This window comes from Streptomyces sp. V2I9, from assembly GCF_030817475.1.
GTDB lineage: Bacteria > Actinomycetota > Actinomycetes > Streptomycetales > Streptomycetaceae > Streptomyces.
The window spans coordinates 2,195,415-2,424,166 of the sequence record NZ_JAUSZJ010000002.1 but is presented as its reverse complement, the minus strand read 5'-3'; the positions used below and the strand labels follow the sequence as shown (position 1 = coordinate 2,424,166).

The window sequence follows — 228,752 nt, the reverse complement described above, 5'->3', positions numbered from 1 at the left end:
GAGCGCCCGTGCCGGTCAGGAGACCGTGCTCGCCTACCTCCAGCGCTACTACCTGCACACGGCTCCGGAGGACCTCGGCGGCCGTGACCCGGTCGACGTCTTCGGCGCCGCCGCCTCGCACTACCGGCTGGCCGAGAACCGTCCCCAGGGCACCGCGAACGTCCGGGTGCACACTCCGACCGTCGAGGAGAACGGCTGGACCTGCAGCCACTCCGTCGTCGAGGTCGTCACCGACGACATGCCCTTCCTGGTGGACTCCGTCACCAACGAGCTGTCCCGGCAGGGGCGCGGCATCCATGTCGTGATCCACCCGCAGGTCACCGTCCGCCGCGACGTCACCGGCAAGCTCATCGAGGTGCTCTCCGGCGGCCCCGGCACCCCGAAGCCGGGGGAGAAGGGCGAGCTGCCGCACGACGCGCTCGTCGAATCCTGGATCCACGTCGAGATCGACCGCGAGACCGACCGCGCCGACCTCCAGCAGATCAGCTCCGACCTGCTGCGCGTCCTGTCCGACGTGCGCGAGGCCGTCGAGGACTGGCAGAAGATGCGCGAAGCCGCCCTGCGCATCGCCGACGACCTGCCCGGAGAACCGCTGGACGACCTCGCCGAGGAGGAGGTCGAGGAGGCCCGCGAGCTGCTGCGCTGGCTGGCCGCCGACCACTTCACCTTCCTCGGCTACCGCGAGTACGAGCTGAAGGACAGCGACGCCCTGGCCGCCGTGCCCGGCACCGGACTCGGCATCCTGCGCTCCGACCCGCACCACAGCGAGGACGAGGCCCACCCCGTCAGCCCGTCCTTCGACCGGCTGCCCGCCGACGCCCGCGCCAAGGCCCGCGAGCACAAGCTCCTCGTCCTGACGAAGGCCAACAGCCGGGCCACCGTGCACCGCCCCAGCTACCTCGACTACGTCGGCGTGAAGAAGTTCGACGCCAAGGGCAACGTGGTCGGCGAGCGGCGTTTCCTCGGCCTGTTCTCCTCCGCCGCCTACACGGAGTCCGTGCGCCGGGTGCCCGTCATCCGCCGCAAGGTCGCCGAGGTCGTCGAGGGCGCCGGCTTCTCGTACAACAGCCACGACGGCCGCGACCTGCTCCAGATCCTGGAGACCTACCCGCGGGACGAGCTGTTCCAGACGCCCGTCGACCAGCTCCGCTCCGTCGTGACCTCCGTCCTCTACCTCCAGGAGCGCCGCCGGCTGCGGCTCTACCTGCGCCAGGACGAGTACGGGCGCTACTACTCCGCGATCGTGTACCTCCCGCGCGACCGCTACACCACCGGTGTGCGCCTGCGGCTGATCGACATCCTCAAGGAGGAGCTCGGCGGTACCAGCGTCGACTTCTCCGCCTGGAACACCGAGTCGATCCTCTCCCGCCTGCATTTCGTCGTCCGCGTCCCGACGGGCACCGAACTGCCGCACCTCACCGACGCCGACGCCGACCGCATCGAGGCCCGCCTCGTCGAGGCCGCCCGCTCCTGGTCCGACGGCTTCCAGGAGGCGCTCACCGCCGAGCTGGGCGAGGAACGCGGCGCGGAGCTCCAGCGCCAGTACGGCCACTCGTTCCCCGAGGGCTACAAGGCCGACCACTCGCCGCGCGCCGCCGTCGCCGACCTGGTCCACCTGGAGACCCTCAAGGAGGGCGAGAAGGACTTCGCCCTCAGCCTGTACGAGCCGGTCGGCGCGAGCCCCGGCGAACGCCGCTTCAAGATCTACCGGACCGGTGAGCAGGTCTCCCTCTCCGCCGTGCTGCCGGCGCTCCAGCAGCTCGGCGTCGAGGTCGTCGACGAGCGCCCGTACGAGCTGCGCTGCGCCGACCGTACGCACGCCTGGATCTACGACTTCGGGCTGCGGATGCCGCAGGCCAACGGCAACGGCGGCCACCTCGCCGACGACGCCCGCGCCCGCTTCCAGGAGGCCTTCGCCGCCGTCTGGAAGGGTGAGGCGGAGAACGACGGCTTCAACGCGCTGGTCCTGGGCGCCGGGCTGACCTGGCGACAGGCCATGGTGCTGCGCGCGTACGCCAAGTACCTGCGGCAGGCCGGTTCGACGTTCAGCCAGGACTACATGGAGTCCACGCTCCGCAACAACGTCCACACCACCCGGCTGCTCGTCTCGCTCTTCGAGGCCCGTATGTCGCCCGGCCGCCAGAGCGCCGGCACCGAGCTGACCGACGGGCTCCTGGAGGAGCTGGACGGGGCACTGGACCAGGTCGCCTCGCTGGACGAGGACCGCATCCTGCGTTCCTTCCTCACCGTCATCAAGGCCACCCTGCGCACCAACTTCTTCCAGAAGACGGACGACGGCACGCCGCACGCGTACGTCTCGATGAAGTTCGACCCGCAGGCCATGCCGGACCTGCCCGCGCCCCGCCCGGCGTACGAGATCTGGGTGTACTCGCCGCGTGTGGAGGGCGTCCATCTGCGGTTCGGCAAGGTCGCCCGCGGCGGGCTGCGCTGGTCGGACCGGCGCGAGGACTTCCGTACGGAGATCCTCGGCCTGGTCAAGGCGCAGATGGTGAAGAACACCGTCATCGTCCCCGTCGGCGCCAAGGGCGGCTTCGTCGCCAAGCAGCTCCCGGACCCGTCCGTGGACCGGGACGCCTGGTTCGCCGAAGGCATCGCCGCGTACCGCACGTTCATCTCCGCGCTGCTGGACATCACCGACAACATGGTGGCCGGCGAGGTCGTGCCGCCCGCCGACGTCGTCCGGCACGACGAGGACGACACCTACCTCGTCGTCGCCGCCGACAAGGGCACCGCGAGCTTCTCCGACATCGCCAACGAGGTCGCCGTCGCCTACGGCTTCTGGCTCGGGGACGCGTTCGCCTCCGGCGGTTCGGCGGGCTACGACCACAAGGGCATGGGCATCACCGCCCGCGGCGCCTGGGAGTCCGTCAAGCGGCACTTCCGGGAGCTCGGCCACGACACCCAGACCGAGGACTTCACCGTCGTCGGCGTCGGGGACATGTCCGGTGACGTGTTCGGCAACGGCATGCTGCTCTCCGAGCACATCCGCCTGGTCGCCGCCTTCGATCACCGGCACATCTTCATCGACCCGAACCCGGACGCCGCCACCTCGTACGCCGAGCGGCGCCGCCTGTTCGAGCTGCCGCGCAGCTCCTGGGCCGACTACGACACCGACCTGCTCTCGGCGGGCGGCGGCGTCCACCCGCGCAGCGCCAAGTCGATCCCGCTCAACCAGCACATCCGCGAGGCGCTCGGCATCGACGCGTCGGTGAGCAAGATGACCCCCGCCGACCTGATGCGGGCCATCCTCAAGTCCCCCGTGGACCTGGTGTGGAACGGCGGCATCGGCACGTACATCAAGGCCGTCTCCGAGTCGAACGCCGACGTCGGTGACAAGGCCAACGACGCGATCCGCGTCAACGGCGAGGACCTGCGGGCCAAGGTCGTCGGCGAGGGCGGCAACCTGGGGGCGACCCAGCTCGGCCGGATCGAGTTCGCCCGCAACGGCGGCCGGATCAACACCGACGCGATCGACAACAGCGCCGGTGTGGACACCTCCGACCACGAGGTGAACATCAAGATCCTGCTCAACGGGCTGGTCCGGGACGGCGACATGACCGTCAAGCAGCGCAACAAGCTGCTCGCCGACATGACCGACGAGGTCGGCGCGCTCGTCCTGCGCAACAACTACGCGCAGAACGTCGCGCTCTCCAACGCCTCCGCCCAGGCCCCTTCCCTGCTCCACGCCCAGCAGCGGTTCATGCGCCGCCTGGAGCGCGACGGCGCGCTCGACCGGGCGCTGGAGTTCCTCCCCGCCGACCGGCACGTCCGGGAGCTGCTGAGCAACGAGAAGGGGCTCACCCAGCCCGAGCTGGCCGTCCTGATCGCCTACACGAAGATCACGGCGGCGGACGAGCTGATCTCCACCGTCCTGCCGGACGACCCGCACCTGCAGAAGCTGGTCCACGCCTACTTCCCGAGCGAGCTGCGCGAGCGGTTCCCCGAGGCGGTCGACGGGCACGCGCTGCGCCGCGAGATCATCACGACGGTCCTGGTCAACGACACGGTGAACACCGCCGGTTCGACGTTCCTGCACCGGCTGCGGGAGGAGACCGGGGCGTCGATCGAGGAGATCGTGCGGGCCCAGTTCACCGCCCGTGCGATCTTCGGCCTGTCCCGGGTGTGGGACGCCGTCGAGGCGCTCGACAACAAGGTCGCCGCCGACGTCCAGACCCGGATCCGGCTGCACTCGCGGCGGCTGGTCGAGCGCGGTTCGCGCTGGCTGCTGGGCAACCGGCCGCAGCCCGTCGCCATCGCGGAGACCATCGAGAGCTTCCAGGACGGCGTGGCGCGGGTCTGGGACGAGCTGCCCAAGCTGCTCAAGGGCGCCGACCTGGACTGGTACCACTCCATCCTGGACGAGCTGACGGCCGCGGGCGTGCCGGACGAGCTGGCGGTCCGGGTCGCCGGGTTCTCCTCGGCCTTCCCGGCGCTGGACATCGTGGCCATCGCGGACCGTACGGGCAAGGACCCGCTGGAGGTCGCGGAGGTCTACTACGACCTCGCCGACCGGCTGCGGATCACCCAGCTCATGGACCGGATCATCGAGCTGCCGCGGGACGACCGCTGGCAGTCGATGGCCCGCGCCTCGATCCGCGAGGACCTGTACGCGGCGCACGCGGCGCTCACGGCGGACGTGCTCAGCGTGGGCGACGGGTCGCCGGAGGAGCGGTTCCGGGCGTGGGAGGAGAAGAACGCGGCGATCCTGGCCCGCTCGCGCTCCACGCTGGAGGAGATCCAGGGGTCGGACGCGTTCGACCTGGCGAACCTGTCGGTGGCGATGCGGACGATGCGGACGCTGCTGCGGACGCACGCGTAGGGGCTGTTGTCGTACGTTCGAGGGGCCGGTACCCGGTGGGGGGTGCCGGCCCCTCGGCGTGGAGTTCGTCCTCAAGCGCCGGACGGGCTTGATCGGGTGAAGGCCTCGTACGCCTTCACCACGTCCCTGGCCGGTCCGTCCATCCTCAGGACGCCCGCCTCCAGCCACAGAGCCCGGTCGCAGGTCTCGGTGATCGACTTGTTGCTATGGCTGACCAGGAAGACCGTGCCCGCCTCGGCGCGCAGCTCCTGGATGCGGTCCTTGCTGCGGCGCTGGAACTTCGCGTCGCCCGTGGACAGCGCCTCGTCGATCAGGAGCACGTCGTGGCTCTTGGCCGCCGCGATGGAGAAGCGGAGCCGCGCGCCCATGCCCGAGGAGTACGTGCGCATCGGCAGCGTGATGAAGTCGCCCTTCTCGTTGATGCCGGAGAAGTCCACGATCTCGTCGTAGCGTTCACGGATCTGCGCACGCGTCATACCCATGGCGAGCCCGCCCAGCACCACGTTGCGCTCACCGGTCAGATCGCCCATCAGCGCCGCGTTCACCCCGAGCAGCGACGGCTGCCCGCGGGTGTGGACCGTGCCCCGTGTCGGCGGGAGCAGGCCCGCGACCGCCTTGAGCAGCGTCGACTTGCCGGAACCGTTGGAGCCGATCAGGCCGATGGCCTCGCCCTTGTAGGCGGCGAAGCTCACCCCCTTCACGGCGTGCACCGTGCGTGCGCCGGGGGTACGGCGGCGCGAGGTGAGCCGGCTGAGCGCCGAGGTGGCGCTGCCCCTGCCCGTACGTGCGCCGTTGACCGTGTACGTGATGTGGACGTCGTCGACGACCACGGTCGGGATCCGCGGGTCCGCGAGGGTGTCCTCGACGTCAGCCGCGTCCGTACGTCTCCTCGGCCTTCCAGAAGTACACGAATCCCGCCACGCCGCACAGCAGCGCCCAGCCGGCCGCGGCCGCCCAGGCGAAGGGCGGCAGCTGGTCCCCGGTGTAGCTGTCGATGAGCGCGTACCGCACGAGGTTGATGAAGAGCGCCGCCGGGTTGTACTCCAGCACCACCATCACCGCCCGCGGCACCCGGTCGCCGGCCAGCAGGTGGTCCAGGCTCCACATGACGCCGGACGCGTACATCCAGGTCCGCAGCACGAACGGCGTCAGCTGGGCGATGTCCGGGGTCCGCGCGGTCAGCCGGGCCATGGCCATCGACAGGCCGGTGTTGAACAGCGCCTGGAGTGCCAGCGCCGGGACGGCGAGCAGCCACGCCGGGCGGGGGTACTGGCCGAACGCCAGGAGGATCAGGGCCAGCGCGCCCAGCGAGAACAGCAGTTGCTGGAGCTGCTGGAGTGCCAGTGCCACCGGCAGCGAGGCGCGCGGGAAGTGCAGGGCCCGCACCAGGCCGATGTTGCCGCTGATGGCGCGGGTGCCGGCGGTGATCGAGCTGCTGGTGAAGGTCCAGATGAAGACCCCGGTGACCAGGAACGGGACGAAGTCCTCCACCCCGTGCTTGGTGTTCATGAGGACGCCGAAGATGAAGTAGTAGACCGTCGCGTTCAGCAGCGGCGTCATGATCTGCCAGATCTGGCCGAGCTTCGCCTGGCTGTACTGGGCCGTCAGCTTGGCCGTCGAGAACGCCGTGATGAAGTGGCGCCGCCCCCACAACTGCCGGACGTAGGCGGTCAGCGACGGCCGGGCGCCGCTGACCGTCAGGCCGTGCCGGGCGGCCAGGGCCGCCAGCTCACCGGGGGCATAGGTGGGAACGGCCTGGTCGGGGGCGCTCGCCGGGGACGGCACCGGGGACGGCGGAGCTGCTGTCTGGCTCACCACGAACGATCGCTTTCGACGGAAGCGGGAGGGGGAGGGGAGGAGGGGCCGGGAGCGGGCGGAACGATATGGCCCCGTAGGGACGCCCTCGTGGGGACGGGACCGTATCGTCGTAACGCTGAGGGTAGGGCGCTCGGACGTCGCAACGCAACCGTTTCGTCGCGGCGGACTATCATGCGGGCCATGACCACCGAACGGGGAACCCGCCGCCGAGCCCCCGCAGGCGCCGCCGTCCTGCGGGAGGACGTGACGGACGCCATCCGCGCCGCCGTCTTCGAGGAACTCGCCGCAGTGGGGTTCGCCCGGATGTCGATCGAGGGCATCGCCCGGCGGGCGGGGGTCGGCAAGACCGCCGTCTACCGCCGCTGGAAGTCCAAACTGGCGCTCGTCCTCGACCTGGTCGCCGCCGTGGCCGCCCGGGGGATGCCCGCCCCCGCCACCGGTTCGCTGTACGGGGACGTGCGCGCCGTCCTCGAACTGGCCGCCTACGCCCTGCGCCACCCGGTCGCCTCCCAGGTCATCCCGGACCTGCTGGTGGAGGCCGCCCGCAATCCGGAGATCTCCGAGGCGATCAAGGCCGCTCTCCTGGATCAGCAGCAGGGCGTCGCCGCCGTGGTGGTGCGGGAGGCCGTGGCCCGCGGGGAGCTGCCGGAGGGGAGCGACCCGGACCGGGCGCTCGACCTCATCGTCGGCCCGCTCTACTGGCGGCTCGTCGTCGTCCGCAGCGCGCTGCCGCAGGGGTACCTGGACGATCTGGCCGCCTCGGCGGTCGCCGCGCTCCAGCACTCCGGTGAGCACCCCGGCTGAGCACACCCGGGCAGGGGGCTCCGGACTGAGGGCTGGCCCGCGCCGGGACCGGTGGCCGGCGGGCCCGCGCTCGGACCGGCCGGCCGCCGCCCCGGCGGCCTCCGACCGGGCGTCCCCGTGACGTCCCCCGGTGGCGCCTAAGGTGCCGTTCCCGTTCCCGTTTGCGTTCCCGGCACTCGGGCCAGCACCTCGCCCGTACGGGGGCTGAACGCCAGCACCGTCGCGTTCCCGGGCAGCCGCTGGTGGCGGGTGAGCAGGAGCCAGCGCACCCCGTACCGGCCGGTGATCCCGTCCCGCCGGGCCTGCGGGGTCGCTGTGTCGAGGTAGGCGGCCACCGCCCGGCTCCGCTCCCGCCGCTCCGCGGCCGCCAGGCCCGCGTCCGGCAGCGCGTCGGCCAGGACGTACGCCCCGTGCCCGGCCAGCGCGTACATCGCCGGGCGGCTGTCCGTCAGGACCACCTCGCCCGGAGGCACGTACGCGGTCGCCCAGGCGTACGGCTCCCCGGCTGCCCGTACCCCCTCGGTCGCGGGCGGTCGCGTGGTCCGGCCCTCGGGGGGCGTACGCGGGGCGGTGAGCCCGTTGTAGTACGGCCACGCCGCCGCCACGGACACCGCGCACACCGCGGCGAACACCCACCGCCACACGACCGGCCTGATCCGGGTCCGGGTCCGCACCGCGATCAGGGCGACGCAGCCGACGGCCGCGCCGATCGCCGTGGGCGGGTGGACCAGCAGGACGAGCCCCAGCAGCACGCCGATCCCGGCCGCCTCGCCCCGGGTGGGCGCGCGGCCGGGCCTCGGGTCGCCGGGGCGGGGAGCGCGGACGGCCGCGCGACCGGTCCACGCCCACAGGTGCAGGGTCACCGCCACCGCGAACGTCCCCGGCGCGCTCCAGCGGGCCGGGTCCGCCCAGTGGATCAGTGCCAGTGGCACCAGCGCGAGGACCGGCACCCAGCGGTTCGGGGTCAGCAGCCGGGTGAGCCGGCCGATCCCGGTGAGCAGGAGCAGCAGGTTCACCGACGCGGCCAGCGCGACGACCGACGGCCCGGAGAGGCCGGTGGCGCGGGCGGTGAGCCCTTGGAGCAGCGCGTACGGGGAGTAGTGCGCACTCGCCACGGCGGGCAGGTCCGTCATCGGGAACGCCGGGTGCAGCAGGCTCGCCCGCAGCCGTTCGACGATCGCCGCCTGGAGCCCGGCCTCGCAGCACAGCGGGGTCCGCCAGGCCGCCGCCGACAGCACCGCCCACAGCAGACCGCCCAGTACGAGGTACGGCGACGGCAGCCACAGGGGCGGCCGGGCAGCCCTGTCGGCCCCGCCGCCCTCGGTCGCGGGCGGGAGATCGGAGGAGGAGGAGGAGGAGGAGGAGGAGGAGGCCGGGGCGGAGGCAGCGGAGAAGAGGGGCACACCTCATGGGTTCCGTGCGACGCGCCCGCTCTCCCCGCAGCCACCCGTCCGAGGGATTCCGGGCGGCGGATCGCGGGCCGCCGTGCGCACGGGGACAGGGCGGCGTGCTCGGTGCCCGAGGCCCTGCCGCCACGGGGCCGGACGGGCGCTACGCGGGGTCCGCCAGCAGGCGGTCCGCGACGCGGGCCGCCGCCCCGCCGTCGTCCAGGTCGCAGAAGTCGCGGCGGAAACTCTCGTACGCGTCCGCGTGGCGGGCCGCCTGTGCGCGGGTGTCGCGCAGCGCCCGCGCCACCTCGTCCGTCGTGACCAGCAGAGGCCCCGGCGCACGGGTCTCGAAGTCCAGACAGAAGCCGCGCACGGTGTCGCGGTAGTGCTCCAGGTCGTACGTGTGGAAGAGCATCGGCCGGCCCGTCAGCGCGAAGTCGAACATCAGCCCCGCGTAGTCCGTCACCAGGACGTCGGCGGCCAGGAGCAGCCCGGCCGCCCCCGGATGCCCGGACACGTCGAGCACGCCGGGCCCGTCCTGGAGCCCGCCGGTGACCCGCGGGTGCCGCCGGACCAGCACCGTGTGGCCGGGGCCGAGCGCGCGGGCCAGCGCGTGCGGGTCGAGCGCCGGGTCCCAGCGGTACGGGCCGGGGACCGTGCGGTCCGGGGACGCGGACGGCGGGTGGGCCAGGTGGTCGCGGTAGGTCGGGGCGTACAGCACGACACGGTGGTCCCCCGGCACGCCGAGCCCGCGCCGGACCTCCTCCGCGGCCTTGTCCCGGTCGGGCGGGAACAGCACGTCGTTGGCGGGCGACCCCGCCTCCAGCACCTCGCCCCCGTAGTGGAGCGACCGGCGCAGCCACGGGGTGGCGAAGCTGCTCGGGGAGACCAGGACCGACCACTGGGCCGACCGCCGCGGCAGGGTGGCGAGGTACTGGTGATCGGCGTAGAGGGTGTTCGCCAGGCCGGCGCCGAACCGGCCGAGCGGGGTTCCGTGCCAGGTCTGGACGACCGTCTGCCCCGGACGCCGCTCGAACCACGTGGGCAGCTGCCCGTCCGTGACGATCCGGCGGGAGCGGGCCAGCGCCTCGTACCAGTCGGCGCTGTGGACGGGGACGGCCCGCGCGCCGGGTGGTACGCGGGTGGTGCGGCCGGGGGTGGTACCGGTGACCCACAGGTGTTCGGCCTCCGTGCCCCGGCGCACGAGTTCCGCGTGCACGGCGCGCGGGGAGTCGCCGCCCGCGTAGAGGACGGTGTCCTGGAGCGGGGGTCCGCCCGGCGTACGCCGGGCGGGGTGGTGCGCGGCGCGCAGGAGCCGTCTGCCGTACGCGCTCCGCCCGGCGTGTGCCGGGAGGCCGGGCTCCGCGACGACGGACAGCCGGTCGCCGTGCCGCCGCTCCGGGCGCAGACCGTTCCCGCCTTCTCCGCCGCAGGGCAGCTGCGCGGCGGCGGAACCGAGGATGCGCACAGGCTGCCCGTCCAGGCGGACCTCCCAGCGGCCCGCGGGGAGGGGCGGGGCGATCAGCGCGGAGAACCGGTGGCGGTGGCCGCCCGGAGAGGGACCCGGGGCCGGGGTTCCGTCCGCACGCGGGTGACGGGAGTCCTCCGGGGGCCGGCCGTCCGGGACGCCCCCGGCACCGTCCGAGGCAGGGGCTTGGCGCGGGGCCGGGCCGTCAGCGGCCTCCGTGCCCACGGGGACCTCGCGCGCCCCGGTCTCCGCGCCTGCGACGACCTCGCCCACGACGGCCTCCGTGTCCACGACGGCCTCTGCGACCCGTACCTCCTCGTGCAGCGTCTCGTGGCGCAGGACGAGACGGCTGCCGTCCAAGCCTCCTGAGTCGGCCGCCGCCCCCGGCGCGTACCGTCCCCGCGCGCACGCCCCCGGCGTGTACGTCCCCGAGATGCGCAGGCCGCCCTCACGGGTGCGCTCCACGCGGTCCGCGTACGGAGGGCCCGCCAGGTCCAGCACCAGGTCGCCCGCGGCGTCCGCGTGCGCGGGCGGCGGCAGGCCGGGGGCGGCGGGCAGCGGAACGCGGTCACCCGCCGGGAGCAGCAGCCGGGCCCGCCACCGCGTCCCGCCCGCCGTCTCGACCTCGCGGGGGGCCCGGCTCGGGGCGGGCGGGGCGGCGGCGAGCTCGGCGACCGGTACGCGCACGGTGAACGGGACCCCGGCCGGCCGGTCCGCGGCACCGTCACCGGAACCCGCCCCGTACTCCACCGGGCAGGAGCGCTCCTCCCCGCCCTCCTCGCCCTCCCGCGTCAGCAGCAGCGCCGTCGGCCGCACCCCGTCGAACAGCCGGCCCCGGACCTCCAGCACCGAGCCCTCCGCACCCTCCGCGCCCTCCGCCCCGACCGCCCGGTGGGCCTCGGCCAGCGCCCGCGGGCGGGACACGGTCAGCCGGAGCCGGCCGTCCCGGTAGTCGAGCACCGCCCGTCGCCCGTCGCCCAGGTCGTGCACCAGTGGCTGGTCCGCGCCCGCGTCCGGGGCGCGGACCGCGACCCGGCGCACCGTGCCGGGCGCCGCGAGGACCAGGCCCACCAGCCAGCCGCCTCCCTCCGCCGTCACGGGCAGCCGGTCCGGGTCGAGGACCATCTCGAAGCCCGCGTGGTCGTAACCGTGCAGCTCCTGGCCCGAGTCGGCCGTCGCCTCGGGCGCGCCCACGGACCGCACCGGCACCGGCCGCACCCGGCGGCTCCGCTCCGCCCGGACCATGCCCACCGTCAGCCGTCGTCGCGCCGACCCGGCGGGGAGGTTGCGCAGATACGCGTACCCGCGCAGCCGCAGCTTCCCGTCCGCTCCCCACCGCGCCTCCAGGAGCCGCGCCACGGCGGGGATGTCCGTACCCGCGAGCCGAGCGCTCGCGCCGTGCACGCCGGGGTACACCGCCCGCCGCCGACCCGGAAGTCCTTCGACGGCGAACACACCCGCCCCGTTGGCCCGTTCGAAGGCCAGCACCGCCAACAGCTCCTCCACGCGCCGCTCCCGCACGAGGGACCACTTGACGCGCAGCTCCACCGGCAGTCCTTCCAGCACCTCGGGCCCCGCCCGGTCGAGGAAGGCCCCCGCGCCCTCCAGGAACGCCGACCGGTACGCCTCGCCGCCCAGCGGCAGACCGTCCAGGAAGTAGACGAAGTCGTCCCGCAGACAGGACGTGTCGTACGCGCGCCGCTGTGCCGCGTCCCGGCCGCCGAGGAACGCGCTGACCTGCTCGCACGCGGCGATCCGGTCCCGTACCCCCGTGACGTCCGTACGCCTCCGGGTGATCGAGCCCTCCCGCACCCGCCAGTAGTAGACGTGCTCGTGCAGGACGTCCACGGACCCGGCGAGATAGTGCGCGGGGATCATCACCGGGGTGTCCTCGTACAGCTTGCCCTCGGGGAAGGCGAAGGCGTGCGCGTCCCAGAAGGAGCGGCGGAACACCTTGTTCCACGCCACCCGGTCGGCCAGCAGACGCGGGTCCCGGCCGATATGGGTACGCGGGCGGGGGCCGGTCAGCCAGCGGTACTGCCACGCCTGCTGCCGCCCCTGCCCGGTCAGCCGCCACACGTTGCCCGTCGCCAGGTCGGAACCGGTCGCCTCCAGCGAACCCGTCATCCGCTCGTACGCGTCGTGCACGACGATGTCGTCGCTGTCCACGAACGCCAGGTAGGGGACGGCGGGGGTGGTGTGGCGGACCCCGGTGTTGCGGGCCGCGCTCAGCCCCGCGTTCTTCTGCCGCACCAGCCGGAACCGGTCGTCGCGGGCGGCGAACTCCGCCGCGATCCGGCCGCTGGCGTCCGTGGAGCCGTCGTCGACCATGACCACCTCGATCGCGTCGAGGGTCTGGTCCGCCACCGACCGCAGGCAGTCCTCGAGGTAGTCCTCGACATTGTGGACGGGGACGACGACGCTGAGGAGTGGCTTCATGTCCTGGTCAACACGAGGCCGGTCGCGGGGTCACCGACGCTGACCCGAACGGGTGAACGCGGCCCGTCCGCCGCCCGGCCCCGACAGTACGCTCGGCTCCCATGCCCACCCGAGCCACCGTGAAGCGGTACGTCCGCAGGCACGCCCTGCGGGCCGTCTACCGCACCGACCTGCGCCGCCCGCTCGACCCGGACCTCGCGGTCTACGGGGCGTACTGGAACCGCGGCGTCGCCTGCAACCCCGCCGCGATCCACGCCAAGGCGCGCGAACTGCGCCCGCACATCCGGGGGTTGTGGGTCGTCTCCTCCCGGCACCGCGACCGGATGCCGGCGGGTGTGCCGTATGTGATCGAGGGCTCGCGCCCCTACTGGCGGGCCATGGCCACCGCCACCTACCTGGTCAACAACTCCAGCTTCCCCGGCGGTTTCACCAAGCGGACCGGCCAGCGCTATCTCCAGACCCATCACGGAACCCCCCTCAAGACCATGGGGCTCGATCAGCGCGCGTACCCCGCCCTCGCCCGGAAGACCGACTTCGACAAGATCCTCGCGCACGTCGGCCAGTGGGACGCGAGCCTCTCCGCCAACCCGCACTCCACCGGGGTCTGGGACCGCGTCTATCCGGGTACCTACGAACGGCTCGACCTCGGATATCCGCGCAACGACGTGTACTTCACCACCACCTCCGAGGAGATCGGCGCGATCCGGGCCGGACTGGGCATCGCCGAGGGGCGGACCGCCCTCCTCTACGCCCCGACCCACCGCGACTACCGCGACGGCTTCGCCCCCGACCTCGACCCGGAGCGGCTGGCGCGCGCACTGGGCCCTGACTACGTGGTGCTGGTGCGGGCCCACTACTTCTACGGGCGGTCCGCCGAGGTCGGCGCACCCGGAGCGCCAGGGGTCATCGACGTCACCGGGCACCCCCGTGTCGAGGAACTGTGCCTGGCCGCAGACGCGTTGATCACCGACTACTCCTCCCTCACCTTCGACTACGCCTGCCTCGACCGCCCGATCGTCGTCCACGCCCCCGACTGGACCGCCTACCGGGCCGCGCGCGGTACGTACTTCGACCTGCTCTCCGGACGACCCGGCGACACCCCCGGCCCGGTCACCACCACCCCGGCCGAGCTGGCCGGCGTGTTCCGCACGGGGGAATGGCGTTCGCCGGAGGCGGCCGCGCTGCGCACCGCGTTCCGGGAGCGGTTCTGCCCGTACGACGACGGGCACGCGGCCGAACGCGTCGTGCGGCACTTCTTCGCCCCGTCCGTGCGGTGACCCGCCCGCGCGGCACCCCGCCCGCGTAGGGACCCGGCCGCACCGCCACCCGGATGGCTCATTCGGCCGCCGGTCCCGATTCCTCCGCCCCGCACGGTCGTTGAGCCCCACAGCCCGCTCGCCCCGCCATGTTGGGAGACGTCCATGCACCGGTCCGCCTACGAGCAGATGGAACTCTGCATCAAGGAGTACCTGCCCGTCGAAGGGCCCGCCGCGGGGCCCGCGTCCGGCAAGGGCGCCCGCCGGAGCGGCACGTACCGGGTCGTCGACCTCGGCTCCCGCATCTCCGGCAAGCAGACCCGCACCCACCGGGCCCTCCTCGCCGGCCACCCCGTCGACTACTTCGGGGTCGACGTGCAGGACGGCCCCAACGTGGACGCCGTGATGGCGAAGCCGTACCGCATCCCCGCCCGCTCCAACAGCGCCGATGTCGTACTGTCCGGGCAGGCGTTCGAGCACATCCCGTTCTTCTGGGCGTCGATGCTGGAGATCGCCCGCGTGCTCAGGCCCGGCGGGCACGCGTTCATCACCGCTCCCTCGCGCGGCCACGTCCACGATGCCCAGGACTGCTGGCGCTACTACCCGGACGGCTTCCGCGCCCTCGCCGCCCACTCCCGGCTCGAACTGCGCGAGGCGTACACCGACTTCCCGCCGCGTCAGGGCATCTGGCACGACTACCGGGCCATCGACAAGAAGGCCGCCTACTGGGGCGACTCCGTCGGCGTCTTCCGCAAGCCGGAGCGCTACCCCCACCTGACCATGTTCGCCGTGCGGGAGGTGGCTGTCTGGTGGGCCAACCGGGTCGGCGGCGTGGACGGCGTCCCGCTGCCGAGGCCGGTGGACGGCCGCGAACGGTGCGGGCGCCCGGCGAGCGTGCCCGCGCGGACGGCCGCACTCGAACAGGAGCCGCCCGCATCAATGGCAGGTTGACGAAAGATGACATGTGGCACAAAGCGCGCGTACTGTCCCGGTGCATGGCTTGGCGCAACGCCGTCAACGGCGTCCTTCAGCAGCTCACCGGATATCAGCTCAGGCGCGTCACCGTGCCTGCCGCCCGTACCGCCCGCGCCGCTCCGGCACCGGCCGCGCAGGCGGGCCCCGCACCCGCTTCGGCCGCGAAGCCGAAGCCCGCGGCGAAAAAGCCCGCCCCGGCGTTCCCGGCGGACTACGACGACGAGGCGAAGGACATCATCCGCGCGGTCAAGCCGTACTCGATGACCTCGCCGGAGCGGCTCAACGCCTTCATCCTCGCCACCCGGTACATCGCCCGGCACGACATTCCCGGTTCCGTCGTCGAATGCGGCGTCTGGCGCGGCGGTTCCATGCAGGCCTGCGCCCGGACCCTCCTCTCCGTCGGGGAGACCGAGCGCGACCTGTACCTCTTCGACACCTACGAGGGCATGACCCCGCCCACCGCCGAGGACCTGCGGCGCGACGGCCGGCCCGCCCGGGAGCTGCTGGACGCCCAGGGCAAGGACCGGCCGATCTGGGCCGTCGCCTCGCTGGAGGACGTCAAGGCGGGCTTCGAGGACGTGCCGTACCCGCAGGAGCGCGTGCACTACGTGCGCGGCCGCGTCGAGGACACCGTCCCCGACCAGGCCCCCGAGCAGATCGCGATCCTGCGCCTGGACACCGACTGGTACGCGTCCACCAAGCACGAACTGGAGCACCTGTACGACCGGTTGGTCCCCGGCGGCGTGCTCCTCATCGACGACTACGGCTACTGGCAGGGATCACGGCAGGCCGTCGACGAGTTCCTGGAGAAGACCGGCGAACGGCTGCTCCTGCTCCGCATGGACGAGGGCCGGATCGCCGTCAAGCCCTGACCTGCCTCCCCGCCCGCGGCAGCGCCGAGCACCGAGCCCCGTGCCCTTCCGGTACGGGGCTCGAACGTGCTCCCGGCGCGCCCCCGTGTGCCCGACTCCGCCCCTACCGTCACCCGAACGGACCCCCTCGGGTGACTCGGCCATCCGGCGCGGGTTGTACCCCATGGCCCCCGAACGGCCTCCGAAGGCTCTTCGCGCCCGAGACACCTCGCGCCCGAAGTTCCCCTGCCGCAAACCCCTGTCCACCGACGCTCATCCGCCCCGATGTCGTCCGCCCCGGAAGGATCGTGCGCCGCGATGGCACCCCGTCTCACCGTCGTCGTCCCCCTCTACAACGTCGAGGAGTACCTCGGTGCCTGCCTGACCTCCCTCGCCGAGCAGACCATGCCCGACCTGGAGGTCGTCCTCGTCGACGACGGCTCCACGGACCGAGGCCCGGCGATCGCGCAGGAGTTCACCGAGCGCGACCCCCGCTTCCGGCTGATCCGCCAGGAGAACGCCGGGCTCGGCGCGGCCCGCAACGCCGGGGTCCGCGAGGCCCGTCCCGACGCGGAGTTCCTGACGTTCGTCGACAGCGACGACGTCGTGCCGCCCGGCGCGTACGCCCGGATGCTGGCCGAACTCGACGCCTCCGGCTCGGACTTCGCCACCGGCAACGTGCTGCGGCTGCGGGCCGGCGGAGAGCTGGAGCAGTCCCCGATGTTCCGCAAGCCGATGGAGAAGGCCCGCCGGGCCACTCACGTCACCCGCGACTGGATCCTGCTCGGGGACCGCATCGCCTGCAACAAGGTCTTCCGCCGCGCCTTCTGGGACGAGCACGCGTTCGCCTTCCCCACCGGGGTGCTGTACGAGGACATCGCCGTCGTCCTGCCCGCGCACTTCCTGGCGCGTTCGGTGGACGTCGTCGAGGAGCCCGTCTACCACTGGCGCGACCGCGACGGCTCGATCACCACGCGGCGGGCCGTCCCCCGAGGCATCCGCGACCGGGTCACCGCCGTCACCACGGTCAGCCGCTTCCTCGCGGAGCGGCCCGGCGAGCCGGGAGCGGCGGGGACGGCCGAGGCCAAGCGGCGCTACGACGCGCACGTCCTCTCCGGCGACCTGTGGCTGTTCATCGAGGCCCTCCCGGACGGCGACGCCGAGTTCCACGAAGCCTTCCTGCGACACGCGGGCGCCTTCGCCGCCACCGTCGAACCCGGTGTCCTCGCCTCCCTGCCCCTGCACCTGCGGGTCAAATGGGAGCTCATCAGGGAACGCCGCCTCCCCGAACTCCTCGCCCTCATCGCCGACGAGAAGAAGGACCGGGACACCTTCCACGTACGCGGACTCCTCCGCCCCCGCGCCCACCACCCCGCCGTCCGCGACCCGCTGCCGCCCGCCGTCACCGCCCTCGCCTCCTCCGACCTGCCCGTGCACGCCCACCTCACCGAGGCCGTCTGGCGTGACGGGCTGCTGCACCTCACCGGGTACGCCTACGTGCGCAACGCCCCCGGCGGACCGCCCCGGCTCGGCTGGCTGCGCTCAGGGAAGCGGCTCGTCCCGCTGCGGCTGCGCCCGGCCGGCGGTGAGGAGGCCACCGCCCGCTCCGGCCGCTCCCTGCACCGCTACGACCGTGCCGGATTCGAGGCCGTCATCGACCCCCGCGCGCTCACCGGAAGGAGCGGGAAGGCCGGCCACGCCCGGACGACCTGGAAGCCGGAGGCCGTCGTCGTCGGCGCGGGGCGGCCGCGCCGCGGGCCGATGCGGCTCGTCGGCACCCCGGCCCCGCCCGCCGTGACGTACACCGGTGAAGGGACCCGGATCGTCCCCGTCCTCTCCGGCAACAAGCTGGAACTGCGCACCGAACGCGTCGCCGCCGTCCTGACCGGGCAGTCGGCGGCCGAGGACGCCGTACGTCTGGAGGTGAAGGTCCTGGGGGCCACCGGACCGGTCGCGCTCCGGCTCACCGAGTGGCGTACCAAGGAGACACGGGAGTTCGCGCTGCGCGGCTCGGCCGGAACCCGCTCGGCCGATGTCCCGCTCAGTGCCTTCCGGGGGGAGGACGACATCTGGGGCGTCCAACTCGTGACCGACGGGCAGCCGTTGACGGTCGCCGCACGGACCGACGACCCGGACGGACGCTATCCGCTGCGGGGCGGCCGTGAGCTGTACGCGGCCCCCAACCCCTCGGGCGACCTCGTCCTCACCGACCGGGCCGTGCAGCCCGTCGTCACCTCCGCGGCCTGGACGGAGGCGGGCGAACTCGCCCTCTCCGGAACGTTCCCCGAGCCCACCGGCACCGGCCACGAACTCGTCCTGCGCCACAGCGGCCACCAGGAAGAGGTCGCCGTACCCCTGGAACGGCCGGGCGGCGACGGCTTCCGCGCCGTGTTCGCGCCCGCTGCCGTAGAAGGCATCGGCGGGGCACTGCCGTTGGGCGAAGGGCGCTGGTACCTCTTCCTGCGCGCACCGGGGGAGCGGGAGGCGGAGGCGTACCGGCCACTCCGTGCGAGCACCCCCCTCCACCACTCCCTGCCGCGCCGACGGACCGCTCACGGACGCGACTTCGTCCTCCAGCGGCGCCACCACGACCGGCTCGTCCTGGAGTCCGGCAGCGCCCTCCCCCTCGCGGAGCGGGGCCCGTACGGGCAGCGCATCCAGCGCGAACGGTATGCGGCCCTCCGTGCCCGCACGGCGGACGACCTGCGGCCCGCCGTCCTCTACTCCAGCTTCGACGGCCGTCAGTTCTCCGACTCGCCCCGCGCCGTCCACCGCGAACTGGCCGCACGCGGGCGGGACATCGAGCACCTGTGGGTGGTGCGCGACCAGCAGGCCGCCGTGCCCGAAGGGGTCCGGCCCGTCGCCCTGCACAGCGCCGCATGGCACGAGGCGCTGGCCCGCAGCCGGTGGATCGTCACCAACACCCACCTGCCCCAGTGGTTCGAGCGGGCCGAGGGCCAGTGCGTCGTCCAGACGTGGCACGGCACCCCGCTCAAGCGCATCGGCCGCGACCTCGCGGGCACCCCGCACGCCGACGCCGCGTACATGGCGTCCATGGAGCACCGGTCCGCCCAGTGGAGCGTCCTCGTCTCCCCGAACAGCTTCTCCACCCCGGTCCTGCGCCGCGCCTTCGGCTACTCCGGCGAGGTCCTGGAGTGCGGCTACCCGCGCAACGACCTGCTGTACGCCCCCGACCGGGGCAAGGTCGCCACCGCCGTACGCGAACGGCTTGCGATCCCCGAGGGGCGGCGGGTGATCCTGTACGCCCCCACCTGGCGCGAGGACCGGCCCCGGCAGGGCGGACGGTACGCCCCCGACCTCCCCCTCGACCTGGAACTGGCGCGCCGGGCCCTCGGCGAGGACCACGTCCTGCTGGTCCGGCGGCACTACCTCGTCGGCGGGAGCGTGCCCGACACCGCTTTCGTCCGGGACGTCTCCCGCTACCCGGACGTCGCCGAACTGCTGCTGATCAGCGACGCGTTGGTCACGGACTACTCCTCGATCATGTTCGACTTCGCACAGACCGGCCGCCCGATGCTCTTCCACACCCACGACCTGGCCCACTACCGCGACACCCTGCGCGGCTTCTGCTTCGACTTCGAGCGCCGCGCCCCCGGCCCCCTGATCCCCGACTCCGCCGCGATCGTCGCCGCCCTGCGCCACCCGGAGACCGCCACCGCCGAATACCGGGACGCCTACGAGCGGTTCCGGGAGGCGTTCTGCGACCTCGACGACGGGACCGCCGCCGCAGGCGTCGTCGACCGGATGCTCAAGGGCGACCGGACCATCGAGGGGGAGCAGGCGTGATCGACTTCAGCTGTGTCATCACCGGCGGCGGGGACGGCGGAGCGGCGGGCGGCGCGGATGCCCTGCGTGCCTCCGTCGCCTCCGTGCTCGGCCAGTCGCTGCGCGGCGTCGAAGCCGTCGTGGTCCTCGCCTCCGCCGCCGCCCCGGCCCTCCACGCCGCGGCCCGCACCCTCGCGGACCGGGCCTCCGGGCGGGTCCGCCTCGTCCACGCCGACCCCGCCGTCCGCACCACCGGGGCCCTGCGCAACGCCGGCCTCGACGCGGCGACCGGCCGGTACGTCCTGGTCCTCACCCCCGGCGAGCGCCTCCAGCGCCACGCCTGCCGCAACCTCTGGCAGGCCGGGGAGACCAGCCGCGCCGATCTCGTCGCCGGCCGCTGGAGCCTGGCCGCCGACGAGACCGGCAAGGAGCGCGAGCCGTCCTGGCAGGGCGGCCTGTACGCCCGCTCGCGCACCCTCAACCGCTGCACCGAGGCCCCCGAACTCGTCGTCAGGGACGCCCTGGTGACCGGATTCTGCCTGCGCCGCGAGGCCGCCCGGCAGCACGGGCTGCGGTACGAGGAGGACCTGGCGCACGGCGAGATCCTGTTCGGCCCGCTCGCCGCGGCAGCGGTCGGCCGGATCGCCCTGGTCCGCCGCCTCGTCGTGACCGGGCGGGCCGTCCCCGACCGGGCCCGCGACCTCGCCGCCCTCGTCGAGGCCCACCACCGGGTCGCCGACACCCTCGTCGCCCAAGGACTGCCCGACCTGCGAGCGGAGCGGGAGACGGCGTTCGCCCGCGACCACCTGGTGCCGCTCGCCCGGTCCTTCCCCCGGCTTCCCGCCGCCCTCCGCGACCGGGCCGCCGCCACCGCCGCCCGTGTGCTGACCGGCCCCTTCCGCACCGGCGTACCGGAACTGCCTCCGCTGGAGCGGGTCGCCGTGGCGCTGCTGGCGCGGGGCGACGCCGAAGGGGTCCTCGCCGCCGCCTACGCGCTGAGCCGCCCCGCCACCGTGTGCGCACCCCTGACGGCGGGCCGGGACGGGCGGATCGGCTGGGCCGGCGACCCGGCCGAGCCGGCCTTCGACGTCACCGGACTCGGCCACCAGTACCGCACATTCGGCGAGATGCGGCTGATGAACCGGCTCACCCGCGCCACCGCCGAGCAGGGATGCCTGCTGCTCGAAGGCCGCCTCGTGCTGCCCGGCCACACCGGCCCCGGCCCCGGCACCCCGCTCACCGCCACCCTGGAGTTCCGGGCCCGCGGCGGGGCGCACGCCGTCGCGTTCCCGATCGAGGAGGTCCGGCACGACGGCAACGGGATCACCTGGCGCGCGCGGATCGACGTCACGCGCCGCCTGCGCCCCCTCGGCCTCCGCGACACGGCGTGGGACGCGCGGCTGACCGTACGGGCGGGGGGCGCCGACGGGCCCCGGTCCGTCAGCGACCTCTTCGCCCCGCAGGACCAGGTGGCGGAAGCGGTGCGGTTCGCCGCCCGCCCCCGGCTCGGGCGGCTCACCGGGGACACCTGGGAGCCCTACATCACGCTCAAGGACCACTTCGCGCTCCGGCTGACCGCCCGCCGCCGCCCGGCCCGTACCGCCCACCGCCTGGCCCGCTACGCCACCCGGTTCCGCCCCGCCCGCAAGGCGAAGCTCCTCGTCCGGGCCCTGCGCAAGCGGCTGGACCGCTACCGCTCCCGCGGCTTCAAGGCCCCCGTCTACAACACCTGGCTCACCCGCCTCCCCGTCCGCCGGGGCTCCGTCGTCTTCGAGAGCCACATGGGCACCTGCTACGGCGACAGTCCGCGCGCCGTGTACGAGGAGATCCGCCGCCAGGGCCTGAGACTGCGCGCCACCTGGTCCTACGACCCCTCCCCGGCCGGCTTCCCCGAGGACGCCCGCCTCGTACGCCGCTGGTCCTGGCGCTACCTGTGGGCGCTGGCCCGCGCCGAGTACTGGGTGGACAACCAGGGCTTCCCGCAGCACCTGCGCAAACCCCCGCACACCACGTACCTCCAGACCTGGCACGGTTCCGCGTACAAGCGGATGGGCTTCGACGAGACCCGCGTACGGCTCCAGAACGCCCCGCAGCGCGAACGGCTCCGGCGGGCCGTGGACCGCTTCGACCACTTCCTCGTCCGCTCCGAGCACGACGTGGCCACCCTGGCCCGCGCCTACCGGCTGCCCGAGGAACGCCTCCTGCGCACCGGCTATCCGCGCAACGACGTCCTGATCGCGGAGCGCGACCGGGCCGAGACCGAAGGACGGCTGCCCCGCCCGCCCCTCGCGGCGGAACTGGGGCTGGACGACCACCGGAGGACCGTGCTGTACGCCCCGACCTTCCGGGGCGGGCCCGGCAAACAGCGCAGGAGCCGACTGCTGCTGGACGTACGGGAGTTCGCGGAGCGGTTCGGCGACACCCACACGCTGCTGGTGCGCTCCCACTACCTGGAGTCCGCGCGGCTGCCCGTCTGCCCGCCCGGCACCGTCGTGGACGTCTCCCGCCACCACGACACCAGCGAACTCCTGGCGATCACCGACGTGTTGATCACCGACTACTCGTCCATCATGTTCGACTTCGCCCTCCTCGACCGGCCCGTCGTCCTGTTCGCCCCCGACCTCGACGCGTACGCGGCCGAGCGCGGCAGCTACTTCGACCTGCGGGAGAAGGCGCCGGGGCCGGTCACCGCGACCCCGGAGGAGCTGTTCGGGGTCCTCGCCGAACTGAAGAAGTCCGACGCCCGGTGGGCCGACCGGCGCCGGGAGTTCGTCCGGCAGTTCGGGCCCTACGACCGGGGCGACGCCGCCCGCAGAACCGTCGCCGCCGTCTTCGGTCCCAAGATCTGCCGGGACACCCGTCACATCACCGACCACGACCGGGGGGCCGGCCGATGAGCCGCGACATCTTCATCGTCTCCAACAGCACCGACGAACTCGGCGGCGTCACCGGCTGGATGCACCAGACCGCCCGCCTCTTCACCGAGCGGGGCCACCGGGTCCACGCCATCGGCATCCACGCCTCCGACCTCAAGATGGCGCTGCCCGAGCGGCCGGCCCATCCCGTCACCGCCCTCTACCCCGCGCACCCCCCGACCCCCTGGACGCCCCACGGCGTCCGCGACCGCTTCCGCGTCCCCACCCGGCGCAGGGAGGCCGCGCGGGCCGCCGCGAAGAAGCAGGCGGTCGCCCGGCTCTCCGGGATCTTCGCCGGCGCCCGCCCCGGCGCGATCGTCATCGTCACCCAGGTCTGGGCGATGGAGTGGGTCGGAGAGGCCGACACCACCGGGCTGCGCGTCATCGGGATGAGCCACGAGTCCTACGACTACTCCCGTGCGAGCCACCGCTACCGCTGGATCAAGAACCACTACAAGGACCTCGACCACTGGCTCGTCCTCACCGAGGAGGACGCCGACCGGTGGGCCGGGGACGGCATGAACAACGTCGGCTTCCTGCCCAACGCCCTCGCCCGCCTCCCCGGAGTGCCCTCCCCGCGCAGCGAGAGGACCGTCGCCGCCATCGGCCGGCTCAGCGACCAGAAGGGCATCGACCTCCTCCTGGACACCTGGGCCCTGGTCGCCCCCGCCCGCCCCGACTGGCGGCTGCGGATCTACGGGGCCGGCGAGGACGAAGCCGCGCTCAAGGCCCAGTGCACCGGCCTCGGCCTCGACGGGTCCGTGGAGTGGATGGGCCGCACCGACGACGTGGAGCAATCCCTGGCCGGGGCCTCCGTCTTCGTCCAGTCCTCCCGCGGCGAGGGCTTCCCGCTCGCCCTGCTGGAGGCGATGGCCAGCGGCGTGCCCTGCGCGGCGTTCGACTGCGCGCCCGGCGTCCGTGAGATCGTCCGCGACGGCGAGGACGGGCTCCTGGCCCCCGCCGGGGACATCGACGCCCTCGCCGACCGGCTGCTGCGGCTCACCGGCAACCCCCGGCTGCGCGACGCGATGGGCGCGCGCGCCCGGTCCGGCGTCCAGCGGTTCTCCGAGCCTGAGGCGCTGCGCCGCTGGGAGGAGCTGTTCGCGTTCCTCGAACGCTGTGAGCACCCGCCGTGCCCGAGGCGGTCCGGGCTTCAGCCCCGGACCGCCGCCCCGGCCCCGTCCTGCGCGGGCAGGGCCGCCGCCGGAGTCCGGCGGGCTGCGTACGGCACCGGCAGCGGCAGCCCGTCCGTCTCCCCGAGGAAGACCCGCCGCACCACCCGCTCGGCGGCGAACCCGTCGTCGTACGGGCAGAACCGGGCCCGGAACGCGGCCCGCAGCTGCGCTGCGTGGGAGCCGCGCCAGTGGTCCGTGGTGAGGACGTCGACCAGTTCGTCCTGGCTCCGGACCACGACGCCGGGCGGGAACGCGGTGATGTCGAAGTACGTGCCCCGCGACGCCTCGTACGCCTCGATGTCGGGGAGGTGCAGCACCACCGGGCGGTCCAGGTTGGCGTAGTCGAACATCAGCGACGCGTAGTCGGTGATCAGGGCGTCCGAGGCGAGCGCCAGGGTCTCCACGGAGCGGTGGGCGCTGACGTCGATGATCCGGGGGTGCGGCGCGCGGCGCGCGGGGTCCGCCGGGAGGGGCGTCCGGGCCAGGACCACGAACCGCGGGCCCAGCATCCGGAGCAGCCGCTCCAGATCGAGGGCGGGCCGCTGGACCCGCCGGTAGTCGCGGGGCACCGGGGCGTACAGCAGGGCGGTTGTGCCCTCCGGCACGCCCAGCGTCTCCCGCAGCCGGGCCACCTCGGCCGGACCGGTGCGGTGGTACACGTCGTTGCGCGGAGAGCCGTACTCCAGCGTCGTGTACGCGGACGGATAGGCCCGCTCCCGTACGAGGGTGGAGTGCGGGTTCGCGGAGAGGGAGTAGTCCCAGGTGTCCACCGCGCGCAGCAGTTCCTCGAAGTCGGTGCCGCGGGCGGCGGCGGGCCGGTCCAGCAGGTCGGTGCCCACGGTCCGCAGCGGCGTGCCCTCGTGCGTCTGGAGCACGATCTGGCCGCGCCGCTTGACCAGCTGCCGGTCGAAGGAGCCGTCGTTCACCAGGTACGCCGAGCGGGCCAGCGCCGCCCCGTGGGCGAACGTGCCGGGCGCGAGGTGCCGGGTGCCGGTCGGCACCGTGTGGGCGTCGGCGGGCCGGCAGATCCAGGCCGTCCGCATCCCCGGCGCCAGCTCGCGGACCTTCGCCTCGATCGCCGCCGGGCTGCCCGCGTACGCGCCGCCCCGCGCGGTGAACACCGCGTCGCGGGTGCGCAGCGGCAGCCGCGACTGGATCCGGTAGTGCGCCCGCAGTGCCGCGCCCCGCACCGCCCGCCGTACGGCCGCCGCCCCCGTGCGCAGCCGCCCGCCGAGGCGCTGGGCGCCCGAGAGCGCCCGGTAGGTGCGCCGCGCGCCGAGCCGCAGCAGTCCGTGGCGCAGCCGCGCGCGGCGCGGGACCGGGGTGCCGGGCGTGTGGTGGCGCCGGCAGGAGGCGGTGGCGCGGCGGAAGAACGCGGCGCGGCTGTGCGACGGGAGCCGGGACCGGGAGGCGTACAGCGCGGAGAAGTGGTCCAGCATGCGCCGGAATATCACCGGTCGCCACGGGGCGAGTTCGGGACGGGAGTCGATGAACGCGAAGACCCGGTCGTACTGGTCGAAGACGTCGAGGTGCTTCTCGCTGGTGGTGGAGAGGATGTTGCCGCGCCGCCGCTGCCGGTAGGAGACGCAGACCGCGTCGAGCACCGCGATCGACCCGGCCGACATCAGCACCGGGTAGGTCCAGGGAGTGTCCTCGTAGTAGCCGGGCGGGAAGGCGAACCCCTCGGCCTCGACGAACGCGCGGCGGTACGCCTTGTTCCAGACGACCATGAGGAGCCGCAGCAGCTCGGGGCGGTCGGCGAGCCGGAAGCGGGCCGGGCCGGTCTCGTCGAGAAGGGCGCCCAGGACGTTGCGGACGCTGCGGCCCGTCCAGTACGTACGGGCGTAGTCGTACATCAGGACGTCGGGCTCGCCGGTCGCGTCGATCCGGTCGGCGATGGTCTGGAGCGCGTCCGGCAGCAGGGTGTCGTCGCCGTCGAGGAAGATCAGGTAGTCGCCGGACGCCCGGTCCATCCCGGCGTTGCGAGCGGGCCCCAGGCCGGTGTTGCGGGGCAGGTGGAGCGCGGTGACGCGGGGGTCCCGGCGGGCGTACTCGTCGGCGATCGGTCCGCAGGCGTCGGGGGAGCAGTCGTCGACCACGATGATCTCGTGGTCCTTGAAGGACTGGGCCAGTACCGAATCCAGACACGCGTGCAGATACGCCTGGACCCGGAACGCGGGCACGATGACGGAGAACCGGGGCACTACACATCCATGGGTCGATCGTTCGCGGAAACCAGGCAGAGCGCAAACGTCGGATGGAATGACAGGGTTACGCCGGACGCGGCAATCGGGGGACGCGGACGCCGAAGCGGCCCGGTTCCGGGGAACCGGGCCGCTCCGTGTTGACGTACATCTGTGCGTTCCGGGGGTGTGCGTACCGGACGGCGTACGACCCTGTGGCGCCGGCTACTTGACCGCGCCCGCCATCACGCCGGAGACGAACTGCCGCTGGAAGGCGAAGAACACCACCAACGGGATCACCATCGACACGAACGCGCCGGGCGCGAGCACGTCGATGTTGTTGCCGAACTGGCGTACCTGCTGCTGGAGCGCCACGGTGATCGGCGGGGACCCGGAGTCCGCGAATATCAGGGCGACCAGCATGTCGTTCCACACCCACAGGAACTGGAAGATCCCGAGCGAGGCGATCGCCGGGCCGCCCAGCGGCATCACGACGCGGGTGAAGAGCCGGATCTCGCCCGCCCCGTCGAGCCGGGCCGCCTCCAGGAGTTCACGGGGGATCTCCGCGAAGAAGTTCCGCAGCAGGAAGATCGCGAACGGCAGGCCGAACGCCGTGTGGAACAGCACCACCCCGAGCGTCGTCTCGAAGATCCCGATGGCGCCGAACAGTTCGGAGACCGGGATCAGCGCGACCTGCACCGGCACCACCAGCAACCCGACGACCAGCAGGAACCACCAGTCCCGGCCGGGGAACTCCATCCACGCGAAGGCGTATCCGGCGAGGGAGCCGATGACCACCACCAGCACGGTGGAGGGCACGGTGATCATGACCGTGCTGAACAGCGATCCGGTGATCGTCGAATTGTCCAGAATCCTCTGGTAGTTGTCGAAGGTCAGCTCGGACGGGGCGGTGAAGACCTTCCACCAGCCGGTCGCCGCGATGTCCTGCGGCCCGCGCAGCGAGGACAGCAGCAGGCCGATGGTGGGCATCAGCCAGAACAGGGCGACCAGGATCAGGAAGACCCGCATCACGCCGCCCCCGGCGCGGGCGGCCATGCGCGCCGCGAGGGACTGCCCGGCCTTGGGGGCTTCGGGCCGGCCGGCACCCGGGGACCCCGCCCTCCGGCGGCCGATGCGCGCGGCGTCCACCTTCGGTGCGCTGCTCATCGGCGTCCCTCCTTCCGGATCCGGCGGATGTCGCTGCGTTCTTCCGGGTGGCGACCCCCGGACCCCCGGCCGGGAGGCGGTACGGGGCGGGCGTGACCCGTCATCGGCGCCCCTCCTTCCGGATCCGGCGGATGTTGAACAGCATCACCGGGATCACCAGCAGCAGCAGGAGCACCGCGATCGCGCTGCCGATCCCGAGGTCCGCGTCCGTGCCGAACGAGGACCGGTACAGCTGGAGCGCCAGGACGTTCGCGTCGTCCTGGGAGGAGCCCGGCGCGATGATGAACACCAGGTCGAAGACCTTCAGCACGTTGATCATCAGCGTCACCAGGACCACCGCCAGCACCGGCGCCAGCATCGGCACCGTGATCCGGCGGAACACCTGCCACTCGTTGGCGCCGTCCACACGGGCCGCCTCCAGCAGTTCGCGCGGCAGACCGGCCAGGCCGGCAGCGATCAGCACCATGGCGAACCCGGCCCACATCCACACGTAGCTGCCGATGATCCCCGGCGTCACCAGGGACGGGCCGAGCCAGTCGACACCGTTGTACGGCTCGCGGAAGTTGTCCGCCGGCAGGCGCAGTCGGGCCCCGTCCGCCGACGCGGGCAGGGTGAAGGCGCCGTCCGCCCCGGCCGTCGCCGTGGCCACGACCTTCCCGTCCTTCACCGCCTCGACCATGAGGCCCTTGAGCCCCAGCTCCTTCGGGTCGACGACGTTCGGCCTACCGCCGCCGCCACGGGTGAAGTCCAGCCAGGCCGTGCCGGAGATCTCGTCCCCGGAAGCCGCGGGAGAGCCCTGGGCGGGCCGGGCGTCGCCCGGCATCTTCGCCGGGGCCACGCCCACCAGCGGCACCCGCAGCGGCTCGCCCGCCCGGATCGGCTCCTTGGACACGTACGTCCCGCCGTCGCCCTTCTCCAGCGGGTGCACGGGCAGCGGGCGGGCCTTCGGGAAGCCGGCGGACGCGTTGAACGTGTCGTGCACGCTCACCGCCACCGCGTTGGCGACGCCCCGCTCGGGGGCCTGGTCGTACACCAGCCGGAAGATGATGCCGGCCGCCAGCATCGAGATCGCCATCGGCATGAAGACGATCAGCTTGAAAGCGGTGCCCCAGCGGATGCGCTCGGTCAGCACCGCGAAGATCAGGCCGAGGGCGGTGGCGACCGTGGGGGCGAAGACCACCCAGATCGCGTTGTTCTTCACCGCCATGAGGATCGTGTCGTCGGTGAACAGGGCCGTGTAGTTGTCGAACCCGGCGAAACCGGTACCGGCCTGGTCGAAGAAGGACCGGTGGACGGAGTAGCCGATCGGGTAGACCACCAGCGCGCCGAGCAGCACCAGTGAGGGCAGCAGGAAAGCCGCCGCGATGACCCTGCGGGTGCCCGTCACGCCGCGGCCCGGCTTCTTCTCCGGGTCCGGGGACGGGCGCGGACTCGTCTCGTCGGCGGGAGGCGCCGCACCGGCGCCTCCCGCGGTCGCTGTCGTCACGGCGTCAGCTCTTGTACGCCTTGGCCGCTTCGGACTCCAGCTCCTTCTGGGTCCCCGCGATGTCCTTCGGGTTCTTCAGGAAGTCCTGGAGGATCTTCCACTCACCCTTGCCGGGCGTCCCGCCGAACGACTGCGGGGCCTGGTCGGACATGTCGAACCGGACGTCGTCACCGGCGTCGATCAGCGCCTGCGCCATCGTGCGCTGCACGTCGTTCGGGTACGCCTTCAGGTCCAGACCCTTGTTCGGGGAGATGAACCCACCCGCCTCGGCCCAGATCTTCGCCGCGTCCGACGACGCCAGCCAGGTCAGCAGCGCCTGCGCGCCCTTGGTCTCCTTGAGCGCCACGGCCGCGTCGCCACCCGTGACCACGGGGGAGTCCGCGCCGACCGCCGGGAACGGGAAGACCTTGGCGTCCGTACCGATCTTCGCCTCGGTCTGCGCGATGTTGATGGAGACGAAGTCGCCCTCGAAGACCATCGCGCCCTTGGGCTGGTCACCTCCGGTGAAGGTCTGGGTCACCGAGGCCGGGAACTCGGTCTGGAGCGCCCCGTCCGCACCGCCCGCGATCAGCTCCGGCTTGCCGAACAGCTCGGCCAGCGAGGTCAGCGCGTCCTTCACGGACGGGTCGGTCCACGGGATCTCGTGCTGCGCGAGCTGGTCGTACTTCTCCGGGCCGGCCTGCGAGAGGTAGATGTTCTCGAACCAGTCGGTGAGGGTCCAGCCGTCCGCCCCGCCCACCGAGACCGGGGTGACGCCCGAGGCGGAGATCGTCTCCGCCGTCGTCAGGAAGTCCTTCCAGGTCTTCGGCTCGCTCGCTCCGGCGTTGTCGAACGCGGCGGCGTTGTACCAGATCAGCGACTTGTTGGCGGCCTTGAAGTACACCCCGTACTGAGTGCCGTCCACCGACCCGAGGTCCTGCCAGACCTTCGCGTAGTTCTTGTCGAGCTGGGCCTTCGCCTCGGCCCCGACCGGCTTGGCCCACTTCTTCGCGGCCGCCTGCTGGATCGCGCCCACCTGCGGGATCATCGCCACGTCCGGCGGCTGCTGGCCCGCGATCTTCGTCCCCAGGAAGTTGATGATCGGGTCCTGCGCCGGGACGAACGTCACGCTCGCGCCCGTGCGCTTCTCGAACTCGTCCAGGACCTTGGTGAAGTTCTCCTGCTCGGGTCCGGTCCAGACCGCGGCGACGGAGATGTTCTCCCCGTCCAGCTTCGGCAGCTTCACCGTGGACGCGCTGTCCGTGCCCTTGCCGGAGCCCTCGTCCGTCTTCTTCTTGCCGTCGCCTCCGCAGCCGGTGAGCGCCAGAGCGCCGACCGCCGCGAACACGAGCGCGGTCCTGCGTATCGAGAAGGTTGTGCGCATTCCTGCCCCGTCTCTTCCTGACAGGCCCGGCCACGACGTGCCCGGACCACGTCGTCCGTGCGCACAGTCCTACGCCCGGCGAACGGGCCCCGCAATACCACCATGGGGTCCAACAGGCCGATCGTGATCGCCTCGTGACGTCATGTCAGGGCATGTCGGAAGCCTGCCGCGGGCAGGTGAGGAACGTGCCGTCCGGACTCGGTCCGAACGGTGCGCGGAACCTCTGCGGGCGGCTGCCGGACCGGCCGAGGGCGGACGCGGCGAGCGCGGAAAGAGGTCCGGCGGTGACGGTCCGAACCGGCCGTAGCCGGACGGGCGTCCGCCCTCAGGAGGTGAACGGGACGAGCGCCGGCAGGCGTTCGGCGTTCACCGAGCGGGCAGCGCGCTCCAGCGCGCTGGCGAGCAGCGCCAGGTCGGTCGGCCCGTTGCCCAGCTCCCGCACCGGACGCCGGGTCGGCGGATCTCCCATCCGCTCCCACTCCAGCGGTACGACGGTGGGTCGCAGCGTCGCCGTGCGTGGGATGCGGCCGGTGACCCGGCCCCCCTGGAACGGCGTCACCCGGCCGTCCGGGTGCCCCAGCCGGCCGCGGCCGGGGGCCGGTTCGTCCGGGGACGGGGGAAGCAGCGGCGCGTCCAGCACGATGCGCAGACGGGCCCCCTGTGCCAGCTCGGTGTCCTCGGTGCGGTCGGGGCGCGCGGAGGTGGCGACCAGGTGCACCCCGAGCCGCCCGCCGTCGCGGGCCACGGCCTCCAGCGCCCGCACCACCGAACCTGCGGCGGGCCGTCCGGGGGAGCCGAGCGCCGGGGCGACCAGCGCGTCGAAGTCGTCGGCGAGGACGACGAGACGGGGCAGTGGGGACGCGCCCGGTTCGGCGGGCCGGGCGGCGGCCGGGCGCAGCCGCAGGGTGCCGGTGGCCGGGGAGTCCAGATCGCCCCGGCGCTCGGCGCCCACCGGCGGGCGCTGGCCCACCACGCGCCCGGAGACCTCCTGCGGGACCTCCTGCCGGGCGTGCCGCTCGTGCCAGGTGGCGAAGTCGAGGTCGCCGAGCAGCTCCGCGCGCCGCTTCAGCTCACCGCCCAGCGCCTGGGCGAACTCCCGCATCCGGACCGGGTCGTACGCCACGAGGTGGCCGAAGACGTGCGGCAGCTCCGTACAGGGGAGCAGACCCTCGCCCCGGTCGCCCTGCTCACCGCCGGACCCGTCGACCAGCAGGATGCCGAGCCGGTCGGGCCGGGCCGCGGAGGCGAGCGAGGCGGCGACGGCCCGGAGCAGCTCGGTACGGCCGCTGCCCGGCGGGCCCTCGATCAGCAGGTGCGGGCCCTCGTCGGCGAGATCGACGCTGAGGGGGCCGCGGGGTCCCGCCCCGAGCACGAGGACGGGCCGGCCGGCCGCAGGGGCCCCGGTGGACCCGGCGGCGGAGGAGTCGGCCCCGCGCCGCTGCCCGGCCCCCGCCCCCGGCGCGGAACGCTGAACGCCGAGGTAGGGCGTGCGGCCGGAGTCGCGGGTGTCGAGTGGTGGGTACGGGGTGCGGCCCGAGTCGCGGGTGTCCAGCGGTGGGTACGGCGTGCGGCCGGAGTCGCGGGTGTCCAGCGGTGGGTACGGCGTGCGGCCGGAGTCGCGGGTGTCCAGCGGTGGGTACGGCGTGCGGACGGAGTCGTGGTGCGGGGATGAGGCCGCCGTCCGCTGGGGGCCGACGCGCGGACCCGCGCTGAGGGTGCGCCCCGAGCTCGCGCCGTCCAGCTCCGAACGGTGCGGGGAGGCCGCCACGGCCCGCGGCGGCGTGGCGCCGGGCTGGGCCTCCGCGGTGGACGCCCAGCGGGCCATCAGCGAGGCCGGGGTGGCACGGGCCAGGCCCAGTTCGTCCAGCAGCCGGGCCGACGGCGGCAGAGCCGCTGTCGTGGGGCGGCCCGCCAGCGCGGCCGAGCCCTCCTCGCGCAGGGGTGCCAGGGCCCGCCCGAACCGCTCGGCCCAGGCCGCCGACACCGCGTCCACCGCGGCCACCGTGCCGTGTCCCGCGGCCTGCCCGCCCGCCGTGCGCAGCAGGCGCAACGCCGTGGCCACGTCCCCGCTCAGCATGGCGACGGCCCCGCACTCCCGGAACGCCAGGGACGCCTGGCAGGCCGCCTCGTACGTCGCGGCCACCGGCGAGGTGGGGGAGGCGGCGGGGGTGTCGGCCAGGCAGATCAGATGGATGCCGGCCGCCGCCCCCGCCCCGGCCAGCCGTGCCGTGGTCTCGCGCAGGAACGCCGTGCCGGGGTCGCCGTCCAGGACGACCACCGTGTGGGGGCCCGTGTGGGCGCGGGCGGCCCCGGCCAGGGAGGCCCGGTCCAGATGCGGCCAGCCCGGACCGAGGGGGCCCTCGTCGAGGCGGCGTACCAGCTCCGCCGTACGGGCCTCCGCCTGCTCACGCTCGTACGCCAGGAGGAGCCGGCAGTCCTGGCCGTGCGTCGGGCGCAGATGCGGCAGCCAGCCCAGCCAGGACCACTCGCGCCGCCGCTCCTCCAGCGTGCGGGAGCGGTCCGTGCTGATGAGGACGATCTCCAGGTCGAACGGCGAGTGCAGCGCGGCGAGCTGGGCCACCGTCGCACGGGCCAGACCGGCCAGCCGGGCGCGCGGACCGGCGAGCCCGAGCGAACCGGCCTCCCGCAGCCCCACCGTCACCGGCACGGCGGGCACCTCGGCCCGGTCCGTGGTGCCGAGCCGGACCACCAGGGCCTCCGGGTGGTCCGGGTGGCGCTCCCAGAGTCGGGGGCCGGGGCCGAGCGCCGTCAGCAGCACGGCGGCGGGGTCGGGCCAGGTGCCCTCGGGGGCGGACGGCAGGGCGGAGAAGGGGGAGCCGGGAGAGACCGGGGAGGCGAGGTGCCCGGACCCCGACGGGCCGCCGGAGGGATCGTCGAAGCCGCCCGGAGAGCCGGGGGAGCCCGCGTCGAAGCCGCCCGCAGAGCCGGGGGAGCCCGCGCCCAAGCCGTGCACCGTCGATCCGTGGGCCGCGCCAGGAGCGCCCTGGACGCGGGAGGCGGCGTACGAGTCGGGTGCGGCGGACCTGTCGGCGCCCGCCTCCCGGCCCGTCGCCTGCTCGCCCTTCGCGCCGCCCGTGAGCCGCCTGGCCCAGGCGCCTATGCCGCGTCGGGGCGCGGGGGCGCCGGCGAACCGCTCGCCCCGCGCATGGGTGCCGGGCCCCGGAGACGCGCCGCCCGGCCCGGCCTCGGCCTGCTCCGGCCAGGACTCCGCGTAGTCGTACGCCCCGGAACCGGAGGGCGACGAGGCGGCGGAGGCGGCAGGCGGGAGAGCGGAGCCGGGGGACGGAAAGGGGGAGGCGGCGGACGGCGAGCCGGGGGAGGACGCGCCGTACGCGGGGCCGTCCTGCTCGGGGACGCCCGGCCCGAGGGGCGTACCGGCGGAGCGGCCCGGTGCGGGGTGGCCCGTCTCGGCGCGGGTCACCCGCAGGTGCCCCTCGCCGTCCGGGGCGGTCGTCAGCCTCGGCGGACGGGAGCCCGGAGCGAGCCGGAGGGCGGATTCGCCGAGCCGCAGCAGGGCGCCGGGGGCGAGGCGGACCGGCCGCTCGCGCACCTCGACGCCGTCCAGCGAGGTGCCGTTGGTCGAGCCGAGGTCGGCGACCGAGACCCGGCCGTCGTCCGAGACCGTCACCGCGCAGTGCAGCCGGGAGACGTCCGGGTCGTCGAGGGGGACGTCCGCGTCGGCCGAGCGGCCGATCCGGATCTGCCCGCCGTGCAGCAGGTGGACGCCGCCCGCGTCCGGCCCCGCCACCACGTGGAGCTGGGCCGGGACCGGGTCGTCCGTCGCCTCGTCGTCGCCGGGGACCTGGAGCGAGAGGACCGCGCCGTCCACCAGAGGGGGTTCGCCCAGCGCGATGCGGTGCCCGTCCAGCCGCTCCCGCCCGGCGAAGAGCACGACGGCCCCGCCGCCCTGGGAGCTCTCCGGCCCCGACACGGCGGCGGCCAGCTGCGAGGCGACGGCGGCCAGCGCCGTCCCGGCGGGGGCGGTGACGAGCACGTCGCAGGTGCGCGCCGGGGTCTGGCCGCTGCGCGGCGCGAGGACGGTCAGCCGGATCTGCATCGCCGTCAGCGGTCCCTTCTGCGCGAGGGTGCCCGGCAGGGGAAACGCCCTGTGATTCCCCCCACCCGGCACGGACACGTCGTCCGTACAGGTCGTCACGGACCGCGGGACTCCGCATCCGCAGATCCGTGCTGGAGGCATCCTCGCACCTGCCGCTGACAACACGCCCCGGCGGTCACCTTCACATGATCTTGAATGGTCGGCTGTGGGCGCAAAAGTGCCCGCTCGCGTCCGGATTCCGCCGCTCGAAGGTGCTCTCGGGCGGGTAGTGGCCGTATGCCGGACGGGAATCCGCACGCATGATCGAACCGTCGGTCGATCCTCAACCACCCGTGCGGCAACCTTCGGTCCGGTCCCCGCGTCTTCCCTCGAAACGTGAGCCTCCTGCGCCCCGTTCGGCGGCATTACAGTGGGCCGGAACATTCGGGCCCCGGTGGGCCGCGAGCACCACGATCAGCAGGGAGCGCATGACGTGCGGCCGGTAGGCAGCAAGTACCTGCTCGAGGAGCCGCTCGGACGCGGCGCCACGGGCACCGTCTGGCGAGCCCGCCAGCGGGAGACCGCGGGCGCCGAGGCAGCCGTCGCGGGTCAGCCCGGCGAGACCGTGGCCATCAAGGTCCTCAAGGAGGAACTGGCCAACGACGCCGACGTCGTGATGCGGTTCCTGCGGGAGCGGTCCGTCCTGCTGCGGCTCACCCATCCCAATATCGTGCGCACCCGCGACCTCGTCGTCGAGGGCGATCTCCTCGCCCTGGTGATGGACCTGATCGACGGCCCCGACCTGCACCGCTACCTCCGGGAGAACGGCCCGCTCACCCCGGTCGCCGCCGCCCTGCTCACCGCGCAGATCGCGGACGCGCTCGCCGCCAGCCACGCCGACGGCGTCGTCCACCGCGACCTGAAGCCGGCCAACGTGCTGCTCGACGAGCGCGACGGCGGCATGACCCCGATGCTCACCGACTTCGGCATCGCGCGGCTGGCCGACTCCCCGGGCCTGACCCGGACCCACGAGTTCGTCGGCACGCCCGCCTATGTGGCGCCGGAGTCCGCCGAGGGCCGCCCGCAGACCTCCGCCGTCGACGTCTACGGCGCCGGCATCCTGCTGTACGAGCTGGTCACCGGTCGTCCGCCGTTCGCCGGGGGCACCGCCCTGGAGGTCCTGCACCGGCATCTCAGCGAGGAGCCACGCCGTCCCTCCACCGTCCCCGCGCCGCTGTGGACGGTCATCGAGCGCTGCCTGAGCAAGGACCCCGACCGGCGGCCCAGCGCCGAGAACCTGGCCCGCGGTCTGCGGACGGTCGCCGCCGGTATCGGCGTCCACGCCAACTCCGCGCAGATCGCCGCCGCCGACGGCGTCGGCGCCCTGCTCGCCCCCGACCCGGCCCCCACCGCCGTACCGGACACTCCGGGCGCGGCCGACCCCACGCAGGTGCTGCCGAGCAACGCGGGCTCCTTCGACCCGTCCGCGGCCACCAGCGTGCTCCCGCAGACCGGACCCGGCGGCCAGGGCGGACCCGGCCGGGGGCCCGGCGCCGACCCGACCGCCGTCATGCCGCCCGTGCCCCAGCGCCCCGACGGGCCGCCGCAGCCGGACGGCCCGCACCCCTGGCAGTCGCAGCTCCAGGCGGCCCGCGACCGCAACGAGCAGACCCAGGTGCAGTACCTGGACCCGAGCCAGGACCCGCTGCGCCGCCGCCCCCAGCGCCAGCAGCCGCCGCAGCAGCACCAGCAGCAGCCGCCCCAGCGCCGCCAGCCGCCGCCGCAGCCCCAGCAGTACCCGCCGCAGCGGCAGCAACAGCAGCCCCAGCCGCAGCGCTACCAGCAGCCGCCCCAGCCCCAGCAGCAGTACGCACCGCAGCCCCAGCAGCCGCAGCCTCCCGCCCCGCGCCCGCGGCGCGAGCCGCGCCCGCCGCGGCAGCGCAGCGCCAACCCGATGCGCATCCCCGGCCTCGGCTGCCTCAAGGGCTGCCTGTTCACCGTGGTGCTCCTGACCATCGCCGGCTGGCTCGTCTGGGACCTGGCCCTCCAGGACTGGGTGGCCCAGGGCAAGGGCTACTGGGAAACCATCGGCGACGCGATCGGCACGGTCACCGACTGGATCTCGAAGCTCAACGACAGCACCGGAGGCTCCGGCGGGGCCTGACCCGCCACCGATCGCCAGGGACCCGCCCCGTCACCGATCGGGCGGGCCCCGACCCGTCACACTGTCCCTTTGTCGACTTCTCCGGGCCCATTCCGCCCGGAGAAGCCGAGGTCGGTGCCATCCTGGGCGTGCGACACCCCGAACGCCGCGTAACTTTGTCGACCGGGGGTCCACCGCCAGCCGCTGAGGGAGCAGTCGTGGCACGGAATATCGGCAGCCGGTACACGGCCCACCAGATCCTGGGGCGCGGCAGCGCCGGCACGGTATGGCTCGGCGAGGGGCCCGACGGCCCGGTCGCCATCAAGCTGCTGCGTGAGGACCTCGCGTCCGACCAGGAGCTCGTGGGCCGCTTCGTGCAGGAGCGCACAGCCCTGCTCGGACTCGACCACCCGCACGTGGTCGCCGTCCGGGACCTCGTCGTCGACGGCAACGACCTGGCCCTGGTCATGACCCTCGTACGCGGCACCGACCTGCGCACCCGCCTCGACCGCGAGCGCCGGCTCGCCCCCGAGGCCGCCGTAGCGATCGTCGCGGACGTCGCCGACGGCCTGGCCGCCGCGCACAAGGCCCAGATCGTCCACCGGGACGTCAAGCCGGAGAACATCCTGCTCGACATGGAAGGCCCGCTCGGTCCCGGCGGCGCCCACCCCGCCCTGCTCACCGACTTCGGCGTCGCCAAGCTGATCGACACCCCGCGCCGCACCAAGGCCACGAAGATCATCGGCACACCGGACTACCTGGCCCCCGAGATCGTCGAGGGCCTCCCGCCGCGCGCCGCCGTCGACATCTACGCCCTGGCCACCGTGCTGTACGAGCTGCTCGCCGGGTTCACACCCTTCGGCGGCGGCCACCCCGGCGCGGTGCTGCGCCGCCACGTCACCGAGACCGTCGTCCCGCTCCCCGGCATCCCCGAGGAGCTGTGGCAACTCCTGGTCCAGTGCCTGGCCAAGGCCCCCGCCTCCCGGCTGCGCGCCTCGGAACTGGCCGTACGGCTGCGCGACCTGCTGCCCCTGCTGGCCGGGATACCCCCGCTGGAGGTGGACGAGCCCGGCCCCGAGGAGAGCGAACACGAGCCGGACTCCTACGACGAGCAGCAGTACACCCCGGCCGCCGAGGAACCCCGCCGCCGCGGCGCGGTCCCGCTGGTGCCCGGCTCCGCTCCCGACTCCAACCGCGACACCCACACGAGCATGCGCGTCCCGGCCCCGGACGAGCTCGCGGGCGGACCGCTCGGCACGGCCCGCGCCCCCCGGTCCCCGGGAAAGCCCCGGCCCGGCTCCGCCCGCAACAAGGCGGCCGCGGTCCGCAAGCGCCGCATCACCCTCGGTGCCTCGGCCGTCGCCCTCTGTGCCGCGATCGCGGTCGGCGGCTGGCTGGCGACCGGCGGCGGCGACGGCGGCCCCACGCCCGGGGACAGCGAGAACTCGGCCCCGGCCACCCCCTGACCGCCCCGCTTCCGCGGGCCGGTTTCCGGCCCGTTCTCGGGGGAGGGCGAGCTTCACCCGTCCAGCCGTTACGCTGGACCCGTGGCAGTCGTCGATATTTCCGAAGAGCTGAAGTCCCTCTCCTCGACCATGGGGTCGATCGAGGCCGTCCTGGACCTGGATGCGCTGAGGGCGGAAGTCGCCGCGCTCGAGGAGCAGGCTGCGGCGCCGTCCCTCTGGGACGACCCGGAGGCGGCCCAGAAGATCACCAGCAAGCTTTCGCACCTCCAGGCCGAGGTCCGCAAGGCCGAGGCGCTGCGCGGCCGCATCGACGACCTCGCCGTCCTCTTCGAGCTCGCCGAGGACGAAGGCGACGCCGACGCCCGGGCGGAGGCCGAGGCCGAGCTGGTGTCGGTGAAGAAGGCGCTGGACGAGATGGAGGTCCGCACGCTCCTCTCCGGCGAGTACGACGCGCGCGAGGCCCTGGTGACCGTCCGCGCCGAGGCCGGTGGCGTCGACGCCGCCGACTTCGCGGAGAAGCTCCAGCGCATGTACCTCCGCTGGGCCGAGCGGCACAACTACAAGACCGAGGTCTACGAGACCGCGTACGCCGAAGAGGCCGGCATCAAGTCGACCACCTTCGCCGTCCAGGTCCCGTACGCCTACGGCACCCTCTCCGTCGAGCAGGGCACCCACCGCCTGGTGCGCATCTCGCCCTTCGACAACCAGGGCCGCCGCCAGACGTCGTTCGCGGGCGTCGAGGTGCTGCCGGTCGTCGAGCAGACCGACCACGTCGAGGTCGACGAGTCCGAGCTGCGCGTGGACGTCTACCGCTCCTCGGGCCCCGGCGGACAGGGCGTCAACACCACGGACTCCGCGGTGCGTCTGACCCACCTGCCCACCGGCATCGTCGTCTCCTGCCAGAACGAGCGCTCGCAGATCCAGAACAAGGCGTCCGCGATGAACGTCCTCCAGGCGAAGCTCCTCGAGCGCCGCCGCCAGGAGGAGCGGGCCAAGATGAACGCGCTCAAGGGCGACGGCGGCAACTCCTGGGGCAACCAGATGCGTTCGTACGTCCTCCACCCGTACCAGATGGTCAAGGACCTGCGTACGGAGTTCGAGATGGGCAACCCCGAAGCGGTCTTCAACGGTGAGATCGACGGCTTCGTCGAGGCCGGCATCCGCTGGCGCAAGCAGAGCGAGAAGTAGCCTCAGCGCTACGGAGGTTGGGCCCGGACAGGACTGTCCGGGCCTTTCCGCGTCGGGGGCATCTGTGCCCGGTACGTCACAGTCCCGCTTCCGAATAGCCGTCAACACCTCTCATATCGCCGCCTAGTGCACGGAACGGCCTTGACGTAGTCCTTAACTCTGGCCAGGGTGCTAGAGCAGCATGCGTATGTCCGGGACGGGTGCGAACCAGGGGGGCGGCGGGGTGACCACGGTGCGACGTGGCCTTGCCGAGAGCGATGCCCCACAGGCCCCGCGGCCCGCGTACCGCTGCTCCATGACGAGATTCAGCTACTGGGGGTAGCAACACATGACGAAGAAGACGCGTGTGCGCGTCGCGCGGATCGCCGCTGGCGCGGTCATCGCCGCGGGCGCCTCGCTGACCGCGGCCGGCGCGGCGCAGGCGGTCGGCATCGGTGTGGACACCGGTGTCGTCGACGTCGAGGTCCAGGCGGACGTGCTGGGCGGGGACGACAGCGGAGCCTCCGAGGGCAACGACAACCCGATCGGCGGCGCTGACGTCGGCGGTGGCGACCAGGGTGGTGGCGACCAGGGTGGTGGCGACCAGGGTGGTGGCGACCAGGGTGGTGGCGACCAGGGTGGTGGCGACCAGGGTGGTGGCGACCAGGGTGGTGGCGACCAGGGTGGTGGCGACCAGGGTGGTGGCGACCAGGGTGGTGGCGACCAGGGCGGTGGCGACCAGGGCGGTGGCGACCAGGGCGGTGGCGACCAGGGCGGTGGCGACCAGGGCGGTGGCGACCAGGGCGGTGGCGACCAGGGCGGTGGCGACCAGGGCGGTGGCGACCAGGGCGGTGGCGACCAGGGCGGTGGCGACCAGGGCGGTGGCGACCAGGGCGGTGGCGACCAGGGCGGTGGCGACCAGGGTGGCGGCGACCAGGGTGGCGGCGACCAGGGTGGCGGCGACATCGGTGGCGGCGACCAGGGCGGCTCCAGCGTCGGTGGCGGCGACCAGGGTGGCTCCAGCGCGACCGGCGGCGGCTCCGCCACCGGTGGCGACGACGCCGGCTGCACCGTCGACCTCGACGGCGTCGAGTGCGTCGACAACACCGACACCGACAGCGTCGGCAACAAGCCGGTCGAGCAGAGCAAGGGCAAGGAAGAGCTCGCCGAGACCGGTGCGGCCGAGACGACCTTCCTGGTCATCGGCGCCGCGACGATGATCGCGGGCGGCATCGGCTTCCGTATCCTGCCGCGTCTGGTCGGCGGCGGTCGCACGGTCGCCTAGGTCCGAGCGGACCGCGGTGGACCGTACCGACGTGTAGCGGGTCCGAGCGAGGCCCGTACACGGTACGGAACAGCATGAAGAAGGGTCCGGGAGGGCATACCAAGCCTCCCGGACCCTTTCGTGCGCCCGGACCGCTCAGACGGACGTACGCGTCGTTCCGCGGGCGCTCGACGTTCCGCGGGCACTAGACAGGGGCGGGCCGCCGGCGGTCCGAGGAGGAACGTGCCGTGCGGGCCGGATCAGGCGGCCTGGTGGGCCAGCAGCGCGAGCGCCGTCAGCAGCACCACCATCAGGGCGATCAGCATCGCCGGGCTCATCCCGGCCAGCGGACCCTGGTCCTGCTCCTCCAGCATCTGCTGCCGGACGGCACGGCAGACGCGGCAGCGGCCCTCGCTGACGGGGGACGCGCAGTTCGCGCACACCAGTCGGTCATAGGTCATGCGCACTCCTCCTCCCGCGCGGCGGAACCGTTCCTGGTCTCTCTCCGCACAACGCTCACGGGAACGCGACCGTTCCCCCCACCACTGTGCCAGCTCGCGGCGGTTTCGGCGCGGCCCGCCGGACAAGGTCCGGCACGCCCCGTTTCGTTCCGGTGGTCGATCCACCATAAAACGCCCATTGCCGGACGCCGCCTGCACGCGTGAGCCCGGTTCGCGTATGGTCACGCTCACCTACTCCCGGCCGACCGTGGTGCATTCGTGATCCGATTCGACAACGTCTCCAAGACCTACCCGAAGCAGACCCGACCGGCTCTGCGCGATGTCTCTCTGGACATCGAGAAGGGTGAGTTCGTCTTCCTGGTGGGGTCCTCGGGCTCCGGCAAGTCGACCTTCATGCGACTGATCCTGCGCGAGGAGCGCGCCAGCACGGGCATGGTCCACGTGCTCGGCAAGGACCTCGCGCGGCTCTCCAACTGGAAGGTGCCGCAGATGCGCCGCCAACTGGGGACGGTCTTCCAGGACTTCCGGCTGCTGCCCAACAAGACGGTCGCGGAGAACGTGGCCTTCGCGCAGGAGGTCATCGGCAAGCCGCGCGGAGAGATCCGCAAGGCCGTGCCGCAGGTCCTCGACCTCGTCGGCCTGGGCGGCAAGGAGGAGCGGATGCCCGGCGAGCTCTCCGGTGGTGAGCAGCAGCGCGTGGCCATCGCCCGCGCTTTCGTCAACCGCCCCATGCTGCTGATCGCGGACGAGCCGACCGGCAACCTCGACCCGCAGACCTCCGTCGGCATCATGAAGCTGCTGGACCGGATCAACCGGACCGGCACCACCGTGATCATGGCGACCCACGACCAGAACATCGTCGACCAGATGCGCAAGCGCGTCATCGAGCTCGAGCAGGGCCGTCTCGTACGCGACCAGGCACGCGGCGTCTACGGCTACCAGCACTGACCGAGGGGCTTCGGCCCCTCGTGCATTTCGAGCATCGAGTACTGAAAGGACGCCATGCGCGCCCAGTTCGTCCTGTCGGAGATCGGCGTCGGTCTCCGCCGCAACCTCACGATGACCTTCGCGGTCGTGGTCTCCGTCGCCCTCTCGCTCGCCCTGTTCGGCGGTGCGCTGCTGATGCGCGAGCAGGTCAGCACGATGAAGGACTACTGGTACGACAAGGTCAACGTCTCGATCTTCCTCTGCAACAAGAACGACGCCAAGGACATGCCCAAGTGCGCCAAGGGGGCTGTCACCAAGGAGCAGAAGGACCAGATCAAGGCCGACCTGGAGAAGATGGACGCCGTCGAGACGGTCCACTTCGAGACGGTCGACGAGGCGTACAAGCACTACCAGGAGCAGTTCGGCGACTCCCCGATGGCGGGCAACATCACGCCCGACCAGATGCAGGAGTCGTTCCGCGTGAAGCTGGACGACCCGCAGAAGTACAAGGTCGTCGCGACGGCCTTCGCCGGACGGGACGGGGTGCAGTCCGTCCAGGACCAGCGGTCGATCCTGGACAACCTCTTCGAGCTGATGAACGGCATGAACGTCGTCGCGATCTACGTGATGATCCTGATGCTCGTCATCGCGTTGATCCTGATCGTCAACACCGTGCGCGTCTCCGCGTTCAGCCGGAGGCGTGAGACGGGCATCATGCGCCTCGTGGGAGCCTCCGGCTTCTACATCCAGGCCCCCTTCATCATGGAGGCGGCCGTCGCCGGCCTGATCGGCGGCGTGCTGGCCTGCGCCATGCTGCTCGGAGGCCGGTACTTCCTGATCGACGGCGGCCTCGCGCTCCAGGAGAAGCTGAACCTGATCGACTTCATCGGCTGGGACGCGGTCCTCACCAAGCTTCCGCTGGTGCTCGCCATCGGCCTGCTGATGCCCGCCGTCGCCGCTCTCTTCGCGCTGCGCAAGTACCTGAAGGTGTGACGTAAGCCCCTTGGGGCGCACGGGTGATCTCCCGTGCGCCCCAAGGGGTTTGTCCTAGACTCGTCGCCATGTCCGGCTCCGCACAGCGCTTCGGGCCCCGCGGTCTGTGCCGCGGGGCGGCCCTGACTCTGATCTTCGGGTGCGCTCTCGCCACCGCCGCCGCGACCGGTTCGCTGCCGCAGGGCCCCGACCCCGAGCCCGGTCCGCAGACCCGCGCCGTCTCCTCCACCGTCGCCCCGGTCGACCGCGAGGAGATCGAGGACGCCGCGGCCGAGGCCGAGGCGGACGGCAAGTCCGTGAAGGACGCCGCCGAGGAGGTCGTCAGCCGGAGCGGGGACCGCTGGGGCGCGGTCTACGACGAGCGGGAGTACGAGGAGTTCGAGCAGGCTCTGGACGGCTCGTACACCGGGGTCGGGCTCTCGGCCCGGCGCACCGCCCACGGAGATGTCACCGTCTCCCGCGTCCAGCCCGGCGGCCCCGCCCACCGCGCCGGCATCCGGGCGGGCGACCTGCTGCGCACCCTGGACGGCCGCGCGGTCCGCAAGCGCCCCGTCGCGGAGGTCGTGGCGCTGCTCCGCGGGGACGGTACGGGAGCGGCCGAGGGCAGCCGGGTGGAGCTGGGGCTGGCCCGCGCGGGGCGGAACTGGACGCGGACCCTGGAGCGGGCCCGGCTGACCACCGAGGCGGTCACCGTGCGGCGGCTGGGGGAGGCGTCCTCCCCGGCGGTGCTGATCAAGGTCGCCGCCTTCACGAAGGGGGCGGGGGCCGACGTCCGGGACGCGGTCCGGGACGCACCCGACGACGCCGGGATACTCCTGGACCTGCGGGCCAACTCCGGCGGACTGGTCGCCGAGGCGGTCATAGCCGCCTCCGCCTTCCTGGACGGCGGGCTGGTCGCCACGTACGACGTGCGTGGTCAGCAGCAGGCGCTCTACGCGGACCAGGGCGGGGACACGGACCGGCCGGTCGTCGTCCTGGTGGACGGCGGCACGATGAGCGCCGCCGAGCTGCTGACGGGCGCGCTCCAGGACCGCGGCCGGGCGGTCACCGTCGGGTCGCCGACCTTCGGCAAGGGCTCCGTGCAGATGCCGAGCAAGCTGCCGGGCGGCTCCGTGGCCGAGCTGACCGTCGGCCACTACCGCACACCGGGCGGCCGGACCGTCGACGGCAGGGGCATCACCCCCGACCTCGTGGTGCGCGAGCGGGCCCAGCAGCGGGCCGAGACGGTATTGAGTGGCCTCGGGGGTGGGTCGTAGTGCGAAAATGACCGCACTATGGCGAAGGAAAAAGACACCGGGCGCAAGATGATCGCGCAGAACAAGAAGGCGCGGCACGACTACACGATCCTCGACACCTACGAGTGCGGTCTCGTCCTCATGGGTACGGAGGTCAAGTCCCTGCGCATGGGGCGGGCCTCCCTGGTCGACGGGTTCGTCCAGATCGACGACCACGAGGCGTGGCTCCACAACATCCATGTGCCCGAGTACGTCCAGGGCACCTGGACCAACCACGCGGCCAAGCGCAAGCGCAAGCTGTTGCTGCACCGGGCCGAGATCGACAAGCTGGAGTCGAAGTCCCAGGAGACGGGCCACACGATCGTGCCGCTCGCGCTGTACTTCAAGGACGGCCGGGTCAAGGTCGAGATCGCGCTGGCGAAGGGCAAGAAGGAGTACGACAAGCGGCAGACGCTCCGCGAGAAGCAGGACACGCGGGAGACGAACCGCGCCATCGCGGCCGTCCGCCGCCGTCAGCGCAGCGCCTGACCGGGCCCCGGCGGGACGGCGGGCGGGGCTCCGAGCCCGGCCCGTGGCACCGGGGCGAGGTAATGCGCTGGCATCGTCCCGCGTCGGTCACGTACGATGGGCCGTGCACCTCAGCGAAGGTGCGCGTTTTGAAAAATCAACATGGGGATGATCGGTTTCGACAGCGGATGTCGAAGCAGGGGAAGCGAGTCGAGGAAGCGGCAATGATCTCGTAAACCATATGTCGCAAACAATAATCGCCAATTCCAAGCGCGATTCCTCCGCCTTCGCCCTCGCTGCCTAATTAGCAGCTAGCGAAGACTCTGCGGAGTGTCAGCCCGGGGGTGATCCCGACCCGGATCCTGGCATCAACTAGGGATCTAAACTTCTCGGCCCGGCCACGGGGCCGAGAAGGAAATCAAACAGTGGCTGGGCCTGTCGGAGGCTTGTTCGCGTGACCTCCGGGGCCGAGAAAAGCGTAGCGAACTGCACTCGGAGAAGCCCTGGTTCCGCACCGTTGGACGCGGGTTCGATTCCCGCCATCTCCACCACCCCATGTAGGCCGCTGCCCCGCGAGTTCGCTCGCGGGGCAGCGGTTTTTTGCTGCCCGAAAGCGCCGAGGGCCGGGTGCCACGGATCGCTTCCGTGGCACCCGGCCCTCGGGCGGGGTCGGGTCAGACCTCATATCCGCCGGTCTTCACGCCGGCGGTGAAGGCCGTCCACTGGGCGGGGCCGAAGTGGAGGCGGGGGCCGTGCTGGTTCTTGCTGTCGCGGACTGCCCGGCCGCCGTCGGAGAGGGGGGCCACCTCCACACACGCATCCTGCTGACCGCTTGCGGTGGCCTTCACGAACGGGCCGACGACGGTGGGGGTGGCGCTGGTCATGATGGCTTCCTCTTGTCTTGTTCTTCGCGCATCAGATCCATGATGTCGGTGATGCGCGTCAGTGAATCGGCCGGGCTCAGCGCACTGGCCCGGAGGTTGTCGAACGCGTCCGAGAACGCGTGGAGCTGCCCGGACTGGTCCATGAACAGCGTCCCGGTCAGGTTGGCCACGCAGGCGATGCTGGGGTCCGCCGGGAAATCGAAGAGCCAGAAAGAGCTCTGTACGCCCGCGTGCGCGCCCGCCTCGAACGGGAGCACCTGGAGCGTGATGTTGCTCCGCTCCGTGAGGCGGGTCAGGTGGTGGAGCTGGTCCAGCATCACCGTGTAGCCGCCGACCACCTGGCGCAGGGCGCCCTCGGTCACGATCGCCCAGATCTTCGGAGGCTGTTCGCCGTCCAGGATCGACTGGCGCTCCATCCGCACCTTGATGAGCGAGTCCACGTGGCCCGGCGGAAGCACCGCCGGGCCCGCCGTGATGATGTGGCGGGTGTAGTCCGGTGTCTGCATCAGGCCCGGCACGATCATGCCCTCGAACGTCCGGATGCCGGCCGCCGATCCCTCCAGCGCGATGAAGTCGCGGTACTCGCGCGGCAGGGCGTCCTCGTAGGCGATCCACCAGCCACGGGACTTGGCGTCCTTCGCCGCCTCCAGGAACGCGGTGATCTGCTTCTCGTCGGTGACGTCGTAGAGCGCGAGCAGGGCCTTCAGATCGGTACGGGAGACGCGGACGTCGCCGCTCTCTATGCGGCTCATCTTGGACTGGGAGAAGCCGAGTTCGACGCCGACCGCCTCGGCCGTCAGGTTGGCCCTGCGGCGCAGTTGCCGCAGGTCCGAACCCAGGCGGCGGCTCCTGATCGTCTGGCCCATCGTGCTCCTCGTGTGGTGTCGGTGCTCAGTTTGCCCGCTGGTCCGGCGGGAGCGCCAGCAAGTAGATATGCATACATGCGAAAGGGTACTTGCAGAACGGAAGCATGCAGCGCTACGGTGTTCCGGTCGGTCACGGAACGTCATTCCATGATGGCGAAGCGTGGCAATGCCCGTGGTGCGGACGAGCGCATCCGCCTGTCCGCACCGCATGCCGAGAGGTGAACTCTGGTGTCCAGCGAAGAGCCGGCCTTGACCTTTCCGGTCGCCGAGGAGTCCGTGCGGGCGGCTAGGAAATCTGTGCGGGGGGTGATGCGCAACTGGCAGATCGGTGACGAGATCTCCGACACCGCCGAGCTTCTGGTCAGCGAACTCGTCACCAACGCCGTCCTGCACGCCACGGGCGGCCCCTTCTTCCGAGTGAGGTGCGAGCGGTCGGCCTGTGCCGTCACCGTGACCGTCACCGACCACGGCGAAGGTGTTCCGGTCGTCCGACACGGGGGCCTCGACGCCACCTCGGGGCGGGGGTTGCTCCTGGTGGAGAGCCTCGCCGACGACTGGGGCGTACGGACCGTGCCGCACGGCAAAGCCGTCTACTTCGTGCTCTCCGTCCCGCAGCCGCAGAGCGGCCACGCTGCGGCCGGAGGCCCCCGCGCTCTGGAGGAGTTCCGTGACGGACAGGTCCCGGCCGGCGGCGGGTGCGACACCAGGGCTCCGGGTGCCCCTGGTCCGGGCGGAGCCGGCCGCGTACGTCCTGGCCTTCGGACCGCACGGAGAGCGGCGCGAGGCGCTCACCACCGCTCAGCTCATGTCGCTCGTCGTGGACGCGGCGGGAGAGCTGGGGTTCGTCCTCTCGGCGCCCCCGCGCCCGTCGTGACCCGTCATATCCCGTTCCCCACCGGCTCTTTACCGACGAAAGGCTGATCCCTCATGTTCCACCAGCGACCCGCACAGGCTGCCGCGCTCGTCGAAGGCAATCTGGCCGCCCAGGATCTCGCCGAGGCGCTCCGGCTGGCAGGTTTCTCCTTGCCCTCCCTCCACGGCGACCTTCCCACCATCACCGACAAGGCGCTCGTCCACCTCGGAGGGGCCTCGGCCGAGCTGGTCCGCGAGCTGGCGGCGTGGATTCGTCAACGGGCCTGACCGGGGGCGCGGTTCAGCGCCCGCTGCCCCGCCCCCGCGACGGCCAGGGCCAGGGCCGCCGCGGACATCGGGGCCGCGTAGCCGGGGACCGTGCCGACGTGCTCGACCAGCCAGCCGCCCGTCGCCGCGCCGGCCGCGACGCCGCCCAGCAGCGCGGTGACCGCGAGCGTCATGCCCTCGTTCAACTGCTCGGGTCGGGTGGACCGTTGGACCAGCGTCATGCCCGTGACCATGGTGGGCGCGGTCGCCGCCCCCGCCAGCAGCAGGCAGAGCGCCAGGACCGGAAGGGCCGCGGAGCCCGCGGCGGCCAGCAGCGGCAGGGACATCAGCCCCGTCATCCCGGCCAGGCACAGCAGCAGCCGCAGATGGACGTCCCGCGCGGGCCGCAGCGAACCGTAGACCAGGCCCGCCACGCACGATCCCGCCGCCTGGAGCGCCAGGATCGCGCCCCCGGCATGCGCGATGGAGACCACCTCCAGCGCCCCGAAGACCGCGCCCGTGGCGAGGAAGACCGCCAGCAGCGCGGGCATCCCCGGCGCGCGCAGGGGCGAGGCCACGGCCTTCGTGCGGGGGGTGACGGGCGGTTCCGTGGCGCGCTGGGCGGCGAAGACCAGGACGCCGGTCATCAGGAGCGCCGCCCCCACCAGGGTGCCCGCCTCCGGGAACAGGGCCCCGCAGAGCGTCGCGGCCAGCACCGGGCCCAGCATGAAGCACAGCTCGTCGGCGGCCTGTTCGAAGGAGTTCGCGGTGTGCAGGGCCGCCGGGTCGCCCCGGTGCAGGTGTGCCCAGCGGGCTCGGGACATCCCGCCGGTGTTCGGGGTCGTCGCGGTCGCGGCGTACGCGGCGAACAGCGTCCAGGCCGGGGCGTCGAGGTGCACGCACAGCACGAGCGCCAGCGAGCCGAGGACGGCGAGCGCCGTGGCGGGCACCGCGACGCGCGCCTGCCCGTAGCGGTCCACCAGCCGGGCGGTGAAGGGCGCGACGACCGCCGTCGCCGCCAGGCCGGTCGCGGTGACGGCCCCGGCGAGGGCGTACGAGTCGCGGGAGCCGGCGATCATGATGACCGCGCTGACGCTCAGCATCCCCATCGGCAGCCGGGCGATGAGGTTGCCCGCCGTGAAGGCGCGGGCTCCGGGGGTCGCCAGCAGCCGGAGGTACGGGTTGGGCGACGGCCGGGAACGCCGTGGTCCCGGCCGCAGGGGGACGGAGCGCGGGGCCGCCACCAGCTGGCCGCCGGATACGGCGAGCAGGGGCATGGCCGGGGGAGCGGAGGCCCGGACCGGGCGGGCGTACGCGGTGGGCCGGGGCGCGGTCTCCGGGCGCCGGGCGCGCGGGACCCGGGCCGCCGGATCGGGGCGGGCGTACGTGGTGGACGGGGGCACGGTCTCCGGGCGGGCGGCGGGGGGTATCGGCATACGGACAGGCTCGCCGCGCCCCGCCGCCCCGGTCCAACACCTTCTGCGCCGGATTCACGCACCTGTGTTGTGAATGGGGTCCCGCGCGGTACATTCGCCGGCGTGCCTCCCACCGACACCGATCCCCGCCTGCTGCGCTCCTTCCTCGCCGTCGCCGACGAGCTGCACTTCACCCGCGCCGCCGCCCGGCTCTTCGTGGCCCAGCAGGCGCTGAGCCGGGACGTCCGGCGGCTGGAGCGGGAGCTGGGGGCGGAGCTGTTCGTCCGTACCACCCGGCAGGTCGCGCTCACCCCGGACGGCGAACGCCTGGTGCCGTACGCCCGCCGGGTGCTCGACGCGCACGCCGAACTCGCCGGGGCGTTCAGCGGCGCTCCCGCCCGGCCGCTCCTCGTGGACCTGAACAGCGACGGGGCCACCGCCGCCCGCGTGCTGGGGCGCGCCCGCGAGCTGGTGCCCGAGTGCGAGCTGATGGCCCGCTTCGAGTCCGGGCTCACCTGGGCGGCGTCCGAGATCCTGGCCGGGCGGCTCGACGCTTCCTTCGGGCGGGCCGCCGGGCTGGCTCCCGCGGTGCGCTCGGGGCTGGCCGTGCACCCCGTGCGGTACGAGCCGATGGCCCTGATGGTGCCCGCCGCCCACCCCCTCGCCGAGCGGGAGGCGGTCGCCCTGGCCGAGCTGTCCGGAGCGACCGTCCACGCGGGGGCCGGCAACGAACGGACACGGGAGTGGACGGACCTCGCCGCCCTGCTGTTCGCCGAGTGGGACATCGCGATGGCGCCGCCCGTCCCGCTGGCCGTGGGGGTGGCCGAATTTCAGCGGGTCATCTCCAAGGCGGGCCACCCGGTGCTCGCCGTCACCGGCTTCCCGCCGCTGCCCGGAACGGTGCTGCGCCCCCTCGTCGATCCGATTCCGCTTTCGCCGCTTTCGCTGGTCTGGCGCAAGGGGCTGAGGCACCCCGGCGTAGCCGCGCTACGCACCGCCGCTGACCAGTTGGCTCTTGGCGAAGGCTGGCTGATCCGGCCGCCGGGGTCCTGGCTGCCCGAGAGCGATGTGTCACTGATGCGAAACCGTTCCTGATCAACTCCGTTCAGGGGCACTTGGGCGTCAACGCCGTGCGCTACATTCATCGTCCGGGTGCATGGACGCCAGGTTCGTGGACGGGTGGGGGCCGGTCCGACAGTAAAGAACCAGTCAAATTCGGTGCGCCTGATTCATTCAGTGGGGGATGGGCTGCACCTGTGGACATGTGGCGCGAAGACAAGACGACCGGGCACACGCACGAGCCCGGTGACGCGACCCTCCGGCTCGACGGACTGGGCCGCCGCCTCGCCGAACTGCCCGGCGGACCCTCCCCGGCGGACGGCTCGGACGGCCCCGTCTTCGTCGACGAGAGCGGGCGCCGGAGCAAGACCCTCCGCCGGATCGGCTGGGTCCTGGCCGTGGGCTGTGCCGCCTATGCCGTGACGCTGGTCCTCGCCGTCCTCGGCGGAAACTCCAGCGCCCCCTGGCTGCCCGTGTCCGGGCCCGAGGAGAAGGCGCGGGCCGAGCAGGTCGAGGACGTCCCGGCCCCCGAGGCCACGGGCGAGCTGCCCGGCGAGGCCGCCGGACCGGCTCCCGGCGCCTCGGACCCCGCCGTTCCCGACGCCTCGGGCGATCCCGGCGCCGCCCCCTCGGCCACCTCCGTCCTGGTGCCCGCCGGAAGCGCGAAGGACCCCTCCGCGTCCCGGCCGGCGGCCCCGGCCGCGACCACCGGCGGGGAGACGGGGCCGGGAACCGGGCCGGCCCCCACGACCTCGGCCGCCGAACCGCCGGCCGAACCGCCGCCGTCCCCCGCGCCGGAGCCGACCGCCCCCACGGTTCCGCCCGCCGAGACTCCCGACCCGCCGGTGGAAGAAGAGAGCGCCCCGTAGATGAACGCCCCCGTCACGCGGGGCAGGAACGGCAGGAGGAGGAAGGCGTCACGTGGTCGGAGCCGGTTCCGGCTCCCCATGCGCTACCTCCTGCCGACGACACTCCTCGTCGCCCTGCTCGCGATGCTGATGCTGCGCGGATACGTGCACAACGAGATCCTCGCCGACCACCGGGTCCGCGCCGCCGACCGCACCACCGAGGTGCCGAAGGACGTCCGCTCCGGCGGTCCCGTCATCGACGCCCGCTCCGGCGACGTCAGGACCCTGCGCGTACCCGACCGCAGGATCGTCCTGACCTTCGACGACGGGCCCGACCCGGTGTGGACGCCGAAGGTGCTCGACAAGCTGAAGGAGTACGACGCGCACGGCGTCTTCTTCGTCACCGGCACCATGGCCGCCCGCCATCCCGACCTGGTCGAGCGGATGGTCGAGGAGGGCCACGAGATCGGGCTGCACACCTTCAACCACCCCGACCTCTCCTACCAGTCCACCGAGCGCATCGACTGGGAGCTGTCGCAGAACCAGCTGGCACTGGCGGGCGCGGCCGGTATCCGCACCTCGCTCTTCCGGCCGCCGTACTCCTCCTTCTCGTCGGCCATGGACAACACGTCCTGGCCGGTCACCGAGTACATCGGCAGCCGCGGCTACCTCACCGTCGTCAACGACACCGACAGCGAGGACTGGAAGCGCCCCGGCGTCCGCGCCATCGTCGAGCGGGCCACGCCGAAGGACGGCAAGGGCGCGATCATCCTCATGCACGACTCCGGCGGCGACCGCTCGCAGACCGTGGCCGCGCTCGACACCCTGCTGCCCGACCTCACGGAGCGGGGCTACACCTTCACCCGGCTCACCACGGCGCTGGACGCCCCCTCCGCGCACGCCCCGGTCACCGGGTTCGCGCTGTGGAAGGGCAAGGCGTTCGTCTCCGCCGTGGCCGTCTCCGAGCGGGTCACCGGGGTCCTGGTCGCCGGGCTCGCCGTCATCGGCGTCCTGGTCCTGGCCCGCTTCGGGCTGATGCTGCTGCTGTCCTTCGCGCACGCCCGCAAGGTCCGCCGCCACGACTTCAGCTGGGGCCCGCCCGTCACCCGCCCGGTCTCCGTCCTCGTCCCCGCGTACAACGAACGGGAGTGCATCGAGGCCACCGTGCGCTCCCTCGTCGTGAGCGAGCACCCCATCGAGATCATCGTCATCGACGACGGCTCGACCGACGGCACCGCCGACCTCGTCGAGGCCATGCGGCTGCCCGGCGTACGGGTCGTGCGCCAGCGCAACGCGGGCAAGCCCGCCGCCCTCAACAACGGCATCCGGCACGCCCGGTACGACATCGTCGTGATGATGGACGGCGACACCGTCTTCGAACCCGCCACCATCGGCGAGCTGGTCCAGCCCTTCGGCGACCCCCGCGTCGGGGCCGTCGCGGGCAACGCCAAGGTCGGCAACCGCGACTCGCTCATCGGCGCCTGGCAGCACATCGAGTACGTGATGGGCTTCAACCTGGACCGCCGCATGTACGACGTGCTCGGCTGCATGCCCACCATCCCCGGCGCGGTCGGCGCCTTCCGCCGCGCGGCCCTGGAGCGGGTCGGCGGGATGAGCGAGGACACCCTCGCCGAGGACACCGACGTCACCATGGCCCTCCACCGGGACGGCTGGCGCGTCGTCTACGCGGAGAACGCCCGCGCCTGGACCGAGGCCCCGGAGTCCGTGCAGCAGCTCTGGTCGCAGCGCTACCGATGGAGTTACGGCACCATGCAGGCCATCTGGAAGCACCGCCGCGCCGTCGTCGAACGCGGCCCCTCCGGCCGCTTCGGGCGGGTCGGACTGCCGTTCGTCTCCCTGTTCATGGTCGTCGCCCCGCTGCTCGCCCCGCTGATCGACGTGTTCCTGCTGTACGGGCTGGTCTTCGGCCCGACCGGGAAGACGGTCGCCGCCTGGTTCGGGGTGCTGGTCGTCCAGGCGGTCTGCGCCGCGTACGCGTTCCGGCTCGACAAGGAACGCATGACGCACCTGATCTCGCTGCCGCTCCAGCAGATCCTCTACCGCCAGCTCATGTACGTCGTACTGCTCCAGTCCTGGATCACCGCGCTCACCGGCGGCCGGCTGCGCTGGCAGAAGCTGCGCCGCACGGGCGCGCTGGAGGTCCCCGGCGGGGTCCCGGCCCCGTACCCGCAGCGGTCCGCCGCCGATGCCTCCCACGGAGCCACGGAACGGAAGCCCTTCGGATGACCGCTCCGCCCCGCCCCGCGCCCGCCCCCACCGCACCGGGTCCCGTGGTCCCGACGCCGCCCGCCGTCGGCGCGCACCCCGTCCGCGACCGGTACTTCGACCTGCTGCGGGCCCTCGCCCTCTTCCGGGTCGTCCTCTACCACCTCACCGGCTGGGCCTGGCTGCCCCTCGTCCTCCCCTCCATGGGCATCATGTTCGCCCTGGCCGGGACGCTGATGGCCCGCTCGCTGAAACGGCCCGCCGTCCAGGTGATCCGCGGCCGCCTCCGCCGGCTGCTGCCGCCGCTGTGGCTGCTCGGCGCGATCGGCGTCACCGGCATGGTCGCCCAGGGGTGGGGCCCCGACGCCGAGGGCCACCCCGGCTGGTGGTGGCAGCACCTGGCGTACTGGGTGCTGCCGCTCAGCGACCCGCCGTACGCGGACGACGTGGCGGGCATCGACGGATTCCTCGGCGAGAGCTGGCCCGAGGACCTGGCCGGGCCGCTCTGGTACATCCGCGCCTACCTCTGGTTCGTGCTGTTCTCCCCGCTGATCCTGCGCGGTCTGCGGCGGCTGCCCTGGCCGACGCTGCTCGCCCCCCTCGTGCTGGCCGTCGTGCTGCGGCTGGAGCTGTTCTCCGCCACCGACCGCCTCGACTCCGCCATCACCGACTTCTCCACCTTCGGCGCCTGCTGGGTCCTCGGCATGGCCCACCAGGAAGGCGTCCTGAAGCGGCTCCCCGCCTACGTCGTGCCCTCGGTCGCCCCGCTCTTCGCGGGCGCCGGGCTGTGGTGGGCGGCCCACGAGGGGTTCCGCAGCGGCTACGACCTGGACTCCATCCCGCTCGCCCAGGCCCTCTGGTCCTTCGGCTGCGTGCTGCTCCTGCTGCACCACAGCCCCTCCTGGACCGCGTGGCCGCGGCGGCTGCGGGCCCTCGACCGGCCGGTCACCCTGCTCAACTCGCGTGCGGTGACCGTCTACCTCTGGCACAACGTCTGCATCCTGACCGCCGCCACGCTCTACGACCGGCTCTGGTCCGTGGACGCCCTCGGCGAGAACGTCCCCTGGCTCCTGGAGAGCTGGATACCGGTCCTCCTGATCACCTGGGCCCTCATCGCGCTCTGCGTCCTCGCCTTCGGCTGGGCCGAGGACCTCGCCGCCGGGCGCCGCCCGCGACTTCGGCCCGACGGCCGGCCGTAGCCGCCCTTCTCACCGGGCCGGCCCCGGCCCGGTGAGAGCAAGGTTGCGCACCGGTCACCTCGCGCCACCGCACCGAAACGCGCGCTCCCTAGCGTCGGGACCGACACCCCGACCCCCGTGGAGGCGCGTGATGGCAGGCCGTTGGATCGAGACCTGGGAGCCGGAGGACACCGCGTTCTGGCGGGAGACGGGCGAACGCGTCGCCCGCCGCAACCTGTGGTTCTCCGTACTCTCCGAGCACATCGGATTCTCCGTCTGGACCCTGTGGTCGGTGATGGTCCTGTTCATGGGACCGGAGTACGGTATCGACCCGGCCGGGAAGTTCTTCCTCATCTCCACCGCCACTCTCGTCGGGGCGCTGGTGCGGGTGCCGTACACCTTCGCCGTCGCTCGGTTCGGCGGCCGCAACTGGACCGTGTTCAGCGCGGTGGCCCTGCTCGTCCCGACCCTGGCCGCCTTCCGGGTGATGGAACCCGGCACCTCGTACGGCACGTTCCTCGCGGTCGCCGCGCTCACCGGGATCGGCGGCGGCAACTTCGCCTCGTCGATGACCAACATCAACGCCTTCTTCCCGCTGCGGAAGAAGGGCTGGGCGCTCGGTCTGAACGCGGGCGGCGGCAACATCGGCGTCCCCGTCGTCCAACTCGTCGGCCTGCTCGTCATCGGCACCCTGGGCGCCTCGCACCCCCGGATCGTCCTCGGCGTCTACCTCCCGCTGATCGTCGTCGCCGCCGTCTGCGCCGCCCTGTACATGGACAACCTCCGGCCCGTGACCAACGACACCGGGGCGGTGCTGGAGGCCGTCCGCGACCGGCACACCTGGATCATGGCCGTCCTCTACATCGGCACGTTCGGCTCGTTCATCGGCTACAGCTTCGCCTTCGGCCTGGTCCTCCAGACCCAGTTCGGCCGCACCCCGCTCCAGGCCGCCTCGCTCACCTTCGTCGGCCCGCTGCTGGGCTCCCTGATCCGGCCGCTGGGCGGCCGGCTCGCCGACCGGTACGGCGGCGCGCGCATCACCCTGGCCGCGTTCGCCGCGACGGCCGCCGCCACCGGCGTCGTCATCCACGCCTCCGGCACCGCCTCGCTGCCCGTCTTCCTCGCCGGCTTCACCGCCCTGTTCGTCCTGACGGGCCTCGGCAACGGATCGACGTACAAGATGATCCCCGGCATCTTCCACACCAAGGCACTGGCCCGCGGCCTCGACGCCGAGGCGGCCGCCGCCCACGGACGGCGGCTCTCCGGTGCGGCGATGGGGCTGATCGGGGCGGTCGGCGCGCTCGGCGGCCTGGCCATCAACCTCGCCTTCCGCCAGTCCTTCCAGGCGTACGGCACCGGAACCGCGGCCTTCTGGTCCTTCCTCGCCTTCTACGGGGTGTGCTCCGCCCTCACCTGGGCGGTATACCTTCGTCGCCCGGCCCTCGTGCCCGCGCGGAGCCGCCTCGGTTACGCCGAGGTGTAGGGCTCCACGGGCGGAGGGTGCGGGAGGCCACGGACCGGCGACGGGAGAGTGCGGCGAGGACACGGCCCGGCGACGGGCGACGTAACGGCGGGGAAATACGGGGGAACCGAGTCCGTCACGCGCGATTGGCAGGCTCGGGCCTCCGTACCGGCGCGCAGGGCCGGTCACCGCCTTCCTGCCGGCGCCCGGCGAGAAGGTGACGACAGGCCCCGCGGACCGGACGAGCCGGCGGGAACACAGGAACGGGAACACGCCATGCAGGACGACGACACAGCGCACGGCCCCCTCGCGGGCTTCACCGTCGGGGTGACCGCGGCCCGCCGCGCCGAGGAGCTGGGCACCCTGCTCCGCCGCCGCGGAGCCGCCGTCCTGCACGCCCCGGCGCTGCGGATCGTGCCGCTCGCGGACGACAGCGAACTCCTCGACGCCACCAAGGAGTTGATCGACAACGCCCCGGACGTGGCCCTCGCCACCACCGCGATCGGCTTCCGCGGCTGGATCGAGGCCGCCGACGGCTGGGGCATCGGCGACGCCCTCCTGGAGACGCTGCGCGCGGCCGAACTCCTCGCCCGCGGCCCCAAGGTCAAGGGCGCCATCCGAGCCGCCGGACTGTCCGAGACCTGGTCACCCGCCTCCGAATCGATGGCCGAGGTCCTCGACCGCCTCCTCGCCGAAGGCGTCGCCGGCCGCCGGATCGCCCTCCAGCTCCACGGCGAACCGCTCCCCGGATTCGTGGAATCCCTGACGGCCGCCGGCGCGGAGGTCGTCGTCGTCCCCGTCTACCGCTGGATGCCCCCGCAGGACATCGCCCCGCTCGACCGGATGCTCGACGTCACGGCCGCGCGGGGCCTGGACGCCATCACCTTCACCAGCGCCCCCGCCGCCGCCTCCTTCCTGGACCGCGCCGAGGCACGCGGCCTGCTCCCGGAAGTGCTCGGGGCGCTGCGCGACGACGTCCTGGTCGCCTGCGTCGGACCGGTCACCGCTCTGCCGCTCCAGGCCCGGAGCATCCCGACCCTCCAGCCGGAACGCTTCCGGCTCGGCCCCCTCGTCCAGCTGCTCTGCGCCCGGCTCCCGGCGACGGCGCCGGTCCTGCCGGTCGGCGGCCACCGGGTCGAGATCCGGGGCCACGCCGTCCTCGTCGACGACGAACTGCGCGCGGTGCCGCCGGCCGGCATGGCCCTCCTGCACGCTCTGGCCCGCCGCCCCGGCTGGGTGGTGGCCCGCGCCGACCTGCTGCGGGCCCTGCCCGGCAGCGGCACCGACGAGCACGCGGTGGAGACGGCGATGGCCCGCCTCCGCGCGGCGCTGGGCGTGCCCCGGCTGATCCAGACGGTCGTCAAACGCGGCTACCGGCTGGCGCTGGACCCGGCGTCCGACACGAAGTACGGGCGGTGACGTCCGGGGCGCGCGGACGATGACGTCCGGGGCGTACGGGTCGTGACGTCCGGGGCGTACGGGCGGTGACGTCCGGGGCCCGTACCGAGGGTCCCGGCGGGCCGGGCCCCCGGCCGCCCCGGTTAGCGTGGTCCGATGAACGATCGCAGCCGCCTGCTCGCCCCCGACGTCACCTTCCGGCCCGCCGAACTCGCGGACGCGCCCTCCTTCGCCGCGGCCCTCACCCGCAACCGCGCGTCCATGCGCCGCTGGGAGCCGGTGCGCCCCGCGTCCTTCTACTCCGTCGAGGGCCAGGCCGCGCGGCTCACCGCGCTGCTGGCCGAACGGGACGCCGGACGGGCTGTGCCCTGGGTGCTCGCGGACGCCGAGGAACGGGTGATCGGTGCGTTCACGCTCTCCGCCGTCGAGCGGGGCCCCTTCCGCAACGGCCGTCTCGGCTACTGGGTCGACGCGGACCACGCCGGACGCGGGCTGGCCACCGCCGCCGTCGGGGCGGTCTGCGACGCGGCCCGCGACCGACTGGGCCTGCACCGCGTCGAGGCGGCGACGGTCACCGACAACGCCGCGTCCCAACGGGTGCTCGCCAAGGCCGGGTTCGAGCGGACCGGCACCGCGCCGGGCTATCTGCACATCAACGGCCGGTGGCGCGACCACCACCTGTTCCAGCGGCTGCTGCACGACGACCCGCCGATCGGCTGAGCGCCGCTCCGGGGGCCTGCCGCGCGTGCACGTGGCCCTCCAGCGGATGGTCGGGCGGCAGCGCCGGGATCACCCGCGCCAGCGCGTACCCGCACTTCTCCGCCACCCGGCACGAGGCCGCGTTGTCCACCTGGTGCAGCAACTCCAGCCGCGTCAGGCCCGATGCGGCGAACCGGGTGAACGCCCAGTCGGTCAGTACCGTCAGCGCCCGTGACGCCACGCCCCGGCCGCGTGCCGGGGCCGTCGTCCAATAGCCCACCTCCGCAGTGCCGTTCAGCGGGTCCGGCCGCTTCAGCACGATGTTGCCGAGCAGTTCACCACCGGGACCGGCGCCAGGCCCACCATCCTCCGGAGCGCCGCCCGGCCTGTCCGCGCGCCCGGCTTCCGTCACGGCGAAGCCGAAGCGCGTGCCTGCCGCCCACCCCGTACGCTGCGCCTCCAGCCAGTCGGCCGCCCCGTCCGGTCCGGAGACCCTGGTGGCCAGCCACCGCCGCATCGCCGGATCGTCGTGCGCCCGCAGCAGCGCGGGCAGATCCTCCGCGCGCCACCGGCGCAGCAGCAGACCGCCGCCGCGGAGCGCCGTGCTTCCGTCGACCTCGCCCACGGGCGCCTCCCCCTCGTGATCCATGGCCGCCACGGTACGGGGGCCGGCGCCGGACCGGGACGGCGGCGGGGGTTCCCGCCCGGCCCCGGCGGGTCCACTCTGGGGGTGGCCGTTCCCCCGGCGACCGAGGCGGTGACAGGAGTATGGCTACGGGCGGAGGTGCGCGGACGTGGCGCTTCGACACGGGCCGGATCTGCCTCGATCTGGTCGCCACGGAACGGACGGGCGGAGTGCCCGGAGCCGGTGAACAGCTCGAAGCGCCGGACCGGTTGGCTCAGTGGCTGACCGGTGCCGGGCTCGTCCCGCCCGGCACCGCACTGACCGTGGTGGACGCCGCGTGGGTGGCCCGCTTCCACGAACTTCGCCGGGTGATCAGCTGCCTGATGGGTGCTCAGCTCGATGGCGCCGAGGCCGGGGAAGCGCTGGACCGGCTCAACTCCCTCGCTTCCGGAGCCCCTCCGGGCCCGCGCGCGGTACGCGGCGCGGACGGCGCTCTCGTACGGGCCCTGGGCGCCGCCCCCGACTGTGCGGGCCTCCTCGCCGTCGTCGCCCGCGACGCGGTGGACCTGCTCACCGACCCCGTCGCACGGGCCGCCCTGCGCCGGTGCCAGGGCGAGGCGTGCCACCGGCTCTATCTGGACACCTCGCGCGGTGGGCGGCGGCGCTGGTGCTCCGGCGAGGTCTGCGGCAACCGCGCGCGGGTCGCCCGCCACCGCCGCAGGAGCCGGGGAGCATCCGGCGGGGAGGTCCCCGGAGCGGCGGGCGCGGACGGCAGGGCTCCGGAAGCCCCCCGCGCGGGAGGCCGCACCGGTCCGGGAACCCCCCGCGCGGGAGGCCGCGCCGGTCCGGGCACGCCCGGTGCCGCCGGGCCGGGGAAAGAAAGTCCGCCCGGCGCTGAATGATCCGTCCGCCGCCCCCGTACCTCTGGCCGAGGAGCTCGATCCAGAGTCTCGGCCGGGAGGTACGGGTGCGCAAGGATGCGGCCGTGGCCGACGATCGTCCGCACAGGGCCCGCCATCGTGGTGTGCCGCCCCCGCCCCCCGCCGGGACACCGGACGAGGAACTGGTGCGGGCGCTGTACCGCGAACGCGCCGGGCCGCTGCTGGCGTACGTGCTCCGCCTCGTCGCGGGCGACCGCCAACGGGCCGAGGACGTGGTGCAGGAGACGCTCATCCGGGCCTGGAAGAACGCCGGCAGGCTGGGCACGGCCACCGGCTCCGTCCGCCCCTGGCTGGTGTCGGCCGCCCGGCGCATCGTCATCGACGGCCACCGCGGCCGGCAGGCCCGGCCGCGCGAGGTCGACGCGTCACCGCTGGAGGTCATTCCCGCGGAGGACGAGATCGACAAGGCGCTGTGGCTGATGACGCTGTCGGACGCGCTCGAAGATTTGACCCCCGCGCACCGGGAAGCATTGGTCGAGACCTACTTCCGGGGACGTACGGTCAACGAGGCCGCCGAAGTGCTCGGCGTCCCCAGCGGGACCGTGCGGTCCCGCGTGTTCTACGCACTCCGCTCGATGAAGCTCGCACTCGAAGAGAGGGGGGATCACGGCATGAGCGACCAGCAGTGGCAGCCGTTCGGGCCCCGGCCCTCCGGCCACCGCACGCCGTCCGGTCCCTCACGTCCCCCGTACACCACGGGCCCCGCGCACCCGCCCGGCCCGCGGAGTCCCGCGTCCACCACGGGCCCCGCCAACTCGCCCGGCCCGCAGGGGCCGTACGCCTGGGACCCCCTGCGCCCGCCCGGTCCCGGACGCGGCGCGGAGCCCGAGGGGTCCGAACACGACGCGGCCGCCGCGTACGTCCTGGGCGTCCTCGACGACGCGCAGGCGAGCGCCTTCGAGGCCCATCTCGCGGGCTGCGAGCGGTGCGGGGCGCACCTCGACGAGTTCGCCGGACTGGAGCCGATGCTCGCGATGCTCTCCGAGGCCCCGGCCGCCGTACCCGGCGCCCGCCCCGTACCGCACGTGCCCGGAAAGCCCGCGCCCCGGCTGCTCGGCGGACTGATGGAGGAGGTCGCGCACCGCCGCTCCCGCCGCAGCCGGTACCTGGTCGCCGCCGCCGCGGCGCTGATCGTCGGCGGCCCGGTCGCCGCGTTCGCCGTCAGCTCGGGCGACGACCGCGGCGGCGGCGCCCCGGCGACCGCCGGGGAGCGGCCGGGACCCGGCGGCCCGGCCGAGAACGCCTTCTTCCAGGACATGACGGAGAAGGTCTCCGCGACCGACCCCGCCACCGGCGTCGGCGCGACGGTCGGCATGGAGGAGAAGGCGTGGGGCACCCGCACGGTCCTGGAGCTGAAGAACGTCGAGGGACCGCGGAAGTGCACCCTGGTGGCCGTCTCCCGGACCGGTGAGGAGGAGACCGTCACGTCCTGGTCCGTGCCGCCGTGGGGGTACGGCATCGAGGGCTCGGCCGACCCCGCTGCGAAGGCCCCGCTGTACGTCCACGGCGGGGCGGCGATGGACCGCGAGGACATCGCCCGCTTCGAGGTGCGGACCTTCGACGGGGAGCGGCTGGTGGAGATCGGGGCCTGAGCGGGACGCGGGCCGGTCGCCGGCCCGCGCGACGCGCGGGGCGCCCTCCGTCCGGGCAGGTGCGCCGGGGCCCCCTTTCGCATAGGGTTGACGGCTGCCCAGTGCCGTTGAGAAGGGGGCCCCGGTGGCCGCGCAGGATGCCGCTGTCGAATCGCTGCGGGACCGGGAGATCGGTGTCGAACAGGAACATCTCGACCGTGTTTACCACCGCCTCGAAGAGAAGATCGACGAGGCGGAATTCCTCATGGAGGACGCCGTCAAGCGCGGCCAGGTCGGTACCCCCGGCGCGCTCGCGGAGCGGGACGCCCAGGTGTTCCGCGCGGGGATCCACCTCAACCGGCTGAACAGCGAGTTCGAGGACTTCCTGTTCGGGCGGATCGACCTGCTGCTCGGCAAGGACGGGGAGCGCGGTCCGGACGGCGCGTACACCTCCGTCGAGCCGGCCGACGACGCCGTGCGCGACGACGCCACCGCCGACATCGCCGAGACGCTCCACATCGGCCGGATCGGGGTCCTGGACTCCGACTACGCGCCGCTGGTGATCGACTGGCGCGCCCCGGCCGCCGCACCGTTCTACCGCTCCACCCCGAAGGATCCGGGCCGGGTCGTGCGCCGCCGGGTCATCCGCTCCAAGGGCCGCCAGGTCCTCGGGGTCGAGGACGACCTGATGCGCCCGGAACTGACGGCGTTCCTGGGGGGCGAGAAGCTGCCCGTCATCGGGGACGGCGCGCTGATGGCGGCCCTCGGCCAGGCCCGCAGCCACACCATGCGGGACATCGTCTCCTCCATCCAGGCCGAACAGGACCTGGTCATCCGGGCCCCCGCCGCCTCCGTCACCGAGGTCACCGGCGGCCCCGGCACCGGCAAGACCGCGGTCGCGCTGCACCGGGCCGCGTACCTGCTCTACCAGGACCGGCGGCGGTACGCGGGCGGCATCCTGATCGTCTCGCCGACCCCGCTCCTGGTCGCGTACACCGAAGGAGTGCTGCCCTCGCTCGGCGAGGAGGGCCAGGTCGCCATCCGTGCGATCGGCTCGCTCTCCGACGACGCGGCGGGCCTCGAAGGCGCCACCGCCTACGACGAACCGGCCGTCGCCCGGATCAAGGGCTCCTCCCGGATGCTCCCCGTGCTGCGCAAGGCGGCCCGAGGAGCGCTCGAACAGGGCCGGCCCGCCGCGCCCCGCCGGGAGACGGGGCAGCTCTCGTTCGGCGAGGAGCCCGAGGACGGTCCGGCCACCGCGGCCGCGACCCCGAACCGGCTGCGCGTGGTCGCCTTCGGGGGCCGGATCGAGCTGGAGGCCGACGAGCTGCGGCGCATCCGCAACAACGTGCTGGGCGGCACCGCCCCGGTCAACCTGCTGCGCCCGCGCGCCCGCAAACTGCTGCTGGACGCCCTGTGGAACAAGTCGTCCGGGCGCGGCCGCTACACCGATCCCGAACTCGCCGCCGAGCTGCGCTCGTCGTTCGACGAGGACGTCTCCACCGAGACCCCGTTCCTGGAGTTCCTGGACGCCTGGTGGCCCGAACTGACGCCGCGCCGGGTGCTGGCGGCGATGGCCGACGAGCGGCGGCTGGCCCGCTGGTCCCGGCGCGTCCTCAACCAGGGTGAGGCGCGCCGCCTGGCCCGGTCGCTGAGGCGGCTCGACGCGGCGGGCGAGGGCCCGCTCTCCGTGCACGACGTGGCGCTCCTGGACGAGCTCCAGGCGCTGCTCGGCACCCCGGCCCGGCCCCGGCGCAAGCGCGAGGCCGATCCGCTGGACCAGCTCACCGGTCTGGAGGAGCTGATGCCGCAGCGCGAGGAGACCCAGTGGGAGCGGGCCGAGCGGCTGGCGGCGGAGCGCACCGAGTACGCCCACGTCATCGTCGACGAGGCGCAGGACCTCACGCCGATGCAGTGGCGCATGGTCGGCCGCCGGGGCAGGCACGCCACCTGGACGGTCGTCGGCGACCCGGCCCAGTCGTCCTGGTCCGACCCGGACGAGGCCGCCGCCGCCCGAGACGAGGCGCTCGGCTCCCGGCCGCGCCGCCGCTTCACACTGACCGTCAACTACCGCAACCCGGCGGAGATCGCGGAGCTGGCCGCGAAGGTGCTGGCGCTGGCGATGCCGGGCATGGAGTCCCCGGCGGCGGTGCGCTCGACCGGGGTGGTGCCGCGCTTCGAGCCGGTACGCGGCGGGGACCTGGCCGCCACGGTCCGCGAGGAGGCCGCTCGGCTGCTCGCGGAGGTGGACGGCACGGTCGGCGTGGTCGTCGCGATGGACCGGCGCGCCGAGGCCCGCGCGTGGCTCGCGGAGCTGGGGGAGCGGGTCGTGGCGCTGGGCAGCCTGGAGGCCAAGGGCCTGGAGTACGACGCCACGGTGGTCGTCTCGCCCGCGGAGATCGCCGACGAGTCCCCGGCCGGCCTGCGGGTGCTGTACGTGGCGCTGACCCGCGCGACGCAGCAGCTCACGGTGGTCTCGGGGGAGCGGGACCTGCCGGACGGGAACGGGGTCCCGGACCTGCTGCGGGACTGACGGACGAGGCGCGGGACCCGGTCGGCAGGGGGTCCGGGCGGGTTTCGTACGTCAACCCGTCGCACGGGAATCACTTTTCCGGGGTCTTTGTTACCGTGGTACTGGCACCGGCCCGATCCAAGCCCCCGGGCCCAACCTTAGTCGCTTCGAGCGACCACTTGCCGCGAGGCGAGCATGGCGGGCCGGTGCCACCTGGACGAAGAAGACAGACCCGCGTCACCTGCTGGTGGCGCGGGTCTGTTCTCGTTCAGGGGCTCGCGGGTCTCCTTCAGGGGCGCACCGCCTTCCCCGACCCGCTTCACGGGCCCACCGGCCGCCTCTGCGGCCCCTCGGGGGTTCCGCCGAACGGGTGAGTTCTCGTATGGTGGAAACGGCTTTCCGAAAGGCGGCAGTCATTACCGGCTACCGGCCGGTAGGTGCGACGATCGGGAAGCACATCCGGAGCGTGGGTTCCGTATGTGCGGCAATGAAGCTCGGAAAAGCGAAGGACTCGGCCATGGCAACGGCGCCCAGCGTCTCGTACTCGATGACGGTCAGGCTGGAGGTGCCCGCGAGCGGCACCGCGGTCTCCCAGCTCACCACGGCCGTGGAGTCGTCCGGGGGCTCGGTCACCGGCCTCGACGTGACCGCGTCCGGCCACGAGAAGCTGCGGATCGACGTCACCATCGCCGCCTCCTCCACCTCGCACGCGGACGAGATCGTCGAAGGCCTGCGTGACATCGACGGTGTGGTGCTGGGGAAGGTCTCCGACCGTACGTTCCTCATGCACCTCGGCGGCAAGATCGAGATGGCGTCCAAGCACCCCATCCGCAACCGCGACGACCTCTCGATGATCTACACCCCCGGCGTCGCGCGGGTCTGCATGGCCATCGCGGAGAACCCCGAGGACGCGCGCCGCCTCACCATCAAGCGCAACTCCGTCGCAGTTGTGACGGACGGCTCCGCCGTGCTCGGCCTCGGCAACATCGGCCCGAAGGCCGCGCTGCCCGTCATGGAGGGCAAGGCCGCCCTCTTCAAGCGCTTCGCCGGCATCGACGCCTGGCCGCTCTGCCTGGACACCCAGGACACCGACGCGATCGTCGAGATCGTCAAGGCCATCGCCCCCGGCTTCGCCGGCATCAACCTGGAGGACATCTCCGCGCCGCGCTGCTTCGAGATCGAGGCCCGGCTGCGGGAGGCCCTCGACATCCCCGTCTTCCACGACGACCAGCACGGCACCGCGATCGTGGTGCTGGCCGCCCTCACCAACGCCCTGCGCGTGGTGGGCAAGGACATCGGGGACGTACGGGTCGTCATGTCCGGTGCGGGAGCGGCCGGTACGGCCATCCTGAAGCTGCTGCTCGCCGCGGGCGTCAAGCACGCGGTCGTCGCCGACATCCACGGAGTCGTGCACGCCGACCGTGAGGACCTGGTCGCCGCCGACCCGGACTCGCCGCTGCGCTGGATCGCCGACAACACCAACCCCGAGGGCGTCACCGGCACCCTCAAGCAGGCCGTTGTCGGCGCCGACGTCTTCATCGGCGTCTCCGCCCCGAACGTCCTGAACGGCGACGACGTGGCCGCGATGGCGGACGGAGCGATCGTGTTCGCGCTTGCGAACCCGGACCCCGAGGTCGATCCCGCGGTCGCCCGCCGCACGGCGGCGGTCGTCGCCACCGGCCGCTCCGACTTCCCCAACCAGATCAACAACGTGCTGGTCTTCCCGGGTGTCTTCCGCGGTCTGCTGGACGCCCAGTCCCGCACCGTCAACACGGAGATGATGCTCGCCGCGGCCGGCGCCCTCGCCGACGTGGTCGCCGAGGACGAGGTCAACGCGAACTACATCATCCCCTCCGTCTTCAACGACAAGGTCGCCGGCGCCGTCGCGGGCGCCGTCCGGGCCGCCGCGAAGGCCGCCGGCGCCTCCGCGACCGCCCCCCCGGCGGCGGTCTGACGCCGCCGTTTGGGCCCTCTTTCGGGGGGTACGCGAGAGGCATCCCGGCCCGCACCCGCCCGCGCCGCACGGCGCGTCGCGGGTCGCGGCGCCCCAAACGCCCCTTTAGGGTGGGCGGGCAGTGGGCCCTGCGGGGCCCGGCATCCGCTGCGGACCGCTCGGCCAAGTCGACGGAGCGTCACCACGAGCAAACCGTGGCGCTTTTCATCGACCTCGAAGGGTTCCGGATTGGCTTTCCCGCCGCTGGTGGGGGCAGGATGCGTAATCGGGCGAGAGGGTCTGACATCAGACCCGGGTCCGGGGACTGTCAGAGGGCCCTGGCAGCATCGGCTTCGATCTCACGCCTCACAGGCAAGAAGAACACGGGAGTAACAACATGAACCGCAGTGAGCTGGTGGCCGCCCTGGCCGACCGCGCCGAGGTGACGCGCAAGGACGCCGACGCCGTGCTGGCCGCGCTCGCCGAGACCGTCGGTGAGGTCGTCGCCAAGGGTGACGAGAAGGTCACCATCCCCGGCTTCCTGACCTTCGAGCGCACCCACCGTGCCGCTCGCACCGCTCGGAACCCGCAGACCGGCGACCCGATCAACATCCCCGCCGGCTACAGCGTGAAGGTCTCCGCGGGCTCGAAGCTCAAGGAAGCCGCCAAGGGCAAGTAACCCCACGGCACGAAGGCCACGGGCGCACCGCCCCTGGCACGGCGAGGGCGGCCACTCCTGACCAGGAGTGGCCGCCCTCGCGCATGCCAGGGGCACATGCGCCCTCGTACGCGTCCGCCCCGTACACGCGCCCCGCACGCGCCCGGAGGCCCCGGATGCCCCCGCACGCCCTCGCCGCCCCTGCCCGGGACGCCCACGGCCCCGCGCCGCCCGTGCGGGGCTGCCGGGGGTCCGGCGTGTCCTGCCTCGCCCGGTCCGTCCCCGCCGCGCCCGTACGGCCTCGCAGGGCCCCTCCGACGCCCGACAGCCCGCCGCCCCGGCTCCGAGACCGGAACCGGGGCGGCGGACTGCTCACGGGGGACCGCGGTGCGCAGCGCTGTGTGCGGCAGCACTGTGCGCCCGACGGGCGTGAGGGTGGTTCAGACGAGTGAACCGCCCGGCAGCTCGACCTTCGCGCCGAGCTTCTCCAGCTTCTCCATGAAGTTCTCGTAACCACGGTTGATCAGGTCGATGCCGTGCACCCGTGAGGTGCCCTGCGCCGCCAGCGCCGCGATCAGGTACGAGAAGCCGCCCCGGAGGTCCGGGATGACCAGGTCCGCGCCCTGCAGCTTGGTCGGGCCCGAGACGACCGCCGAGTGCAGGAAGTTGCGCTGGCCGAAGCGGCAGTCCGAGCCGCCCAGGCACTCGCGGTAGAGCTGGATGTGCGCGCCCATCTGGTTGAGCGCGGAGGTGAAGCCGAGCCGCGACTCGTACACCGTCTCGTGGACGATGGACAGCCCCGCCGCCTGCGTCAGCGCCACGACCAGCGGCTGCTGCCAGTCGGTCTGGAAGCCGGGGTGCACGTCCGTCTCCAGCGCGATGGCGTTGAGCGCGCCGCCCGGGTGCCAGAAGCGGATGCCCTCGTCGTCGATCTCGAAGGCCCCGCCGACCCGGCGGTAGGTGTTCAGGAAGGTCATCATCGAGCGCTGCTGGGCGCCGCGCACGTAGATGTTGCCCTCGGTCGCCAGCGCCGCCGACGCCCAGGAGGCCGCCTCCAGACGGTCCGGGATCGCCCGGTGGGTGTACCCGTCGAGCCGGTCGACACCGGTGATCCGGATGGTCCGGTCGGTGTCCATGGAGATGATCGCGCCCATCTTCTGCAGTACGCAGATGAGGTCCTCGATCTCCGGCTCGACGGCCGCGTTGGACAGCTCGGTGACGCCCTCCGCGAGGACGGCGGTGAGCAGCACCTGCTCGGTGGAGCCCACCGAGGGGTACGGCAGCCGGATCTTGGTGCCGCGCAGCCGCTGCGGGGCCTCCAGGTACTGGCCGTCCGCCCGCTTCTCGATGGTCGCGCCGAACTGGCGCAGCACCTCGAAGTGGAAGTCGATCGGGCGGCCGCCGATGTCGCAGCCGCCCAGGCCGGGGATGAAGGCGTGGCCGAGGCGGTGCAGCAGCGGGCCGCAGAAGAGGATCGGGATGCGCGACGACCCCGCGTGGGCGTCGATGTCGGCGACGTTGGCCGACTCCACGTGCGAGGGGTCGAGGATCAGTTCGCCGGGCTCGTCGCCGGGGCGGACCGTGACGCCGTGCAGCTGGAGAAGCCCCCGGACCACCCGTACGTCACGGATGTCGGGAACGTTGCGGAGGTGGCTGGGCCCGCTGCCGAGCAGCGCGGCGACCATGGCCTTCGGCACCAGGTTCTTGGCGCCTCGGACGCGGATCTCGCCCTCCAGCGGGGTGCCGCCGTGGACAAGCAGGACATCGTCTGTGCCGGTCATGTATCTCGCGTTCCGGAGTGGTCGGGCAGGGGGGCCAACGAAAAGGGTAATGGCCTCCTACCCCCGTTCCGGTAGGCGAAGGGGGGTGTGCGGACATCGTGGAAGCGCCGCGACACCCTCCGCGTATCCGATCTTGCGGAGGGTCACCGTCCGGATGGCCGCCCCCGTCGTGACGCCCGGTGCGCTCCCCATGCCCCCGTGCGCCCTGAGCTGCGCTGGCTCTTCCGAGGGCGGCATCACGCTCACTCGGCTCCCGCGACGGGTGAAGATGCGGGATCATTCGAGCCATGACCGAGGTGTCCTCGCTCACAGGGCGGCTGCTCGTGGCCGCACCCGCCCTCACGGACCCGAATTTCGACCGCGCGGTGGTGCTGCTCCTCGACCACGACGAGGAGGGCTCCCTCGGTGTGGTCCTCAACCGCCCCACCCCGGTGGGCGTCGGCGACATCCTCGCGCCCTGGGCCGCCCTGACCGGGGAGCCGGACGTCGTCTTCCAGGGCGGGCCGGTCTCGCTCGACTCGGCGCTGGGCGTGGCGGTGATCCCCGGCGACGAGGGCCCGCTCGGCTGGCGGCGGGTGCACGGGGCGATCGGCCTGGTCGATCTGGAGACCCCGCCGGAGCTGCTGGGGCCCGCCCTCGGCTCGCTGCGGATCTTCGCCGGGTACGCGGGCTGGGGGCCGGGCCAGCTGGAGGGCGAGCTGAACGAAGGCGCGTGGTACGTGGTCGAGTCGGAGCCCGGCGACGTCTCCGCGCCGCACCCCGAGCGGCTCTGGCGCGCGGTGCTCCGCCGCCAGCGCAGCGAGCTCGCGATGATCGCCACGTATGCGGACGATCCCTCGCTCAACTGACCGGACGCCCTTCCGTTCGACCGGGGGTGACCCTTCGCTCAACCTCGGGCCGTCTCTTTCAGTACCCTTGGCGGTTATGAGCACTCTTGAGCCCGATCGCGGGGCAGGTACGGGGACCCTCGTCGAGCCGACGCCGCAGGTGTCGAGGGGCGACGGCGACCACGAGCGCTACGCCCACTACGTCCAGAAGGACAAGATCATGGCGAGCGCCCTGGAGGGCACTCCCGTGGTCGCGCTGTGCGGCAAGGTCTGGGTACCGGGGCGCGACCCCAAGAAGTACCCGGTCTGCCCCATGTGCAAGGAGATCTACGAGTCCATGGGCGCCGGCGGCGACAAGGACAAGGGCAAGGGCGGCAAGGACAAGAAGTAGGACCGGCTCCTTCCTCCCCCGAAGGCCCCCGGAGCGTACGACACGTGCGCGCGGGGGCCTTTCGCATGCCCGCTCACGGACGGTGACCGGATGGTGGCGTTGCACGGGCTGCATCCGCTGGTCACAGAGTGGTCGAGACCACTTGTCGTCGCCCCGGAGACGGATCTACTCTCCTGCCAGTTGTGCAGAACGAAACGCACGTTGCACATGATGCAACACATGACCGGTAGGGGTTCCGGATGAAGCTTTCTGCCCGAATTGCCACCCCGGCTGCGGCGCTTGTGCTGGCCGGCCTCACCGCCACCGCCTGCGCGCCGCAGACCTCCGACACGAGTGCGAAGGGTGACGACAAGAGCGGCACCCTCCGTGTCTGGCTCTTCCAGGAGGTCGGCAACAAGCCCAAGGAGAAGGTCGTCGACGCGGCCGTCGCCGACTTCGAGAAGGCCCACAAGGGTGCGAAGGTCGAGATCGAGTACATACCCGTCGACACCCGCGCGCAGCGCATGAAGGCCGCGTTCAACGACCCCGAGAGCGCCCCCGACCTCATCGAGTACGGCAACAGCGACACCGCCGGATACGTCAAGGACGGCGGACTCGCGGACATCACCGAGGAGTTCGGCGCCTGGGACGAGGCCAAGGACACCGACCCGATCGCCAAGCAGTCCGTCACCGTCGGGGACAAGGTCTACGGCGCGCCCTTCTTCGTCGGCGTCCGGGCCCTCTACTACCGCACCGACGTCTTCAAGGACCTCGGCATCGACGCCCCCAAGTCCCAGGCCGAGCTGATCTCCACCGCCAAGAAGATCCGCAAGGCCAAGCCCGACCTCTACGGCCTCGCGGTGGGCGGCGCGTACACCTACGGCGCGATGCCCTTCATCTGGGCCAACGGCGGCGAACTCGCGGGCGAGACCGGCGGCACGTACACGTCCGGCATCAACAGCGAGAAGTCCCGCAAGGGCATCGAGGCGTACACCTCCCTCTTCGGCGACGACAACTGCCCGGCCGCCAAGTGCGCCTCCATGGGCGGCAACGCCACCGTGACCGCCTTCGCCTCCGGCAAGGCCGCCATGGCCATCGGCGGCGACTTCAGCCACGCGGCCGTCGAGGCCGGCGCGGTCAAGGGCAAGTACGCCGTCGTCCCGCTGCCCGGCGTCGCCGAGGGCTCCATCGCCCCGGCCTTCGCGGGCGGCAACAACCTCGGCGTCCTCAAGAGCAGTTCCCACCGCACCCTCGCCGTCGACCTGATGAAGTCGCTGTCCGGCAAGAAGACCCAGGCCGCGATGTTCGACGCGATGGGCTTCCTGCCCACCTACACCGACGTCCTGGACAACGCCGCGAAGAAGGAGCCGTTCGTCGCCCCGTTCGTCCGGACCCTGGGCGCGGGCGCCAAGTTCGTCCCCGCCTCCCCGGCCTGGGGCCAGATCGACGCCTCGCTGATCCTGCCGACGATGTTCCAGGAGATCGTCTCCGGCCGTAAGGACGTGGCGACGGCCTCGGACGACGCGGCGAAGAAGATGGACGCGGCCTTCACCGAAGCCGGCTGACGATGACCACGCACACCTCTCCGCTCAAGGCCCCGCCCGCGGGCGCGGCCGGGGCGGGCAGCGGCTCCCCGGCCGCGCGCCCGCCCCGGCGCGGCCGGTCCGTCTCGCCCAAGGGGCACTCCGGCTGGACCCCCTGGCTCTACCTGCTGCCCGCCCTCGTCCTGCTCGCCGGGCTGCTGGTCTACCCGATCTACCAACTCGGCCTGATCTCGTTCCTGGAGTACACCCAGGCCCAGGTCAGCGGCGGCGAACCGACCACCTTCCAGGGGTTCGGCAACTACGCCACCCTCTTCGAGGACAGCCAGTTCTGGCAGGTCCTCCTCGCCACCGTGGTCTTCGCGGCGGCCTGTGTGGTCTCCACGCTGTTCGTCGGCTGCGCGCTCGCCGTGCTGCTCACCCGCATCCGCGCCCTGCCCCGGCTCGCGCTGATGATGGCCGCGCTCGGCGCGTGGGCCACCCCCGCGATCACCGGCTCCACCGTCTGGGTCTTCCTCTTCGACCCCGACTTCGGACCGGTCAACAAGGTGCTGGGGCTGGGCGACTTCTCCTGGACGTACGGCCGCTACAGCGCCTTCGCGCTCGTGCTGATGGAAGTCCTGTGGTGCTCGTTCCCGTTCGTGATGGTCACCGTGTACGCGGGCATCCGGGCCATCCCCACCGAGGTGCTGGAGGCCGCCTCGCTGGACGGCGCGTCCCAGTGGCGGATCTGGCGCACCATCATGGCGCCGATGCTCAAGCCCATCCTCATCGTCGTCACCATCCAGTCGATCATCTGGGACTTCAAGGTCTTCACCCAGATCTACGTCATGACCAGCGGCGGCGGCATCGCCGGCCAGAACCTGGTGCTCAACGTGTACGCGTACCAGAAGGCGTTCGCGTCCTCGCAGTACAGCCTCGGATCGGCCATCGGTGTCGTGATGCTGGTGATCCTGCTGGCCGTCACGCTGGTCTATCTGCGCCTGGTGCGGCGCCAGGGGGAGGAACTGTGAGCGCGACGACCGACAGCGCCGTGCCCGAGCGGACCGTACGCGGCGGTACGCGGGGGAGCGGCGGCATCGCCGGGCTCCTGCGCGTCAAGCGCCCCGGCAGGCTGGCCGCCGAGGCCGCCGCCCTCCTGATCGCCGTCGCGGTCGCCTTCCCGCTGTACTGGATGGTGCTCTCCGCGTTCAAACCGGCCGGGGAGATCCAGTCCACCGACGCCCGCCCCTGGACGCTCGCCCCCTCGCTCGACTCGTTCCGCCGGGTCTTCGAACAGCAGGACTTCGGGCGCTACTTCCTCAACAGCCTGTTGGTGGCGGGCACCGTCGTCATCCTCTCCGCGCTGGTCGCCTTCCTGGCCGCCACCGCCGTGACCCGGTTCCGCTTCAGGTTCCGCACCACGCTGCTGATCATGTTCCTGGTCGCGCAGATGGTGCCGGTCGAGGCGCTGACCATCCCGCTGTTCTTCCTCATGCGGGACTTCGGCCAGCTCAACACCCTCGGCTCGCTGATCCTGCCGCACCTGGCCTTCTCGCTGCCGTTCGCCATCTGGATGCTGCGCGGCTTCGTCAAGGCCGTCCCCGAGGCACTGGAGGAGGCCGCCTACATCGACGGGGCGAGCCGCACCCGGTTCCTGTGGCAGATCCTCTTCCCGCTGGTCTTCCCGGGCCTCGTGGCGACCAGCGTCTTCTCCTTCATCACCACCTGGAACGACTTCCTGTTCGCGAAGTCCTTCATCATCAGCGACACCTCCCAGTCGACGCTGCCGATGGCGCTGCTGGTCTTCTTCAAACCGGACGAGAACGACTGGGGAGGGATCATGGCAGGCTCGACGGTGATGACCATCCCCGTACTGGTCTTCTTCGTACTCGTACAGCGACGCCTCGTCTCCGGACTGGGTGGCGCGGTTAAGGACTGACGTCATGACACCCGAGAACCCCCTGGTCACGGGCGCCGTGGACACCGCGGCCCTCGGCCTCGTCCCGGCCCCGCGCACCCTGACCGCGGCCGCCGCCGGACCGTACCCGCTCGACTGCACCACTCCGCTGACCGCCGGGCCCGGCACCGAGGGCGTCGCCCGCTGGCTGCGCGCCACCCTCGGCCCGGCCACCGGCCTGCCCTTCCCCGAGGGCGACGGCACGGGCGCGGGCGACGGCTCGGGCACCGGCTCCACCGGGCGGGGCATCGTGCTGGCCCTCGACGCCTCGCTCGCCCCCGAGGGCTACCGCCTGGCCGTCGAGGCGAACGCCGTACGCATCACGGGCGGCACCGCGGCCGGCGTCTTCCACGGCGCGCAGACCCTCCGTCAGCTCCTGGGCCCCGACGTCTTCCGGCGCGCGCCCCTCACGCCGGGCGGCACCCGGGAGGTCCCGCCGGTCCTCGTCGAGGACGAACCCCGCTTCGGCTGGCGCGGCATGATGCTCGACGTGTCCCGGCACTTCCTGCCCAAGGACGACGTCCTGCGCTACCTGGACCTGCTGGCCGCCCACAAGCTGAACGTCTTCCACTTCCACCTCACCGACGACCAGGGCTGGCGCATCGAGATCGAGCGCTACCCGCGCCTGACCGAGGTCGGCTCCTGGCGCTCGCGCACCAAGTACGGCCACCGGGCCTCCGACCTGTGGGACGAGACCCCCCACGGCGGTTTCTACACCCGGGACGACATCCGCGAGATCGTCGCCTACGCCGCCGAGCGGCACATCCGGGTCGTCCCCGAGATCGACATACCGGGCCACTCGCAGGCCGCGATCAGCGCCTACCCCGAACTGGGCAACACCGACGTCGTCGACACCACCGCCCTCTCCGTCTGGGACACCTGGGGGGTCAACCCGAACGTCCTCGCCCCCACCGACATCACCCTGCGCTTCTTCGAGGGCGTCCTGGAGGAGGTGCTCGAACTCTTCCCGGCCGAGACCTCGCCGTTCGTCCACATCGGCGGCGACGAGTGCCCCAAGGACCAGTGGAAGGCGTCCCCGGCGGCCCGGGCCAGGATCGCCGAACTCGGTGTGAAGGACGAGGACGGCCTCCAGTCCTGGTTCATCCGCCACTTCGACTCCTGGCTCACCGCCCGCGGCCGCCGCCTCATCGGCTGGGACGAGATCCTGGAGGGCGGCCTCGCCGAAGGGGCGGCCGTCTCCTCCTGGCGCGGCTACGCCGGCGGCATCGCGGCCGCCGAGGCCGGGCACGACGTGGTCATGTGCCCCGAGCAGCAGGTGTACCTGGACCACCGTCAGGACGGCGGCCCCGACGAACCGATGCCCATCGGATACGTACGGACCCTGGAGGACGTCTACCGCTTCGAGCCCGTCCCGCCGGGCCTGAGCGAGGAGGCGGCCCGTCACATCCTGGGCGCCCAGGCCAACGTGTGGACCGAGGTCATGCAGAACCGGGACCGCGTCGACTACCAGGTCTTCCCGCGCCTCGCCGCGTTCGCCGAGGTCGTCTGGTCCGCCCTCCCCGCCCCGGCCGAACGGGACTTCGCCGCGTTCGACGCCCGGATGACCGCCCACTACGCCCGGCTCGACGCCCTCGGCGTCGACTACCGCCGCCCGGGCGGTCCGCTGCCCCGGCAGCGGCGCCCCGGCGTACTGGGCCGCCCGATCGAGGGAGCCCCGCCGGTGGTCTGACCCCGCACCGGCCCGTCGGCCGCAGCCGTCCTCCGGGGCGGCTGCGGCCGACGCGCGTTCGGGACCGGCACCACCACCGGCGCCGCTCGCGGACCGCCCCTGCCGCGAGGGGGACGCGAAACGCATAAGTCGTACAACCCTCGCTGAAGAGTGGCAATTCACCCTCGGCGCAGAAGACCTGGCAAACCGGAGCATCCCGCAGGTCAGGGACGGAACCGTCCTTCGCGGACCCTCGCGTCGGTCCGCTCGGAAGATGTGCCAGAGTTGCCACGTCCGGGCTGTGAGCACGTACCGTACGGCGGAACAGGCCAGACAGCCGGGAGACCGGGAAGGGGCAGCTGGGTTGACCACGCACGCACCGCAGGCGGCGCAGACGGTGACGCTGCCGGCCTCGTTGGACGAGGCCGTGGCGGCACTCGGCGCCATGCCCGCAGCCGTACCGGTCGCCGGGGGAACGGACCTGATGGCGGCCGTCAACAAGGGGCTCCTGCGCCCCTCCGCGCTGGTCGGCCTCGGCCGGATCAGCGAGCTGCGCGGCTGGCACTACCAGGACGGCCACGCCCTCCTCGGCGCCGGGCTCACCCACGCCCGCATGGGCCGCCCCGACTTCGCCGCCCTCATCCCCGCCCTCGCTGCCTCCGCCCGCGCCGCCGGACCGCCCCAGATCCGCAACGCGGGCACGCTCGGCGGCAACATCGTCACCTCCGCGCCCACCGGCGACGCCCTGCCCGTGCTGGCCGCTCTGGAGGCCGAGCTCGTCGTCGCGGGCCCCGGCGGCGTCCGCCGCGAGATCCCCGTCTCCCACCTGCTCGCCGGCCGCGAGATGCTGGAGCCCGCGGAGCTGATCGGCTTCGTCCGCGTACCGCTGCTGCACGCCCCGCAGGTCTTCCTCAAGGCCACCGGCCGCACCGGCCCCGGCCGCGCCACCGCCTCGGTCGCCATCGTCCTGGACCCGGCCCGGCGCGGCGTGCGCTGCGCGGTCGGCGCGATCGCGCCGATGCCGCTGCGCCCGCTGGAGGCGGAGCGCTGGATCGCCTCGCTGATCGACTGGGACGGCGAACGCGGGCTGGCCCCCGACGCGCTGGCCGCCTTCGGCGAGTACGTCGCCGCCGCCTGCATCCCGGACCACGCACCACCGGCCGACGGTACAGAGGCCCCGCCGCTGTCCCCGGCCGTCCTGCACCTGCGGCGTACCGTCGCCGCGCTCGCCCGACGCGCGCTGGGGAGGGCACTGTCGTGAGCAATGAGGAAAACCCCAACCAGCACGACCAGCACGATCAGTACGGGTGGCAGGGGCACTCCGAGGGCCCGGACTCCCGGTACGGCGGCTGGGAGCCGACCTCGCAGGGCGACGGCTTCGACGCCGACGCCACCGCGTTCGTGCACATCCCGCCGGAGGACCTGGCGGACATCCCGCTGGCCGCGCCCGGCCACGGGTACGTGCCCCCGATGATCGTGCCGCTGACCCCGGCCGCCGGTCTCGACCCGGCGGCGACGGGCAGCTGGGTGGTCCAGACGCAGGCTCAGCAGGCCGAGGCCGAGCAGCGCGCCCGGGAGGCCGCCGCCCACCAGGGGGCCGGTGCGATCCACTGGCCCGACCCGAACCAGCAGGGCGGCGTCCCGAGCGGCTACCAGGGCCCGTACGAGGACACCTCGCACGCCACGGCCCAGTGGAACTTCACGGAGGTGCTGGGGGAGACGCCGACCGCCCCGGCGGCCGGGCACCACGACGCCCTGGACGGGCAGAGCCCCCCCGGACCCGTCGATCACACGGGCCACACCGGGCACACCGGGCACGTGGACTACGCGGGTCACACGGACGACTTCGGCCACGCGGGGAACGCGAGCCGGACCGACCACGCCGACCAGCTCGACCACACGGGCCACGCCGACCCCGTGGGCCACACCGCGCACACCGACGACTTCGGTCACAGCGATCCCGCGGGTCACACGGGCCAGTGGACGGTTCCTGCGGCGGACGGGGACCTCCCGGACGCATCGGACGCCTTCCCGGTCCCGGCGCAGGCGCAGGCGTCGCCGTGGTACGGGGACAGCGCCCGTCCGGCGACGCTGCCCGGCGGAGCCCCCGCACCCTGGGCCGCGCAGACCCCCGAACCGGCCCCGGTGCCGGAGCCGGAGACCGATCCCGTAGCCGTTCCCGAACCCCGGCAGACCACCGAAGCCGAACCGGTGGCGGACGGTCGGGCGGACGAACCGGCGGAGCGGGCGGAGCAGTCGGACGAGGCGGCCGGCCCGGCGGAAGCGGAACAGGAATCCGCGGCCGTTCCCGGACCCGACGCCCCCGATGCCGCTGCCGTGGCCGAGGTTTCCCCGGCCGGGGCGGACACGCGGGACGGCACGGCCACCGGGCCCGCCCCCGAGGCCGCCGACGCACACGCGGCACCGTTCACCACTCCCGACGCGGCCCCGGACACCCCGGAACCGGAACGTGAACCGGAATCGGGTTCGAGCCCGGACCCGGACCCGGAAGCAGTGCCCGCCCCGGCCCCCGCCCCCCTCGACGCGCCGAGCGAGCACCCCGCGGCCTCCTACGTGCTGCACGTGAACGGCGCGGACCGCCCGGTCAGCGACGCCTGGGTCGGCGAGTCCCTCCTCTACGTGCTCCGCGAGCGCCTCGGCCTGGCCGGAGCCAAGGACGGCTGCTCGCAGGGCGAGTGCGGCGCCTGCAACGTCCAGGTCGACGGCCGGCTGGTCGCCTCCTGCCTGGTTCCCGCCGCCACCGCCGCCGGCAGCGAAGTGCGTACGGTCGAGGGCCTCGCCGTCGACGGCGAGCCCTCCGACGTCCAGCGCGCGCTGGCCTCCTGCGGAGCCGTGCAGTGCGGTTTCTGCATCCCCGGCATGGCGATGACCGTCCACGACCTCCTGGAGGGCAACCACGCCCCCACGGAGCTGGAGACCCGCCAGGCCCTCTGTGGCAACCTCTGCCGCTGCTCCGGCTACCGGGGCGTGCTCGACGCGGTGGCGGACGTCGTCGCGGCCCGCGAGGCGAGCGCCGAGGCGGCCGCGGCGCCGCCGGACGAGGCGCGCGTCCCGCACCAGGCCGAACCGGGTGCCGGCGGCGTACAGCAGGGGCCGCACCCGCACGAGGGAGAGGCGCTGTGAGCCACGCCCGCGGCGCCGCCGGACAGCACCGGCAGCAGCACACGCACCACGACCACGCGAACCCAGGGCTCACCTCCCGTCGCCTCGCCGGCGGGGCGAACGACAAGGAGGCGGCGTGAGCGGCGACGCGGCCACCGCGGCCAACGCGACCAGCACCAGCCTGCCCAGGATCGACGCGCTGGCAGGCGCACCGGGCGGGGGCCCCGGCCCCGACCAGGAGCCGCCCCAGCAGGGCCTGGGGGCGTCGCTGCGCTCCGCGGACACCCGTGCCAAGACCGAGGGCACCTTCCCGTACGCCGCCGACCTCTGGGCCGAGGGCCTGCTCTGGGCGGCCGTGCTGCGCTCCCCGCACCCCCACGCGCGCATCCTGTCCATCGACACCTCGGGGGCCGAGGAGATGCCCGGCGTGCGGGCGGTCGTCACCCACGAGGACGTGCCGGGGGACGGCACCTACGGCCGCCACGTCGTGGACCGGCCGGTGTTCGCCTCCGACCTGGTGCGTCACCACGGCGAGCCGATCGCCGCCGTCGCCGCCGACCACCCGGACACCGCCCGGCTGGCCGCCGCCGCCATCGCCGTACGGTACGAGGTGCTGGAGCCGGTCACCGACCCGGAGAAGGCGTTCGCCGCAGAGCCGCTGCACCCCGAGGGCAACCTGATCCGGCACATCCCGCTGCGCTACGGCGACCCGGAGGCGACCGGTGAGGTCGTCGTCGAGGGCCTGTACCGCATCGGCCGCCAGGACCCGGCCCCGATCGGGGCGGAGGCCGGTCTCGCCGTGCCCCGCCCGGACGGCGGCGTGGAGATCTACACCGCCTCCACCGACCCGCACACCGACCGCGACCTGATCGCCGCCTGCTTCGGCCTGGAGCCCGACCGGGTCAAGGTCGTCGTGACCGGGGTGCCCGGCGCGACCGGCGACCGCGAGGATCCGGGCTTCCAGATCCCGCTGGGGCTGCTCGCCCTGCGTACCGGCTGCCCGGTGAAACTGGCCGCGAGCCGCGAGGAGTCCTTCCTCGGCCACACCCACCGCCACCCCTCCCTCCTGCGCTACCGCCACCACGCGGACGCGGACGGCCGGCTGGTCAAGGTGGAGGCGCAGATCCTGCTGGACGCGGGCGCGTACGCGGACGCCTCGTCGGAGTCGCTGGCGGCGGCCGTGGCGTTCGCCTGCGGCCCGTACGTCGTGCCGCACGCCTTCATCGAGGGCTGGGCGGTCCGGACGAACAACCCGCCGTCCGGTCATGTACGCGGCGAGGGCGCGATGCAGGTGTGCGCGGCGTACGAGGGCCAGATGGACAAGCTGGCCGCCAAGCTCGGCATCGACCCGGCCGAACTCCGCCTCCGCAACACCCTGTCCACGGGCGACATCCTGCCCACGGGCCAGACGGTGACCTGCCCGGCCCCGGTGGCCGAACTGCTCCGGGCCGTCCGTGACTTCCCCCTCCCCGTCCTGCCCAAGGACGGTCCGGAGGACGACTGGCTGCTGCCGGGCGGCCCGGAGGGCGCGGGGGAGCCCGGAGCGGTGCGCCGGGGCGTGGGCTACGGCGTGGGCATGGTCCACATGCTCGGCGCCGAGGGCGCGGACGAGGTCTCCACGGCCACGGTCCGGGTCCACGACGGCGTGGCCACGGTGATCTGCGCGGCGGTCGAGACGGGTCAGGGCTTCACCACGCTGGCCCGGCAGATCGTCCAGGAGGTCCTGGGCGTCGACGAGGTCCACGTGGCCGCGGTCGACACCGACCAGCCGCCCGCCGGTCCGGCCACCCACGGCCGGCACACCTGGGTGTCGGGCGGGGCGGTGGAGCGCGCGGCGAAGATGGTCCGCACCCAGCTCCTCCAGCCGCTGGCCCACAAGTTCGGCATGTCCACCGAGCTGCTCCAGATCGCGGACGGCAAGATCACCTCGTACGACGGCGTACTGTCCACGACGGTCGCCGAGACGCTGGACGGCAAGGAACTGTGGGCCACCGCCCAGTGCCGGCCCCACCCCACGGAGCCGCTGGACGAGTACGGCCAGGGCGACGCGTTCGTGGGCCTCGCGTTCTGCGCGGTACGGGCCGTGGTCGACGTCGACATCGAGCTCGGCTCCGTCCGCGTGGTCGAGATGGCGGTCGCCCAGGACGTCGGCCGCGTCCTGAACCCGGCGCAGCTGGCGACCCGTATCGAGGCGGGCATCACCCAGGGCATCGGCGCGGCCCTCACGGAGAACCTCCGCACCGCGAAGGGGCTGATCCGCCACCCCGACCTGACCGGCTACGCACTCCCGACCTCGCTGGACGCCCCGGACATCCGGATCGTGAAGCTGATCGAGGAACGCGACGTGGTGGCCCCCTTCGGCGCCAAAGCCGCCTCCGCCGTCCCGGTCGTCACGGCCCCCGCCGCGGTCGCCGCAGCGGTCCGCGCGGCAACGGGCCGCCCGGTGAACCGGCTCCCGATCAGGCCGCAGGCGGCGGTGGCGACGCCGAAGGGGTGACAGCGGCGCGTCCGTTCCGGCGGCGGTCCCTGAACCCGGCGGGGACCGCCGGCAACGCTCGCACCGAGGTCGTACCGGGAACTGGAGCTGCTGCCCCCGCCGCTCGCACCGGGCACGAGGCCCCCCGCGCTCGCGGACTTCCCCTCCGTGAGGCGCGGAGAACGGACCGGCCGCCCCCGTGGCGGGGACGGCCGGTTCGTGGTGGAGACCGTGACCGGATTCGAACCGGTGTAACTCGAGTTGCAGTCGAGCCCCTGAGCCTCTCGGGCACACGGTCGGGGGTGGCGCGGTGTTCCTTGTTCCTCCGCCGACAACGACGCTACGGGCCCCCGGGCCCCCGCCTCAAGGATTCCGGACCGCACGCAATACGACTGCCATGCCCCGTTCACAACCGGGCCGGGGCCCGTCCGCCCCGGCCCGTGGGGGCCGGACCCCCGGACCTACGACCAAGGGCCGAGCGCGGGACCGTACATCGACAGGGCCCAAACCCGCCGACGCCCCTTACGCTGAGGTCATGACCGCCCTCGAACCCCGTGACGGCACCGAAGCCGCCCACCTCGCGCTGCCCGCGACCGACGCCACTTCCCCCGACCCGCTGTCCGATCTTCCGCGCGAGGCCGTCGAGGGGGTCCTCGGGCGCACCTACCGGGCGCTGAGCATCGGCATCGTGTCCGTGGTGTTCCTCATCGCGTTCGAGGCCACGGCGGTCGGTACGGCCATGCCGGTCGCCGCCCGCGAGCTGAACGGGATCCCGCTCTACGCGTTCGCCTTCTCCGCGTACTTCACCACCAGCCTCTTCGCCATGGTCCTCTCCGGGCAGTGGGCCGACCGGCGCGGGCCGCTCCAGCCGCTCGCCACCGGGATCACCGCCTTCGGCGCGGGTCTGCTGCTCTCCGGGGCGGCCGGCGGCATGTGGGTCTTCATCGCGGGCCGGGCCGTCCAGGGCCTCGGCGGCGGGCTGGTCATCGTCGCGCTGTACGTGGTCATCGGGCGGGCCTACCCCGAACGCATCCGGCCCGCGATCCTGGCCGCCTTCGCCGCGAGCTGGGTGATCCCCTCCGTCGTCGGACCGCTGGCCGCCGGCACCGTGACCGAGCAGCTCGGGTGGCGCTGGGTCTTCGTCGGCATCCCCGTGCTCATCGTGATCCCGCTCGCGCTGGCCCTCCCGGCGATCCGGCGCACGGCCTCCGGACCCGCCGGCCCGGCCGCCGCCGCGGAGCCGTACGACCGCCGCCGCATCCGGCTCGCCCTCGGGATCTCGGCCGGGGCGGGGCTGCTCCAGTACGCGGGGCAGGAGCTGAGCTGGTTCGCCCTCCTGCCCGCCGCCGTCGGCGTCGCCCTGCTGGTGCCCGCCGTCCGCGGTCTCCTGCCCGCCGGGACCGCGCGGGCGGCGCGCGGGCTGCCCTCGGTGGTCCTGCTGCGCGGGGTCGCCGCCGGGTCGTTCATCGCCGCCGAGTCCTTCGTCCCGCTGATGCTGGTCACCCAGCGCGGACTGTCCCCGACGATGGCCGGGCTGTCGCTGGCCGTGGGCGGGGCGACCTGGGCGCTCGGGTCGTTCGTCCAGTCCCGGCCCCGCATGGAGGCGCACCGGGAGCGGCTGATGGTGACCGGCATGCTGCTCGTCGCCGCCTCGATCGCCGTGGCGCCCTCCGTGCTGATCGAGGGCGTTCCGGTCTGGACCGTCGCCGTCGCCTGGGCCTTCGGCTGCTTCGGGATGGGGATGGTGATCGCCTCCACCAGCGTGCTGCTGCTCAAGCTGTCGGCCCCCGAGGAGGCGGGCTCCAACTCCGCCGCCCTCCAGATCTCCGACGGCCTCTCCAACGTGCTGCTGCTCGCCATCGGCGGCGCGGCCTTCGCGGCCCTCGGCGGCAAGGCTCTCGGCGCGGGCGGCCCACGGCGCGGTGGAGGCCGGCGCCGCAGGTTCGCACCCGGGCGCGTTCGCGGCGGTGTTCCTGCCGATGGCCGGGGTGGCGCTGGTGGGGGTGTGGGTGGCTACGCGGGTCGTCGTCCGGGAGAAGTAGCGGTATCACCGTGACCCCATGGATGGTGCTCTTTCGGTAGGGCTACCGACATGGTCGAGGCCGACCAGGATGTCGACCAGGATGAGGCGTACAAGCTCGTCATCGAGGTGGCCATGGGCGGTCTTGAGGACGTGGATCTGATCGCGGGGCGGCTGAGGGCGCTGCACGACGCGATGTGAGCACGGTCTCGTCCGGCGTCGCCGCAGCTTGTTCGTACCGGGTTCCGACCGGGCCCCCGGTAGGGTGGCCCGGTTGTCGTATCGCGGGTCGGGCCGATCGGGCCGGGCCCGGTGCGGACACCGCCCCACGCACCCGAGAGCCCCGAACCGGAGACCGTGACTACTACCACCGCCTCCCACCACCTCTCACCCGCCTTTCCCGGCCGCGCCCCCTGGGGGACCGCCGGCAAGCTGCGAGCCTGGCAGCAGGGCGCCATGGAGAGGTACGTCCAGGAGCAGCCGCGCGACTTCCTCGCCGTCGCGACGCCCGGAGCCGGCAAGACCACGTTCGCGCTGACCCTCGCGTCGTGGCTGCTGCACCACCACGTCGTGCAGCAGATCACCGTCGTCGCCCCCACCGAGCACCTCAAGAAGCAGTGGGCGGAGGCGGCCGCGCGGATAGGGATCAAGCTCGACCCCGAGTACAGCGCCGGTCCGCTGAGCAAGGAGTACCACGGGGTCGCCGTGACGTACGCGGGTGTCGGCGTCCGGCCGATGCTGCACCGCAACCGCTGCGAGCAGCGCAAGACGCTGGTGATCCTCGACGAGATCCACCACGCCGGTGACTCGAAGTCCTGGGGCGAGGCCTGCCAGGAGGCGTTCGACCCGGCGACCCGGCGGCTCGCGCTGACCGGTACGCCGTTCCGCTCGGACACCAACCCGATCCCGTTCGTCCAGTACGAGGAGGGCAACGACGGCATCCGCCGCTCCTCCGCCGACTACACCTACGGCTACGGCAACGCCCTCGCGGACGGCGTGGTCCGCCCGGTGATCTTCCTCAGCTACAGCGGCAACATGCGCTGGCGTACGAAGGCCGGGGACGAGATCGCCGCCCGGCTCGGCGAGCCGATGACCAAGGACGCCATCGGCCAGGCGTGGCGTACCGCGCTCGCTCCCACCGGCGAGTGGATCCCCAACGTGCTCGCCGCGGCCGACAAGCGGCTCACCGAGGTCCGCAAGGGCATTCCCGACGCGGGCGGCCTTGTCATCGCGACGGACCAGGACTCGGCCCGCGCGTACGCCAAGATCCTCAAGAAGGTCACCGGCGAGACGCCGACCGTGGTCCTCTCCGACGAGAAGGCCGCCTCCAAGAAGATCGACCGGTTCAGCGCCGACGATTCGCGCTGGATGGTCGCGGTCCGCATGGTGTCCGAAGGCGTCGACGTGCCCCGCCTCGCCGTCGGCGTGTACGCCACCACCATCTCCACGCCCCTGTTCTTCGCGCAGGCCGTCGGCCGCTTCGTACGCTCCCGCAGGCGCGGCGAGACCGCCTCGGTCTTCCTGCCGACCATTCCGATGCTCCTCGACTTCGCCAACGAGATGGAGGTCGAGCGCGACCACGTCCTCGACAAGCCGAAGAAGGGCGGCGACGAGGAGAACCCGTTCTCCGAGGAGGACAAGCTCCTCGCCGACGCCGAGAGGCTGGAGGACGAGGAGACCGAGGAGCAGCTGCCTTTCGAGGCCCTGGAGTCCGACGCCGTCTTCGACCGGGTGCTGTACGACGGCGCCGAGTTCGGCATGCAGGCCCACCCCGGCTCCGAGGAGGAGCAGGACTACCTCGGCATCCCCGGCCTGCTGGAGCCGGACCAGGTGCAGCTCCTGCTCCAGAAGCGGCAGAGCCGGCAGATCGCGCACAGCCGCCAGAAGCCGGCCGAGGAGGCCGACCTCCTGGAGAAGCCCGCCGAGGCCCGGCCCGTGGTCACGCACAAGCAGCTGCTGAGCCTGCGCAAGCAGCTCAACACGATGGTCTCCGCCTACACGCACCAGAGCGGCAAACCGCACGGCGTGATCCACAACGAACTTCGCCGCGTGTGCGGCGGCCCGCCGAGCGCGGAGGCCACGGCCCACCAGATCCAGACGCGCATCGCCAAGGTCCAGGAATGGGCGACGCGGATGACGTGAGCGGGAGGACGGGCCTGTGGGGGGAGAGGGCGGGACGCTTCTGCGGAGAGCGTCCCGCCCTCCTTCCCCTCTTCTCTGTTCCGGCCTGGCTGTCAGCCGTTCGTCGGGGCGGGGATCCGGGCGGGCAGCGCGGCTTCGGCCGCACAGCCGAGCTCCTCGGTCAGGCCGCGGGCGACGTCGTTGAGGACAGCCATGCGGTCGTCGGGCGTGGAGCCGGGGGCCAGCTGACCTCCGGACGAGTACATGCTCGCCCTGACGAAGGGCAAGGTGCCTTTGAGCCCCTTGGTCGAGCAGGAGAAGTACAGGTTTGCCCCCATCACGCCATTGATCTCGGCGTAGGACCCCAGAGGATAGACGAGGCGATCGCTTTCCGCTTTCCGCGCTTCCTCGTCGGGTGCGGGGTGGCTCTCCGACGGTTCGAATTCGACTATCAGAAGTGGAATTCCTCTATTATCGCCCGCTTTGTAGACCCAGCAGGCGTTGCGTTCCTTCGCGCTCCGGTGAAGTCTTTTCGCCGCCAGTCGCAAAGAGAACTTGGTCGCGTCTCCCAGCTGATTGGTTCCGGTGAGCTCGGTGAAATGATCTGTCGATGCCAGACGGGCGAGGGCTGCCGCCGATGGCGGGTGCAGCGTGCTGTCACACACCTGTGAGGCAGAGAGTGTCGCTTTCTCATTGCTTCCGTCGTCGGTGCAGGCGGCGACCATGAAAAACATCAGGGTTCCGCAGAGCATCCGGGGAGTTCTGTTGCGCATGGCATTCGCTTCCTCAGAGGAATGTTGTGTCAGGCGGGCAGGCGTCAGTCCTTGTAGGCGGGGCGTCCCCGATAGTCGTTCTGTAGAGATCCGGTACCGAAATAGCTGTACTCGATCTGCTGCGACCAATTTTGGCGATTCAACTCGGCCTTGACTTCGGAGTCCGGCCCGATGTACGCGGCGTAGGCATCGGCCTGCTGTTGGATTGCCAGCGAATGAAATCTCTGGCTGGTGACCTGTGCCTGCTCTGTCGGATCCTCCTCGGCCTTGTCGATTCCCTTGTCGACCTGGTGCCCGACGAAGGTGCTGACCGCGTTGCCGATCGTTTCCGCAGCCACCGGCGCGATCGCGATGGCCGCTCCGGTCGAACCTGGCACGGGCAGCGCGGCGATACCGCCTCCTACCACGGCCCCGGCGCCCAGCTTGACCCAGTCACCGGAGCGGCCCAGCGACTTGTTCTGCTCCTCCGCGTTGTCCTTGTACGTCGCTTCCGCCTGCTGTACGCGAGAGTGGTCGAGGATGCCTCGCACCTCACTGCCGGTTGTCAGGGCGTCATGCGCCTTGTCGATGTTTGCCTCGCTGCTGGGCGGGTGGGCGTCCAGCATGCTCAGCGTGTACAAATGCTGTGCTGCGGAGACGGCTCCGTGCGAGGTCTCGTCCTGGCCGATCACGCTGAGGAAATTGAGAGCTCCTTGTTCACCGAAGTCGGCCCGCCCCTGATACTTCGGTGGGAAGGTTTCCTCGTTCTTCGCCCGGTCGCCGACACCTGACATGCTGTAGTCGATGTCATCGATGTATGCGGCCCCCATCTTGCCGAGACTCAGCGCGAGTTCGGACTGATCGTGCAGCATCTTCGGCCCGTCCTCGCTCCCGTACAGGAAAACGACCTGCTCCATGACGCCGGCTGTTTCCGCAGTGCGCATATCGCGGTTGCCGGGGGTCATCGGATCCTTGGAGACCATCGGCTCGGCATCGTAGACGTACCCGGTGGTGGCCGCCTCCAGGGCGTGGCCGAGGGATTCATGACCAGCGGTGAACTTGTCGTCGCCACCCATGGTATAGGCATCCGACAGCCAAATACGTTCCTTCGTCAGGTACTTGAAGTTCTCGTTCAGCTCGGATTCTTTGTCGACACTCGATCCGGCACCGGCCGGCTGGGCGAAGAAGTCGGTCGCGGCGCCAGGGTTGTGACCTAGGGCTTCCATGAACCCGGTCATGGGGTCGCGGCCCCGGTCGTTCTTGCTGGAGAAGTTCAGGTCGCCGTGGTTCCAGTTGTTGATCCACGGGCTCATGTTTTCGACGTTGCGTTCCTTGTCATACGCCACGAGCTTCTCGCCGTATTCGTTGAGGAACCGGTCGTCGTAGTCGCCGAACCGCATGAGGTTGCTCATGACGGCGAATCCACGGGGTTTGCTCGCGTGCTCGGTGCCGAGCTCTTCCGGGCCCAGCTCGAGCATCTTCTGCTCCCAGGACCGCATGGCGGCGCTGTCGGAGAGCGTGGCCGTGCCCAGCGCGACGCCCAGGTTCTTCTGGAGGAGCTTGGCCTGTTCCAACCGTTTGGGGTCGGCCCCATAGCCTTGCGCCGGGTCGGCGATTCCGGCGTAGAACGTCAGCAGACCGTCGGGCGTCGTGGAGGTGGCGAGTTTCTCCGCGAACAGGGGGTCCTTGCCGTACGTGACGAGCGTGGCGTTCACCGTGTTCAGCTCGGTTGCCGTGACGTCGGTCGGGTCCTTCTTGAGGATCTTGGCGATCGCCTCGGCCTTGGCGACCGCTTCGGCCGCGGAGTCCCGGTCCTTGTAGTCGGCGCCTGAGAATCCGCGCTCGGCCTGGTCCACGATGAGCCGCAGCGTCTCTGCTGCGGTGGTGTCGCTGCGTGTGGCCTTCCGCAGGATCGCCTGAACCCGGTCGCGCAGGCCTTCCGCTTCCGTCTGGCTGTGCTCGGGGAGGGTGGTGCCCTTGGCGGCACGGTCGGGGTGGATGTTCATCGTGACGGTGAACGACCCGTCGCCGGTGTCCCTGACCGTCAGATTCTTCTTGGCGGCCTGCGAGATCACCTCGGTGAGCTCGTCACGGAAGGAGACCAACTCGTCCCGGGTATCGGCGAGGATGCGGACGACCGTACGGGCCTGGGTGTGGGCATCGGCGAACTCTGCCGCGGTCTTCTCCACGAAGGAGCGTGTGACGGTGGCGTTCTCGCCCGCCCACCGGGCCTTCGCCGCCTTGACGCCCAGGTTGTCCTTGGCGTCTCTCTTGAGGGTCGCGAGCTGCTTGACCATCTGCTCCCAGTCGGTGATCGCCTCACCGAGTGGGGAGAAGTTGCCGAAGCGGAGAGCGTCGAGGTCCATCAGGAGCCCTTCCTCTCATCGAAGCCCGCGTCGAGCGTGGCGATGTTGCTCACCGTTGCCGCGATGTGGACCTCGTCGCCCGCGTGGGCGCCCTTGGTGAAGTCGAGATGGTTGGAGATGTGGGCGGTGGCATCCAATAAGGACCTGGACTGCTCGATCCAGCGCGCGGCCACGTGGTCCAGAGCGCTGCCGAGCGCGAACCCCTGTGCCTTCAGCCCTCCTGCTGCCTTTTGGGAAGCCGCCCGTGCGTGCTCGCTGGTCCGGCCGAAGTCCCGGCGAAGTTCATAGGCGGCGTCTCCGATCGCGGCCAGATCCGTCCGGTTGACTGCCAGGTCCCCCTGCTGGCCTCCGCTCCCTGCACCGCCCGGCTCCGGCGGCGGGTGGTTCAGCTGCATACGCGTCGGCTGTCGGGTGGCCGCATCCGCTTTTAACTGTTCCCATTCGTCCCAAGCCATGGAATCGAACTCCTCCCGTGAGCACCGCCGTTGTCCGTGTACGGCCGCGTGCCAGGAAGCTACCAAGCGGGCGCGGCCCGAGGCGGCCCGGAGCGGAGTCCGGTGTCCGGTTCCGGCCGGAGCGGGGCGGGAGCGGGGGCAAAGAAACCATGGGCCTCTTCATCACGGAACGTTAACGGCAGTTCACCTCCGCGTGCTCCCTTTCGGTTCGGGGTCGTGACACGTGGACGCGCGTAGATGTTCGGTTACCGGACGTCGTCGCGCTGACCGGCCCTTATGTGCGGGCCGGTTCGGGGCCCTGATTCCGGAGACCGGATTCTGGACGAGGACTTCCGCTGAGCGGACTGGCTCGCTACTGTCCCCGCCATATGAACGCCCCGTGGCAACGCCGCCGCGGAGCGCAGCCGGTGCCTGCCAGACCGGCGGCCTCTCCGTGCGTCGCCGCTGGGACCGGCGTCGCAACCGCTGGAGCCGGGCCGTCGTCGCTCACCCCGAAGAGGAGAGGGCGTCGTGACAGCGGAGACCTCCCAGACGCTCGACCGAGGACTGCGCGTCCTCAAACTGCTCGCCGACACCGACCACGGCCTGACCGTCACCGAGCTGTCCACCAAGCTCGGCGTCAACCGGACCGTGGTCTACCGGTTGCTCGCCACCCTGGAGCAGCACGCCCTGGTGCGCCGTGATCTGGGCGGCCGTGCCCGGGTCGGTCTCGGCGTGCTGCGGCTCGGCCGCCAGGTGCACCCGCTCGTCCGGGAAGCGGCGCTGCCCGCGCTGCGCTCCCTGGCCGAGGACATCGGGGCCACCGCCCACCTCACGCTCGTCGACGGCAGCGATGCCCTCGCGGTCGCCGTCGTCGAGCCCACCTGGACCGACTACCACGTCGCCTACCGGGCCGGTTTCCGCCACCCGCTGGACCGGGGCGCGGCGGGCCGGGCCATCCTCTCCGCACGGCAGGCCACGGACGCCGCCCACCCCGGCTACACCCTCACCCACGGCGAACTCGAGGCCGGTGCCAGCGGGGCGGCCGCGCCCCTGGTCGGCGTCTCCGGCGTGGAGGGCAGCGTAGGGGTCGTCATGCTCGCCGACGCCGTCCCGGAACGGGTCGGGCCCCGCGTGCTCGACGCCGCGCGGGAGGTCGCGGACGCGCTGCGGTAGGCGTGTGCCCGTACGAGGGGTACGCGTACGGGGCAGGCGCCCGTCCTGTCCACGGGCCCGAGGAGTGCGGGGGAGGGCACGCGCGGGAAGGGGCCGAGGCGCGGGGCGGCGTACGCCGGGCGCGTTCCCGTTCCGGCGCGGCGGTTAGATTGGGTGCGTGCTCTCTCGTCTCTCGCGCCCCCGTTTCCTCGCCCTCTGCGCGCTGCCGGTCCTCGCCCTGTTCGGTACGGCGGCCTTCGCGCCGCTGCCGTTCACCCTGGCGCGGCCCGGCGTGACCGCGGACGTGCTCGGCAAGGACGACGGGCGGCCGGTGATCACCATCTCCGGCGCCGAGACCCGGCCCACCGACGGCCAGCTGAGGATGACGACGATCCTCGCCACCGGGCCGAAGGCGGACGTCCGCGTCGGTGACGTGTTCGACGCGTGGTTCCGGACCGACCGGGCGGTCATGCCGCGCGACTCCGTCTACCCCACCGGCGGCTCGGAGAAGGAGATCGAGAAGCACAACCTCGACGACATGAAGGAGTCGCAGAACGTCGCCGTCGACGCCGCCCTGAACTACCTGGACCGCGAACCCGGTTCGATGCGGGTGGCAGTGGACCTCGGCGACATCGGCGGCCCGAGCGCCGGGCTCTTCCTCTCCCTCGGCATCATCGACAAGCTCGACGGCGACGGTTCCGGCGGCGGCCTCACCGGCGGTCGCACCATCGCCGGTACGGGGACGATCACGGCGGACGGCAAGGTCGGCGCGGTCGGCGGCGTGTCCATGAAGGCCCAGGGCGCTCACCGTGACGGGGCGAGCGTCTTCCTGGTCCCCGAGGCCGAGTGCGCCCAGGCGGAGGCCGAGGCGCCCGACGGGCTGCGGGTCGTGCCGGTCAGAACGCTGGGGGACGCGGTCGGCTCCCTGAAGGCCCTCCGGTCGGGCGGGAAGGTGCCGAGCTGCTGACCTGCGGCGGCACGGCGGCCCGCACTGCCGGTGGTCTCCAGAGCGAACCAGGGGACGCCGATCAGCGTCAGTGAAGTGCCCGCCGTCGAGATGGAGTTGGCGGCGAGCGTGGCGGCCGGTGGAACACGGTTCGCCATGGTCCTCCTCCTTCCCCGGCTCGCCGGCTACGCCGGATGGAACGCGGTGGCGGCGCGGGGTTCGGGCGTGGCCGCCTCCCGGCCCCGGGCCGTCAGCCGCAGGCCCACCTCGACCAGCGTCCAGCCGACCCGGGCGCGCAACGGGGTCCGAGGGAGGCGGAACTCATGTGCTGAGGCGGTGAGTTCGGTGGACTCGATGGTGTGCAGGAGGTGGTGGACGTCGGCGTGCATGGCGGTCTTCCCTTCAGGTGGTGGGGTGTTGCGGGGTGCGGTGCGGTCACTCGGAGCGGCGCGGGAAGAGGTGCAGGTGGGTGCGGACGACCGCCGAACCCTCGGTCTCCTCGGGGACGGCGTCCCGGTAGCTCTCCACCAGCTCGTGCACCCTCCGGGAGAGCTCCATCGCCAGCTCCGGGGTGAGACGGATCTTGAAGTCGCTCATGTCCCAGCTGCGTTGCCAGTCCTCCGGCCAGTCGCCCACCGTGCCCAGCCAGGTGTTCAGCTCCTGGGCGTGGGTGGTGGCCGTCTCGTGCAGGACGAAGTCGATGGCTCCGCGCACCTCCGGATCGGCGTGCCGCCGGAAGTCGGAGCTCTCGAAGACCGAACCGTCGTGGACCGACCGCCACCAGCGCTCGCGTCCCTTGCCCAGCTCCGGTGCGTCCTCGACCAGTCCGGCCAGGGCCATCTGCCGCAGGTGGTAGCTGGTCGCTCCGCTGGACTCGCCCAGTCGCTCGCCGAGCCGGGAGGCGGTGGCCGGGCCGAACTCGCGCAGCGCGTTGAGCAGTCGGAGTCGCAGGGGGTGTGCGACCGCGCGCAGGGTGCGGGCGTCCACGGTGTGGATCCTGCGGTCGGCGCCGTCGTGGTGGTGGGGGCGGGGGCCGCTCTCGTTCTCGGGCATGTCTCCGACAGTAGAGTTACAAAGAATGCTTTGCAAGGTTTTTTTGCAAGCCACTCTTTGCAACTTCCCCCGGATGGCTCCCGCCTTCCTCCCGCGCGGCTTGCCCCTCCTCACCCCTCCTCGATGAACCCCTCCTCCACCAGCCACTCCTTCGCCACCTCGTGCGGGTCCTCGCCGTCCACGTCCACCTTGGCGTTCAGCGTCTGCGCCACCTCGGTCGTCAGCTTCCGGGCGAGCGGGTCCAACAGCTCGGCGATCACCGGGTACTTCTCGAACGTTGCCTCGTGGACGACCGGGGAGGCGTTGTAGTTGGGGAAGAAGTTCTTGTCGTCGCGCAGCACGTCCAGGTCCATCGCCTTGATCCGGCCGTCGGTGGTGAACACCTCGCCCAGCAGGCAGGAGTCGGACTCGGAGACCTGGGTGTAGATGATCCCCGCGTCCATCTTCCGGATGTTGTCGGCCGGGATCGTCATCCCGTACTTCTTCTCCATGCCCGGCAGCCCGTCGTCGCGGGAGGCGAATTCGTTCTCCACGCAGACCGTCACCGCGCCCGGATCCTTCTTCGCCAGCGCGGCCACGTCCGAGAGGGTCCTCAGCCCGTACTTCGCGTTGTTCTTCTTGCTGATGGCCAGCGCGTACGTGTTGTCCAACGGGGCCGGGGGCAGCCAGACCACCCCGTGGCCCCGGTCCTCGTCCCGTACCGCCTCGTACTGCTTCTTCGGGTCGACGATCGGGTCCGCGTGGCCCAGGAAGGTGATCCACCCGGTGCCGGTGTAGTCCCACTGCGCGTCGGCGTCGCCGTTGATGATGGCCTCGCGGGCGCTGATGGAACCCGGCAGGTTCGTCCGGTCCAGGACCTCCGCACCGGCCGCCTTGAACACCAGGCCGGTCATCTGGCCCAGGATGATGTTCTCGCTGAAGTTCTTCGAGGTCACCGTCAGCGTCGCGCCCTTGAGCGGCTCGCCCTGTCCGACCGACCCCGGCGACACCTCGTCCACCATCGGGGACCCGCTCTTGAGCCCGCACCCGGCGAGCAGCAGGGCCAGGGACAGGGCGACGCATCCGCCCGCGAGAGCCCCGCGCCGGGGACCGTACGTACCCGTCACCGCTCCTCCAACCCGCGCGGGGTCAGCGCCAGCTCCGCCAGCGACGCCAGCCAGTCCACCAGCAGGGCCAGCACCACCGTCAGCACCGAGCCGATCACCAGCACCGGCATCCGCTGCGTCTGGATGCCCGACGTGATCAGGTCGCCGAGCCCACCGCCCCCGCCGAACGTGGCCAGCGTCGCCGTGCCGACGTTCAGCACGAGCGCCGTCCGTACACCCGCCAGGATCAGCGGCACCGCCAGCGGCAGCTCCACCCGCAGCAGCACGCCCCGGCCGGACATCCCCATCCCGCGCGCCGCCTCGATCATGTTCGGCTCGATCGCCCGCAGGCCCGCCACCGTGTTGGAGAGCACCGGCAGCACCGCGTAGATCACGATGCCGATGATCGCCGTGCGCGGGCCGATGCCCAGCCAGATCACCAGCAGCGCCAGCAGGCCGATGGCCGGGGTCGCCTGCCCGATGTTGGCCAGCGCGGTGAAGGCCGGGGCCGCCTTCCGCAGCCGCCGCCGGGTCAGGGCGATGCCCAGCGGGATCGCGATGACCAGCACCCAGAACGTCGAGATCGCCGTCAGCCGGACGTGCTGCCACCAGCGCAGCTGAACATTGCCGCCGGTCAGCGAGTTCTCCGCGATCGAGTCCAGGTGGACGTTGGTGATCCACACGTACGTGATCACCAGGACGGCCACCAGCACCGCCGGCAGGACCACCAGCTTCCGCCAGGTGATCCGGCGTTCCGCCGCGACCGGGGCGGGGAAGGGGTCCCTCTCCTCGTCATGGAACGCGTGGCCCCGGACGTCGTGTTCGCCCGGCGGCCGGGCCGGGGCCGGCTCCTTCCCGGAGCCGGCCTGGTGGCTGGGGCTCATACTCCGCCGCCACCCCCCTCCAGCTCCTGCTCCGTCCGGTGGACGCGCAGCTCCTCCAGCTCGTGCTGGTGCTCCATCGCCGTCAGCCGGTCGGCCTCCAGCAGCTCCTGCACGTTGTCCATCAGCGTCTTCATGTCCACGACCCCGATGAACTCGCCGCGCCGCCCGGTCACCGCCACCCGGCCCCCGCTGTCCGTCAGCACCGCCTCCAGCGCGTCGTGCAGCGTGGCGTCGCGGGTCACCGTGTCGTGCACCAGCTGCCCGGCCCGCGCCAGCGAACCGCGCGCCCGCATCAGGTCACCGCGCCGCAGCCACTTGTACGGGCGGTTGCGGCGGTCCAGCATCAGCAACTCGTTGTGCGGGCCGTCGCGCAGCTTGTCGAAGATCGTCTGGAGCGGGTCCTCGACCGTCACCGTCGGGAAGTCCGCGATCCCCACATCCCGTACGCGGGTCAGGTTCAGCCGCTTGAGGGCCGCGCCCGCGCCGACGAACCCGGAGACGAAGTCGTCGGTCGGGTTGGTCAGGATCGCCTCGGGGGTGTCGAACTGCGCGATGTGCGAACGCTCCCGCAGCACCGCGATCCGGTCACCCAGCTTGATCGCCTCGTCGAAGTCGTGGGTGACGAACACGATCGTCTTGTGCAGCTCGTGCTGGAGCCGGATCAGCTCGTCCTGGAGGTGGTCGCGGGTGATCGGGTCGACCGCGCCGAACGGTTCGTCCATCAGGAGGACGGGCGGGTCGGCGGCCAGCGCCCGCGCCACGCCCACCCGCTGCTGCTGCCCGCCGGAGAGCTGGCGTGGATAGCGGCCGTGGAACTCGCGCGGGTCCAGGCCCACCAGGTCGAGCATCTCCTCCACCCGGTCCTTCACGCGGGCCTTGGACCAGCCGGTCATCTTCGGGACCAGCGCGATGTTGTCCGCGACCGTCATGTGCGGGAAGAGGCCGGAGGACTGGATCGCGTACCCGATCTTGCGGCGCAGCTTCACCGGGTCGATGTCGGTGACGTCCTCGTCGCCGATCCGGATACGGCCCGACGTCGGCTCGATCAGCCGGTTGATCATCTTCAGCGTGGTGGACTTCCCGCAGCCGGAGGGGGCCGACGAAGACCACGGTCTCGCCCGCCCTGATCTCCATCGACACGTTCTCGACGGCCGGGTTCGGATTCCCCGGATAGCTCTTGGTGAGGTTCTCCAGCTGGATGGTGGCCCCGGAGGTGGCGGCGGTCCCCTCCACCGGAGCGGTCTCGGTCTCAGGCACGGATCCCCCTCGGGATGGTCAGCCGTCCCAGCAGGACGTACGCGGCGTCGAACAGCAGGGCGAGGACGACGATGCCGAGCGTGCCCGCGAGGACCTGGTTGATCGCGTTGGCGCTGCCCAGCGAGGCGATGCCCCGGAAGATCTCGTTGCCGAGTCCGGGCCCGGAGGCGTACGCGGCGATGGCGGCGATGCCCATCAGCATCTGCGTGGAGACCCGGATGCCGGTCAGGATCGGTGGCCAGGCGAGCGGCAGCTCCACCCGGCACAGCCGCGCCGTCCGCGACATCCCGATGCCCGTCGCCGCGTCCACCAGCGACGGATCGACACCGCGCAGGCCGACGACGGAGTTCCGGACGATCGGCAGCAGCCCGTACAGCGTCAGGGTGATCACGGTCGGCGCGACGCCGAGGCCCACCAGCGGGATCAGCAGACCGATCGCGGCGAGGGAGGGGATGGTGAGGACCGTCGCCGTGGAGGTGATCGCCAGCGAGCCGCCCCAGCCGCTGCGGTAGCTCACCACGCCGATGAGCACACCCAGCACGGTGGCGATGACCATGCACTGGAAGACCGCGCTGACGTGCTGGAACGCGTCCGTCAGGAGCTGCTGGTGCCGGGTGCTCAGATACTCCCAGAAGCTCACACGGCGCTCCTTCGGATCGGGCGGGCCTCCCGAGCCCTTCGCTCAGTCGGTGTCCTCGGCCGCCTGTTCCACCAGCGGGATGATCCGCAGCGGCACAGGGTTCTCCATGACGATCGCCGTGGAGGCCCGGACGATGCCATCAAATCCGACAACCCGGTCGATCACTCGCTGGAGATCGGCGTTGGAACGGGCCACCAGGCGGCAGAACATGTCGCCGTGCCCGGTGGTCGTGTGCAGCTCCAGCACCTCCGGTACGCCGTCCAAGTGCGCCCTCACGTCCGCCCCTTGGCCCTGTTTGATCTCCAGCGTGGCGAACGCGGTGACCGGGTAGCCCAGCGCCGCCGGGTCCACGTCGGGTCCGAATCCCCGGATGACGCCATTCGATTGAAGCCGGTCCAGCCGCGCCTGCACGGTCCCGCGCGCCACCCCGAGCTGCCGGGACGCTTCGAGGACGCCGATGCGCGGTTCGCGCGCCAGGAGCACGATGAGCCGCCCGTCCAGATGATCGATCGCCATGACGCCGCCTTCGGTGGTCAGCCTGCACAGATAGTCCGGCCATCATGGCGATCGGCTGTGCATATTGACCAGTGAATGCGCAAACTGTTGCGCACCTTGCGATGTAGGGAGAGCCTTCGAACATGACTGAGACTCTGCACACCAGCCCCGAAAGCGCCCGGCAGGCCGACCCCTTCCCGGTGAAGGGGATGGACGCGGTCGTCTTCGCCGTGGGCAACGCCAAGCAGGCCGCGCACTACTACTCGACCGCCTTCGGCATGAAGCTGGTCGCCTACTCCGGACCGGAGAACGGCAGCCGCGAGACCGCGAGTTACGTCCTGACCAACGGCGCCGCCCGGTTCGTGTTCACCTCCGTGATCAAGGCGTCCACCGAGTGGGGCACGTTCCTCGCCGACCACGTGGCCCAGCACGGCGACGGCGTCGTCGACCTCGCGATCGAGGTCCCGGACGCGCGGGCCGCGTACGCCTACGCCGTCGAGCACGGCGCGCGCGGCATCACCGAGCCGCACGAGGTCAAGGACGAGAACGGCACCGTCGTCCTCGCCGCCATCGCCACGTACGGCAGGACCCGCCACACCCTGGTGGAGCGCTCCGGCTACGACGGCCCCTACCTCCCCGGCTTCGCGGCGGCCTCGCCGATCGTCGAGCCGCCCGCCAAGCGGACCTTCCAGGCGATCGACCACTGCGTCGGCAACGTCGAGCTCGGCCGGATGAACGAGTGGGTCGGCTTCTACAACGAGGTCATGGGCTTCACCAACATGAAGGAGTTCGTGGGCGACGACATCGCCACCGAGTACTCCGCGCTCATGTCGAAGGTCGTCGCCGACGGCACGCTGAAGGTCAAGTTCCCGATCAACGAGCCGGCCATCGCGAAGAAGAAGTCGCAGATCGACGAGTACCTGGAGTTCTACGGCGGCGCCGGCGTCCAGCACATCGCGCTCGCCACCAACGACATCGTCTCCACGGTCCGCTCGATGCGCGCCGCCGGTGTGCAGTTCCTGGACACCCCCGACTCGTACTACGACACCCTCGGCGAGTGGGCCGGCGAGACCCGCGTGCCGGTCGAGACCCTGCGCGAGCTGAAGATCCTCGTGGACCGCGACGAGGACGGCTACCTGCTGCAGATCTTCACCAAGCCGGTCCAGGACCGGCCGACCGTCTTCTTCGAGATGATCGAGCGCCACGGCTCCATGGGCTTCGGCAAGGGCAACTTCAAGGCCCTGTTCGAGGCGATCGAGCGCGAGCAGGAGAAGCGCGGCAACCTCTGACCCGTACCCCCGGTACGGAAACGCCGCCGCGGTCCGGGGCAGTACCCCGGACCGCGGCGGCTCCCGTCGTTCCCGGCCCCGTCACGGAGCCCCGACCCGGCTCACGCGCCCGTCGCCGCCGGGGCCGCGCCGCCCGTCCCGGCCGCCCCGGACGCCGCGGGCTCCCGCGGCGGCTTCGACGCGGAGGGCGCGGGGGCCGGTGCGGATGCCGGCGGCTTCGAGGCCGCCGGAGCCTCGGGCTTCGTCGCCGGGGCGGGCTCCCGCTCCGGCTCCCGCTCCGGTGCCGGCGGGGGCGGAGGCGGCTGCGCGTCGCCCGGACCGCCCGACGGCGGCTCGCCCAGCGCGTCCAGCGCCTCACGGGCCAGCGGCGCGGCGAGCGGCGAGAAGGCCGGGTTGGTGCGCACCGCCTGCTCCAGGTTCCGGCGGGCCGGACCGTAACGTCCCAGCTCCCGCTGGATCGCGCCCAGGTGGTACGCGTACGAGGCGTTCCGCACGCCCGTGTCGGCGGCCCGCTGCGCGTACTCCAGGCCCTCCTCGGACCTCCCGGCCCGGTGCAGCGCCCAGCCCAGCGCGTCCGCCACCGCCGCGCTGCGGTGCTGCCCCCGCCACTGGGCGCGCAGCAGTTCCACCGCCGTGTCCGGGTCCCCGTGGTCGGCCTCGAACCGGGCCAGCACCAGGGACTCGTCCACCCCGGCCCTCTTGGCCGCCGCCACGATCTCCCGCAGCTTCGCGTACTGGGTGCGGGCGTCCCCGTCCAGCCCCAGCGACGCGTACAGCTCGCCCAGCTCCAGCGCGTACTGAGGGCTCGGCAGCTTCTCCAGCGCGCTCTGGTACGCCGCCAGTGCCTCGTCGGTGCGCTCCAGCGCGACCAGCGCCCGTGCCCGGCCCGCCGGGGAGGCGTGGTGGCCGGGGTCCGTGCGCAGGGCCGCGTCGAATTGAGCCAGCGCTTCCTCCGGCTCACCCCGATCCCAGGCCAGCTCGCCCAGCCGGTGCAGCGCCTCGGCCTTCTCGGCGGGCTGCGTCGCCCGGTCCGCCGCCTCGCGGGCGGTGGCCAGCGCGTCCTCGCGCCACCCCTGCCCCCGGTACAGGTCGGCGGTGCGGGCCAGGGCCGGAACGCCCTTGCGCAGCTCGCCGAACTTCTCCGTCGCCGCGGTGGCCGCCTTCCGGTCGCCGAGCCCGGTGTACGCGTCGATGAGTACCGGGTACACGCTCCAGGCACTCGGCTGCTGCCTCTTCACGCTCTCGCCCCACCGCTTCGCCGCGAGGTAGTCGTGCCGGGCGTTGGCCAGGGCCGCCAGCCCCACCCACGCCTCCCCGTTCCCGCGCTCGCCCGGCCGCGCCTCCAGGGAACGCTTCAGGGCCCGTTCGGCGCGCGCGTAGTACGCCGGGTCGCCCGACCGCCGCGCCCACTCCACGTACGCCGCGCCCAGCACCGCCAGGGACGGCGCGTCCTTCGGATGGGACTCCACCCACTTCTGCCGGTCCCCGATCAGCGCGGTGAGGTCCGAGAGGGAGGCCGGGGAACCCGCGGTCGTCGCCGCCTCGGCCCGTTCGACCGGTCCCGGTTCCTCCGGCTTCCCGCCCTCCCGGCCGTCCACCGCCACCAGCGCCCCGGCCAGCAGCACCCCGGCGGCCACCGCGCCGAACGCGGCCCGGCGCAGCGTCGTGCGCAGCGTGGGCGGGGGCGGGGGTAGGGCGGTGGCGCCTTCGGCGGGCAGCGCGTACGGGTCCTCGGGGGACGGTTCGGGCGGCTGGCGGGGCTCCGGATCCTGCTGCGGCATGACATCCATGGCCATCACTCTGCGTCAGTCATACGAGCACACCGTCTCTGGGGATCGCTCCCGCCCACGGGTTCACACCATTGGCCCCGAGTGCCACGCTGGGATCATGAGCGATCTCCTCGAACGGCTGCGCACGGGACTGCCCCGCGAGGCGCTGATCACCGATCCGGACATCACCGCGTCCTACGCCCACGACATGGCGAGCTTCTGCGAGGCCGGCACCCCGGCCGTCGTGGTGCTCCCGCGCACGGTCGAGCAGGTCCAGCACGTCATGCGCACCGCCACCGCGCTGCGCGTCCCGGTCGTCCCGCAGGGCGCCCGTACCGGCCTGTCCGGCGCGGCCAACGCCTCGGACGGCTGCATCGTGCTCTCCCTGGTGAAGATGGACCGCATCCTGGAGATCAGCCCGGTCGACCGGATCGCCGTCGTCGAGCCGGGCGTCGTCAACGCGGTGCTGTCACGCGCTGTCGACGAACACGGTCTGTACTACCCGCCGGACCCCTCCAGCTGGGAGACGTGCACCATCGGCGGCAACATCGGCACCGCGTCCGGCGGCCTGTGCTGCGTGAAGTACGGGGTCACCGCCGAATACGTGCTGGGTCTGGACGTCGTCCTCGCCGACGGACGGCTGCTGACCACCGGCCGCCGCACCGCCAAGGGCGTCGCCGGATACGACCTGACCCGGCTCTTCGTCGGCTCGGAGGGCAGCCTCGGCATCGTCGTCCGGGCCGTCCTCGCACTCCGGCCGCGGCCGCCCCGGCAGCTCGTCCTCGCCGCCGAGTTCCCGTCCACCGACGCCGCCTGTGACGCGGTGTGCCGGATCATGGAACGCGGTCACACGCCGTCACTCCTCGAACTGATGGACCGTACGACCGTGCGTGCCGTCAACGCCCTGGCCTCGATGGGCCTGCCCGAGACCACCGAGGCGCTCCTCCTCTGCGCTTTCGACACGCCGGACCCGGCCACCGACCTCGCCGCCGTCGGGGCCCTCTGCACCGCCGCCGGGGCCACCGAAGTGGTCCCGGCCGATAACCCGGCCGAGTCCGAACTCCTGCTCCAGGCCCGGCGGCTGGCCCTCACCGCACTGGAGGCCGTCAAGTCCGCCACGATGATCGACGACGTCTGCGTCCCCCGCTCACAGCTCGGCGCGATGCTCGCCGGCACGGCGGCCATCGCCGACGAGTACGGCCTCACCATCGGCGTCTGCGCCCACGCCGGCGACGGCAACACCCACCCCACGGTCTGCTTCGACCAGGCCGACCCCGACGAGTCCCGCCGGGCCCGCGCCTCCTTCGACGCGATCATGGCGCTCGGCCTGGAGCTGGGCGGAACCATCACCGGCGAACACGGCGTCGGTGTCCTCAAGAAGGAGTGGCTCGCCCGCGAACTGGGCGACACCGGCGTCGAACTGCAACGCTCCATCAAGGCCGCCTTCGACCCGCTGAACCTCCTCAACCCCGGCAAGCTCTTCTGACACCCCTCCCGTCCGTCCGCCGTCACGCCTCGCCGTCCTGGGAGGACGCGTCGTCCGACGACCACGGATCGCTCAGCCACAGGTCGTCGGCCGGCAGCGGGGCCAGCAGCTCCGCCAGCGCCTCGTCCATCCCGAGCCGGTCGCTCTCGGTGCCCGGCGGCACCACCCGCAGGGTCCGCTCCACCCAGGCGGCCACGGCGGCCGAGGGCACCTCCAGCAGGGCGTTGCCGTCGGGGGAGGTGAGGGCCACGCAGATGACGCTGCGGCCCGCGACCTTCGTCGGCCAGATGCGCACGTCCCCGTGCCCGCACGGCCGGAACACGCCCTCCACCAGCAGCTCCCGCGCGAACGTCCAGTGCACGGGCGACTCGGAACCGATGTGGAACGCGACGTGCACCGCGAACGGGTCGTCCGTGCGATACGTCAGCCGGGCGGGCACCGGGATGGACCGCTCGGGGGACAGGACCAGCTTCAGCTCCAGCTCACGTTCCACGACGTTCATCATCGACATGCACAACCTTCCGGTACTCATGGGCCGGTCCCGTGACCGTCCCGCACCAGGAGAGAGCGCCCACCCCGCCACCTATTACGCGACTTCTCGAAAAAACTTCAGGCGGTCCCGAAAGAGGTCCTGAACGGGTGGACCTGCCCGAGGGCGGGCGGCTGTCTGATAGATGTGGACCCTTGTATTGAGGCCGTCCGCCCGCAGCGCCGGGGACGGCCTGTGGCCGCGAAGAGATACGGGACCCGCTGATGAGCGCGCCAACTCCGGCACCCGGTGACGAAAGCCCGCGCGAGGGCTACTACCCCGACCCCTCCATCCCCGGCTACGTCCGGTACTGGAACGGCGCCTCCTGGGTCCCCGGTACGAGCCGCCCGGCGCCCGCCGCCCCGGCGGCCGGTGCGCGGACCGCGCCGGCGGAGGAGACGGGCCCGATCTTCTTCGACGAGGAGGAGGCCACCCTCCAGGACGGGCCGGGGACGGTCGCGTCCGGTCAGGACGGCACGGGGAAGGCCGTGGCCGGTTCCGGTGAACCCACCGCGCGTCCGGAGGAGCCGGGGTCCGTCTGGCAGGCGGACACCGCGCGCCAGACCGGGTTCGGCGGCGCGGGGGACCGCCGGGTCGACTGGGGCGGGCCCGCCGGACCGCCTTCGCCCGGACCGGCCGCGTCCCCGGCCGACCCGCGCACGCCGGTGGCCCAGGACCCGACCGGCGGGGCGCTGCCCGGCATGCGGGCCGAGGGCGGCGGGCCCTCCGCACGGGAGGCCGCCGGGACGCGGCCGCCGACCGACGGGACGGTCACCATCCGCGCGACGGGGGCGCGGCCCCCGGCCGGCCGGGGCGACACGCCGGGGCCCGACGGCGTACGCCCGGACGCCCCGCAGCCCGGCCCCGTACCGCCGGCTCCGGTCGGCGCCGGTGCGCCGCAGGGCCCGCAGAACCTGAGCGCGGCCCGGCACAGCATCGCCCCGGCCCCCGAGCCGCGGGCCCTTCCGGCCCCGGCCCGGCCGACGCCGCATCAGGCGCCGCAGGGCCGGGCGCCGCAGGGCCAGGCGTACCCTCCGGCGCTGCCCGCCGCACATCAGGCTCCGCAGTCGCAGCGGCCACCGCAGCCCCAGGCGCACGTCCCGGCCCCGCAGCCGCACCTGCCGCAGGCGGCGGCTCCCGGCCGGCTCCCCGCACCCGCTCCGGCCCCCGCCGACCCCGTCGGCACGCCGTCCCCCGTGCCCGCGCCCCCGGCCGCCCCGCACACCCCGCTGACGCCGGGGGCCGGCGGCGGTTCGGCCTCCTGGGCGCAGCAGGTCCACCACCTCGCCCAGCCCGAGCAGCAGCAGTTCCCACCCCGGGCGGCGGGAACCGGGCAGCCCGTCGTGCCCTGGAAGCCGCCGGTCGACGACCCCTTCCAGCAACTCGCCCGCAACCAGGCGTCGGCCCGGCCCGCCGGGCTCGGCAAGCGGTTCGCCGCCCGGCTGGTCGACAACCTGGTGCTCGGCGCGGTCGTCGGGGCGGCGGCGATCCCGCTGACCGTTCGCGCCCTCGACCACATCGACCGGAAGATCACCGCGGCGAAGGAGACCGGACAGACCGTCACCGTCTGGCTGCTGGACTCCACCACCGGGGCCCTGCTGGGCGCTCTGCTCGCCGCCTTCCTGCTCCTCGGTTTCCTCCTGGAGGCGCTGCCGACGGCCAAGTGGGGCCGGACGCTGGGCAAGAAGCTGTTCGGGCTCGACGTACGGGACATCGAGTCGCACGAGCCCCCGTCGCTGGGCGCGGCCCTGCGCCGCTGGCTCGTCTACGGCGTGCTGGGGCTGCTCGTGCTCGGCGTGGTCAACGTCCTGTGGTGTCTGTTCGACCGTCCCTGGCGCCAGTGCTGGCACGACAAGGCGGCCCGGACGTTCGTGGCGGGCTGAGCCACTGCCGTACCGCCGCCCGCTCACCGGCACGTCGTCATCCGCATATCCGACAACCCGGCCGGGCGGGCGGCGACATGCCGGACGGACCCGGATGCCACCACGCGTCCCCCGAACGCGCCTGAGCCGTTGCGGCCCCTTCCGGTGCGGGATGCACTGCCCCCATGAGCAACGACCACCCGACGCCCGGCCAGCCGCCCGAGGACGACGATCCGTTCCTCAAGAAGCCGCAGGAGCCCCCGCCGCCGTCGGCGGGTCAGCCGTACGGAAGTGCGCCGCCCCCGCCGCCTCCGCCCCCGCCGAACGACCCGTACGGCAGCGGCGGCGGCTTCGGGGCGCCCGACCCGCTGGCCGGGATGCCCCCGCTCGCCGAGCCGGGGAAGCGCATCCTGGCGCGGCTCATCGACTTCCTCGTCATCTCGATCCCGCTGTACCTCATCTCGCTCCCCTGGGGCGGCGCCGTCGACGTCAACGGGGACGGCGACGACGGGTTCGGGGACGCGGTCGCCAGTGGGTACAGCGGGCAGCAGCTGGTGTGGTCGATCATCGGCCTGGTGGTGTACGTCGCCTACGACACCTACTTCACGCACAAGGACGGCCGCACGCTGGGCAAGCGGCTGCTGAAGATGCGCGTCGCCATGCTCAACGACGGCCGGGTGCCCGACACCGGGGCCGCGCTGATGCGGGCCGTCGTGCTGTGGGCCCCGGCGCTGCTCTGCTGCCCGTGCCTGTGGTGGCTGATCAACATCGTGCTGATGTTCACCGACAAGCCCTACCGGCAGGGGTTGCAGGACAAGGCCGCCAAAACGGTCGTCGTCACCGTCCGTTGACGACCGCCCCGGTGATCGCCGTCCTAACGACGCAGCGAGTGCTCGTCCGACCGCGCCGACGGACGCCCCGCCGGGACCCGCTCGCGGGTTCCGGCGGACAGGAGGGCGTGGTGCGTCCGGGCGTCGGCCGGGCCGGGCTCGGCCGCCGCGGCCCGCGCTCCGGCGCGGGCGGCCGGCAGCCGCAGGGCCACCAGGAGACCGAGGGCCAGCGCGACCGCCGCGGCGGCGGCCACGGCGACGACGGACTGGGCGCGGAACAGCAGCAGCAGGGCGAGCGTCGAGACGACGACGGTGGCCGAACCGTAGGCGAACTGTGCGGCAGTCGGACGCGGCATGACGGTTTCCGTCCTCGGGACGTCGGATGGGCGGATCGATCGGCACGATCGGGGGCGCCGAACGACCCTACGACGGTGGGTGCCCGCCCCGGACCGGTAGTAAGCGTGACCTAACACACGGTACTGGTGCACAGGGGGCGCACGGAGTCACGTCTCTCACGGACCGGACGGTGGGACGCGCCTGTGGAAGCCGCCGCGGTGGCCGAATCCGGACTGCTGGCGTTCCTTTACCGTTCCCATACCGTCCGCATACCGGAAACGCGCTCCGCATAGAGCACTTGGTCTGTTCAAGTCAAGGTCTGTCTTTTCTCTCATAACTCCGATCGAATGTCGTCACTTGTGACGCGTTGACGCGCGCGGCCCTCTTCACACCCCCCAGGCCGCAGCGCGAACGCCCGGGGAGGACTGCATCAAGTGACCAATCAGAGACGGGCGCTTCGCGCCGCCGCCGTTGTCGTGGCCATGGCCGCGACTGCCGCGACGGCGTCGACCTTCGCCACCGCCCAGGCGCATGACGGCTCATCGGCTTCCGGTGTCTCCAGCGTCGACCGCCGTGACCCGGCGCCGGCCAAGGGGCACGTGGAGCACAACCTGGAGGGCCCCTTCAGCGAGCAGCAGGCCGCCCAGCGCGAGGCCGCGCTGGAGCAGGTGCTCGCCGGGGACAAGAAGGTCGCGAACCGCGGAGGTTCCAAGGTCGTCAAGCTCGACGACAAGAAGTACGTGGAGCTCGGCCGGGAGAAGACCGACAAGATCTTCACCATCCTGCTGGAGTTCGGCGACCAGGTCGACGACACCACGATGTTCGACCCGGACGGCGACGGCCCCAAGCCGCCCGTCAAGAAGTACGGCGGCGCCCCCGGCCCGGCGCACAACAAGATCGCCGAGCCGGACCCGAAGAAGGACAACAGCACCGCCTGGAAGGCCGACTACAACCAGGAGCACTTCCAGGAGCTCTACTTCGGCGAGGGCGAGGGCGTCGACTCGCTCAAGACCTACTACGAGAAGACCTCCTCGGGCCGCTACTCGGTCGAGGGTGAGGTCTCCGACTGGGTCAAGGTCCCCTACAACGAGGCCCGTTACGGCTCCAACTACTGCGGCCAGTCCAACTGCGCCAACGTGTGGGACGCGGTCCGCGACGGCGTGAACGCCTGGGTCGCCGACCAGAAGGCCAAGGGCCGCACCGACGCCCAGATCAAGGCGAACCTGGCCGAGTACGACCAGTGGGACCGCTACGACTTCGACGGCGACGGCAACTTCAACGAGCCCGACGGCTACATCGACCACTTCCAGCTGGTCCACGCCGGCGAGGACGAGTCGGCCGGCGGCGGCGCCGAGGGCACCAACGCCATCTGGGCGCACCGCTGGTACGCGTACGGCACCAACGCCGGTGCGACCGGTCCCGCGGACAACAAGGCCGGTGGCGCCCAGATCGGCGACACGGGCATCTGGGTCGGCGACTACACCGTCCAGCCCGAGAACGGCGGCCTGGGCGTCTTCGCCCACGAGTACGCCCACGACCTCGGCCTCCCGGACCTGTACGACACCTCCGGCGGCGGCGAGAACTCGGTCGGCTTCTGGTCCCTGATGTCGGCGGGCTCCTGGCTCGGCACCGGTCAGGGCGAGATCGGCAACCTGCCGGGCGACATGACCTCGTGGGACAAGCTCAAGCTGGGCTGGCTCGACTACGACACGGCCAAGGCGGGCAAGACCTCGCTGCACAAGCTGGGCGTCTCGGAGTACAACACCGAGAACCCGCAGGCGCTCCTGGTCGAGCTGCCGAAGAAGGCCGTCACCACCACCGTCGTCAAGCCCGCCGAGGGTGCGAAGCAGTGGTGGAGCGACATGGGCGACGACCTGTCGAACACCCTGACCCGCTCGGTCGACCTGACCGGCAGGTCCAAGGCCACGCTCGACCTTTCGGGCTGGTACGACATCGAGGCCGACTACGACTACCTCTACACCGAGGTGTCCGACAACGGCGGTACCAGCTGGACCGCGCTCGACGGCACCGCCGACGGCAAGGCCATCCCGCGCGACGCCAGTGACAAGCCGGCCCTGACCGACGTCTCGGGCACGTACAAGAAGCTCTCCTTCCCGCTGGACGCCTACGCGGGCAAGAAGATCGACCTCCGCTTCCGCTACCAGACGGACGGCGGCGCGGGAGGCAAGGGCTTCGCGGCCGACGCCATCACCGTCACCGCCGACGGCGCGGCGCTCTTCTCGGACAACGCCGAGGGCGACGACAACGGCTGGACGGCCAAGGGCTTCTCGCGGATCGGCGAGTCCTTCACCCAGGACTACCCGCAGTACTACATCGCGGAGAACCGCCAGTACGTCTCCTACGACAAGACGCTGAAGGTCGGCCCGTACAACTTCGGCTTCTCCACCACCCGTCCGGACTGGGTCGAGCACTACGCGTACCAGAACGGTCTGCTGGTCTGGTTCTGGGACACCTCCCAGAAGGACAACAACACCTCGGTCCACCCGGGCCAGGGCCTGATCCTGCCGGTCGACGCGCACGCCAAGCCGCTCACGTGGAAGGACGGCTCGCTCCTGCGCAACAAGATCCAGCCGTTCGACGCCCCGTTCAGCTGGTACCCGAACAAGGGCTTCACGCTCCACAACGCGGACGTGCCGCTCTACATCAAGCCCACCCCGGGCAACCCGGTCTTCGACGACCGCAAGGGCACCTACTGGTACAAGGAGAACCCCACGGGCGGTGTCAAGGTTCCTGACACGAACACCCGCATCTCCATCGTCCACGAGCCCCTCGACGGCCGCACGATGAGCGTGCTGGTCAGCCCCTCGGGTCGCTGATCACGTAGAACCGCAGGTCACACCATGATCGGCCGTCGCCCCCTAGCGGGCGGCGGCCGATCGTGTTTAGGTGCGTCTTGTCCACATCCTTATTGACACGACGTCTCACGGGGGAGCGCGGAGCATGGCAGGCGGAGGTTTCTGCAGGTTGCCGAACGGCACGGTGGTGGTCGCCCTGACCCTCACCAGACCGGCCGACGGCACAGGTCCCCACGGCGGTACGGGGGCGGGGCCGGGCGCCCCGGTACGGGTGCTGGTGCACGCGGCGAACCGGGCGCGCGCCCTGACCAGGCTGCGCAATCTGGGGCTGCGGGCGGTCTACCTGCGCGGCAACGACCGGCCGCCCACGCCGGACGAGGTCACGGCGGTGCTGCACCATCCGGACGGGCTGCTGTGGCGGACCGCTCCGCAGGAGGGCCCGGCCACCACCCGGCCGGGGGGCCCTGGGCCCCGGGCGTCGCAGCCTTCGCCGCCGTTCTCCTCGGCCCAGCCGCTGCCGTCGTGCCAGGAGCTGTGGCGGCCGATCAGGGCGCTGCTGGGCCCCTCCGGGCACGCCGGACCGGCCCGCCCGGCCGCATAGGGCTTCGACGGGCCGTACGGGGGCCCGGCGGCTACGAGGCGACGGTGGGCGTGCCGGAGAGCTTCACGCCCGCCGTACGCAGCTCCGCCAGGGCCCGCTCGGTGGTGGCCTCCGAGACGCCCGCGGTCAGGTCGAGGAGCACCTGGGTGACGAAGCCCTCACGGGCCGCGTCCAGCGCGGTGGCCCGTACGCAGTGGTCGGTGGCGATGCCGACCACGTCGACCTCGGTGACCTCGCGGTCGCGCAGCCACCGGGCGAGGCCGGTCCCGTTCTCGTCGGTGCCCTCGAATCCGCTGTAGGCGGCCGAGTACGCCCCCTTGTCGAAGACCGTGTCGATCGCCCCGGAGGCGACGGCGGGCGCGAAGTTCGGGTGGAAGCCCACCCCCTCCGTGCCGGCGACGCAGTGCACCGGCCAGGAGTCCACGTAGTCCGGGGTCGCCGAGAAGTGGTCGCCCGGGTCCACGTGGTGGTCGCGGGTGGCCACCACGTGGCGGTAGGCGGGCTGGGCGTCGCCGATCAGGTCGGTGATGGCGGCGGCGACATCGGCGCCGCCCGCCACCGCGAGGCTGCCGCCCTCGCAGAAGTCGTTCTGAACGTCCACGACGATCAATGCGCGGTGCATGGCGGGTGTCCTTCGGTGGGGGCGGATGCGGAGCGGGTGGGGATGGGGCGGTGCGTTCGAGGGTTTCGAGGGTTCGAGCCTAGGCACTGAAACGTCACAATCAAGCCCGTCCGTGAAACCGCCGGTTCCGGACCCGGCCGCTCCGGTCCGGGACCGGGCCGGTCCCGGACCGCGTCAGACGTACTCGGTCGGGATCACCGCCTCGCCGCGCGACAGCTGGACCGCCGACATCGGCAGCCCCGCCCGCGCGGCCACGTGCCGGTCCCGGACCGCGTCCAGCGGCTCGCGGGCGACCACCTCGCCGCCCCGCACCAGCTCCACCAGCAGCTGCCGGCCGGCCAGCTCCTCGGGGACCGGCCCGGTGCCGATCACCTCGGCCTCGGCGACGCCGTGCTCGTCGGTCCGGCGGGCGGCCCACTTGCGGCCGCCCTTCGACGCCTTCGCGCCGAGCGACTTCTTGGCCACCGGGACGAGCGGGGCGTCCGGCTCACCCGAACCGGCGCGGGCCACCAGCTTGTAGACCATCGAGCAGGTGGGGTGCCCGCTCCCGGTGACCAGCTGGGTGCCGACCCCGTACGCGTCCACCGGTGCGGCGGCCAGCGAGGCGATGGCGTATTCGTCCAGGTCCGAGGTCACCACGATCTTCGTGTCCGTCGCCCCCAGCTCGTCCAGCTGCTGGCGCACCCGGTGCGCGACCAGCAGCAGGTCCCCGGAGTCGATCCGTACGGCGCCCAGCTCCGGGCCCGCGATCTCGACGGCCGCCCGGACCGCCTCGGTCACGTCGTACGTGTCGACCAGCAGCGTCGTGCCCCGGCCCAGCGAGTCCACCTGGGCCCGGAACGCGTCGCGCTCGGTGTCGTGCAGCAGGGTGAAGGCGTGCGCGCTCGTGCCCACCGTCGGGATCGCCCAGCGGAACCCCGCCGCCAGGTCGGAGGTGGCGTCGAAGCCGCCGACGTACGCCGCGCGGGCCGAGGCGACCGCCGACAGCTCGTGGGTGCGGCGCGCCCCCATCTCGATGAGCCGGCGGCCCCCGGCGGCGGCCGACATCCGCGAGGCGGCGGCGGCGATGGCGGAGTCGTGGTTGAGGATCGAGAGGATCACCGTCTCCAGCAGCACGCACTCGGCGAAGGTGCCCTCCACCCGGAGGACCGGGGAGCCGGGGAAGTAGACCTCGCCCTCCGGGTAGCCCCAGATGTCGCCGCTGAAGCGGTAGCCGGCCAGCCATTCCAGGGTCGGCTCGTCCACGATCTGCTGCTGGCGCAGGAAGCCGATCATCTCGTCGTCGAAGTGGAAGTTCTCCACCGCGTCCAGCACCCGGCCGGTGCCCGCGACGACGCCGTAGCGCCGCCCCTCGGGCAGGCGGCGGGTGAACGCCTCGAAGACGGAGTGCCGGTCGGCGGTGCCGGCCTTGAGGGCCGCCTGCACCATCGTCAGCTCGTACTGGTCGGTGAAGAGCGCGGTCGACGGAACGCCGACCCGTCGCCCGAGGTCCGCTGTGTTCATGGCTGGAATGCTACCCCCTATTCGTCAAAGTGACGAGATGTGGGGTCCGTTTGTGCGCGGGGACCCTCCGGGTGGCAGCATGGGACAGGTGAGCGTTGCTACTCCGCTGGAGATCGAACGACCTGATTCCGCCGAGGAGACCTTCGTGGTCCCCGAGCCGGACGTCCCGTGGGTGACGCTCGTCCACAACGACCCGGTCAACCTCATGAGCTACGTGACCTACGTCTTCCAGGCCTACTTCGGCTACTCGAAGGACAAGGCCCACCGGCTCATGATGGACGTGCACCAGAAGGGCCGCGCCGTCGTCTCCAGCGGGAGCCGCGAGGAGATGGAGCGCGACGTCCAGGCCATGCACGGCTACGGGCTGTGGGCCACCCTCACCCAGGACCGCAACTGACCGACGGGCCGCCGCGCCCCGGCGCGCCCCGCCCCTGCCCCGTTCGACCCACCATCGGAGACCCCATGGCCGGCCATTTCGAGGCCACCCCAGGCGGCGGCGCGGCCGTCGCGCTCGACGAGGTCGAGATCTCCATCCTGCGCTCGCTCGCCGTCCAGCTGCTGGAGCTGATCGGCCCCGGCGGCCAGCCCGCCGAGGGTGAGGACCCGCTCGCCGCCCTCTTCGCCGAGGGGCCCAGCAAGCCGCCGTCCGATCCGGCGCTGGCCCGCCTCTTCCCCGACGCCTACGGCGGCCCCGACGGCCCCGCGGAGGGCGGAAAGCCGGAGGAGGAGCTGCGCGAGCTGTCCTCCGAGTTCCGCCGCTTCACCGAGATGGACCTGCGCTCCGGCAAGCGCGAGGACGCCCTCACCGTCGTCCGCACCCTGGACGCCCTCTCCCCGGTCGGCGACGGCGGCGCCGTCCTCACCCTCACCGGCGACGAATGCCGCAGCTGGCTGCGCTCCCTCAACGACCTGCGGCTGACCATCGGCACCCGGCTGGAGGTCTCCGACGACGACCAGGGCGAGGAGGGCTCGCTCTACCGGCTCCCCGACAGCGATCCGCGCAAGCCCATGGTGATGGCCTACCTCTGGCTCGGCGCGCTCCAGGAGACCCTCGTCGAGACCCTGATGCCGTAACCGGCCGTTCGGGCCTTTTCCGCAGACAGCCCCCGTCGGACCGGGCCGTCCGCCACGCCGTGGCGGACGGCCTTTGTTCGCTCAACGGACGCTCAGATCCGGGTAATGATCGCCCCAAGTCATTCGGGTCATTCATGCCGGACGGAGTCTCTTGTCTGCTTTTTCCTGTGGCGTGCGCCACATAATGCCTCAAGGTGTTCCATGACGGCCGTGATAAATCTTCACGACCGCCCGGGGAACGCCACCCCTGTTTCCCCGGGGCGCTGCACACCGGCCGAACGCCGGTCGCACTCCATCCATATCCGGGGGGATCAGGACCTGGTCCGCCGCCTCGTACGGCGCGCGGATCGGCGTGGAGAAAGGCGCACCACCATGACAACGGCGCACGTCGACGACGGACAGGCCGGCCAGGGGCGGCCCGGCGGTGAAGCCGGGGACGCCGGAGCCGGCGGCGAGGGATACCAGCGAGGCCTGGGAGCCCGCCAGATCCAGATGATCGCCATCGGCGGGGCCATCGGCACCGGTCTCTTCCTCGGCGCGGGCAAGGCCATCGACCGGGCCGGACCCAGCCTCATCCTGGCCTACGTCATCGCGGGTCTGGTCATCTTCTTCATCATGCGGGCCCTGGGCGAACTCCTCATGTACCGCCCGGTCTCCGGCTCCTTCTCGGAGTACGCACGGGAATTCATCAGCCCGTTCTTCGGATTCGTCACCGGGTGGACCTACTGGCTGTTCTGGGTCGTCACCGGAATCACCGAAGTCACCGCCGCGGCCACGTATATGACGTACTGGTGGGACATTCCCCAGTGGCTCTCCGCCCTGGTGTTCACCGTCATTCTCTACGGCGCCAACCTGATCTCCGTGAAGCTCTTCGGCGAGCTGGAGTTCTGGTTCTCCATGGTCAAGGTCACCGCCATCATCGGCATGATCCTGATCTGCGCGGGCGTCCTCACCGTCGGATTCTCCGACGCGGGCGACACCGCGACGGTCGCCAACCTCTGGAACGACGGCGGCTTCTTCCCCAACGGCATCACCGGCACCCTCATGACGCTCCAGATCGTCATGTTCGCCTTCCTCGCCGTGGAACTCGTCGGCGTCACCGCCGGAGAGTCCAAGGACCCCGAGACCGTGCTGCCCAAGGCCATCAACACCGTGCCGTGGCGCATCGCCGTCTTCTACGTCGGCGCGCTGATCATGATCCTCTCGGTCGTCCCGTGGTCCACCTTCAAGCCCGGCGTCTCCCCGTTCGTGAAGGCCTTCGAGGAGATGGGGCTCGGCGTCGGCGCCGCCATCGTCAACTTCGTCGTCCTCACCGCGGCGCTCTCCTCCTGCAACTCCGGCATGTACTCCACCGGCCGCATGCTCCGCGACCTCGCCCTCAACGGCCAGGGCCCCCGCGCCTTCACCCAGCTGACGAAGAACGGCCTGCCGCTGGCCGGCACCACCTTCTCCGCCGCCCTGATGCTCGTCGGCGTCTGGATCAACTACCAGTGGCCGGGCGAGGCGTTCACCTACGTCGTCTCCTTCGCGACCATCTCCGGCATGTGGGCCTGGATCATGATCCTGATCAGCCAGATCCGCTACCGCCGCATGGCCGACGCCGGGCTGCTCCCGCACTCCTCGTTCAAGGCCCCCGGAGCCCCGTACACCAGCTGGTTCGCCCTGCTGTTCATCGGCATGGTCATCGTGATGATGGCGATCGACGAGGACGCCAGGATCTCGCTCTACTGCGCGCCGCTGTGGGCGCTCGTCCTCTTCGTCTCCTACCGGGTCATCCAGGCCCGCACCCCGGACCCGGAGAAGGCCCCCACCGAGACCCGCTGACGCCGGGAACCGGGGCCGCCCCACCGGCCCCGGCCTCCGCGCCGGACCCGGGCGTCCACCGGACCGGCATCGTCACCGACCCCGAGGGCGGGCCCCACGACCGCCCCCTCCCCGGACCGCCACGGCCGCCCCGAAGGCCGAGAGCTGTCCAGCATGCGGGCCCTCGCGTACCACCCACCGGTACGCGAGGGCCCGCCCGCATATCCTGACGCCATGCTGACCATCACCCAGGCGCTCCACGACCAGATCGTCGCGCACGCCCGCGCCGACCACCCCGACGAGGCGTGCGGAGTGGTCGCGGGCCCGGCCGGTACCGACCGCCCCGAGCGCTTCATCCCGATGCTCAACGCCGCCCGCTCGCCCACGTTCTACGAGTTCGACTCCTCCGACCTGCTCAAGCTCTACCGCGAGATGGACGACCGCGACGAGGAGCCGGTGATCGTCTACCACTCGCACACCGCGACCGAGGCGTACCCCTCCCGCACCGACGTCACGTACGCCAACGAGCCCGGCGCCCACTACGTCCTCGTCTCCACCGCCGACACCGACGACGCGGGCCCCTTCCAGTTCCGCTCGTACCGCATCGTGGACGGCGTGATCACGGAGGAAGACGTGCAGGTCGTCGAGGCGTACTGAGCCGACACCTCACGGAGCGGCCGAACGGGTCTGGCACACTGCACCCCAGACCCGAAGACAAGGCGACGGGAACCAGGAAGCCGGTGCGAATCCGGCACGGTCCCGCCACTGTGACCGGGCCCCCTCCCACGCGGACGCCCCCAGGGGCGTTCCGCACCGGAGGGCGGCCCGGAAGTCAGGAACTGGCCCGACGCCTTCCAGCATCGACCAGGGGACGCGGAAATCCCCCGGAGAGGCCCCGCCATGTTCCGGCGCACCCCTGCGCTCATAGCCGCCGCCGTGCTGCTCCCGCTCGCCCTCACCGCCTGCTCCTCCGGGACGGCCGACTCCTCCGGCGGCCCCGCCGCCGGGGACGGGGCGGCGGCGAAGAGCGACGGCTTCCCGTACACCGTCGAGAACTGCGGTGTCACCACCACGTTCCAGGCCCCGCCGAAGCGCGTGGTCACCATGAACCAGCACGTCACCGAGATCATGCTGGAACTGGGCCTCACCGAGTCCCTCGTCGGCACCGCCTACCTCGACGACCAGGTCCTGCCGGAGTACGCGAAGGACTACGCCTCCGTCCCCGTCCTCGCCGAGGAGTACCCCTCCTACGAACAGGTCCTCGCCGCCGCCCCCGACTTCGTCTACGGCGGCTACGGCAGCGCCTTCACCGCCGCCGACGGCCGGGGCCGCGAGGCGTTCGCCAAGGCCGGTGTCGAGACCCGCCTCAACACCGAGAGCTGCACCGAGGGCGACCGGCCCATGGACACCCTCTACGACGAGATCCGCGAGGTCGGCCGCACCTTCGGCGTCCCCGACCGCGCCGAAGCCTGGATCGAGCGGGCCAAGGCCGACAACGCCGCCACCGCGAAGAAGCTGGACGGCGTGAAGCCCGTCTCCGTCTTCGTCTACGACAGCGGCGACAAGACCGCCTTCACCGCGGGCGGCGAGGGCATCGGCAACGAACTGATCGAACGGGCCGGCGGCACCAACGTCTTCGCCGACCTCGACAAGCCCTTCGGCGACGCCTCCTGGGAGAACGTCGTCGCCCGCAAGCCCGAGGTCATCGTGATCTACGACTACGGGACCACCACCGTCGAACAGAAGAAGAAGCGCCTCCTCACCGACCCCGCCCTCGCCGACGTCCCCGCGATCAGGAACAAGCGCTTCGCGGTCATGCCGCTCTCCGACGCGGTCCTCGGCGTCCGCGTCCCCGCCGCCGTCGACAAGCTCGCGGCCCAGCTCCACCCGGCGGGCGAGGCGGCACCCACCCCGTGACCTGCCGCGCCTCCGCACCGCGGCGGCCCCTCGGCTACACCCTGGTGCTCGGCGTTCTCGCCGCGCTCCTCGGCGCCGCCGTGCTCGCCGCCCTCGCCCTCGGCTCCGTCCGCATCCCGCCCGGCCAGGTGATCGACATCCTGACCGGGCGGGCGGAGGCGAGCCCGTTCCGCACGATCGTCCTGGACGTCCGGCTGCCCCGGGTCCTCCTCGGCATCGTCGTCGGCGCCGGACTGGCCGTCATCGGCACCGTCCTCCAGGCCCTCGTCCGCAACCAGCTCGCCGACCCCTTCCTCCTCGGCGTCTCCTCCGGGGCCTCCACCGGCGCGGTCCTGGTCATCGTCCTCGGCATCGGCGCCACCCTCGCCACCACCGTCGCCATCCCGGCCGCCGCCTTCGCCGGAGCGCTGCTCTCCCTGCTGCTCGTCTACACCCTGGCGCGCGGCGGAGGCGGCCTCACCACCAACCGGCTCGTCCTCGCCGGGGTCGCCGTCTCCTACGTCCTCTCCGCCCTGACCAGCCTCATCCTGGTCACCTCCGCGCGCGCCGACCACCTCCAGGAAGTCCTCCACTGGACCCTCGGCGGACTCGGCGCGGCCCGCTGGGACATGCTCGCCCTCCCCGCCATCACCCTGGTCGCCGGTACCGCGGTGCTCCTCACCCTGGCCCGCCCGCTCGACCTGCTCCTGGTGGGGGAGGAGGGCGCGACCGTCCTCGGCCTGGACACCGCCCGCTTCCGCGCCGCCGTCTTCGTCCTCGCCTCCCTGATGACCGGGGTGCTCGTCGCCTACAGCGGAGCGATCGGCTTCGTCGGGCTGATGGTCCCGCACATGGCCCGCATGGCCGTCGGCGCCGCCCACCGCGCGCTCCTCCCCGTCGCCGCCCTCGGCGGCGCGGTGTTCCTGGTCCTCGCCGATCTCGCCGCCCGGACGCTCGCCGCCCCGCAGGACATCCCGGTCGGCGTCCTCACCGCGCTGACCGGCGGCCCGTTCTTCCTCTGGATGCTCCGCCGCCGGCCCGAAGGAGCCCCCGCATGAAGGCGTCACACACCGAGGGAGCCCGCCCGTGACCACCCTGCGCACCGAAGGACTCTCGTACGGGACCGGCCAGGGCCGCCACCTCGTCGACGCCGTCGACCTCACCGCCGCCGACGGCGAGACCGTCGGCCTCGTCGGCCCCAACGGCAGCGGCAAGACCACCCTCCTGCGCTGCGTCTACGGCACCCTGCGCCCCACCCACGGCCGCGTCCTCCTCGACGGCGACGACCTCGCCGCCCTCCCCGTGAAAGCCCGCGCCCAGCGCATCGCCACCGTCCCCCAGGACGGCCAGGCCGGATTCGACCTCACCGTCGGCCAGGTCGTCGCGATGGGCCGCGCCCCGCACAAACGGTTCTGGGAGGCGGACACCGCTGCCGACGCCGGCCTGGTCTCCGAGGCCCTCGCACGGGTCGGCATCGCCGCGCTCGCCCCCCGCACGTTCGCCTCCCTCTCCGGCGGCGAACGCCAGCGGGCCCTGGTCGCCCGCGCCCTGGTCCAGCAGCCCGCGCTCGTCGTCCTGGACGAACCCACCAACCACCTGGACATCCGCTACCAGTTGGAGATCCTCGCCCTGGTCCGCGCCCTGGGCACCACCAACCTCCTCGCCCTGCACGACCTCAACCTCGCCGCCTACTTCTGCGACCGCCTCTACGTCCTCCAGGACGGCCGCGTCGTCGCGTCCGGCACCCCGGAGAAGGTCCTCACGACCGAGCTGCTGCGCGAGGTGTACGGGGTCGCCGCCGAGGTCAGCACCCACCCGGCGACCGGCACCCCCACGGTCGTCTACCTCCCGGAGAGGGCCGACACCCCCACCGTGTCCACATAGCGGTCACTCACCGTCCACCAGGTGGGATCACACTCGGGTTTCCGCACAGGGAATCGATACGATGCCCGCATGGTTCCCCCTGACGTGAGCATCAAGACGCCGGGCACGCTGCTCGTCGCGCGGCTGCACGTCGACCTGTGCAGGCTGTCCAGCGCGATCTGTCGCACCGCAGCCCGCCCGTGAGCCGCCCGGCCTGAGCCGCGGTCCGCGCGCCCACCCACCCGCACCACCCCCGCGCGGGGCAGAAACGCGCGCCCCACGCCACTCCACGCTTTCGACAGGAGCCCACGCCATGGCCATCGAGGTCCGCATCCCGACCATCCTCCGCACCTACACCGACGGCGCGAAGGCCGTCGAAGGCAACGGGGACACCATCGCCGACCTCTTCGCCGACCTGGAGAGCCGCCACACCGGCATCCGTGAGCGACTCGTCGACGGCGCCAACGGCGACCAGCTCCGCCGCTTCGTGAACGTCTACCTCAACGACGAGGACGTCCGCTTCCTCGACGGCATCTCCACCAAGCTCAGCGACGGCGACAACGTCACGATCCTCCCCGCCGTCGCCGGCGGCATGCGCTGATGCGGTACGACTCCCCGCTGGCGGCCGTGGGGAACACCCCCCTCGTCCGCCTCCCGCGGCTGTCCCCCTCCGAGGACGTCCGCATCTGGGCGAAGCTGGAGGACCGCAACCCCACCGGCTCGATCAAGGACCGCCCCGCGCTCCACATGGTCGAACAGGCCGAGAAGGACGGCCGGCTCACCCCCGGCTGCACCATCCTGGAGCCCACCAGCGGCAACACCGGCATCTCGCTCGCCATGGCGGCCAAGCTCAAGGGCTACCGGATCGTGTGCGTCATGCCGGAGAACACCTCGCAGGAACGGCGCGACCTGCTCGCCATGTGGGGAGCCGAGATCATCTCCTCCCCGGCCGCCGGCGGCTCCAACACCGCCGTCCGCGTCGCCAAGGAACTCAGCGCGGAGCACCCGGACTGGGTGATGCTCTACCAGTACGGCAACCCGGACAACGCGGGCGCCCACTACGCCACCACCGGACCCGAGATCCTCACCGACCTCCCGTCCATCACCCACTTCGTCGCGGGCCTCGGCACCACCGGCACCCTCATGGGCGTCGGCCGCTACCTCCGCGAGAACCGCCCCGGCATCCGGATCGTCGCCGCCGAACCCCGGTACGACGACCTGGTCTACGGCCTGCGCAACCTCGACGAGGGCTTCGTCCCCGAGCTCTACGACGCCTCCGTCCTCACCACCCGCTTCTCCGTGGGCTCCGCCGACGCGGTCACCCGCACCCGCGAACTCCTCCAGCAGGAAGGCATCTTCGCGGGCGTCTCCACCGGCGCGGCCCTCCACGCGGCGATCGGCGTGGGCCGCAAGGCCGTCAAGGCCGGAGAGAGCGCCGACATCGTCTTCGTCGTCGCGGACGGCGGCTGGAAGTACCTGTCCACCGGCGTCTACACGGCACCGACCACGGAGGCGGCCATCGAAACCCTCCAGGGCCAGCTCTGGGCGTAGGCCCCGCGCCCACCCCCTCCGGCACCCGGGGAGCGGGGCGAGGGGCGGGGCCCCGGCACCACGGCCCCGCCCTCACCCCGCCCGAGCCCCCGTTCGCCCGCCCCTCACCCCGCCCCGAGCCCCCGTACGCGCTCCCACAGCTCCGCGTCCACCGCCCCCACCCGCCGCCGGAACGCGGCGACCCGCACCTCCCGCAGCTCGTCCGTCTCCAGGAAGCTCTGCCGCCCCTGCCGGTCCCCGACCGTCCCCGCGGGCAGCGCGATCACACCGGGCCGCTCCTCGTGATGCTTACTGGTGATCTTCGCCACCAGCGCCGAACGCCCCCGGCCCCGTCCCCGTACCGAGAGCACCAGACACGGCCGGTCCTTCGACCCCGGCCCGTCCTCGTACGGCACATCGGCCCACCACACCTCACCCGCCCGCGGCGTACGCCCGTCCCCGCGGTCCGCCGGTCCCGACGGCCGCGACGAAGGCCGCGAGGGCCGCGACGGCGGCCGGGTACGGGCCGTCCCCGCCGGCCGGCGCGAACGGGGCCCCCGGTCCGAGCGCCCCCGCCCGTCCACCACCGCCGCCACGAGCGCGAGCAGGACCACGGCGACCAGCGCCACCCACCAGAACGTGTTCATCCCCCGACCGTACCGGCGGCCGGGACACGCACACCCGGACGGACGCGCCGGGCCTCGCGGTGGACGCGCTTCCATCGAACCGGTGACAGAGCAGGTGAGTTCCCCCACAACGGAGGGCAGCGGAGGAGCGACGCGGAGTTCCGCGCCTTACGCTCGACGAACCGCAGAAACAATCCCGCAGGAATTCCACGAAGCTCCGGCGGAATCGCACGAACCCTCCCCGTTCCCGCGCCCCGGAGGTTCACGCTCCATGAAGCTCACCGTCGTCGGCTGCTCCGGCTCGTTCCCCTCCCAGGGTTCGGCATGTTCGAGCTACCTCGTAGAGGCCGACGGCTTCCGGCTGCTCCTCGACATGGGCAACGGTGCCCTCGGCGAGCTGCAGCGCCACGTCGGCCTCTACGACCTCGACGCGATCTTCCTCAGCCATCTGCACGCCGACCACTGCATCGACATGTGCGCGTACTTCGTCGTGCGCTACTACCCGCACGGCGGCGACCGCCCCCGCCCCCTCCCGGTCTACGGCCCCGAGGGCACCGAGCAGCGGCTGACCGCCGCCCACGGCGATACCCCCTCCGACCGGGCGATGAGCGAGGTCTTCGACTTCCACACCCTCAAGCCGGCGGCGTTCGAGATCGGCCCCTTCGCGGTCCGCACGGAGAAGCTCTGCCACCCCGTCGACACCTTCGGCATCCGGATCGAACACGGCGGCTCCTCCCTCACCTACTCCGGCGACACCGGCGCCTGCGAGGCGCTGGAGAACCTCGCACGGGACACCGACCTCTTCCTCTGCGAGGCGTCGTTCGTCGACGGCAAGGAGGACATCCCCGACCTCCACCTCAACGGCCGCGAGGCCGGCGAGGCGGCGGCCCGCGCCGGAGCACGCCGGCTCGTCCTCACCCACATCCCGCCGTGGACGGACGCCGACCGCAACGCCGCCGACGCCCGCGCGGCCTACGCGGGCCCGGTGGAACTGGCCCGTCCGGGCGCGGTGTACGAACTCTGAGCCCCGGCTGCCGCCGCGGGGCCGTTCCGCCGGACCGCCGGGACGTCCCCGTACGACAGGCGGACACGCCGAAGCCCCCGCTCCCCGGGAGACGTCCTCGGGGAGCGGGGGCTTTGTGGCGCGGGCGGGGCGGAGGCTACTTCGCCTCGGCCTTCCGCAGCTCGGCCAGCTCCTCGTCCGACTCCCGGCCCGGGGTCGGGAGGTTGAACCTGGTGATCGCGAAGCGGAAGAGCACGTAGTAGACCGCCGCGAAGCAGAGGCCGACCAGGACCAGCAGCCACGGCTTGGTGGCGATGCCCAGGTTGAGGCCGAAGTCGACGAGACCGGCCGAGAACCCGAAGCCGTCCTTCATCCCGAGCGCCCAGGTCAGGGCCATCGACACACCGGTCAGCACCGCGTGGATCGCGTACAGCACCGGGGCGACGAACATGAACGTGAACTCGATCGGCTCGGTCACACCGGTGACGAACGAGGTCAGCGCGAGGGAGAACATCATGCCGCCGACGACCTTGCGGCGCTCCGGGCGGGCACAGTGGACGATCGCGAGGCAGGCCGCCGGAAGGGCGAACATCATGATCGGGAAGAAGCCGGTCATGAACTGCCCGGCGCTCGGGTCGCCTTCCAGGAAGCGGGCGATGTCGCCGTTCTTGCCGTTGTACTCGCCCGCCTGGAACCACGGGAAGGAGTTCAGCAGGTGGTGCATGCCGACCGGGATCAGCGCACGGTTGGCGACACCGAAGATGCCCGCGCCGACCGCGCCGGAACCGACCAGCCACTCACCGAAGTTGTGCAGACCGGAGCCGAGGACCGGCCAGATCAGACCGAAGACGATGCCGATGACCAGACCCGCGAGGGCGGAGAGGATCGGGACCAGACGGCGGCCGCTGAAGAAGCCCGCCCAGTCGGGCAGCTTCGTCCGGTAGAACTTCTGGTAGAGCAGGGCCACCACGAGGCCCATCACGACACCGCCGAGGACCTTGGCGTCCACCGGCGCCTCGTTCATGACGATCTTGCCGTCGACGACCTCGGCGACCTTCTTCAGGTTCGGGTCCGTGAACGTGGCCAGCACGTTCTTGAAGACCAGGTAGCCGGTGACGGCCGCGAGGGCGGTGGAGCCGTCCGACTTCTTCGCGTAGCCGATCGCGATGCCGACGGCGAACAGCAGCGCCATGTTCTCGAGGAGGGCGTTGCCGCCCGCGGCCATGTAGCCGGCGAGCTTCGTGACGAAGGTCGGGAACGACGGGCGGCCCAGCATGTCGTCGGCACCGAGGCGGACCAGGAGCGCGGCGGCCGGCAGCACGGCGACCGGCAGCATGAGGCTGCGGCCGATGCGCTGCATGACGGCCATCGCGCCGGCGCCCTTCTTCTTCTCGGCCGCGGGTGCGGTCTCAGCCGTGGTCATCAACTTCCTCCAGGGGACGCGGTGCCGCCCGGGTCGTTGATGAGGGGAGGCGGCGACGACTCGACAGACGGCGGCAGACAGCCGTGGTCTGGACCACTCAGTGGTGTAGACCAGTTTTAGCACGGTGAGGGTTAGATAAGGAACCTTCAATTCCCTCCTTGATTCGCAGTAGCAGATCCAGCACGTTCGGTGAGATGACGAAGGCCCCCGGACCAGATGGTCCGGGGGCCTTCGTCGGGCCGTGCGAGCCGGGCTCGAAGCCTGGCTGGGCTGCGCTTCCGCGCTACTTGGTGAGGTCCTTCTCCATCTCCTTCTCGATTTCCTCCGGTTCGCGCCCCGGTGTCTTGAGGTCGAACTTGGTGATCGCGAAGCGGAAGATCACGTAGTACACGACGGCGAAGCACAGGCCGATCGGGATGATCAGCCACGGTTTCGTGTCCAGATGCCAGTTGACGACGTAGTCGATCAACCCGGCCGAGAAGCTGAACCCCGCGTGCACCCCCAGCAGCCAGGTGATGCCCATCGACGCCCCGGTGAGCACCGCGTGCGTGCCGTACAGCAGCGGCGCGACGAACATGAACGAGAACTCCAGCGGCTCGGTCACCCCCGTCACGAGCGAGGTCAGTGCCGCCGACAGCATCAGTCCCCCCACCTCCTTGCGGCGCTCGGGTCGCGCGCAGTGGGTGATGGCCAGCGCGGCGGCGGGCAGACCGAACATCATGATCGGGAAGAAGCCCGAGGTGAACTGGCCCGCCGACGGGTCCCCCGCGAGGAACCGGGAGATGTCGCCCTGCACGGTCTGACCGTCCGCCCCGGCGAACTCGCCCGCCTGGAACCAGAAGAACGTGTTCAGGAACTGGTGCATACCGATCGGGATCAGCAGCCGGTTGGCGAAGCCGAAGATCGCCGCACCCCACGAGCCGAGGTCGATCAGCTGCTTGGAGAGCCAGGTCAGCCCGTCGCCCACCGGCTGCCACAGCAGCCCGAACAGGACGCCCAGGACCACGCAGAGGAACGCCATCAGGATCGGCACCAGGCGCCGCCCGTTGAAGAACCCGAGCCAGTCCACCAGCTTGGTCCGGTGGTAGCGCTGCCACACGACGGCGGTCAGCAGGCCGATCAGGATGCCGCCGAGCACGCCCGGGTTCTGCGGTTCGCCGTCCGGCAGCTCGGCGGTCACCGTGCCGTCCATCGGGAAGGCCGTCAGCACCCCCCGGTAGACCAGGAAGCCGACCACGGCCGCCAGCGCGGTGGAGCCGTCCGCCTTCTTCGCGAACCCGATCGCCACGCCGATGCAGAACAGCAGGGGCAGGCCCAGCTCGCCGTCGAGGATCGCGCCGCCGCCGTTGAGCAGGACCTTGGAGGTCTTGTCCCAGAAAGAGCCGTGCAGATAGGAGCCGAAGAGGTTGCCGAGGCTGACGAGCAGACCGGCGGCGGGGAGGACGGCCACCGGGAGCTGGAGGCTCCGCCCGACCTTCTGCAGGCCCTGGACCGGTCCGTTCCACCATTTCTGCTGCGGTGCTGCCGCAGCGGCGCTCGAACTCATGGGCGTCCTCCCGGAACACTTCACGTTTGGCGGTCGTTGCAAACTGGTGTAGACCAGTTGCGTCACGGTCCGGAGTCCGTGCCGGAAGGCGGGGCACCGGTGATCGTCATCTTTCGGGATGGTCCGGTTACCCGCCCGTGAAGTTGGGCCAACCGTGCGTTACCGTGACGAAACGGACCCGCAGCGGGCGGCCGTCTGCGCGTGAAACAGGGAGAAGGACATGGCCACCAAGGCTGAGAAGATCGTCGCCGGGCTCGGCGGCATCGACAACATCGACGAGATCGAAGGCTGCATCACCCGCCTCCGCACCGAGGTCCACGACCCCAGCAAGGTCGACGAAGCCGCCCTCAAGGCCGCCGGCGCCCACGGCGTCGTCAAGATGGGCACCGCGATCCAGGTCGTCATCGGCACCGACGCCGACCCCATCGCCGCCGACATCGAAGACATGATGTGACCGGCTGACCTCCGCCGGACCCCACGGGCCCTGCCCTCCCGCCCCGGAGGCCGGGGCCCGCGCCGTACCCCCACGACCGGACCACGTACGACTCCGGCGCCGGAACACGTACGGGTCCGGCCCCGTTGCGCGTACGACTCCGGCGGCGGGGCACGGGGGACTCCGGCGGTGGGGCACCGAGGAGCGGGTCGGCGCACCCGAACGGAGCCACCCCCGCCAACGGATAAAGTCGGCCCCATGTCTCGCATCGACGGCCGCACCCCCGACCAGCTCCGACCCGTCACCATCGAACGCAACTGGAGCAAGCACGCCGAAGGCTCCGTCCTCATCTCCTTCGGCGACACCAGAGTCCTCTGCACCGCCTCCGTCACCGAAGGCGTCCCGCGCTGGCGCAAGGGCAGCGGCGAGGGCTGGGTCACCGCCGAGTACGCCATGCTGCCCCGCTCCACCAACACCCGCGGCGACCGCGAAGCCGTACGCGGCAAGATCGGCGGCCGCACCCACGAGATCAGCCGCCTGATCGGCCGCTCCCTGCGCGCCGTCATCGACTACAAGGCCCTCGGCGAGAACACCGTCGTCCTGGACTGCGACGTCCTCCAGGCCGACGGAGGCACCCGCACGGCCGCCATCACCGGCGCCTACGTCGCCCTCGCCGACGCCATCGCCTGGGCCCAGGGCAAGAAGATCGTCAAGGCCGGCCGGAAGCCCCTCACCGACACCGTCGCCGCCATCAGCGTCGGCATCGTCGACGGCACCCCGCTCCTCGACCTCTGCTACGAGGAGGACGTCCGCGCCGAGACCGACATGAACGTCGTCTGCACCGGCGACGGCCGCTTCGTCGAGGTCCAGGGCACCGCCGAGGGCGCACCCTTCGACCGCAAGGAACTCGGCGCGCTCCTCGACCTCGCCACCGCGGGCTGCGTGGACCTCGCCGCGCTCCAGCGCGAAGCGCTCTCGACCACGCGCGACGCGTAGCGACCCACCCCTCTCGGGTGAAGAAGCAACCGAACACGCACCACAGAGCGTCGTTACGAGCACGGGCGCACGGGTCGAACCGTGCGTCCGTCCACGTACCGACCCCCGGGGAGGGACCGCATCATGGCCTCGCGCCGCCACCAACGCATCGCACTCGCCACCGCCGCCACCCTGCTGACGCTCACCACCGCCGTGGGCTGCGCCGGCCTCGACAAGGCGCTCGACTGCGTCCGCACCGCCGACGCCATCGCCACCAGCGTGGGCAACCTCCAGCAGGCCGTCTCCAACGCCTCCGAGGACATCACCCGGGCGTCCGAGTCCCTGGACGAGATCGACCGCGAGCTGAAGAAGCTCGGCGACACCACGGACAACGCCGACCTCTCCAAGGCCGTCGACGACCTCCAGACGGGCGTCAAGGAGGTCCGCACGTCCCTCGAGGCCGGCGACGCCACCCCCGACATCACCCCGGTGACGGACGCGGCCACGGAGATCGGCAAGGTCTGCAGCCCGTAGGGACGGCGGGGCGAGGGGCCGGGCCGGCCCGAGCGGCGGCCCGGCGATAATCGCCCCATGAAGCGCCTGATCCTCGCCACCCGCAACGCCGGGAAAATCACCGAACTGCACGCCATCCTCGCCGACGCGGGACTCGACCTCGACCTCGTCGGCGCGGACGCGTACCCCGACATCCCCGACGTCAAGGAGACCGGCGTCACCTTCGCCGAGAACGCGCTCCTCAAGGCCCACGCCCTGGCCCGCGCCACCGGCCACCCCGCCGTCGCCGACGACTCCGGCCTCTGCGTGGACGTCCTCGGCGGCGCCCCCGGCATCTTCTCGGCCCGCTGGTCCGGCACCCACGGCGACGACGAGGCCAACCTGAACCTGCTCCTGGCCCAGCTCGGCGACATCGACACCCCCCACCGGGGCGCGTACTTCGCCTGCGCCGCCGCCCTGGCCCTCCCGGACGGCACGGAACGCGTGGTCGAGGGCCGCCTGAACGGCATCCTCCGCACCGCCCCGTCCGGCGGGAACGGCTTCGGCTACGACCCGATCCTCCAGCCCGAGGGCGAGACCCGTACCTGCGCGGAACTGACCCCGGCCGAGAAGAACGCGATCAGCCACCGCGGCAAGGCGTTCCGGGCGCTGGTGCCGGTGGTGCGGGAACTGGTGGGGTGACAGGGAGACAGGGCGGCTGCTCCCTTCGAAATGAAGGTCACAGCCGCCCTGTACCTGTGGGCCCGGTGGGACTCGAACCCACGACACACCGGACCTAAACCGGCGCCCTCTAGGCCAGCTGGGGTACGGACCCGCGCGCACCACTCTACTGTGCGAGGCCGCGGCGATTCGAGAAGGTTGGTGTCTGGCTGTGGCATGAGGGACACAGGTAACGGAGGTTCTCCCGGCGGTTGTCGAGCCGGTCGCCGTTGATGTGGTCGATCTCCAGGACGAGTCGTCTACCTCGCCAGGTATCTCCGGTGCCGCACTTCACGCAGGCCCGAGGAACCCCGACCTCGTCCAGGGCCCGTCGTAATCGAGCCGTCTTCGTCCGAGAGGCTCCGGCGTCCGGACGGCGGAGTATCTCCGCCGCGGACATGCGGTTCGGTGAGCGCGTTCCGCGGCTGTGCCCTTGTCCGGTGAAGTGCTCCACTGACAAGCCGTACGCTTCGATGTCCCGCTTCACCCGCGCGCGGGCGGCGTTGCTCTTGTCGTTCAGGCCCAGGGCTCTCAGGACTCCGGCCAGGCTGTGGGACGCGGCGACCGCTCGTGACAGGTCGGCGCGCGGAGTCCGGGCCGTTCCGTACCGGCGGCCACTGGTGAAGTGGGACGTGTCGATGCCGAGCCGGTCCATTCTCGCGCGCAGGTAGCCGTAGGGACTGTCGGCCGGTGGAAGGCCCATGTACGTGAACATCTCCCGGATGCTCCGTGAGCGCGAAGCGGCTTCGGCAAGGAGTTCACACGGATAGGCGCAACGCTCTCGCGGCGGGAGGTCTTCCTCCACGAAGTGGGATGTGTCGACTCCGTAGTGCGCGAGCCGCTGTCGTACGTATCGCAGTGTCCGGCTGCCCAAAGGGGCGCCGAGCCGGCGCAGGAGATCGACGAGGCTGGTCGATTCCGAGGCTGCCCGCGCCAGCAGTTCCGGGGGGTAGGCGGCGCTCACGGCGCGCTCCTGCGCTTGCGGCCCCGATAGGTGTCGGTCGCCGCGTGGCAGTTGGGACAGAGGAGGCGCAGATTCTCCGGACGGTTGTCCCACCAGTCACCGTTGACGTGGTCCACTTCGAGCCGGAGCGGTTGCCCCAGCCATTCACCGGTGTTGCCGCATTCGGCGCATGTGTCCTCGACTCCTCGCCGGACGAGCTCTCTGCGGAGCCGGACGCCGGAGACTCTGCCGTCCGCGGGCGTACGGAGAGTCAGACGGTCTCCGGTCGAGCGTGTGGACCGTCGCCCGCCGGACGACACCGCGGTGAAGTGGGACGTGTCGATGCGCAGAGCGCTGATGCGGCTGCTGATGTGGGCGTGGTTACCGCCTACCGGGCTGATGCCCAACCCCCGTACGACGTCGGCGACGCTGGTGGAGCGCGCGACCAACGCGCGCAGCCTCTCTTCCGTGTGGCGCACTCGTGTGCTGGTGAAGTGCGTGATGTCCACACCCGCCTCCGCCATCTTCTTGCGCAGATAGCTCCGGCTTCCAGGTGTCGGTTTCCCGCCGCACCACAGCACCGCATCGGTGGCGTTCGTCGTCATGCGCGCCGCTTCCTCCAGCAGCTCGCGCGTGTAGCGAACCATCCCCATCCCCTCCGATCCCCGCCGCGCATGCGTTCGCGGCCTCGTACGGAGTAACGAACCGGTTATCGGACAGTCACGCCCGAAAAACGGAGCAGCGCGTTCCATGGCGGGCCGTTCCGTCGAGTCCGTCGGGGAATCCGGGGGAGGGGAGGCGGGAGGGGTCAGAACTTCGGCTCCGGCGCCTGGGCCTGGATGAGTTCCGCGGCCTCCTCGTCCGTCTCCACCGACGGCGGGGAGCCGATCAGCGGTTGCTGGGCGGTCTCCTTCATGCAGGCGACCGCGATCACACCGACCAGGGCCGCGGCCATCGCGTAGTACGCCGGCATCAGGTTGGAGCCGGTCCAGCTGATCAGGGCCGTGATCACCAGCGGGGTCGTGCCGCCGAAGATCGAGGCGGAGAGGTTGTAGCCGACCGACAGGGACCCGTAGCGCACGTGGGTCGGGAAGAGGGCCGGGAGCGCCGCGGACATGGTGCCGAGCATGCAGACCAGGGAGAGGCCCAGCATCAGCATGCCGATCGTGATCGGGAGGATGCCGTCGACCCGGATGAGAAGGAACGCGGGGAGCGAGAGGAAGAGGAAGCCCAGCATGCCGGTCATCAGCAGCGGCTTGCGGCCGAAGCGGTCGGAGAGCTTGCCGACCTGGCTGATGATCAGCATCAGGAACACCATCACGGCCAGCAGGATCAGCAGCCCGTGCGTCTCGCTGTAGCCCAGCTCGTCGGAGAGGTACGTCGGCATGTACGACAGCAGCATGTAGTCGGTGATGTTGTACGCGCCGACCAGGCAGATGCAGAGGATCAGCGTCGGCCAGTACTGCCGGAAGATCTTCGCGAGGTCGCCCTTGGCCGTGGCCTCGACGCCGTCCGCCGCCTCCGACGCGTGCGCGGTCCCGCCCTCCAGCTTCTGGAAGGCCGGGGTCTCGTCCAGCTTCAGTCGCAGGTAGAGACCGACCAGGCCCAGCGGGCCCGCGACGAGGAACGGGATCCTCCACCCCCAGGCTTCCATCTGGGCGTCGGTCAGCAAGGCGTACAGGGCGGTGACGAGGCCCGCCGCGCCGACGTAGCCGGCCAGGGTGCCGAACTCCAGGAAGCTGCCGTAGAAACCGCGCCGCTTGTCGGGGGCGTACTCGGCGATGAACGTCGAGGCGCCGCCGTACTCACCGCCCGTCGAGAAGCCCTGGAGCATGCGGAAGAAGATCAGCAGCACCGCGGCCCAGACGCCGATCGTGGCGTGCGAGGGGATCAGACCGATGGCGAACGTGCCGATCGCCATCAGGATCATCGTCAGCGCGAGGACCTTCTTGCGGCCGAGCTTGTCGCCCATGGGGCCGAAGAACATGCCGCCCAGCGGGCGTACGAGGAAGGCCACCGCGAAGGTCGCGAAGGAGGAGAGCAGCTGGGTGGTCTCGTTCCCGGAAGGGAAGAAGACGTGCCCGATCGTGACGGCGAGGTAGGAGTAGATGCCGAAGTCGAACCACTCCATGGCGTTGCCGAGCGAGGCGGCTTTCACGGCCCGCTTGACCGCGGCGTCGTCCGTGACCGTGATGTCCGTCCGGCGCAGCGGCGGGTTCCGCCGCTTCCGGATGGCCCGGAAGAGCGTGGGGTGGCGTTTGACCGCTTCGGGGTCGGCCGCCTGGTGGGGGTCGGGGGCCGCCATGGCCGGGTCCTTTCCTCGGAGGGTGTTCCAGGAAAGGCTTCTGCGCGGAGATGGCGGCCGCAAACCGACTTCGTGGGGCTGTGCGATCTCCCTCACACGATCTCGACAGGTTCTCCGGTCCGGAGAAGGTGTCGGGACCGTGTGGGGGAGGGGCGGGCTCGGGGTGCGGTCAGATGCCCAGGTCCCTGATGATCTTGGCCACGTGGCCGGTCGCCTTCACGTTGTAGAACGCGTGCTCGACCTTGCCGTCCTCGTCGACGACGACGGTGGAGCGGATCACGCCCGTCACCACTTTGCCGTAGAGCTTCTTCTCGCCGAAGGCGCCGTACGCCTCCAAAGTTTCCTTGGCCGGGTCGCCCACCAGGGTGACCTTGAGGTTCTCCGTGTCGCGGAACTTCGCGAGCTTCTCCGGCTTGTCGGGGGAGATGCCGATGACGTCGTACCCGGCGGCGGCCAGGACGTCGAGATTGTCGGTGAAGTCGCAGGCCTGCTTGGTGCATCCGGGGGTGAGGGCCGCCGGGTAGAAGTACACGATGACCTTGCGGCCCTTGTGGTCCGCGAGCGACACCTCGTTGCCGTCGGCGTCGGGAAGGGTGAAGGCGGGAGCGGTGTCGCCGGGCTTCAGTCGCTCGCTCATCTGGTTCTCCTCGGGTGGTGCACGGGTCGGACGGGACCGAGGGTAATAGGGGTGCCGCCGGGTGTGCGGGCGTTCGAGCTGACAGACTGTCGACGAAGGATCCAGACGAAGGTTTACCGGACGACGACCACGGAGGCGGCGCAGTGTCGGATGCCAGGACCCCTGCGCAGATCGAGGCGGACATCATCAGCAGGCGTAAGCAGCTCGCTGTGGTGCTCGACGAGATCGGGGTGCGCGTACACCCGAAGACGATCATCACCGACGCCAAGGCGAAGGCGGCCCAGACCGTGGACCGGACGGCCGGCCGCGCCTTCGTCGCGGTGAACCGTTCGGTGTCGGAGGTGAAGGCGCAGTTCGTCGCGGAGGACGGCTCGCCGCGGCTGGAGCGCGTGATTCCCGCGGCGCTGCTGGTGGTCGGCGTGGTGGGGCTGATCACCGTGTCGAAGCGCCGCGGGAAGTGAGCGTTCCCCGGACGGGGCCGCACCGGGCGGGAGCCGGACCGGTCCGGCTCCCGCTGTCCGTATGCCTCCGGGTGCCCCCGGAGGCATACGGTCCGGGGTGCGGCAGGTAGGTTGCGGGCGTGAGCGAGAACACCGACGGCACCCTGCACGACGACAAGCTGCCCATCCGGATGCTGCACGACCGGGTACTGGTGCGGAACGACACGGCCGAGGGCGAGCGGCGCTCCGGCGGCGGCATCCTGATCCCGGCGACGGCGGCGGTGGGCCGGCGGCTCGCCTGGGCGGTCGTGGTCGCGGTCGGGCAGAACGTGCGGACGGTGGAGCCCGGCGACCGGGTGCTGTACGACCCCGAGGACCGTGCGGAGGTCGAGGTGCGGGGCGTGGCGTACGTGCTGATGCGGGAGCGCGATCTGCATGCCGTGGCCGCCGACCGGTTCGAGGGTTCGGTGGACTCGACGGGGCTGTATCTGTAGGCATCCGTAGGCGGCATCCGTAGTCGGCGTGCGCGCCGGTCGGTGTCGGTGCCGGTGTTGGTGTTCGCATCGGTCGGTGCCAGGGGCGGCGTTCGCGTCGGCGGTCGGACTGCGGTGCGGTGCGGCCGGAGGGTCTGGTGACCGTTGTCACCAGGCCCTTTTCCTGTTCTTTGCTACGGTGGTGGCACCCGACGAGACGCGCCGTACCGGGTGGGAAAAGACGACGCACCCGTTCTGTTCGCGTGGTTCTCGTCGGAGGTGCCTGTCATGGCCTGGGTTCTGTTGATCGTCGCCGGTCTGCTCGAAGTGGGCTGGTCGATCGGGATGAAGTACACCGAGGGGTTCACCCGGCTGTGGCCGAGCGTGTTCACCGGTCTCGGGATCGTGGCGAGCATGGTGCTGCTGTCGCACGCCGCGAAGACGCTGCCGATCGGTACGGCGTACGGCGTGTGGGTCGGTATCGGCGCGGCCGGGGCCGCGATCCTGGGCATGGTCGTGCTGAACGAGCCGGTGACCGCCGCCCGGATCTTCTTCGTCTGTCTGCTGCTGGTGGCCGTGGTCGGCCTGAAGGCGACGTCCGGGCACTGACGGACCGCCCCCGGCAGGTCCACCTGCCGGGGGCGGTCCGCCGGCCCGGGGGTCGTCAGCGGGTCGCGCGGGTGCCGTTCGCGCCTTCGCCCGCCGTGCCGCCGTCCGTACCGCCGCCGTCCTCCTCCGTGCCGCCTCCGTCCGTGCCGCCGTCGTTTCCGCCCGTGTCGCGGCCCCCGTCCCTGTCGCCGGAGGTGTTTCCGCCGGTCTCCGTGCCGGGCGTGGCCGGGGTGTCGCCGGACGGGTCGTCCGTGGTGTCGCCGGAGGGGTCGGAGTCGGGGTCCGAGGTGGCGGACGGGTCCGTGGTGCCGTCGGAGTCCTCGTCGAGCGGGGCCTCGTCCTCGTCGGAACCAGGGGCCGGCCGCAGGTCGAACTCCTGGGGCGGGGAAGAGCGGAGCGCCGCTTCCGTATAGGCGGCCCAGGTCTCGGCCGGGGCTCCGCCGCCGTTGACGCGGGACTGGCCGAGGGCCCCGTACAGCGGGGTCTGGGCGCCGGTGTCGGGGTTCTGGCCCATCACGGCGACGACGGTTGCGAGATCGGGGGTGTATCCGGCGAACCACGCGGCCCGGTCCTCCTCCGCGGTGCCGGTCTTGCCGGCGGCGGGGCGGCCCACCGCCCCTGCCGCCCTGCCGGTGCCGCCCTCGATGACGCTGCGCAGGACGGCGGTGGTGGTGTCGGCGGCCTCGCGGGTGACGGCCCGGGTGGTCGTGCGTGCGGGCAGGCGGATCTCCGCGCCGTCCTTGGTGATCTTGTCGACGAGGACGTACCGGCCGTGCCGTCCGTGGTCGGCGAGGGTGGCGTACGCCTCGGTCATGTCGAGGACGCTGGCGTTGGCGGTGCCGAGGGCGATGGAGGGGGAGGCGGTGAGGTCGGGGGTGTCGGCGGGGATGCCGAGGGCGACGGCGGTGGCGCGGACCTTCGCGGGGCCGACGTCCTGGGCCATCTGCGCGTAGACGGCGTTGACGGACTTGTCGGTGGCGGTGCGCACGGTGATGTCGCCGTGGTCGACGTCGTCCTCGTTGGCCGGGGCGTAGTCGGTGGGGCCCTGGGGGCCGACGACCGTGCGTTTGTTGGTGCCGTCGTAGACGGTGTTCGGGGTGATGCGCCGGCCGTCCCGGGTGGTGGAGTCGTTGACGACGGCGGAGGTGAGGACGAACGGCTTGAAGATGGAGCCGACCTGGTAATCGCGGCGGGTGGCGTTGCTGACGTACTGCTTGGTGTAGTCGATACCGCCGTACAGGGCGACGACCTCGCCGGTGTCCGGCACGATCGAGGCCCCGCCGACGCGGACGTTGCGGTCGGCCGTGCGGTCGGTGCTGGTCTTCGACGTCACGTTGGCGTCGACGGCCTCGACGAAGGCGTCCTGCTTGGCCTTGTCGAGGGTGGTGGTGATGCGGTAGCCGCCGGTGGCGAGGGTCTTCCCGTCGAGGATGCCGCGCTGGTCCAGGTACTCCTCGACGGCCTGGACGATGTAGCCGCGCTGGCCGGAGAGCCCGGTCGAGGGCTTGGCCTTGCCGGGGGTGGGGAAGCGGGTGTTCGCCCGTTCGGCGGAGGTGAGCCAGCCTTCCTTGACCATGCCGTCCAGGACGTAGTTCCAGCGGTGCCGGGCGGCGGGTTCGTTGTCCGGGTGGGCGACGACGTCGTAGGCGCTGGGGGCGTTGAGCAGGGAGGCGAGGTACGCGCCTTCGGCGGTGGCGAGGTCCTCGACGTTCTTGCCGTAGTACGCCTGGGCGGCGGCCTGGATTCCGTACGCGTTGCGCCCGAAGTAGCTGGTGTTGAGGTAGCCCTCGAAGATCTGGTCCTTGGTCTTCTCGCGGTTGAGCTTGACCGCGATGACGAACTCCTTGGCCTTGCGCAGGAGCGTGCGTTCCTGGCCGAGGTAGTAGTTCTTCACGTACTGCTGGGTGATGGTGGAGCCGCCCTGCTTGCCCTTGCCGGTAGCCGTGTTCCAGCCGGCGCGCGCCATCGCCTTCACGTCCACGGCGCGCTCGGAGTAGAAGTCGCGGTCCTCGGCGGCGAGCACGGCGTGCTGGACGGTCGCGGGGATCTGGGAGAGCTTGACCTTCTCCCGGTTCACGTCGCCGTCGCGGGCGATGACGCTGCCGTCGTTGTAGAGGTAGACGTTGGACTGGGCGGTGGCGGCGGCGTTGGCGGCCGGGATGTCGACGAGCTGGTAGGCGGCGAAGATCCCGGCGCCCAGGAGCAGCGCCAGCCCCAGAAGGGCGCCGAGGGACATCCGCCAGGTCGGCACGGCGCGCCGCCAGCCGGTCCGGCGGGGGCGCGCCTTCTTCCCGCCCCCGCCCTTCCCGCCGGGGGGCCTTCCGGTCTCGTCCCCCGGTGCCGCCGCCGCGCCCGAGGGGTCGCGGGGGGCCCAGTGCTGTGACTCGTCGCTCATGTCGGTGGGGCTCCTCGGGGTGGGGCTCCTCGGGCGTGGTCAGTGCTCCCATACTGCCCTTTTCGTCAGGAAATCTGCGGTTAGTGACGCTTCGTTCCCTCCGGACGGGTGCCCCGATACTCGGTCGCGGTGGTCGGCGCGCCCGCACTAGGATCGGGCGCTTTGGCGCCGGGAGCCGGCGGCCGCGGGGGAGAGGGGACGGTGTGCGGCTCTACGCGGTGGTCGCGGCGGGCGGATTCCGGCGCTACGCCACCTACCGGACAGCCACGGCCGCGGGGGTGTTCACCAACACGGTCTTCGGCTTCATCGTGGCGTACACCTACACCGCCCTGTGGGACGAGCGCCCGCAGCTCGGTGGGTACGACACGTCCCAGGCCCTGACCTATGTGTGGCTCGGGCAGGCCCTCCTGATGGCCTGCGCCATGATGGGCGGCGGCTTCGAGGACGAGCTGGTGGAGCGGATCCGTACGGGGGACATCGCCGTCGATCTGTACCGCCCCGTCGACCTCCAGCTGTGGTGGCTGGCCGGCGACCTGGGGCGGGCGGCGTTCCATCTGCTGGGCCGGGGGGTCGTGCCCATGGTCCTGGGGGCGCTCGCCTTCGATCTGGCGCTTCCCGGTTCGCCGTGGACCTGGTCGGCGTTCCTCGTCTCGGTGTTCCTGGGGGTGGTGGTCGGCTTCGCGGTGCGCTATCTGGTCGCGCTGTCGGCGTTCTGGCTGATGGACGGGGCGGGGGCGATGCGGATCGTGTCGCTGGCCGGGCTGTTCTTCTCCGGGATGCTGCTGCCGCTGAACCTGTTCCCCGGACTGCTGGGCGAGGTGGCGCGCGCCCTGCCGTGGTCCTCGCTGCTCCAGGTCCCGGCCGACGTGTTCCTCGGCAAGCACACGGGGTGGGGGCTGGTGAAGGCGTACGCGTTCCAGGGCGGCTGGGCGGTGGTGCTGCTGCTGGCGGGCCGGATGGTCCAGGCCGCGGCGACCAGGAGGGTGGTGGTGCAGGGTGGCTGAGGACGTGGCACGGGCCGACGGGACGGCGGAGGCGTTTCCGTTCCCGGAGCGGTCCCGGCTGCTGGAGGGCGTGCGGGCATACGGGCTGATCATGGCCATGTGGGTGCGCTCGACGATGGCGTACCGGGCCTCGTTCGCCATGACGGTGTTCGGGGACTTTGCGGTGACGGCCTTCGACTTCGCGACGATCCTGCTGATGTTCTCGCACGTCGACGCGCTGGGCGGGTACAGCCTGCCGGAGATCGCCCTGCTGTACGGCCTGTCGGCCACCGCGTTCGGGCTCTGCGACCTGTTGCTGGGATCGATGGACCGGGTGGGCCGCCGGGTGCGCGACGGGACGCTGGACACCCTGCTGGTGCGGCCCGTGCCGGTGCTGGCGCAGGTCGCGGCGGACCGGTTCGCGCTCCGCCGGCTCGGGCGGATCACACAGGGGCTGCTGGTGCTCGGCTACGCACTCGTCACCCTGGACATCGCGTGGACGCCGCTGAAGGTGCTGATGCTGCCGATGACGCTGGTGAGCGGGGCGGCGATCTTCGGGGCGGTCTTCGTCGCGGGGGCGGCGTTCCAATTCGTCGCGCAGGACGCCTCGGAGGTGCAGAACTCCTTCACGTACGGCGGGACGACGCTGCTCCAGTACCCGCCCACGATCTTCGCGAAGGACCTGGTGCGCGGGGTGACGTTCGTGGTGCCGCTGGCCTTCGTCAGCTGGCTGCCCGCGCTGTACGTGCTCGACCGGGAGTACCCGGTCGATGTGCCGCAGTGGGCGGCGTTCCTGCCTCCGCTGGTGGCGGTGGGCTGCTGGGTGCCGGCGTCTCTCGCGTGGCGGGCGGGGCTGCGGGCCTACCGGAGTACGGGCAGTTGAGAGGGCGGGCGTGAGCGAGAGGGGATCGTACATGTCGGATCTATCGGGTGCGTCGAGTGGGCCGAGGCCGCAGGAAGGGGGAGGGCGGAGGGGCGCGGGCGGTGGTGACGGCTTCATCACCCTCGACGGCGTCGAGAAGGTCTTCCAGGTCCGCCGCCGTACCGGACTGCTGCGCGCCGAGCGTCGCGAGGTGCGGGCCGTGGACGGGATCAGCTTCCGGGTCGCGCGCGGCGAGATGGTCGGCTACATCGGCCCGAACGGGGCCGGGAAGTCGACCACGATCAAGATGCTGACGGGCATCCTCACCCCGAGCGGCGGCCGGTTGCGCGTCGCGGGCATCGACCCCTCGCGAGAGCGCACCCGGCTGGCGCACCGTATCGGCGTGGTGTTCGGCCAGCGGACGACGCTCTGGTGGGACCTGCCGCTGCGGGACTCGTACCGGCTGGCGCACCGCATGTACCGCATCCCCGACCGGCGTTACCGGGAGAACCTGGACCGCTGTGTCGAACTTCTGGACCTGGGCGCGCTGTTGGACGTGCCGGTGCGGCAGCTCTCGCTGGGGCAGCGGATGCGCGGTGACATCGCGGCGGCGCTGCTGCACGACCCGGAGGTGCTGTACCTGGACGAGCCGACGATCGGCCTGGACGTGATCTCCAAGGCCGGAGTGCGGCAGTTCCTCAAGGATCTGAACGCCGAGCGCGGGACGACGGTCCTGTTGACGACCCATGACCTCACCGACATCGAGCAGGTGTGCGGCCGGGTGATGGTGATCGACCACGGCCGCCTGATGTACGACGGTTCACTCGCCGGCCTTCACGAGGTGGGGGAGAGCGAACGCATGCTCGTGGTGGACCTGGAACGCGAACTTCCCCCGATCCGACTGGAATCGGAAGGCCGGGAGGACCAACCCGCCCTGCGCGTGGTCAAGGTGGAGGGGCCGCGCCAGTGGCTGGCGTTCCCCGCCGCCGCGTCGGCGGCCCCGCTGGTGGCGCGGATCGCCGCGGCGTACCCGCTGGTCGACCTGTCGGTGCGGGAGCCGGACATCGAGGCCGTGATCGCGAGGATGTACGAGTCGGTGCCGTGACGGGCGGCCGTCCGGAACGGGTCGGGCCGGTCGTGCCGGACGGGCTGTGCTGGGCGTCCCGTGCTGGGGTGGACCCTCCGGTGGTGGCCTCCTGCTGGGAGGGGCCTGCTGAAGCGGATGCCCGTCCCGGAGGCGGCGCGGACAGGTGAGGGGCCGCAACTCTGTGCTGGGAACGGGTACGTTCCCTAGGCTGCCCGGTATGACAAGTGAACGCCCGGACATGCGCGCCTCCGATGCCGAGCGCGAGCGGATCGCGGAACTGCTGCGCGAGGCCGTGGCCGAGGGCCGACTGGACATGGACGAGTTCGACCAGCGCCTCGAAACGGCCTACAAGGCCCGTACGCATGGTGAGTTGGAGCCGCTGGTGCGGGACCTCCCGGCACCGGGGTCGGCCGTCGCCCCGGTGGGCTCGTCCGTCCCCGCCCCGCTGCGCGGCTCCGCCGCGAACTGGCCCGCGCGGATCGGCGGGAGCGCCACGTCGAAGGGGGCGTTCGCCCTCTGGGGCGGGTTCAACCGGAAGGGGCGCTGGACGGTGGGCCGCCTGTTCACCGCGTTCGCCATGTGGGGCGGTGGCGAGATCGATCTGCGCGAGGCGCACTTCGAGGGCCGCGAGATCGAGATCCGCTGCTTCACGATCATGGGTGGCATCCATGTGACCGCACCGCCGGAGCTGAACGTCGAGGTCCGGGGCATCGGCATCATGGGCGGCTTCGGCGAGGGCTCCCACGAGGACGGCGAGATCGCCCCCGACTCCCCGCACGTGCGGATCACCGGGCTCGCCCTGATGGGTGGCGTCGGCGTGGACCGCAAGCGGACGAAGGCGGAGCGCCGCCGGCTGAAGGAGGCGCGGGAGGCCGAGCTGGAGTCACGCCGCCGGCACGGGCCGGACGGCCGGGAAGCAGGCCCGCGCGGAGAACTCTGAGGAGGCGGGCGCCCCGCGGAGCCGGTGGGGCCGGGGCCGGACCGCCTACCGGACCCCGGCCGTACGGACCCTCTTCCCGTCACGTCTTCGCGCCGTCACCGGCTCACCGGCCTGCCCCCGGCCCGGTCACCGGCTCACAGCTCGTCGGTGCGGGGCGTGCGGGCCCGGTCCAGCAGCTTGAGGTCCACGTGGTCGCCCAGCGCGCGGTAGCCGTCGTCGTTGAAGTGCAGGTGGTCGCCGGAGTCGTAGGCCGGGAGGACGCGGTTCGGCGCGGCGGGGTCGCGTACAGCCGCGTCGAAGTCCACGTACGCGTCGAACACCGTGCCCGACCGGATCTGCTCGTTGACCGCCAGGCGGACCGCGTTGCGCTGGGGGGTCCAGGTGGCGAAGCCCTCGAACGGGGTCAGCGTCGCGCCGATCACCGAGAGTCCGCGGGCGTGCGCCCGGTCGGTGAGGGCGCGCAGGCTGTCCACGATGCGCTGCGGGTCGGTCTCCTGGGGGGACTGCTGTACGTCGTTGATGCCGAGGGCGATGACGACTGTACGGGCCCCGGCGACCGACAGGGCGTCGCGGTCGAACCGGTCGGTGGCCGACTGGCCCCCGGTGCCGCGGCCGATGCCCACGATCCGGTTCCCCGCGATGCCGGCGTTGGCCACCCCGTACCGGCCGCCCAGCCGGTCGGCGAGGACGTCGGTCCAGCGGGCGTTGGCGTCGGTGGTGGAACCGCTGCCGGCGGTCAGCGAGTCCCCGAGGGCGACGATCGCGCCGTGCGTCCGCTCGCTGCGGACGTCCACGGCGGTGAGATAGCGCCAGTGGGTGGTGGTGAAGGTGCCGCGCTCGTCGATCAGGTACGAGGTCTGGTGGGTGTTGGGGTGGTAGGTGACCGGCCCGCCCCCCTGCGGGGTGCGGAAGCTGACCTGGAGGTCGGAGTCGGGGGCGACGGGAACCACGACCGGGTCGCTGACGACCCGTCCGCCCGCGGCGATGGTGACGGTGGCGGTGCCCTTGAAGGTCACCGGCCGGGTGTTGACCGTGGCCTGATCCACCACCAGGGGAGTCGTGCCGAAGAGGTTCGACAGGGTGATGCGGGCGACGTCCCCGCCGATGCTGGTGTGCACGACGTTACGGATGGTGCGTCCGGGGAACCCGTTCTCGGTGCCCGGTTCGGCGCGGACGGGCGCGGAGGTCCAGGTGGCGACCCAGGCACCGCCGGAGGTGGCGGGGGCGACCGGGTTACGGGCCGCCGCCTGCGTCTCCGTCGGCGTGAGCGGGGTGGAACGGGGGCCGGAGAGCAGCGTCGTACCGAAGGCGACGGCGGCGGCGAGCACGGCGGTGCCCGCCACGAGGGCGATGAGCAGGGCATACCCCTGGCGCCTGGGCATGTGCGGTGGTTCTCCTTGTGATGAACGTGCTGGTCCCATGATGCGACAGGCCGTCGGGAACTCGACGCGCGGCTCGGGAGTAGGGGAGGCAGGGACAATGCGTACGGCACGGGGGCGAGACGTACGCGGACGGGTGGAGCGGATGGAACGGACCGGGTCCGGCGGGCAGGGCGAGCACGGCAACGAGGCCGAGAGCGAGGTCGAGGGCGTGGTGCGGAACGCGGAGCAGTCGCAGGAGCCGCCGGAGCGCGCGCCGGGGCATGTGCCGGAGGGTTCGCCGGGCCGGTCTCCGGAGGGCTCACCGGATCGGGTGGCGTCGCGCGTGCCGGAGTTGGCGCCCGGTTCGGCACCCGGTTCCGACGGGCGGGGCTCCGAGGGTCCGGGGGGCGGGCCCACGGACTCCGGACCCGAGCGGAAGGGAGCCGGGTCGCCGCCGCGCGGTGCGGGGCCGCTGGCCTCGTTCGCGTACACCTCCGCCGACGAGGAGAAGCAGCGCGGCGTGCGGCGCATGAAGCTCACGGCCACCGGTCTCCTTCTGTTCGTCGCGATCGTCTACGTCCTGGCCACCTGGGCGAAGAACTCAGGTGTGGGGGGCTGGCCGGGCTACGTCGCGGCGGCTGCCGAGGCGGGAATGGTGGGTGCGCTGGCGGACTGGTTCGCCGTGACGGCGCTCTTCCGGCGTCCGCTCGGCCTGCCCATCCCGCACACGGCCATCATCCCCACCAAGAAGGATCAGCTGGGACAGTCCCTCGGTTCCTTCGTTGGCGAGAACTTTCTCTCCGGAGACGTCATTCGTGACCGAATTCACGCGTTGGGGGCCGGTCGGAGGCTCGGAGTGTGGCTCGCGGAGCCGGCGCACGCCGACCGGGTCACCGCCGAGCTGGCGACGGCCCTGCGCGGCGCGCTGACGGTCCTTCGGGACTCCGATGTGCAGGCGGTGGTCGGCGAGGCCATCACCCGGCGCGCGAACGCGGTCGAGGTCGGGCCGGGGCTCGGGAAGACGCTGGAGAAGGTGGTCGCGGACGGCGGCCACCGCAAGGTCGTCGACCTCGTCTGTGTACGGGCGCACGACTGGCTGGTGGAGCACGGCGACTCCGTGATGAACGCGGTGCAGGGCGGGGCCCCCGGCTGGACCCCGAGGTTCGTGGACAAGCGGGTGGGGGAGCGGGTCTACAAGGAACTGCTCCGGTTCGTCACGGAGATGCGGGACATGCCGGAGCACCCGGCGCGCGGCTCCATCGACACGTTCCTGACCGACTTCGCGGCGGACCTCCAGGACGACGCCGACACGCGGGAGCGGGTGGAGCGGCTGAAGTCGGAGATCCTGGGCCGCCGGGAGGTCCAGGACGTCATCGCCTCGGTCTGGTCCTCGGTCCGCACGATGATCCTGTCGGCGGCGGAGGACGAGCGCAGCGAGCTGCGGCTGCGGGCGCGCGCGTCCCTGATGTCGCTGGGCGCGCGGCTGGCGGACGACGAACGGCTCCAGGGCAAGCTGGACGGCTGGCTGGAGGACGCGGCGGTGTACGTGGTGACGACGTACCGCGCGGAGATCACCTCGCTGATCAGCGACACGGTCGCGAGCTGGGACGCGGACCAGACCTCGAAGAAGATCGAGGCGCACATCGGCCGCGACCTCCAGTTCATCCGGATCAACGGCACGGTGGTCGGCGCGCTGGCAGGCCTGGCGATCTACACGGTGTCGCACGCGCTGGGCGGCTGAGGGCCGGGGCCGGGGCCGGGGCCGGGGGTGGGGGTGGAGGTGGTGGGATGGCCGGGGCCTCCGACCCGGGGACCCCGGCTCGCGGGTCCCTGACCTGAGGACCCGGCTCGCGGGTCCTTGACCTCCGGGCCCCGGGCTGTGGGCTTGCGGGCCCCGCCCTGCGGCCCCGAACCTCCGGGACCGGCTGGTCTCCGGGCCCGCTGGTCTCCGGGACCCGCTGGTCTCCGGGACCCGCCGGGCTACGGGGCCCGCTGGCCTACGGGGCCCGCTGGGCTACGGGGCCCGCTGGGCTACGGGGCCCGCTGGGCTACGGGGCCCGCTGGGCTACGGGGCCCGCTGGGCTACGGGGCCCGCTGGGCTACGGGGCCCGCTGGGCGTACCGGCCCTCCCCGGCGTACCAGGGGTCGGCGCCTCCCGAACTACCTCAGGCGGTCCGGCGGGTGACGGCCCATGAAGCGGCGGCCATGCCGCTCGCCACGGCGAACACGGCGGGCCACGGGCCGGTCCTCTTCGCGAGCGGGTGCGATCCGGCGAAGGCCGCGATGTACGTGGCGGTCAGCCCGGCGGCGGCGCGGGGCCCGGCCTGGCGGTTCCACGCGTACGCGGCGAGGGAACCGGCTGCCGCGAGGGCCACGCCGCCGAGCGGTCGCTTCCCGGTCCACCGGGCGACCCCGTACCCCCCGATGAGCCCGCTCGCCGCCACCACCGCTGCCGGAACCTTCGCCATCGCCGCCACCATCGCTTTCCGTAGACCGAGCAGACCGGGCTTGTACGCCCGTGGAGCCGGGGGACTGTAGGGCCGAAGGTGCCCGGCATCGCAGAACCGCAGAGACACCCGTGGTCCGCTCCTCCTCCCGAGGCTAGCGTTCGGGGCGACGCGACCGGCGGGCGGTACGCACCACGGCGCAAGCGAGGGCTCGGGTGGGGACAGGGGCGACGGCGACCACGGTGACGGTCGAGGAGAGCGCCCGCCCCGGCCTCCACCGCTGACGCCTACCGCCGATGTCGGCAGCTTGTCCGCCTACCGCCGACGCCCCGGCTTCCGCGGCTCGTTGTGTACGGTCCGCCGCTCGTCCCGCGCGCCGTGTGACCGCCTTCACACGTTTCACCAGAGCCGCTTCTCCCGGCCCGGATGGCGGGAAACCGGCACCGTGAGGCCCCCTCGGAAGCCCGGATATCCGTCCCGACAGGGCTAGAAACGGCTGTTCATGCTGTTCATCTGCCCGCCATCTGGGGACATAGGGGCAGCTCACGCCGGTGAACGGGAAGGGTCGACAGGGTCTGCACCCCTTACCGGGTGGGCTGATATGAGGTATGTGCGGTGACATGTCTGACAGGCCGGCTGTGCCGTTTATGCCCGACCCGTTAACGCGGGAGGTCACTGTCCGAAAGCGATTGTTGACGGAAAGAATCCGCCCAGGATACGTTTCCCGGCGTAATGGCCAATCCTGCACGCGGAAATCGGTGAGAATCATGAGAATGGCCACCCAGGCTCTGAACGCATACCGATTGAGCGAGCCGGAGGCGGAAAAGCTGGGCGAGTTGTCCTCGCTTGCCGCGCATTTATCCGACTCGATACCCATCGTTCTTTCGGGGCTCCTCCTGGACCTCCCCGAAGGAATGCGCAAGACCATCCTCGACTTCGGTGCGGACGTGGAATCCCAGGGATTCTGCCTGCTGCGCGGAGTTCCGATCGGTGAATTGCCCAAGACTCCGCAGGCGCACGAAGCCCATATTCTCGACGGCCACCCGACCAACGGCACCCTGATGCTGGTCGCAGACCTCCTCGGCTCGCTCACCGGATACCAGGACGAGAAAGCGGGCGCCCTCTTCCACGACGTGCATCCCGTGCACGGCGAGGAGACCCGCATCGAGAACAGCGGGTCGGTCGCGTTCGACTTCCACACGGAGAACGTGCATCACCCGCTCCGACCCGACTATCTCGGCCTGCTCTGCCTGCGCCAGGACCACGAGCAGATCGCCGCGACCCGCGTCTCCTCCGTACGCGACGCGCTGCCCCTGCTGACCGAGGGCGAGGTGGCGGAGCTGCGGAAGCCGCAGTTCCACAGCCTGTACCCGACCTCCTTCGCCCGGAACATTCCGGGCCCCCGCCCCTCGGCCGGCCCCCACCCGGTGATCTTCGGCCCGGCGGAACGCCCGTTCATGCGCTTCAACTCGCACAACACGCAGGCCGACGACCCGCGGGCGCAGGCCGCGCTGCGCGCCCTGTCCTCGGCCCTGGAACGGGTCTGCCGCGACCTGGTGCTCGCGCCGGGCGACCTCGTCGTCCTCGACAACCACGTCGTGGTGCACGGCCGCACGGCCTTCACCCCCCGATACGACGGCCAGGACCGCTGGCTGCGCCGTTTCTACTCGCTGCGCAGCGCTCCTCTGTGGGCGCAGCGCATGATGGCGCACCCGCGTGTGCTGCCCGCGATGACGGAGATCCGCGGGGTCGTCTGACCCGGCGGCGGCGAGAACCCGGCCCCGGGAGCCGGGGCCACGTCATGTGAATGAGGAAGAGTGGAACTGTACGAGGTGCTCGGCCTGCTCGTCGCCGCGACGGCGGCGGGCTGGGTGGATGCTGTAGTCGGCGGTGGCGGGGTACTGCTCATCCCGGTACTCCTGTTGTCCTTCCCCCAGTATTCGCCCGCGGTGGCCCTGGGCACGAACAAGATCGCGGCGGTCATGGGCACCGCGACCGCCGCGTACATGTACCAGCGGCGCACCAAGCTGGACCGCTCGGTCCTGCTGCCGGCCGCCGGCCTCGCGGTTCCCTTCGGCGCGCTCGGCGCGCTGTCCGCGTCGAGCGTCCCCACGAGCTATTTCCGGCCCGTCATCATGGGCCTGCTCATCTCCGTGGCGCTCTTCGTGGCCTTCAAGCCCAGTTTCGGTGTCCAGCAGCGGAACATCGTCGTCACCCCGCGCCGCCGTACTGCCGCGATCCTTATCGCGGGGGTCGGCATCGGTTTCTACGACGGGGTGTTCGGGCCAGGCGTAGGAACCTTCCTCATCATTTCCTTCACCACGCTCCTTGCGACCCAGTTCCTGGAGAGCGCGGCCATGGCGAAGGTCATCAACGCCTCCTCCAACCTGGGGGCTCTGGCCGTATTCGCCTGGCAGGGCAACGTCCTGTGGGCCCTCGGCCTGGGCATGGCCGTGGGAAACATCACCGGTGCCATGATCGGGTCGCGTACCGCAATGAAAAGGGGATCCGGATTCGTTCGGATCGTCCTGGTCCTCGTGGTCACCGGAATGGTGGCCAAGATGGCGTTCGACCAGTTTGCCTGACGGGCCCACGGGCCTACGGAAATTCATCCGACGACGGAAGAGGATCCATGGCAAGGGAATTATCCGGGCTGTTGACGCTGACCGACTACGAGCAGGCCGCCGCGTCCGTTCTCGACGCCGCCACGTGGGCGTACGTGGCGGGCGGCGCCGACACCCAGCTCACCGTCCGCGCCAACACGGAAGCCTTCGACCAGGTCTGGCTGCGCCCCCGCGCACTCGGCGGCACGGGCGTCAAGCCCGACACCTCGGTGACCGTCCTGGGACAGCGGCTCGCCCTCCCCGTCCTGCTCGCCCCGACCAGCCCGCAGCGCCTCCTCCACGAGGACGCCGAGATCGCGACCGCCCGCGCGGCCGAGGCGACGGGCACCGTGTCGATCGTCAGCACCGACAGCCACTACGCGCTCTCCGACGTGACCGGAGCGGTGGGCAGCGACAGCTGGTTCCAGCTCTACGCCTACCGGTCCCGCGAGGACGTCGCCGCCACGGTCGCCCTCGCGGAGGACGCCGGCGCGACCGCGCTCGTGGTCACGGTCGACGCCAGCTACGCGGCCCGCCGTATCAGCACCCGGCGGGCCGGCTTCCGCACCCCGGCGCACGTCGACTTCGGCAACCTCCGCGCCCTGGGCGTGCTCACCGGCGCGATCCCGGACGGCGCGCGCATCGAACGCCTGCCGCTGACCTGGGACGATCTGGTCTGGATCCGGTCCCTGACGCACCTGCCGATCGTGGTCAAGGGCATCCTGCGGGCCGAGGACGCCGAACGCTGCATCGCCCTCGGCGCGGACGGCGTGATCGTCTCCAACCACGGGGGTCGCCAACTCGACGGCGCGGTTCCCAGCCTGGTCGCCCTGGAGCAGGTGGCGGCCGCCGTCGCCGGCCGCGGACTGGTCCTCATGGACGGCGGCATCCGCAGCGGCGTCCACGTCGTCAAGGCCCTCGCGTACGGCGCGGACGCGGTGTGCATCGGCCGCCCGTACCTCTGGGGCCTCGGCCTGGCCGGGCAGCAGGGCGTGGAGTCGGTGATCGACCTCCTCCGGGGTGAGATCGAGGACACGCTGCTCCAGCTCGGCGCGGACTCCGTCGCCGACATCGGCCCCGACTTCGCCCTCGACGCCCACCGGCCCACGAGCCCGGCCGCCCACCGGCCCACGCGCCCCGACGCGCCCAGGAGTACGAGCCCCGGCGCCCGCTGACCGCACACGCGCCCCACCTCCTCTCCTCCTGCCCCTCCTGCCCTCGCGCGGCCTCTCCCCTCTCTGAAAAACCCGCTGCCCTGAGCAAGCCCCCGCCCTGAGGGGCGCTGCCCTGAGCAAGCCGCCCTGAGCGCGCCCCCACCCTCAGTCCTCCGTCCTGAGCAAGGAGCCTCTGTGACTGCTGTGTCCGATGTGACGTCTGCCAAAGTCCACTTCTCGCGCGGCATCCCGCCGCTCGAAGCGATCCCGTCCGCCGAGATCGCCGAGCTGACCGGCTCGCTCCTCTCCGCCGAAGCGGATCGCCTCTTCCAGTACGCGCCGATCGGCCTCCACGCCGGGGACCGCGAACTCCGGGAGCAGCTCGGTGCGTTCCACGCCGTGGACCCCGAGCGGATCTTCGTCACCAACGGCTCGCTCCAGGCCCTCGACCTGCTCGCCGGCCACCTCCTCAAGGACGCGCCCCGCAAGAAGGTCCTCGCGGAGGCGCCGACGTACGACCGCGCCGTCCAGATCTTCGAGCGGCACGGGGGGCAGGTGTCCGGTATACCGCTGCGCCACGACGGGCTCGACCTGGACGTCCTGCGGGAGCGGCTGCGGACCGAGGTGCCCGCCTTCGTCTACGTGATCCCGGACTTCCAGAACCCGGCCGGGGTCACCACCAGCGAGGAGAAGCGGCGCGAACTCGTCGCCCTGTCCGCCGAGTTCGGCTTCACGATCCTGGAGGACATCCCGTACCGGGAACTGCGCTTCGCCGGTACGGCCCCGACGCTCATCGGGGAACTCGCGGACGCGGTGGACGGCGCGCGGGTGCTGACCATCGGCTCGCTGAGCAAGGTCGTCAGTCCGGGGCTGCGCGTCGGCTACGTCATCGCCCCGCTCGGTACGCCGAAGGACCTGGCGGCGCTCGCGGAGAGCACGTACCTCTCGCCGGCCCCGCTGCTCCAGGCCGTCGCCGCGCGGGCCTTCGCGAGCGGCCTGGTCCGGCGGAACATCGACCAGGTCCGCGAGCTGCTGCGGCCGCGCCACGACACCGCGGTCGAGGCGGTACGGAAGTCGCTCGGCGACGCCGCGCTGTGCGTGCCCGAGGGCGGCTACTACATCAGTGTGCATCTGCCGGTACGGACCACGGAGGAGAAGTTCCTCGCGGCGGCGGGCGCGGCGAACATCGCGCTCACCCGCGGTTCGGCGTTCTACCCGGCCGACGCGGCCCCGCCGCACGGCACGGTGTTCCTGCGGCTGCCCTTCCAGGCCCTGAGCGCCGAGGAGTTCACCGAGGGCGTGACGCGGCTCGCGGAGGTCGCGCAGCGGGCAGAGTAGGAGCGGCGGCCCGGCGAACGACGGGACCGGGCACGGGAGTTACGGGGCGGGGAGAGGGGCGGCACGGATGGCCACGGCCGAACAGGGCACCGGGAGCGACACGGTGGACGAGGCGGCCGTCCCGGCCGCGGACCGCTCGGCCGGGACGGCCGAGGGCGGGCGTCCGCCCTCGACCGAGGAGGCTGCGGGCGGGCATCCGCCCGGCGCGGGCCCGCGCGAGGGGGGCGGGGAGGGCGGGGGCGCGCCGGAACCCCGGCGCGGGCTCCTGGCGGACGCCTCGCTCTCCGCCGTCCTCGCGGGCCTGATCACCGTCGTGGTCTCGTGCTCCGGCCCCCTCCTCGTGGTCCTGGCGGCCGCGGCGGCCGGCCGTCTGACCGACGCGCAGACCGCGTCGTGGGTATGGGCGGCCTGTGTGGGCAGCGGCGTGACCTGCGCCGCGCTCAGCTGGTGGACCAGGATGCCGGTGATCACGGCGTTCTCGACGCCGGGCGCGGCCGTCCTGGTCGGCAGCCTCGGGGACTACACGTACCCCGAGGCCGTCGGCGCCTTCCTGGTCAGCGGGCTCCTGATGGCGCTGACCGGTCTGACCGGAGTCTTCGGGCAGATCATGCGCCGCGTACCGCCCGGAGTCGTGGCGGCCATGCTGGCGGGCGTGCTGTTCTCCTTCGGCGTCGATCTGTTCGCGTCGCTGGACGGCGCGCCCCTCCCGGTCCTGGCCTCCCTCGCCACCTACCTGGCGGTCAAGCAGCGTTCGCCGCGCTACGCGGTGGCCTGGGCGCTGGTCGCGGCCGTGGCCGCCACCGCCATCGCACCGGGGCTCCACGCCCCGTCCGTCGCCCTCGGGCTGACCCTCCCCGTCTTCACGGCACCGGAGTTCACAGGGGCGGCGGTGGTGGGCCTGGCCGTCCCGCTGGCGGTGGTGACGATGGCCTCGCAGAACGCGCCCGGCCTCGGAGTCCTGGCGGCCTGTGGCTACCGCCCGAACGACCGGCTGCTGATCACCGCCACCGGCCTCGCCTCGACGGCGCTGGCCCCGCTGGGAGGCCACGCGGTGAACCTGGCGGCGATCACGGCCGCGATCAGCACGGGCGAGGAGTCCCACCGCGAGCCGGCCCGCCGTTATGTCGCCGGCCTGGCGTGCGGCGTCTTCTATCTGCTGGCCGGTGCCGGCGGAGCGGCCCTCGTCGGGCTGTTCGCGGTCCTGCCGCCTCAGCTCATCGCCGTCATCGCCGGGACGGCCCTGCTCGCCACGTTCTCCGGCAGCCTCGCACAGGCGGTGGCGGACGAGCGGGGCCGGGACGCGGCGGTGGTCACCTTCCTCACCACGGCCTCCGGAGTCACCCTCGGCGGCATCGGTTCCGCGTGTTGGGGCCTGGTCCTGGGCCTGGTGACGCACCTGGCGCTGAACGCGGGCCGGGACCGCGGCCGTCAGCGCAAGGGAGCCTGAACGCCCGTACAGCACACGGGGATTCACAGCCCCGTCACGTTCCTTCGCGGTTGGCCGCGCGGCTCCGGGGGAGGCCGCCCCCTCCGAAGCCCGCGTCACCGGCCTGGCCTCACTCGCAGGCGATGCCGTCCCCGTCACGGTCCAGGTGCCGACCGTATCCGGGGTCCCCGGCCCGGATGGGCGCGGCACCCGCGTCGCGTACGGCGGCGCAGTTCGCGTAGGAGACGCTGCCACCCCCGCCCGTACCGCCTCCGCCGTCGCTGTTTCCGCCGGTGGGTGAGGAGGCCTCACCCCACGGTTCGCACCCCACGCCGTCGCCGTCGCGGTCCAGGTGGGGCGCGTAGCCGGGGTCGCCCTCCTCGACCGGAGCGGCACCCGCGGTGCGGGCGGCGTCGCAGTTCTCGTAGTGCACCGCGGCCGGGACGGTCGCCTTCGGCGCGGGCTTCGAAGCGGGGGGCGCGTCAGGACTCCGCTCGGGGGCGGGCGCGCCGACGGTGATACGGAGGACGGCGGAGGCGGCGGGGACCTCGGCACCCTCCACCTCGACCCGGTACGTCAGTGCGTCCTCGCCGTCGTACCCGTCCCGCGCGGTGTACGTGACCGTGGCCCCGGACACCGAAGCGGAACCGTGTTCGGGCTGGCGGTCGATGGTCAGGGCCAGCTCGGCCGGGTCGTAGGCGTCGAGCAGCGCTGCCCCGGCCCCGCTCTCCAGGGTGACGGAGTCGTTGTCGAGGACGTCCACGCCCACACTGCCCGCCGCGTCCATGCTCTGGGTGTCGTCCACGAGCGCCAGGGTCCGCTTCACGGAGGGCGTAGGACCGGCGGTCGCGGCGACCGCGCCCTTCCCGTCCGTACCGCCGTCGCCCCCGCACCCCGCCAGAACCAGTGCGAGCGCCCCCGCGCCCGCCGCCATCCGTATCGGTATCCGCAGGACCTTGCGCCTCGGCCGCCGTGTCTGCTTCCTCGTCTGCATGTGTCGCCCCCAAGGCCGAACGCTGTGCGTGGAGCAGCCGATGCTCGCAGCGGGTCGGGACGGACATCAGGAGCATGGGGGAAGCGAAGCGGAATTGTGATGAGAGCGTGTGCAAAGCGTGTGGAGAGGGGCGGTCGGTGTGGGGTGATTCGGCCGACGTGCCGCTGACCGGCATCGGTAGGCAGCACCCGTACGCGATACCTCGTGCCCGGCCCGTGCGAGGCACGCCCGTCGCCGGCGCCCCGTAGCCGGTCCCGTACGAGGGTCATAGGCGGCCCCGTACGAGGCGAGGGCCCACCAGATGCCCGCGCTCCACGTCGTACGCGGTCCTCACTCCAGGCCGACGCGGGCGATGACGGGGAGGTGGTCGCTGCCGGTGGCGGGCAGCGTCCGGATGTGGCGGACGGTCGCGGAGCGGGCCATGACCTGGTCGATGCGGGCCACCGGGAACGCGGCCGGGAAGCTGAGGGCGAAGCCGCGCTCCGCGGCGTTCAGCCGCGAGGTGAGCGGGGCCAACCCCCGGTCCTCCACAGCCCCGTTGAGATCCCCGAGAAGGATCACGGCGTCGGTCCGCTCGCCTGCGAGAGCGCGCCCCAGGAGCCGGGCGCTCTCGTCGCGCCGTTCGGACGCGAGCCCACCCGCCCCGATGCGGACGGAGGGCAGATGGGCCACGTACGCGGCGACGTCCCCGTGCGGCGCGTGCACCACGGCGCGCACGCCACGGCTCCACCCGGCTGCGAAGCTCGGCGGCTTGATGTCCACGAGCCTCCCGCCGCTGATCGGGTACTTGGACCAGAGGCCGACCGTGCCCCGGACGATGTGGTGCGGGTACCCCTTCGCCAGCGCCTGCTCGTACACGGGCAGTTGGGGTTTCACCAGCTCCTCCAGCGCGATGAGGTCGGCGTCGGCCTCGATCAGCGTCCGGGCGGTCCCGGCCGGATCACGGTTCTCATCGCTGACGTTGTGCTGGACGACCCTCAACTCCCGCCCGGCGTCGGCAGGTCCGGGCAGCAGCAACCCGCCGAAGAGGTGCACCCAGGCCGCCACGGGCAGCAGCGCCGCCACCAGCGCGACGGCGGACCGCCGCACCAGGGCGGCCACCGGCACCAGGACGACGACCACCCCGAGCCACGGCAGGAAGGACTCCAGCAGACTCCCGACCCGCCCCGGCGTGTTGGGCACCGCCCGGTGGAACGCCAGCAACCCCGCCACCACCACCGCCGCCCCGGCGACCACCCACCCGCGCCGGTCGCCACGCACACCTGGAGGCGACGGCCGCGCCGCCACCACCGCACCGGGGTCTGCCCGTTCCGCCATGTCTTCCTCTCCGTCGGGTCCCTCCACAGGACGACCGGGAAAGGTGATCAGGTTCCGAGGCGGCGCGGTGGTGCGGAGCGAGGGGAGGAGCCGCGCACGAGACCGCTGCCGCGTCCGGAACGCACGCTGCGCCCGCAACACCGGTGACGGGGAACGGCGTTGCTCGCCGTCGAGCCCCGTGAGAGCATCGGGCTCCCGTGGTCCGCCCCTTTCCTTCTCGGCAGCATGGGAAAGAAGAAGAGGCGCGGACCGTTTCCGTGCGGGCGGTTGCGACAGATCCGCCGAATTCTGCGAAGGGCAGGTACAGCCCGATGTACTCGCCGGAGCCGGACGAGGCCTGCATCGGCGAAGGCCGTATCAGCCAGGTTCGTATCGACGGGATCCGTATCGACGAGGCCTGTATCGACGGGGCGAACAACCTCCTGGTGGCGCCCTCGACGCTGCGCGACGACGCCTCCGTCAAGGACTTCTTCGGTTCCGTCGTCACACCGGAAGAATTCGCTTCCGGTTCGACCGACCTCACGCGGATGTCCGTCTATCTGTGCGGCGACATTTCCACGATCGAGGGGAGCCGACTGGGCTCGGCCGACCGCGTCTTCGTCATCGAGGAACTCTCGCACGGTTACGCCGAAGACGTGGACGGGAGCGTGGGCGAACCCTGGACGGTCGTCGGTCTCGGCCGGGTTCCGCTGCGCGTACACGGCGTCGGCGTGTACTACCCGCGCTATTTCGATCGCGGCGGCGACCACTTCGGCCGTATCAGCGGGGAGCACGCCTTCCAGTCGCTGACGGAGTCCACCAAAACCGGTGTGGCTCATCGCAGCGGAATCTATCTGACGCCTGTGACGCAGGACGGCGAAGAACGGCACTTCCGTCTGCTCCGGTGCTCCACGAATCTCTCGGGACCGACCGAGAACTTCCGCCCGACCGATACGCACATCGTCGATGAGCTGAACCGCGAGGCCGCCACCGTATTCCGTGACCAGGCGCCGCTGAATCACGTGCTCGCCCAGATCTACCACAACACCTCCGCCACGGCCGAGCGCAAGCAGGCGAAGGCCAGGATCTCGTCCCACGCGGACAAGACGAAGGACATGCCCGTCAACGGCATCATGGCCTTCTGCACCTTCTACGACGGCCTCGACGCACTGCGACCACTGGCCGGGGACGCCTTCGACTACGGGGTGAAGGGCGTCAGCGCACTGACCAGACTCCACTTCCGCCTCAAGGACCCGGCCGCGGAACTCGCCGGGGTCCCCCTGCCCCCGCAGTTCGGCATCACGCTCCACCCGGGCTCGGTGTTCTTCATGCCGCTGTCCACCAACCGCCTGTACACGCACGAGATCCGCCCCTCCGCACTGAACGCCGAACTGCTCCCGACCCGCCTGGGGTACGTGGTGCGCTGTTCGTCCGCCGAAGCGGTCCACAAGGACGGCCACACGTTCCTCAAGAAGGGCGGAGACCTGGTGAAACTGGGCCCACCCACACAGGGCGGCATGGACGAACTGCGCCGGCTGTACACCGAGGAGAACAGGACGACCTCCTTCATCGACTACGGAGACGCGTTCCTCTTCAGCATGAACACGGGAGACTACGTTGCTCCCGCCCTTTGACATAGGGGAGGAGATCCTTTCCTGCACCCTGCCGACCGAGGAGAATCCCTTCCCGGAACTGGCGGCGTCGGCCCACTGGGAGGACGTGGGGAAAGGCCGCCGGGGAGGGGTGCTGACCAGGACCGACGAGGCCGGCCGCGCCCCCCTCGTCCGTACGACCAGCCGCTACTCCACCCCGGCGCAGCGCTTCCGTCCGGTGCACGATCGCCTGGCACTGCGGATCCAGGAACGCGCGGGGCTCCCGACGGGCTTCGACAACGCTCTCATCGAGACCTACACGAACGCGTACACGACCATGGGCGCCCACTCCGACCAGGCACTCGACCTCGCGGACGGGTCCTTCATCGCGGTCTTCTCGTGCTACCGCGACCCCGAGGCGGGCCCCCCGAGAAAGCTGATCTTCGAGACGAAGGGCCCGGACGACCAGAGATACGAGCTGCCTCTCGCGCACAACAGCGCCGTCGTGTTCTCCGTCGCCACGAACCGGCGGCTCAGACACCGCATCATCCTGGACAAGTCCGCCGGAACGCCGGACAACGCATGGCTCGGCGTAACGTTCCGCACGTCGAAAACCCTGGTCCGGTACACCGAAGACGGCCACGTCTTCCTCCCGCAGGGCGAGCAACTCCTGCCGGCGACCGACGACCAGCGGCAGGAGTTCTACCACCTGCGCCGCCGCGAGAACAGGGAACCGGACTTCGCCTACCCCACGCCCCTGACGTACACGATCAGCGAGAGCGACCTGATGCGGCCGGTCTGCGTGGGTGCCGTTCGTGGCGGCGACGCAGGGAGCTGACTGGTTCCCAGACCCCGTGCGGGTCACGAGGTCTCGAAGTGCTCCGGCGAAGAGAGAGGCCTGCAGCGCGCCGGTTGCTGTTGGTGATCTCCGGTCGTCCACAGTAGTGACTGGCCGATCCGGTTCACGTCGAAGTGTGGTTGCGGCCGGGTGGATCAGACGCGGTTTCCCGTGATCGATTCCAGAGTGGCCGCGACTTCGCTCGCGGCTGCCTCCGCCGCTTCATGCTCCCAGAATCGCAGTACGGTCCACCCTGCAGCGGCCAGATGCTCGGTCGTCTCCCGGTCCCTGGCCATGTTTCGGTCCAGTTTCTCCCGCCACCACTGGGCGTTCGCCTTCGGTTGCGTGGCGTGCTCGGGGCAGCCGTGCCAGAAGCAGCCGTCGATCATCACGGCGACCTTGGCCCGCGTGAAGGCGATGTCCATGGTCCGCCGAGGCATGTCCGGTACGCGAGCGTTGACACGGAACCGGTAACCGGCCGCGTGCAGGAGCTTGCGCACCGCGACTTCGGGTGCGGTGTCACGCCTGGCCTGGCGGCTCATGCGGGCGGACACGCTCGGAGATGAAGGCTTGGCCCTGCTCATTACTTCCAGTGTCCTACGAGCTGTCTCGGTGTCATCGTCGGTCGAGGAGCCGCGGGGCGGCCCGGCCAGGATTCCGCGCCGCGTCGGTACGTGGATCCGGCCGGGCCGCCCCGCGGAAGGCTCAGCCCCCGTGGCACCTTCCGTAAGCCTCCCCCGACCCGCACCAGCACGCCGCCGTGCGCGAGGGCGGCCACGGGGTGGCGCGGCCTCGGGCTGCGAGGGTGGTGGCGTACTGGGGGAGGAGGCCGGGGGTGGCCGGGGACGTGGCTTCCGAGGCGGCGAACGCCTCGTACGAGGGGACCGTGCCCGTCACGATGCCCAGGTTCGGGGTGCCCGCCGCGTGGAGGTCGCGGAGTGCGGCCTCCAGGCGGTTCAGGTGGGTGGCGTGGTCCACGTACTCATCGGTCAACTCCGGGTACGCCGTGAGCAGTTCGCGTAGTTCGTTCACCGGCCAGTGCAGGACGGCCACCGGGAACGGGCGGGACAGCGCCGTGCGGTAGGTGCCCAGCTCCGCGCGGAGGCGGGTGATCTCGGCCTTCAGCTCGACCGGGTCCGAGGAGCCCAGCGACCACAGGCGCTTCGGGTCGTGCAGTTCGTCCAGCGGCACCGGGGCCGTGTGCAGCACACCGGCCAACTCGTCCCAGGCGTCGTGGTCCAGGCCCATCAGCCTGCGCACCCGGTGGCGGCCGGTCAGGAGGGACTGCGTGGCGTACGGGACCTCCTCGCCCGGCGCCAGCAGCAGCGTCAGCGCGGTCGAGAAGAAGTCGTGCGCCGCTTCCAGCTCGTCGTGCGCTTCCAGGGTCTCCGCGGCGACCTGCCAGGGCGCGGCGTCCAGCGGGCCCGCCGCGCGGATCCCGTCGATGATCGCCCGTGCCTCGGCCTCGTGGCCGTACTCCCAGAGGTTCGCCGCTTTCAGGGCCTTGATCAGGTGCGGCTGCGCGAGGCCGGCCTCGGGGGCCCCGAGCAGGTCGTCGTAGAGCGTGCTCGCGCGGGCGCGGTCGCCCGCGAGTTCCAGGTGGGCCGCGGCCTGGAGAACCAGCGGTTCGTGGTCCTCGGGGTACTGCGCCGCGGTGCGGAGCAGACGCTCGGCTTCGGTGGTGTGGTCGGCAGGCGTGTCGGGGCGCATGAACCACACGGTACTGCCGGACGGTGACGGCGGGGAGAAGAGGTCCGGGAAGGAGAAGGGGGAGACGTTTTGGAGAGTTGGGGGGTCTACGCCTGCGGTACTTCCCAGCGGCCCCTTGCGGCGCTCCCCGGGAGGCCCCTGCGGTGATCCCCGCTCGCCCTTGTCCTGCTCGCCGGGCAGTGTGTTCCTCGTGCCCGTTCGGACGCCCGGCTGCCGGCGACGGTACGGGGGCGAGGAGGGGGCGGACGAGGTCCTCCTCCCGGCCGATCCGGGGGCGTCCGATCATCGTGTATAACGAAGTGAGTGCCCTGCGCATCGATGTTCGGCACGCGTGAGTCGTACGAGGAAGCCCTCAGGGCCGTACGAAGAAGTCCTGGGAAGTCCTGCGAAGTCTGCGGAGACCCGCGAGGGTTCTCCGAAGTCCTACGAGCAAGGGGAGGTGCCGCACACCATGCGGGACGCCGTCTCCCTGCGCCGTACCTTCGCCCGGCTGCTCCGGCCCGCCGGGCTCCTCGTCCTCCTCCTCACCGAGATCCTGCTCGCCGGGGGCGGCAGCCTCTCCGCCGCCGTCGCGCTCGCCGCCACCGCGGCCGCCGGCTCCGCGCTGCTCGCCTGCGCTGTCATCAGCGCCCGCTGCGCGCCCCCGGTGCCCCGCACACGGGTCCGTACGGCCATCAGGGACCGGGAGCGGCGTACCGCGTTCCTTCCGCAACGCGATCCCGACGCCCGCGGCCGCACCAGGCCCCGCGCACCTGGACGCGGCCTTCTGACGGCCGCCGCGTAGGGAACCTCGAACCCCTCCGCGACCTTCACGGGAAGCCCCGTACCGCTCCCGTCGTACGCGCGTGTCACTCCCGTACCTGGCGCGAGTGTCGCTCCCGTACCCGGGTCGTGTGCGCACCCGCGCGGCCGTCCTGCCGAGTGACCACCCCGTACCTGCCCGTGCGCAGGCACCTCCCGGCACGACGAGACCCCCGGAGGGCTCACCCATGTCCGCGTTCATGTCCGCTTTCGCGAGCCTGGTCGGCTCCCTCGCCGATCTGCTCCACCCGTTCTTCCGGACCGCGTCCACCGCCGCCGCGATCATCCTGTTCACCGCGCTCGTCCGGCTCGCCGTCCACCCCCTGTCGCGGGCCGCCGCGCGGGGCCAGAAGGCCCGCAGCCGGCTCCAGCCGCAGATCGCCGAACTCCGCAGGAAGCACGGCAAGAACCTCGAGCGGATGCAGAAGGCGATCATGGAGCTGCACGCCACCGAGAAGGTGTCGCCGCTCTCCGGCTGCCTGCCGAGCCTGCTCCAGATGCCCGCCTTCTTCCTCCTCTACCACCTGTTCTCCAGCGGCTCGATCGGAGGCGAGCCCAACGCGCTGCTCAGCCACGACCTGCTCGGCGCACCGCTCGGCGGACGCTGGTCCGACGCCCTCGCGCACGGCGGGATGTTCGGCGGCCAGGGGCTGGTCCACCTGGGGATCTTCGTGATCGTCGCCCTCGTCGCCACGTTCAGCTACGGACGTACCAAGCGGCAGATGGCCGCCAACCCGATGACGCCCGCCACCGGTCCGGACGGGCAGCCGGTGCCCGGCATGGGCGCGATGACGACGTTGATGCCGCTGCTGCCGTTCTTCACCCTGATCACCGTGGCCGTCGTCCCGCTGGCCGCCGCCCTGTACGTCGTCACCACCACGACCTGGACCGCGGTCGAGCGGGCCTGGCTGTACCGGGACATGCCGGTCGCCGGCGGGACGGCGACGACCGCCGCGTAGGCGGTATGCCGGGGCGCCCGGCGCGTTCACCGTACGGGCGGGGGCGAGTCCGGCGCTTTGCCGGGCGGTTCCAGTGGGTGAACGAGGTCTTGCGGACCGATCGCTTCTCTTGGACGATCGGCCACGTCCCGCGCCGGCCGCACACCGTCGCAGGGCGTCACCTCGACCCAGAGGAGTTGGACCGTTGAAGCTGCTTCGAGTCGGCACGGCGGGCGCCGAGCGCCCCGCACTTCTCGACCGCGACGGGACACTGCGTGATCTGTCGGGGATCGTTCCCGACATCGACGGCGACCTGCTCGCCGACGCCTCCGCGCTCGCCCGGGTACGGGCCGCCGCCGCGACGCCCGGCGTCCTGCCCGCCCTGGACGCCACGGGCCTGCGGATCGGCCCGCCCCTGGCGCGTATCGGCAAGATCGTGTGCATCGGGCTGAACTACCACGACCACGCCGCCGAGGCGGGCGCGGAGATCCCGGCGGAGCCGATCCTCTTCTTCAAGGCCCCCGACACCGTCGTCGGGCCCGAGGACACGGTGCTCGTGCCGCGCGGCAGCCGTAAGACGGACTGGGAGGTCGAGCTCGCCGTCGTGATCGGGCGCACCGCCCGCTACCTGGAGACGGCGGAGCAGGGGCTCGCGCACATCGCCGGGTACGCGACGGCCCACGACGTCTCCGAGCGCGAGTACCAGATCGAGCGCGGCGGCACCTGGGACAAGGGCAAGAACTGCGAGACGTTCAACCCGCTGGGCCCCTGGCTGGTCACCGCCGACGAGGTGCCCGACCCGCAGGCCCTGCCGCTGCGCCTCTGGGTCAACGGCGAGTTGAGGCAGCACGGCACCACGGCCGAGCAGATCTTCCCGGTCGGTGAGGTCGTCCGCTACCTCAGCCACTTCATGACGCTCTATCCGGGCGACGTGATCAACACCGGTACGCCCGCCGGGGTGGCGATGGGACAGCCCGAGCCGAAGCCGTACCTGAGGGCGGGGCGATGTGGTGGAGCTGGAGGTGGAAGGGCTCGGCCGCCAGCGGCAGGAGCTGAAGGCGGCGTAGCCCCGCTGCGGACGACGGGCGGCCGGGAGGCCGGACGGCGGAGAGGGGCGGGGTGTCGCGCCCGTGGCACCCCGCCCCCGGCCTCACCTCCGCGTACGTGTCCTCGTACGGGGTGTCCCGGCGGCCTCCTCGTGCCCGCCCGCCCCGTTCGGCCGTGAGGCCCGTACGCCCGCCCCGTTCGGCCGTGAGACCCCGTACCTCCGCCCCTCCCGTACGTCCGCCCTCCCGTACGTCCGCCCCTCCCGCACGCTTGTCAGGCCCGTACGTCCGTCAGGCCCGCGCGTCCGTTTCCCTCGCCGCCGCGAACTGCTCCAGCGCCTCGACCACCAGCGCGTGGTCCTCGGCCTGCGGCAGCCCGGAGACGGTGACCGTGCCGATCACGCCCGCCCCCTCCACCGCGATCGGGAACGAACCGCCGTGCGCCGCGTACGTGTCCGGGTCCAGCCGGGAAGACTCCTCGAAGGTCGTGCCCTTCGCCCGGAAGCGGGTGCCCACCAGGTACGAGCTCTCGCCGTACCGCTCGACGACCCTGCGCTTGCGGTCGATCCACGCGTCGTTGTCCGCGCTGGAACCGGGCAGCGCCGCGTGGAACAGCTGCTGCGCGCCGCGCCGGATGTCGATCGCGACGGGGGCGTGCCGCTCGCGCGCCAGCCGGACCAGCAGACTGCCGAGCGCGAACGCGTCGTCGTACGAGAAGTGGGGGAGGGCGAGCCGCCGCTCCTGGGCGATCAGCTCGGCGATGGTGGGGGAGGCGGTGGTCATCAGGCGGTGCGCTCCTCGCCGGCGGGGGCCCCGGACAGGGTGACGGTGACGCCCTCGCGGGCCGAGCGGCGGGCGGCCTCCAGGACGTCCAGTGCGGCGGCGGCCTGGTGGGCGGTGACCGGGTTGTCGCCGGTGCCGCGTACGGCGGAGGCGACGGCGGCGTAGTACGCGGGGTAGTCGCCCGGCAGCGTACGGACCGGGGACCCGCCGCCCGACAGCGGGGACTCGCCGGAGCCGAGGCGGCCCCACAGCTCCTCGCCCTCCTCACCCCACGGCTCGCCGGCCGCCGGGCGCAGCCCCTCGCGCAGGGCCGCCTCCTGCGGGTCCAGGCCGTACTTCACGTAGCCCGCCTTGGAGCCCAGCACCCGGAAGCGCGGGCCGAGCTGTGCCGTGGTGGCGCTGACGTACAGGTGCGAGCGGACCCCGTTCGCATGGGTGACCGCGATGAACGTGTCGTCGTCCGCCGCCGCGCCGGGACGCCGTACGTCGGACTCCGCGTACACGCGCACCGCCGGGCCGAACAGCACCAGCGCCTGGTCGACGACATGGCTGCCCAGGTCGTACAGCAGCCCGCCGATCTCCTCCGGATCGCCCGACTCGCGCCAGCCTCCCTTCGGCTGCGGACGCCAGCGCTCGAAGCGGGACTCGAAACGCTGCACCTCGCCCAGCCCGCCGCCGTCGATCAGCCCGGCCAGGGTGCGGAAGTCGTTGTCCCAGCGGCGGTTCTGGAAGACCGACAGCAGCAGCCCGCGCTCCTCCGCGAGGCCCGCCAGCTCGCGCGCCTCGGCCGCCGTCCCGGCGACCGGCTTGTCCACGACCACCGGCAGCCCGGCCTTCAGCGCGGCCGTCGCCAGCGGGACGTGCGTCTTGTTGGGGGTGGCGATGATGACGAGGTCCAGCTCGTCGGCGCGCTCCCACAGCTCGTCCGGCGAGGCGGCGAACCGCACGTCCGGGTACGCGGCGCGGGCCTCCGCCCTGCGCTCCTCGTTCGACGTCACGACCGTGTCGAGGGCCAGACCCCCGGTGGCGGAGATCAGCGGTGCGTGGAAGACGGAGCCGGCCAGGCCGTACCCGACGAGCGCGACGCGGAGCGGGGTGCCGGGGGCGTCGGAGGCGGTGGAGGTCATGCGTTCCACTTAAGCAACGCTGTTGCTGAAGTGCAAGCGACCGGCACAATGGGCTCGTGCCCCGGACCGGGGCCGGGTCCGGGGCATGAGCGGGGCCGGGCGTGGTCGTGGACGGGAACGGATCGTCGTCGTGAACCGGAGCGGGTCGTGGACGGGAGCGGATCGTCGTCGTGAGCAGGAGCGGGTCGTTAACGGAGACGGATCGTGGTCGTGAACAGGAGCGGGGCGTGAACGGCAGCCGGACGAGGGCGAGGCCCCAGGCCGGGGTGAACCTGCCGGCCCTGCGCCATTACAACGCCGCGCTGGTCCTGGACCTGCTGCGGGCGGCCGGGTCGGAGGGCATCAGCCGGCTGGAGCTCGCCGAGGGCACCGGCCTCACCCCGCAGGCCGTCAGCAAGATCACCGCACGGCTGCGGGAGGACGGGCTGGCCGTCGGCGCGGGTCTGCGCCCTTCCACCGGCGGCAAGCCGCGCACCGTTCTGCGGCTGGTCCCCGACGCGCAGTTCGCCATCGGCCTGCACCTGGACCGCGACGGGCTCACCGCCGTCCTGGTCGACCTGGCGGGCCGGCCGGTCGCGGTCACCCGCGCACCGCTGGACCTCGGCGCCCCGGCGGACCGGGTCCTCGCCGGTGCGGCCGACGCGGTACGCGACCTGTGCGCGGCCGAACCGTACCGGCCGGTGCTGGGCGTGGGCGTCGCCGTACCCGGCCCGCTGGACCACCGGGACGGCGTCCTGCGCCGGGTCACCGGTTTCCCGCGGTGGGACGGCTACCCGCTGCGCGCCGCCCTCGCCGAGCGCACCGGCCTCCCGGTCGTCCTGGACAAGGACACGAACGCGGCCGCGCTCGCTCTGGCCCTGGCGCCGGAGCACGCGGGCGGCGGTGACTTCGCCTACCTCCACCTCGGTACGGGGCTCGGCGCCGGCCTGGTGCTCGGCGGCCAGGTGCACCGGGGGGCGCGGACGGGGGCGGGGGAGTTCGGCCACCAGACCCTCCAGCTCGACGGCCCGCTCTGCGGCTGCGGCGGACGCGGCTGCGTCGAGGCGCTGTGCCTGGCCGCCGAGGCGCGCGGCGACCGGGCCGAGGCCGCCCGCGTCCTGGGCACGGGCGCGGCGAACCTGGTGGGCCTGCTCGACATCGACCGGGTGGTCCTCGGCGGCCGGACGGTGGCCGCCGACGAGGACGCGTACGTACGGGGCGTCCGCGCCGTGATCGAGGAGCGGGCCGCTCGGGGCGGGGCGGGCGCGGGGGTGACGGTCACGGTCGCGCGGGGTGGCGACCGGCCGGTCGCGGAGGGCGCGGCCCAACTGGTGCTCGCCCCGGTCTTCGGGCGGATGGGGGAGCCGGCGTGACGGGTGGGGTCGGTCCCGCCGAGTCGGTGGCCGGTGTGACGGGCGGGGGCGGTCCCCGGCCGTCGTGACGCCTCCGGCGGTCCCCGGCCGTCGTGATGCCCCTCCGACGGTCCCTGGCCGGAGGGTGTGAGGTCGGCCAGGACGCCACCGGGCCACGCCGGGGTGCGGTCGGGTGATCGTATGAATCGTGTCGGCATGTCGACTCTCTGGGTTCGCGCGCGCGTGATGGCCTCGGAGGGCACCGCCGGGGCCCCGCCCCGGCCGTCCGCGAGAGCAGTGATCCGCGAGAGCAGTGAAGGGTGACCCCCCGATGCCCCCTCCCCCCTCCGCACGCCTGCGTGACGCCCGTGCGGTCGCCGCCCTCGGGCTGGCCGCCGGGATCACGGTGCCCGCCGCACTCCTGGGCGGCCCGCAGGCCGCCGCTCTGCCGAGCAGGCCCGCGCCCGCGCCCTCATCGGCCGGGGCCGCCGGGGCCGCCGGGGCCGCCGGAGCCGCTGGAACCGCAGAGGCCGGCGTGTCCGCCGTGGCCGCCGACGAGCAGCCCGGTTGCGGGAACCCGGACGCCGAGGAGTTCCCCATCGAGGCCCGCATCCAGGACGCCCCGGACCGGTACGCCTCCGGTGGCGGTCACGGGACGTGGTTCCTCGACCTCACCAACACCACCGCCGCGACCTGCCGGGCCCTGCACCCGGTCCTCGTCCTCACCGACCGCGACCGACGGCTGACGTCGGAACAGATCCGGGTGGAGTTCGCCGAGCCGGGCCGCGCCGGGGCCACACACCGGGTCACCTGGGAGAGCACCGACCACGACGAGCAGATCGGCGTCTTCGGCGGCGACGATGCGCCGCAGGGGGAGGGGGACAGCGAGGAGGGGGACGGCGGCTCCGGCGAGCCGTTCTTCGGGTTCACCGTTCCCGCCGGAAAGACCGTCTCCGTACGCGTCCGCATGGCCTTCACCTCGGACACCGCCCCCGGCCCGGTCACCGCCCACGCCGCCGTCGTCCAGCGCCGCCACCAGAACAAGGCCAAGGGGGGCGGGCGTGAGGACGGTGACTGGGTGGGGGAGTCGGGGGAGTACCCCTTCGTCATCGCGGACGGTGTCACCGGCGGCATCCGGGAACCGGAAGCCCCCCGCACGGAACGCCCGGCCCGGCCGGATACCCCGCCGCGACAGAGCAGCCGGCCGGAAAGTCCCTCGCCGCAGCGTCCCGGCCGTCCCGACCCGGAGCGCAGCGGTCCTGGTGCCGACACCCCTACGGAACGGCCCGGTGATCCCGACAACCCCGGAACGGACCCCGGTACCGGCCAGGTCCCGTCCCCCGACCCCGACCCCAGCTCCCGTCCGTCGACCGGCATCGAAGCCGGCGGCCGGGACCCGAGCGGCCGGGAAGGCCGGGACCCGAGCGGTGGCGACGGCGCGGACGAGCACCCCGGCCACCCGCCCCGTGACGGCTCCGGCCGCCCGCTCCCCGAACTCGCCCGGACCGGACCCGCGTCGGCGGCCTGGACCGGGGCCGTCGCCGGGGCGCTCCTGCTCGGTGGGGCCGGCCTGGTGCTGCACGCCCGCCGGGCCCGCCGGGCCGTCAGCTGACCGGCCGCCCGAGGCCCCCTGGAAACCGCCCGGCGACGTACCCCCGGCGCGCCGTCCCGTACCGGTCCGTTCACCCGCGTCTGCCACGATCGGGCGGTGGACTACCCGAACGACCAGACACCTGGCGCACCGATCCGCTCCGGCATCCCCGAGCACGGCCGTATCCCGAAGTACTACGCGGTCAAGGCCCGTATCGCGGTGCTGCTGGACGAGTTGGGGGAGGGCGGGCTCCTGCCCACCGAGCGGGAACTGGCCCTCCGGCACGAGGTCTCGCGCGAGACCGTCCGCCAGGCCCTGCGCGAACTCCTCCTCGAAGGGCGGCTGCGCCGTCAGGGGCGCGGCACCGTCGTCGCCGGGCCGAAGCTGGAGCAGCCGCTCTCGCTCGCCAGCTACACCGAGGGCGTCCGCCGCCAGGGCCGGCGGCCCGGCCGCCACCTCATCGGCCTCGACCGCTTCCCCTGCCCCGAGGCGCTGGCCGCCGAGATCGCGGTCGAACGGGGCGAGCCGGTCTGGCACCTGGAGCGCGTGCTGCTCGCCGACGACGAGCGCGTCGGGCTGGAGAGCACGTACGTCGGCGTCGCCCGCGTCCCGGACCTGGACACGGAGTTCGACCCGGACTCCTCCTTCTACGCCTACCTCCACGACCGGCTCCGGATCGCCTTCGGCGACGCGGACGAGCGGATCGAGACCGTGCTGGCGACCCCCCGCGAAGCCCTGCTCATCGGCACCCCGCCCGCGCTGCCGATGCTCCTCATCCACCGGCTCTCCCGAGACGCGGACGGCCGGCCGCTGGAGCGCGTGCGGAGCCTGTTCCGGGGCGACCGCTTCTCCTTCTCCGCCCATCTGCGGGGCGACGCGCAGCGCTGAACGGGCCGCACCCTCCTCCGGTCGCCCGGCTCGTGCGGCCACCCCAAAGGTCACGGAAGCGTAACGGGTCTGGTCCAAATGTGCGGGGTCGTTCACCGTCCCGTCGGTGACCGGACGCGTCCGGGACACCGGCCCCGAGGAGCGTGGCCGCCGTGAGAGTCATCGTCGTAGGAGCCGGCGTGGTGGGAACCATGCACGCCTGGCACGCAGTCAGCCGCGGCCACGAGGTCGTACAGATCGAGCGTGAGAGCGAGGCGCGCGGGGCATCGCTCCGCAATTTCGGACAGATATGGGTCAGCGGCCGGGCCGGCGGCGAGGAGCTGGACACGGCCCTGCGCGCCCGTGAGCTGTGGGAGGGCATCGGGGAGCGGGTGCCCGGACTCGGCTTCCGGCCGTGCGGTTCGCTGACCCCGCTGCGTACCGCGTACGAGGTCGCGGTCGCCGAGGCGGCCGTCGCCCGGCCCGACGCGGCGGCGCGCGGCTACCGGCTGCTGACCGCCGACGAGGCGCGGGCGGTCAACCCGGCCCTGCGGGGCGCGTTCACCGCGGCCCTGTGGTGCGAGCGGGACGCGGCGGTGGAGCCCCGGACCGCCCAACTCGCCCTCAAGCAGGAGCTGCTGGCCTCCGGGAGGTACACCTTCCTCGGCGGTCGTGAGGTGCGTGAGGTCCTCGGTGCCGCCTCGGTGCGCGACGACCACGGCGACGTCCACACCGGCGACGCCGTGATCCTCGCCACCGGGGCCTGGCTCGGCGGGCTGGTGCGCGAACTCGCCGGACCCGACCTCCCTGTCCGCCGCGTCCGCCTCCAGATGATGCAGACCGACCCGCTCGGCGAGCCCCTCACCACCTCGGTCGCCGACGCCGACAGCTTCCGCTACTACCCCGCGTACCGCAGCGAGGCGCTCGACGCGCTCGACGCCGGCCAGCCGCAGGACGCCGTGGCCGCCGAACACCGCATGCAACTCCTCATGGTGCAGCGGCAGGACGGCGGGCTGACCATCGGGGACACCCACGAGTACGAGCATCCCTTCGCCTTCGACACCGTCGAGGAGCCCTACGAGCACCTCACCGGAGTCGTCGAAGCCTTCCTCGGCCGCCCGCTGCCGCGCATCCGCCACCGCTGGGCGGGTGTCTACGCCCAGTGCGCCGACACCTCGCGCGTCGTCCACCGGCAGCAGGTACGCGACGGGGTCTGGCTCGTCACCGGGCCCGGCGGGCGCGGAATGACCTGCTCGCCCGCCATCGCCGAAACGACCGCCGACCAACTGGGCTGGTGAACCACATGACTTCCGCGACACCCACGACCGCGCACCCCTTCGGCCTCGTCGTCCTCGACATGGCCGGGACCACCGTCGCCGACGGCGGCCTCGTCGAGCAGGCGTTCTCGGCCGCCGCCCGGCACCTCGGCGTGCAGCCCGGCTCGGACGAGCACGAGCGCCAACTCGCCTACGTACGAGCCACCATGGGAGAGTCCAAGATCTCCGTGTTCCGGCACCTGTTCGGGGACGAGGACCGGGCCCGGTACGCCAACTCCGCCTTCGAGGAGGCGTACGGGGAACTGGTCGACGGCGGCCGTGTCGCGCCGCTCCCCGGCGCCCGCGAGGCCGTCGAACGGCTCACGGCAGAAGGCCGAACCGTCGTCCTGACCACCGGCTTCGCCCGCGCCACCCAGGACGCCATCCTCGCCGCACTCGGCTGGCAGGACCTCGTCCCGCTCACCCTCTGCCCCGCCGACGCGGGCGGCCGGGGGCGGCCCTACCCGGACATGGTGCTGGCGGCCTTCCTGCGCACCACCGCCGTGGACGACGTCCGGCGGATCGCGGTCGCCGGCGACACCTCGTACGACATGCTCAGCGGCGTACGCTCCGGTGCCGGGATCGTCGCCGGGGTCCTCACCGGCGCCCACGCCCGGGACCAGCTGGCCCGGCACGGCGCGACCCACGTCCTCGGGTCCGTCGCCGAGCTGCCCGACCTCATCGCGCGGGCCGAGGCATGACCCGCGCGATCAAGGCCCCCGCCACCGCCGACGGGACCCCCGCCCCCGCCCCCGGCGGCATCCGCTTCGACGGTGTCACCGTCGCCTACGGGGGGAACGTCGTCCTCGACCGGCTCGACCTCACCGTCGAACCCGGCGAGGTGATGGCCCTCCTCGGGCCCTCCGGCTCGGGCAAGACCACCGCCCTGCGCGCCGTCGCGGGATTCGTCCGGCCCGCCTCCGGGCGGGTCCTCCTCGGCGGCCGGGACGTCACCGCCCTGCCTCCGCACCGGCGCGGCATCGGCATGGTCGTCCAGAGCTACGCGCTCTTCCCGCACCTCAAGGTCAAGGACAACGTGGCCTTCGGGCTCAAGGCCCACCGCACCCCGAAGGCCGAGATCCCCGGCCGGGTCACCGAGGCCCTGGAACTCGTCGGCATGGCCGCGTACGCCGACCGCCACCCGCGGGAACTCTCCGGCGGCCAGCAGCAGCGCGTCGCCATCGCCCGCGCGCTCGCCATCCGCCCCGGTGTGCTGCTCCTGGACGAGCCGCTCTCCGCGCTCGACGCCCGGCTCCGCTCCGGGATGCTCACCGAACTGGCGAGGCTGCACCGCGAGTTGCCGGACGTGTCCATCCTGTACGTCACCCACGACCAGGTGGAGGCGCTGACCCTGGCCGACCGGATCGCCGTCATGGACCGGGCCCGGCTCCAGGACTGCGGCACCCCCCGGGAGCTGTACCGCCGGCCCCGTACGGAGTTCACCGCCTCGTTCGTCGGCAACGCCAACCTGTTCCCGGTCACCGTGACCGGCGAAGCGACCGTCCGGCTCGGTGACCACGCCCTGGCCGTACCCACCGGCACCGCCGCCCCCGGCGCGACCGCCACGCTCTGCGTCCGGCCCCATCTGGTCGGCCTCGGCGCCGGTCCCAACGCGCTCACCGGCACCGTCACCGAGGTCCAGTGGCGCGGTTCCACCCACCGCGTCCACGCCGATGCCGACGGCCATCCCCTCATGGCCGACCTCCGCGAACTGCGCGACCCTCCGGCGCTCGGCGCCCCCGTCACCTTCCACTTCGCGGCCGAGGACGCGGTGCTGCTCCCGGCAGGGGCGGAAGGCACGGGGGGTGTCACCCCGTGACCGCCACCACCGGCCCTCTCCCCACCCGTACCGACACCACCGGCCCTCTGCCCACCGGTGCCGCCGCCCCCGCCCGGTCCCGGTCCGTCCCCACCTGGGTCTGGGCGCTGCCGCCCGTCGCCGTGCTCGCGCTCGCGTTCCTCCACCCGCTGGCCCTCGTCGTCCAGCAGTCGTTCACGCCGGACGAGGGCGGTGTCTCCCTCGACCCGTACGCCGAGGTCTTCGCCTCGGCCGCCTTCCGCGACGCGCTCACCACCACCGTATGGCTGGCCCTCGGCTCGACCGCGGGCTGCCTCGTTCTCGGATTCGCCCTCGCGCTGGTCATCGCGTTCGTTCCGTTCCCCGGCGGGAAGGCGGTCGCCCGGTTCGTCGACGTGTTCCTCTCCTTCCCGTCCTTCCTCATCACGCTCGCCCTGCTGTTCATCTACGGCTCGGTCGGGATGGCCAACGGGCTCTGGACCGGAGCCACCGGGGCGGCCGAGGGGCCCTTCCACTTCCTGACCACGCCCTGGGGCGTGCTGCTCGCCGAGATCACCTACTTCACGCCGTTCGTGATGCGCCCCCTGCTCGCCGCGTTCTCCCAACTGGAGACCGCGCAGCTCGAAGTGGCCTCCTCGCTGGGCGCCGGACCCGGCAGGGTCATCCGGCGGGTGATCCTGCCCGAGGCGCTTCCGGCCCTCGCGGCGGGCGGCAGCCTCGTGCTGGTGATGTGCCTCAACGAGTTCGGGATCGTCCTGTTCACCGGGGCTAAGGGCGTCACGACGCTGCCGATGCTCGTCCACAGCAAGGCGATCCTGGAGTCGGACTATGCCGCCGCCTGCGTGGTCGCCGTCGTCAACATCGGGATCTCCGTAGGGCTCTACGGCCTCTACCGGGTGGTGAGTCGTCGTGCTGGTGCATAGCCGGGCCGGGAAGTGGGCCGTCCGGGCCGCCTTCCTGCTCCTCTTCGTCCCGCTGTTCGCGGTGCCCCTGTTCGTCATCCTCGCCGCGTCCCTCGCCACGAACTGGTCCGGGGCCTTTCCCTCCGGCCCCACCGTCGAGCGCTACGCCGCCGCGACGAACGGCGATTCGCTCCAGGCGCTGACCACCAGCCTGGTCACGGCCGTCTCCGCGAGCGTGCTCGCCCTCACCCTCGGCGGCTGGGCCGCCCTCGCCGCCGCTTCCCTCCGCACGCGCGGCAAGCGGCTCCTGGACGCGCTGTTCATCCTGCCGGTCGCCGTCCCCTCGGTGGTCGTCGGCCTCGCGGTGCTGGTCGCCTACAGCCGGCCGCCCGTCCTGCTCAACGGGACACGGTGGATCGTGATCCTCGCCCACACCGTCCTGGTCACCGCGTTCGCCTACCAGTCGGTCTCCGCCGCCGTGCGCCGCCTCGACCCGGCGTACGAACAGGCCGCCGCCGGTCTCGGCGCGAGTCCCGCGCGGGTGCTGTGGCGGGTGAGGCTGCCGCTGCTGCTGCCCTCGCTCACCTCGGCCGCCGGGCTCTGCTTCGCCCTGTCCATGGGGGAGTTGAGCGCCACGATGATGCTCTACCCGCCGGACTGGACCCCGCTGCCGGTGCACATCTTCGCCGCCACCGACCGGGGTTCCCTCTTCACCGGCGCCGCCCTCGCCGTGGTCCTGATGACGACGACGCTCCTGGTCCTCGCCGCCGTCTCGCGCGTCCGGACCCGCGCCTCCTACCGCTGACCCCCGTCAGCCGATCGCTGACCCCCGCCTCTCCGCACTCCCGTCCTCAGGAGAACTCCATGCGCATCCCCGCCCGCACCCTCGCCCTGCCCCTGGCTGCCTGCGCGGCCCTGACCCTCACCGCCTGCGGCGGCTCCTCCGCCGCGTCCGACGAGAAGTCCGTCACCGTCTACAGCGCCGACGGCCTCAAGGGCGAGAACGGCGACGGCTGGTACGACAAGGTCTTCGAGGACTTCGAGAAGAAGACCGGCATCACGGTGAAGTACGTCGAGGGCGGCTCCGGCGAGATGGTCCAGCGCGCCGCCCGCGAGAAGTCCAACACCCGGGCCGACGTCCTCGTCACGCTCCCGCCCTTCATCCAGCAGGCCGACAAGAAGGGCCTGTTGACCGCGTACGAGCCCGAGGGCGCCGACCTGGTCGACGGCGCCGGCCGCGCGGCCGACGGCACGTGGACCTCCGTCGTCAACAACTACTTCGGCTTCATCCACAACACGAAGGAGCTGAAGGCCCCGCCCCGCACCTGGGAGGAGCTGCTCGACCCCGCGTACAAGGAGAAGATCCAGTACTCCACCCCCGGCGTCGCGGGCGACGGGACCGCCGTCCTCATCAAGGCCATGCACGACTTCGGCGGGCAGGAGCCGGCCATGGCCTACCTGAAGAAGCTCCAGGCCAACAACGTCGGCCCGTCCGCCTCCACCGGGAAGCTCGCCCCCAAGGTCGACAAGGGTGAACTCCTCGTCGCCAACGGAGACGTCCAGATGAACTTCGCCCAGTCCAAGGACATGCCCCACCTCGGCATCTGGTTCCCCGCCAAGGGCGACGGGAAGCCCACCAGCTTCGCTCTCCCCTACGCGGCGGGACTCGTCGCCAAGGCCCCGCACAGCGAGAACGGCAAGAAGCTGCTCGACTTCATGCTCTCCGAGCAGGCCCAGCGCGACGTCAGCGCGGTCGGCGGCGGGTTCGCCGCGCGCAAGGACATCAAGGCCACCGACGCCAACGCCGTCGAACTGGCCGGACTGATGGAGGGTGTGGAGATCTTCGAGCCCGACTGGTCGGACATCGGCGCCCACCTCGACACGTACATCGACGCCTGGAAGTCGGCCACCGGAAGCTGACCGGTCACCTCTCCGCCACGGATCGCTGCCAAGGTCTGGACCCGGCCCGGATATCTCGCCAAGGTAACGGGTCTGGTCCAGTGTCACGTCCACGTCCGGCCCCGATCGACCCGCCCGCCCTCTCCCTGGAGGAACACGTGTCCCGGTCCCTGTCCCGACGCTCCGTACTCGCCACCACCGCCGCGGCCACGGCCGCCGCCGTCGCCCCGCTCGCCACCGCCGCCCCGGCCCGCGCCGCCGCTGCCGCGCCCACCCTCCCGGACGGCACCAGCAAGGACAAGGTGCTCGTCGTCGGGATGGACGGGCTGCGCCACGACGTCATCGCCGCCGCCGACGCCCCGCACCTCAAGGCGATGATGGCCGACGGAACGTACGGCACCTCGCTGCTGTACGCGAACCCGATGGCCGCCACCTCCTCCGGCCCCGGCTGGTCGACCATCTCCACCGGCGTCTGGCCCGACAAGCACGGCGTCAAGGAGAACTCCTTCGCCGGGAAGAACTACGCGAAGTACCCCGGCTTCCTCGCCCGCCTCGCCCAGGTCCGCCCCCAGCTCTCCACGTACGCGGCCGTCGACTGGAAGCCCCTGGACGCCCAGGGCACCGTCACCCCGGGGGCCGACGCCAAGCTCGTCCTCGACGGCGACCGCGACGGCTACACCGGCCACGACGCGACCATCGCCGCCGAGACGGAGTCGATCCTCCGGAACCAGAACCCGGACGTGCTCTTCGTCTACTTCGGCCAGACCGACATCGCCGGTCACAACTCCGGGGCCGCCAGCGCCGCCTATCGCCAGGCGATCGCCGTCCAGGACGGCCACCTCGGCCGCCTCCTCACCGCCATCAGGGCCCGCCCCTCCTACGCCACCGAACGGTGGACCGTCATCGTCACCACCGACCACGGCCACACCGACTCCGGTGGCCACGGCGGCAGCGCCGTCGAGGAGCGCCGCACCTTCGTCCTCGCCCGGGGCCCCGGCATCGCGGCCGGAGCCCGCCCCGCCGACACCCGGCTCGTGGACGTCGCCGCCACCGTCTTCCACCAGCTCGGCATCGTCCCCGATCCCGCCTGGGGCCTCGACGGCAAGCCGATCCAGGAACGCTCCACCGACCCGTTCGAGACGCTCTACCCCGCGCTCGCCGGCCGCGCCGACGAGACCGGCATCCCGGCCGGGGTCCTCGGCTGGACCCGCACCGCGCCCAGCGGCTGGTCCGTCGTCAACTCCGCGATGGGCACCGGGGGCGTGGCCGAGTGGCGCGGCTGGTCCTTCGCCACCGACGAGTTCTGGAGCCGCAGCCAGCGCGACCAGTCCCGCGAGCTGAACGTCCGCTCACGCGGGATCTTCGCCGTCGCGGACTCCGACGAGTGGGCCGACAAGGCGTTCTCCGGACCGTACGACTCCACCCTCGTCACCCCGGCCTACGCCGTCTCCGGCAGGACCACCGTGACCCTCGGCTTCACCACCCACCACCGGCAGGAGGGCAGCCAGAGCGCCCGCGTCCTCGCCTCCTGGAACGGCGGGACGCCCGTCGAGGTGAAGCGGTACACCTCCGACGTGATCGCGCAGCCCCAGGCGCTGACCCTGGACGTGCCGCCCGGGGCGGCCAACGTGAGCTTCCGCTTCCACTACACCGGCAGCAACAACTGGTACTGGGTGATCGACGGGGTCAAGATCACCACAGCCTAATTATGCTGGGGGTGCCGGGACGGCGTGGTCCGGGCACCCCCAAGCACGCAGTGCGTACGGCAGGAGTCCCGACACATGGCAGAGCGCAAGCCCATCACATCCTGGCTGACCGACATGGACGGCGTCCTCATCCACGAGGGCACCCCGATCCCCGGCGCCGACGCCTTCATCAAGCGGCTGCGGGACTCCGGGCTGCCCTTCCTCGTCCTCACCAACAACTCCATCTACACCGCGCGCGACCTGCACGCCCGGCTCAAGCGCATGGGCCTGGACGTCCCCGTGAAGAACATCTGGACCTCCGCGCTCGCCACCGCCCAGTTCCTGGACGACCAGCGCCCCGGCGGCACGGCGTACGTCATCGGGGAGGCCGGCCTCACCACCGCCCTGCACGACATCGGGTACGTCCTCACCGACCACGACCCGGACTACGTGGTGCTCGGCGAGACCCGGACGTACAGCTTCGAGGCGCTGACCAAGGCGATCCGGCTGATCAACGCCGGCGCCCGCTTCATCTGCACCAACCCCGACGAGACCGGGCCGTCCGCCGAGGGCCCGCTGCCCGCCACCGGCTCGGTCGCCGCCCTCATCACCAAGGCCACCGGCAAGGACCCGTACTTCGCGGGCAAGCCCAACCCGCTGATGATGCGGACCGGGCTGAACGCCATCGGCGCGCACTCCGAGACCAGTGCCATGATCGGCGACCGGATGGACACCGACGTGCTGGCGGGCCTGGAGGCGGGGATGCAGACCTTCCTGGTCCTCACCGGGCTCACCACCGTCGCGGACATCGACCGCTACCCGTTCGGCCCGTCCCACGTCGTGGAGTCCATCGCGGACCTGGTCGACCTCATCGACCTGCCGGACCAGGTGGACCAGGGGAAGCAGGCGGACACGCCTGCCGACTAGGGCCCGCGCGTCCGGCGGACCGCCCCGACCCGCGCGGACCGCGTCCGCAGCCGCCCGCCGACGCCCCCCGGCGTCGCCCGAATGGAGGACTGCGGATGCGGCCCGCCGCCGCAGACCCGAACCTTCCCGTAGGAGGTTCACGATGCGTTCCATACCCATCACATTCTGTGCGACGGCGGCGGCCGCGCTCATAGCCGTGCCCGCACCCGTAGCTCTGGCATCCCCGGCCGCCCCGGCCGGGGACGACGACCGGCGCACCGGCACCGTCTCGATCACCCCGTCCACCACCGCCCCCGGCGCCGAGGTGGAACTCTGGACCGATGTCTGCGGCAAGGGCCGCCGGGCCAAGGGCAACTCCGACGCCTTCGCCTCGGTCGCCCACTTCCGGCCCGCCGACGAGAAGGGCCTCTTCGCCGAGGCCCGCATCCGGTCCGACGCCGAACCCCGCTCCTACGACGTCTGGGTGACGTGCGAGGACAGCGCCGGCAAGGCCACCGGCACCCTCACCGTCGTCCACCACAACCGGCCCTCGCCCGCCGCGCCCGTCAAGGCGGGCGGCGGAGGCGCCGCCACCCTCGCCGAACGGTCCGCCGAGGCCGAGGGCCCCGGCGTCCGGCACGCGGTGACCGGCCTGGTGCTCGCCGCCGTCGCGGCCGTCGCCGTGGCCCTGCGCACCTCGCGCCGTCGCCGCGGCCCGGCCGGCAGCTGAGATGGGCGCCCCGGACCGCCCGGCAGGCAACGGGCGACTGCTCACCGGAGTGACCTGGGCCGTGCTGCTGCTCGGCCTGTGGCTCTGGGGCAAGGAGGCCGGCGGCGGGTTCGGCGGTCTGCCGGCTCCCACCACCGGGGATGTGGCCGCGGTCGGCCGCCCCTTCGGGGCCTCGCTGCCCCCGGCCCACGAACCGCTCGACGGGTCGGCCCCCGAGCGCGTCGAAGTCCCCTCCGTGGGGATCGACGCCCCCGTCATCGCGCGCGGCCTCGACGGGGACGGGGCCATCGACCCGCCCCCGTACGGCATGCCGAGGACCGCCGGCTGGTACGGCGACGGCACCCGGCCCGGCGCGGAGGGGACCGCCCTGTTCGTCGGGCACGTCGACACCGACACCGAACCCGCGGTCTTCTACGGGCTCAGCGCGGTCGAGCCGGGCGCCCGGATCGAGGTCACGCGGGCGGACGGCAGCGTCGCCCGTTTCACCGTGGACGACGTCCAGCTCCTCACCCGCGAACGCTTCGACGCCCAGAAGGCGTACGGGCCCCGCCAGGACGGCCGGGCCGAGCTGCGGCTGATCACCTGCGGCGGGACGTACGACCCGGAGACCCGCTCGTACACGGCGAACGTGGTCGTCTCCGCCTACCTCACCGGCGCGAAGGACGCGCGGGGCGGCGGGGCGGGCGACCGGGACGGCGGCGAGCAGGCCCGGGCGGCGGCCCGCACCTGACCTCGCCGTTCCGCGGTCCGTACGGCCCGGCAGGTCCTGCCCGTCCCGGCCGGCCGCCTCTTCGGGGGCGGCCGGCCGGGACGCCGCTTTCGCCCAGGATGTCCGGAACCGGTGTCCCGGTCCGGCGGTTGTGCGGGGCGGGAAGTGGGCACCCGACCGCTGTGCCAGGATGGAACGGACCGGCAGCACATCGGGTGCGACCGATGAGGAACAGTGCAGGCAGTGCACCCAAGGGGGAGTGGATGTACGGCAGTTACACCGGCCGGTCCCGGACGCGCGGGCGCGCGGCGGGCCTCCGGACGACCGGTACGGCGGTGGCGCTCGGGGCGGCCCTGCTGCTGGCGGGATGCTCCGGCGACGGGGACGGGGGCGACCGGGAGGGCGCGCCGGTCGTCGGCCAGCAGCCCAAGGCGAAAGACCCGTACTGGGTGAACCCCGACGGCACCGCGGCCCGCCAGGTCGCCGCCTACCAGGAGGACGGCGACCAGGAGAAGGCCGACCTGATCCGGCGGATCGCCGAGCAGCCGGTCGGGGAGTGGATCGGCCCGGACGCCCCGGAGGACGAGGCACGGCGCGTCACCGAGGCGGCCGCGAAGGCCGACCGGTACGCGCTGCTGGTCCTCTACAACATCCCCCACCGCGACTGCGGCCAGTTCTCCAAGGGCGGCGCCGCCGACGGCGACGCCTACCGGGCCTGGGTGGACGGCGTCGCCAAGGGCATCGGGAACCGCCCGGCGACCGTGATCCTGGAGCCGGACGCCCTGCTCCACCTGGTCGACGGCTGCACCCCCCGAGAACACCACCACGAGCGCTACGACCTGCTCAAAGGCGCCGTCGAGCGGCTGAAGCGGCAGCCCGCCACCAAGGTCTACGTGGACGCGGGCAACGCGGGCTGGCAGTCGCCCGAGGCCCTGCACGAGCCGCTGTGGCGGGCGGGCATCGCGAAGGCGGACGGCTTCTCGCTCAATGTGTCCAACTTCCGCACGACGGCCGTCAGCACCGAGTTCGGGAAGAAGCTGTCGGTGAAGGTGGGCGACAAGCCCTTCGTCATCGACACCAGCCGCAACGGCAACGGGCCCTACGAGGGCGGCGATCCGGCCGAGACCTGGTGCAACCCGCCCGGCCGCGCGCTCGGCGAGCCCCCGACCACGCAGACCGGCGACGAGCGGGTGGACGCCTACCTGTGGATCAAGCGCCCCGGCGAGTCGGACGGGGACTGCAAGGGCGGCCCGAAGGCCGGCGAGTGGTGGCCGGAGTACGCGCTGGGCCTGGCCCGCGCCACCGGGTAGCGCACGGGCCACGGCCGCCCGCGCCGCAGGCGTACGTACGCCACGCGTCGCGGGCGTACGTACGCCTACGGCACCTCCACCCACATCCCCTCGGAGGGGGTGCCCTCCTTGTCGGTGACGAACAGCATGTACCAGCCCGAGGGCACCAGCGCCCGGTTCTTCGGCACGGTGACCGTGATCCCGTCCGCCGACTTCGTGAGCTCCAGATCGATGCTGCGCTGGTCGGTGTCGGTCACATGGGTGACCGCCGAGGGCCGCATCAGCTTCGCCGAGGTGATCGAGGCGGCCTGGCGCGTGGTGAACATGCCGGTCCCGCCGCGCTTGATGCTCTTGGGGCCGGCCGTGAGCTCGGGCCGGGAGCCGCGGTAGAGGTAGGGCGGGGTGTAGATCTCGATGCGCTGCTCGAAGGTGCCCGGACGGGTGTTGAGCTTGTCCGAGTAGAGCGGGTCCGATCCGAAGATCATGACCCGGCCGTCGGGGAGCAGCACGGACCCGGAGTGGTAGTTACGCCCCACCGCCGGGTCCGCGACCCGCCGGTAGGTGTCCGTCTTCGCGTCGTACAGCCGGGCCTCCAGCACGTCCGAGCCGCCGCGGCCCCGGTAGTCCCCGGCGCCGCCCGCCACGAGCAGCGAGTCGTCGGGGAGCAGGGAGGCGCTGGGGTAGCGGGTGCCCTCGTCCAGGGAGGCGCCCTCGGTGAACTTCGGGTTCTTCTCCTGGAGGTCGACCAGCCGGGACTTGGGGGTGGACTTCTCCGACTCGCCGACCCCGCCCCCGCCGATCACCATGAACCGCTCGTCCTGGGCCGGAGGCAGCCGTACGGTCGCCGAGGTCTCCATCTGGTCGGGGTCGGCGAGACCGGGGATCTCGTCGAAATCATTCGTCCGCACGTCCCAGATACCGGGGGTGCGGCCCTCGCTCTGGAGCCCGTAGCCGGAGTTGGAGCCGGAGTAGAACAGCCTGCCGTCGTTGAGGAGGAAGAGCGCCGGGTAGGTGGCGAACTTCCGGACGATGCCGCTGTCCTTCCAGGTCTTCTTCTTCGGGTCGTACACCTCGGCCTTGCCCACGTCGATCTGGCCGATGTCGTCCAGGCCGGAGACGGCGAGAACCCTGCCGTCCTGGAGCGTCGTGAGGGTGGGGTACCAGCGGGCCTTGTCCATCGGGTCGACGGGGATGTACTTCTCCGCGACCGGGTCGAACTCGTAGGCGTCGTTGATGCCCTGGAAGTCCTTCTTGTCCAGCGCCAGCTTCTGCGCGATCCCGTAGACGTTGCGGGTGTCCTCGGCGGAGAGCCCCGCGACGCGGTAGTTGTCCTCGGTGCCGGTCTCGTACTTCCGCCCGGACTTCTCGGCCTCCACGTAGATGCGGCCGACGCCCGCTTCGTTGCGCTGGTACTCACCGGTCTTCTTGTCGAAGACCTTGGTGGCCTTCTCCACCAGGAGCGGGTCCTGGGAGATGAAGGTCTTGCCGCTCTCCTTGCCCGTGAAGCGGGTGCCCGCGGGGAGCGTGATCGGCTTGCGGGGGTTCTCGTTGCGGACGATCATCAGGCCGCCGGCCTTGGTGACGTCGCCCCCGAGCTTCTCGTAGCGCTTGGTGCCGCCGGCTATGAGGAGATTGCCGCCGGGGAGCTGGGTGTGGCCCGCGCAGAACAGGTCCTTGGGCGTGGGGATGTCCTTGAAGACGTTCGTCTTCGGGTCCCACAGCACGGACCGGAAGCTCTTCGCGTCGAAGTTCTTCTGGTTGTTGCCGGAGCCCGCGACGAGCAGCACCTTGCCGGTGCGCAGCAGCGCGGCGTGGACGGCGTTGACCCGGTGTTCGGCGGGGATGTCCAGGAAGTCCCAGTGGCCGTTGGCCTCCTTGTAGGACTGCTTGTTGATCGTGTAGTGGTGGTAGCGCTCGGAACCGAACCGGTAGAGCCAGGGCCCGTTGGCCCCCGCGAGGGCGACCACGGCGACCGTGCCGATCGCGAACCGGCGCGTACGCAGACCGGAGCGGCGGGCCCGCGCCCCCGCGCTGCGGGAGGCCGGACCTGCGGAACGGCGGGCGCCCCGGCCCGAATGGCGTGTCATGACTGCGGTCCCCCCAGGGCGATCTTCATGGTGTGGTCGGAGCCGGGGCCGGCCGGACCCGGCGGCGGCCCGGCCGGCGGCCGCGGGCCGGACGAGCCCGCCCGGCGACGGCCGCGGCGCTTCTTCTTCTCGGCGCGGATCGTGTACCGCCAGCCGATGATCGGTGCGGCGGTGATCAGCAGCGCCAGCGTGGCCCAGGTGACCATCGCGGGGTGGCTGTGGCCCAGGAAGAACGAGGCGATCACCGAGGCGCCGAAGACGACGATGAAGAACAGGTGGATGCGGAAGGTGCCGAAGAGGGTGTCCGGGCTGGAGGAGTTCCCCTTGGGGGTCACCACGAACGAGCTCTTGCGGCGCAGCACCGCGTCCATCAGCGAGCGGGCGTAGATCGGCGCGGAGAGCGCGGACATCATCATGCCGGCCAGACCGCCGGAGCCCTCGGGCTCGTGCGGCGAGACGTTGTGGCGGCGGTTCCAGATGTACAGGCCGATCTGGAGCGCGGTGGCGTTGCCGTACAGCATCATCCAGATCGTGGGGTCGATCTGGACGCCGGAGGCGCCCATACCGAGGAAGAGGGCGCAACTGAGGGCCGCGAGGATCCAGTTCAGCGCCGAGATCGGGTAGAAGACGATCATCAACGTGTAGTTGAAGAGCTTGCCGGGCGGCATGGTCCCGAAGCCCTTCCAGAACTGGCCGATGATCGTCTCGTAGGTGCCCCTCGACCAGCGCAGCTGCTGGGTGAAGAAGTCCGTCCACGCGGTCGGGCCCTCGCCGACGGCCAGCACGTCCGGGGTGTAGACCGAACGCCACTTGTTGCCGGTGGCGGGGTTGCGGTGGCGGTGGATCTCGAAGCCGGTGGCCATGTCCTCGGTGATCGAGTCGTACAGACCGCCGATCTGCTTGAGCGCCGAGATGCGGACCGCGTTGCTGGTGCCGACGAACATGGGTGCGCCGTAGCGGTTGCCCGCGCGCTGGATCAGGGCGTGGAAGAGGAACTGCTGCGACTCGGCGGCCTTGGTGACGAAGGTGTCGTAGTTGCCGTAGACCTGCGGTCCGATGACGAAGCCGACGTCCGGGTCGCGGAAGTAGCCGAGCATCCGCTCCAGGTAGTTCGCCATCGGGATGTGGTCGGTGTCGACCGAGGCGAAGAAGTCGTAGTCGCCGCCGTGCGCGTCCAGCCAGGCGTTGTAGTTGCCGTGCTTGGTCTTGGCGCGGTGGGGGCCCTTGGCCTGGTTCCAGTGGGCCACGCCCTTGCGGGAGAAGTGGTGCACGCCGAGCCGGGCGCACACCTCCTTGACCGCCGGGTCGTCGCCCTCGTCGAGCAGCCAGACGTGCATGAGGCCGCGGTGGCGGATGCGCACGGCCGCCTCCAGCGTCTTCGTCACCATCTCCAGCGGCTCCTTGCCGGGGACGAAGGAGGTGAGGAAGGCGACCTTGGTGCCGGACTCCGGGACCACCGGGACCGGGTCGCGGGCGACCAGGGTGGCGTGGGCGTTGGAGAGGACGTTCAGCGTGCGGAACAGCTCGATCAGGCCGATCGAGACCAGCATGACGACGTCGAGGGCCAGCAGGAGGTCGTCGTCCAGGTTCGGGTCACGGTCCGTCCAGTGGCTGGGCTGCATCAGCCAGACGAAGAGACCGAGCGAGACGAGAGGAGCCGCGCCGAGCAGGAGCGCCGCGCGCACGCGGTGCGGCTCCTGGGATATGAGCGAGCGGTACCGGACCTTGTACGGCTTGCCCGCGGGGGGCTGCGTCAGGGGTCCGGCGAGCCGGCTGTAGTGCTCGTAGTCGTAGCGCGGCAGTTCCTTCTTGGCCCGCCGTCGTGCCGCACCCGCCCGCAGCTGCGCCGGTATCCGGAGCTGAGTCGTCCGGGAAGCGTCGTTCTCCTGCCGGTCGCCTGGCGGCGTCGACGTCATGGGTCATCCCCCCGCACGCATGCTGGTGCGTGTCTGGATCGGTCTCGTCGTGCGCGGTGGGTCCCCGTTCTTCACCGGGCACGCACACGGTGGCAAGCCACCGTCCCCACAGACATGGATCGGCAGCTTCCCGGTTGCATGATGCCCCTTCGGCGTCCGCTGCCCGGCGAGACCTCCGCCACACGGGTGCGCACAACCGGAACGTCACGCTCTGCTGCGTCAACTGTACGGACCGGCGGCCCCCTTGGGAGTGTCGATCCCCAGACAGATTGTCCGACACCGCACGCGATCGCAAGGATGAAATGGGTGGCGTGGTGGCTTTGTGTGCGGTTTGACCACGCCGGTGGGGAGGATGTGACGAAGTGGGGATCTCCCCCTCCCGCACTGTCCGCAACCGTCCAATTGCGGAGCGTCGGCGGGCGGACGGTCGCGTGTGCGGGGTGTCGTCGGGTGATTGACGGGGAATGATCAAAGCCCCCTCACTGAACGTGAGGGGGCTTTGACTGTGCGTGCGCCGTCAGGGACTCGAACCCCGGACCCGCTGATTAAGAGTCAGCTGCTCTAACCAACTGAGCTAACGGCGCCTGCTGACCTGGAGAACTCTACCGGACGTCCAGGGGTGCTCCGAACCATTTACCGGCCGCCACGCCCCGTCAGATAGTCGTTTTTTTCCTTTGTTCCGTCAAAATGCGATATGTCGGACGAGTTGAGATGCTGACGCCCGTTGCGGCTGCGCCAAAAGATCTTGACGAAATGACGAGTGCGGAGGGGAATCGCATGACTGTGCCGGTGTTCGAGGAGTACGAACCCGCCATCGACTGCGCGTGTGCGGGGTGCGCCCTGCGGCGGCGCTCCGCCGCGCGGGCCCTGCCGGTGCGGCGCGGCGGCCGTCCCGCCGCACGGCGCGCCCTCGTGCTGGCCACGGCGGCCGGTGTGGTCCTCTCGTGCGGGGCCGCCGGAGCGGCGGCCGCCGCCGGACACCACGGCCACGCTCCGCACGCCGACGGGGGAGCCGACCCCGAGCCGGCCACCCCGCAGGGGGAGAAGGGCCCGCTCCGGGGCGTCGGGGCCTCGGGTCCGCCGTCGGCGGGCTCGGCCGTCCGCACGACGACGCGGGCCGAGATCATGGACCGGGCCCGGCGCTGGGTGGCCGCGAAGGTCCCGTACAGCATGGGGAAGTACTGGTCGGACGGGTACCGCCAGGACTGTTCCGGCTATGTGTCGATGGCCTGGAACCTCGGCACCAACGAATGGACCGGCAGCCTCGCCGCCTACGGCACCCGGATCGCCCGTGCGGACCTGGAACCCGGCGACATCCTCCTCTTCCACAACCCCGCCGACCCCTCCGAGGGCTCGCACGTCACGATCTTCGGCGGCTGGACCGATTCCGCGCGCACGCACTACATCGCCTACGAGCAGGCGCGCCCGCGGACGCGGAAGCAGTCCACGCCCATGGCGTACTGGAACAACTCCAGCCGTTACGTCGCCTACCGCTACAAGGGCGTCACGGGAGGTTCGCCCGGCTCCGGATCGTCCACCGCCTTCCCCGGCGCCGGGCGTTTCGGTCCCGGCACCGCCAACGAGTACGTCACCGAGCTCGGGAAGCTGCTGGTCCAGCGGGGCGGCAAGCGGTTCTACGCGGTCGGCCCCGGTCCGGTGTGGAGTGCGGCGGACCAGCGGGCGACGCGGGCGTTCCAGCGGGCGCAGGGCTGGCAGGGCAAGGAGGCGGACGGTATTCCGGGCCCGCACACCTGGCGCCTGCTGACCGGCGGCGGAGGACGGGACATCCCGGCCGCGGGGGCGGACGGCAGCCCGAATACAGCCGTCGCGTTCCCCGGACGCGGCTATTTCAAGCCGGGTCAGTCCAACAGCCATGTCGACCGGCTCGGCAAACAGTTGGTGAAGAAGGGATACGGCAAGCACTACGTGTCGGGCCCCGACCCGCGCTGGACCGAGGCGGACCGCCGCAACGTCGAGGCGTTCCAGCGGGCCCAGGGCTGGCGCGGCGGCGAGGCCGACGGATATCCGGGGCCGGAGACCTGGCGCCGGCTCTTCGCGTGACCGATGTGACGGAAAGGAATCGGGTACCGGTGACCCTCAACGACGACCAGTCCCCCCGGACCAACCCCACCCCCGCCCCCCACTCCCTGGACGACCGGCTTCCGCCGTCGCTCTTCGCCCCACCGGGCAAGGGGAGCCCGCCGCCGCTGTTCGGCCCGGTCGGCGGCGGGGAGGCCCCGCCCGACGACGAAGCCGCGCGCCGGCCGAGCGGTGTGAAGACACCTGAGGGCGGTGCACTCCCGCCGCCGCTGTCCGGTCGCTCGGGTGAGGCGTCCCCCGCGGACGCCGGTACGGGCCCGCCCGACCCTGCGGGGGCCCGCGCCCCGGAGTCCCCGAGCGCGGAGCCGCGCCTCGGGCCGGCGGCGGACGGCTCCGGCGCCGCCGGGCCCGCGGCCGGCCGCCCCGCCCATGACCGCCCGGCGCCCGCGCGCGCCGTGCCGCTGGACGGGAACCTCCACCTCCGTCCCGTCCGGCGCGCTCGGGCGGAACCTTCGGCGGAGTGGACTCCCCACCCGTCGTACGGGGCCGAGCCGGGCGGCGCGCAACCGGCAGCCGAACAGGCCGAGGCCGGAAGGCCGGACACCGGAAAGGCCGAGACCCGCATGCCGGAGACCGGAAGGCCGGACACCGGAAGGACCGAGGCGCGCGGGTCCGAGACCGGAAGGCCCGAGGCCGGAGAGCCGGACGGCAGGAGGCCCGAGGCCGGAAAGCCGGGGGCCGGGGCGTCCGAGGGGGCCGGGCCGGAGGCCGGGCGGCTGCCCCGGCGCGCCCCCGTCCGGGGGGCCGTCGACGCCCCCGGACCCGACACCGAGCTGGACCTCGTCCTGGACCTGGCCCCCGGCGACCGGGCCGCCTCCGCCACGTTCTCCGTACCCGTGTCCGTCCCCGCCCCGGCTGCCGCGTCCACCGGCTCCACCGGGAAGGCGACGACCACCACGACGGCCGTGTCCGGCGCCACGGCGGTGTCCGCCACGACGTCTCCGTCCACCCCGGCGTACCCCGCCCGCCGCCACGCCGTCATCGCCAACGAGACCACCGCCTCCATCCCCGTCCACCTCCTCTTCCGCGACGATCAGGAGCGGACCGAGGCTGCGGCGCTGCCCCCGGGGGTCGTCCGGCGGCCCGTCGAGGAGCGTGCGCCCGCGACCCGGCGGCCCCCCGTGCCGCGTGCACCGCGGACGCGGGTGCGGCCCTCGACCCGGCCCGCCCCGGACGCCGACCCCCGGCTCACCGAGCGGCCCGGCCCGGCCCTCCCCGGCTCGGCGGCCCTTCTCGTCGGCGCGGCCGCGATCGCCGGCGGGCTGGCCGTCCTGGGATGGCGGGGAGTGCTGCCCGCCGCCTGGCAGACGGCGGTCGGGCTCACCCCCCGCCCCGACCTCGGCGTCGGCGCCGGCGCGTGGGCCCTGCTCGCCGTCCTCGGCACCGTGGCGCTCCTCGCGCTCGGCGGCCTCGGCCGGGGCCGGGTCGGGTACGCGTGGGTGCTGACGCTGTTCGGCGACTACCGGGGCAGCGTGCGGCGCACCGGCCTCGTCTGGGTCTCGCCCCTGCTGCTGCGCCGCCGCGTCGACGTACGGCTGCGGCACTGGCGGAGCGAACCGCTGCCCGCCGTGGACGCGACCGGAACCGCGCTGCGCGTCGTCGTCCTCGTGGTGTGGCGGATCAAGGACACGGTCCGGGCCGCCCTCGGCATCGAGGACCACGAGGCGTACCTGAGCGCCCAGGTCGAGGCCGCGCTGGCGCGGGTCCTCTCGCAGCTGCCCGCCGACGCGTTCCACGAGGACGCCCCCAGCCTGCGCGACGCGGAGGCGGTCGGCGACGCGCTGACCCGGCTGCTGAAAGCGGACTGCGAACCCGTGGGCGTGGAGGTGTACTCGGCGCAGCCGACCGGCATCGAGTACGCCCCCGAGGTGGCGGCCGCGATGCAGCGGCGGCGGATCGCCGCGATCGACTCCAAGCACCGGGACAGCGTGCTGACCTCGGTGGTGGACGCGGTGGACGACACGGTCAACCGGCTGACCACACGCGGCATCGTCGAGCTGGACGACTACGAACGCAAGGCGCTCGTGAAGGACCTGACGGTCGCCTTCTACACCGGGCGCAGCGGGGGAGGCGACGGGGCCTGAGCGGCCCGGAGGAGGTTCGGGAGGTGCTCGGCAACCCCCGAGGCCGGTCCGCCGACCGCCTCGGGGGTTCTCTGCGGAATATGACGCTCATTGGTCTGGACATGTTCATGTGGCGTCAATAATCTAGGACTTGGTCTAGACCGCAGTACCCCGCATGCACAGCACCTCGTACCAAGCGCGCAGCAGTCGAGCAATGCTCATGGAACCTCCCCCACGTTCTAGAGGAGCGACAGCCCATGCGGAAAAAGGCAAGCGCGGCCGTGATCGGTCTGGCGATAGCGGGCGTCTCGGTGCTCGCGACCACCAGCGCCAGCAGCCACGGCTACACGGACTCCCCGATCAGCCGCCAGAAGCTCTGCGCCAACGGCACGGTCACCGGCTGCGGCAACATCCAGTGGGAGCCGCAGAGCGTCGAGGGCCCCAAGGGCTTCCCGGCGGCAGGACCGGCGGACGGCAAGATCTGCTCCGGCGGCAACGGACAGTTCGCCCAGCTCGACGACCCGCGGGGCGGCAACTGGCCGGCCACCCAGGTCACCGGCGGACAGGGCTACAGCTTCCGCTGGCAGTTCACCGCCCGCCACGCCACCAGCGACTTCCGCTACTACATCACCAAGAACGGCTGGGACTCCACCAAGCCGCTCACCCGCGCCGCGCTCGAATCGCAGCCCTTCATGACCGTGCCGTACGGCAACCGGCAGCCCCCGGCCACGCTGACCCACCAGGGCACGATCCCCACCCAGAAGAGCGGCAAGCACATCATTCTCGCCGTCTGGAACGTCGCGGACACCACCAACGCGTTCTACGCCTGCTCCGACGTCACGTTCTGATCCGCTCCGATCTCGGGTGATCTCGGGTTCCGACGCTCCTCCGGTCGTCGCGCGACGGCCACGGTGACCACCGGCCCGCCCTGAATCACGGCCCCACCGTGCTTCTTCATCGCCGGACGGTCGAGAGGGAAAGCACAGTGGGCGGTCTCCGTGAAGGAGACCGCCCACTGTGTGTCGTGCGCCGTCAGGGACTCGAACCCCGGACCCGCTGATTAAGAGTCAGCTGCTCTAACCAACTGAGCTAACGGCGCCTGCTGACTCGAAAATAATACCTGGTCCTCGGGGGTGCTGGTGACACCCGCCTCCGGGGCCCCTGCCGTGACGCCTTTCCCTCTTCGACGTGACGCCTTTCCCCCTTCGAACGGAAGGGCCTACCTCTCTCCGCCGGGCCCCCGGCCGCTCACCGCGTCCGGGATCAGCGGCCCGATCCAGGCCGCGAACGGTTCCCACAGCTCGTCGGCGGCCGACCGGACGATCACGTTGGGGTCCTCGGCGGCCTCCAGGCCGAAGCGGTCGCGCAGCCAGGTCCGGAACGCCGGGTTCGCCGGGCACGGGTCGTACGCGTCCTCGTCCCCGTCCGCCTCCTCCCGCTCATCGACGTAGTCCACGCGGTCCCAGCCGCTCATCGGCGTCCAGCCGGAGGCGAGGACGCGCAGCAGTTCCGGCAGATCGCGGGCGACGACGTGGACGCCGCCCCCGGAGCCGAGGAGGAGCACCGGCAGCGTGGCGAGATCCTCGCGCCCGTCCCGCAGCCAGATCGCGTACGTCGAGCCGGAGCCGGTGGCCTGCGCGAAGGGCCGGATGCGGTCGGAGAGCTGCGGATAGCCGCTGTCGTCCTCGCCGAAGGGGGCGAGCTCGAATTCGGGTGCGAAATAGTCATGGGCGCCGTCCTCGAACTCCTTGAGGAGGTTCAGCGCGGCAATGGGTGCGTACATGGCGACGAGGCTACCGCCGACGCCTCACCGGGCCCGGCGGCTACAGCGCGAGGGACAGCAGCACCGGCGCTGCCCGGCGGCTCAGCGTCTCGGCCGCGGACCGCAGCCGGTGCGCTTCCTCGATCGGCAGCGACAGGGCCAGGCAGCCCGCCGAGGAGCCGGCCGTCAGCGGCACGGCCGCGCAGACGGTGCCCACCGCGTACTCCTGGAGGTCCAGCACCGGGACCGTGGCCGCCTGGGCGTCGAGCTGGGAGAAGAGGACCTTCTCGTCGGTGATCGTCCGTGAGGTGAGCCGGGCCGTCCGGTGCCGGGAGATGTGGTCCCGTCGCGCGTCGTGGTCGAGCTGGGCCAGCAGGCACTTTCCGGCCGCGCTGGCGTGCGCGGCGGAGCGGAAGTCCACCCACTCGTTGACGGCGGGCGTGAGCGGGCCGTCCGCCACCTGGACCACGCTGACCTCGCCGTCCACGTAGCGGATGAGGTAGACCGCCGCGCCGAGGGAGTCGCGCAGCTCGGCCAGGGTGTTCTGGAGGCGGCCCTCCAGGGCCTGGCGGCGGGCCGCGCCGGAGCCGAGCAGCAGCAGCGAGGCGCCGACGACGTACGCGCCGTCGCCGACCTGCTCCACATAGCCCTCACGGCGCAGGGTGAGGAGCAGCGGAGCGAGGTGACCGGCCGGCAGTCCGGTCTCACGGGAGATCCGGGCGTCGGTCACGCCGCCGCCGTGCTGGGAGACCGTTTCGAGCACGCGCAGGGCGTACTGCACCGAGTGGAACGGCGCGGTCGGCTCCGGCCTCAACGCCACGGTGTCCCCCTACCAGGTTGTGACCGCAAGCTTTGGTCCCACGATAGCCCCCGGAACCCGGCCGCGGGGCGGCAGTCGGCGAGCCGACGGGCACACCCCGGAGCCACTAGCTGGGGCGCACCCGTCAGGCATATGCCACCGTCATGAGTGAGCACTCGACGGCGAGGTCACAGCACCGCGTTGAGGAACGCGCGCGTACGTTCGTGGGAGGGGTCGGAGAAGATTTTCTCCGGCGGTCCGGACTCCACGACCCGTCCCGCGTCGAACATCAGGACCTTTTCCGAGACGTCCCGCGCGAAGTTCATCTCATGGGTCACGCAGAGCATGGTGATGTCGGTGGTGCGGGCGATGTCCCCCAGCAGCTCCAGCACGCCCGCCACCAGTTCCGGGTCGAGTGCGGAGGTCACCTCGTCCAGCAGCAGGATCTCCGGCTCCATGGCGAGCGCGCGGGCGATGGCGACCCGCTGCTGCTGGCCGCCGGAGAGCTGCGAGGGGTGGGCGTCGACCTTCGCGGAGAGCCCCACCAGGTCCAGCAGCTCCCTCGCCCGCGCCTCGGCCTCCTCCCGGCTCCTGCCGAGCACGCTGACGGGGGCCTCGGTGACGTTCTGGATCACCTTCATGTTGGGGAAGAGGTTGAACTGCTGGAAGACCATGCCGATCTTCCGCCGGGACGCGCGCAGCTGCTTCTCGCCCGCCGGCTTCAGCGAACCGTCCGGGGTGCGCACATGGGTCAGCGGGGAGCCGTCGACCCAGATCACCCCTCCGCTGACCTTCTCCAGTGTCATCAGCAGCCGCAGGATCGTGGTCTTGCCCGAGCCGCTGGGCCCGATCAGGGTGACGTGCTCACCCCGGTCCACCGTGAAGTCCAGCTCGTCCAGGACGACATGGTCGCCGTAGCGCTTCACCACCTTGTCGAAGCGCACCAGCGGCTCGCCCGTGCGCGCCGCGGCCGGGACGGCGTCCCCGGGCGCTCCGGCCGGCCCCGGCGACTCCGTCTTCTGCAGGGGGAGGGGTTCAGTGGCCAAGGCGCTTCTCCAGCTTCCTCATCAACAGCGACGTGGGGTAGCTCGCGACCAGGAAGACCAGGCCGGCGAGGGTGAACACCTCGGTGTACGCGAAGTGGTCGGCCCCGTACTTCCGGGCCTCGAAGACCATCTCCTGCACCGTGATCACGGCGAGGAACGGCGTCTCCTTGAACATCGAGATCGCGTAGTTCCCGAGCGCGGGCAGCACGTTGCGCACCGCCTGCGGCAGGATCACGGCCTGCCAGGTCCGCCGGGGCGACAGCGAGAGCGCGCGGCACGCCTCCCACTGGCCCTTCGGCACGCCGTCGATCCCGGCCCGGTAGACCTCGGAGGTGTACGCGGCGTAGTGGACTCCCAGCACCGCGATGCCGATGTACAGCGGCTCCACCGTGTTGAACAGGGCTGCCGCGCCCACCAGTTGCACCAGCAGCGGAGTGGAGCGGACGAACTCCGTGACGGCGCGCACCGGCACGGTCACGAACCGGCTGGGCGCACGGCCGGCCACCGCGACGACCAGTCCCAGCACGGCGGCCACCAGGGTGCCGAGCACCGTGGCGAGCAGGGTGACCCGGAACCCTTCCAGCAGGAGGGGCAGGGACTCCCCGACGGCGTTCCGGTCGAAGCCGTTCACCGGGCACCTCCCACGGCCGTCGCGGACGCGCTGCGGCTCCTGAACAGGCTCCTCGCACCGGTGTCCAGGCCGAGCCGCCGCTTGGCGCTCCGCTCCAGCAGATTCATCAGCAGGGTCAGGGCGTACGCCAGCACGAAGTAGGCGGCCAGCAGGGTCAGATAGGCGGTGAGGGTCTCACCGGTGCGGTCGCGCAACTGCTGGACCACCGTCATCAGATCGGCCGCCGAGATCAGCCACAGCAACGGGGTCGCCTTCAGCAACTGGATCAGCAGGTTGGTGAAGCTCGGGATCATCTGCACCCAGGCCTGCGGCAGGATCACCCTCCACAGCCGCCTGGCCGGGCCGAGGTTGAGCGCGATAGCGGCCTCGTACTGCCCGCGCGGCACGGAGTTGATCGCGCCCCGCACCACTTCCGCGCCGTACGCGCCGAAGTTGAGGCCGAACGCGACCACCCCGCAGATCACCGGGGTCAGTTCGTAGCCGGTCACCAGCGGCATCGCGTAGTAGAGCCAGAACAGCTGGATGTAGAGGGAGGTGCCCCGGAAGAACTCCACGACCACCCGTGAGGCGCCCCGCACCAGCAGCACTCCGCTGCCCGCCGTGAGGCCGAGGGCGAAGGCCAGCGCCCCGGCCAGCAGGGCGCCGAGGACCGTGGCCTGGAGCGTCACCCACAGACCCGACCGGACGCGGGGGAACTCCTCGGCGAGGAGGGAGAAGAAGTCACTCATGCGTGCCCCTCCGCCCCGTCAGCCCGTGCACAGATCCGCGGTCTTCAGATCGGCGGGCGGGATCTCCGTCTCCCCGAATCCGTACGGCTCCAGCAGCTGCACATAGCGCGAACGGTCGGAGACGATCTTCTTCAGCTCGCGGTTGAACGAGTCCCGCAGGTCCTCGTTGCCCTTGCGGAACACCGCGCCGCCGGGGGAGAACTGCTCCTTGCCGTCCAGCTCGGGCACGAACGCCTCGGTGACCTCGGTGTCCGGATTGGTCTTCGCCAGCCAGCGCAGCGAGATGCCGGTGAGCAGGAAGGCGTCGATCCGGCCGCCCTCGACCGCGTCGGCCCCGTCCTGCGGCTTCTGCAGCGTCTTGATCCTGTCCTCGGGTATCCCCGCGCCCTTGGCGTAACTTCCCTCGACCGCACCGGACATGACTCCGACGGTGATCCCCGCCTCCTTCGCGGAGGCCAGGTCGGTGACCTTCTTCGGGTTGCCCTTCCTCACCATCAGCGCGGTCGGCGAGATGAACTCCGGCTCGGAGAAGATCGCGTTGCCGCAGCGCTCCGGGGTGATGGCCATGCCCGCGCTGACCACGTCGTACTTCCCGGCCTGGAGTCCGGGGATCAGCCCGTCCCACTCGGAGAGCGTCGGCTTCAGCTCGTCCACCCCGAGCGCCTTGAAGATCTCCCGGTGCAGCGTCGGGGCCTCGCCCTTGAGCTCCTTGCCCTCCAGGTACCCGTACGGGGCCTCGTTGGCGTACGCCACCCGTACGAAGCCCTGCTTGCGGAGCTTGTCGAGGGCGCCCTCGCCCGTCGCGGAACCGGCGTCGGTCCTGCTGCACGCGGTGAGGAGGCCGGGAACGACGAGGAGGCCGCCCACGGCCGCCGTTCCGTTGAGGAAACCCCGGCGGGACAGGTTCGGGAATTCAGCCATGGTTCGCAATCTCCTGGAGGTCGAACAGTCCGGACAGGATGAGCGCCTGCCCGATCCCGTACGTCTATGCGGGAACCCCGAGGCATGTAACCCAACAGTGGCCGGAAGGTGACCTTCCCGTGCCCGGAGCGGGGCGGAGGGCGACCGGAGGCGTGCGGGGCGTGTTCCCCCGTCGCGGCAGGTTCATGACTCCACATCAGCCACTTCTGTGATCATCCGGCACGATGGTGCTCACGCGTTCGCCGGCGGGACCGGAGAGGTCGGGGGAGGGGACGTAGCCGCGTTCCTTGTCGACCGCTTCCGGCAACGGTTCGCCCCGCGCCCACTGTTCGTACAGCGCGACGAACCGCTCGCTCAGCCGGTCGCGCCACCGCGCCGTGTCCCCGCTCACGCGCGGCACGGCCAGCAGCCCCGGTACGTCCCGCAACGGGTCATCCGCGAGCGGGGGCCCGTCCTCGGACACGTCGAGCGCCGCGCCCGCGAACCAGCGGCGCTCCACCGCGTCCACCAGGTCGGCCCGCACCACGCACGCCGCGCGTCCCACGTGGAGGAAGTGCGCCGAGGGCTGGAGCAGACCGAAGAAGCGGCGGTCGAACATTCCGTGTGTCCCGTCGGTCAGCGGGACGGCCCCGATCACCCAGTCCGCCCGCGCCGCCAGCGGGTCCAGGTCCGCCACCCCGTGGATGGTGCGCCGGGCGGTCCGCCCCACCAGGGCGACGGTCACCCCCAGCCCGTGCAGCAGCCGGGTGATCTCCCGGCCGACGGGCCCCGCGCCGACCACCACGGCACGCGTGCCGGCGACCTGACGGCCCGTGCGGGGGCGGCCGGTCCGCTGCCGCCGGAGCTCCAGCGTGCCGGGGAGGTCCTGGGCGAAGGCGAGCACGAGCCCTGCCACCTGCTCGGCGACCGCGCGCTCGAAGACGCCCCGCGCGTTGGTGAGGACGGTGTCGGAGGCGACCAGGTCCGGGCAGAGCACCCGGTCCACGTCGACGCCCGCCGTGTGCACCCAGCGCGGCCGCCGCCCAGGCCCCGGCCAGGCCGCCCGTACCGCGTCCGACGCGGCGTCCCACACCAGCAGCACGTCGGCGGCCGGGAGCAGTCCGGCGAGCGTGCCGGCGTCCGCGAACCGCACGTCCGCCCGGCCGGTCAGCCGGCCGAGTCGCGGGGGCGGGTCGGCGTCGAGAACGAGCAGGACGGGATCCGGCATCGGCGGTCGGCCCTCCGCAGCAGAACGGGCGTGGCGTACGGACGGGACGTGCGGGCGGGACGTGCGTACGGGCGGGATGCGCGTACGGCGGCGAGCTGTACGGGCGGACGGGATGTACACGCGGGTGTGTGTACGGACCCGGTGCGCGTACGGGCGTGACGACCGCCCACGCTTCCAGCAGGTCACCCCCGCGTCAACGACGCCCGGCCGCGCGCGCCGGGCCGGGGCGGTCCGGGGAACGTCCCCGCGCACCGGGTCCCAGCCGCGCGCCCCGGTGGCCGACCGGGGGAATACTGGGAACAGGCCGGGGCACGAGTGACCGGTCGCGCGGTCACGGCCGCCGGACCGCCCGGCGGGCCGCCGCGCCCCCGTGAGGGGCCGCCCGCCGCGTGCCGAGCCGCCGACGTACAGGAAGGGTGGACATGACGACCGTAGGACTTCTCTACCCGGGCCACGCCGCCGAGGACGACTTCCCACGGACCGAGATCCTGCTCGACACCGACATCCGGCTGCCCCTGTTCTCCACCGCGACCGGAGAGGACGCCTACCGTGCCGACGTGCTGCGCGAGCAGGGCGCGGCCGCCCGGATCGCCGAAGGCGTCGAGGAGCTGCGGCTCGCCGGGGCCGAGGCGCTGGTGTGGGCCTCCAGCGGCGGCAGCTTCGGGCAGGGCTGGGAGGGCGCCCACGAGCAGATCGCCACGCTCGCGCGGACGGCGGGCCTGCCCGCGTCCAGCACCTCCGTCGGCTTCGTCCACGCGCTGCGGGAGGTGGGTGCGGGCCGGGTCGCCGTCGCCGCGCCCTGTCCGGAGGACGTCACCGGGCTCTTCGCGCAATTCCTGGCATCGGCGGGCGTCGAGGTGGTGGCGACCGTGTCCGGCGGGGCCGCCACGGCGGACACGGTCGCCTCCTGGGGGCCGGACGAGGTGAAGCGGCTGGTGCGGGAGGCGGACCACCCGGACGCCGAGGTGGTGCTGGTCCCGGACACCGCCCTGCACACCACCGCGTACATCCCCGAGCTGGAGGAGCTGATCGGCAAGCCCGTCCTCACGGCCAACCAGGTCACGGTCTGGGAGGGCCTGCGCCTCACGGACCGGCGGACCTGGGCCCCCACACTCGGCACCCTGTTCGCCACCCGCGAGCCGGTACTGCGACAGCTGGAGCCGAAGGGCATCGAGGTACGGGAGTAGGCGCCGCGCGGGAATAAAGCGGAGTCGCCCTCCTGTTGTACCGCTCCGATACGCGGACGTACGACAGCAGCACCGGGAGAGCCGACACGTGGACGACATCCGAGGCGACCAGACCAGCGGCGGCACGGACGGAGGCGGGGCCGACCTCGACGGCATCCGGGGCCCCGCGGCCGGAACGGCCCCCGTTCCGCTGTCCGTCCTGGACCTGGTCACCGTGGGGCAGGGCCGCACCGCCAGCCAGGCCCTGCGCACGAGCGTGGAGATCGCCCGGCTCACCGAGCGGCGCGGCTTCCACCGCTTCTGGGTGGCCGAGCACCACTCCATGCCCGGTGTCGCCTCGTCCTCCCCGGCCGTGATCCTGGCGCACATCGCCGCCCATACCGAGCGCATCCGGCTCGGCTCCGGCGGGGTGATGCTGCCCAACCACGCGCCCCTCGTGATCGCGGAGCAGTTCGGCACCCTGGAGGCGATGGCGCCGGGCAGGATCGACCTCGGCCTCGGCCGCGCCCCCGGTACGGACGGGGCGACGGCGGCGGCCCTGCGGCGCAGCGACCGGCTCAACGAGGGGGCGGACGACTTCCCGCAGCAGCTCATGGAGCTGATCCGCTTCCTGGACGACACGTTCCCCGACGGGCACCCGTACAGCCGGATCCATGCCGTGCCGGGCCCGGTCCAGGCGACCGCTCCCGGTGGCGTGCAGTCCGCGCACCGGCCGCCGGTCTGGCTGCTGGGCTCCTCCGGCTTCAGCGCACGGCTGGCCGGCACGCTCGGGCTGCCGTTCGCCTTCGCGCACCACTTCTCGGCGCAGAACACCATCCCCGCGCTCGACCTGTACCGCGAGTCCTTCCGGCCGTCCGCCGTCCTGGACGCCCCGTACGCCCTCATCGGGGTCTCGGCGCTGGCCGCCGACGACGAGCGCGAGGCCCGTCGCCAGGTGCTGACCGGCGCCCTGTCCATGGTCCGGCTGCGCTCCGGCCGTCCGGGGCTGATCCCGAGTCCCGAGGAGGCGGAGGCGTACGCCTTCTCCCCGATGGAGCGGGAGTTCGTCGACGGCTGGCTCGCCAACGTGGTCCACGGCACCGCCGACGCGGTCCGGAGTGGTCTGGACGGTCTGGCCGAGCGGACCGGCGCGGACGAGCTGATGATCACCGCCAACGCGCACGGCGGGGACGCGCGGCTGCGCAGCTACGAGCTGATCGCGGACGCGTACGGCCTGCCGGCGACCGCGTAGGCGGCCTCCGGCCCGCACGCACCCTCCGGCCCGCCGACCGGCCTCGCGGGGGGGCAGGGGTGCGGGGCCGGGGCGCGAGGACCGCCCTCCGGCGGTCTCGGCCGACCGGTCCGCCCCTTAGGCCGACCGGTCCGGTCTTCCGGCGGGCCGGTCAGCCCTCCAGCGGCCGGGAACCGATCAGCCCGGCGATCTGCTCCGGCGCCACGGCCCGCGAGTACAACCAGCCCTGCCCGGTGTCGCAGCCGATCCGCCGCAGCCGCTCCGCCTGCCCGGCCGTCTCCACGCACTCCGCGGTGACGGTCAGGCCCAGGCGGTGGGCGAGCTGCACCATGGCCTCGACGATCGTCTCGTCGGCGGGGCTCGGGTGCGTACCGTCCTCGTACCGGAAGCCCTTCACGAACGCCCCGTCCAGCTTCAGCACGGATACGGGCAGCCGGCTGAGGTAGGCGAGGTTCGAGTAGCCCGTCCCGAAGTCGTCGATGGCGATCCGTACGCCCATGTCGCTCAGCGCCTGGAGCGCCCGCAGGGGACGGCCGCCCGAGCCCATCACCGCCGATTCCGTCAGCTCCAGCTGGAGCAGGCCGGGGGCGAGCCCGGTCTCGGCCAGGATCTCCGCCACGTCCGCCACCAGGTCGGAGTCCCAGACCTGCCGTACGGCGACGTTGACGCTGATGAACAGCGGCGGGTCGTCCGGATGGTCCAGCTGCCAGCGGCGCGCCTGGCGGCACGCGGTGCGCAGGATCCACCGGCCGAGCTGCACGATCGAGCCGTCCTCCTCGGCGATCTGGACGAACCGATTCGGCGGCAGCACGCCGAACTGCGGGTGGTTCCAGCGCACCAGGGCCTCGACCCCGCGCAGCACCCCGTCCGCCATACCGACCAGCGGCTGGTACTCCAGCGTGAACTCGCCGCGCTCCACGGCGGGCCGGAGCGTCGAGGAGAGGGACTGCCGGGTCATGCGGTGGGCGTTGCGCTCGGGGTCGAACAGGGTCCAGCGGGCCCTGCCGTCCGCTTTCGCCCAGTACAGCGTGGTGTCGGCGGCCTGCATCAGGCCGGTGGGCGAGGTGCCCGCCGCGACCCGCTCGACCACGCCGATCGACGCGGAGACCGAGAGCCGCTGCCCGGCCAGGTCGAACGGCTGCTGGAGCGCGGCGAGGACCGAACGGGCCAGGTCGGTCAGCTCCTCGGTGCCGGCCGAGTCCTCCACCAGCACCGCGAACTCGTCGCCGCCCAGGCGGGCCACCAGCCGGTTGCCGCCGCCGTTGCGGGAGGCGTCGTGCTCCGCGCAGTCGGTGAGCCGCGCGGCGACGGCGGCCAGCAGCCGGTCCCCGGTCCGGTGGCCCAGGGTGTCGTTGATCGCCTTGAAGCCGTCCAGGTCCAGGTAGCAGAGCCCGATCCGGGCCTGCCGCCGGGGCGGCATCGAGTCGTCCTGGTACGGCGGGGTCTCCAGCACCGAGGCGAGACGCTCGAAGAACAGCGTCCGGTTGGGCAGCCGGGTCACCGGGTCGTGCATCTGGAGGTGGCGCAGCCGCTCCTGGAGCTCGCGCCGGTCGCTGACGTCGGCGACCGTCAGCAGGACCCGCGCGGCCTCCGTCGCCGAGGCCCCGGTCATCGGTACGACGGTGATCTCGGCCCACAGGGAGCGCCCGTCGGGGTGCTTGAGGCGGCGGGTGCAGCGGAACCGGGAGCGGCGGCCCAGCAGGACCTCGCGGTAGGCGTGCCAGGTGCGGTCGTCGGAGGCCAGGTCGAGCAGTTCGCTCGCCTGCCGTCCGGCGAGGGCCGCCGCCGTCGCGCCCAGCAGCCCGCCCAGCGCCTCGTTGGCCCGGACGATGTGGCCCCGGCCGTCGATGACACCGAGGGGGAGCGTGGCGGCGTTGAAGGCGGCCCGGTAGTCCCGCAGTTCGGACTCGGCGGAGCCCTCCCCGGCGGCGGGGGGCGCAGGGGTGTGGGCCGGGTGGCCGGTCCCGGCGGCGGGTGGGGCCTCCGCGGCGGCCGGACCGGCGGACCCGGCGTGCGCGTGGGGGTGGCGCGCGGCGGAGGACGGGATGACGGGGGGCGGGGATTCCGCCGTCGCCGCATGACGCTCCGTGACCGGTGCGGGGGGCACGCCGGAGGCCGTGCCTGCCGGGGTGCTCGGCCCTTCGGAGGTTCCGCTCACCGCTCGCTCCCGCTGTCAAGGTCGTCATGAACTGGTGGGGTCGGACAGGCCACCGTGTGGCGGTCCCGTGAACGGGCCCGTTCCACGCGGGAAAGCGTGGTGAAGCATAGAGGGTGCCGCGTCGGCCGTTCCAGCTCACCGTCCGGTCCGGGCCACCATGAGGGTCGCCCGAGGGGCGTAATCCAGCCTTCCGGTTTGCCCGATCCGGATCATTTCTGTGCGGATCTGTTGCATGGGTGCGCTGGATCGACCGGCGGTGACGTTCCGTGAAGGTGTGGCTGGCGTTTTCGGCCGCTGACCCGTGTGGGGCAGCACAACAGGGCATGGCGTGGCGGAGCGGCACAGGGTGGACGGGATGGACCGTGTTCCCCACCCGGAGGTCGATGTGCCGTCCCGTCGCGGACCCGAGGGGGCGGAACGGCCGCCCCTGCGCAGTCTGGCCGCCGCCGCCACCTCCCTCCTGGCGCTCGCCGCCATGACCCTGGTCGCGGGTCCCGCCGTGGCCGCCACGAGGGACGCCGAGCCCTGCGCCCTGCCCCGGACGGCGGCTCACCACTCGGTGGGCCTGGACACCTGGAACGCGGCGTACCCGCAGCCCGACCGGAGCCTCGACGCGGTCATGGTGTTCCTCTCCTTCCCGGACTCCGGGCCCACGGTCGATCCCGAGGTGCTCGCCGCCGACCACTTCCCGGCCACCACCCGCTTCTTCGAGCGCGCCAGCTACGGCCGGTTCACCCTGCGCCCGCACCCGCAGCGTGCCTGGACGCAGATGCCGCGCGACTCCACCTGGTACGGCATAGAGCGTGACTGGAACGCCGAGCGGCGCTCCGCCTACCTCCGCGACGCCATCGCCGCCGCCGACGAGGACGTGGACTTCTCCCGGTACGACGTCGTCTACCTGGTGGCCGATCCGGACGCTCCCGGCGTCGACTCCGACGCCACCAAGGTCGTCAACTTCGACCGGCCCCTGCGCGCCGACGACAGCGACATCCGGCGGGTCGTCACGGTCTTCGAGCAGCACCCGCCCGACCGCAACGTCCTCGCCCACGAGACCGGGCACGTCTTCGACCTGGCCGACCTCTACCACCGGCCCGTCGACGGCAAGGGCGACTGGGACACGTACGTCGGCGACTGGGACGTCATGGGCAGCCAGTTCGGGCTCGCCCCCGACCTGTTCGGCTGGCACAAGTGGAAGCTCGGCTGGCTCGGCGGACGCCAGGTCGTCTGCGTCCAGGGCTCGGCCGACGTCACCCTGGAGCCGGTCGCCGCCGCCCCGCCGCCCGGCGGCTCGCTCGGGACCCGGCTCGCCGTCGTCCGCACCGGCGCCGGCAGCGCGCTCGCCATCGAGGCCCGCAGCGCCACCGGGAACGACCGGACCACCTGCGCCGAGGGCATCCTGATCTACCGCGTCCGCAGCGAGACGGCCTCCGGCGGCGGCCCGGTCGAAGTGATCGACACCCATCCGCGGACCGGGGCCTGCTGGGACCGCTCGGTCTACCCGCCCCTGGCCGACGCCCCGCTCGGGGTGGGGGAGACCTTCACCGTTCCGGGCGACGACACCCGCGTCGAAGTCGCGGACCGCACGCCGTCCGGGTCCTGGACCGTCCGGATCACCACCGGCGTCTGAGAACCGCGCCCCGTGCTCCACGGGGCCCGTCGCGTACTGCGCGGGACACGAAGAAGCCCCCCGCTCTCGCGGGGGGCTTCGACCGTCTGTGCGCCGTCAGGGACTCGAACCCCGGACCCGCTGATTAAGAGTCAGCTGCTCTAACCAACTGAGCTAACGGCGCCTGGTGACGTCGTAGACATTAGCATCCTGATCGGCGTGAGGAAAAATCGTCGGGGCCCCGGTCCGGGAGAGCGGGGACCTGCGCACCCGCACACACGCCCAGAGCAGCACGTCGGGGCCCGGCAGCCAGGGGGTGCGGGTGTCGGGAGCGACCAGCCAGCGCGGCCCGCCGTCGGGCGACGCGCAGGTCAGCGGCGGTACGGTCACGGCGTCCCCGGTGCCGTGACAGAGCAGGGGCGGCATCGTGCCGCCCTGCTCCCCGGTCTCGTCCGTCCCCTCGGAGCTCTCGGAACCGCCGGTTCCCCACTCCTCCCAGGAGAGCAGCGAGGGCAGCCGCTGGGCCGTTCCGGGGGCGGCGAACAGCAGCATGCGGCCCCGGTGCGTGGCGACCGGACCGGAGCCGGGCCCCTCCGCCCACAGCCGCTCCAGCATCCGCCGCCCGAACAGCGCCGGCACGTTCACGACGTCGAAGGCGGAGCCGCAGGGGAGCACGGCGGGCGCGGTCGGGCGCTCCTCCCACTGGGCGAGCGTGCTGCGCGGACAGGGGGTGGCCCCGGCCAGCCAGGCGGCGCCGGCCGCCGTGACCTGTGCGGCCTGGGGGCCGGACTGGTCCCGCAGCAGGGCGAAGATGCCGACGCCGTGGTGCGGGGCGGCACCGGTGTGCAGGGACGTTTCGTCTTTCAGCCATGCGCTCATGGAACAAGGTCTACCGGGAGTGACAGAACTGATGCCGAGAGTTGCCGGAAAGCGGGACAGGGCGGCGGGGGAGGGGTATCTTGCCCGCCGGAATATGCCACCGGCCCTGACCCCCGGCCTGGCGACGCATCACCGGCCCCACGGCCTTCATCCGCCCCACCAGGCACACGGGTCGCACCCATGGGCCCCGCCATCGGTGCGCTTGCGTGGTGCGGGCCTTCAGTGCGCCCGGTTCACGGCGGGCGCGCGGCTCCCGGCGCGCCAGGAGCACGTCACGCTCCCGGCGCGCCGGCAGTGGCTCAGGCTCGCGGCCGTGCCTCAGGCTCTCGGCGCGTCCAGCAGGGAGCGGCCGAACTCGATCATCTTCTTCGCGTAGTCCTCGGTCCACTCCGCGCGCTGCGCGACGTCCGCCGCCGTCAGCCGGTCGAACCGGCGCGGGTCGGCGAGCTGCGCCGCCGCGATCGCCTGGAACTCCACCGACCGGTCCGTCGCCGCCCGGAACGCCTGCGTCAACTCGGTCGCACGGGCCAGCAGCTCCTTCGGATCCTCCAGCGACTCCAGGTCGAAGAAGTGCTCCGGGTCCGCCGCGGCCTGAGACGGCTCGAAGAGCAACGGCGCGGGGCGCAGCCGCTGCCGTGCGTTCCGCTCGGACTCTGTCATGTGCTGTTCCTCCCTCGCGCGGCCGGGACGGCCACCCTCCATTGTCCGACCCCGCGCAAGGGGGCCCCGGCCCCCGGCCGGGAGCCGCGTTACGGCCGCCACCGGACCCGGTGCTCGGCGAGGTGGGCCAGCACCGCGTGGTTGGCCTCCCAGCCGTCCGGGAACTTCACCGTGACGCCGAGCTGGACCGGCTCCGTGGACGGATGCTCGTCCAGCAGGTCCGCCACCCCCTCCCGGCACACCACGACGCACGCGTGCCGGTGCCGGGACGCCAGCACGCACAGCCGGCCCGTCTCCAGGTGGAACGCGGTCGCGTCGGGCCGCCCCGACAGCGGGTGCAGCACCACCGTGACGTCGAACTCGCGGCCCTGGAGCCGGTTCGCCGTGTCCACCGCGACCCCCGTGACGCCCAGCTCCGCCAGGGCCGCCCGCACCGCCGCCGCCTGGTCGCGGTGGGCCGTGCCGACCGCCACCCGGTCCGCCGTCACCGGAACGGGGTCGTCCGCCCGCTCGCTCGTCGCGACGCCGCCCCGGTCCAGCAGCCGCCGGACCACCAGAGCCACCGCCCGTACGGCCTCGGGATCGGTGCGCGGGGTGTGCCGGGCCGGCAGCTCCAGCAGCCCCCACCCGGACTCCGCCGCCTCGTCCAGCACCCGGTCGGGCCCCGAGCCGTCCGACGCCACCCCGAACGAGAGCTTCCGGTCGCCGTGGTCCGTACCACTGCGGAACGGCGTGTACGGGTAGAACGCGTCCGACACCAGCGGGGCCGCCGACGCCGGGAGACGCCACGAGACCGGCAGCCGGTGCTGCGGCAGCTCCGGGTTGTGCGCGAGCAGGGTGGAGACCGCGCTCGCGGACGGGTCGTAGCTCAGCCCCGCCCACTGGTCCGCCCCCACGATCGAGAAGGGGTCCAGCTGGCCCGGATCCCCGACGAACAGCGCACGCTCGAACAGCCCGGCCACGGCCAGCAGCGCGTCCGAGCGCATCTGGTACGCCTCGTCGACGATCGCGTGCCCCCACGGCTCCACGTTCTTCACGTGCGCCCACTTGGCGGCCGTCGAGATCACCACGTCGAGCCCGGCCAGATCCGCCGCCTTCGCGGACTTCGTGACGTTGGCGAGCCCGTCCAGAACCTTGTCGTACGGGTCGGAGTCGCTGCTGTGCAGCCGTCCCACCGGCAGCTCCGGGTCCTTCTCCGCGAGCCGTACCACCAGGTCGTCGACCTGGGCGTTGGTCTGCGCGATCACCATCAGCGGATGGCCGGCGGCGGCCAGCTCCAGGGCCGCCCGCACCACCAGCGTCGACTTGCCCGCGCCGGGGGGCGAGTCCACGACGACGCCCCGGCTGCTGCCGTGCAGGGTGTCGTCGAGGATCGCGCCGGTCGCACGGGCCGCCGCCGCGCCCGGGTCGAAGACGACGGTCACAGCGGTCCCTCCGGGGCGGTGGGCGTCGGGGTCACAGCAGGTCCTCCGGGGTCACGGGGTCGGGGTGCTCCGCGCGCGCGGCGGCGTCCGCGCCCGGCGGGCCGCCGTGGGTCCACGGCGTCTCCTCCGGGTCCGGCAGCTTCGGCCCGCCGCGCTGGTCGTGCTCGAACAGGGTCCAGGCGATCCGGTCGCCGGGCTCCGGCACCGAACCGGGCGCGGGCTCCTTGCCCCGGCCCATCCGGTCCAGGAGCCGCAGGACCATCAGGACCCCGCCGTCGGCGGCGGCCCCGCCCGCAGGGGCCCGGAAGCCGCTCGCACGGGCCGCTTCGCCGTCCGGGGCGGCGGGGGAGCCGTTCTCGTGGGCCGCGCCGGCCGACGGCCCGTCCGCGTACCGCACGAACTCGGCCGTCTGCGGCTTGCCGTCCAGTGAGCGGTAGACCTTCGTCCGCTCGGACAGGTGCGGCCGCTCGTCCGTGCGGACCGTGACCAGCGGGCGCGGGGAGGGCCGCTTGGACTCGGTGTACGCCATCTCCACCTCCGTCACCGTGGCGAGGAACGCCTCGCCCGCCAGCCGCCGCCCCGCCAGCACCAGCGGATCGTCCAGCGCCTCCTGCGCCTCCAGCTGCGCCTGGGCGGTCTCCCGTGAGGCCAGCTTCTGGGCCGCCGTCACCGCGTCGTCGCGGCGCGGCTGCGGCGGCTCGCCCGAGCGCACCCGGTCGCGGTGGCCGGTGAACGACCACCGGTCACGGGACCAGCGGTCCTCGGTCCGGGACCCCTCGGGCAGCTCCCGCAGCAGGTCGAGACCGTGCCACACCGCGTCCCAGGTCGGCAGCATCACCCGCGCCAGCAGCGAACGGATCTGCCGCTCGGCGGCGCTCAGCTCGGCCAGGCGGGCATCGGCGGCCAGCCCGTCCTCGGCGGAGGCCAACGCCGTACGCGCCCGGTCGTACCGCTCGATCGCCGGGGCGAGGAGGCGGTTGTCGAAGTCCGGATCGGTCGCCGGCCCGGCCGGCGGGCACAGCAGCTGGCCCTCCCCGTCGCGCGCCAGCTCCGCCCGCAGCGCCGCCTCGGCCCCCGAGGAGCCGGCCGGCGGGTCGATCCAGGACAGCAGCGCGCCCAGGTGCTGGTCCTCCAGGCTGCTCTGCCCGGTGGCCCAGTGCCGGTTCAGCAGGTCCGTCGCCGCCAGCAGCAGCGAGGAGCCGGGCACGCGGGCCCGCTCCCCGTAGTGCGTCAGCCAGCGGCCCAGCAGCGGCACGCGCGCCGGGGCCGGATACGGGGTGTCCGGGTCGTCCTCGGCGGTGCGGCGGAACCGCATCGACCGGCCGAGCAGCCGGACGAACTCGATGCCCGCCCGGCTCGGCACGATCAGCTGGGCGGCGTCCGTGCACAGCTCGACCTCGACCTTGGTCCTCTTGCCGGTCGCCGGGTCGGTCTCGTTGCGTTCGGCGGGCTCGACGACGTCCGCGTACGCCTCGATGTGCGGCAGGACCGCCTCCGCCAGCTCGGCCAGGAACGCGAACCGCAGGTCCCGGTCGCGCGGCTGGGCCACCGCCAGCAGCCGGGGCGCCTCCCGGTCCGTGCCGACCAGCGCCCCGAGCGGGGCCCCGGCCTCACCGGCGGTGGTCAGGGGCACCAGCACGAGCGGGCGTTCGGTGAGGTGACGGTGGCGGACGGTCGCCAGCGGCTGGGCGCGGCCGGAGTCCACGGCTTCCAGCCGGGCCAGGGTGGAGATCAGCGACATGAACCCGCCTCCTTCGGAGCCCCGGAACCCGCGCCGGCCGGGCCCCGGGCGTCGGCCGGGGGCGCGGCCCCCGGTCCCCCGGTCCCGGCTTCCCACGCCCCGGACCCGGCGCGCAGGGCGGCGGCGCTCTCCAGCGCCTCGGCGCGCAGGGCGGCGGCCCGGCGGAGGGCGGCGACCGTCGGATCGGCGGGATCGCCCTCCTTCCCCGCGGCGGCGGCCAGCACCCCGGCCACCGTGGTGAGCCCGCCCAACTCCCCCCGGACACCGCGGCCCAGCGTCTCCACCGCGCCCTCGGCGCGGGACTTCGCCCGGCAGTGGAAGGCCAGCTCGCAGGCGGACAGGCACTCCGGGGCGTACGCCGGTGGCACCGCGGCCACGGCGGCGTCCAGCTCCTCGGGGGCGCACGCCGGATCGAACGTCGTCCCCTCCGGCAGCTCCGCCGCGATGTCCTCGATCCGGGTCAGCCGGGTCAGCTGGCGGCGGGTCACCGCGCGCTGCTTGCGTACGTCCACGACGGACGCGGTCGGCAGGTTGGAGAAGTCCTTGGGACAGACCAGCAGTACCTGGTGCCCGACCCGCGCGCCCTCGGTCACCGCGGCGACCCGCTCCAGCGCCAGCACGTAGACCGCGGCCTGCCGGGCGGCGGCGCCGACCTTCGACGCGTCGGCCGAGGCGTCGATCATCGGGAACGACTTGATCTCGACCACCGTCCACCCCCCGTCCGGGTGCACCACGACCGCGTCGGGCTCCAGATAGGCGGGGGAGCCCGCCACCTCCAGGGCCAGCATCGGGTGATCCAGCAGGGCCCAGCCGCCCGCCGCCGTGGCCTCCCGCAGGGCGAGCGCGGTGCGCGCGGCGCGGCCCTCGGGTCCGGCGGCGCTCAGGTCCGGTGTGGCGGCGTCCCCGGCCGGGTGAGGCGCGCCGCCGCCGAGCCGCTCGTACAGCAGGCGCAGCAGCTCGGCGCCGCCGTCCGCCTTGACCTTCGCCTCGAACGCGTTGCCCCGCATGAAGGCGAACTGGGACTGCCCGAAGGGGGCCGGGGAGCCGAGCGCGGTGGCCAGCACGCCCTTGTCCACCCCCGCGCCGTCGAGCAGGGCCCGCCGCTTGCAGCCGGGGTTGGCGGCGAGCGCGGCGAGGGCTCTCGCGTCGAGCGGGTGCGGTGCGACGGAGGGGCCGCGCAGCTCAGCGAGCCGCTGCCGGAGCGTCGTCGCTGGTGGCCGCGGGGTCGGCGCCGCCGGCTGACGCGCCGTCGACTGCCGTGCCGGGGGGATCTGCGGAGGTGGTCCGCTGGCCGGGGATGCGCTCACCCGGGGAAGTCTTGCATCCGGTACTGACATTCGGGGCCGCGGTCGCGGATCCGGTACCGGAGACGGGGCGATCGGCGCCCGTGGACCCGCCCGCAGGCCGTCCGTCGAAGCCTCCCGTGGCCCCGCCCGTAGGACCGCCGGTGAACAGGACGGCGGCCGGTCCGGTGAACCGGGCCGCGCCCCACGCCTTGACCCGGTCGGCACACCGCACCACGGGCTTGACCAGCAGGGCTCCGGCCCCCATCACCGCGGCGCCCGCGACGGCGTCCAGGAAGTAGTGGTTGGCGGTGCCCATCACGATGACCGTGGTGAGCAGCGGATAGGCGATGCCCGCTGCCCGCACGAGGGGGTGGCGGCCGTGCCGCCACAGCAGGACCCCGCACCAGAGCGACCAGCCGACGTGCAGGCTGGGCATCGCCGCGTACTGGTTGGTCATCCCGCTCAGCCCGCGGGGGGCGCTCGCCCCCTGGCCCCACCAGCCGTACGCGCTGTACTGCGCCATCGTGTCCACGAAGCCGTGGCTCGCGTCCAGGAGCCGGGGAGGGCAGGTGGGCAGCAGCGAGAAGCCGACCAGCCCCAGCAGCGTGGAGTTCATCAGCCAGACCCGTGCCGACCGGTACAGCGCCGACCTGCGCCGGAACATCCAGATGAGGACGGCGGGGGTGACCGCGTAGTGGAGGGAGGCGTACGCGAAGTCGGCGGGTATCCCGAGGGAGGGGGTGCTGGTGAAGAGGCGGTTCAGCGGGTGTTCGGCGTTGAGGTACAGCGCCTGTTCGAGCCGGAGGATCGCCAGGCCGTGGCCGACCGCCGTCGACACGTCGCCGCGGACCAGGAGCCTGCCCACCGAGTACAGCGCGTAGACCACCGCTATCAGCGGCAGCTCGGTCCACCAGCGGGGCCGATGACCGGTGGCGGGCGGCGCGATGGCGTGCGGCATCCGGTAGCTCTCCCCCAAGGTCATGCGGCTGACGGCGAACGTTCAACCGTACGGGGGCACCGTGCCCCCGTATCCACCGGGGGTCTCCCGTTCGGACGCCCCGCAGACAGCGGCCCCGCCGTGACCGATTTCTCGGGCCGGGTGCCGCGCAGGGAGGGACGCCCGCCCGGCCCGGCAGGTTGCCCGACGATCCGGTACGGGAAGATGGAAGGTCCCACCAGCACCAGCACCAGCACCAGCACCAGCACCAGCGTTCCAGGGAGAGCCTTCATGGCACCGCGCATCCTGCTCGCCCGGCACGGCCAGACCCAGTGGTCGGTCCAGGGCAACCACACCGGCAGGACGGACATTCCGCTCCTGGACACCGGGCGCGAGGGCGCCGAGCTGCTCGGCGAGCGGTTGCACCGGGCGCCGTGGGACGGACTGCCCGGAGTCGAGGTCCGCACCAGCCCGCTGGTCCGGGCCGCCGAGACGTGTGAACTCGCCGGGTTCGGGAAGCGGGCCGAACCGTGGGACGCGCTGATGGAGTGGGACTACGGGGCGTACGAGGGGCTGACCCCGGCGCAGATCAAGGCGGACCGGCCCGACTGGCTGATCTGGCGCGACGGGGTCCCGGACGGGGAGTCCGTCGCCGACGTCACCGCCCGCGCGGACGAGATCGTCGCCTGGGCGCGGTCGGCGGACCGTGACGTCCTGGTCTTCGCCCACGGCCACATCCTGCGGGCGCTGGGGGCGCGCTGGCTGGGCGAGGACCTGTCCTTCGGCGCGCGCGTGCGGCTGGAGCCGACGTCGCTGTCGGTGCTGGGGTGGGCGTACGGGATGCCGGCCCTGGAGCGCTGGAACGACACGGGCCACCTGGACCGGTAGCCCTTCCGCTCCCACGAACCGGGTGGCCCGGACGGGCTTCCGCTTCCACGAACCGGGTGGCCCGGACGGGCTTCCGCTTCCACCCGCCGGGGTGGCCCGGACAGGCTTCCGCTTCACGCTCCGGCCGGCGGCTCCGGCCTCGCGGGGCCGCCGGCCGGTGGGGCGGGCCGCACGGGCCCGTCCGGGGGGAGTGCCGCGTGGCGGGTGAGGAAGGCCGACACGTCCGCCGCCCCCGACCGGGGCTCCAGCACCCGCGCGGCGCCCGCCACCATCCCCCGGATCCGTGACGACCGCACACGGGTCAGCAGGTCCAGCACCTGGTGTCCCGTCGCCGCCGCCTCGTCCGCCCGGCCCGCCCGCGCCAGGTCCCCCAGGAGCTGGGCCCGGTACAGCGCCAGGTTCCGGGTGAAGTGGGCGTCCTGGAGCGCCGTCGCCCGCCGCCCGTGCCGCGCCGCCCGCGACCAGTCGCCCAGCGCCGACCAGCACTGGGCCTCCAGCAGCTCCAGCTCCGCCTCCCGGAAGAAGCTCATCCACTCCGGATCGTCCGCCGACGGGCCCCGCTCGAACGCGGAACGGGCCCGCCCGATCGCCCGGTCGCACCCCGTCCGGTCCCCGAGCCCCGCCCGGCCTCCCGCCTCCCGCAGTGCCAGCAGCGCCAGCAACCGGGGCGACCCCAGCGAGCGGGCCGCCCGCAGTCCGGCCTCCGCCGCCCGCACCGCTTCCCTCGGCCGGCCCGCGTCGCGGGCCAGGAACGACGTGTTGCAGAACGCGTGCGCCTCCAGCCCCGCGTCCCCTGCCAGCCGCGCCGTGGCCAGCGCCTCCGCGTAGTGCGAGCGGGCGTCGTCGAGCCGCCCCGAGTCGTGGGCCAGCCACCCCACCGAGATGGCCAGCTCGCCCGCGCCCGCGTGCAGCCGGTCCGCGGTGGCGCGCCGCGCGGTGGTCCCGGCGTCCAGCAGTTCGTACGCGGCGCGCAGCGGGCGGGCGGCCTGCCGGTAGAGCCCGCCCGCGCCGCGCCGGTCGTCCAGCAGCCGGATCTGCCGTACGGCCTTCTCGACGGCGTCGACCTCTGCCTCGCCGACCCGGCGCTGCGCGGGCAGAGAGATCCGGGCGGCGGAGGCGGAGGCCCCGCCGAAGCCCAGGGAAGCGGCCGCCACCGTGGTGGTGCCGCTCGTCATGAACACGCGACGCAGCACGTCGCTCTCCTCGGGGATGTCGTGGATGTCGTCGGGTCCGGTGCCATGACCGGGAAGGGCGGGAGCGGCCGGGGCGGACGCCGCCGGGACGGCCGCGGGCGGGGGTTCGGACACGACGCGGGCACCCCGTCCCCGGACGGTCTCACGCGCCGAGAACCCCAGGTCCGTCAGCGACAGCCCGGGGAACATGTGCAGGAAGACGCGTTCGTAGGCGTAGTTGGGGCAGCGGATCTCCCCCGACTCCACGCGCCCGATGTACCGGGCGTCGCACGCGACCTGCTCCCCGATCTCCCGCGCCGCTCTGCGGACGGCGGTGGCGAACTCCCCGGCGGAACGCGGTCCGCGCAACCGGCGGAAGGCGAGGTTGGGAACTGCCGCTGTCGACGCCATGACCGGCCCCTCTCTGGTGCGGCCGGGGCTCGTGCCACCCGGTGTCCCCCGGTGCCCCCGGCGGAGCATGAACGTACCTGCTGTGACGAGACGCACACACAGCGTTTCGGTGCGAAAAGGGGCATAGCGTCTACGATCCGCCATGAACTGCCACCCTTTGCGGCGGTGTGGGCCCGTAGCCCTTGACGTGTCCGGCGCGTTGGTCCCCGTGGAGACGGAGTGTGGCTCCGTTCGGCGATGAGAGGAGGGGTTCCCTTGTTGCAGACCGGCAGGGAGACCGGCTCACGGACGACCGCGACGCAACCGGCGACCCCCGGGCCACCGGCGACCCCCGTACCGCCGAAGCCCCCCGGGCCCCCCGTGCATCCGAAGCCCCCCGAGCCGCCCGCGCAGGGGAGTCCGTCCTGCGACCTGGTCACGGTCCCGGCCCGGCAGGGTCTGGAAGCCGTCGACATCCTGCGGCGCGGCCGGGACCGGGAGCCCGTCGGCCCGGTCCTGCACGACGGTGCCTGCGACACCCTCGGCTTCCTCGTCCCGCCGGGCACCGCCGACGCGTGGGACGTACCCGGCAGCGCCTGTACGCGCACCGACGGGCGCGGGCTGCGCCTCCCCTCCGTGCCGCCCGTCTCCGGCTCCGGCTGGCTGCTCCCGCCCGCCGAGGACGCCCCCGTCACCGATCCGGCCGTGCTCCGCGCCGCCCTCGACCAGGCCGCCCGGATGATCGAGGCGGCCGACAACTGCTGCTGAGTCCATAATGGGCACACCGGCCGAACGCCTCCGCGGGGCCGGCGACCCCGCCCCCACCAGCAAGGACCAGCGAACGTGGCACGTCGAGGAGGGCCGGGCAGGGGCAAGGCCGCAGCCAAGGGCAGGCCCGCGGCCGAGGCCGCGCAGCCGAAAGGGCGTCGGAGCGGCGGCCGTGCCGAGCGCGAACCGGTCTCCCGGCCGGTCGGCGGCGGGCTCGCCGAACTCATACCCGACCGGGAGCGCCCGCACGGCTGGACGCTCCTGATCGACGGCGCCCCGCAGTCCCACGTGGACCTCGACGACCCCGCGTACCTCTCGTTCGCCTACCAGCGCCGCATCGGGCACGCCATCGACCTCGCCGCACCCCCGCTCAAGCCCTTGCACGTCCTGCACCTGGGCGGCGGGGCGTTCACCCTCGCGCGGTACACCGCCGCCACCCGCCCCCGTTCCACCCAGCAGATCGTCGAACTCGACGCGCCCCTCGTCCAGCTCGTCCGGGACCGCCTTCCGCTGGACCCCGGGGCCCGCGTCCGGGTCCGGGTGGCGGACGCCCGCGAAGGGCTCGGCAAGCTCCCGGACGACTGGGCGGACCTGGTCGTCGCGGACGTGTTCAGCGGGGCCCGGACCCCCGCCCACCTCACCTCCGCCGCCTTCCTCGCCGAGGTGCGCCGGGTGCTCAGGCCCTCCGGCCAGTACGTGGCCAACCTCGCGGACGGGCCGCCGCTCGCCCATCTGCGCGGACAGGTGGCCACCGCCGCCGCCGTCTTCCCCGAACTGGCCCTGGCCGCCGACCCGGTGGTGTGGCGCGGCCGACGCTTCGGCAACGCGGTGCTGCTCGCCTCCGCCGTGCCGCTCCCGGTCGCGGAGTTCACCCGGCGGGTGGCGACCGATCCGCACCCCGGCCGCGTCGAACACGGCCGCGCGCTCACCGACTTCACCGGCGGCGCGGCCGTCGTCACCGACGAGGCGGCCAAGCCCTCGCCCGCGCCGCCGCCGTCCGTCTTCGAGGACCCCTGAGCCGGCCGCCACGGCTCACGGTTCGACGACCTGCACCGTCGGCGGCGTCCCGTTCCAGGTGCAGAACACCGAGTACGTCGTCCCGTCCTCACCGCCCCCGTCGCTGAAGTCCACCCGGATCCAGGCGTCGTTCGTCCACACCCGCATCGACCAGCCCGGCTCCGGAGTCGCGGAGACGAGCTTGGCCGACTCCTCGCCCAGCTCGAACACCGCCCGGCCCCCGTCCGTGCGGTAGCTCCGTACCTCGCCCGAAGCCGACGCCCCGGAGGCACCCGACGATCCGAGAGGCCCGGACAGCTTCGCCGGGGTGGACGAGGGCGTGCGGGTGGGGCGCGGGGCGGAGGCCGAGGGGCGCGCGCCGCCGGTCTGCGGCGCGCCGGAGGGGGAGGGCGACGCCCGGTGCGTCGAGGAGACCAGCGGCGGGCCGCCGCCCTGCCCGACACGCGGGGGAGCCCCCGAACCCACCGAGATCGGCACGGCCCGCGGCCGGTCGTAGGCCGTCCCCGACATGACCGTGTGCACGCCCCACCACGTGAGCGTGACCGCCGCGCCGGTGGCGAGCGACCACGCCAGCACGTGTACGAGTCCTCGTTGCATCGGGCACATCCTGCACCACCCGGCCCGCTCCCGCCGCTCCCCGTACGGCACTTGACGGTCCCCGAGGCCACCGTACGCACCCTTCTCCGGCCTTTGCGGAGGATTCCGGCGGGGCCGGGACCGTGCCCGCCGGCATGGCGTACGGTGCCGCCCATGGCAAGTGTGCTCGTGGTCGAGGACGACCAGTTCGTGCGTTCCGCCCTCATCCGGCACCTCAGCGAGGCGTCCCACACGGTGCGCAGCGTGGGCACCGCGCTCGAAGCGCTGCGCGAGGTCGCGCACTTCCGTTTCGACGTGGTCATCCTCGACCTCGGGCTGCCCGACCTGGACGGCGGCGAGGCGCTGAAGATGCTGCGCTCGATCACCGACGTTCCCGTGATCATCGCGACCGCGCGGGACGACGAGAGCGAGATCGTCCGGCTGCTCAACGACGGGGCCGACGACTATCTGACGAAACCGTTCTCCGTGGAGCACCTCTCCGCCCGGATGGCCGCCGTGCTGCGCCGCTCCCGTGCCGCCGGGGCCGAGGCCCCGCCGCCCGGCGTGATCCGCGTCGGCGGCCTCGCCATCGACCCGCTGCGCCGTACCGCCGAACTCGACGGGGCCGGACTCGACCTGACCCGCAGGGAGTTCGACCTGCTCGCCTTCCTGGCCGGGCGGCCCGGCGTGGTCGTCGCCCGCAAGGAGTTGCTGGCCGAGGTCTGGCAGCAGTCCTACGGCGACGACCAGACCATCGACGTCCATCTCTCCTGGCTCCGCCGCAAGCTCGGTGAGACGGCCGCCCGGCCGCGCTACCTGCACACCCTGCGCGGCGTCGGCGTGAAGCTCCAGCCGCCGGCCGACGCACCGGCCCCGGCCCCCGCCACGGAGCCGCCCGCATGAGATGGGCCCTGGTCAAGGTCTGTCTGGCGGTCACGGCCATGGTCGTCATCGCCTTCGCCGTACCGCTCGGCCTCGTCGTCCGGGAGATGGCCAGCGACCGGGCGTTCTCGGACGCCGAACGGCAGGCCGCGACGATCGGCCCGACCCTCACCATCACCTCCGACCGGGAGGAGCTGACCCGTGCGGTCCTGTCCACCGAACCGGGCGGCCGGGGCCGCCTCGCCGTCCATGTCCCGTCCGAGAGCGGCCCGTCGGACATCGGCACCCGGCGTGCCACGCCCCGGGACGTCGAGACCGTGCGCACGGCCGGGCGCGCCTCCGTCGCCGAGGTCGAGGGTGGCTTCGCGCTCCTCCAGCCGACCGCGCTGGGAACCGGGGAGATCGCCGTCGTCGAGGTGTACGTCCCCGACCGCGAGGTGTCCAACGGGGTCGCCACCGCCTGGCTGATGCTGGCGGGCGTCGGCGTCGCGCTGATCGTCGGCTCGGTCGCCGTCGCGGACCGGCTCGGCGTACGGATGGTGCGGCCGGCCCAACGCCTCGCGGGCGCCGCCCAGGACCTGGGGGAGGGGAAACTCTCCACGCGGGTGCCCGAGGAGGGGCCCACCGAACTGCGGTCCGCAGCAGTGGCGTTCAACTCCATGGCCGACCAGGTCGTCCAGCTTCTGGCCAACGAGCGGGAGTTGGCGGCCGACCTGTCGCACCGGCTGCGCACCCCGCTCACCGTGCTCCGGCTGAACGCCGCCTCCCTCGGGGAGGGACCGGCGGCCGAGCAGACACGGTCGGCCGTCGAGCAGTTGGAGCACGAGGTCGACACGATCATCCGCACCGCCCGCGAACAGCGCCCGCAGACCCAGGGGTTGCCGGCGGGGGCGGGGTGCGACGCCTCCGAGGTGATCCGCGAGCGCATGGGCTTCTGGTCGGCGCTCGCGGAGGACGAGGGTCGCGAGACGCGCGTGGCGGGGATCGACCGTACGGCCCGCATCCCGGTCTCCCGTCCCGAACTGGCCGCCGCGCTCGATGCCTTGCTCGGGAACGTCTTCCGCCACACTCCCGTGGGCACCGCCTTCGCCGTCGACGTCCACCACAGCGGCGACGCGGTCATCGTGCTGGTCTCCGACGCCGGGCCGGGGATCGCGGACCCGGCGACCGCCCTCGCCCGGGGCGGCAGCGGGCGCGAGGGGACGGGCAGGCCCGTCGGCTCCACCGGCCTCGGCCTGGACATCGTGCGCCGGGTCGCCGAGTCCACCGGCGGCGACCTGCGCATCGGCAGGTCCGTCCTCGGCGGCACGGAGATCCGGATCTGGATCGGTCTGCACGGCAGCGGCCCCGAAGGCGGCCGGCGTGGACACGGCCGCCGGGTCGGCCGCCGCATCGGCCGCCGACGGCCCCGGGAGCCGCGGCCCGCCACCGGCCCATCCGCCGGGCCCCCGCACTGATCCCGCCCGGACGTACTCCCGTCCCGACCGGGAGCCGGCGGCTCACGGGCGCTGCCTCACCCGGTCGACGATCCCCCGGCCCGCCACGTGCGACAGCTGGGCGTTCGCCAGTCCTTCGCCCATCGCACCGAAGCGGTTCCCTCAGCCCCCGCGCCCTCGCCTCCGGCCGACCCCGCACCGCGGCGAGCGCACTTTCGGCCACCCGGACCCACGCTCATCGGGCCGCGGAGGTCGCGGTCCCACCCTCCGAACCAAGCACGGTGTTAGCTCCGTCTTAAGCGCACCTTAGGAACAGCACGCGCTGTCCGATACGAAAGCTTTGCCCGTTGTGCAACTGCTAGCGTGCTCGTCGTAGCACTCCTGGGAAGTCGTCGAACCCCACCTTCCCCAGGGCCCCCACGTCGGCCCCCGCCACCACCGTTCGCCCCGGTGGCGGCGGGGAAACCGGCTCCCGCAGTCCGCGGCCCGCACACTCCCGAACTCGCGGCCGGTACGCCCCTGGGTACAGCCCCCTGTCGCGTACGCCCCCGGGTGCCGGCCCTCGACCGCTCCCGCCCCCCACCGCGCGTCCCGGCCGGACCCCACCCCACCTCCGGCCGGGGCGCGCTCCCCTCGGCGCTCCGGGCGGCGAGGAAGAGCGAAGGCGCATGACGGCGGAAATCGGCCGGGGTGGAGTGCCCCGATGCCGCACCCGCCCCGGACCGTCCTCGTTCACCTCTCGACGGGAGGGCGGCCCCGGGCCCCTCCCGTGACGCGCCGGACATCCTGCGGCAACGGAATCGTCTTCAACTCTTGACACCCACTGCCTCCAGGCAGCAACCTTCCGTCACGACATGGGAGCGCTCCCACTCACTGGGGGCGGTCCATTCGCCTCCTCTTGCCGCACCCGAGCGGACGCTCTCCCGCCCTGCCTCGCGGACCGGCGCAGGTCCCCTGGACCGACCCCGGTGCCATCCCCGGAAGAACCATCCGGCACCACCCCGAACCGCCCTCGTGCCACCCCCGACCCACTTCGGAACCGTCCCGGAACCAGCCCCGGGAACACCCCCCGGAACAAGGAGCAGTGGAATGCGCATCATTCGCAGCGTCGCCGGCCGTCGCCGGAGGACCGTCTCCGTGGCCACCGCGGGACTCACGGTCACCGCCCTCCTCCTCACCGGATGCGGCGGCTCGTCCGACTCCGGCAAGGGGGCCGACGCGGACGGCACCATCACCCTGACCGTCGCAAACTTCGGCCAGTTCGGGTACAAGGAGGCCGGACTCCTCGAGAAATACCACGAGTTGAACCCGAAGATCACGGTCAAGGAGGACACCACCGCCGAGGAGAAGAACTACTACCCCAAGCTCCTCCAGCAGTTGAACTCCGGAAGCGGCCTCGCGGACGTCCAGGGCATCGAGGTCGGCCGGATCAAGGAGATCGTCGACACCAAGGCGAACTCCTTCGCCGACCTCTCCAAGGTCATCGGCGTGGACGAGTGGGTGTCGTGGAAGGCGAAGCAGGCCACCGCCCCCAACGGCGCGGTCATCGGCGCGGGCACCGACATCGGCCCCATGTCCCTGTGCTACAACCGCGAGTTGTTCGAGAAGGCCGGGCTGCCCACCGACCGCGCCGAGGTGGCGGAGCTGACCGCGGGCGGCTGGGAGGACTACCTCGCCCTCGGGGAGCGGTACAAGAAGAAGGCCCCCTCCGGCACGTACTTCATGGACTCCGCGAGCGCCATGTTCAACGCCGTGGTCAGCTCCAGCCCCGAGCAGTACTACGACGCGAGCGGCAAGCCGGTCTACCAGGAGAGCGCCAGTGTCGAGAAGGGCTGGAAGCTCGCCGCCCGGGCGGCGTCCAAGAAGCTGACGCAGGGCCTGGCCCAGTTCGAGGACCAGTGGCAGGCGGCCCTGCGCAAGAGCACCGTCGCCACCGTCGTCTGCCCCGCCTGGATGGCCGGCCAGATCTCCACGTACGCCGGTGACGCCAACAAGGGCAAGTGGGACATCACCAGCGCGCCCGGCGCCACTTCCGCCAACTGGGGCGGCTCCTTCCTCGCCGTCCCCAAGTCCGGCAAGAACGTCGACGAAGCCGCCAAGCTCGTCACGTGGCTGACCGCCCCCGAGCAGCAGGCCGCCGTCTTCAAGGCGATCGGCGTCTTCCCGTCCAACCAGGGCGCGTACGAGCTGCCCGACGTGAAGAACGCGACCTTGCCGTACTTCAACGACGCTCCGATCGGGCAGATCTACGCCGACGGCGCGAAGTCCATCCCCGAGGCGGTCCTCGGCCCGAAGGACGGCGTGATCAAGGATTCCATCTCCACCCAGATCAACAACATGGAGCAGCGCGGTACCAGCCCGGACGACGCCTGGGACGCGGCCGTGCGGACGATCGACAAGGCCATCGGCTGACGGTCGTCCGGCCCCCGGCCCCGCGTCCGGCACCTGACCCCGGACGCCGGGCCGGCCCGGACCCCCGGCCCCGGCCGATCACGGCGACCGGAACGGACGGCACTCCTAGCCGGGACGACACCCACGGCCGGAACGTGCGACACCGGCCCCGCCCCACCAACGTGCGACACCGGCCGGTGCATGCGACACCGGCCCGGCCCGGCCAGCCCCCGCCCCACCCCGGCCAGCCCCACCGACGTGCGCCCCCCACCCCGGTCCGGCTCGCCCCACCCGGCCCCGTCACCCATCGCCCCTCCACCGCCCCGGCCGTCCGTCGGGCGCACCAGGGAAGGACTCCCGCCCGTGGCAACCTCGACCCCCGTCCGGGACGCGTACGCCCCGCCGCCCCGCGCACCCCAGAAGGAACCGCCCGGCCCACGGCGGCAGGTGTGGCGCAGCCGGCTGTGGCGGTTCGACGACAAGGCGTCCCCGTACGCGTACATCGCCCCGTTCTTCCTCGTCTTCGGGGCCTTCGGGCTCTACCCGCTGCTCTACACCGGCTGGATCGCCCTGCACCGGGTGGAGATGACCGGCCTCGACTCGATGGAGTGGGTCGGCTGGGAGAACTTCGACAAGATCCTGCACGACCCGGAGTTCTGGACGTCGGTGAGCAACACCTTCCTGATCGGTGTCATCTCGACCGTCCCGCAGCTCCTGATGGCGCTGGGCCTGGCCCACCTCCTTAACTACCGCCTGTGCGCGAGTACGTTCTGGCGCACCGTCATCCTCACCCCGTACGCCACCTCCGTCGCCTCGGCGGCCCTCGTCTTCGCCCTGGTGTTCCGCGCCGACGGCGGACTGCTCAACTGGGCGCTCGGCCTCGTCGGGTTCGACCCGACCAACTGGGCCAACGGGCACTGGACGTCGAAGATCGCCATCGCGGTCATCGTGATCTGGCGGTGGACCGGCTACAACGCGCTGATCTACCTCGCCGCGATGCAGGCCGTCCCCCATGACCTGTACGAGGCTGCCTCGTTGGACGGCGCGTCACGCTGGCAGCAGTTCCGCAAGGTCACCATTCCCTCGCTGCGGCCGACGATCCTGTTCACCATCGTCATCTCCACCATCGGCTCCATGCAGCTGTTCGGTGAGCCGCTGCTGCTGGAGGGCGGTGCGCTGGGCGCGACCGGCGGCAACGAGAACCAGTACGAGACGCTCAGCATCTACCTCTACAACTACGGCTGGAACCTCGGGCATCTCGGCCCGGCCGCCGCCGTCGCCTGGGCGATGCTCGCCCTCCTGCTGATCATCGCCGCGGCCAACTGGCTCATCGGCCGATTCGTCCGCACGTCCGCGGTCTGACCGGGAGCGCTTCCATGACCACGACCAGCCCCACACCCACCGCCCCCGTGAAGCTTCCGCCGACCCCGAAGGGCGCCGGCCCGGCCCGCCCGAGCCGCTTCCGGATGGGCGCGGGACAGCAGATGAAGGGCGGCCCCTTCGCCTACGCCGCCCTCGCCGTCGTCGGCTTCGGCTCGCTGCTGCCGCTCTACTGGACGCTGGTCGCGGCCTCCCGCACCCAGGACGAAGTCCTCGCCTCCACCCCGCCGTTCCTCCCCGGCGGCAAGCTGATCGAGAACATCCGGACCGCCTGGGAGCAGGCCAACCTCGGCACGGCGATCCTCAACAGCGTCATCGTCTCCGCCTCCATCACGGCCGCCACCCTCTTCTTCTGCACCCTCGCCGGGTACGCGTTCGCCAAGATGCGTTTCCGGGGCCGCGGTTGGCTGATGACGGCGGTCATCGCCACCCTCACCATCCCGCCGCAGCTCAGCGTCGTCCCGCTGTTCATGATGATGTCCGGCCTCGGCTGGGGCGGGCAGCTCGAATCGGTGATCTTCCCGACGCTGGTCAGCGCGTTCGGCGTGTTCTTCATGCGCCAGTACCTGATCGAGGCGCTGCCGTACGAATTGATCGAGGCGGCCAAGATCGACGGCGCGAACAACTTCCGCATCGTGAGGAGCGTGGTCCTGCCGGTCGCGCGTCCGGCGATGATGGTGCTCGGGATGCTGACCTTCGTCCAGGCGTGGAACGACTTCTTCTGGCCCTACCTGGCGCTCAACCAGCAGAACCCGACCCTCCAGGTGGCCCTCGGCCAGCTCAGTGCCTCCTACACCCCCGACCAGTCCATCGTGATGGCGGGCGCCCTGATCAGCACGCTGCCGCTGCTGGCGGTGTTCGTCGTCTTCGGCAAGAAGATCGTCGGCGGGATCATGTCCGGCGCGGTCAAGGGCTGACCTTCGCCTGCCGCGGTCAGAGGCCGGGCCCTTCACCCGGTGCGGTCAAGAGCCCCCCGCCTCCCCTCGTCTCTCCCCTCCTCTCCTTCCCACCCCTCACTTCTCAGGGAGCGCTCCCGCATGACAGCCGTCCGGCCCGACACTCTCCCGCAGCAGGCCCCCGCTGCCGCCACCCCCTTCCCGACCGGCTTCCTCTGGGGCGCGGCAACCGCCGCGTACCAGGTGGAAGGCGCGGCCGCCGAGCGGGGCCGCACCCCCTCCATCTGGGACACCTTCAGCCACACCCCCGGCCGGGTCCTCGGCGGGGATACGGGGGACGTGGCCGCCGACCACTTCCACCGCTACCGCGACGACGTCGCCCTGATGAAGCGCCTCGGACTCCAGGCGTACCGCTTCTCGATCTCCTGGTCCCGCGTCCAGCCCACCGGCCGGGGGCCCGCCGTCGAACACGGTCTGGACTTCTACCGGTCGCTCGTCGACGAACTGCTGGAGGCCGGCATCCAGCCCGTCGCCACGCTCTACCACTGGGACCTGCCGCAGGAGTTGGAGGACGCGGGCGGCTGGCCCGAGCGTACGACGGCCGAACGGTTCGCGGACTACGCGGCCATCGCGGCCCGCGCCCTCGGCGACCGGATCTCCCTCTGGACGACGCTCAACGAACCCTGGTGCTCCGCCTTCCTCGGCTACGGCTCCGGGGTCCACGCCCCCGGCCGCACCGAACCGGCCGCCGCGCTGCGGGCCGCCCACCACCTCAACCTCGCCCACGGCCGGGCGACCGAGGCCCTGCGCGCCAACCTCCCCGCTGCCGCGCGGGTCTCGGTCACCCTCAACCTCCACCAGGTGCGCCCGCTGACCGACAGCGCGGCCGACGCGGACGCGGCCCGCCGCATCGACGCGGTCGGCAACCGGATCTTCACCGGCCCGATGCTGACCGGCGCGTACCCGCAGGACTTGCTGGCGGACACCGAACACCTGGTGGACTGGGCCGAGTTGGTCAGCGACGGAGACCTCGCCGCCATCGCCTCCCCGATCGACGTGCTGGGCGTCAACTACTACACGCCCACCATCGTCTCGACGCCCGCGGACGGTGCGGGCGACACCCGCGACGACGGCCACGGGAGCAGCGACCACTCCCCGTGGCCGGGCTCGGAGCACGTGGCCTTCCACCTCGCCGACCGGCTGCCGGTCACCGCGATGAACTGGTCGGTCAAGCCGGAGGGCCTGTACGACCTCCTCATGGACGTCGCCCGCGAGCACCCCGGTCTGCCGTTGATGGTCACCGAGAACGGCGCCGCCTTCGACGACGTCCCCGACACGGACGGCCGGGTCCACGACCCGGAGCGGATCGCCTACCTCCACGGCCATCTGGCGGCGGTGCGCCGGGCGGTCGCGGACGGCGCGGACGTGCGGGGCTACTTCCTCTGGTCCCTGATGGACAACTTCGAGTGGGGCTACGGCTACGCGAAGCGCTTCGGCGCGGTGTACGTCGACTACGCGACCCAGCGCCGTACGCCGAAGTCCAGTGCCCTCTGGTACGCCGACGTGATCGCCCGCCACGCCCTGCCTCCGGAGGCAGGACCGGACGCCTGACCTCGGGGAGGTGGTGCACCCGGCCGTCCCCGACGCGGGTCCACCACCGCTTTCCGGCCGTGTTGGGAGCGCTCCCATCCAGCTTTCCGTACGCTCGCCGGAGTGATCGATCCAGGACTTGGATTGACTCTACGGCTATGAGAAATTGACCGGGAACGGGGAGGCGGCCATGGCGGCAGCGCGAGTACGGAGCGGCGGGCGGCCCACGCTCGAAGAGGTGGCGGCACGGGCCGGCGTCGGCCGGGGCACCGCCTCGCGGGTCATCAACGGCTCACCCCGCGTCAGCGACGCGACCCGGCAGGCGGTCGAGACCGCCGTGGCCGAGCTGGGATACGTCCCCAACCGCGCCGCCCGCGCCCTGGCAGGCAACCGCACCGACGCCATCGCGCTGGTGGTGCCCGAGCCGGAGACCCGGTTCTTCGCCGAGCCGTACTTCTCCGCGATCGTGCGCGGCGTCGGCGCGGCCCTGGCCGACACGGACATGCAACTGCTCCTCACCCTCGTCGGCAACGACCGGGAACGCCGCCGCCTCGCCCAGTACCTCACCGCCCACCGCGTCGACGGGGTGCTCCTGGTCGCCGTGCACGCCGACGATCCGCTGCCCGAGCTGCTGGAACAGCTGGGCATGCCCTGTGTGATCAGCGGCGCCCGTGACGCGGCCGAGACGCTGCCCTTGGTCGACTCCGACAACTTCGGGGGCGCTCGGGCGGCCGTCGAGCATCTCGTCTCCCGCGGCCGTCGCCAGATCGCCACGATCACCGGCCGCCTGGAGGTGTACGGGGCCCAGCGCCGCCTCGACGGCTATCGCGCGGCCGTCGCCGCCGCCGGTATGGCCCCCGACGAGCGCCTGATCGCCCCCGCCGACTTCACCGAGGAGGGCGGTGCGCAGGCCATGCGCGACCTGCTGGCCCGCCGCCCCGGCCTCGACGCGGTCTTCGCCGCCTCCGACGTGATGGCCGCCGGCGCCCGCCAGGTCCTGCGTGGGGCGGACCGCCGCATCCCCGAGGACGTGGCCCTGGTCGGCTTCGACGACTCGGTGGTCGCCCGCCATATGCACCCGGCCCTCACCAGCGTCCGCCAGCCCATAGAGGAGATGGGCCGCCGCATGACCCGCCTCCTCCTCGACGAGATCGCGGGCCGGACCCCGGACGAGGAGCGCCCGTCGGTGGTCCTGCCCACGGAACTGGTGGTCCGCGACTCGTCGTGACCGGATGTCCGGCGGCCCGGTGGCCGATCTTCCGGATTTCACAAGTTCTTCACGCTTCCCGGCTCCGGCGGCTAGGGTTCGCTGCGTACGGCGATTGTGTGACGCACCACACACGTCACACGGTGGGCTGCTGGAGTGCGTTCCGGGCGGCTGTGCATCTGGGGGGCCTCGTGCACGAGATGGTCAAGGGCGCCAACATCGGCCTGGCGACGCTGAGCGAGAACGTCGGGTCGGTGATGGTCAGCCTGGGGTGGAGCAGTTCCACGGGCGAGGGCGACGCCGACGTCTCCGTTCTGCTGCTCGACACCGACGGCAAGGTCCGCAGCGACGTCGACTTCTGCTTCTACAACAACCCCGTCGCGGGCGATGGCAGCGTGCAGCTGCTCGGCAAGACTCCGACGGCCGACGGCAACGAGGACCGGATCTCCTTCGACCTGGACGCCGTCCCGCCTGAGGTCGAGAAGGTGGTCGTCGCCGCCAGCCGCTACGGGGGCTCCCGCTTCGGCGAGTTGGACGATCTCCGGCTCACCCTCGCCGACAGTGCTGGCGACGGGCTCGTCCGGTTTGCCGTGCAGGACGTCGAGGAGGTCGGCGCCCTGATCTTCGGCGAGCTGTACCGGCGCGCGGGGGAGTGGAAGTTCCGCGCCGTCGGCCAGGGGTACGCATCCGGGCTCGCGGGACTGGCGACCGACTACGGCGTCGACATCGACGACGACGCGGAGGAGAGCGGCACCGAGGCGGGGGGCCTCGCCCCGGACCCGGACGACCCCGGTCCCGACGTGGTGGAGCGGTCCGGGCGGGTCCCCGCCCAGAGTCGGGACGGGGGCGCGGCAGACCGGGCGGTGGCGGCGGTCCCGGTAGCCGTACCGGTGCCGGCGGAGTCCGGCGTGCCGCCCGCCGCCATCGTGTCGGAGCCGTCCGATCCCACCTTCGCGCCAAAGCCCGCACGCCGCCCGCGTACGGCGAAGAAGAAGGTCACGCTGCCCCGTACGGCCAGGAAGTCGCTCGCCGACAACGACTCCTGGCGCACCGCCCGGCTGTTCCCCGGCTCCGCGCTCAAGAGCGACCGGGAGCGCGAGACGCGCGCCACCTCCGTCGTGCTGTCGGTGATGGCCCAGGTACCGGAATTCGGCCGCCGCCTCACCGCAGGCTTCGGCGCGCCGGCCGGCCGGATGGAGACGTTCACCGAGGTCACCCTGCCGCACGGGGAGTCTCCGCGTCGCCCGGACGGGGTGATCCGCGTCGAGCGGGCGGGCAAGCTGTGGACCGCGCTGGTGGAGACCAAGACCAACGGGAACGCGCTCAAGGCCGACCAGGTGCAGGCGTACATGGACATCGCCGCCCGGCGCGGGTACGAGGCGGTGATCACCCTGTCCAATGACGTCGCGCTGGAGGGGAGCCCGCTCGTCGACGTACGGATCGACCGGCGGCGCAAGCACAAGGTGGCGCTCTGGCACCTGTCCTGGGCCGAGGTCGTGCACCAGGCGCAGATGCTGATCCGCCATGAGGGGGTGGGCAACGCAGCGCACGCCTGGCTGCTCCAGGAACTGCTCCACTACCTCCAGCACGAGAACTCCGGCTGCCACGGTTTCCAGAACATGGGCGCAGCCTGGGTCCCCGTACGCCGGGGGATCGACGAGGAGACCCTCTGCCAAGGTGACGCCCGCGCCCTGGAGGTCATCGAGAACTGGGAGCGGCTGGTCCGGCAGGTCTGCCTGCGGCTCGGCGGCGAGCTGGGGCAGAAGGTCCTGCCGGTCCAGCGCGTCCGGCGCGGCTCCGACCCGGGCGCGCGCCGCACCGAGCTGGCCGACCACCTCTGCGAGCAGGGGCGGCTGAACGCGGAGATCCGCATCGAGGGCACGCCGGGTGTCCTCGGCATCACCGCGGATCTGCGCACCGGCAAGCTCCGTACGTCGATCGAAGTCCCCGCCGAAGGGGCGGGCTACCCCCTCGCCCGAGCCAAGCGGCTGGTGCGGCGGCTCTCCGAAGCCCCGGCCGACCTCCACATCGAGACGCTCGTGGACGGCCCCGGCGCCGGTCCGCGCGGCACGCTGGAACGGCTGCGTCCGGAGCCCGCCGACATCCTTCCGAAGGACGGGGCGCAGGTCACCGGCTTCCGGCTGTCCCTGTTCAAGAGCATGGGCCAGGGGCGGGGCAGCGCCGAGACCGGCTTCATCCGCAGCGTCGACGACGCGGTGGACCGCTTCCATGCCCAGGTCGTCGCCCATGTTGAGGCCCCGTCGATCTGACGGCGGGTGTCCCCACGCACACCAGGCCGGTCACGGGCGCTCCGGGGCCGGTTCGGTGCGTGGGGACTCCGGACTCGGAGTGCCTGCTTTCAGTGGTGTGGACATGACCAAGGGGCAGGACTACCCTCCGTCTTGGTCTAGACCAAGCATGGCGAGCCGCCGCGCTCCGGTCCGTCTGTCCGCAAGCTCCACCCCTCACCTCAGGAGCACCACATGCGCAGAAAGATCACGTCCTTACTCCTCGGCCTCGGCGTCGCCGGGGCATCCCTGCTGGCCACCTCCGGCAGTGCGCAGAGCCACGGGTACACCGACTCGCCCATCAGCCGGCAGCAGCTCTGCGGCAACGGCACGGTCCGCAACTGCGGACAGATCCAGTGGGAGCCGCCGAGCGTGGAAGGCCCCAAGGGCTTCCCGGCGCGCGGCCCCCGTGACGGCCTGATCTGCGCCGGAGGCAACCAGCGGTTCGCCGAGCTGGACGACCCGCGCGGCGGAGCCTGGCCCGCCACCTCCGTGAACGCCGGCGCGAGCCACACCTTCCGCTGGCGGATCACCGCCCGGCACGCCACCACCGACTTCCGGTACTACGTCACCAAGGACGGCTACGACCCGTCGAAGCCCCTCACCCGCGCCGACCTGGAACCGCAGCCCTTCCTGACCGTGCCCTTCGGCGGCCGGCAGCCGGGGGCGACGGTCACGCACGCGGGCGCACTGCCCCAGAAATCGGGCAAGCACCTGATCCTCGGCGTCTGGACCATCGCGGACACGGGCAACGCGTTCTACGCCTGCTCCGACGTCACGTTCTGACCCGGCGCGCGGCAGGGAAAGCGGAAGGGCCCCGGTCCGCAGACCGGGGCCCTTCTCTCAGGGTGAGTAACGGGACTTGAACCCGCGACATCCTGGACCACAACCAGGTGCTCTACCATCTGAGCTATACCCACCATGTCGTCCGGTCGTTTCCGACCGGCCGAGAAAAAGTGTACAGGGTCCGGGAGGGTGCTCGCGCCACCGTTTCCCGGCGCCGGTCCACGGGCGCTCGGCGCGCCCGTGACCAGCGGGTTCCTACGGTGCGGCCGGGGCCGCCAGACGCGCCGCGATCTCCTTGGCGCGCTCGGAGTCCGGGCCGGGCTGCGGCACGAAGACCGCCTCCCGGTAGTAGCGGAGCTCCGTGATGGAGTCACGGATGTCCGCCAGCGCCCGGTGGTTGCCGTTCTTGTCCGGGCTGTTGAAATACGCCCGCGGGAACCAGCGCCTGGCCAGTTCCTTGACCGAGGACACGTCCACGATCCGGTAGTGGAGGTACCCCTCCAGCTCCCGCATGTCCCGCGCCAGGAACCCGCGGTCGGTACCGACCGAGTTTCCGCAGAGCGGGGCCTTGCCGGGCTCCTTCACATGCTCGCGGACGTAGGCCAGGACCTGCTCCTCGGCGTCCGCCAGGGTGGTGCCCCCGGCCAGCTCGTCGAGGAGGCCCGAGGCGGTGTGCATCTGCCGCACCACCTCGGGCATCGTCTCCAGGGCCGCGTCCGGCGGGCGGATCACGATGTCCACCCCTTCGCCGAGCACGTTCAACTCCGAGTCGGTGACCAGGGCGGCCACCTCGATGAGTGCGTCGTCCGTCAACGAGAGCCCGGTCATCTCGCAGTCGATCCACACCATGCGGTCGTTCATGGGCCCCACCCTACGGGGCACTCCGCTGCCCCGGCAGCGCCGGGCGTCCGGGAACGAACGCGTCGGGACCGGGCAGGGAGTGCTCCCCGGACCCCACCGAGGCCGCCAGGACCACCGGTGCGGAAGACGCCGGAGAGCCCCGGCGTCCGGACGGCGGCCCCTGGCTGGGCACCATCGTCTCGACCACCGTCGTGGCGCTCTCCGCCACCCCCTGCGGACGACGGGCCCGGTAGGCGGCCCGGTACGCGGCGGGGGAGGAGCCGAGCTGGCGGCGGAAGTGCCCGCGCAGCGCGACCGGGGAGCGGAAGCCGCAGCGGCCGGCGACCTCGTCCACCGAGTAGTCGGAGGTCTCCAGCAGCCGCTGCGCCTGCAGCACCCGCTGGGTGATCAGCCACTGCAGCGGTGCGCTCCCGGTGAGCGAACGGAACCTGCGGTCGAAGGTCCGCCTGCTCATGTAGGCGCGCGCGGCGAGCGTCTCCACGTCGAACTGCTCGTGCAGATGCTCCAGGGCCCAGGCCACGACCTCGGCGAGCGGGTCGGAGCCGATCTCCTCGGGTAAAGACCTGTCCAGGTAGCGCTCCTGCCCGCCACTGCGCCGCGGCGGCACCACGAGCCTGCGGGCGAGTGCCCCGGCGGCCTCCGTGCCGTGGTCGGTGCGGACTATATGGAGGCAGAGATCGATCCCGGCGGCCGTGCCGGCGGACGTCAGCACATCGCCGTCGTCCACGAACAGCTCGCGCGGATCGACGTGCACCGACGGATAGCGCTTGGCCAGCGTCGGCGCGTACATCCAGTGTGTGGTGGCCGGCCGTCCGTCCAGCAGGCCGGCGGCCGCGAGCACGAAGGCTCCCGTGCACAGACCGACGATGCGGGCGCCCTCCTCGTGGGCGCGCCGCAGCGCGTCCAGAGCCTCGGCGGGCGGCGGCGAGGTGATCGACCGCCAGGCGGGCACCACCACGGTGCCGGCCCTGCTGATCGCCTCCAGGCCGTACGGCGCGGTGAGTTCGAGGCCGCCGGTGGTGCGCAGCGGTCCTTCCTCGCCCCCGCAGACCAACAGGCGGTAGCGGGGAACTCCCGCGTCCTGCCGGTCGATTCCGAAAACGGAGAGCGGGATGGAGCTCTCGAAGATAGGGCCGCCGCTGAACAGCAGCACGGCAACGACTTCCCGGCGTCGCCGCCCGGTCAGCTTGCGTGCGGCCTCCGTCGCGGCGGCGGAGTCCTGGCTCATGACGCTAAGCCCCCCTCGGTGTTCGCGTCTCCCTGGTCCTTACGGGCCTGTCGCTCCAGCACGTTTCCCCTCGGTGTCGCACGTGTCCCCAGTCCCCGATTTTCAAGATCGAAATCTACTGCGTCGCGTGGTCCCGCCGTGACACCTTCCCCCACCAGCTCAATGTCGATAAGGAAACGTGGCGTGAAGCGTTCGATCACGAAGCGTTCCATCCGCGAAGGGCGCAGGGAAGTGCCCTTCGCGAAGGTGGCCCGTCCGCGTCGGGTGAAAGCGTACCGCGCGGTCCGTTCCTGCCTGGTGGGCGGCGGGATGTCCGGCCATCCGGTGAAGGGGAGTACCCCCGGGTGAAGTTGGCTTGAAATAGTCGGTTGTGTGTGCTGAATCCGGTCACGCCGGGCGCACAACCACCCGGAGAACACCGCGCCGGTGCGCTCCCTCGCCGTGGTGAATCCCGGTGCGTCCGGAGCGCGGAGCGCCGCCGCGGCGGGCCGCCGCGACGCACGGTGGACCGCGGTGGTGCGGGGCTGCACGCACCGGCCGATCCGCTGTGGGACACGAGATCCACTGGGCCCCCGCCGGGACGGGCGGCCCGCCGGCGAGGGTCCCGCCGACCTCGCGGTCGGCCCCTTCGGAGGCCGTCGCCGGGTCCGGGCGGGAGGGGCGCCGCGGCGGGTCGCCCGGACCTCCACGCGTCCGGGTGACGGAACCGCCGGGGCGTGGCCAACGGAGACCGGGTGCGGGCCCCGCCGCCGGGTCCGGCACGCTTCCTCCGGCGCTCGTGAAAAACAGGACGGTCGCCCGTGTTCGACCGCCCCCAGGCAGGTGTACGACACAACCGGCATTGCCATCCCGGACAGGCTCGTGCATGCTCCCTCCAGCGCCGCGCACGCTTTTGCGGGGGTCTGGGCGGTGGAGGAGTGACGCCGTACCCTTGGGGGTATGGGGTTGGGAAGATGATTCCCGGACACAGCTTCACCATCAGCTGACGCACCTGATGCACCTCGAAACCGTTCCCTCCTCACGAGGACTCTCTTCGCCGAGACACCGATGGCCGGTCACGAAATCCCTGAACCCAAGGACCGCAAGCCGGTAGCCGACCCCGCGTCGGAGCCGCGCACGGTCGAAGAAGCACGCCATGCGTGCGATCCCGCCTTCCGGCACGGAGTCGTGGTCGGTTTCGACGGCTCCACGTCCAGCGAGCGGGCCCTCGCCTATGCCATCGGCATGGCGGGCCGGTCCGGATCCGGCCTGATCATCGTCCATGTCGCCAACAGGCTGCCGACCACGGTCTGGGCGGGCTGCGAGCCCCCCGTCTTCGTGGACGTCCCCGACCACCGCACCGAGGTCCTCGGCCTGGAGCTGGCCTGCGCGGACTATCTCTCCGACGTCCCCTGGGTGCTGGTCGAGCGCGGGGGCGACATCTGCCACGAACTGGAGGAGGTCGGCCGGGAGTACGCCGCCGACGCCATCGTGGTGGGCTCCACGCACGGCATCGTCGGCCGGATCTTCGGCTCCGTGGCCGGCCGCCTCGCGCGCCGCGCGCAGCGCCCCGTCGTCGTCATCCCCTGAGCGCACCCTCCGCGAGCCCCGAGGGCACCCGGAGAGCCCTCGGCCGAGTTGAGGCACCGTCAGAAGCCTTCGCTGCGGCACGCGTTGGGCCCCGCACCGTCACGGGGACGGTACGGGGCCCGATGTCTGCGCGCGGCCGTCTACTCGACCGTGACGGACTTCGCCAGGTTGCGCGGCTTGTCGATGTCGCGGCCCATCGCCAGGGCCGTGTGGTACGCGAACAGCTGGAGCGGGATGCCCATGAGGATCGGGTCCAGTTCGTTCTCGTTCTTCGGCACGACGATGGTGTGGTCGGCCTTCTCCTGGACCTGGTGGGCGACGGCGAGGATGCGGCCGCTGCGGGCCTTGATCTCCTCCATCGCGGCGCGGTTCTTCTCCAGCAGGTCGTCGTCCGGCACGATCGCCACGGTCGGCATCGCGGGCTCGATCAGCGCGAGCGGCCCGTGCTTCAGCTCCGAGGCCGGGTAGGCCTCGGCGTGGATGTACGAGACCTCCTTGAGCTTCAGGGACGCCTCGCGGGCCACCGGGTAGCCGCGCACCCGGCCGATGAACATCATCGACTTGGCGTCCGCGTACTCCGCCGCGAGCCGCTTGATCTCGTCCTCGCCCGCCAGGATCTCGCTGATCTGCTCCGGCAGCCGGCGCAGCCCGTCGATGATCCGCTTGCCGTCCGCGACCGACAGGTCACGGATACGGCCCAGGTGCAGGGCGAGCAGCGCGAAGGCGACCACCGTGTTGGTGAAGCACTTGGTGGAGACCACGCAGACCTCCGGGCCCGCGTGGACGTACGTACCGCCGTCGGCCTCGCGGGCGATCGCGGAACCGACCACGTTGACCACGCCGAGGACCCGCGCGCCCTTCCGCTTCAGCTCCTGGACGGCGGCCAGCACGTCGTACGTCTCGCCCGACTGGGAGACGGCCACGTACAGGGTGTCGGGGTCCACGACCGGGTTGCGGTAGCGGAACTCGGAGGCCGGCTCGGCGTCGGCGGGGATGCGGGCCAGCTCCTCGATCAGCTGGGCGCCGATCTGGCCCGCGTGGTACGAGGTGCCGCAGCCGAGGATCTTGATCCGGCGCACCCCGCGCGCCTCACGGGCGTCCAGGTTGAGCCCGCCCAGGTGCACGGTGGAGAACCGGTCGTCGATGCGGCCGCGCAGCACGCGGTCCACGGCGTCGGCCTGCTCGGAGATCTCCTTGTGCATGTACGTGTCGTGGCCGCCCATGTCGTACGACTCGGCCTCCCACTCCACGGTGGTCGGCGTGGCCGTCGTGGTGGAGCCCTCCGTGGTGTACGTACGGAAGTCGTCGGCCTTCAGCGTGGCCATCTCGCCGTCGTCCAGCGTGACGACCTGGCGGGTGTGGGCGACCAGGGCGGCGACATCGGAGGCGACGAACATCTCCTTCTCGCCGATGCCGAGGACGACCGGGGAGCCGTTGCGGGCGACCACGATGCGGTCGTTGAAGTCGGCGTGCAGCACGGCGATGCCGTAGGTGCCCTCGACGTGGCGCAGCGCCTCGCGGACCTTCTCCTCCAGGGTGTCGGCCGCGGCGCGGGCGATCAGGTGGACCAGCACCTCGGTGTCGGTCTCGGAGAGGAAGACCACGCCGTCCGCGGTGAGCCGGGCGCGCAGCTCGGAGGCGTTGTCGATGATCCCGTTGTGGACGACGGCGACCTTGTTCTCCGCGTCCAGGTGGGGGTGGGCGTTCTCGTCGCTGGGCGCGCCGTGGGTGGCCCAGCGGGTGTGGGCGATGCCCGTGGTGCCGGCGAACCGCTTGGGGACCTTGGCCTCCAGCTCGCGGACCCGGCCCTTGGCCTTGACCATCTTCAGCGTGCCCGGCTTGCCCGCCGCGGCCTTGCCGGTGATGACGATGCCGGCGGAGTCGTACCCCCGGTACTCCAGCCGCTGGAGCCCTTCCAGCAGCAGCGGAGCGACGTCACGCTTCCCGATGTATCCGACGATCCCGCACATGGATTCCCTGCCCCTCCTCGACGTACACGTACACACGCGTGGTGGACGCCCCGCACGGGCGCCCGGCTCGCTCAGCCGTAGACGATGCGGCGCAGCTGGCGGAGCGAGAGCTCCGGCGGCGCCACGGCGCGGTGCGGCAGCTCGGCCGCGATCCGCTCGAAGATCTCCGTGTTGACCAGGCCGCCGGACTGCAGTTCGCGGTGGCGGCGCCGGACGAAGTCGTCGGTGCTCTCGTCGAAGTACGCCAGCACGTCGAGGACCACCCGCGCCGCCTCGCCGCGCTGGAGCGCGGTGGAGCGTACGAGGTGGTCGATGAGGTCGTCATGCGACGAGCGGCGTTCGAGCACCCGTCGATATTGCGTGCCGGAGCGCGCTTACGCAAGAAATCTGCCCGATATCGGGCAAGCGGGCCGAGCAATCCTGCCCGGACGCCTTACATCATGCGCAGGACGGCCTGCTTCGCGGTGGTGAACTCGTCGTCGGTGAGGACCCCGGCCCGGTGCAGCTCGCCCAGCTCCCGCAGCCGCCGCAGCAGCGCGTCGTGGTCGCCGGCGGGAGGGGCGGCGGGCTCGGCGGCCCGCGTCACGGCCGGGGCCGCCTCCGGGGCGTCGAGCGCCTTCCCGGCCGCGGGCAGCCGCACCAGCACCGCCGCCGCGACCAGGACGGCGGTGTGCTCCTTCTTGGAGATCCCCCACAGGTCCAGCGCGTACGGGTCGTACTTCGGCGGCGCGGGGACGGGCCCCTCGACCGGCTCGAAGCGCAGCCAGCCGTTCTCCAGCCCGACCGAGGGCATCCACCGCACCGCCGCGATCCGCGCCAGCGGGATGACGGCCGGGCCTCCGGCGGTCTTGGACTCCTCGGCCTTCCAGTTCCAGGTCAGCCGGACGGTCTCGCCGTCGAAGGAGGCCGTGCCGTCACCGCCCCCGCCGGAGACCGGCAGGGCGGGGCCGGGCAGCAGGAACCGGTCCACCGGACCGTCCGGCACCTGCTCGATCAGCAGCGCGTTGCGGACCTCGTCGACGAAGTACTCCGCGACCCCCGTGCGGTCCTTCTCCACGGTCAGCGCGTAGGGGTCGGCGCCGTCGCCCAGCCGGCCGTCGGCGGCCCGCAGCACCGGGCAGGCCCCGCCGCGCAGCCGCAACCGCAGCCGGCCGCCCTTGCGGTCCGGCTCGAACGAGATGCCCGCCACCGCCCGCACGGGTACGGCGACCTCCCCCAGCGCGGAACGGACCGGGTGCGCCTTTCCTCCCGGCACGATGCGCACGGTGTCCCCGTCGAACGTCCATGTTCCGTCCCGCTGGATGATTTCCGCCATGGAGCCGATTCTGCCGGCGCGACGGGGGAGCGGGGCGGGCGCCCGAGGAACCGTTCCCCCCCGGGCGCCCGGTGGTCGTCGGTGCGCCGCCGTCCGGCGGCCGGGGCTCAGTACGCGGCGATCGGATTCTTCAGCCGGCCCGCCAACTGGAGTGCGCCGGCGGGGTCGTCGAGGTCGACCATCTGCTCGTTGTCGCGCAGCTGGAGGCGGTTGAGGCAGGAGAGCGCGAACTCCGGTGCGAACAGGTCGTACCGCGCGAACTTCTCCGCGAGGTACGGCGCCGACTCCTGGTAGCCGCGCACACAGGCGGCGACCGTCCGCCAGAAGCCCTCCTCGTCGAGCACGCCCTCGGTGGCCAGCCCCGCGCCCAGGAAGCGGAAGAAGCAGTCGAAGACGTCGGTGAAGACCGACAGCGGCTTCATGTCCTCGGGAACCTCGACCCGGATGCGCTCGACCCGCGGCGGCAGCACCGCGTCCGGGTCCATCACCGCGATCTCCTCCGCGATGTCCTTGAAGACGGTGCGGGTGACGACCCCGTCCTCCACGACCAGGATCACGTTCTCGCCGTGCGGCATGTAGACCAGGTCGTAGGCGTAGAAGCTGTGCAGCACCGGCACCAGGTAGGCGTCCAGGTAGCGCCGCAGCCACACCCGCGGGTCCAGTCCCGACTCCGCGATCAGGGCCCCGGCCACCGATCCGCCCTCGTGGTCGGTGTGCAGCAGCGAGGCCATCGTCGCAACCCGCTCGCCCGGCCGGAGCCCCGGCACCGGGCTCTCGCGCCACAGGGCGGCGAGCATCTTCCGGTACGGGGAGCCCTGGGCGGTGGCCGCCTCGAAGGACCGGTGGCGGTAGCCGATCGCGGCCCGCTCGCGGATGATCGAGAACCGGGCCCGGCGCAGCAGCTCGTCCCGGTCGATCAGAGCGGCCAGCCAGTCGTTGATCGCGGGGGTGGCCTCCATGTACGCGGCCGAAAGGCCGCGCATGAAGCCCATGTTGAGCACGGAGAGCGCCGTCTTGACGTAGTGCTTCTCCGGGTGGTCGGCGTTGAAGAACGTCCGGATCGACTGCTGGGCGAGGTAGCCGTCCTCACCCTCGCCGAGCAGCACGAGCCGGCGCTCGGCCAGCTCCCCGGCGAAGGTGACGGCGAGCTTGTTCCACCACTGCCAGGGGTGGACGGGCAGCAGGAGGTAGTCGTCAGGGTCGAGGCCGAGACCCCGCAGTACGCCGTCGAACCGGCTCCGGGTCGCCTCGCCCAGCTCCTCCTTCATCAGCGCCTCGTGGTCGAGGCCCGCGCCCGCGGTGAAGACGGCGCGGTCCCGGTGGGCGGCCAGCCACACCAGCCGGACGGGGGCGGCCGCTTCGGGGGCGTACGCCCGGTACTCGTCCACGCCGAAGCCGAGCCGGCCGTTGTTGGCGACGAAGCACGGGTGGCCCTCGGTCATCCCGGTCTCGACGGCCTGGAAGCCGGCGGCGACGAGTTGGCCGGAGGTCACCGGTTCCTTGGTGAGTTTGTAGGCGGTTCCGGCCAGGGTGGAGGAGATCTCTTCCAGGTAGACCGGCAGGACCTCTGCCGGAATTCCCAGCGTGGTCCGCATGTCGATGATGAACTCCGCAGCATCCAGCGGCAGTTCGGAGCCATGTCGGTGCCGGGTGACGCTGTCGGCGTCGATCTGCCAGTGGTCCAGGGCGAAGAGGCGCGCGGTGAAACGGTACTCGGTGGAGGCGTCGTCGCTCCGGACGGTGTAGCGGTCGTCGCCGAGCGGGGCGGGGGTCAGCAGCCGCTCGTGGCTGAATTCCGCCAGTGCTTTCCGTACCAGCAGTCGGTTTGCGGTGGCCCAGCGCTCCGGGGAGAGGTGGGCGACGCTGTCGGTGAGGGCGGTCGTCATCGGTCGTTGCCTCCGGTTGCTGATTCGAACTGCTCACGGGTGCAGGCGCTGAGCAGAGCGTTCTTCTCCGGTGTGGCGATCTCCCGGAGCACCTCGAAGCCGACCGCCTTGTTGAGGGCCTGCACGGCACTGTTGGTCACGTCGGGTTCGACGACGACCCGGCGCACCGACGGATCGGCGAAGAGGAAATCCATCACGGTGGTGATCACGGCGCGGGTGAAGCCGTGCACCGGGGTGTCGGCCGGGGCGACCAGGAAGTGCATCCCGACGTCGCCGGGCTCCGCCTCGTACAGCCCTTTCAGTTCGACCTCGGTGGGGTCGTACCGCTCGATCAGGAAGGCGGGTCGGCCGTCGTGCAGCCCGATGAAGGCGTCGTGGTGCGGATGGGCGGCGATGTTCCGGTACTCCCGCTCCACGTCGGCGAGTTCCGCGTCACCCATCAGCCAGAACGCGGCCTTGGGGTGGGTCACCCAGCCGTGCACCAGCTCGGCGTCGGCGGCGGGGTCCAGCGGTCGTACGGTGAACGCGCCGAGTCCGCCGGTGCGGTGTTCGTGGGGGCGGCTCATACGGCGAACTCCTGGAAGGCGATGGACTTCTCGACCGGGTAGACCTCGCGGCCCAGCAGCTCGCCGATGATGTACGCGTTGCGGTACGCGCCCATGCCGAGGTCGGGCGAGGTGATCGAGTGGGTGTGCACCGAGGCGTTCTGGAGGAAGATCCCGCGCCCGGTGGTGTCGATGCTGTAGTTGCGGGCCACGTCGAAGCGGCCCCGGCTGTCGTGGCGCAGCCGCCCGGTGATCGGCGCGAGGAAGGCGGGAGCCTCGTACCGGTAGCCGGTGGCGAGGATCAGGCCCTCGGTGGTGATCCCGTAGTCCTTGCCCTGCTCCTCCTGGCGCAGACCCAGGCTGTACGCGCCGCCCTCCTCGTCGTGACGAGCGCTGACGAGCGCCGAGTTGGTGAGCAGCCTGGTCGGCACGGGGCCCGGCAGGCTCTTCCGGTAGAGCAGGTCGAAGATCGCGTCGATCAGCTCCCCGTCGATGCCCTTGAACAGCCCCTTCTGGTCGGTCTCCAGCCGGTGGCGGGTCTCCTCGGGCAGTGCGTGGAAGTAGTCGATGTACTCCGGCGAGGTCATCTCCAGCGTCAGCTTGGTGTACTCCAGCGGGAAGAACCTCGGGGAGCGGGTGACCCAGTTCAGGCGGTAGCCGTACGTGTCGATATCGGAGAGCAGGTCGTAGTAGATCTCCGCCGCGCTCTGCCCGCTGCCGACCAGCGTGATCGACCGCTTCTTCTGGAGGTCGGCCTTCCGCTCCCGGTAGCGGGAGTTGTGCAGGAAGTCCCCGCCGAGTCCCTGGCAGCACTCCGGCAGGTAGGGCGGGGTCCCGGTGCCGAGGACGAGGCGACGGGAGCGGAACAGCGCTCCGGACGCGGTGCGCACGGTGTAGAGCCCGGTGCCCTCGTCGTACGTCACCGTCTCCACGGTCTCGTCGAACCGGATGCTGCTCAGCTTCCCGGCGGCCCAGCGGCAGTAGTCGTTGTACTCGGTCCGCAGCGGGTAGAAGTTCTCCCGGATGTAGAACGCGTAGAGGCGGCCGCGCTCCTTGAGGTAGTTGAGGAAGGAGTACGGCGAGGTCGGATCGGCCATGGTGACCAGGTCCGACAGGAACGGCGTCTGGAGATGCGCCCCTTCGAGGAACATCCCGGCGTGCCACTCGAAGTCGGGCTTGGACTCCAGGAAGACGCCGTCCAGTTCGTCGATCGGCTCGGTCAGGCAGGCGAGGCCGAGGTTGAACGGTCCGAGTCCGATCCCGATGAAGTCGTGGGGGTCAGGAAGCGCGGTCAAGGGAGTCTCCCAGGTACTGCTCGGCATGGCCGGCGATCAGGTCGAGGACGGCGGCGATGTCGTGCACCGTCGTCCCGGGGTTGAGCAGGGTGAACTTCAGGTACTGCCGGTCGCCGACCTTGGTGCCCGCGACGACCGCCTCGCCGGAGGCGAACAGCGCCTCGCGGGCGTGGAGGTTGGCCCGGTCGACGGCTTCCGGCGTGGCGATTCCGGACGGGACGCAGCGGAAGACGAGGGTGGAGAGCTGCGGCTCGACGACCACGTCGAAACGCGGATCGGCGGCGAGCAGCCGCCACCCCGCGGCGGCCAGGGCGCAGACCTCGTCGAACAGCTCACCGATCCCGTCCGCACCCATGACGCGCAGGGTCATCCACAGCTTGAGCGCGTCGAACCGCCGGGTCGTCTGG

186 protein-coding genes, 6 tRNA genes, 1 other RNA gene, 7 pseudogenes and 2 riboswitches (2 of these 202 cut by a window edge) are annotated in these 228,752 nt (G+C 72.4%); of the genes and pseudogenes, 121 read left to right on the top strand and 79 right to left on the bottom strand.

Annotation, left to right across the window (positions count from 1 at the left end):
- On the top strand, positions 1 to 4,840 hold the 3' portion of the coding sequence (locus QFZ71_RS10580; protein WP_307667999.1) for an NAD-glutamate dehydrogenase. Its footprint begins 137 nt before the window's first position; only the last 4,840 of its 4,977 coding nucleotides appear in the window; its start codon lies beyond the left edge, outside the window; the stop codon is at positions 4,838 to 4,840.
- A gap of 71 nt (positions 4,841 to 4,911) precedes the next feature.
- Here the strand turns inward: QFZ71_RS10580 and QFZ71_RS10575 are convergent, their stop codons facing one another.
- Both QFZ71_RS10575 and QFZ71_RS10570 read right to left on the bottom strand, forming a co-directional pair.
- Positions 4,912 to 5,679: an ABC transporter ATP-binding protein gene (locus tag QFZ71_RS10575; protein ID WP_307671404.1), complete on the bottom strand. Its 768-nt coding sequence runs from the start codon at positions 5,677 to 5,679 to the stop codon at positions 4,912 to 4,914.
- A gap of 28 nt (positions 5,680 to 5,707) precedes the next feature.
- The gene (locus QFZ71_RS10570; protein WP_373465101.1) at positions 5,708 to 6,658 is read right to left on the bottom strand and encodes an ABC transporter permease; all 951 of its coding nucleotides are present in this window, start codon (positions 6,656 to 6,658) and stop codon (positions 5,708 to 5,710) included.
- Between the two features lie 180 nt (positions 6,659 to 6,838).
- On the opposite strand from QFZ71_RS10570, the gene QFZ71_RS10565 reads away from it, so the two are divergent.
- A complete protein-coding gene (locus QFZ71_RS10565) occupies positions 6,839 to 7,462 on the top strand; it encodes a TetR/AcrR family transcriptional regulator (protein ID WP_307667998.1) in 624 nt (207 codons plus the stop codon).
- Between the two features lie 137 nt (positions 7,463 to 7,599).
- Here the strand turns inward: QFZ71_RS10565 and QFZ71_RS10560 are convergent, their stop codons facing one another.
- Together QFZ71_RS10560 and QFZ71_RS10555 are read right to left on the bottom strand one after the other, a co-directional pair.
- Positions 7,600 to 8,865, bottom strand: a complete 1,266-nt coding sequence (locus tag QFZ71_RS10560; RefSeq protein WP_307667997.1) for a hypothetical protein — start codon at positions 8,863 to 8,865, stop codon at positions 7,600 to 7,602.
- 148 nt (positions 8,866 to 9,013) lie between these two features.
- Positions 9,014 to 12,757: a CDP-glycerol glycerophosphotransferase family protein gene (locus tag QFZ71_RS10555; RefSeq protein ID WP_307667996.1), complete on the bottom strand. Its 3,744-nt coding sequence runs from the start codon at positions 12,755 to 12,757 to the stop codon at positions 9,014 to 9,016.
- A gap of 101 nt (positions 12,758 to 12,858) precedes the next feature.
- On the opposite strand from QFZ71_RS10555, the gene QFZ71_RS10550 reads away from it, so the two are divergent.
- The 6 genes and pseudogenes from QFZ71_RS10550 to QFZ71_RS10525 form a co-directional block, all read left to right on the top strand.
- Entirely contained in the window at positions 12,859 to 14,034 is a 1,176-nt protein-coding gene (locus tag QFZ71_RS10550) for a CDP-glycerol glycerophosphotransferase family protein (RefSeq protein WP_307667995.1), read from the top strand.
- A 144-nt stretch (positions 14,035 to 14,178) separates the two neighbouring features.
- On the top strand, positions 14,179 to 14,964 hold the full coding sequence (locus QFZ71_RS10545) for a methyltransferase domain-containing protein (RefSeq protein ID WP_307667994.1): 786 nt from the start codon (positions 14,179 to 14,181) through the stop codon (positions 14,962 to 14,964).
- 11 nt (positions 14,965 to 14,975) lie between these two features.
- Complete coding sequence (locus QFZ71_RS10540; RefSeq protein ID WP_307667993.1) at positions 14,976 to 15,860, top strand: TylF/MycF/NovP-related O-methyltransferase; 885 nt, start codon at positions 14,976 to 14,978, stop codon at positions 15,858 to 15,860.
- A gap of 297 nt (positions 15,861 to 16,157) precedes the next feature.
- A complete protein-coding gene (locus QFZ71_RS10535) occupies positions 16,158 to 19,646 on the top strand; it encodes a bifunctional glycosyltransferase/CDP-glycerol:glycerophosphate glycerophosphotransferase (protein ID WP_307667992.1) in 3,489 nt (1,162 codons plus the stop codon).
- Complete coding sequence (locus tag QFZ71_RS10530; protein ID WP_307667991.1) at positions 19,643 to 22,522, top strand: CDP-glycerol glycerophosphotransferase family protein; 2,880 nt, start codon at positions 19,643 to 19,645, stop codon at positions 22,520 to 22,522. Before QFZ71_RS10535 ends, QFZ71_RS10530 begins: the two co-directional genes overlap by 4 nt.
- Positions 22,519 to 23,658: pseudogene (locus QFZ71_RS10525) on the top strand (glycosyltransferase); the annotation flags it as partial. The gene QFZ71_RS10530 and the pseudogene QFZ71_RS10525, both read left to right, overlap by 4 nt.
- 35 nt (positions 23,659 to 23,693) lie before the next feature.
- Here QFZ71_RS10525 and QFZ71_RS10520 read toward each other — a convergent pair.
- The 5 genes from QFZ71_RS10520 to QFZ71_RS10500 all read right to left on the bottom strand — a co-directional run bounded on the left by QFZ71_RS10520 (position 23,694) and on the right by QFZ71_RS10500 (position 33,992).
- The gene (locus QFZ71_RS10520) at positions 23,694 to 25,919 is read right to left on the bottom strand and encodes a bifunctional glycosyltransferase family 2 protein/CDP-glycerol:glycerophosphate glycerophosphotransferase (protein ID WP_307667990.1); all 2,226 of its coding nucleotides are present in this window, start codon (positions 25,917 to 25,919) and stop codon (positions 23,694 to 23,696) included.
- A gap of 204 nt (positions 25,920 to 26,123) precedes the next feature.
- Entirely contained in the window at positions 26,124 to 27,065 is a 942-nt protein-coding gene (locus QFZ71_RS10515; protein WP_307667989.1) for a carbohydrate ABC transporter permease, read from the bottom strand.
- A gap of 100 nt (positions 27,066 to 27,165) precedes the next feature.
- Positions 27,166 to 28,452, bottom strand: a complete 1,287-nt coding sequence (locus QFZ71_RS10510) for a carbohydrate ABC transporter permease (RefSeq protein ID WP_307671402.1) — start codon at positions 28,450 to 28,452, stop codon at positions 27,166 to 27,168.
- Positions 28,453 to 28,555: 103 nt separating this feature from the next.
- Complete coding sequence (locus QFZ71_RS10505; protein WP_307667988.1) at positions 28,556 to 29,914, bottom strand: ABC transporter substrate-binding protein; 1,359 nt, start codon at positions 29,912 to 29,914, stop codon at positions 28,556 to 28,558.
- Positions 29,915 to 30,239: 325 nt separating this feature from the next.
- Positions 30,240 to 33,992, bottom strand: a complete 3,753-nt coding sequence (locus QFZ71_RS10500; RefSeq protein ID WP_307667987.1) for an FHA domain-containing protein — start codon at positions 33,990 to 33,992, stop codon at positions 30,240 to 30,242.
- A 472-nt stretch (positions 33,993 to 34,464) separates the two neighbouring features.
- Between QFZ71_RS10500 and QFZ71_RS10495 the strand changes: the two genes are divergently transcribed.
- The 4 genes from QFZ71_RS10495 (at position 34,465) to QFZ71_RS10480 (ending at position 40,032) form a co-directional block, all read left to right on the top strand.
- Positions 34,465 to 36,135: a serine/threonine-protein kinase gene (locus QFZ71_RS10495; protein WP_307667986.1), complete on the top strand. Its 1,671-nt coding sequence runs from the start codon at positions 34,465 to 34,467 to the stop codon at positions 36,133 to 36,135.
- 197 nt (positions 36,136 to 36,332) lie between these two features.
- Positions 36,333 to 37,580: a serine/threonine-protein kinase gene (locus QFZ71_RS10490; protein WP_307667985.1), complete on the top strand. Its 1,248-nt coding sequence runs from the start codon at positions 36,333 to 36,335 to the stop codon at positions 37,578 to 37,580.
- Positions 37,581 to 37,661: 81 nt separating this feature from the next.
- Positions 37,662 to 38,768, top strand: a complete 1,107-nt coding sequence (gene prfB / locus QFZ71_RS10485; RefSeq protein ID WP_307667984.1) for a peptide chain release factor 2 — start codon at positions 37,662 to 37,664, stop codon at positions 38,766 to 38,768.
- Positions 38,769 to 39,096: 328 nt separating this feature from the next.
- Positions 39,097 to 40,032 (top strand): LPXTG cell wall anchor domain-containing protein, encoded by a 936-nt coding sequence (locus QFZ71_RS10480; RefSeq protein WP_307667983.1) that lies wholly within the window; start codon positions 39,097 to 39,099, stop codon positions 40,030 to 40,032.
- A gap of 239 nt (positions 40,033 to 40,271) precedes the next feature.
- Here the strand turns inward: QFZ71_RS10480 and QFZ71_RS10475 are convergent, their stop codons facing one another.
- Positions 40,272 to 40,472 carry a hypothetical protein gene (locus QFZ71_RS10475; protein ID WP_307667982.1) on the bottom strand — a complete coding sequence of 67 codons (201 nt, stop codon included), beginning with the start codon at positions 40,470 to 40,472 and terminating at the stop codon, positions 40,272 to 40,274.
- A 258-nt stretch (positions 40,473 to 40,730) separates the two neighbouring features.
- On the opposite strand from QFZ71_RS10475, the gene ftsE reads away from it, so the two are divergent.
- The 5 genes from ftsE to ssrA all read left to right on the top strand — a co-directional run bounded on the left by ftsE (position 40,731) and on the right by ssrA (position 44,685).
- The gene (gene ftsE, locus QFZ71_RS10470) at positions 40,731 to 41,420 is read left to right on the top strand and encodes a cell division ATP-binding protein FtsE (protein WP_003968787.1); all 690 of its coding nucleotides are present in this window, start codon (positions 40,731 to 40,733) and stop codon (positions 41,418 to 41,420) included.
- A gap of 54 nt (positions 41,421 to 41,474) precedes the next feature.
- Positions 41,475 to 42,392 carry a permease-like cell division protein FtsX gene (gene ftsX / locus QFZ71_RS10465; protein ID WP_307667981.1) on the top strand — a complete coding sequence of 306 codons (918 nt, stop codon included), beginning with the start codon at positions 41,475 to 41,477 and terminating at the stop codon, positions 42,390 to 42,392.
- A 68-nt stretch (positions 42,393 to 42,460) separates the two neighbouring features.
- Positions 42,461 to 43,648, top strand: coding sequence for a S41 family peptidase (locus QFZ71_RS10460; protein WP_307667980.1), 1,188 nt, complete (start codon positions 42,461 to 42,463; stop codon positions 43,646 to 43,648).
- 18 nt (positions 43,649 to 43,666) lie between these two features.
- Positions 43,667 to 44,155: an SsrA-binding protein SmpB gene (smpB, locus tag QFZ71_RS10455; RefSeq protein WP_307667979.1), complete on the top strand. Its 489-nt coding sequence runs from the start codon at positions 43,667 to 43,669 to the stop codon at positions 44,153 to 44,155.
- Positions 44,156 to 44,298: 143 nt separating this feature from the next.
- Positions 44,299 to 44,685, top strand: a transfer-messenger RNA (tmRNA) gene (gene ssrA, locus QFZ71_RS10450).
- A gap of 123 nt (positions 44,686 to 44,808) precedes the next feature.
- On the opposite strand, the gene QFZ71_RS10445 is transcribed toward ssrA, so the two are convergent.
- Both QFZ71_RS10445 and QFZ71_RS10440 read right to left on the bottom strand, forming a co-directional pair.
- Complete coding sequence (locus QFZ71_RS10445; protein ID WP_307667978.1) at positions 44,809 to 45,018, bottom strand: DUF397 domain-containing protein; 210 nt, start codon at positions 45,016 to 45,018, stop codon at positions 44,809 to 44,811.
- A complete protein-coding gene (locus QFZ71_RS10440) occupies positions 45,015 to 45,884 on the bottom strand; it encodes a helix-turn-helix transcriptional regulator (RefSeq protein WP_307667977.1) in 870 nt (289 codons plus the stop codon). Before QFZ71_RS10440 ends, QFZ71_RS10445 begins: the two co-directional genes overlap by 4 nt.
- Positions 45,885 to 46,112: 228 nt before the next feature.
- On the opposite strand from QFZ71_RS10440, the pseudogene QFZ71_RS30450 reads away from it, so the two are divergent.
- The 3 genes and pseudogenes from QFZ71_RS30450 to QFZ71_RS10430 all read left to right on the top strand — a co-directional run.
- Positions 46,113 to 46,475, top strand: a pseudogene (locus QFZ71_RS30450) (ATP-binding protein); the annotation flags it as partial.
- 76 nt (positions 46,476 to 46,551) lie between these two features.
- Positions 46,552 to 46,758, top strand: coding sequence for a hypothetical protein (locus QFZ71_RS10435; RefSeq protein ID WP_307667976.1), 207 nt, complete (start codon positions 46,552 to 46,554; stop codon positions 46,756 to 46,758).
- A gap of 53 nt (positions 46,759 to 46,811) precedes the next feature.
- Positions 46,812 to 47,024: a hypothetical protein gene (locus tag QFZ71_RS10430; protein WP_307667975.1), complete on the top strand. Its 213-nt coding sequence runs from the start codon at positions 46,812 to 46,814 to the stop codon at positions 47,022 to 47,024.
- Here QFZ71_RS10430 and QFZ71_RS10425 read toward each other — a convergent pair.
- Complete coding sequence (locus QFZ71_RS10425; RefSeq protein ID WP_307671401.1) at positions 47,012 to 48,280, bottom strand: MFS transporter; 1,269 nt, start codon at positions 48,278 to 48,280, stop codon at positions 47,012 to 47,014. The genes QFZ71_RS10430 and QFZ71_RS10425 overlap by 13 nt on opposite strands.
- Before the next feature lie 261 nt (positions 48,281 to 48,541).
- Between QFZ71_RS10425 and QFZ71_RS10420 the strand changes: the two genes are divergently transcribed.
- The 7 genes from QFZ71_RS10420 to QFZ71_RS10390 all read left to right on the top strand — a co-directional run bounded on the left by QFZ71_RS10420 (position 48,542) and on the right by QFZ71_RS10390 (position 57,309).
- Positions 48,542 to 49,513 (top strand): LysR family transcriptional regulator, encoded by a 972-nt coding sequence (locus QFZ71_RS10420; RefSeq protein WP_307667974.1) that lies wholly within the window; start codon positions 48,542 to 48,544, stop codon positions 49,511 to 49,513.
- A gap of 161 nt (positions 49,514 to 49,674) precedes the next feature.
- A complete protein-coding gene (locus QFZ71_RS10415; protein ID WP_373465100.1) occupies positions 49,675 to 50,346 on the top strand; it encodes a hypothetical protein in 672 nt (223 codons plus the stop codon).
- Positions 50,347 to 52,572, top strand: coding sequence for a glycosyltransferase (locus QFZ71_RS10410; protein WP_307667972.1), 2,226 nt, complete (start codon positions 50,347 to 50,349; stop codon positions 52,570 to 52,572).
- The gene (locus QFZ71_RS10405; RefSeq protein WP_307667971.1) at positions 52,569 to 53,750 is read left to right on the top strand and encodes an acyltransferase family protein; all 1,182 of its coding nucleotides are present in this window, start codon (positions 52,569 to 52,571) and stop codon (positions 53,748 to 53,750) included. The genes QFZ71_RS10410 and QFZ71_RS10405 overlap by 4 nt, the downstream gene beginning before the upstream one ends.
- A 130-nt stretch (positions 53,751 to 53,880) precedes the next feature.
- Positions 53,881 to 55,212 (top strand): NarK/NasA family nitrate transporter, encoded by a 1,332-nt coding sequence (locus QFZ71_RS10400; protein WP_307667970.1) that lies wholly within the window; start codon positions 53,881 to 53,883, stop codon positions 55,210 to 55,212.
- A 255-nt stretch (positions 55,213 to 55,467) separates the two neighbouring features.
- Entirely contained in the window at positions 55,468 to 56,610 is a 1,143-nt protein-coding gene (locus QFZ71_RS10395; protein WP_307667969.1) for a uroporphyrinogen-III synthase, read from the top strand.
- Between the two features lie 135 nt (positions 56,611 to 56,745).
- Positions 56,746 to 57,309 carry a GNAT family N-acetyltransferase gene (locus tag QFZ71_RS10390; RefSeq protein WP_307667968.1) on the top strand — a complete coding sequence of 188 codons (564 nt, stop codon included), beginning with the start codon at positions 56,746 to 56,748 and terminating at the stop codon, positions 57,307 to 57,309.
- Here QFZ71_RS10390 and QFZ71_RS10385 read toward each other — a convergent pair.
- Positions 57,242 to 57,937, bottom strand: a complete 696-nt coding sequence (locus QFZ71_RS10385; protein ID WP_307667967.1) for a GNAT family N-acetyltransferase — start codon at positions 57,935 to 57,937, stop codon at positions 57,242 to 57,244. The two genes, QFZ71_RS10390 and QFZ71_RS10385, sit on opposite strands and share 68 nt — an antisense overlap.
- A gap of 119 nt (positions 57,938 to 58,056) precedes the next feature.
- Between QFZ71_RS10385 and QFZ71_RS10380 the strand changes: the two are divergent.
- The 6 genes and pseudogenes from QFZ71_RS10380 to QFZ71_RS10355 form a co-directional block, all read left to right on the top strand.
- Positions 58,057 to 58,668, top strand: a pseudogene (locus QFZ71_RS10380) (ABATE domain-containing protein); the annotation flags it as partial.
- Positions 58,669 to 58,880: 212 nt separating this feature from the next.
- Positions 58,881 to 59,456 (top strand): annotated as a pseudogene (locus QFZ71_RS10375) (sigma-70 family RNA polymerase sigma factor); the annotation flags it as partial.
- Between the two features lie 9 nt (positions 59,457 to 59,465).
- Positions 59,466 to 60,446, top strand: a complete 981-nt coding sequence (locus QFZ71_RS10370; protein WP_307671400.1) for an anti-sigma factor — start codon at positions 59,466 to 59,468, stop codon at positions 60,444 to 60,446.
- Positions 60,447 to 60,570: 124 nt separating this feature from the next.
- A complete protein-coding gene (locus QFZ71_RS10365; protein WP_307667966.1) occupies positions 60,571 to 62,958 on the top strand; it encodes a UvrD-helicase domain-containing protein in 2,388 nt (795 codons plus the stop codon).
- A 496-nt stretch (positions 62,959 to 63,454) separates the two neighbouring features.
- Entirely contained in the window at positions 63,455 to 64,891 is a 1,437-nt protein-coding gene (locus QFZ71_RS10360) for an NAD-dependent malic enzyme (protein WP_307667965.1), read from the top strand.
- Between the two features lie 376 nt (positions 64,892 to 65,267).
- Entirely contained in the window at positions 65,268 to 65,549 is a 282-nt protein-coding gene (locus tag QFZ71_RS10355; RefSeq protein ID WP_017237029.1) for an HU family DNA-binding protein, read from the top strand.
- A gap of 419 nt (positions 65,550 to 65,968) precedes the next feature.
- Here the strand turns inward: QFZ71_RS10355 and murA are convergent, their stop codons facing one another.
- A complete protein-coding gene (gene murA / locus QFZ71_RS10350; RefSeq protein WP_307667964.1) occupies positions 65,969 to 67,309 on the bottom strand; it encodes a UDP-N-acetylglucosamine 1-carboxyvinyltransferase in 1,341 nt (446 codons plus the stop codon).
- A gap of 287 nt (positions 67,310 to 67,596) precedes the next feature.
- Between murA and QFZ71_RS10345 the strand changes: the two genes are divergently transcribed.
- The 10 genes from QFZ71_RS10345 (at position 67,597) to QFZ71_RS10300 (ending at position 79,275) form a co-directional block, all read left to right on the top strand.
- Complete coding sequence (locus QFZ71_RS10345) at positions 67,597 to 68,157, top strand: YqgE/AlgH family protein (protein WP_307667963.1); 561 nt, start codon at positions 67,597 to 67,599, stop codon at positions 68,155 to 68,157.
- Between the two features lie 76 nt (positions 68,158 to 68,233).
- Complete coding sequence (locus tag QFZ71_RS10340; RefSeq protein ID WP_003968816.1) at positions 68,234 to 68,527, top strand: DUF3039 domain-containing protein; 294 nt, start codon at positions 68,234 to 68,236, stop codon at positions 68,525 to 68,527.
- Positions 68,528 to 68,766: 239 nt separating this feature from the next.
- The gene (locus tag QFZ71_RS10335; protein ID WP_307667962.1) at positions 68,767 to 70,071 is read left to right on the top strand and encodes an extracellular solute-binding protein; all 1,305 of its coding nucleotides are present in this window, start codon (positions 68,767 to 68,769) and stop codon (positions 70,069 to 70,071) included.
- A gap of 2 nt (positions 70,072 to 70,073) precedes the next feature.
- On the top strand, positions 70,074 to 71,060 hold the full coding sequence (locus QFZ71_RS10330) for a carbohydrate ABC transporter permease (RefSeq protein WP_307667961.1): 987 nt from the start codon (positions 70,074 to 70,076) through the stop codon (positions 71,058 to 71,060).
- A 20-nt stretch (positions 71,061 to 71,080) separates the two neighbouring features.
- On the top strand, positions 71,081 to 71,968 hold the full coding sequence (locus tag QFZ71_RS10325) for a carbohydrate ABC transporter permease (RefSeq protein ID WP_307671399.1): 888 nt from the start codon (positions 71,081 to 71,083) through the stop codon (positions 71,966 to 71,968).
- Between the two features lie 4 nt (positions 71,969 to 71,972).
- The gene (locus QFZ71_RS10320; RefSeq protein ID WP_307667960.1) at positions 71,973 to 73,676 is read left to right on the top strand and encodes a beta-N-acetylhexosaminidase; all 1,704 of its coding nucleotides are present in this window, start codon (positions 71,973 to 71,975) and stop codon (positions 73,674 to 73,676) included.
- A 343-nt stretch (positions 73,677 to 74,019) separates the two neighbouring features.
- Positions 74,020 to 74,916, top strand: coding sequence for a xanthine dehydrogenase family protein subunit M (locus QFZ71_RS10315; RefSeq protein WP_307667959.1), 897 nt, complete (start codon positions 74,020 to 74,022; stop codon positions 74,914 to 74,916).
- Positions 74,913 to 76,799 carry a 2Fe-2S iron-sulfur cluster-binding protein gene (locus QFZ71_RS10310; protein ID WP_307667958.1) on the top strand — a complete coding sequence of 629 codons (1,887 nt, stop codon included), beginning with the start codon at positions 74,913 to 74,915 and terminating at the stop codon, positions 76,797 to 76,799. The genes QFZ71_RS10315 and QFZ71_RS10310 overlap by 4 nt, the downstream gene beginning before the upstream one ends.
- A complete protein-coding gene (locus tag QFZ71_RS10305) occupies positions 76,796 to 76,918 on the top strand; it encodes a hypothetical protein (protein ID WP_307667957.1) in 123 nt (40 codons plus the stop codon). The genes QFZ71_RS10310 and QFZ71_RS10305 overlap by 4 nt, the downstream gene beginning before the upstream one ends.
- A complete protein-coding gene (locus QFZ71_RS10300; RefSeq protein WP_307667956.1) occupies positions 76,915 to 79,275 on the top strand; it encodes a xanthine dehydrogenase family protein molybdopterin-binding subunit in 2,361 nt (786 codons plus the stop codon). Before QFZ71_RS10305 ends, QFZ71_RS10300 begins: the two co-directional genes overlap by 4 nt.
- Before the next feature lie 202 nt (positions 79,276 to 79,477).
- On the opposite strand, the gene QFZ71_RS10295 is transcribed toward QFZ71_RS10300, so the two are convergent.
- Positions 79,478 to 79,552, bottom strand: a tRNA-Cys gene (locus QFZ71_RS10295).
- Positions 79,553 to 79,789: 237 nt separating this feature from the next.
- Between QFZ71_RS10295 and QFZ71_RS10290 the strand changes: the two are divergent.
- The 3 genes and pseudogenes from QFZ71_RS10290 (at position 79,790) to QFZ71_RS10280 (ending at position 83,416) form a co-directional block, all read left to right on the top strand.
- A pseudogene (locus tag QFZ71_RS10290) lies at positions 79,790 to 81,296 on the top strand (MFS transporter).
- A gap of 50 nt (positions 81,297 to 81,346) precedes the next feature.
- Positions 81,347 to 81,475: a hypothetical protein gene (locus QFZ71_RS10285; protein ID WP_373465099.1), complete on the top strand. Its 129-nt coding sequence runs from the start codon at positions 81,347 to 81,349 to the stop codon at positions 81,473 to 81,475.
- Between the two features lie 156 nt (positions 81,476 to 81,631).
- The gene (locus QFZ71_RS10280; RefSeq protein ID WP_307667955.1) at positions 81,632 to 83,416 is read left to right on the top strand and encodes a DEAD/DEAH box helicase; all 1,785 of its coding nucleotides are present in this window, start codon (positions 81,632 to 81,634) and stop codon (positions 83,414 to 83,416) included.
- Between the two features lie 92 nt (positions 83,417 to 83,508).
- Here QFZ71_RS10280 and QFZ71_RS10275 read toward each other — a convergent pair whose 3' ends face one another.
- The 3 genes from QFZ71_RS10275 to QFZ71_RS10265 are packed head-to-tail and all read right to left on the bottom strand — an operon-like array spanning position 83,509 to position 86,968.
- Entirely contained in the window at positions 83,509 to 84,168 is a 660-nt protein-coding gene (locus tag QFZ71_RS10275; protein WP_307667954.1) for a hypothetical protein, read from the bottom strand.
- 44 nt (positions 84,169 to 84,212) lie between these two features.
- Positions 84,213 to 86,513: a DUF6571 family protein gene (locus tag QFZ71_RS10270; protein ID WP_307667953.1), complete on the bottom strand. Its 2,301-nt coding sequence runs from the start codon at positions 86,511 to 86,513 to the stop codon at positions 84,213 to 84,215.
- Complete coding sequence (locus QFZ71_RS10265; RefSeq protein WP_307667952.1) at positions 86,513 to 86,968, bottom strand: hypothetical protein; 456 nt, start codon at positions 86,966 to 86,968, stop codon at positions 86,513 to 86,515. The genes QFZ71_RS10270 and QFZ71_RS10265 overlap by 1 nt, the downstream gene beginning before the upstream one ends.
- A 510-nt stretch (positions 86,969 to 87,478) precedes the next feature.
- Between QFZ71_RS10265 and QFZ71_RS10260 the strand changes: the two genes are divergently transcribed.
- Together QFZ71_RS10260 and QFZ71_RS10255 are read left to right on the top strand one after the other, a co-directional pair.
- Positions 87,479 to 88,123: an IclR family transcriptional regulator gene (locus QFZ71_RS10260; RefSeq protein ID WP_307667951.1), complete on the top strand. Its 645-nt coding sequence runs from the start codon at positions 87,479 to 87,481 to the stop codon at positions 88,121 to 88,123.
- 157 nt (positions 88,124 to 88,280) lie between these two features.
- On the top strand, positions 88,281 to 89,069 hold the full coding sequence (locus QFZ71_RS10255; RefSeq protein ID WP_307667950.1) for a S16 family serine protease: 789 nt from the start codon (positions 88,281 to 88,283) through the stop codon (positions 89,067 to 89,069).
- A gap of 164 nt (positions 89,070 to 89,233) precedes the next feature.
- On the opposite strand, the gene QFZ71_RS10250 is transcribed toward QFZ71_RS10255, so the two are convergent.
- From QFZ71_RS10250 to QFZ71_RS10220, 7 genes and pseudogenes are all read right to left on the bottom strand, one after another.
- Positions 89,234 to 89,437, bottom strand: a complete 204-nt coding sequence (locus tag QFZ71_RS10250; protein ID WP_307667949.1) for a hypothetical protein — start codon at positions 89,435 to 89,437, stop codon at positions 89,234 to 89,236.
- A gap of 46 nt (positions 89,438 to 89,483) precedes the next feature.
- Complete coding sequence (locus QFZ71_RS10245; RefSeq protein ID WP_307667948.1) at positions 89,484 to 90,101, bottom strand: winged helix-turn-helix domain-containing protein; 618 nt, start codon at positions 90,099 to 90,101, stop codon at positions 89,484 to 89,486.
- 110 nt (positions 90,102 to 90,211) lie between these two features.
- The gene (locus QFZ71_RS10240; RefSeq protein ID WP_307671398.1) at positions 90,212 to 91,102 is read right to left on the bottom strand and encodes a glycine betaine ABC transporter substrate-binding protein; all 891 of its coding nucleotides are present in this window, start codon (positions 91,100 to 91,102) and stop codon (positions 90,212 to 90,214) included.
- A gap of 101 nt (positions 91,103 to 91,203) precedes the next feature.
- Complete coding sequence (locus tag QFZ71_RS10235) at positions 91,204 to 92,070, bottom strand: ABC transporter permease (RefSeq protein ID WP_307667947.1); 867 nt, start codon at positions 92,068 to 92,070, stop codon at positions 91,204 to 91,206.
- Positions 92,067 to 93,327, bottom strand: a pseudogene (locus tag QFZ71_RS10230) (betaine/proline/choline family ABC transporter ATP-binding protein). Before QFZ71_RS10230 ends, QFZ71_RS10235 begins: the two are co-directional and overlap by 4 nt.
- Positions 93,320 to 93,967 (bottom strand): ABC transporter permease, encoded by a 648-nt coding sequence (locus QFZ71_RS10225; protein ID WP_307667946.1) that lies wholly within the window; start codon positions 93,965 to 93,967, stop codon positions 93,320 to 93,322. Before QFZ71_RS10225 ends, QFZ71_RS10230 begins: the two are co-directional and overlap by 8 nt.
- A gap of 42 nt (positions 93,968 to 94,009) precedes the next feature.
- Positions 94,010 to 94,483 carry an Lrp/AsnC family transcriptional regulator gene (locus QFZ71_RS10220; RefSeq protein ID WP_307667945.1) on the bottom strand — a complete coding sequence of 158 codons (474 nt, stop codon included), beginning with the start codon at positions 94,481 to 94,483 and terminating at the stop codon, positions 94,010 to 94,012.
- A gap of 122 nt (positions 94,484 to 94,605) precedes the next feature.
- Between QFZ71_RS10220 and hppD the strand changes: the two genes are divergently transcribed.
- Complete coding sequence (gene hppD / locus QFZ71_RS10215) at positions 94,606 to 95,751, top strand: 4-hydroxyphenylpyruvate dioxygenase (protein ID WP_307667944.1); 1,146 nt, start codon at positions 94,606 to 94,608, stop codon at positions 95,749 to 95,751.
- A 101-nt stretch (positions 95,752 to 95,852) separates the two neighbouring features.
- Here hppD and QFZ71_RS10210 read toward each other — a convergent pair whose 3' ends face one another.
- The gene (locus QFZ71_RS10210) at positions 95,853 to 97,541 is read right to left on the bottom strand and encodes a tetratricopeptide repeat protein (protein ID WP_307667943.1); all 1,689 of its coding nucleotides are present in this window, start codon (positions 97,539 to 97,541) and stop codon (positions 95,853 to 95,855) included.
- A gap of 97 nt (positions 97,542 to 97,638) precedes the next feature.
- Between QFZ71_RS10210 and QFZ71_RS10205 the strand changes: the two genes are divergently transcribed.
- On the top strand, positions 97,639 to 99,006 hold the full coding sequence (locus tag QFZ71_RS10205; protein ID WP_307667942.1) for an FAD-binding oxidoreductase: 1,368 nt from the start codon (positions 97,639 to 97,641) through the stop codon (positions 99,004 to 99,006).
- Positions 99,007 to 99,028: 22 nt separating this feature from the next.
- Here QFZ71_RS10205 and QFZ71_RS10200 read toward each other — a convergent pair whose 3' ends face one another.
- On the bottom strand, positions 99,029 to 99,511 hold the full coding sequence (locus tag QFZ71_RS10200) for an SsgA family sporulation/cell division regulator (RefSeq protein ID WP_307671397.1): 483 nt from the start codon (positions 99,509 to 99,511) through the stop codon (positions 99,029 to 99,031).
- A gap of 248 nt (positions 99,512 to 99,759) precedes the next feature.
- Here QFZ71_RS10200 and QFZ71_RS10195 point away from each other — a divergent pair, with 248 nt between their 5' ends.
- Both QFZ71_RS10195 and QFZ71_RS10190 read left to right on the top strand, forming a co-directional pair.
- Complete coding sequence (locus tag QFZ71_RS10195; protein ID WP_307667941.1) at positions 99,760 to 101,418, top strand: RDD family protein; 1,659 nt, start codon at positions 99,760 to 99,762, stop codon at positions 101,416 to 101,418.
- Between the two features lie 164 nt (positions 101,419 to 101,582).
- Positions 101,583 to 102,248, top strand: coding sequence for an RDD family protein (locus QFZ71_RS10190; protein WP_307667940.1), 666 nt, complete (start codon positions 101,583 to 101,585; stop codon positions 102,246 to 102,248).
- 23 nt (positions 102,249 to 102,271) lie between these two features.
- Here the strand turns inward: QFZ71_RS10190 and QFZ71_RS10185 are convergent, their stop codons facing one another.
- Positions 102,272 to 102,583 (bottom strand): hypothetical protein, encoded by a 312-nt coding sequence (locus tag QFZ71_RS10185; RefSeq protein ID WP_307667939.1) that lies wholly within the window; start codon positions 102,581 to 102,583, stop codon positions 102,272 to 102,274.
- Between the two features lie 414 nt (positions 102,584 to 102,997).
- Between QFZ71_RS10185 and QFZ71_RS10180 the strand changes: the two genes are divergently transcribed.
- Entirely contained in the window at positions 102,998 to 105,400 is a 2,403-nt protein-coding gene (locus tag QFZ71_RS10180; RefSeq protein ID WP_307667938.1) for an immune inhibitor A domain-containing protein, read from the top strand.
- 124 nt (positions 105,401 to 105,524) lie between these two features.
- On the top strand, positions 105,525 to 105,980 hold the full coding sequence (locus tag QFZ71_RS10175) for a hypothetical protein (protein ID WP_307667937.1): 456 nt from the start codon (positions 105,525 to 105,527) through the stop codon (positions 105,978 to 105,980).
- 31 nt (positions 105,981 to 106,011) lie between these two features.
- On the opposite strand, the gene QFZ71_RS10170 is transcribed toward QFZ71_RS10175, so the two are convergent.
- Positions 106,012 to 106,602, bottom strand: a complete 591-nt coding sequence (locus QFZ71_RS10170; RefSeq protein WP_307667936.1) for an isochorismatase family protein — start codon at positions 106,600 to 106,602, stop codon at positions 106,012 to 106,014.
- Between the two features lie 174 nt (positions 106,603 to 106,776).
- On the bottom strand, positions 106,777 to 108,105 hold the full coding sequence (locus QFZ71_RS10165) for a nicotinate phosphoribosyltransferase (protein WP_307667935.1): 1,329 nt from the start codon (positions 108,103 to 108,105) through the stop codon (positions 106,777 to 106,779).
- A gap of 79 nt (positions 108,106 to 108,184) precedes the next feature.
- Here QFZ71_RS10165 and clpS point away from each other — a divergent pair, with 79 nt between their 5' ends.
- The 10 genes from clpS to QFZ71_RS10120 all read left to right on the top strand — a co-directional run bounded on the left by clpS (position 108,185) and on the right by QFZ71_RS10120 (position 116,292).
- Positions 108,185 to 108,502, top strand: coding sequence for an ATP-dependent Clp protease adapter ClpS (gene clpS / locus QFZ71_RS10160; RefSeq protein WP_145800297.1), 318 nt, complete (start codon positions 108,185 to 108,187; stop codon positions 108,500 to 108,502).
- A 65-nt stretch (positions 108,503 to 108,567) separates the two neighbouring features.
- A complete protein-coding gene (locus QFZ71_RS10155; RefSeq protein ID WP_307667934.1) occupies positions 108,568 to 109,179 on the top strand; it encodes a DUF2017 domain-containing protein in 612 nt (203 codons plus the stop codon).
- Positions 109,180 to 109,551: 372 nt separating this feature from the next.
- Positions 109,552 to 111,003 carry an amino acid permease gene (locus QFZ71_RS10150; protein ID WP_307667933.1) on the top strand — a complete coding sequence of 484 codons (1,452 nt, stop codon included), beginning with the start codon at positions 109,552 to 109,554 and terminating at the stop codon, positions 111,001 to 111,003.
- A 213-nt stretch (positions 111,004 to 111,216) separates the two neighbouring features.
- A complete protein-coding gene (locus QFZ71_RS10145) occupies positions 111,217 to 111,639 on the top strand; it encodes a M67 family metallopeptidase (RefSeq protein ID WP_307667932.1) in 423 nt (140 codons plus the stop codon).
- A 70-nt stretch (positions 111,640 to 111,709) separates the two neighbouring features.
- Positions 111,710 to 111,824, top strand: a riboswitch (cobalamin riboswitch).
- A gap of 58 nt (positions 111,825 to 111,882) precedes the next feature.
- Positions 111,883 to 112,899, top strand: a complete 1,017-nt coding sequence (locus QFZ71_RS10140) for an ABC transporter substrate-binding protein (RefSeq protein WP_307667931.1) — start codon at positions 111,883 to 111,885, stop codon at positions 112,897 to 112,899.
- Complete coding sequence (locus QFZ71_RS10135) at positions 112,896 to 113,936, top strand: iron ABC transporter permease (protein WP_307667930.1); 1,041 nt, start codon at positions 112,896 to 112,898, stop codon at positions 113,934 to 113,936. Before QFZ71_RS10140 ends, QFZ71_RS10135 begins: the two co-directional genes overlap by 4 nt.
- A gap of 28 nt (positions 113,937 to 113,964) precedes the next feature.
- Positions 113,965 to 114,762 carry an ABC transporter ATP-binding protein gene (locus QFZ71_RS10130; RefSeq protein ID WP_307667929.1) on the top strand — a complete coding sequence of 266 codons (798 nt, stop codon included), beginning with the start codon at positions 113,965 to 113,967 and terminating at the stop codon, positions 114,760 to 114,762.
- Between the two features lie 69 nt (positions 114,763 to 114,831).
- Complete coding sequence (locus QFZ71_RS30445) at positions 114,832 to 114,945, top strand: putative leader peptide (protein WP_373465098.1); 114 nt, start codon at positions 114,832 to 114,834, stop codon at positions 114,943 to 114,945.
- A 109-nt stretch (positions 114,946 to 115,054) separates the two neighbouring features.
- Positions 115,055 to 115,342: a MoaD/ThiS family protein gene (locus QFZ71_RS10125; protein WP_307667928.1), complete on the top strand. Its 288-nt coding sequence runs from the start codon at positions 115,055 to 115,057 to the stop codon at positions 115,340 to 115,342.
- Entirely contained in the window at positions 115,342 to 116,292 is a 951-nt protein-coding gene (locus tag QFZ71_RS10120; protein ID WP_228991604.1) for a PLP-dependent cysteine synthase family protein, read from the top strand. Before QFZ71_RS10125 ends, QFZ71_RS10120 begins: the two co-directional genes overlap by 1 nt.
- Positions 116,293 to 116,396: 104 nt before the next feature.
- Here the strand turns inward: QFZ71_RS10120 and QFZ71_RS10115 are convergent, their stop codons facing one another.
- Positions 116,397 to 116,918: a type II toxin-antitoxin system PemK/MazF family toxin gene (locus QFZ71_RS10115; RefSeq protein ID WP_307667927.1), complete on the bottom strand. Its 522-nt coding sequence runs from the start codon at positions 116,916 to 116,918 to the stop codon at positions 116,397 to 116,399.
- A gap of 250 nt (positions 116,919 to 117,168) precedes the next feature.
- On the opposite strand from QFZ71_RS10115, the gene QFZ71_RS10110 reads away from it, so the two are divergent.
- Positions 117,169 to 117,921 carry an MBL fold metallo-hydrolase gene (locus QFZ71_RS10110; RefSeq protein WP_307667926.1) on the top strand — a complete coding sequence of 251 codons (753 nt, stop codon included), beginning with the start codon at positions 117,169 to 117,171 and terminating at the stop codon, positions 117,919 to 117,921.
- Positions 117,922 to 118,057: 136 nt separating this feature from the next.
- On the opposite strand, the gene QFZ71_RS10105 is transcribed toward QFZ71_RS10110, so the two are convergent.
- Entirely contained in the window at positions 118,058 to 119,323 is a 1,266-nt protein-coding gene (locus QFZ71_RS10105; protein ID WP_307667925.1) for a PTS transporter subunit EIIC, read from the bottom strand.
- 283 nt (positions 119,324 to 119,606) lie between these two features.
- Positions 119,607 to 120,869, bottom strand: coding sequence for a PTS transporter subunit EIIC (locus QFZ71_RS10100; RefSeq protein ID WP_307667924.1), 1,263 nt, complete (start codon positions 120,867 to 120,869; stop codon positions 119,607 to 119,609).
- Positions 120,870 to 121,089: 220 nt separating this feature from the next.
- Here QFZ71_RS10100 and QFZ71_RS10095 point away from each other — a divergent pair, with 220 nt between their 5' ends.
- The 4 genes from QFZ71_RS10095 to rdgB all read left to right on the top strand — a co-directional run bounded on the left by QFZ71_RS10095 (position 121,090) and on the right by rdgB (position 123,471).
- Positions 121,090 to 121,323, top strand: a complete 234-nt coding sequence (locus QFZ71_RS10095; RefSeq protein WP_010062050.1) for a glucose PTS transporter subunit EIIB — start codon at positions 121,090 to 121,092, stop codon at positions 121,321 to 121,323.
- A gap of 237 nt (positions 121,324 to 121,560) precedes the next feature.
- The gene (gene rph, locus QFZ71_RS10090) at positions 121,561 to 122,298 is read left to right on the top strand and encodes a ribonuclease PH (RefSeq protein ID WP_307667923.1); all 738 of its coding nucleotides are present in this window, start codon (positions 121,561 to 121,563) and stop codon (positions 122,296 to 122,298) included.
- Between the two features lie 123 nt (positions 122,299 to 122,421).
- On the top strand, positions 122,422 to 122,811 hold the full coding sequence (locus tag QFZ71_RS10085) for a hypothetical protein (protein ID WP_307667922.1): 390 nt from the start codon (positions 122,422 to 122,424) through the stop codon (positions 122,809 to 122,811).
- A 57-nt stretch (positions 122,812 to 122,868) separates the two neighbouring features.
- A complete protein-coding gene (gene rdgB, locus QFZ71_RS10080) occupies positions 122,869 to 123,471 on the top strand; it encodes an RdgB/HAM1 family non-canonical purine NTP pyrophosphatase (RefSeq protein ID WP_307667921.1) in 603 nt (200 codons plus the stop codon).
- A 57-nt stretch (positions 123,472 to 123,528) separates the two neighbouring features.
- Here rdgB and QFZ71_RS10075 read toward each other — a convergent pair.
- The 5 genes from QFZ71_RS10075 to bcp form a co-directional block, all read right to left on the bottom strand.
- A tRNA-Leu gene (locus QFZ71_RS10075) sits at positions 123,529 to 123,604 on the bottom strand.
- A gap of 12 nt (positions 123,605 to 123,616) precedes the next feature.
- On the bottom strand, positions 123,617 to 124,453 hold the full coding sequence (locus QFZ71_RS10070) for an HNH endonuclease signature motif containing protein (protein WP_307667920.1): 837 nt from the start codon (positions 124,451 to 124,453) through the stop codon (positions 123,617 to 123,619).
- Positions 124,450 to 125,085, bottom strand: coding sequence for an HNH endonuclease (locus tag QFZ71_RS10065; RefSeq protein ID WP_307667919.1), 636 nt, complete (start codon positions 125,083 to 125,085; stop codon positions 124,450 to 124,452). The genes QFZ71_RS10070 and QFZ71_RS10065 overlap by 4 nt, the downstream gene beginning before the upstream one ends.
- A 155-nt stretch (positions 125,086 to 125,240) precedes the next feature.
- Positions 125,241 to 126,737 (bottom strand): glycine betaine/L-proline transporter ProP, encoded by a 1,497-nt coding sequence (gene proP / locus QFZ71_RS10060; RefSeq protein WP_307667918.1) that lies wholly within the window; start codon positions 126,735 to 126,737, stop codon positions 125,241 to 125,243.
- A gap of 169 nt (positions 126,738 to 126,906) precedes the next feature.
- Complete coding sequence (bcp, locus tag QFZ71_RS10055) at positions 126,907 to 127,374, bottom strand: thioredoxin-dependent thiol peroxidase (RefSeq protein ID WP_307667917.1); 468 nt, start codon at positions 127,372 to 127,374, stop codon at positions 126,907 to 126,909.
- Positions 127,375 to 127,517: 143 nt separating this feature from the next.
- Here bcp and QFZ71_RS10050 point away from each other — a divergent pair, with 143 nt between their 5' ends.
- From QFZ71_RS10050 to QFZ71_RS10040, 3 genes are all read left to right on the top strand, one after another.
- Complete coding sequence (locus QFZ71_RS10050; protein ID WP_307667916.1) at positions 127,518 to 127,835, top strand: DUF3618 domain-containing protein; 318 nt, start codon at positions 127,518 to 127,520, stop codon at positions 127,833 to 127,835.
- Between the two features lie 170 nt (positions 127,836 to 128,005).
- Positions 128,006 to 128,308: a co-chaperone GroES gene (locus QFZ71_RS10045; protein WP_043974418.1), complete on the top strand. Its 303-nt coding sequence runs from the start codon at positions 128,006 to 128,008 to the stop codon at positions 128,306 to 128,308.
- 167 nt (positions 128,309 to 128,475) lie between these two features.
- Positions 128,476 to 128,538, top strand: a riboswitch (guanidine-III (ykkC-III) riboswitch).
- A gap of 37 nt (positions 128,539 to 128,575) precedes the next feature.
- Complete coding sequence (locus QFZ71_RS10040; RefSeq protein ID WP_018512395.1) at positions 128,576 to 128,896, top strand: multidrug efflux SMR transporter; 321 nt, start codon at positions 128,576 to 128,578, stop codon at positions 128,894 to 128,896.
- Positions 128,897 to 128,951: 55 nt separating this feature from the next.
- Here QFZ71_RS10040 and QFZ71_RS10035 read toward each other — a convergent pair whose 3' ends face one another.
- The gene (locus QFZ71_RS10035) at positions 128,952 to 131,291 is read right to left on the bottom strand and encodes a transglycosylase domain-containing protein (RefSeq protein WP_307667915.1); all 2,340 of its coding nucleotides are present in this window, start codon (positions 131,289 to 131,291) and stop codon (positions 128,952 to 128,954) included.
- 203 nt (positions 131,292 to 131,494) lie between these two features.
- On the opposite strand from QFZ71_RS10035, the gene QFZ71_RS10030 reads away from it, so the two are divergent.
- The 4 genes from QFZ71_RS10030 (at position 131,495) to QFZ71_RS10015 (ending at position 135,163) form a co-directional block, all read left to right on the top strand.
- Positions 131,495 to 132,295: an ABC-2 family transporter protein gene (locus tag QFZ71_RS10030; RefSeq protein ID WP_307667914.1), complete on the top strand. Its 801-nt coding sequence runs from the start codon at positions 131,495 to 131,497 to the stop codon at positions 132,293 to 132,295.
- Entirely contained in the window at positions 132,288 to 133,157 is an 870-nt protein-coding gene (locus tag QFZ71_RS10025) for an ABC transporter permease (RefSeq protein WP_307667913.1), read from the top strand. The genes QFZ71_RS10030 and QFZ71_RS10025 overlap by 8 nt, the downstream gene beginning before the upstream one ends.
- Positions 133,158 to 133,188: 31 nt before the next feature.
- Positions 133,189 to 134,241, top strand: coding sequence for an ATP-binding cassette domain-containing protein (locus QFZ71_RS10020; protein ID WP_307667912.1), 1,053 nt, complete (start codon positions 133,189 to 133,191; stop codon positions 134,239 to 134,241).
- A gap of 220 nt (positions 134,242 to 134,461) precedes the next feature.
- The gene (locus tag QFZ71_RS10015; protein WP_307671396.1) at positions 134,462 to 135,163 is read left to right on the top strand and encodes a DUF1707 domain-containing protein; all 702 of its coding nucleotides are present in this window, start codon (positions 134,462 to 134,464) and stop codon (positions 135,161 to 135,163) included.
- A gap of 134 nt (positions 135,164 to 135,297) precedes the next feature.
- Here QFZ71_RS10015 and QFZ71_RS10010 read toward each other — a convergent pair whose 3' ends face one another.
- Entirely contained in the window at positions 135,298 to 136,545 is a 1,248-nt protein-coding gene (locus QFZ71_RS10010) for an SGNH/GDSL hydrolase family protein (protein WP_307667911.1), read from the bottom strand.
- A gap of 97 nt (positions 136,546 to 136,642) precedes the next feature.
- On the opposite strand from QFZ71_RS10010, the gene QFZ71_RS10005 reads away from it, so the two are divergent.
- Positions 136,643 to 138,265, top strand: coding sequence for a DUF445 domain-containing protein (locus QFZ71_RS10005; RefSeq protein WP_307667910.1), 1,623 nt, complete (start codon positions 136,643 to 136,645; stop codon positions 138,263 to 138,265).
- A 424-nt stretch (positions 138,266 to 138,689) separates the two neighbouring features.
- Here the strand turns inward: QFZ71_RS10005 and QFZ71_RS10000 are convergent, their stop codons facing one another.
- On the bottom strand, positions 138,690 to 138,992 hold the full coding sequence (locus tag QFZ71_RS10000; protein WP_307667909.1) for a hypothetical protein: 303 nt from the start codon (positions 138,990 to 138,992) through the stop codon (positions 138,690 to 138,692).
- Positions 138,993 to 139,744: 752 nt separating this feature from the next.
- Here QFZ71_RS10000 and QFZ71_RS09995 point away from each other — a divergent pair.
- The 5 genes from QFZ71_RS09995 to QFZ71_RS09975 all read left to right on the top strand — a co-directional run bounded on the left by QFZ71_RS09995 (position 139,745) and on the right by QFZ71_RS09975 (position 145,513).
- A complete protein-coding gene (locus tag QFZ71_RS09995; protein WP_307667908.1) occupies positions 139,745 to 140,728 on the top strand; it encodes a TauD/TfdA family dioxygenase in 984 nt (327 codons plus the stop codon).
- Positions 140,729 to 140,788: 60 nt separating this feature from the next.
- Positions 140,789 to 141,556 (top strand): TSUP family transporter, encoded by a 768-nt coding sequence (locus tag QFZ71_RS09990; RefSeq protein WP_307667907.1) that lies wholly within the window; start codon positions 140,789 to 140,791, stop codon positions 141,554 to 141,556.
- 47 nt (positions 141,557 to 141,603) lie between these two features.
- Positions 141,604 to 142,749 (top strand): alpha-hydroxy acid oxidase, encoded by a 1,146-nt coding sequence (locus tag QFZ71_RS09985; protein WP_307667906.1) that lies wholly within the window; start codon positions 141,604 to 141,606, stop codon positions 142,747 to 142,749.
- Between the two features lie 174 nt (positions 142,750 to 142,923).
- Complete coding sequence (locus QFZ71_RS09980; RefSeq protein WP_307667905.1) at positions 142,924 to 144,066, top strand: PLP-dependent aminotransferase family protein; 1,143 nt, start codon at positions 142,924 to 142,926, stop codon at positions 144,064 to 144,066.
- Between the two features lie 67 nt (positions 144,067 to 144,133).
- Positions 144,134 to 145,513: a benzoate/H(+) symporter BenE family transporter gene (locus tag QFZ71_RS09975; protein WP_307667904.1), complete on the top strand. Its 1,380-nt coding sequence runs from the start codon at positions 144,134 to 144,136 to the stop codon at positions 145,511 to 145,513.
- A gap of 109 nt (positions 145,514 to 145,622) precedes the next feature.
- Here the strand turns inward: QFZ71_RS09975 and QFZ71_RS09970 are convergent, their stop codons facing one another.
- Together QFZ71_RS09970 and QFZ71_RS09965 are read right to left on the bottom strand one after the other, a co-directional pair.
- Positions 145,623 to 146,486, bottom strand: coding sequence for an excalibur calcium-binding domain-containing protein (locus QFZ71_RS09970; RefSeq protein ID WP_307667903.1), 864 nt, complete (start codon positions 146,484 to 146,486; stop codon positions 145,623 to 145,625).
- Between the two features lie 330 nt (positions 146,487 to 146,816).
- On the bottom strand, positions 146,817 to 147,803 hold the full coding sequence (locus tag QFZ71_RS09965) for an endonuclease/exonuclease/phosphatase family protein (RefSeq protein ID WP_307667902.1): 987 nt from the start codon (positions 147,801 to 147,803) through the stop codon (positions 146,817 to 146,819).
- 311 nt (positions 147,804 to 148,114) lie between these two features.
- On the opposite strand from QFZ71_RS09965, the gene QFZ71_RS09960 reads away from it, so the two are divergent.
- Both QFZ71_RS09960 and QFZ71_RS09955 read left to right on the top strand, forming a co-directional pair.
- Positions 148,115 to 149,416, top strand: coding sequence for a hypothetical protein (locus QFZ71_RS09960; RefSeq protein ID WP_307667901.1), 1,302 nt, complete (start codon positions 148,115 to 148,117; stop codon positions 149,414 to 149,416).
- Positions 149,400 to 150,212 (top strand): alpha-ketoglutarate-dependent dioxygenase AlkB, encoded by an 813-nt coding sequence (locus QFZ71_RS09955; protein ID WP_307667900.1) that lies wholly within the window; start codon positions 149,400 to 149,402, stop codon positions 150,210 to 150,212. The genes QFZ71_RS09960 and QFZ71_RS09955 overlap by 17 nt, the downstream gene beginning before the upstream one ends.
- A 155-nt stretch (positions 150,213 to 150,367) precedes the next feature.
- On the opposite strand, the gene QFZ71_RS09950 is transcribed toward QFZ71_RS09955, so the two are convergent.
- Both QFZ71_RS09950 and QFZ71_RS09945 read right to left on the bottom strand, forming a co-directional pair.
- Positions 150,368 to 150,796: a very short patch repair endonuclease gene (locus QFZ71_RS09950; RefSeq protein WP_307667899.1), complete on the bottom strand. Its 429-nt coding sequence runs from the start codon at positions 150,794 to 150,796 to the stop codon at positions 150,368 to 150,370.
- Positions 150,797 to 150,917: 121 nt separating this feature from the next.
- Entirely contained in the window at positions 150,918 to 151,922 is a 1,005-nt protein-coding gene (locus tag QFZ71_RS09945; protein WP_307667898.1) for an SEC-C domain-containing protein, read from the bottom strand.
- 451 nt (positions 151,923 to 152,373) lie between these two features.
- Between QFZ71_RS09945 and QFZ71_RS09940 the strand changes: the two genes are divergently transcribed.
- The 3 genes and pseudogenes from QFZ71_RS09940 to QFZ71_RS09930 all read left to right on the top strand — a co-directional run bounded on the left by QFZ71_RS09940 (position 152,374) and on the right by QFZ71_RS09930 (position 154,728).
- The gene (locus tag QFZ71_RS09940; RefSeq protein WP_307667897.1) at positions 152,374 to 152,706 is read left to right on the top strand and encodes a DUF6412 domain-containing protein; all 333 of its coding nucleotides are present in this window, start codon (positions 152,374 to 152,376) and stop codon (positions 152,704 to 152,706) included.
- Between the two features lie 205 nt (positions 152,707 to 152,911).
- A complete protein-coding gene (locus tag QFZ71_RS09935; protein ID WP_307667896.1) occupies positions 152,912 to 153,682 on the top strand; it encodes a YidC/Oxa1 family membrane protein insertase in 771 nt (256 codons plus the stop codon).
- A gap of 184 nt (positions 153,683 to 153,866) precedes the next feature.
- Positions 153,867 to 154,728, top strand: a pseudogene (locus QFZ71_RS09930) (fumarylacetoacetate hydrolase family protein).
- A 270-nt stretch (positions 154,729 to 154,998) separates the two neighbouring features.
- Here QFZ71_RS09930 and QFZ71_RS09925 read toward each other — a convergent pair.
- Together QFZ71_RS09925 and QFZ71_RS09920 are read right to left on the bottom strand one after the other, a co-directional pair.
- A complete protein-coding gene (locus QFZ71_RS09925; protein ID WP_307667895.1) occupies positions 154,999 to 155,490 on the bottom strand; it encodes a heme-degrading domain-containing protein in 492 nt (163 codons plus the stop codon).
- The gene (locus tag QFZ71_RS09920) at positions 155,490 to 156,617 is read right to left on the bottom strand and encodes a Gfo/Idh/MocA family oxidoreductase (RefSeq protein WP_307667894.1); all 1,128 of its coding nucleotides are present in this window, start codon (positions 156,615 to 156,617) and stop codon (positions 155,490 to 155,492) included. The genes QFZ71_RS09925 and QFZ71_RS09920 overlap by 1 nt, the downstream gene beginning before the upstream one ends.
- Before the next feature lie 227 nt (positions 156,618 to 156,844).
- On the opposite strand from QFZ71_RS09920, the gene QFZ71_RS09915 reads away from it, so the two are divergent.
- From QFZ71_RS09915 to QFZ71_RS09850, 14 genes are all read left to right on the top strand, one after another.
- Positions 156,845 to 157,969: an ROK family protein gene (locus tag QFZ71_RS09915; RefSeq protein WP_307667893.1), complete on the top strand. Its 1,125-nt coding sequence runs from the start codon at positions 156,845 to 156,847 to the stop codon at positions 157,967 to 157,969.
- 310 nt (positions 157,970 to 158,279) lie between these two features.
- Entirely contained in the window at positions 158,280 to 159,560 is a 1,281-nt protein-coding gene (locus QFZ71_RS09910; protein ID WP_307667892.1) for a peptidase, read from the top strand.
- Positions 159,561 to 159,656: 96 nt separating this feature from the next.
- Positions 159,657 to 160,427 (top strand): GntR family transcriptional regulator, encoded by a 771-nt coding sequence (locus QFZ71_RS09905; protein ID WP_307667891.1) that lies wholly within the window; start codon positions 159,657 to 159,659, stop codon positions 160,425 to 160,427.
- 152 nt (positions 160,428 to 160,579) lie between these two features.
- Positions 160,580 to 161,704 carry a TIGR03364 family FAD-dependent oxidoreductase gene (locus tag QFZ71_RS09900; RefSeq protein WP_307667890.1) on the top strand — a complete coding sequence of 375 codons (1,125 nt, stop codon included), beginning with the start codon at positions 160,580 to 160,582 and terminating at the stop codon, positions 161,702 to 161,704.
- 5 nt (positions 161,705 to 161,709) lie between these two features.
- Positions 161,710 to 162,423 carry a phosphonatase-like hydrolase gene (locus QFZ71_RS09895; protein ID WP_307667889.1) on the top strand — a complete coding sequence of 238 codons (714 nt, stop codon included), beginning with the start codon at positions 161,710 to 161,712 and terminating at the stop codon, positions 162,421 to 162,423.
- A complete protein-coding gene (locus tag QFZ71_RS09890) occupies positions 162,420 to 163,541 on the top strand; it encodes an ABC transporter ATP-binding protein (protein ID WP_307667888.1) in 1,122 nt (373 codons plus the stop codon). Before QFZ71_RS09895 ends, QFZ71_RS09890 begins: the two co-directional genes overlap by 4 nt.
- A 47-nt stretch (positions 163,542 to 163,588) precedes the next feature.
- The gene (locus QFZ71_RS09885; protein WP_307671395.1) at positions 163,589 to 164,443 is read left to right on the top strand and encodes a 2-aminoethylphosphonate ABC transporter permease subunit; all 855 of its coding nucleotides are present in this window, start codon (positions 163,589 to 163,591) and stop codon (positions 164,441 to 164,443) included.
- Positions 164,430 to 165,227, top strand: coding sequence for an ABC transporter permease (locus tag QFZ71_RS09880; protein ID WP_307667887.1), 798 nt, complete (start codon positions 164,430 to 164,432; stop codon positions 165,225 to 165,227). The genes QFZ71_RS09885 and QFZ71_RS09880 overlap by 14 nt, the downstream gene beginning before the upstream one ends.
- 59 nt (positions 165,228 to 165,286) lie before the next feature.
- Positions 165,287 to 166,342, top strand: coding sequence for a 2-aminoethylphosphonate ABC transporter substrate-binding protein (locus QFZ71_RS09875; protein WP_307667886.1), 1,056 nt, complete (start codon positions 165,287 to 165,289; stop codon positions 166,340 to 166,342).
- A 137-nt stretch (positions 166,343 to 166,479) separates the two neighbouring features.
- Positions 166,480 to 168,027 (top strand): alkaline phosphatase family protein, encoded by a 1,548-nt coding sequence (locus tag QFZ71_RS09870; protein ID WP_307667885.1) that lies wholly within the window; start codon positions 166,480 to 166,482, stop codon positions 168,025 to 168,027.
- Between the two features lie 75 nt (positions 168,028 to 168,102).
- Positions 168,103 to 168,933, top strand: coding sequence for an HAD-IIA family hydrolase (locus tag QFZ71_RS09865; RefSeq protein WP_307667884.1), 831 nt, complete (start codon positions 168,103 to 168,105; stop codon positions 168,931 to 168,933).
- A gap of 142 nt (positions 168,934 to 169,075) precedes the next feature.
- Positions 169,076 to 169,642: a hypothetical protein gene (locus tag QFZ71_RS09860; RefSeq protein WP_307667883.1), complete on the top strand. Its 567-nt coding sequence runs from the start codon at positions 169,076 to 169,078 to the stop codon at positions 169,640 to 169,642.
- Between the two features lies 1 nt (position 169,643).
- A complete protein-coding gene (locus QFZ71_RS09855) occupies positions 169,644 to 170,372 on the top strand; it encodes a class F sortase (RefSeq protein ID WP_307667882.1) in 729 nt (242 codons plus the stop codon).
- Between the two features lie 242 nt (positions 170,373 to 170,614).
- Positions 170,615 to 171,661 (top strand): glycoside hydrolase family 6 protein, encoded by a 1,047-nt coding sequence (locus QFZ71_RS09850; protein ID WP_307671394.1) that lies wholly within the window; start codon positions 170,615 to 170,617, stop codon positions 171,659 to 171,661.
- A gap of 65 nt (positions 171,662 to 171,726) precedes the next feature.
- Here the strand turns inward: QFZ71_RS09850 and QFZ71_RS09845 are convergent, their stop codons facing one another.
- From QFZ71_RS09845 to QFZ71_RS09835, 3 genes are all read right to left on the bottom strand, one after another.
- Positions 171,727 to 173,727, bottom strand: coding sequence for a kelch motif-containing protein (locus QFZ71_RS09845; protein ID WP_307667881.1), 2,001 nt, complete (start codon positions 173,725 to 173,727; stop codon positions 171,727 to 171,729).
- Positions 173,724 to 175,643: a glycosyltransferase gene (locus QFZ71_RS09840; RefSeq protein WP_307667880.1), complete on the bottom strand. Its 1,920-nt coding sequence runs from the start codon at positions 175,641 to 175,643 to the stop codon at positions 173,724 to 173,726. The genes QFZ71_RS09845 and QFZ71_RS09840 overlap by 4 nt, the downstream gene beginning before the upstream one ends.
- 510 nt (positions 175,644 to 176,153) lie before the next feature.
- Positions 176,154 to 176,227, bottom strand: a tRNA-Lys gene (locus QFZ71_RS09835).
- Positions 176,228 to 176,420: 193 nt separating this feature from the next.
- On the opposite strand from QFZ71_RS09835, the gene QFZ71_RS09830 reads away from it, so the two are divergent.
- From QFZ71_RS09830 to QFZ71_RS09820, 3 genes are all read left to right on the top strand, one after another.
- Positions 176,421 to 177,704, top strand: a complete 1,284-nt coding sequence (locus QFZ71_RS09830; protein ID WP_307667879.1) for a peptidoglycan-binding protein — start codon at positions 176,421 to 176,423, stop codon at positions 177,702 to 177,704.
- A gap of 29 nt (positions 177,705 to 177,733) precedes the next feature.
- Positions 177,734 to 179,827, top strand: a complete 2,094-nt coding sequence (locus QFZ71_RS09825) for an SPFH domain-containing protein (protein WP_307667878.1) — start codon at positions 177,734 to 177,736, stop codon at positions 179,825 to 179,827.
- Between the two features lie 236 nt (positions 179,828 to 180,063).
- Entirely contained in the window at positions 180,064 to 180,654 is a 591-nt protein-coding gene (locus QFZ71_RS09820) for a lytic polysaccharide monooxygenase (protein ID WP_307667877.1), read from the top strand.
- A 177-nt stretch (positions 180,655 to 180,831) separates the two neighbouring features.
- On the opposite strand, the gene QFZ71_RS09815 is transcribed toward QFZ71_RS09820, so the two are convergent.
- The 8 genes from QFZ71_RS09815 to QFZ71_RS09780 form a co-directional block, all read right to left on the bottom strand.
- Positions 180,832 to 180,905: transfer RNA gene (locus QFZ71_RS09815), tRNA-Lys, on the bottom strand.
- 120 nt (positions 180,906 to 181,025) lie between these two features.
- Positions 181,026 to 181,589, bottom strand: coding sequence for a hypothetical protein (locus tag QFZ71_RS09810; RefSeq protein ID WP_307667876.1), 564 nt, complete (start codon positions 181,587 to 181,589; stop codon positions 181,026 to 181,028).
- Between the two features lie 40 nt (positions 181,590 to 181,629).
- Entirely contained in the window at positions 181,630 to 182,388 is a 759-nt protein-coding gene (locus tag QFZ71_RS09805) for an IclR family transcriptional regulator (RefSeq protein ID WP_307667875.1), read from the bottom strand.
- 167 nt (positions 182,389 to 182,555) lie between these two features.
- Positions 182,556 to 183,413 carry an ectoine/hydroxyectoine ABC transporter ATP-binding protein EhuA gene (gene ehuA / locus QFZ71_RS09800; RefSeq protein ID WP_307667874.1) on the bottom strand — a complete coding sequence of 286 codons (858 nt, stop codon included), beginning with the start codon at positions 183,411 to 183,413 and terminating at the stop codon, positions 182,556 to 182,558.
- Positions 183,403 to 184,044: an ectoine/hydroxyectoine ABC transporter permease subunit EhuD gene (gene ehuD, locus QFZ71_RS09795; protein WP_307667873.1), complete on the bottom strand. Its 642-nt coding sequence runs from the start codon at positions 184,042 to 184,044 to the stop codon at positions 183,403 to 183,405. The genes ehuA and ehuD overlap by 11 nt, the downstream gene beginning before the upstream one ends.
- On the bottom strand, positions 184,041 to 184,772 hold the full coding sequence (gene ehuC, locus QFZ71_RS09790) for an ectoine/hydroxyectoine ABC transporter permease subunit EhuC (protein WP_307667872.1): 732 nt from the start codon (positions 184,770 to 184,772) through the stop codon (positions 184,041 to 184,043). Before ehuC ends, ehuD begins: the two co-directional genes overlap by 4 nt.
- Positions 184,773 to 184,790: 18 nt before the next feature.
- The gene (gene ehuB / locus QFZ71_RS09785) at positions 184,791 to 185,693 is read right to left on the bottom strand and encodes an ectoine/hydroxyectoine ABC transporter substrate-binding protein EhuB (protein WP_307667871.1); all 903 of its coding nucleotides are present in this window, start codon (positions 185,691 to 185,693) and stop codon (positions 184,791 to 184,793) included.
- Positions 185,694 to 185,889: 196 nt separating this feature from the next.
- On the bottom strand, positions 185,890 to 186,900 hold the full coding sequence (locus QFZ71_RS09780) for an NAD(P)-dependent oxidoreductase (protein ID WP_307667870.1): 1,011 nt from the start codon (positions 186,898 to 186,900) through the stop codon (positions 185,890 to 185,892).
- A 422-nt stretch (positions 186,901 to 187,322) separates the two neighbouring features.
- On the opposite strand from QFZ71_RS09780, the gene QFZ71_RS09775 reads away from it, so the two are divergent.
- A complete protein-coding gene (locus tag QFZ71_RS09775) occupies positions 187,323 to 188,087 on the top strand; it encodes a decarboxylase (protein WP_307667869.1) in 765 nt (254 codons plus the stop codon).
- 88 nt (positions 188,088 to 188,175) lie between these two features.
- Complete coding sequence (locus QFZ71_RS09770) at positions 188,176 to 189,318, top strand: LLM class flavin-dependent oxidoreductase (RefSeq protein WP_307667868.1); 1,143 nt, start codon at positions 188,176 to 188,178, stop codon at positions 189,316 to 189,318.
- A 151-nt stretch (positions 189,319 to 189,469) separates the two neighbouring features.
- On the opposite strand, the gene QFZ71_RS09765 is transcribed toward QFZ71_RS09770, so the two are convergent.
- Entirely contained in the window at positions 189,470 to 191,476 is a 2,007-nt protein-coding gene (locus QFZ71_RS09765) for a bifunctional diguanylate cyclase/phosphodiesterase (protein ID WP_307667867.1), read from the bottom strand.
- 355 nt (positions 191,477 to 191,831) lie between these two features.
- On the opposite strand from QFZ71_RS09765, the gene QFZ71_RS09760 reads away from it, so the two are divergent.
- A complete protein-coding gene (locus QFZ71_RS09760; RefSeq protein ID WP_373465096.1) occupies positions 191,832 to 193,103 on the top strand; it encodes a M6 family metalloprotease domain-containing protein in 1,272 nt (423 codons plus the stop codon).
- Positions 193,104 to 193,192: 89 nt separating this feature from the next.
- Here the strand turns inward: QFZ71_RS09760 and QFZ71_RS09755 are convergent.
- The 7 genes from QFZ71_RS09755 to QFZ71_RS09725 all read right to left on the bottom strand — a co-directional run bounded on the left by QFZ71_RS09755 (position 193,193) and on the right by QFZ71_RS09725 (position 200,030).
- Positions 193,193 to 193,266 (bottom strand) — tRNA-Lys (locus QFZ71_RS09755).
- Complete coding sequence (locus tag QFZ71_RS09750; RefSeq protein WP_307667866.1) at positions 193,257 to 193,961, bottom strand: bifunctional DNA primase/polymerase; 705 nt, start codon at positions 193,959 to 193,961, stop codon at positions 193,257 to 193,259. The genes QFZ71_RS09755 and QFZ71_RS09750 overlap by 10 nt, the downstream gene beginning before the upstream one ends.
- A gap of 318 nt (positions 193,962 to 194,279) precedes the next feature.
- Complete coding sequence (locus tag QFZ71_RS09745; protein WP_307667865.1) at positions 194,280 to 194,621, bottom strand: hypothetical protein; 342 nt, start codon at positions 194,619 to 194,621, stop codon at positions 194,280 to 194,282.
- 89 nt (positions 194,622 to 194,710) lie between these two features.
- Positions 194,711 to 196,045 (bottom strand): AAA domain-containing protein, encoded by a 1,335-nt coding sequence (locus tag QFZ71_RS09740; RefSeq protein WP_307667864.1) that lies wholly within the window; start codon positions 196,043 to 196,045, stop codon positions 194,711 to 194,713.
- Positions 196,046 to 196,076: 31 nt separating this feature from the next.
- Positions 196,077 to 197,786, bottom strand: a complete 1,710-nt coding sequence (locus QFZ71_RS09735; RefSeq protein ID WP_307667863.1) for a hypothetical protein — start codon at positions 197,784 to 197,786, stop codon at positions 196,077 to 196,079.
- Positions 197,777 to 199,057 (bottom strand): hypothetical protein, encoded by a 1,281-nt coding sequence (locus tag QFZ71_RS09730; RefSeq protein ID WP_307671392.1) that lies wholly within the window; start codon positions 199,055 to 199,057, stop codon positions 197,777 to 197,779. The genes QFZ71_RS09735 and QFZ71_RS09730 overlap by 10 nt, the downstream gene beginning before the upstream one ends.
- A complete protein-coding gene (locus QFZ71_RS09725; protein WP_307671391.1) occupies positions 198,969 to 200,030 on the bottom strand; it encodes a phosphatase PAP2 family protein in 1,062 nt (353 codons plus the stop codon). Before QFZ71_RS09725 ends, QFZ71_RS09730 begins: the two co-directional genes overlap by 89 nt.
- A 270-nt stretch (positions 200,031 to 200,300) precedes the next feature.
- On the opposite strand from QFZ71_RS09725, the gene QFZ71_RS09720 reads away from it, so the two are divergent.
- A complete protein-coding gene (locus QFZ71_RS09720) occupies positions 200,301 to 200,897 on the top strand; it encodes a histidine phosphatase family protein (RefSeq protein WP_307667862.1) in 597 nt (198 codons plus the stop codon).
- A 113-nt stretch (positions 200,898 to 201,010) separates the two neighbouring features.
- On the opposite strand, the gene QFZ71_RS09715 is transcribed toward QFZ71_RS09720, so the two are convergent.
- Entirely contained in the window at positions 201,011 to 202,480 is a 1,470-nt protein-coding gene (locus tag QFZ71_RS09715; protein ID WP_307667861.1) for a tetratricopeptide repeat protein, read from the bottom strand.
- A 237-nt stretch (positions 202,481 to 202,717) separates the two neighbouring features.
- Between QFZ71_RS09715 and QFZ71_RS09710 the strand changes: the two genes are divergently transcribed.
- Both QFZ71_RS09710 and QFZ71_RS09705 read left to right on the top strand, forming a co-directional pair.
- Entirely contained in the window at positions 202,718 to 203,227 is a 510-nt protein-coding gene (locus QFZ71_RS09710) for a hypothetical protein (RefSeq protein WP_373465095.1), read from the top strand.
- Positions 203,228 to 203,302: 75 nt separating this feature from the next.
- Positions 203,303 to 204,244: a spermidine synthase gene (locus QFZ71_RS09705; RefSeq protein WP_307667859.1), complete on the top strand. Its 942-nt coding sequence runs from the start codon at positions 203,303 to 203,305 to the stop codon at positions 204,242 to 204,244.
- 15 nt (positions 204,245 to 204,259) lie between these two features.
- On the opposite strand, the gene QFZ71_RS09700 is transcribed toward QFZ71_RS09705, so the two are convergent.
- Positions 204,260 to 204,841 (bottom strand): hypothetical protein, encoded by a 582-nt coding sequence (locus QFZ71_RS09700; RefSeq protein WP_307667858.1) that lies wholly within the window; start codon positions 204,839 to 204,841, stop codon positions 204,260 to 204,262.
- Positions 204,842 to 204,994: 153 nt separating this feature from the next.
- On the opposite strand from QFZ71_RS09700, the gene QFZ71_RS09695 reads away from it, so the two are divergent.
- From QFZ71_RS09695 to QFZ71_RS09655, 9 genes are all read left to right on the top strand, one after another.
- Complete coding sequence (locus QFZ71_RS09695; RefSeq protein WP_307667857.1) at positions 204,995 to 205,723, top strand: response regulator transcription factor; 729 nt, start codon at positions 204,995 to 204,997, stop codon at positions 205,721 to 205,723.
- Positions 205,720 to 207,159 carry an ATP-binding protein gene (locus QFZ71_RS09690; protein ID WP_307667856.1) on the top strand — a complete coding sequence of 480 codons (1,440 nt, stop codon included), beginning with the start codon at positions 205,720 to 205,722 and terminating at the stop codon, positions 207,157 to 207,159. Before QFZ71_RS09695 ends, QFZ71_RS09690 begins: the two co-directional genes overlap by 4 nt.
- Before the next feature lie 1,068 nt (positions 207,160 to 208,227).
- The gene (locus tag QFZ71_RS09685; RefSeq protein ID WP_307667855.1) at positions 208,228 to 209,550 is read left to right on the top strand and encodes an ABC transporter substrate-binding protein; all 1,323 of its coding nucleotides are present in this window, start codon (positions 208,228 to 208,230) and stop codon (positions 209,548 to 209,550) included.
- Positions 209,551 to 209,892: 342 nt separating this feature from the next.
- Positions 209,893 to 210,891, top strand: coding sequence for a carbohydrate ABC transporter permease (locus tag QFZ71_RS09680; RefSeq protein WP_307667854.1), 999 nt, complete (start codon positions 209,893 to 209,895; stop codon positions 210,889 to 210,891).
- A gap of 14 nt (positions 210,892 to 210,905) precedes the next feature.
- Positions 210,906 to 211,826 carry a carbohydrate ABC transporter permease gene (locus tag QFZ71_RS09675; RefSeq protein ID WP_307667853.1) on the top strand — a complete coding sequence of 307 codons (921 nt, stop codon included), beginning with the start codon at positions 210,906 to 210,908 and terminating at the stop codon, positions 211,824 to 211,826.
- 120 nt (positions 211,827 to 211,946) lie between these two features.
- Positions 211,947 to 213,416: a GH1 family beta-glucosidase gene (locus QFZ71_RS09670; protein ID WP_307667852.1), complete on the top strand. Its 1,470-nt coding sequence runs from the start codon at positions 211,947 to 211,949 to the stop codon at positions 213,414 to 213,416.
- Between the two features lie 169 nt (positions 213,417 to 213,585).
- Positions 213,586 to 214,623, top strand: coding sequence for a LacI family DNA-binding transcriptional regulator (locus tag QFZ71_RS09665; RefSeq protein ID WP_307667851.1), 1,038 nt, complete (start codon positions 213,586 to 213,588; stop codon positions 214,621 to 214,623).
- Between the two features lie 179 nt (positions 214,624 to 214,802).
- On the top strand, positions 214,803 to 216,872 hold the full coding sequence (locus tag QFZ71_RS09660; protein ID WP_307671390.1) for a TerD family protein: 2,070 nt from the start codon (positions 214,803 to 214,805) through the stop codon (positions 216,870 to 216,872).
- 213 nt (positions 216,873 to 217,085) lie between these two features.
- Positions 217,086 to 217,676: a lytic polysaccharide monooxygenase gene (locus QFZ71_RS09655; RefSeq protein WP_307667850.1), complete on the top strand. Its 591-nt coding sequence runs from the start codon at positions 217,086 to 217,088 to the stop codon at positions 217,674 to 217,676.
- Between the two features lie 61 nt (positions 217,677 to 217,737).
- On the opposite strand, the gene QFZ71_RS09650 is transcribed toward QFZ71_RS09655, so the two are convergent.
- The 3 genes from QFZ71_RS09650 to QFZ71_RS09640 all read right to left on the bottom strand — a co-directional run bounded on the left by QFZ71_RS09650 (position 217,738) and on the right by QFZ71_RS09640 (position 219,765).
- Positions 217,738 to 217,810 (bottom strand) — tRNA-His (locus QFZ71_RS09650).
- 121 nt (positions 217,811 to 217,931) lie between these two features.
- Positions 217,932 to 218,537 (bottom strand): oligoribonuclease, encoded by a 606-nt coding sequence (gene orn / locus QFZ71_RS09645; RefSeq protein ID WP_307667849.1) that lies wholly within the window; start codon positions 218,535 to 218,537, stop codon positions 217,932 to 217,934.
- A 10-nt stretch (positions 218,538 to 218,547) separates the two neighbouring features.
- Entirely contained in the window at positions 218,548 to 219,765 is a 1,218-nt protein-coding gene (locus QFZ71_RS09640; protein ID WP_307667848.1) for a helix-turn-helix domain-containing protein, read from the bottom strand.
- A 183-nt stretch (positions 219,766 to 219,948) separates the two neighbouring features.
- Here QFZ71_RS09640 and QFZ71_RS09635 point away from each other — a divergent pair, with 183 nt between their 5' ends.
- A complete protein-coding gene (locus tag QFZ71_RS09635) occupies positions 219,949 to 220,113 on the top strand; it encodes a hypothetical protein (protein ID WP_307667847.1) in 165 nt (54 codons plus the stop codon).
- A gap of 699 nt (positions 220,114 to 220,812) precedes the next feature.
- The gene (locus tag QFZ71_RS09630; protein WP_307667846.1) at positions 220,813 to 221,334 is read left to right on the top strand and encodes a universal stress protein; all 522 of its coding nucleotides are present in this window, start codon (positions 220,813 to 220,815) and stop codon (positions 221,332 to 221,334) included.
- A 140-nt stretch (positions 221,335 to 221,474) separates the two neighbouring features.
- Here QFZ71_RS09630 and glmS read toward each other — a convergent pair whose 3' ends face one another.
- The 7 genes from glmS to QFZ71_RS09595 all read right to left on the bottom strand — a co-directional run.
- Positions 221,475 to 223,304, bottom strand: a complete 1,830-nt coding sequence (glmS, locus tag QFZ71_RS09625; protein ID WP_307667845.1) for a glutamine--fructose-6-phosphate transaminase (isomerizing) — start codon at positions 223,302 to 223,304, stop codon at positions 221,475 to 221,477.
- Between the two features lie 71 nt (positions 223,305 to 223,375).
- A complete protein-coding gene (locus QFZ71_RS09620) occupies positions 223,376 to 223,651 on the bottom strand; it encodes a hypothetical protein (protein WP_018488852.1) in 276 nt (91 codons plus the stop codon).
- An 86-nt stretch (positions 223,652 to 223,737) separates the two neighbouring features.
- Positions 223,738 to 224,619 carry a DUF4429 domain-containing protein gene (locus tag QFZ71_RS09615; protein ID WP_307667844.1) on the bottom strand — a complete coding sequence of 294 codons (882 nt, stop codon included), beginning with the start codon at positions 224,617 to 224,619 and terminating at the stop codon, positions 223,738 to 223,740.
- 107 nt (positions 224,620 to 224,726) lie between these two features.
- Positions 224,727 to 226,505, bottom strand: coding sequence for an IucA/IucC family siderophore biosynthesis protein (locus tag QFZ71_RS09610; RefSeq protein ID WP_307667843.1), 1,779 nt, complete (start codon positions 226,503 to 226,505; stop codon positions 224,727 to 224,729).
- Positions 226,502 to 227,071: a GNAT family N-acetyltransferase gene (locus QFZ71_RS09605; protein WP_307667842.1), complete on the bottom strand. Its 570-nt coding sequence runs from the start codon at positions 227,069 to 227,071 to the stop codon at positions 226,502 to 226,504. The genes QFZ71_RS09610 and QFZ71_RS09605 overlap by 4 nt, the downstream gene beginning before the upstream one ends.
- The gene (locus QFZ71_RS09600) at positions 227,068 to 228,345 is read right to left on the bottom strand and encodes a lysine N(6)-hydroxylase/L-ornithine N(5)-oxygenase family protein (RefSeq protein ID WP_307667841.1); all 1,278 of its coding nucleotides are present in this window, start codon (positions 228,343 to 228,345) and stop codon (positions 227,068 to 227,070) included. Before QFZ71_RS09600 ends, QFZ71_RS09605 begins: the two co-directional genes overlap by 4 nt.
- Positions 228,329 to 228,752, bottom strand: the final stretch of a protein-coding gene (locus QFZ71_RS09595) for an aspartate aminotransferase family protein (RefSeq protein WP_307667840.1). Its footprint extends 1,025 nt past the window's final position; only the last 424 of its 1,449 coding nucleotides appear in the window; the start codon falls outside the window, past its right edge; it ends in the stop codon at positions 228,329 to 228,331. The genes QFZ71_RS09600 and QFZ71_RS09595 overlap by 17 nt, the downstream gene beginning before the upstream one ends.

Bases quoted from the DNA above. Each gene is read 5' to 3' on its own strand.
- QFZ71_RS10210 (WP_307667943.1), bottom strand. From the start codon at position 97,541: ATGGATGTCATGCCGCAGCAGGATCCGGAGCCCCGCCAGCCGCCCGAA.
- QFZ71_RS10460 (WP_307667980.1), top strand. From the start codon at position 42,461: ATGTCCGGCTCCGCACAGCGCTTCGGGCCCCGCGGTCTGTGCCGCGGG.
- QFZ71_RS10425 (WP_307671401.1), bottom strand. From the start codon at position 48,280: ATGCCCCTGCTCGCCGTATCCGGCGGCCAGCTGGTGGCGGCCCCGCGC.
- QFZ71_RS10555 (WP_307667996.1), bottom strand. From the start codon at position 12,757: ATGAAGCCACTCCTCAGCGTCGTCGTCCCCGTCCACAATGTCGAGGAC.
- QFZ71_RS09750 (WP_307667866.1), bottom strand. From the start codon at position 193,961: ATGAGCGCATGGCTGAAAGACGAAACGTCCCTGCACACCGGTGCCGCC.
- QFZ71_RS10145 (WP_307667932.1), top strand. From the start codon at position 111,217: ATGCTGACCATCACCCAGGCGCTCCACGACCAGATCGTCGCGCACGCC.
- QFZ71_RS10100 (WP_307667924.1), bottom strand. From the start codon at position 120,869: ATGAGTTCGAGCGCCGCTGCGGCAGCACCGCAGCAGAAATGGTGGAAC.
- QFZ71_RS10045 (WP_043974418.1), top strand. From the start codon at position 128,006: ATGCTGCACGACCGGGTACTGGTGCGGAACGACACGGCCGAGGGCGAG.
- QFZ71_RS09715 (WP_307667861.1), bottom strand. From the start codon at position 202,480: ATGGCGTCGACAGCGGCAGTTCCCAACCTCGCCTTCCGCCGGTTGCGC.
- QFZ71_RS09745 (WP_307667865.1), bottom strand. From the start codon at position 194,621: ATGACAGAGTCCGAGCGGAACGCACGGCAGCGGCTGCGCCCCGCGCCG.
- QFZ71_RS09840 (WP_307667880.1), bottom strand. From the start codon at position 175,643: ATGACGTCGACGCCGCCAGGCGACCGGCAGGAGAACGACGCTTCCCGG.
- QFZ71_RS10430 (WP_307667975.1), top strand. From the start codon at position 46,812: ATGTTCCACCAGCGACCCGCACAGGCTGCCGCGCTCGTCGAAGGCAAT.
- QFZ71_RS10035 (WP_307667915.1), bottom strand. From the start codon at position 131,291: ATGAGCGACGAGTCACAGCACTGGGCCCCCCGCGACCCCTCGGGCGCG.
- QFZ71_RS09780 (WP_307667870.1), bottom strand. From the start codon at position 186,900: ATGCCGGATCCCGTCCTGCTCGTTCTCGACGCCGACCCGCCCCCGCGA.
- proP (WP_307667918.1), bottom strand. From the start codon at position 126,737: ATGGCGGCCCCCGACCCCCACCAGGCGGCCGACCCCGAAGCGGTCAAA.
- QFZ71_RS10120 (WP_228991604.1), top strand. From the start codon at position 115,342: ATGCGGTACGACTCCCCGCTGGCGGCCGTGGGGAACACCCCCCTCGTC.
- QFZ71_RS09875 (WP_307667886.1), top strand. From the start codon at position 165,287: ATGCGCATCCCCGCCCGCACCCTCGCCCTGCCCCTGGCTGCCTGCGCG.
- QFZ71_RS09655 (WP_307667850.1), top strand. From the start codon at position 217,086: ATGCGCAGAAAGATCACGTCCTTACTCCTCGGCCTCGGCGTCGCCGGG.
- QFZ71_RS10515 (WP_307667989.1), bottom strand. From the start codon at position 27,065: ATGAGCAGCGCACCGAAGGTGGACGCCGCGCGCATCGGCCGCCGGAGG.
- QFZ71_RS30445 (WP_373465098.1), top strand. From the start codon at position 114,832: ATGGTTCCCCCTGACGTGAGCATCAAGACGCCGGGCACGCTGCTCGTC.
- QFZ71_RS09985 (WP_307667906.1), top strand. From the start codon at position 141,604: ATGGCAAGGGAATTATCCGGGCTGTTGACGCTGACCGACTACGAGCAG.
- QFZ71_RS10005 (WP_307667910.1), top strand. From the start codon at position 136,643: ATGCGTACGGCACGGGGGCGAGACGTACGCGGACGGGTGGAGCGGATG.
- QFZ71_RS09710 (WP_373465095.1), top strand. From the start codon at position 202,718: ATGAGAGGAGGGGTTCCCTTGTTGCAGACCGGCAGGGAGACCGGCTCA.
- QFZ71_RS10475 (WP_307667982.1), bottom strand. From the start codon at position 40,472: ATGACCTATGACCGACTGGTGTGCGCGAACTGCGCGTCCCCCGTCAGC.
- QFZ71_RS09920 (WP_307667894.1), bottom strand. From the start codon at position 156,617: ATGACCTCCACCGCCTCCGACGCCCCCGGCACCCCGCTCCGCGTCGCG.
- QFZ71_RS10370 (WP_307671400.1), top strand. From the start codon at position 59,466: ATGAGCGACCAGCAGTGGCAGCCGTTCGGGCCCCGGCCCTCCGGCCAC.
- QFZ71_RS09940 (WP_307667897.1), top strand. From the start codon at position 152,374: ATGCGGGACGCCGTCTCCCTGCGCCGTACCTTCGCCCGGCTGCTCCGG.
- murA (WP_307667964.1), bottom strand. From the start codon at position 67,309: ATGACCGGCACAGACGATGTCCTGCTTGTCCACGGCGGCACCCCGCTG.
- QFZ71_RS09995 (WP_307667908.1), top strand. From the start codon at position 139,745: ATGGCCACCCAGGCTCTGAACGCATACCGATTGAGCGAGCCGGAGGCG.
- QFZ71_RS10265 (WP_307667952.1), bottom strand. From the start codon at position 86,968: ATGGCTTGGGACGAATGGGAACAGTTAAAAGCGGATGCGGCCACCCGA.
- QFZ71_RS09640 (WP_307667848.1), bottom strand. From the start codon at position 219,765: ATGAGCCAGGACTCCGCCGCCGCGACGGAGGCCGCACGCAAGCTGACC.
- QFZ71_RS09895 (WP_307667889.1), top strand. From the start codon at position 161,710: ATGACTTCCGCGACACCCACGACCGCGCACCCCTTCGGCCTCGTCGTC.
- QFZ71_RS09695 (WP_307667857.1), top strand. From the start codon at position 204,995: ATGGCAAGTGTGCTCGTGGTCGAGGACGACCAGTTCGTGCGTTCCGCC.
- QFZ71_RS10205 (WP_307667942.1), top strand. From the start codon at position 97,639: ATGAGCGATCTCCTCGAACGGCTGCGCACGGGACTGCCCCGCGAGGCG.
- QFZ71_RS09630 (WP_307667846.1), top strand. From the start codon at position 220,813: ATGGCCGGTCACGAAATCCCTGAACCCAAGGACCGCAAGCCGGTAGCC.
- QFZ71_RS10115 (WP_307667927.1), bottom strand. From the start codon at position 116,918: ATGAACACGTTCTGGTGGGTGGCGCTGGTCGCCGTGGTCCTGCTCGCG.
- QFZ71_RS10000 (WP_307667909.1), bottom strand. From the start codon at position 138,992: ATGGCGAAGGTTCCGGCAGCGGTGGTGGCGGCGAGCGGGCTCATCGGG.
- QFZ71_RS09690 (WP_307667856.1), top strand. From the start codon at position 205,720: ATGAGATGGGCCCTGGTCAAGGTCTGTCTGGCGGTCACGGCCATGGTC.
- QFZ71_RS10105 (WP_307667925.1), bottom strand. From the start codon at position 119,323: ATGACCACGGCTGAGACCGCACCCGCGGCCGAGAAGAAGAAGGGCGCC.
- QFZ71_RS09865 (WP_307667884.1), top strand. From the start codon at position 168,103: ATGGCAGAGCGCAAGCCCATCACATCCTGGCTGACCGACATGGACGGC.
- QFZ71_RS10065 (WP_307667919.1), bottom strand. From the start codon at position 125,085: ATGGGGATGGTTCGCTACACGCGCGAGCTGCTGGAGGAAGCGGCGCGC.
- QFZ71_RS10140 (WP_307667931.1), top strand. From the start codon at position 111,883: ATGTTCCGGCGCACCCCTGCGCTCATAGCCGCCGCCGTGCTGCTCCCG.
- QFZ71_RS10395 (WP_307667969.1), top strand. From the start codon at position 55,468: ATGCAGGACGACGACACAGCGCACGGCCCCCTCGCGGGCTTCACCGTC.
- glmS (WP_307667845.1), bottom strand. From the start codon at position 223,304: ATGTGCGGGATCGTCGGATACATCGGGAAGCGTGACGTCGCTCCGCTG.
- QFZ71_RS09605 (WP_307667842.1), bottom strand. From the start codon at position 227,071: ATGAGCCGCCCCCACGAACACCGCACCGGCGGACTCGGCGCGTTCACC.
- QFZ71_RS10400 (WP_307667970.1), top strand. From the start codon at position 53,881: ATGGCAGGCCGTTGGATCGAGACCTGGGAGCCGGAGGACACCGCGTTC.
- QFZ71_RS09975 (WP_307667904.1), top strand. From the start codon at position 144,134: ATGGCCACGGCCGAACAGGGCACCGGGAGCGACACGGTGGACGAGGCG.
- QFZ71_RS09810 (WP_307667876.1), bottom strand. From the start codon at position 181,589: ATGTACGCACCCATTGCCGCGCTGAACCTCCTCAAGGAGTTCGAGGAC.
- smpB (WP_307667979.1), top strand. From the start codon at position 43,667: ATGGCGAAGGAAAAAGACACCGGGCGCAAGATGATCGCGCAGAACAAG.
- QFZ71_RS09970 (WP_307667903.1), bottom strand. From the start codon at position 146,486: ATGCAGACGAGGAAGCAGACACGGCGGCCGAGGCGCAAGGTCCTGCGG.
- QFZ71_RS10085 (WP_307667922.1), top strand. From the start codon at position 122,422: ATGGCCTCGCGCCGCCACCAACGCATCGCACTCGCCACCGCCGCCACC.
- QFZ71_RS09665 (WP_307667851.1), top strand. From the start codon at position 213,586: ATGGCGGCAGCGCGAGTACGGAGCGGCGGGCGGCCCACGCTCGAAGAG.
- QFZ71_RS10330 (WP_307667961.1), top strand. From the start codon at position 70,074: ATGACCACGCACACCTCTCCGCTCAAGGCCCCGCCCGCGGGCGCGGCC.
- QFZ71_RS10500 (WP_307667987.1), bottom strand. From the start codon at position 33,992: ATGCAGATCCGGCTGACCGTCCTCGCGCCGCGCAGCGGCCAGACCCCG.
- rph (WP_307667923.1), top strand. From the start codon at position 121,561: ATGTCTCGCATCGACGGCCGCACCCCCGACCAGCTCCGACCCGTCACC.
- QFZ71_RS09830 (WP_307667879.1), top strand. From the start codon at position 176,421: ATGACTGTGCCGGTGTTCGAGGAGTACGAACCCGCCATCGACTGCGCG.
- QFZ71_RS10565 (WP_307667998.1), top strand. From the start codon at position 6,839: ATGACCACCGAACGGGGAACCCGCCGCCGAGCCCCCGCAGGCGCCGCC.
- ehuC (WP_307667872.1), bottom strand. From the start codon at position 184,772: ATGAGTGACTTCTTCTCCCTCCTCGCCGAGGAGTTCCCCCGCGTCCGG.
- QFZ71_RS09960 (WP_307667901.1), top strand. From the start codon at position 148,115: ATGTACTCGCCGGAGCCGGACGAGGCCTGCATCGGCGAAGGCCGTATC.
- QFZ71_RS10015 (WP_307671396.1), top strand. From the start codon at position 134,462: ATGCGCGCCTCCGATGCCGAGCGCGAGCGGATCGCGGAACTGCTGCGC.
- QFZ71_RS09735 (WP_307667863.1), bottom strand. From the start codon at position 197,786: ATGTCGCTGATCTCCACCCTGGCCCGGCTGGAAGCCGTGGACTCCGGC.
- QFZ71_RS10155 (WP_307667934.1), top strand. From the start codon at position 108,568: ATGGCCGGCCATTTCGAGGCCACCCCAGGCGGCGGCGCGGCCGTCGCG.
- bcp (WP_307667917.1), bottom strand. From the start codon at position 127,374: ATGAGCGAGCGACTGAAGCCCGGCGACACCGCTCCCGCCTTCACCCTT.
- QFZ71_RS10505 (WP_307667988.1), bottom strand. From the start codon at position 29,914: ATGCGCACAACCTTCTCGATACGCAGGACCGCGCTCGTGTTCGCGGCG.
- QFZ71_RS09845 (WP_307667881.1), bottom strand. From the start codon at position 173,727: ATGACACGCCATTCGGGCCGGGGCGCCCGCCGTTCCGCAGGTCCGGCC.
- QFZ71_RS09855 (WP_307667882.1), top strand. From the start codon at position 169,644: ATGGGCGCCCCGGACCGCCCGGCAGGCAACGGGCGACTGCTCACCGGA.
- QFZ71_RS09860 (WP_307667883.1), top strand. From the start codon at position 169,076: ATGCGTTCCATACCCATCACATTCTGTGCGACGGCGGCGGCCGCGCTC.
- QFZ71_RS10175 (WP_307667937.1), top strand. From the start codon at position 105,525: ATGGCAGGCGGAGGTTTCTGCAGGTTGCCGAACGGCACGGTGGTGGTC.
- QFZ71_RS10535 (WP_307667992.1), top strand. From the start codon at position 16,158: ATGGCACCCCGTCTCACCGTCGTCGTCCCCCTCTACAACGTCGAGGAG.
- QFZ71_RS10185 (WP_307667939.1), bottom strand. From the start codon at position 102,583: ATGCCGCGTCCGACTGCCGCACAGTTCGCCTACGGTTCGGCCACCGTC.
- QFZ71_RS09775 (WP_307667869.1), top strand. From the start codon at position 187,323: ATGACGACCGTAGGACTTCTCTACCCGGGCCACGCCGCCGAGGACGAC.
- QFZ71_RS10355 (WP_017237029.1), top strand. From the start codon at position 65,268: ATGAACCGCAGTGAGCTGGTGGCCGCCCTGGCCGACCGCGCCGAGGTG.
- QFZ71_RS09965 (WP_307667902.1), bottom strand. From the start codon at position 147,803: ATGGCGGAACGGGCAGACCCCGGTGCGGTGGTGGCGGCGCGGCCGTCG.
- QFZ71_RS10170 (WP_307667936.1), bottom strand. From the start codon at position 106,602: ATGCACCGCGCATTGATCGTCGTGGACGTTCAGAACGACTTCTGCGAG.
- QFZ71_RS10345 (WP_307667963.1), top strand. From the start codon at position 67,597: ATGACCGAGGTGTCCTCGCTCACAGGGCGGCTGCTCGTGGCCGCACCC.
- QFZ71_RS10275 (WP_307667954.1), bottom strand. From the start codon at position 84,168: ATGCGCAACAGAACTCCCCGGATGCTCTGCGGAACCCTGATGTTTTTC.
- QFZ71_RS09675 (WP_307667853.1), top strand. From the start codon at position 210,906: ATGACCACGACCAGCCCCACACCCACCGCCCCCGTGAAGCTTCCGCCG.
- QFZ71_RS10010 (WP_307667911.1), bottom strand. From the start codon at position 136,545: ATGCCCAGGCGCCAGGGGTATGCCCTGCTCATCGCCCTCGTGGCGGGC.
- QFZ71_RS10480 (WP_307667983.1), top strand. From the start codon at position 39,097: ATGACGAAGAAGACGCGTGTGCGCGTCGCGCGGATCGCCGCTGGCGCG.
- QFZ71_RS10405 (WP_307667971.1), top strand. From the start codon at position 52,569: ATGACCGCTCCGCCCCGCCCCGCGCCCGCCCCCACCGCACCGGGTCCC.
- QFZ71_RS10125 (WP_307667928.1), top strand. From the start codon at position 115,055: ATGGCCATCGAGGTCCGCATCCCGACCATCCTCCGCACCTACACCGAC.
- QFZ71_RS10360 (WP_307667965.1), top strand. From the start codon at position 63,455: ATGGCAACGGCGCCCAGCGTCTCGTACTCGATGACGGTCAGGCTGGAG.
- QFZ71_RS09700 (WP_307667858.1), bottom strand. From the start codon at position 204,841: ATGCAACGAGGACTCGTACACGTGCTGGCGTGGTCGCTCGCCACCGGC.
- QFZ71_RS09945 (WP_307667898.1), bottom strand. From the start codon at position 151,922: ATGCGCCCCGACACGCCTGCCGACCACACCACCGAAGCCGAGCGTCTG.
- QFZ71_RS10095 (WP_010062050.1), top strand. From the start codon at position 121,090: ATGGCCACCAAGGCTGAGAAGATCGTCGCCGGGCTCGGCGGCATCGAC.
- QFZ71_RS09950 (WP_307667899.1), bottom strand. From the start codon at position 150,796: ATGAGCAGGGCCAAGCCTTCATCTCCGAGCGTGTCCGCCCGCATGAGC.
- QFZ71_RS10390 (WP_307667968.1), top strand. From the start codon at position 56,746: ATGAACGATCGCAGCCGCCTGCTCGCCCCCGACGTCACCTTCCGGCCC.
- QFZ71_RS10445 (WP_307667978.1), bottom strand. From the start codon at position 45,018: ATGACCAGCGCCACCCCCACCGTCGTCGGCCCGTTCGTGAAGGCCACC.
- orn (WP_307667849.1), bottom strand. From the start codon at position 218,537: ATGAACGACCGCATGGTGTGGATCGACTGCGAGATGACCGGGCTCTCG.
- QFZ71_RS09720 (WP_307667862.1), top strand. From the start codon at position 200,301: ATGGCACCGCGCATCCTGCTCGCCCGGCACGGCCAGACCCAGTGGTCG.
- clpS (WP_145800297.1), top strand. From the start codon at position 108,185: ATGGGACAGGTGAGCGTTGCTACTCCGCTGGAGATCGAACGACCTGAT.
- ehuB (WP_307667871.1), bottom strand. From the start codon at position 185,693: ATGGCTGAATTCCCGAACCTGTCCCGCCGGGGTTTCCTCAACGGAACG.
- ftsX (WP_307667981.1), top strand. From the start codon at position 41,475: ATGCGCGCCCAGTTCGTCCTGTCGGAGATCGGCGTCGGTCTCCGCCGC.
- QFZ71_RS10195 (WP_307667941.1), top strand. From the start codon at position 99,760: ATGAGCGCGCCAACTCCGGCACCCGGTGACGAAAGCCCGCGCGAGGGC.
- QFZ71_RS09820 (WP_307667877.1), top strand. From the start codon at position 180,064: ATGCGGAAAAAGGCAAGCGCGGCCGTGATCGGTCTGGCGATAGCGGGC.
- QFZ71_RS10440 (WP_307667977.1), bottom strand. From the start codon at position 45,884: ATGGGCCAGACGATCAGGAGCCGCCGCCTGGGTTCGGACCTGCGGCAA.
- QFZ71_RS10020 (WP_307667912.1), top strand. From the start codon at position 133,189: ATGTCGGATCTATCGGGTGCGTCGAGTGGGCCGAGGCCGCAGGAAGGG.
- QFZ71_RS09925 (WP_307667895.1), bottom strand. From the start codon at position 155,490: ATGACCACCGCCTCCCCCACCATCGCCGAGCTGATCGCCCAGGAGCGG.
- QFZ71_RS10250 (WP_307667949.1), bottom strand. From the start codon at position 89,437: ATGCACGCCGACGTCCACCACCTCCTGCACACCATCGAGTCCACCGAA.
- QFZ71_RS09935 (WP_307667896.1), top strand. From the start codon at position 152,912: ATGTCCGCGTTCATGTCCGCTTTCGCGAGCCTGGTCGGCTCCCTCGCC.
- QFZ71_RS10540 (WP_307667993.1), top strand. From the start codon at position 14,976: ATGTGGCACAAAGCGCGCGTACTGTCCCGGTGCATGGCTTGGCGCAAC.
- QFZ71_RS09615 (WP_307667844.1), bottom strand. From the start codon at position 224,619: ATGGCGGAAATCATCCAGCGGGACGGAACATGGACGTTCGACGGGGAC.
- rdgB (WP_307667921.1), top strand. From the start codon at position 122,869: ATGAAGCGCCTGATCCTCGCCACCCGCAACGCCGGGAAAATCACCGAA.
- QFZ71_RS10150 (WP_307667933.1), top strand. From the start codon at position 109,552: ATGACAACGGCGCACGTCGACGACGGACAGGCCGGCCAGGGGCGGCCC.
- QFZ71_RS10270 (WP_307667953.1), bottom strand. From the start codon at position 86,513: ATGGACCTCGACGCTCTCCGCTTCGGCAACTTCTCCCCACTCGGTGAG.
- QFZ71_RS10220 (WP_307667945.1), bottom strand. From the start codon at position 94,483: ATGGCGATCGATCATCTGGACGGGCGGCTCATCGTGCTCCTGGCGCGC.
- QFZ71_RS10335 (WP_307667962.1), top strand. From the start codon at position 68,767: ATGAAGCTTTCTGCCCGAATTGCCACCCCGGCTGCGGCGCTTGTGCTG.
- QFZ71_RS09725 (WP_307671391.1), bottom strand. From the start codon at position 200,030: ATGCCGCACGCCATCGCGCCGCCCGCCACCGGTCATCGGCCCCGCTGG.
- QFZ71_RS09910 (WP_307667892.1), top strand. From the start codon at position 158,280: ATGCCCCCTCCCCCCTCCGCACGCCTGCGTGACGCCCGTGCGGTCGCC.
- QFZ71_RS09850 (WP_307671394.1), top strand. From the start codon at position 170,615: ATGTACGGCAGTTACACCGGCCGGTCCCGGACGCGCGGGCGCGCGGCG.
- QFZ71_RS09610 (WP_307667843.1), bottom strand. From the start codon at position 226,505: ATGACGACCGCCCTCACCGACAGCGTCGCCCACCTCTCCCCGGAGCGC.
- QFZ71_RS10340 (WP_003968816.1), top strand. From the start codon at position 68,234: ATGAGCACTCTTGAGCCCGATCGCGGGGCAGGTACGGGGACCCTCGTC.
- QFZ71_RS10240 (WP_307671398.1), bottom strand. From the start codon at position 91,102: ATGGTGGACGAGGTGTCGCCGGGGTCGGTCGGACAGGGCGAGCCGCTC.
- QFZ71_RS10385 (WP_307667967.1), bottom strand. From the start codon at position 57,937: ATGGATCACGAGGGGGAGGCGCCCGTGGGCGAGGTCGACGGAAGCACG.
- QFZ71_RS10110 (WP_307667926.1), top strand. From the start codon at position 117,169: ATGAAGCTCACCGTCGTCGGCTGCTCCGGCTCGTTCCCCTCCCAGGGT.
- hppD (WP_307667944.1), top strand. From the start codon at position 94,606: ATGACTGAGACTCTGCACACCAGCCCCGAAAGCGCCCGGCAGGCCGAC.
- QFZ71_RS10320 (WP_307667960.1), top strand. From the start codon at position 71,973: ATGACACCCGAGAACCCCCTGGTCACGGGCGCCGTGGACACCGCGGCC.
- QFZ71_RS10200 (WP_307671397.1), bottom strand. From the start codon at position 99,511: ATGATGAACGTCGTGGAACGTGAGCTGGAGCTGAAGCTGGTCCTGTCC.
- QFZ71_RS09685 (WP_307667855.1), top strand. From the start codon at position 208,228: ATGCGCATCATTCGCAGCGTCGCCGGCCGTCGCCGGAGGACCGTCTCC.
- QFZ71_RS09890 (WP_307667888.1), top strand. From the start codon at position 162,420: ATGACCCGCGCGATCAAGGCCCCCGCCACCGCCGACGGGACCCCCGCC.
- QFZ71_RS10545 (WP_307667994.1), top strand. From the start codon at position 14,179: ATGCACCGGTCCGCCTACGAGCAGATGGAACTCTGCATCAAGGAGTAC.
- QFZ71_RS09760 (WP_373465096.1), top strand. From the start codon at position 191,832: ATGGACCGTGTTCCCCACCCGGAGGTCGATGTGCCGTCCCGTCGCGGA.
- QFZ71_RS10245 (WP_307667948.1), bottom strand. From the start codon at position 90,101: ATGCCCGAGAACGAGAGCGGCCCCCGCCCCCACCACCACGACGGCGCC.
- QFZ71_RS10165 (WP_307667935.1), bottom strand. From the start codon at position 108,105: ATGAACACAGCGGACCTCGGGCGACGGGTCGGCGTTCCGTCGACCGCG.
- QFZ71_RS10235 (WP_307667947.1), bottom strand. From the start codon at position 92,070: ATGAGCCCCAGCCACCAGGCCGGCTCCGGGAAGGAGCCGGCCCCGGCC.
- QFZ71_RS10410 (WP_307667972.1), top strand. From the start codon at position 50,347: ATGAACGCCCCCGTCACGCGGGGCAGGAACGGCAGGAGGAGGAAGGCG.
- QFZ71_RS09670 (WP_307667852.1), top strand. From the start codon at position 211,947: ATGACAGCCGTCCGGCCCGACACTCTCCCGCAGCAGGCCCCCGCTGCC.
- QFZ71_RS10040 (WP_018512395.1), top strand. From the start codon at position 128,576: ATGGCCTGGGTTCTGTTGATCGTCGCCGGTCTGCTCGAAGTGGGCTGG.
- QFZ71_RS10550 (WP_307667995.1), top strand. From the start codon at position 12,859: ATGCCCACCCGAGCCACCGTGAAGCGGTACGTCCGCAGGCACGCCCTG.
- QFZ71_RS10285 (WP_373465099.1), top strand. From the start codon at position 81,347: ATGGTCGAGGCCGACCAGGATGTCGACCAGGATGAGGCGTACAAGCTC.
- QFZ71_RS10190 (WP_307667940.1), top strand. From the start codon at position 101,583: ATGAGCAACGACCACCCGACGCCCGGCCAGCCGCCCGAGGACGACGAT.
- QFZ71_RS09660 (WP_307671390.1), top strand. From the start codon at position 214,803: ATGGTCAAGGGCGCCAACATCGGCCTGGCGACGCTGAGCGAGAACGTC.